Source organism: Rhizobium album (assembly GCF_003122325.1).
GTDB classification, from domain to species: domain Bacteria; phylum Pseudomonadota; class Alphaproteobacteria; order Rhizobiales; family Rhizobiaceae; genus Metarhizobium; species Metarhizobium album.
The window spans coordinates 220,224-445,996 of the sequence record NZ_QFBC01000003.1; the positions used below are offsets into that span (position 1 = coordinate 220,224).

At 62.3% G+C, this 225,773-nt stretch carries 222 protein-coding genes, 2 pseudogenes, 1 CRISPR repeat array and 1 riboswitch (2 of these 226 cut by a window edge); of the genes and pseudogenes, 97 read left to right on the plus strand and 127 right to left on the minus strand.

What is annotated here, in order from left to right; translation table 11 throughout:
* On the minus strand, window positions 1-412 hold the start of the coding sequence (locus tag DEM27_RS09340) for a LysR family transcriptional regulator (protein WP_109457946.1). It extends 554 nt beyond the left edge of the window; the window shows 412 of its 966 coding nt (coding positions 1-412); it begins with the start codon at window positions 410-412; the stop codon falls past the left edge of the window.
* A 137-nt stretch (window positions 413-549) separates the two neighbouring features.
* Here DEM27_RS09340 and DEM27_RS09345 point away from each other — a divergent pair, with 137 nt between their 5' ends.
* Window positions 550-1,167: an FMN-dependent NADH-azoreductase gene (locus DEM27_RS09345; RefSeq protein ID WP_109457947.1), complete on the plus strand. Its 618-nt coding sequence runs from the start codon at window positions 550-552 to the stop codon at window positions 1,165-1,167.
* A gap of 101 nt (window positions 1,168-1,268) precedes the next feature.
* On the opposite strand, the gene DEM27_RS09350 is transcribed toward DEM27_RS09345, so the two are convergent.
* Complete coding sequence (locus DEM27_RS09350; RefSeq protein ID WP_109457948.1) at window positions 1,269-1,589, minus strand: HlyU family transcriptional regulator; 321 nt, start codon at window positions 1,587-1,589, stop codon at window positions 1,269-1,271.
* A 55-nt stretch (window positions 1,590-1,644) separates the two neighbouring features.
* On the minus strand, window positions 1,645-2,895 hold the full coding sequence (ilvA, locus tag DEM27_RS09355) for a threonine ammonia-lyase (protein ID WP_109457949.1): 1,251 nt from the start codon (window positions 2,893-2,895) through the stop codon (window positions 1,645-1,647).
* A 105-nt stretch (window positions 2,896-3,000) separates the two neighbouring features.
* Between ilvA and DEM27_RS09360 the strand changes: the two genes are divergently transcribed.
* Together DEM27_RS09360 and DEM27_RS09365 are read left to right on the plus strand one after the other, a co-directional pair.
* The gene (locus DEM27_RS09360) at window positions 3,001-4,455 is read left to right on the plus strand and encodes a TrkH family potassium uptake protein (protein ID WP_109457950.1); all 1,455 of its coding nucleotides are present in this window, start codon (window positions 3,001-3,003) and stop codon (window positions 4,453-4,455) included.
* A gap of 118 nt (window positions 4,456-4,573) precedes the next feature.
* Complete coding sequence (locus tag DEM27_RS09365; RefSeq protein ID WP_128755471.1) at window positions 4,574-5,173, plus strand: hypothetical protein; 600 nt, start codon at window positions 4,574-4,576, stop codon at window positions 5,171-5,173.
* 49 nt (window positions 5,174-5,222) lie between these two features.
* Here DEM27_RS09365 and DEM27_RS09370 read toward each other — a convergent pair whose 3' ends face one another.
* The 3 genes from DEM27_RS09370 to recA form a co-directional block, all read right to left on the minus strand.
* A complete protein-coding gene (locus DEM27_RS09370; RefSeq protein WP_109457952.1) occupies window positions 5,223-5,456 on the minus strand; it encodes a hypothetical protein in 234 nt (77 codons plus the stop codon).
* A 350-nt stretch (window positions 5,457-5,806) separates the two neighbouring features.
* Window positions 5,807-8,467, minus strand: coding sequence for an alanine--tRNA ligase (alaS, locus tag DEM27_RS09375; protein ID WP_109457953.1), 2,661 nt, complete (start codon window positions 8,465-8,467; stop codon window positions 5,807-5,809).
* A 165-nt stretch (window positions 8,468-8,632) separates the two neighbouring features.
* Window positions 8,633-9,718 carry a recombinase RecA gene (recA, locus tag DEM27_RS09380; RefSeq protein WP_109457954.1) on the minus strand — a complete coding sequence of 362 codons (1,086 nt, stop codon included), beginning with the start codon at window positions 9,716-9,718 and terminating at the stop codon, window positions 8,633-8,635.
* A gap of 244 nt (window positions 9,719-9,962) precedes the next feature.
* Between recA and DEM27_RS09385 the strand changes: the two genes are divergently transcribed.
* The 3 genes from DEM27_RS09385 to DEM27_RS09395 all read left to right on the plus strand — a co-directional run bounded on the left by DEM27_RS09385 (window position 9,963) and on the right by DEM27_RS09395 (window position 12,337).
* On the plus strand, window positions 9,963-10,904 hold the full coding sequence (locus DEM27_RS09385; RefSeq protein WP_109457955.1) for a carbohydrate kinase family protein: 942 nt from the start codon (window positions 9,963-9,965) through the stop codon (window positions 10,902-10,904).
* Window positions 10,905-10,938: 34 nt separating this feature from the next.
* Complete coding sequence (locus tag DEM27_RS09390) at window positions 10,939-11,865, plus strand: pseudouridine-5'-phosphate glycosidase (protein ID WP_109457956.1); 927 nt, start codon at window positions 10,939-10,941, stop codon at window positions 11,863-11,865.
* 112 nt (window positions 11,866-11,977) lie between these two features.
* Complete coding sequence (locus tag DEM27_RS09395; RefSeq protein ID WP_109458205.1) at window positions 11,978-12,337, plus strand: VOC family protein; 360 nt, start codon at window positions 11,978-11,980, stop codon at window positions 12,335-12,337.
* Window positions 12,338-12,373: 36 nt separating this feature from the next.
* Here the strand turns inward: DEM27_RS09395 and cckA are convergent, their stop codons facing one another.
* On the minus strand, window positions 12,374-15,301 hold the full coding sequence (cckA, locus tag DEM27_RS09400) for a cell cycle histidine kinase CckA (protein ID WP_420028809.1): 2,928 nt from the start codon (window positions 15,299-15,301) through the stop codon (window positions 12,374-12,376).
* A gap of 15 nt (window positions 15,302-15,316) precedes the next feature.
* Between cckA and DEM27_RS09405 the strand changes: the two genes are divergently transcribed.
* Window positions 15,317-16,369 carry a flagellar biosynthesis protein FlhF gene (locus tag DEM27_RS09405; RefSeq protein WP_109457957.1) on the plus strand — a complete coding sequence of 351 codons (1,053 nt, stop codon included), beginning with the start codon at window positions 15,317-15,319 and terminating at the stop codon, window positions 16,367-16,369.
* A 123-nt stretch (window positions 16,370-16,492) separates the two neighbouring features.
* Here the strand turns inward: DEM27_RS09405 and dksA are convergent, their stop codons facing one another.
* The gene (dksA, locus tag DEM27_RS09410) at window positions 16,493-16,912 is read right to left on the minus strand and encodes an RNA polymerase-binding protein DksA (RefSeq protein ID WP_109457958.1); all 420 of its coding nucleotides are present in this window, start codon (window positions 16,910-16,912) and stop codon (window positions 16,493-16,495) included.
* A 278-nt stretch (window positions 16,913-17,190) separates the two neighbouring features.
* Here dksA and DEM27_RS09415 point away from each other — a divergent pair, with 278 nt between their 5' ends.
* The 4 genes from DEM27_RS09415 to DEM27_RS09430 all read left to right on the plus strand — a co-directional run bounded on the left by DEM27_RS09415 (window position 17,191) and on the right by DEM27_RS09430 (window position 21,098).
* Entirely contained in the window at window positions 17,191-17,691 is a 501-nt protein-coding gene (locus tag DEM27_RS09415; RefSeq protein ID WP_109457959.1) for a SixA phosphatase family protein, read from the plus strand.
* A 133-nt stretch (window positions 17,692-17,824) separates the two neighbouring features.
* A complete protein-coding gene (locus DEM27_RS09420; RefSeq protein ID WP_109457960.1) occupies window positions 17,825-19,297 on the plus strand; it encodes a YcjX family GTP-binding protein in 1,473 nt (490 codons plus the stop codon).
* Entirely contained in the window at window positions 19,294-20,382 is a 1,089-nt protein-coding gene (locus DEM27_RS09425; protein ID WP_109457961.1) for a YcjF family protein, read from the plus strand. Before DEM27_RS09420 ends, DEM27_RS09425 begins: the two co-directional genes overlap by 4 nt.
* Before the next feature lie 170 nt (window positions 20,383-20,552).
* The gene (locus DEM27_RS09430; RefSeq protein ID WP_109457962.1) at window positions 20,553-21,098 is read left to right on the plus strand and encodes a hypothetical protein; all 546 of its coding nucleotides are present in this window, start codon (window positions 20,553-20,555) and stop codon (window positions 21,096-21,098) included.
* Between the two features lie 57 nt (window positions 21,099-21,155).
* Here the strand turns inward: DEM27_RS09430 and folK are convergent, their stop codons facing one another.
* Genes folK through folP form a run of 3 tightly spaced genes read right to left on the minus strand, consistent with a single transcriptional unit; the run spans window position 21,156 to window position 22,901 of the window.
* Entirely contained in the window at window positions 21,156-21,677 is a 522-nt protein-coding gene (folK, locus tag DEM27_RS09435; RefSeq protein WP_420028812.1) for a 2-amino-4-hydroxy-6-hydroxymethyldihydropteridine diphosphokinase, read from the minus strand.
* A complete protein-coding gene (gene folB, locus DEM27_RS09440) occupies window positions 21,667-22,035 on the minus strand; it encodes a dihydroneopterin aldolase (RefSeq protein ID WP_109457963.1) in 369 nt (122 codons plus the stop codon). Before folB ends, folK begins: the two co-directional genes overlap by 11 nt.
* Entirely contained in the window at window positions 22,032-22,901 is an 870-nt protein-coding gene (folP, locus tag DEM27_RS09445) for a dihydropteroate synthase (protein ID WP_474176023.1), read from the minus strand. Before folP ends, folB begins: the two co-directional genes overlap by 4 nt.
* A gap of 146 nt (window positions 22,902-23,047) precedes the next feature.
* On the opposite strand from folP, the gene DEM27_RS09450 reads away from it, so the two are divergent.
* On the plus strand, window positions 23,048-23,632 hold the full coding sequence (locus DEM27_RS09450; RefSeq protein WP_245445757.1) for a DUF922 domain-containing Zn-dependent protease: 585 nt from the start codon (window positions 23,048-23,050) through the stop codon (window positions 23,630-23,632).
* 320 nt (window positions 23,633-23,952) lie between these two features.
* Here DEM27_RS09450 and DEM27_RS09455 read toward each other — a convergent pair whose 3' ends face one another.
* Entirely contained in the window at window positions 23,953-24,273 is a 321-nt protein-coding gene (locus DEM27_RS09455; protein WP_109457965.1) for a 2Fe-2S iron-sulfur cluster-binding protein, read from the minus strand.
* Between the two features lie 158 nt (window positions 24,274-24,431).
* Window positions 24,432-24,800, minus strand: coding sequence for an Hpt domain-containing protein (locus DEM27_RS09460; RefSeq protein WP_109457966.1), 369 nt, complete (start codon window positions 24,798-24,800; stop codon window positions 24,432-24,434).
* Between the two features lie 480 nt (window positions 24,801-25,280).
* Between DEM27_RS09460 and DEM27_RS09465 the strand changes: the two genes are divergently transcribed.
* The gene (locus DEM27_RS09465; protein WP_109457967.1) at window positions 25,281-31,976 is read left to right on the plus strand and encodes an apolipoprotein A-IV repeat region-like domain-containing protein; all 6,696 of its coding nucleotides are present in this window, start codon (window positions 25,281-25,283) and stop codon (window positions 31,974-31,976) included.
* A gap of 243 nt (window positions 31,977-32,219) precedes the next feature.
* Window positions 32,220-34,101: direct repeats of the CRISPR family, unit length 32 nt; unit sequence GTCACCCGTCGTAGGCGGGTGTGGATTGAAAC.
* Window positions 34,102-34,312: 211 nt separating this feature from the next.
* Here the strand turns inward: DEM27_RS09465 and DEM27_RS09470 are convergent.
* Genes DEM27_RS09470 through DEM27_RS09485 form a run of 4 tightly spaced genes read right to left on the minus strand, consistent with a single transcriptional unit; the run spans window position 34,313 to window position 38,339 of the window.
* Window positions 34,313-34,927, minus strand: coding sequence for an ABC-type transport auxiliary lipoprotein family protein (locus tag DEM27_RS09470; RefSeq protein WP_109457968.1), 615 nt, complete (start codon window positions 34,925-34,927; stop codon window positions 34,313-34,315).
* Between the two features lie 32 nt (window positions 34,928-34,959).
* On the minus strand, window positions 34,960-36,330 hold the full coding sequence (locus DEM27_RS09475) for an MlaD family protein (protein WP_109457969.1): 1,371 nt from the start codon (window positions 36,328-36,330) through the stop codon (window positions 34,960-34,962).
* 10 nt (window positions 36,331-36,340) lie between these two features.
* On the minus strand, window positions 36,341-37,177 hold the full coding sequence (locus DEM27_RS09480; protein ID WP_109457970.1) for an ABC transporter ATP-binding protein: 837 nt from the start codon (window positions 37,175-37,177) through the stop codon (window positions 36,341-36,343).
* A gap of 10 nt (window positions 37,178-37,187) precedes the next feature.
* The gene (locus DEM27_RS09485) at window positions 37,188-38,339 is read right to left on the minus strand and encodes an ABC transporter permease (RefSeq protein ID WP_245445759.1); all 1,152 of its coding nucleotides are present in this window, start codon (window positions 38,337-38,339) and stop codon (window positions 37,188-37,190) included.
* Window positions 38,340-38,468: 129 nt separating this feature from the next.
* On the opposite strand from DEM27_RS09485, the gene dgcA reads away from it, so the two are divergent.
* On the plus strand, window positions 38,469-39,452 hold the full coding sequence (gene dgcA / locus DEM27_RS09490; RefSeq protein WP_109457972.1) for an N-acetyl-D-Glu racemase DgcA: 984 nt from the start codon (window positions 38,469-38,471) through the stop codon (window positions 39,450-39,452).
* Here dgcA and DEM27_RS09495 read toward each other — a convergent pair.
* Both DEM27_RS09495 and DEM27_RS09500 read right to left on the minus strand, forming a co-directional pair.
* Window positions 39,404-40,630 (minus strand): MFS transporter, encoded by a 1,227-nt coding sequence (locus DEM27_RS09495; RefSeq protein ID WP_109457973.1) that lies wholly within the window; start codon window positions 40,628-40,630, stop codon window positions 39,404-39,406. The genes dgcA and DEM27_RS09495 overlap by 49 nt on opposite strands.
* 95 nt (window positions 40,631-40,725) lie before the next feature.
* Window positions 40,726-41,538: a UDP-2,3-diacylglucosamine diphosphatase gene (locus DEM27_RS09500; RefSeq protein WP_245445761.1), complete on the minus strand. Its 813-nt coding sequence runs from the start codon at window positions 41,536-41,538 to the stop codon at window positions 40,726-40,728.
* 198 nt (window positions 41,539-41,736) lie between these two features.
* Between DEM27_RS09500 and DEM27_RS09505 the strand changes: the two genes are divergently transcribed.
* On the plus strand, window positions 41,737-44,055 hold the full coding sequence (locus DEM27_RS09505; protein ID WP_109457974.1) for an NADP-dependent malic enzyme: 2,319 nt from the start codon (window positions 41,737-41,739) through the stop codon (window positions 44,053-44,055).
* Window positions 44,056-44,184: 129 nt separating this feature from the next.
* Window positions 44,185-45,300, plus strand: a complete 1,116-nt coding sequence (locus DEM27_RS09510; protein ID WP_128755472.1) for a DUF2865 domain-containing protein — start codon at window positions 44,185-44,187, stop codon at window positions 45,298-45,300.
* Between the two features lie 36 nt (window positions 45,301-45,336).
* Here the strand turns inward: DEM27_RS09510 and DEM27_RS09515 are convergent, their stop codons facing one another.
* From DEM27_RS09515 to DEM27_RS09525, 3 genes and pseudogenes are all read right to left on the minus strand, one after another.
* On the minus strand, window positions 45,337-46,839 hold the full coding sequence (locus tag DEM27_RS09515; RefSeq protein ID WP_165823382.1) for a GGDEF domain-containing protein: 1,503 nt from the start codon (window positions 46,837-46,839) through the stop codon (window positions 45,337-45,339).
* 91 nt (window positions 46,840-46,930) lie between these two features.
* Window positions 46,931-47,500, minus strand: a pseudogene (locus DEM27_RS09520) (TolB family protein); the annotation flags it as partial.
* A gap of 125 nt (window positions 47,501-47,625) precedes the next feature.
* Window positions 47,626-48,258, minus strand: a pseudogene (locus DEM27_RS09525) (nitrilase-related carbon-nitrogen hydrolase); the annotation flags it as partial.
* Between the two features lie 218 nt (window positions 48,259-48,476).
* On the opposite strand from DEM27_RS09525, the gene DEM27_RS09530 reads away from it, so the two are divergent.
* The 3 genes from DEM27_RS09530 (at window position 48,477) to DEM27_RS09540 (ending at window position 52,064) form a co-directional block, all read left to right on the plus strand.
* Window positions 48,477-50,381, plus strand: coding sequence for an LTA synthase family protein (locus tag DEM27_RS09530; protein ID WP_109457977.1), 1,905 nt, complete (start codon window positions 48,477-48,479; stop codon window positions 50,379-50,381).
* Window positions 50,382-50,520: 139 nt separating this feature from the next.
* Window positions 50,521-51,051: a DUF1003 domain-containing protein gene (locus tag DEM27_RS09535; RefSeq protein ID WP_109457978.1), complete on the plus strand. Its 531-nt coding sequence runs from the start codon at window positions 50,521-50,523 to the stop codon at window positions 51,049-51,051.
* Window positions 51,052-51,125: 74 nt separating this feature from the next.
* The gene (locus DEM27_RS09540; protein ID WP_109457979.1) at window positions 51,126-52,064 is read left to right on the plus strand and encodes a hypothetical protein; all 939 of its coding nucleotides are present in this window, start codon (window positions 51,126-51,128) and stop codon (window positions 52,062-52,064) included.
* Here the strand turns inward: DEM27_RS09540 and DEM27_RS09545 are convergent.
* Entirely contained in the window at window positions 52,032-52,454 is a 423-nt protein-coding gene (locus DEM27_RS09545) for a GFA family protein (RefSeq protein WP_109457980.1), read from the minus strand. The genes DEM27_RS09540 and DEM27_RS09545 overlap by 33 nt on opposite strands.
* Before the next feature lie 224 nt (window positions 52,455-52,678).
* Between DEM27_RS09545 and DEM27_RS09550 the strand changes: the two genes are divergently transcribed.
* On the plus strand, window positions 52,679-53,101 hold the full coding sequence (locus tag DEM27_RS09550; protein WP_109457981.1) for a TadE/TadG family type IV pilus assembly protein: 423 nt from the start codon (window positions 52,679-52,681) through the stop codon (window positions 53,099-53,101).
* Window position 53,102: 1 nt separating this feature from the next.
* Window positions 53,103-54,842, plus strand: a complete 1,740-nt coding sequence (locus DEM27_RS09555) for a TadG family pilus assembly protein (protein ID WP_109457982.1) — start codon at window positions 53,103-53,105, stop codon at window positions 54,840-54,842.
* A 49-nt stretch (window positions 54,843-54,891) separates the two neighbouring features.
* Here DEM27_RS09555 and DEM27_RS09560 read toward each other — a convergent pair whose 3' ends face one another.
* From DEM27_RS09560 to rpiA, 4 genes are all read right to left on the minus strand, one after another.
* The gene (locus tag DEM27_RS09560) at window positions 54,892-56,265 is read right to left on the minus strand and encodes a class II 3-deoxy-7-phosphoheptulonate synthase (protein ID WP_109457983.1); all 1,374 of its coding nucleotides are present in this window, start codon (window positions 56,263-56,265) and stop codon (window positions 54,892-54,894) included.
* Window positions 56,266-56,400: 135 nt separating this feature from the next.
* Entirely contained in the window at window positions 56,401-57,789 is a 1,389-nt protein-coding gene (gor, locus tag DEM27_RS09565; RefSeq protein WP_109457984.1) for a glutathione-disulfide reductase, read from the minus strand.
* 124 nt (window positions 57,790-57,913) lie between these two features.
* Window positions 57,914-58,465 carry a DUF2059 domain-containing protein gene (locus DEM27_RS09570; RefSeq protein WP_109457985.1) on the minus strand — a complete coding sequence of 184 codons (552 nt, stop codon included), beginning with the start codon at window positions 58,463-58,465 and terminating at the stop codon, window positions 57,914-57,916.
* A gap of 12 nt (window positions 58,466-58,477) precedes the next feature.
* Window positions 58,478-59,179 (minus strand): ribose-5-phosphate isomerase RpiA, encoded by a 702-nt coding sequence (gene rpiA / locus DEM27_RS09575; RefSeq protein WP_109457986.1) that lies wholly within the window; start codon window positions 59,177-59,179, stop codon window positions 58,478-58,480.
* A gap of 192 nt (window positions 59,180-59,371) precedes the next feature.
* On the opposite strand from rpiA, the gene DEM27_RS09580 reads away from it, so the two are divergent.
* The gene (locus DEM27_RS09580) at window positions 59,372-60,046 is read left to right on the plus strand and encodes an HAD family hydrolase (RefSeq protein ID WP_109457987.1); all 675 of its coding nucleotides are present in this window, start codon (window positions 59,372-59,374) and stop codon (window positions 60,044-60,046) included.
* A 78-nt stretch (window positions 60,047-60,124) separates the two neighbouring features.
* Here the strand turns inward: DEM27_RS09580 and DEM27_RS09585 are convergent, their stop codons facing one another.
* A complete protein-coding gene (locus DEM27_RS09585; RefSeq protein WP_109457988.1) occupies window positions 60,125-62,035 on the minus strand; it encodes a L,D-transpeptidase family protein in 1,911 nt (636 codons plus the stop codon).
* 482 nt (window positions 62,036-62,517) lie between these two features.
* On the opposite strand from DEM27_RS09585, the gene fumC reads away from it, so the two are divergent.
* The 4 genes from fumC to DEM27_RS09605 all read left to right on the plus strand — a co-directional run bounded on the left by fumC (window position 62,518) and on the right by DEM27_RS09605 (window position 67,816).
* Window positions 62,518-63,909: a class II fumarate hydratase gene (fumC, locus tag DEM27_RS09590; RefSeq protein ID WP_109457989.1), complete on the plus strand. Its 1,392-nt coding sequence runs from the start codon at window positions 62,518-62,520 to the stop codon at window positions 63,907-63,909.
* 130 nt (window positions 63,910-64,039) lie between these two features.
* Window positions 64,040-65,647, plus strand: coding sequence for a fumarate hydratase (locus tag DEM27_RS09595; RefSeq protein WP_109457990.1), 1,608 nt, complete (start codon window positions 64,040-64,042; stop codon window positions 65,645-65,647).
* 182 nt (window positions 65,648-65,829) lie between these two features.
* Window positions 65,830-66,897 (plus strand): GGDEF domain-containing protein, encoded by a 1,068-nt coding sequence (locus tag DEM27_RS09600; RefSeq protein ID WP_109457991.1) that lies wholly within the window; start codon window positions 65,830-65,832, stop codon window positions 66,895-66,897.
* Between the two features lie 262 nt (window positions 66,898-67,159).
* Window positions 67,160-67,816: a L,D-transpeptidase family protein gene (locus DEM27_RS09605; protein WP_109457992.1), complete on the plus strand. Its 657-nt coding sequence runs from the start codon at window positions 67,160-67,162 to the stop codon at window positions 67,814-67,816.
* A gap of 53 nt (window positions 67,817-67,869) precedes the next feature.
* Here the strand turns inward: DEM27_RS09605 and DEM27_RS09610 are convergent, their stop codons facing one another.
* From DEM27_RS09610 to DEM27_RS09630, 5 genes are all read right to left on the minus strand, one after another.
* Window positions 67,870-68,667 carry a M15 family metallopeptidase gene (locus tag DEM27_RS09610; RefSeq protein WP_109457993.1) on the minus strand — a complete coding sequence of 266 codons (798 nt, stop codon included), beginning with the start codon at window positions 68,665-68,667 and terminating at the stop codon, window positions 67,870-67,872.
* Window positions 68,651-69,040, minus strand: a complete 390-nt coding sequence (locus DEM27_RS09615) for a hypothetical protein (RefSeq protein WP_245445763.1) — start codon at window positions 69,038-69,040, stop codon at window positions 68,651-68,653. Before DEM27_RS09615 ends, DEM27_RS09610 begins: the two co-directional genes overlap by 17 nt.
* Before the next feature lie 154 nt (window positions 69,041-69,194).
* Window positions 69,195-69,803, minus strand: a complete 609-nt coding sequence (locus DEM27_RS09620) for a pyridoxamine 5'-phosphate oxidase family protein (protein WP_109457994.1) — start codon at window positions 69,801-69,803, stop codon at window positions 69,195-69,197.
* Between the two features lie 75 nt (window positions 69,804-69,878).
* Window positions 69,879-71,714: a monovalent cation:proton antiporter-2 (CPA2) family protein gene (locus DEM27_RS09625; RefSeq protein ID WP_109457995.1), complete on the minus strand. Its 1,836-nt coding sequence runs from the start codon at window positions 71,712-71,714 to the stop codon at window positions 69,879-69,881.
* Between the two features lie 36 nt (window positions 71,715-71,750).
* Window positions 71,751-72,125, minus strand: coding sequence for a gamma-butyrobetaine hydroxylase family protein (locus DEM27_RS09630; protein ID WP_109457996.1), 375 nt, complete (start codon window positions 72,123-72,125; stop codon window positions 71,751-71,753).
* A gap of 176 nt (window positions 72,126-72,301) precedes the next feature.
* Between DEM27_RS09630 and moaA the strand changes: the two genes are divergently transcribed.
* On the plus strand, window positions 72,302-73,318 hold the full coding sequence (gene moaA / locus DEM27_RS09635) for a GTP 3',8-cyclase MoaA (RefSeq protein ID WP_109458211.1): 1,017 nt from the start codon (window positions 72,302-72,304) through the stop codon (window positions 73,316-73,318).
* A 120-nt stretch (window positions 73,319-73,438) separates the two neighbouring features.
* Window positions 73,439-74,344, plus strand: a complete 906-nt coding sequence (locus DEM27_RS09640) for a S1C family serine protease (RefSeq protein ID WP_109457997.1) — start codon at window positions 73,439-73,441, stop codon at window positions 74,342-74,344.
* A gap of 116 nt (window positions 74,345-74,460) precedes the next feature.
* On the opposite strand, the gene DEM27_RS09645 is transcribed toward DEM27_RS09640, so the two are convergent.
* Entirely contained in the window at window positions 74,461-77,025 is a 2,565-nt protein-coding gene (locus tag DEM27_RS09645; RefSeq protein ID WP_109457998.1) for a methyl-accepting chemotaxis protein, read from the minus strand.
* Between the two features lie 318 nt (window positions 77,026-77,343).
* Here DEM27_RS09645 and DEM27_RS09650 point away from each other — a divergent pair, with 318 nt between their 5' ends.
* Genes DEM27_RS09650 through mobB form a run of 3 tightly spaced genes read left to right on the plus strand, consistent with a single transcriptional unit; the run spans window position 77,344 to window position 79,444 of the window.
* Window positions 77,344-78,285, plus strand: coding sequence for a DMT family transporter (locus DEM27_RS09650; protein WP_109457999.1), 942 nt, complete (start codon window positions 77,344-77,346; stop codon window positions 78,283-78,285).
* The gene (gene mobA, locus DEM27_RS09655) at window positions 78,285-78,929 is read left to right on the plus strand and encodes a molybdenum cofactor guanylyltransferase MobA (protein WP_109458000.1); all 645 of its coding nucleotides are present in this window, start codon (window positions 78,285-78,287) and stop codon (window positions 78,927-78,929) included. The genes DEM27_RS09650 and mobA overlap by 1 nt, the downstream gene beginning before the upstream one ends.
* Entirely contained in the window at window positions 78,926-79,444 is a 519-nt protein-coding gene (mobB, locus tag DEM27_RS09660; RefSeq protein WP_109458001.1) for a molybdopterin-guanine dinucleotide biosynthesis protein B, read from the plus strand. The genes mobA and mobB overlap by 4 nt, the downstream gene beginning before the upstream one ends.
* Window positions 79,445-79,553: 109 nt before the next feature.
* Here the strand turns inward: mobB and DEM27_RS35065 are convergent, their stop codons facing one another.
* Window positions 79,554-80,921 (minus strand): OmpA family protein, encoded by a 1,368-nt coding sequence (locus DEM27_RS35065; RefSeq protein ID WP_337250468.1) that lies wholly within the window; start codon window positions 80,919-80,921, stop codon window positions 79,554-79,556.
* On the opposite strand from DEM27_RS35065, the gene DEM27_RS35070 reads away from it, so the two are divergent.
* The 5 genes from DEM27_RS35070 to DEM27_RS09685 all read left to right on the plus strand — a co-directional run bounded on the left by DEM27_RS35070 (window position 80,859) and on the right by DEM27_RS09685 (window position 85,082).
* A complete protein-coding gene (locus tag DEM27_RS35070; protein WP_337250469.1) occupies window positions 80,859-81,860 on the plus strand; it encodes a hypothetical protein in 1,002 nt (333 codons plus the stop codon). The two genes, DEM27_RS35065 and DEM27_RS35070, sit on opposite strands and share 63 nt — an antisense overlap.
* Before the next feature lie 259 nt (window positions 81,861-82,119).
* Window positions 82,120-82,902: an ABC transporter substrate-binding protein gene (locus DEM27_RS09670; RefSeq protein ID WP_109458003.1), complete on the plus strand. Its 783-nt coding sequence runs from the start codon at window positions 82,120-82,122 to the stop codon at window positions 82,900-82,902.
* Between the two features lie 123 nt (window positions 82,903-83,025).
* Window positions 83,026-83,829, plus strand: coding sequence for an ABC transporter permease (locus DEM27_RS09675; protein WP_109458004.1), 804 nt, complete (start codon window positions 83,026-83,028; stop codon window positions 83,827-83,829).
* Window positions 83,826-84,656: an ABC transporter permease gene (locus DEM27_RS09680; RefSeq protein WP_109458212.1), complete on the plus strand. Its 831-nt coding sequence runs from the start codon at window positions 83,826-83,828 to the stop codon at window positions 84,654-84,656. Before DEM27_RS09675 ends, DEM27_RS09680 begins: the two co-directional genes overlap by 4 nt.
* Window positions 84,657-84,815: 159 nt before the next feature.
* The gene (locus DEM27_RS09685; protein WP_109458005.1) at window positions 84,816-85,082 is read left to right on the plus strand and encodes an usg protein; all 267 of its coding nucleotides are present in this window, start codon (window positions 84,816-84,818) and stop codon (window positions 85,080-85,082) included.
* A gap of 5 nt (window positions 85,083-85,087) precedes the next feature.
* Here DEM27_RS09685 and DEM27_RS09690 read toward each other — a convergent pair whose 3' ends face one another.
* The gene (locus tag DEM27_RS09690; protein ID WP_109458006.1) at window positions 85,088-85,807 is read right to left on the minus strand and encodes a DUF2270 domain-containing protein; all 720 of its coding nucleotides are present in this window, start codon (window positions 85,805-85,807) and stop codon (window positions 85,088-85,090) included.
* Between the two features lie 123 nt (window positions 85,808-85,930).
* Here DEM27_RS09690 and DEM27_RS09695 point away from each other — a divergent pair, with 123 nt between their 5' ends.
* From DEM27_RS09695 to DEM27_RS09710, 4 genes are all read left to right on the plus strand, one after another.
* Window positions 85,931-86,743 carry a class I SAM-dependent methyltransferase gene (locus tag DEM27_RS09695; protein WP_109458007.1) on the plus strand — a complete coding sequence of 271 codons (813 nt, stop codon included), beginning with the start codon at window positions 85,931-85,933 and terminating at the stop codon, window positions 86,741-86,743.
* A gap of 111 nt (window positions 86,744-86,854) precedes the next feature.
* On the plus strand, window positions 86,855-87,727 hold the full coding sequence (locus tag DEM27_RS09700) for an NAD(P)-dependent oxidoreductase (protein WP_109458008.1): 873 nt from the start codon (window positions 86,855-86,857) through the stop codon (window positions 87,725-87,727).
* Entirely contained in the window at window positions 87,724-88,122 is a 399-nt protein-coding gene (locus DEM27_RS09705) for a hypothetical protein (RefSeq protein WP_109458009.1), read from the plus strand. Before DEM27_RS09700 ends, DEM27_RS09705 begins: the two co-directional genes overlap by 4 nt.
* A gap of 13 nt (window positions 88,123-88,135) precedes the next feature.
* Window positions 88,136-88,834: a DNA alkylation repair protein gene (locus tag DEM27_RS09710; protein ID WP_109458010.1), complete on the plus strand. Its 699-nt coding sequence runs from the start codon at window positions 88,136-88,138 to the stop codon at window positions 88,832-88,834.
* Between the two features lie 26 nt (window positions 88,835-88,860).
* Here the strand turns inward: DEM27_RS09710 and DEM27_RS09715 are convergent, their stop codons facing one another.
* The 3 genes from DEM27_RS09715 to DEM27_RS09725 all read right to left on the minus strand — a co-directional run bounded on the left by DEM27_RS09715 (window position 88,861) and on the right by DEM27_RS09725 (window position 90,610).
* Window positions 88,861-89,349: an Lrp/AsnC family transcriptional regulator gene (locus tag DEM27_RS09715; protein ID WP_109458011.1), complete on the minus strand. Its 489-nt coding sequence runs from the start codon at window positions 89,347-89,349 to the stop codon at window positions 88,861-88,863.
* Window positions 89,350-89,420: 71 nt separating this feature from the next.
* A complete protein-coding gene (locus tag DEM27_RS09720) occupies window positions 89,421-90,047 on the minus strand; it encodes a uracil-DNA glycosylase family protein (RefSeq protein WP_109458012.1) in 627 nt (208 codons plus the stop codon).
* On the minus strand, window positions 90,044-90,610 hold the full coding sequence (locus DEM27_RS09725; protein WP_109458013.1) for a thermonuclease family protein: 567 nt from the start codon (window positions 90,608-90,610) through the stop codon (window positions 90,044-90,046). The genes DEM27_RS09720 and DEM27_RS09725 overlap by 4 nt, the downstream gene beginning before the upstream one ends.
* A gap of 124 nt (window positions 90,611-90,734) precedes the next feature.
* On the opposite strand from DEM27_RS09725, the gene DEM27_RS09730 reads away from it, so the two are divergent.
* Window positions 90,735-92,270 carry a sensor histidine kinase gene (locus tag DEM27_RS09730; RefSeq protein WP_109458014.1) on the plus strand — a complete coding sequence of 512 codons (1,536 nt, stop codon included), beginning with the start codon at window positions 90,735-90,737 and terminating at the stop codon, window positions 92,268-92,270.
* 64 nt (window positions 92,271-92,334) lie between these two features.
* Here the strand turns inward: DEM27_RS09730 and DEM27_RS09735 are convergent, their stop codons facing one another.
* The gene (locus tag DEM27_RS09735; RefSeq protein WP_165823383.1) at window positions 92,335-93,102 is read right to left on the minus strand and encodes a YopT-type cysteine protease domain-containing protein; all 768 of its coding nucleotides are present in this window, start codon (window positions 93,100-93,102) and stop codon (window positions 92,335-92,337) included.
* Between the two features lie 69 nt (window positions 93,103-93,171).
* Here DEM27_RS09735 and DEM27_RS33930 point away from each other — a divergent pair, with 69 nt between their 5' ends.
* Window positions 93,172-93,330 (plus strand): hypothetical protein, encoded by a 159-nt coding sequence (locus DEM27_RS33930; protein ID WP_165823384.1) that lies wholly within the window; start codon window positions 93,172-93,174, stop codon window positions 93,328-93,330.
* Window positions 93,331-93,377: 47 nt separating this feature from the next.
* Here the strand turns inward: DEM27_RS33930 and DEM27_RS09740 are convergent, their stop codons facing one another.
* From DEM27_RS09740 to cobT, 3 genes are all read right to left on the minus strand, one after another.
* Window positions 93,378-94,118 (minus strand): YopT-type cysteine protease domain-containing protein, encoded by a 741-nt coding sequence (locus DEM27_RS09740; protein WP_109458016.1) that lies wholly within the window; start codon window positions 94,116-94,118, stop codon window positions 93,378-93,380.
* 357 nt (window positions 94,119-94,475) lie between these two features.
* Window positions 94,476-94,856, minus strand: a complete 381-nt coding sequence (locus DEM27_RS09750; RefSeq protein ID WP_109458018.1) for a diacylglycerol kinase — start codon at window positions 94,854-94,856, stop codon at window positions 94,476-94,478.
* Window positions 94,857-94,939: 83 nt separating this feature from the next.
* On the minus strand, window positions 94,940-95,956 hold the full coding sequence (gene cobT, locus DEM27_RS09755) for a nicotinate-nucleotide--dimethylbenzimidazole phosphoribosyltransferase (protein ID WP_109458019.1): 1,017 nt from the start codon (window positions 95,954-95,956) through the stop codon (window positions 94,940-94,942).
* 175 nt (window positions 95,957-96,131) lie between these two features.
* Between cobT and DEM27_RS09760 the strand changes: the two genes are divergently transcribed.
* Genes DEM27_RS09760 through DEM27_RS09770 form a run of 3 tightly spaced genes read left to right on the plus strand, consistent with a single transcriptional unit; the run spans window position 96,132 to window position 97,887 of the window.
* The gene (locus DEM27_RS09760; protein WP_109458020.1) at window positions 96,132-96,914 is read left to right on the plus strand and encodes an adenosylcobinamide-GDP ribazoletransferase; all 783 of its coding nucleotides are present in this window, start codon (window positions 96,132-96,134) and stop codon (window positions 96,912-96,914) included.
* A 53-nt stretch (window positions 96,915-96,967) separates the two neighbouring features.
* Window positions 96,968-97,189 (plus strand): DUF1289 domain-containing protein, encoded by a 222-nt coding sequence (locus DEM27_RS09765; protein WP_109458021.1) that lies wholly within the window; start codon window positions 96,968-96,970, stop codon window positions 97,187-97,189.
* Window positions 97,186-97,887, plus strand: a complete 702-nt coding sequence (locus DEM27_RS09770; RefSeq protein WP_109458022.1) for a TIGR02281 family clan AA aspartic protease — start codon at window positions 97,186-97,188, stop codon at window positions 97,885-97,887. The genes DEM27_RS09765 and DEM27_RS09770 overlap by 4 nt, the downstream gene beginning before the upstream one ends.
* 22 nt (window positions 97,888-97,909) lie before the next feature.
* Here the strand turns inward: DEM27_RS09770 and DEM27_RS09775 are convergent, their stop codons facing one another.
* The 4 genes from DEM27_RS09775 to DEM27_RS09790 all read right to left on the minus strand — a co-directional run bounded on the left by DEM27_RS09775 (window position 97,910) and on the right by DEM27_RS09790 (window position 102,101).
* Window positions 97,910-98,494 carry a DUF2239 family protein gene (locus DEM27_RS09775; RefSeq protein WP_109458023.1) on the minus strand — a complete coding sequence of 195 codons (585 nt, stop codon included), beginning with the start codon at window positions 98,492-98,494 and terminating at the stop codon, window positions 97,910-97,912.
* 91 nt (window positions 98,495-98,585) lie between these two features.
* Window positions 98,586-99,347: an ABC transporter permease gene (locus tag DEM27_RS09780; protein ID WP_109458024.1), complete on the minus strand. Its 762-nt coding sequence runs from the start codon at window positions 99,345-99,347 to the stop codon at window positions 98,586-98,588.
* Window positions 99,344-100,276, minus strand: a complete 933-nt coding sequence (locus DEM27_RS09785) for an ABC transporter ATP-binding protein (RefSeq protein ID WP_109458025.1) — start codon at window positions 100,274-100,276, stop codon at window positions 99,344-99,346. Before DEM27_RS09785 ends, DEM27_RS09780 begins: the two co-directional genes overlap by 4 nt.
* Window positions 100,277-100,802: 526 nt before the next feature.
* Window positions 100,803-102,101 (minus strand): extensin-like domain-containing protein, encoded by a 1,299-nt coding sequence (locus DEM27_RS09790; RefSeq protein ID WP_109458026.1) that lies wholly within the window; start codon window positions 102,099-102,101, stop codon window positions 100,803-100,805.
* 296 nt (window positions 102,102-102,397) lie between these two features.
* Between DEM27_RS09790 and DEM27_RS09795 the strand changes: the two genes are divergently transcribed.
* The 3 genes from DEM27_RS09795 (at window position 102,398) to DEM27_RS09805 (ending at window position 104,796) form a co-directional block, all read left to right on the plus strand.
* Window positions 102,398-102,889 (plus strand): hypothetical protein, encoded by a 492-nt coding sequence (locus DEM27_RS09795; protein ID WP_109458027.1) that lies wholly within the window; start codon window positions 102,398-102,400, stop codon window positions 102,887-102,889.
* Between the two features lie 27 nt (window positions 102,890-102,916).
* Window positions 102,917-103,306 carry an acyl-CoA thioesterase gene (locus tag DEM27_RS09800; protein WP_109458028.1) on the plus strand — a complete coding sequence of 130 codons (390 nt, stop codon included), beginning with the start codon at window positions 102,917-102,919 and terminating at the stop codon, window positions 103,304-103,306.
* Window positions 103,307-103,431: 125 nt separating this feature from the next.
* On the plus strand, window positions 103,432-104,796 hold the full coding sequence (locus tag DEM27_RS09805; protein WP_109458029.1) for a DUF4214 domain-containing protein: 1,365 nt from the start codon (window positions 103,432-103,434) through the stop codon (window positions 104,794-104,796).
* Window positions 104,797-104,811: 15 nt separating this feature from the next.
* Here the strand turns inward: DEM27_RS09805 and DEM27_RS09810 are convergent, their stop codons facing one another.
* Window positions 104,812-105,165 (minus strand): DMT family protein, encoded by a 354-nt coding sequence (locus DEM27_RS09810; RefSeq protein ID WP_109458030.1) that lies wholly within the window; start codon window positions 105,163-105,165, stop codon window positions 104,812-104,814.
* Window positions 105,166-105,499: 334 nt separating this feature from the next.
* Here DEM27_RS09810 and DEM27_RS09815 point away from each other — a divergent pair, with 334 nt between their 5' ends.
* The 4 genes from DEM27_RS09815 to DEM27_RS09830 all read left to right on the plus strand — a co-directional run bounded on the left by DEM27_RS09815 (window position 105,500) and on the right by DEM27_RS09830 (window position 111,600).
* Entirely contained in the window at window positions 105,500-107,497 is a 1,998-nt protein-coding gene (locus DEM27_RS09815; RefSeq protein ID WP_109458031.1) for a putative bifunctional diguanylate cyclase/phosphodiesterase, read from the plus strand.
* Between the two features lie 91 nt (window positions 107,498-107,588).
* Window positions 107,589-110,573 carry an excinuclease ABC subunit UvrB gene (gene uvrB / locus DEM27_RS09820; protein WP_109458032.1) on the plus strand — a complete coding sequence of 995 codons (2,985 nt, stop codon included), beginning with the start codon at window positions 107,589-107,591 and terminating at the stop codon, window positions 110,571-110,573.
* Window positions 110,574-110,704: 131 nt separating this feature from the next.
* Window positions 110,705-111,178 (plus strand): YqhG/Tai3 family protein, encoded by a 474-nt coding sequence (locus DEM27_RS09825; RefSeq protein WP_109458033.1) that lies wholly within the window; start codon window positions 110,705-110,707, stop codon window positions 111,176-111,178.
* A 209-nt stretch (window positions 111,179-111,387) separates the two neighbouring features.
* Complete coding sequence (locus DEM27_RS09830) at window positions 111,388-111,600, plus strand: hypothetical protein (RefSeq protein ID WP_109458034.1); 213 nt, start codon at window positions 111,388-111,390, stop codon at window positions 111,598-111,600.
* Window positions 111,601-111,661: 61 nt separating this feature from the next.
* Here DEM27_RS09830 and DEM27_RS09835 read toward each other — a convergent pair whose 3' ends face one another.
* Window positions 111,662-112,255, minus strand: a complete 594-nt coding sequence (locus tag DEM27_RS09835) for a J domain-containing protein (RefSeq protein ID WP_109458035.1) — start codon at window positions 112,253-112,255, stop codon at window positions 111,662-111,664.
* A 578-nt stretch (window positions 112,256-112,833) separates the two neighbouring features.
* Between DEM27_RS09835 and DEM27_RS09840 the strand changes: the two genes are divergently transcribed.
* On the plus strand, window positions 112,834-113,046 hold the full coding sequence (locus tag DEM27_RS09840) for a cold-shock protein (RefSeq protein WP_109458036.1): 213 nt from the start codon (window positions 112,834-112,836) through the stop codon (window positions 113,044-113,046).
* 153 nt (window positions 113,047-113,199) lie between these two features.
* Here DEM27_RS09840 and dusA read toward each other — a convergent pair whose 3' ends face one another.
* Window positions 113,200-114,213: a tRNA dihydrouridine(20/20a) synthase DusA gene (dusA, locus tag DEM27_RS09845; RefSeq protein ID WP_109458037.1), complete on the minus strand. Its 1,014-nt coding sequence runs from the start codon at window positions 114,211-114,213 to the stop codon at window positions 113,200-113,202.
* A gap of 121 nt (window positions 114,214-114,334) precedes the next feature.
* On the opposite strand from dusA, the gene DEM27_RS09850 reads away from it, so the two are divergent.
* The 3 genes from DEM27_RS09850 to DEM27_RS09860 all read left to right on the plus strand — a co-directional run bounded on the left by DEM27_RS09850 (window position 114,335) and on the right by DEM27_RS09860 (window position 117,636).
* Window positions 114,335-115,033 (plus strand): fumarylacetoacetate hydrolase family protein, encoded by a 699-nt coding sequence (locus tag DEM27_RS09850; protein WP_109458038.1) that lies wholly within the window; start codon window positions 114,335-114,337, stop codon window positions 115,031-115,033.
* A gap of 13 nt (window positions 115,034-115,046) precedes the next feature.
* Window positions 115,047-115,583, plus strand: a complete 537-nt coding sequence (locus tag DEM27_RS09855) for a gamma carbonic anhydrase family protein (protein ID WP_109458039.1) — start codon at window positions 115,047-115,049, stop codon at window positions 115,581-115,583.
* Window positions 115,584-115,728: 145 nt separating this feature from the next.
* Window positions 115,729-117,636, plus strand: coding sequence for a caspase family protein (locus tag DEM27_RS09860; protein WP_109458040.1), 1,908 nt, complete (start codon window positions 115,729-115,731; stop codon window positions 117,634-117,636).
* A gap of 17 nt (window positions 117,637-117,653) precedes the next feature.
* Here DEM27_RS09860 and DEM27_RS09865 read toward each other — a convergent pair whose 3' ends face one another.
* Genes DEM27_RS09865 through DEM27_RS09875 form a run of 3 tightly spaced genes read right to left on the minus strand, consistent with a single transcriptional unit; the run spans window position 117,654 to window position 119,831 of the window.
* Window positions 117,654-118,052, minus strand: a complete 399-nt coding sequence (locus DEM27_RS09865) for a Fur family transcriptional regulator (protein ID WP_109458041.1) — start codon at window positions 118,050-118,052, stop codon at window positions 117,654-117,656.
* Window positions 118,052-118,879, minus strand: a complete 828-nt coding sequence (gene znuB, locus DEM27_RS09870) for a zinc ABC transporter permease subunit ZnuB (protein WP_109458042.1) — start codon at window positions 118,877-118,879, stop codon at window positions 118,052-118,054. The genes DEM27_RS09865 and znuB overlap by 1 nt, the downstream gene beginning before the upstream one ends.
* Entirely contained in the window at window positions 118,872-119,831 is a 960-nt protein-coding gene (locus DEM27_RS09875) for an ATP-binding cassette domain-containing protein (RefSeq protein ID WP_109458043.1), read from the minus strand. The genes znuB and DEM27_RS09875 overlap by 8 nt, the downstream gene beginning before the upstream one ends.
* Window positions 119,832-119,932: 101 nt before the next feature.
* On the opposite strand from DEM27_RS09875, the gene znuA reads away from it, so the two are divergent.
* Window positions 119,933-120,946: a zinc ABC transporter substrate-binding protein ZnuA gene (gene znuA / locus DEM27_RS09880; RefSeq protein ID WP_109458044.1), complete on the plus strand. Its 1,014-nt coding sequence runs from the start codon at window positions 119,933-119,935 to the stop codon at window positions 120,944-120,946.
* Window positions 120,947-121,053: 107 nt separating this feature from the next.
* Complete coding sequence (zigA, locus tag DEM27_RS09885) at window positions 121,054-122,256, plus strand: zinc metallochaperone GTPase ZigA (RefSeq protein ID WP_109458045.1); 1,203 nt, start codon at window positions 121,054-121,056, stop codon at window positions 122,254-122,256.
* Window positions 122,257-122,508: 252 nt separating this feature from the next.
* Here zigA and DEM27_RS09890 read toward each other — a convergent pair whose 3' ends face one another.
* The 10 genes from DEM27_RS09890 to DEM27_RS09935 all read right to left on the minus strand — a co-directional run bounded on the left by DEM27_RS09890 (window position 122,509) and on the right by DEM27_RS09935 (window position 134,787).
* A complete protein-coding gene (locus tag DEM27_RS09890) occupies window positions 122,509-122,829 on the minus strand; it encodes an RcnB family protein (protein WP_109458046.1) in 321 nt (106 codons plus the stop codon).
* A 125-nt stretch (window positions 122,830-122,954) separates the two neighbouring features.
* On the minus strand, window positions 122,955-124,571 hold the full coding sequence (locus DEM27_RS09895; RefSeq protein ID WP_109458047.1) for a glycoside hydrolase family 43 protein: 1,617 nt from the start codon (window positions 124,569-124,571) through the stop codon (window positions 122,955-122,957).
* 150 nt (window positions 124,572-124,721) lie between these two features.
* A complete protein-coding gene (gene mgrA, locus DEM27_RS09900) occupies window positions 124,722-125,753 on the minus strand; it encodes an L-glyceraldehyde 3-phosphate reductase (protein ID WP_109458048.1) in 1,032 nt (343 codons plus the stop codon).
* A gap of 68 nt (window positions 125,754-125,821) precedes the next feature.
* A complete protein-coding gene (locus tag DEM27_RS09905; protein WP_109458049.1) occupies window positions 125,822-126,955 on the minus strand; it encodes a Gfo/Idh/MocA family protein in 1,134 nt (377 codons plus the stop codon).
* A gap of 12 nt (window positions 126,956-126,967) precedes the next feature.
* Window positions 126,968-127,729 (minus strand): sugar phosphate isomerase/epimerase family protein, encoded by a 762-nt coding sequence (locus tag DEM27_RS09910; protein ID WP_109458050.1) that lies wholly within the window; start codon window positions 127,727-127,729, stop codon window positions 126,968-126,970.
* Between the two features lie 126 nt (window positions 127,730-127,855).
* Window positions 127,856-130,309 (minus strand): beta-mannosidase, encoded by a 2,454-nt coding sequence (locus DEM27_RS09915; RefSeq protein WP_109458051.1) that lies wholly within the window; start codon window positions 130,307-130,309, stop codon window positions 127,856-127,858.
* 115 nt (window positions 130,310-130,424) lie between these two features.
* Window positions 130,425-131,513, minus strand: a complete 1,089-nt coding sequence (locus DEM27_RS09920; RefSeq protein ID WP_109458052.1) for an ABC transporter ATP-binding protein — start codon at window positions 131,511-131,513, stop codon at window positions 130,425-130,427.
* 4 nt (window positions 131,514-131,517) lie between these two features.
* Window positions 131,518-132,366: a carbohydrate ABC transporter permease gene (locus DEM27_RS09925; protein ID WP_337250470.1), complete on the minus strand. Its 849-nt coding sequence runs from the start codon at window positions 132,364-132,366 to the stop codon at window positions 131,518-131,520.
* An 85-nt stretch (window positions 132,367-132,451) separates the two neighbouring features.
* Window positions 132,452-133,357 carry a carbohydrate ABC transporter permease gene (locus tag DEM27_RS09930; protein WP_109458053.1) on the minus strand — a complete coding sequence of 302 codons (906 nt, stop codon included), beginning with the start codon at window positions 133,355-133,357 and terminating at the stop codon, window positions 132,452-132,454.
* A gap of 194 nt (window positions 133,358-133,551) precedes the next feature.
* Window positions 133,552-134,787, minus strand: coding sequence for an ABC transporter substrate-binding protein (locus DEM27_RS09935; RefSeq protein ID WP_109458054.1), 1,236 nt, complete (start codon window positions 134,785-134,787; stop codon window positions 133,552-133,554).
* Window positions 134,788-135,233: 446 nt separating this feature from the next.
* Here DEM27_RS09935 and DEM27_RS09940 point away from each other — a divergent pair, with 446 nt between their 5' ends.
* Window positions 135,234-136,265 carry a LacI family transcriptional regulator gene (locus DEM27_RS09940; RefSeq protein ID WP_109458055.1) on the plus strand — a complete coding sequence of 344 codons (1,032 nt, stop codon included), beginning with the start codon at window positions 135,234-135,236 and terminating at the stop codon, window positions 136,263-136,265.
* A 118-nt stretch (window positions 136,266-136,383) separates the two neighbouring features.
* Here the strand turns inward: DEM27_RS09940 and gndA are convergent, their stop codons facing one another.
* Entirely contained in the window at window positions 136,384-137,817 is a 1,434-nt protein-coding gene (gndA, locus tag DEM27_RS09945) for an NADP-dependent phosphogluconate dehydrogenase (RefSeq protein WP_109458056.1), read from the minus strand.
* 162 nt (window positions 137,818-137,979) lie between these two features.
* On the opposite strand from gndA, the gene DEM27_RS09950 reads away from it, so the two are divergent.
* A complete protein-coding gene (locus tag DEM27_RS09950) occupies window positions 137,980-138,381 on the plus strand; it encodes an SRPBCC family protein (RefSeq protein ID WP_109458057.1) in 402 nt (133 codons plus the stop codon).
* Window positions 138,382-138,391: 10 nt separating this feature from the next.
* Here DEM27_RS09950 and DEM27_RS09955 read toward each other — a convergent pair whose 3' ends face one another.
* The 9 genes from DEM27_RS09955 to hemN all read right to left on the minus strand — a co-directional run bounded on the left by DEM27_RS09955 (window position 138,392) and on the right by hemN (window position 147,374).
* Window positions 138,392-139,072, minus strand: a complete 681-nt coding sequence (locus DEM27_RS09955; RefSeq protein ID WP_245445765.1) for a PAS domain-containing protein — start codon at window positions 139,070-139,072, stop codon at window positions 138,392-138,394.
* A 444-nt stretch (window positions 139,073-139,516) separates the two neighbouring features.
* Entirely contained in the window at window positions 139,517-140,374 is an 858-nt protein-coding gene (locus DEM27_RS09960; protein ID WP_109458059.1) for a PAS domain-containing protein, read from the minus strand.
* A gap of 143 nt (window positions 140,375-140,517) precedes the next feature.
* Window positions 140,518-141,450 carry a lipid A biosynthesis lauroyl acyltransferase gene (locus DEM27_RS09965; RefSeq protein ID WP_109458060.1) on the minus strand — a complete coding sequence of 311 codons (933 nt, stop codon included), beginning with the start codon at window positions 141,448-141,450 and terminating at the stop codon, window positions 140,518-140,520.
* 4 nt (window positions 141,451-141,454) lie between these two features.
* Window positions 141,455-142,483 (minus strand): zinc-binding dehydrogenase, encoded by a 1,029-nt coding sequence (locus DEM27_RS09970; protein WP_109458061.1) that lies wholly within the window; start codon window positions 142,481-142,483, stop codon window positions 141,455-141,457.
* Window positions 142,484-142,631: 148 nt separating this feature from the next.
* The gene (locus tag DEM27_RS09975; protein WP_109458062.1) at window positions 142,632-143,918 is read right to left on the minus strand and encodes a beta-ketoacyl-ACP synthase; all 1,287 of its coding nucleotides are present in this window, start codon (window positions 143,916-143,918) and stop codon (window positions 142,632-142,634) included.
* A gap of 12 nt (window positions 143,919-143,930) precedes the next feature.
* Entirely contained in the window at window positions 143,931-145,136 is a 1,206-nt protein-coding gene (locus DEM27_RS09980; RefSeq protein WP_109458063.1) for a beta-ketoacyl-ACP synthase, read from the minus strand.
* Between the two features lie 12 nt (window positions 145,137-145,148).
* Complete coding sequence (locus tag DEM27_RS09985; RefSeq protein WP_109458064.1) at window positions 145,149-145,625, minus strand: 3-hydroxyacyl-ACP dehydratase FabZ family protein; 477 nt, start codon at window positions 145,623-145,625, stop codon at window positions 145,149-145,151.
* A 15-nt stretch (window positions 145,626-145,640) separates the two neighbouring features.
* A complete protein-coding gene (locus DEM27_RS09990; protein ID WP_003502893.1) occupies window positions 145,641-145,919 on the minus strand; it encodes an acyl carrier protein in 279 nt (92 codons plus the stop codon).
* Between the two features lie 105 nt (window positions 145,920-146,024).
* Entirely contained in the window at window positions 146,025-147,374 is a 1,350-nt protein-coding gene (hemN, locus tag DEM27_RS09995) for an oxygen-independent coproporphyrinogen III oxidase (RefSeq protein WP_109458214.1), read from the minus strand.
* Between the two features lie 171 nt (window positions 147,375-147,545).
* On the opposite strand from hemN, the gene DEM27_RS10000 reads away from it, so the two are divergent.
* Window positions 147,546-148,271 (plus strand): Crp/Fnr family transcriptional regulator, encoded by a 726-nt coding sequence (locus tag DEM27_RS10000; RefSeq protein WP_109458065.1) that lies wholly within the window; start codon window positions 147,546-147,548, stop codon window positions 148,269-148,271.
* A gap of 43 nt (window positions 148,272-148,314) precedes the next feature.
* Here the strand turns inward: DEM27_RS10000 and DEM27_RS10005 are convergent, their stop codons facing one another.
* The 8 genes from DEM27_RS10005 to DEM27_RS10040 form a co-directional block, all read right to left on the minus strand.
* Window positions 148,315-148,743 carry a L,D-transpeptidase gene (locus tag DEM27_RS10005; RefSeq protein ID WP_109458215.1) on the minus strand — a complete coding sequence of 143 codons (429 nt, stop codon included), beginning with the start codon at window positions 148,741-148,743 and terminating at the stop codon, window positions 148,315-148,317.
* Window positions 148,744-149,006: 263 nt separating this feature from the next.
* The gene (locus DEM27_RS10010; protein ID WP_109458066.1) at window positions 149,007-150,461 is read right to left on the minus strand and encodes an anthrax toxin-like adenylyl cyclase domain-containing protein; all 1,455 of its coding nucleotides are present in this window, start codon (window positions 150,459-150,461) and stop codon (window positions 149,007-149,009) included.
* Window positions 150,462-150,658: 197 nt separating this feature from the next.
* A complete protein-coding gene (gene cbiB / locus DEM27_RS10015; protein ID WP_109458067.1) occupies window positions 150,659-151,639 on the minus strand; it encodes an adenosylcobinamide-phosphate synthase CbiB in 981 nt (326 codons plus the stop codon).
* The gene (cobD, locus tag DEM27_RS10020; RefSeq protein ID WP_109458068.1) at window positions 151,636-152,637 is read right to left on the minus strand and encodes a threonine-phosphate decarboxylase CobD; all 1,002 of its coding nucleotides are present in this window, start codon (window positions 152,635-152,637) and stop codon (window positions 151,636-151,638) included. The genes cbiB and cobD overlap by 4 nt, the downstream gene beginning before the upstream one ends.
* The gene (locus DEM27_RS10025; protein ID WP_109458069.1) at window positions 152,634-153,941 is read right to left on the minus strand and encodes a cobyrinic acid a,c-diamide synthase CobB; all 1,308 of its coding nucleotides are present in this window, start codon (window positions 153,939-153,941) and stop codon (window positions 152,634-152,636) included. The genes cobD and DEM27_RS10025 overlap by 4 nt, the downstream gene beginning before the upstream one ends.
* On the minus strand, window positions 153,938-154,780 hold the full coding sequence (gene cobA / locus DEM27_RS10030; protein WP_109458070.1) for a uroporphyrinogen-III C-methyltransferase: 843 nt from the start codon (window positions 154,778-154,780) through the stop codon (window positions 153,938-153,940). Before cobA ends, DEM27_RS10025 begins: the two co-directional genes overlap by 4 nt.
* Window positions 154,781-155,020: 240 nt before the next feature.
* The gene (locus tag DEM27_RS10035; protein WP_109458071.1) at window positions 155,021-155,980 is read right to left on the minus strand and encodes a nucleoside hydrolase; all 960 of its coding nucleotides are present in this window, start codon (window positions 155,978-155,980) and stop codon (window positions 155,021-155,023) included.
* Between the two features lie 128 nt (window positions 155,981-156,108).
* A complete protein-coding gene (locus DEM27_RS10040) occupies window positions 156,109-156,522 on the minus strand; it encodes a cobalamin biosynthesis protein (RefSeq protein WP_109458216.1) in 414 nt (137 codons plus the stop codon).
* Window positions 156,523-156,635: 113 nt separating this feature from the next.
* On the opposite strand from DEM27_RS10040, the gene DEM27_RS10045 reads away from it, so the two are divergent.
* Window positions 156,636-157,421, plus strand: coding sequence for a TSUP family transporter (locus DEM27_RS10045; protein ID WP_109458217.1), 786 nt, complete (start codon window positions 156,636-156,638; stop codon window positions 157,419-157,421).
* Here DEM27_RS10045 and DEM27_RS10050 read toward each other — a convergent pair.
* The 6 genes from DEM27_RS10050 to DEM27_RS10075 form a co-directional block, all read right to left on the minus strand.
* On the minus strand, window positions 157,418-157,843 hold the full coding sequence (locus DEM27_RS10050) for an EamA family transporter (protein ID WP_109458072.1): 426 nt from the start codon (window positions 157,841-157,843) through the stop codon (window positions 157,418-157,420). The genes DEM27_RS10045 and DEM27_RS10050 overlap by 4 nt on opposite strands.
* Window positions 157,843-158,469, minus strand: coding sequence for a cob(I)yrinic acid a,c-diamide adenosyltransferase (gene cobO / locus DEM27_RS10055; protein WP_109458073.1), 627 nt, complete (start codon window positions 158,467-158,469; stop codon window positions 157,843-157,845). The genes DEM27_RS10050 and cobO overlap by 1 nt, the downstream gene beginning before the upstream one ends.
* Window positions 158,470-158,570: 101 nt before the next feature.
* On the minus strand, window positions 158,571-162,347 hold the full coding sequence (gene cobN, locus DEM27_RS10060) for a cobaltochelatase subunit CobN (protein ID WP_109458074.1): 3,777 nt from the start codon (window positions 162,345-162,347) through the stop codon (window positions 158,571-158,573).
* 31 nt (window positions 162,348-162,378) lie between these two features.
* Window positions 162,379-163,428, minus strand: coding sequence for a cobalamin biosynthesis protein CobW (gene cobW, locus DEM27_RS10065; RefSeq protein ID WP_109458075.1), 1,050 nt, complete (start codon window positions 163,426-163,428; stop codon window positions 162,379-162,381).
* 4 nt (window positions 163,429-163,432) lie between these two features.
* Window positions 163,433-163,960 carry a bifunctional adenosylcobinamide kinase/adenosylcobinamide-phosphate guanylyltransferase gene (cobU, locus tag DEM27_RS10070; RefSeq protein ID WP_109458076.1) on the minus strand — a complete coding sequence of 176 codons (528 nt, stop codon included), beginning with the start codon at window positions 163,958-163,960 and terminating at the stop codon, window positions 163,433-163,435.
* Between the two features lie 117 nt (window positions 163,961-164,077).
* Window positions 164,078-164,447: riboswitch (cobalamin riboswitch) on the minus strand.
* Window positions 164,448-164,616: 169 nt separating this feature from the next.
* Window positions 164,617-166,080: a cobyric acid synthase gene (locus DEM27_RS10075; RefSeq protein WP_109458077.1), complete on the minus strand. Its 1,464-nt coding sequence runs from the start codon at window positions 166,078-166,080 to the stop codon at window positions 164,617-164,619.
* A gap of 246 nt (window positions 166,081-166,326) precedes the next feature.
* Between DEM27_RS10075 and DEM27_RS33935 the strand changes: the two genes are divergently transcribed.
* From DEM27_RS33935 to bmt, 5 genes are all read left to right on the plus strand, one after another.
* On the plus strand, window positions 166,327-166,470 hold the full coding sequence (locus DEM27_RS33935) for a hypothetical protein (protein WP_165823386.1): 144 nt from the start codon (window positions 166,327-166,329) through the stop codon (window positions 166,468-166,470).
* Window positions 166,471-167,310: 840 nt separating this feature from the next.
* Window positions 167,311-168,306, plus strand: a complete 996-nt coding sequence (locus tag DEM27_RS10080) for an ABC transporter substrate-binding protein (protein WP_109458078.1) — start codon at window positions 167,311-167,313, stop codon at window positions 168,304-168,306.
* A 244-nt stretch (window positions 168,307-168,550) separates the two neighbouring features.
* Complete coding sequence (locus DEM27_RS10085) at window positions 168,551-169,459, plus strand: ABC transporter permease (RefSeq protein WP_109458079.1); 909 nt, start codon at window positions 168,551-168,553, stop codon at window positions 169,457-169,459.
* Window positions 169,452-170,498 (plus strand): quaternary amine ABC transporter ATP-binding protein, encoded by a 1,047-nt coding sequence (locus DEM27_RS10090; RefSeq protein ID WP_109458080.1) that lies wholly within the window; start codon window positions 169,452-169,454, stop codon window positions 170,496-170,498. The genes DEM27_RS10085 and DEM27_RS10090 overlap by 8 nt, the downstream gene beginning before the upstream one ends.
* A gap of 140 nt (window positions 170,499-170,638) precedes the next feature.
* On the plus strand, window positions 170,639-171,652 hold the full coding sequence (bmt, locus tag DEM27_RS10095) for a betaine--homocysteine S-methyltransferase (protein WP_109458081.1): 1,014 nt from the start codon (window positions 170,639-170,641) through the stop codon (window positions 171,650-171,652).
* 34 nt (window positions 171,653-171,686) lie between these two features.
* Here bmt and DEM27_RS10100 read toward each other — a convergent pair whose 3' ends face one another.
* Window positions 171,687-172,703, minus strand: coding sequence for a glycosyltransferase family 2 protein (locus tag DEM27_RS10100; RefSeq protein WP_128755474.1), 1,017 nt, complete (start codon window positions 172,701-172,703; stop codon window positions 171,687-171,689).
* Window positions 172,704-172,918: 215 nt separating this feature from the next.
* Between DEM27_RS10100 and DEM27_RS10105 the strand changes: the two genes are divergently transcribed.
* Both DEM27_RS10105 and DEM27_RS10110 read left to right on the plus strand, forming a co-directional pair.
* Window positions 172,919-174,649 (plus strand): O-linked N-acetylglucosamine transferase, SPINDLY family protein, encoded by a 1,731-nt coding sequence (locus DEM27_RS10105; protein ID WP_109458083.1) that lies wholly within the window; start codon window positions 172,919-172,921, stop codon window positions 174,647-174,649.
* Between the two features lie 75 nt (window positions 174,650-174,724).
* The gene (locus tag DEM27_RS10110; RefSeq protein WP_109458084.1) at window positions 174,725-175,078 is read left to right on the plus strand and encodes a hypothetical protein; all 354 of its coding nucleotides are present in this window, start codon (window positions 174,725-174,727) and stop codon (window positions 175,076-175,078) included.
* 10 nt (window positions 175,079-175,088) lie between these two features.
* On the opposite strand, the gene DEM27_RS10115 is transcribed toward DEM27_RS10110, so the two are convergent.
* The 3 genes from DEM27_RS10115 to DEM27_RS10125 form a co-directional block, all read right to left on the minus strand.
* Entirely contained in the window at window positions 175,089-175,838 is a 750-nt protein-coding gene (locus tag DEM27_RS10115) for a phosphodiester glycosidase family protein (protein ID WP_205908886.1), read from the minus strand.
* 102 nt (window positions 175,839-175,940) lie between these two features.
* Window positions 175,941-176,627: a ferredoxin gene (locus DEM27_RS10120; RefSeq protein WP_109458085.1), complete on the minus strand. Its 687-nt coding sequence runs from the start codon at window positions 176,625-176,627 to the stop codon at window positions 175,941-175,943.
* A 101-nt stretch (window positions 176,628-176,728) separates the two neighbouring features.
* A complete protein-coding gene (locus DEM27_RS10125; RefSeq protein WP_109458086.1) occupies window positions 176,729-178,309 on the minus strand; it encodes a trimethylamine methyltransferase family protein in 1,581 nt (526 codons plus the stop codon).
* 393 nt (window positions 178,310-178,702) lie between these two features.
* Between DEM27_RS10125 and DEM27_RS10130 the strand changes: the two genes are divergently transcribed.
* Window positions 178,703-179,407: a corrinoid protein gene (locus tag DEM27_RS10130; protein WP_109458087.1), complete on the plus strand. Its 705-nt coding sequence runs from the start codon at window positions 178,703-178,705 to the stop codon at window positions 179,405-179,407.
* A 48-nt stretch (window positions 179,408-179,455) separates the two neighbouring features.
* On the opposite strand, the gene DEM27_RS10135 is transcribed toward DEM27_RS10130, so the two are convergent.
* Window positions 179,456-179,614 carry an entericidin domain-containing protein gene (locus DEM27_RS10135; protein ID WP_109458088.1) on the minus strand — a complete coding sequence of 53 codons (159 nt, stop codon included), beginning with the start codon at window positions 179,612-179,614 and terminating at the stop codon, window positions 179,456-179,458.
* A 17-nt stretch (window positions 179,615-179,631) separates the two neighbouring features.
* On the opposite strand from DEM27_RS10135, the gene DEM27_RS10140 reads away from it, so the two are divergent.
* The 7 genes from DEM27_RS10140 (at window position 179,632) to DEM27_RS10170 (ending at window position 186,599) form a co-directional block, all read left to right on the plus strand.
* Complete coding sequence (locus DEM27_RS10140; RefSeq protein ID WP_109458089.1) at window positions 179,632-180,279, plus strand: DUF1638 domain-containing protein; 648 nt, start codon at window positions 179,632-179,634, stop codon at window positions 180,277-180,279.
* 77 nt (window positions 180,280-180,356) lie between these two features.
* Window positions 180,357-181,151 carry a formyl transferase gene (locus DEM27_RS10145; protein WP_109458090.1) on the plus strand — a complete coding sequence of 265 codons (795 nt, stop codon included), beginning with the start codon at window positions 180,357-180,359 and terminating at the stop codon, window positions 181,149-181,151.
* 98 nt (window positions 181,152-181,249) lie between these two features.
* On the plus strand, window positions 181,250-181,555 hold the full coding sequence (locus tag DEM27_RS10150) for a virulence factor (protein WP_109458091.1): 306 nt from the start codon (window positions 181,250-181,252) through the stop codon (window positions 181,553-181,555).
* A complete protein-coding gene (locus tag DEM27_RS10155; RefSeq protein ID WP_109458092.1) occupies window positions 181,548-182,126 on the plus strand; it encodes a methylenetetrahydrofolate reductase C-terminal domain-containing protein in 579 nt (192 codons plus the stop codon). Before DEM27_RS10150 ends, DEM27_RS10155 begins: the two co-directional genes overlap by 8 nt.
* Window positions 182,123-183,214 carry a methylenetetrahydrofolate reductase gene (locus DEM27_RS10160; RefSeq protein ID WP_109458093.1) on the plus strand — a complete coding sequence of 364 codons (1,092 nt, stop codon included), beginning with the start codon at window positions 182,123-182,125 and terminating at the stop codon, window positions 183,212-183,214. Before DEM27_RS10155 ends, DEM27_RS10160 begins: the two co-directional genes overlap by 4 nt.
* An 88-nt stretch (window positions 183,215-183,302) precedes the next feature.
* Window positions 183,303-184,274, plus strand: coding sequence for a methyltetrahydrofolate cobalamin methyltransferase (locus DEM27_RS10165; RefSeq protein WP_109458094.1), 972 nt, complete (start codon window positions 183,303-183,305; stop codon window positions 184,272-184,274).
* A gap of 279 nt (window positions 184,275-184,553) precedes the next feature.
* A complete protein-coding gene (locus tag DEM27_RS10170; RefSeq protein ID WP_109458095.1) occupies window positions 184,554-186,599 on the plus strand; it encodes an ASKHA domain-containing protein in 2,046 nt (681 codons plus the stop codon).
* Window positions 186,600-186,617: 18 nt separating this feature from the next.
* Here DEM27_RS10170 and DEM27_RS10175 read toward each other — a convergent pair whose 3' ends face one another.
* Window positions 186,618-187,553: a LysR family transcriptional regulator gene (locus DEM27_RS10175; protein ID WP_109458096.1), complete on the minus strand. Its 936-nt coding sequence runs from the start codon at window positions 187,551-187,553 to the stop codon at window positions 186,618-186,620.
* Window positions 187,554-187,634: 81 nt separating this feature from the next.
* Here DEM27_RS10175 and DEM27_RS10180 point away from each other — a divergent pair, with 81 nt between their 5' ends.
* The 3 genes from DEM27_RS10180 (at window position 187,635) to DEM27_RS10190 (ending at window position 189,503) form a co-directional block, all read left to right on the plus strand.
* Window positions 187,635-187,844: a hypothetical protein gene (locus DEM27_RS10180; protein WP_109458097.1), complete on the plus strand. Its 210-nt coding sequence runs from the start codon at window positions 187,635-187,637 to the stop codon at window positions 187,842-187,844.
* A gap of 116 nt (window positions 187,845-187,960) precedes the next feature.
* On the plus strand, window positions 187,961-188,176 hold the full coding sequence (locus DEM27_RS10185; protein WP_109458098.1) for a hypothetical protein: 216 nt from the start codon (window positions 187,961-187,963) through the stop codon (window positions 188,174-188,176).
* A gap of 307 nt (window positions 188,177-188,483) precedes the next feature.
* Window positions 188,484-189,503: a GlxA family transcriptional regulator gene (locus DEM27_RS10190; RefSeq protein ID WP_109458099.1), complete on the plus strand. Its 1,020-nt coding sequence runs from the start codon at window positions 188,484-188,486 to the stop codon at window positions 189,501-189,503.
* 150 nt (window positions 189,504-189,653) lie between these two features.
* Here the strand turns inward: DEM27_RS10190 and DEM27_RS10195 are convergent, their stop codons facing one another.
* From DEM27_RS10195 to DEM27_RS10215, 5 genes are all read right to left on the minus strand, one after another.
* Window positions 189,654-190,484: a response regulator gene (locus DEM27_RS10195; RefSeq protein ID WP_109458100.1), complete on the minus strand. Its 831-nt coding sequence runs from the start codon at window positions 190,482-190,484 to the stop codon at window positions 189,654-189,656.
* A 171-nt stretch (window positions 190,485-190,655) separates the two neighbouring features.
* Window positions 190,656-190,919 (minus strand): hypothetical protein, encoded by a 264-nt coding sequence (locus DEM27_RS10200; RefSeq protein WP_109458101.1) that lies wholly within the window; start codon window positions 190,917-190,919, stop codon window positions 190,656-190,658.
* Between the two features lie 162 nt (window positions 190,920-191,081).
* Entirely contained in the window at window positions 191,082-193,571 is a 2,490-nt protein-coding gene (locus DEM27_RS10205) for a mechanosensitive ion channel family protein (protein WP_245445767.1), read from the minus strand.
* A gap of 95 nt (window positions 193,572-193,666) precedes the next feature.
* Window positions 193,667-194,221 carry a DUF924 family protein gene (locus DEM27_RS10210; RefSeq protein WP_109458102.1) on the minus strand — a complete coding sequence of 185 codons (555 nt, stop codon included), beginning with the start codon at window positions 194,219-194,221 and terminating at the stop codon, window positions 193,667-193,669.
* 73 nt (window positions 194,222-194,294) lie between these two features.
* Window positions 194,295-195,353 carry a histidine kinase dimerization/phosphoacceptor domain -containing protein gene (locus tag DEM27_RS10215; RefSeq protein ID WP_109458220.1) on the minus strand — a complete coding sequence of 353 codons (1,059 nt, stop codon included), beginning with the start codon at window positions 195,351-195,353 and terminating at the stop codon, window positions 194,295-194,297.
* Between the two features lie 532 nt (window positions 195,354-195,885).
* Here DEM27_RS10215 and DEM27_RS10220 point away from each other — a divergent pair.
* The 5 genes from DEM27_RS10220 (at window position 195,886) to DEM27_RS10235 (ending at window position 199,103) form a co-directional block, all read left to right on the plus strand.
* Window positions 195,886-196,128 carry a DUF982 domain-containing protein gene (locus DEM27_RS10220; protein WP_109458103.1) on the plus strand — a complete coding sequence of 81 codons (243 nt, stop codon included), beginning with the start codon at window positions 195,886-195,888 and terminating at the stop codon, window positions 196,126-196,128.
* 357 nt (window positions 196,129-196,485) lie between these two features.
* Window positions 196,486-196,962: a hypothetical protein gene (locus tag DEM27_RS33545; protein WP_128755475.1), complete on the plus strand. Its 477-nt coding sequence runs from the start codon at window positions 196,486-196,488 to the stop codon at window positions 196,960-196,962.
* A 47-nt stretch (window positions 196,963-197,009) separates the two neighbouring features.
* A complete protein-coding gene (locus DEM27_RS10225; protein ID WP_165823387.1) occupies window positions 197,010-197,987 on the plus strand; it encodes a DUF4214 domain-containing protein in 978 nt (325 codons plus the stop codon).
* Window positions 197,988-198,026: 39 nt separating this feature from the next.
* The gene (locus tag DEM27_RS10230; protein ID WP_128755477.1) at window positions 198,027-198,305 is read left to right on the plus strand and encodes a hypothetical protein; all 279 of its coding nucleotides are present in this window, start codon (window positions 198,027-198,029) and stop codon (window positions 198,303-198,305) included.
* 483 nt (window positions 198,306-198,788) lie between these two features.
* Window positions 198,789-199,103, plus strand: coding sequence for a hypothetical protein (locus tag DEM27_RS10235; protein WP_109458106.1), 315 nt, complete (start codon window positions 198,789-198,791; stop codon window positions 199,101-199,103).
* 190 nt (window positions 199,104-199,293) lie between these two features.
* Here the strand turns inward: DEM27_RS10235 and DEM27_RS10245 are convergent, their stop codons facing one another.
* The gene (locus DEM27_RS10245) at window positions 199,294-199,518 is read right to left on the minus strand and encodes a hypothetical protein (RefSeq protein WP_128755478.1); all 225 of its coding nucleotides are present in this window, start codon (window positions 199,516-199,518) and stop codon (window positions 199,294-199,296) included.
* Between the two features lie 140 nt (window positions 199,519-199,658).
* On the opposite strand from DEM27_RS10245, the gene DEM27_RS10250 reads away from it, so the two are divergent.
* The 7 genes from DEM27_RS10250 (at window position 199,659) to DEM27_RS10285 (ending at window position 202,328) form a co-directional block, all read left to right on the plus strand.
* Window positions 199,659-200,045: a hypothetical protein gene (locus tag DEM27_RS10250; RefSeq protein ID WP_109458109.1), complete on the plus strand. Its 387-nt coding sequence runs from the start codon at window positions 199,659-199,661 to the stop codon at window positions 200,043-200,045.
* On the plus strand, window positions 200,042-200,374 hold the full coding sequence (locus tag DEM27_RS10255) for a hypothetical protein (RefSeq protein ID WP_109458110.1): 333 nt from the start codon (window positions 200,042-200,044) through the stop codon (window positions 200,372-200,374). Before DEM27_RS10250 ends, DEM27_RS10255 begins: the two co-directional genes overlap by 4 nt.
* Window positions 200,367-200,660, plus strand: a complete 294-nt coding sequence (locus DEM27_RS10260) for a hypothetical protein (RefSeq protein WP_109458111.1) — start codon at window positions 200,367-200,369, stop codon at window positions 200,658-200,660. Before DEM27_RS10255 ends, DEM27_RS10260 begins: the two co-directional genes overlap by 8 nt.
* A complete protein-coding gene (locus DEM27_RS10265; protein ID WP_109458112.1) occupies window positions 200,657-201,013 on the plus strand; it encodes a hypothetical protein in 357 nt (118 codons plus the stop codon). The genes DEM27_RS10260 and DEM27_RS10265 overlap by 4 nt, the downstream gene beginning before the upstream one ends.
* Window positions 201,006-201,338, plus strand: a complete 333-nt coding sequence (locus tag DEM27_RS10270) for a hypothetical protein (protein ID WP_109458113.1) — start codon at window positions 201,006-201,008, stop codon at window positions 201,336-201,338. Before DEM27_RS10265 ends, DEM27_RS10270 begins: the two co-directional genes overlap by 8 nt.
* 350 nt (window positions 201,339-201,688) lie before the next feature.
* Window positions 201,689-202,072 (plus strand): thermonuclease family protein, encoded by a 384-nt coding sequence (locus DEM27_RS10280; protein WP_205908890.1) that lies wholly within the window; start codon window positions 201,689-201,691, stop codon window positions 202,070-202,072.
* On the plus strand, window positions 202,065-202,328 hold the full coding sequence (locus DEM27_RS10285; RefSeq protein ID WP_109458116.1) for a hypothetical protein: 264 nt from the start codon (window positions 202,065-202,067) through the stop codon (window positions 202,326-202,328). The genes DEM27_RS10280 and DEM27_RS10285 overlap by 8 nt, the downstream gene beginning before the upstream one ends.
* Here the strand turns inward: DEM27_RS10285 and DEM27_RS10290 are convergent.
* From DEM27_RS10290 to DEM27_RS10330, 9 genes are all read right to left on the minus strand, one after another.
* A complete protein-coding gene (locus tag DEM27_RS10290; protein WP_109458117.1) occupies window positions 202,318-203,016 on the minus strand; it encodes a sunset domain-containing protein in 699 nt (232 codons plus the stop codon). The genes DEM27_RS10285 and DEM27_RS10290 overlap by 11 nt on opposite strands.
* Window positions 203,000-203,206 (minus strand): hypothetical protein, encoded by a 207-nt coding sequence (locus DEM27_RS10295; RefSeq protein ID WP_109458118.1) that lies wholly within the window; start codon window positions 203,204-203,206, stop codon window positions 203,000-203,002. The genes DEM27_RS10290 and DEM27_RS10295 overlap by 17 nt, the downstream gene beginning before the upstream one ends.
* On the minus strand, window positions 203,203-203,472 hold the full coding sequence (locus tag DEM27_RS10300; protein WP_109458119.1) for a hypothetical protein: 270 nt from the start codon (window positions 203,470-203,472) through the stop codon (window positions 203,203-203,205). The genes DEM27_RS10295 and DEM27_RS10300 overlap by 4 nt, the downstream gene beginning before the upstream one ends.
* A gap of 132 nt (window positions 203,473-203,604) precedes the next feature.
* Window positions 203,605-203,850, minus strand: coding sequence for a hypothetical protein (locus DEM27_RS33550; protein ID WP_128755479.1), 246 nt, complete (start codon window positions 203,848-203,850; stop codon window positions 203,605-203,607).
* Window positions 203,850-204,935 carry an N-acetylmuramidase domain-containing protein gene (locus DEM27_RS10310; RefSeq protein WP_109458121.1) on the minus strand — a complete coding sequence of 362 codons (1,086 nt, stop codon included), beginning with the start codon at window positions 204,933-204,935 and terminating at the stop codon, window positions 203,850-203,852. Before DEM27_RS10310 ends, DEM27_RS33550 begins: the two co-directional genes overlap by 1 nt.
* A gap of 77 nt (window positions 204,936-205,012) precedes the next feature.
* Window positions 205,013-205,369, minus strand: a complete 357-nt coding sequence (locus DEM27_RS10315) for a hypothetical protein (RefSeq protein ID WP_109458122.1) — start codon at window positions 205,367-205,369, stop codon at window positions 205,013-205,015.
* Window positions 205,369-205,617 carry a hypothetical protein gene (locus DEM27_RS10320; protein WP_128755480.1) on the minus strand — a complete coding sequence of 83 codons (249 nt, stop codon included), beginning with the start codon at window positions 205,615-205,617 and terminating at the stop codon, window positions 205,369-205,371. The genes DEM27_RS10315 and DEM27_RS10320 overlap by 1 nt, the downstream gene beginning before the upstream one ends.
* 8 nt (window positions 205,618-205,625) lie before the next feature.
* Window positions 205,626-206,465, minus strand: a complete 840-nt coding sequence (locus DEM27_RS10325) for an ORF6N domain-containing protein (protein ID WP_109458124.1) — start codon at window positions 206,463-206,465, stop codon at window positions 205,626-205,628.
* A 48-nt stretch (window positions 206,466-206,513) separates the two neighbouring features.
* A complete protein-coding gene (locus DEM27_RS10330; protein WP_109458125.1) occupies window positions 206,514-206,681 on the minus strand; it encodes an Arc family DNA-binding protein in 168 nt (55 codons plus the stop codon).
* Between the two features lie 82 nt (window positions 206,682-206,763).
* Here DEM27_RS10330 and DEM27_RS10335 point away from each other — a divergent pair, with 82 nt between their 5' ends.
* Window positions 206,764-207,327, plus strand: a complete 564-nt coding sequence (locus tag DEM27_RS10335) for an Arc family DNA-binding protein (protein ID WP_109458221.1) — start codon at window positions 206,764-206,766, stop codon at window positions 207,325-207,327.
* Between the two features lie 401 nt (window positions 207,328-207,728).
* Entirely contained in the window at window positions 207,729-207,974 is a 246-nt protein-coding gene (locus DEM27_RS33940) for a hypothetical protein (protein ID WP_109458127.1), read from the plus strand.
* Between the two features lie 42 nt (window positions 207,975-208,016).
* Here the strand turns inward: DEM27_RS33940 and DEM27_RS10350 are convergent, their stop codons facing one another.
* From DEM27_RS10350 to DEM27_RS10365, 4 genes are read right to left on the minus strand one after another with little or no spacing between them, the layout of a single operon-like run.
* On the minus strand, window positions 208,017-208,247 hold the full coding sequence (locus DEM27_RS10350) for a hypothetical protein (RefSeq protein WP_109458128.1): 231 nt from the start codon (window positions 208,245-208,247) through the stop codon (window positions 208,017-208,019).
* Window positions 208,244-209,824: a hypothetical protein gene (locus DEM27_RS10355; protein WP_109458129.1), complete on the minus strand. Its 1,581-nt coding sequence runs from the start codon at window positions 209,822-209,824 to the stop codon at window positions 208,244-208,246. The genes DEM27_RS10350 and DEM27_RS10355 overlap by 4 nt, the downstream gene beginning before the upstream one ends.
* Window positions 209,824-210,897 (minus strand): hypothetical protein, encoded by a 1,074-nt coding sequence (locus DEM27_RS10360; protein ID WP_109458130.1) that lies wholly within the window; start codon window positions 210,895-210,897, stop codon window positions 209,824-209,826. The genes DEM27_RS10355 and DEM27_RS10360 overlap by 1 nt, the downstream gene beginning before the upstream one ends.
* Before the next feature lies 1 nt (window position 210,898).
* On the minus strand, window positions 210,899-211,531 hold the full coding sequence (locus DEM27_RS10365) for a hypothetical protein (RefSeq protein ID WP_109458131.1): 633 nt from the start codon (window positions 211,529-211,531) through the stop codon (window positions 210,899-210,901).
* A gap of 79 nt (window positions 211,532-211,610) precedes the next feature.
* Between DEM27_RS10365 and DEM27_RS33555 the strand changes: the two genes are divergently transcribed.
* From DEM27_RS33555 to DEM27_RS10375, 3 genes are all read left to right on the plus strand, one after another.
* Complete coding sequence (locus DEM27_RS33555) at window positions 211,611-211,892, plus strand: hypothetical protein (protein ID WP_128755481.1); 282 nt, start codon at window positions 211,611-211,613, stop codon at window positions 211,890-211,892.
* A gap of 62 nt (window positions 211,893-211,954) precedes the next feature.
* A complete protein-coding gene (locus DEM27_RS10370) occupies window positions 211,955-212,509 on the plus strand; it encodes an ATP-dependent Clp protease proteolytic subunit (protein ID WP_109458132.1) in 555 nt (184 codons plus the stop codon).
* A 248-nt stretch (window positions 212,510-212,757) separates the two neighbouring features.
* On the plus strand, window positions 212,758-213,117 hold the full coding sequence (locus DEM27_RS10375; RefSeq protein WP_109458133.1) for a hypothetical protein: 360 nt from the start codon (window positions 212,758-212,760) through the stop codon (window positions 213,115-213,117).
* Here the strand turns inward: DEM27_RS10375 and DEM27_RS10380 are convergent.
* From DEM27_RS10380 to DEM27_RS10445, 15 genes are all read right to left on the minus strand, one after another.
* On the minus strand, window positions 213,114-215,057 hold the full coding sequence (locus DEM27_RS10380; protein WP_128755482.1) for a hypothetical protein: 1,944 nt from the start codon (window positions 215,055-215,057) through the stop codon (window positions 213,114-213,116). The genes DEM27_RS10375 and DEM27_RS10380 overlap by 4 nt on opposite strands.
* 12 nt (window positions 215,058-215,069) lie before the next feature.
* Window positions 215,070-215,807, minus strand: coding sequence for a hypothetical protein (locus DEM27_RS10385; RefSeq protein ID WP_109458135.1), 738 nt, complete (start codon window positions 215,805-215,807; stop codon window positions 215,070-215,072).
* Window positions 215,804-216,289, minus strand: a complete 486-nt coding sequence (locus DEM27_RS10390; protein WP_109458136.1) for a hypothetical protein — start codon at window positions 216,287-216,289, stop codon at window positions 215,804-215,806. The genes DEM27_RS10385 and DEM27_RS10390 overlap by 4 nt, the downstream gene beginning before the upstream one ends.
* A complete protein-coding gene (locus tag DEM27_RS10395) occupies window positions 216,286-217,377 on the minus strand; it encodes a DUF4214 domain-containing protein (RefSeq protein ID WP_109458137.1) in 1,092 nt (363 codons plus the stop codon). Before DEM27_RS10395 ends, DEM27_RS10390 begins: the two co-directional genes overlap by 4 nt.
* 743 nt (window positions 217,378-218,120) lie before the next feature.
* Window positions 218,121-218,606, minus strand: a complete 486-nt coding sequence (locus tag DEM27_RS10405; protein ID WP_109458139.1) for a hypothetical protein — start codon at window positions 218,604-218,606, stop codon at window positions 218,121-218,123.
* A 3-nt stretch (window positions 218,607-218,609) separates the two neighbouring features.
* On the minus strand, window positions 218,610-219,449 hold the full coding sequence (locus DEM27_RS10410) for a hypothetical protein (protein WP_109458140.1): 840 nt from the start codon (window positions 219,447-219,449) through the stop codon (window positions 218,610-218,612).
* Window positions 219,450-219,469: 20 nt separating this feature from the next.
* Window positions 219,470-219,862, minus strand: coding sequence for a phage tail fiber protein (locus DEM27_RS33560; protein ID WP_128755483.1), 393 nt, complete (start codon window positions 219,860-219,862; stop codon window positions 219,470-219,472).
* A 29-nt stretch (window positions 219,863-219,891) separates the two neighbouring features.
* Entirely contained in the window at window positions 219,892-220,146 is a 255-nt protein-coding gene (locus DEM27_RS33565; protein WP_128755484.1) for a hypothetical protein, read from the minus strand.
* Window positions 220,146-222,218, minus strand: a complete 2,073-nt coding sequence (locus DEM27_RS10415) for a hypothetical protein (protein ID WP_109458141.1) — start codon at window positions 222,216-222,218, stop codon at window positions 220,146-220,148. The genes DEM27_RS33565 and DEM27_RS10415 overlap by 1 nt, the downstream gene beginning before the upstream one ends.
* Window positions 222,218-222,904, minus strand: a complete 687-nt coding sequence (locus DEM27_RS10420) for a phage adaptor protein (RefSeq protein ID WP_109458142.1) — start codon at window positions 222,902-222,904, stop codon at window positions 222,218-222,220. The genes DEM27_RS10415 and DEM27_RS10420 overlap by 1 nt, the downstream gene beginning before the upstream one ends.
* Window positions 222,904-223,347 (minus strand): hypothetical protein, encoded by a 444-nt coding sequence (locus DEM27_RS10425; protein ID WP_109458143.1) that lies wholly within the window; start codon window positions 223,345-223,347, stop codon window positions 222,904-222,906. The genes DEM27_RS10420 and DEM27_RS10425 overlap by 1 nt, the downstream gene beginning before the upstream one ends.
* Before the next feature lie 51 nt (window positions 223,348-223,398).
* The gene (locus DEM27_RS10430) at window positions 223,399-223,818 is read right to left on the minus strand and encodes a hypothetical protein (protein ID WP_109458144.1); all 420 of its coding nucleotides are present in this window, start codon (window positions 223,816-223,818) and stop codon (window positions 223,399-223,401) included.
* A 15-nt stretch (window positions 223,819-223,833) separates the two neighbouring features.
* Window positions 223,834-224,370: a hypothetical protein gene (locus DEM27_RS10435; protein WP_109458145.1), complete on the minus strand. Its 537-nt coding sequence runs from the start codon at window positions 224,368-224,370 to the stop codon at window positions 223,834-223,836.
* 67 nt (window positions 224,371-224,437) lie between these two features.
* A complete protein-coding gene (locus DEM27_RS10440) occupies window positions 224,438-225,436 on the minus strand; it encodes a N4-gp56 family major capsid protein (protein WP_109458146.1) in 999 nt (332 codons plus the stop codon).
* A gap of 33 nt (window positions 225,437-225,469) precedes the next feature.
* Window positions 225,470-225,773 carry the 3' portion of a hypothetical protein gene (locus DEM27_RS10445; protein ID WP_109458147.1) on the minus strand. It continues 635 nt past the right edge of the window, so 304 of the gene's 939 nt are visible here — the last part of the coding sequence; its start codon lies beyond the right edge, outside the window; it ends in the stop codon at window positions 225,470-225,472.

Sequence of the window (225,773 nt, forward strand, 5' to 3'; positions counted from 1 at the left end):
TCACCGCGCCGAGCTCGCCGACGTTGAGCCTGAGGCCGACCGAGGGAAACATCTCGCGAAATTCACGCAGCACATCGACCACCGCATGCGTCGGCACCATGACGCTGATGGCGACGCTTACCTCCGCCTCCAGCCCCTGCTTCAGGCTTTTCGCCCGCGCCCGCATCACCTGCAGATCGGCGACGATTCGCCTCGCATCGGACAGCATCGCCTTGCCGGCCTCCGTAAGCTTCGGCTGGCGCGCGCCGCTGCGTTCGAACAGCGCCACGTCCAGCTGCGTCTCGAGATTGCCGATCGTATAGCTGATGACCGATTGCGCCCGGTTGAGCTGCCGCGAAGCGGCAGAAAAACTGCCGGTATCGGCAACGGCGAGAAACACCTGCAACTGGTCGAGCGTCGGGTTCGCTTCCATGAATTATCCAAAACCTCGATAATAAACTTCGATATTATCGCGGTTTTTTCGATGGAAATCCACTCCTATCTTTGTTTCCGAAGACGCGGTTCCCTGCCCGCGCCGCCTCCAGAACCAAAGATATTCAAGGAAAGACCATGTCGAACATCCTCCTCGTGACGTCCAGCCCGCGCGGCGCCGATTCGCTGTCGAACAAGCTGGCCACCGATCTCGCCGGCAAGCTGAGCACCCAGGCAGGTTCCAAGTCCATCGTCCACCGCGACCTCGTCAGCCAGCCGCTGCCGCATATCGACGGCGTCTTCGCCGCCGCCATCCGCAAGCCGGCCGACCAGCGCAACGCCGAAGAAGCCAAGGCTGCCGCCGTTTCCGACGAACTGGTTGCCGAACTGCTCGCCGCCGATACGCTGGTCATCGGCACCGGCCTGATCAACTTCAACATCTATTCGTCGCTGAAGGCCTGGATCGACCATATCGCCCGCGCCGGCCTGACCTTCACCTACACCGAAAACGGCCCGGTGGGCCTTGCCACCGGCAAGAAGGCCTATCTCGTGCTTGCATCCGGCGGCGTCTATTCCGATGGCCCCGCTGCGGCGATGAACCACGCCGTGCCTTACCTGAAGACCGTTCTCGGCTTCATCGGCATCACCGATGTCGAAGTCGTGTATGTCGAAGGCCTCGCCTACGGCCCGGAAGCTGCCGAGAAGGCAATTGCCGCGGCGCAGACCCGCGCCAAGGAACTGGCGCTCGCCGCCTGATCGGCAAGACAAGATTTGCGAAATCAGAACGGTCGGCATTTGCCGGCCGTTTGCATAGGGAGCTAAACATCGTCCGGGCCGCCTGAACGGCGCTGCCGGGATCAGACCTGCCGGCTCTTCTCGCCATCGGCGAACAGGCCGGCGCCGTTCTGGTCGATGATCTGCCGCGCCTTGCGCACGGTGAATTCCACCGCATCGTCCGAAGTCGAAAACACGTCGGCGCGGACGAAGGTCCGAACCAGCGTTTCGCCGTTCACCTGCTTTTCGATCCGGCCGGCCAGGCGGAACTGCGAACCCTCGCGCTGCGGCGTCGGATGGATCGTGCAATCGCCATGCGTCTGGGCTTCGGCACTGACGGCGGAAGATTGTTCGGCCTTGGGGCCACCGGAAAACAGGGAAAAAATATTCGACAGGATAGACATGCTTTTCTCCTAACACATTCTTTCCGCCCCCAAAAGGGCGTGACCGCGGGCCTGTTCAGATGATCAGGTTGGAGAGGATCTCGTTTTCGGTGATGTCTTCATAACCCATGCCGGCATTTTCGAACCGTTCGACCAGTTCGGCGAAATTGCCGGAATTTCTGGTTTCGATGCCGATGAGGATGGAGCCGAAGTTGCGCGCCGACTTCTTGAGATATTCAAACCGGGCGATATCGTCCTCGGGACCGAGCAGATTGAGGAAATCACGCAGCGCGCCGGGACGCTGTGCCAGCCGCAGGATGAAATATTTCTTCAGCCCGGCATAACGCATGGCGCGCTCCTTGACGTCAGGCAGCCGCTCGAAATCGAAATTGCCGCCGGAAACCACGGCCACGACACGCTTGCCGGCCAGCCGTTTCCTGCCTATGGTTTCCAGCGCCGTGATCGACAGGGCGCCCGCCGGTTCCAGCACCACGCCTTCGACGTTCAGCATTTCGGTGATCGTCACGCAGATGGCGTTTTCCGACAGCAGCAGCACCTGCTCCGGCGCAAACCCCTTGAGTGCCGCAAAATTGAGATCGCCGATGCGCGCCACCGCCGCGCCATCGACAAAATTGTCGACCTTGGCCAGCGGCACCACCTCGCCCGCCTCCAGGCTGCGCCGCAGGCTCGGCGCGCCGGCAGGCTCGGCAAAGACGAACCCCTCGGGCGAAACCACATCCCTGAGGTAACCCGTCACCCCCGCCGACAGGCCGCCGCCGCCGACAGGCATGATCACCATGTCCGGCGTCGCCCCTTCCGGCAGCTGCTCGACGATTTCAGCCGCCACCGTCGCCTGCCCCTCGATGATATCGGGGTGGTCGAAGGGCGGCACCATGACGCCGTCGATCTTCTCCACATGCCGCCTTGCCGCGGCATAGCATTGGTCGAAGAAGTCGCCGAACAACCGGATGGTGATATATTCGCCGCCGAAGGCCCGGGTCTTGTCGATCTTCTGCTGCGGCGTCGTCACCGGCATGAAGACCACGCCATGCACCTGGAAATGCCGGCAGACATAAGCAAAACCCTGCGCATGGTTACCGGCCGACGCGCAGACGAAGACCTTTTCGGTGCCGCCGCCGGCGATCACTTTGCGGAAAAAATTGAAGGCGCCGCGGATCTTGTAGGAGCGCACCGGCGAAAGGTCTTCCCGTTTCAGCCAGATCTCCGCACCGTAGCGGGCACTGAGGTAATCGTTGAGCTGGAGGGGCGTCGCGGGGAAAAGGCCGCGCATCGCCTCGGCGGCGTTGTTGATCTCGGCTTTGGTCATGGAAAAAGCGTCCGTTGCGTTCCAATTTGACCCCCGCTATGGCATAAGCGGACTGCGGATACAAAGAAACTTTTTTCGCCTCGCGGCTATCATGGTGGGCCTTCCTTGAACGTCAATCTTTTTCGTTCTGCCGTCCATGTTGCGGCGATCTGCGGCCTCTACCTGTCCACTGCCATGGTCATTCCGGCGTTGATCGACCTGCATTTCGGGCATCGCGACTGGACCGTCTTCGTTTTCTCCGGGTTGATGACCGGCGGCCTGTCCCTCGGCGCGGCCCTGGCGACCTCGGGCTCGCCGCCGCCGTTCAACAAGCGTTTCGGCTTTATCCTCGTCAACATCCTCTGGTTGTCCTTCTCGCTGATCGGCGCCCTGCCGATATATTTGTCCAGCCTCAACCTCAGCTTCGCCCAGGCGCTGTTCGAAGCCGTTTCGGCAATCACCACCACCGGCGGCACCGTCATCACCGGGCTGGACAGGGCGCCGCCCGGCATTCTCTTGTGGCGTTCCATGCTCTGCTGGTTCGGCGGCATCGGGATCGTCGCGCTGGGGCTGTTCATCCTGCCGTTCCTGCATGTCGGCGGCATCGCCTTCTTCAAGATGGAATCCTCCGATACCAACGACCGGCCCTTCGCGAAGCTCGGCAGTTTCATCCGCGCCTTCATCGCCATCTACATCCTGCTGACTGTCGTCTGCACCGTCGCCTACGACCTTGCCGGCATGACGCATTTCGATGCGCTGAACCATGCGATGTCGACGGTGGCGACCGCCGGTTTTTCCACCCACGATGCCTCCTTCGCCTATTTCGACAGCACGGCGATGCTGTGGATATCGAGCATTTTCCTGACGCTGTGCAGCTTGCCGTTCTCGGTGCTGATCCTGTTTGCGGTGCGCGGCCGGCTGGATACGCTGCGCGATCCGCAGATCATCGTCTTCCTCGGTTATCTCACGGCCTTTTCGCTGGCGGTCGCGGCCTATCACCATGTCCGCAACGCCGTTCCTTTTGGCGACGCCCTGACGCATGCGGTCTTCAACATGGCCTCGATCCTTTCGACCGGCGGCTTTGCCAGCGAAGATTATACGCTATGGGGACCTTTCGTCGTCGTTATCGCCTTTTTCGCCACCTTCATCGGCGGCTGCTCCGGCTCGACCGCCGGCGGTATCAAGGCTTACCGGCTGATCATCCTGTTCAACATGTTCCGTACCGGCCTGCGCCGGCTGATCTATCCCAACGGCGTCTTTTCCATCCGTTACGGCAACATCATCGTCGACGACGACATGCAGCGCGCCGTGATGCTGTATCTGGTCGCCTTTCTCGCCTTGTGGGTGGCCGGGAGCCTGGTGCTCGCCGCCCTTGGCTATGACGTGGTGACGTCGATATCGGCGGTGGCCACATCGCTTGCCAATGTCGGCCCCGGAATCGGCCCCACCATCGGACCTGCCGGCAATTTCTCGACGTTGAGCGCCCCGGCGCTGCACATGCTGTCGCTGTTGATGCTGCTCGGCCGCGTCGAAATTCTCACCGTGCTGGTGCTGGCGATGCCGACCTTCTGGCGCAACTGAGGCGGCTGCCATGTTTTTGCCCGAAGTGGCGGAAATATCGGTGATCGCAATCACTTGACAGCGCATGCCAATCTTCCAGACTGGCGCCGTTGCCAAAGCTCGAGCGGAAAGGTTACCGATGATTCGTCCTGCGCGGAAAGGCCTGCAAGCAGCCTTTGTCCTTCTGAGTGCCATGGGCTGTCTGACCGCGATGCCGGCGGCGGCGGGGCCGCTTCTCGACGCGGCGACGAAAGCGGAAGAAAAAGCCCAGAGCGGCGACCAGATCGGCGCCTACGACATCATGCGCACCGCGCTCGGCGATTTTGCCGCGACCCTGCCGCTGACCATCGGCAAGGGTGTCTTCGTCGCCGACGTGCCGACCGCCTACGGCATCTACACGCCCCGCGCGGACTCGACCTTCAAACCCGGCGAAAAGCTGATTACCTATGTGGAGCCGATCGGCCTCACCTGGAAACCCGCCGACGGCGGCAAGATGCAGACCAATTTCACCGTCGATTTCGAACTGATGGATGCCAAGGGCGAAGTGCTTGCCGGCCAGAAGACATTCGGCAACTTCTCCTTCATCGGCTATGTGCGCAACCAGGAAATCTTCACCCATCTGACGCTCGACATTTCCGGCGCAGCCCCTGGCGACTACGTGCTACGCTACACGCTGAACGACACCGGCAGCAACCGCAACGTCAAGATCGACCAGCCGTTCAAGATCGCACAGAAATAGGCAGCGACAGCCGACCCCATTGCGCGGGTCGGCCGTTCTGCCCGAGGGATCAGAAGCAAAGATCGAAGACCGAGCCGCCGTCATCCGATGCCGTCGGCAGCCGGCCTGACGCTGCGTCGATATCGATAGGGTAAAACTCGCGGATGGCGGAGAGCGGCAGATGCTCACGCACACCGTTTCGCATCACGACCAGGCCACCGTCTTCGCAGCCAAGCGTTTCGACCACGAACGTCCGCATGCTGCCGCCTGCATCGACGACGCCAAGCGCATATCTTCCTGCCATGCCCCCACCCTCGAAACATCAAAGACCCTTGCGCGGCCGATGGCCTGTAACCGGGCCGCACGCATGGTGTATCTCGCAACCAGCATCGTTAATATAGCGTGAACAAAAGACCGGTTGGCGCCCTGACAAGGCGCCAACCGGCCTCTGCATCTCATCCCTGCCGGCTGGCGACAAAGCTGGCCGCGATCTTTCAGCTTCGCTCTTTGTCTTCGCAAAACCGCCCCGCACTTTTTTAGCGGCTTGAGCGCATAAGAAAAGCCGGAAGAGGAAGGCCCTCATCCGGCATAATCTGTGCAGCAATCACAGGCCGGAAGCGGACGTGACGCCGCCTCCCACCTTGCCAAATCCCGTCAGCCGTTCAATGCGGCTGCGACGGCATCGATCGCGTCCGCCGCCTTGGAACCGTCCGGGCCGCCAGCCTGGGCCATATCCGGACGACCGCCGCCGCCCTTGCCGCCGAGGGCGGCCGAAGCGATGCGCGCCAGGTCGACGGCGCTGAAACGGCCGACCAGGTCTTCGGTCACGGCGACGACGGCGCTGGCCTTGCCGTCTTCGGAAACGCCGATCAAGGCAACGACGCCGGAGCCGAGGCTTGCCTTGCCGTCATCCGCCAGGCCCTTGAGATCCTTGGGATCGACGCCCGAAATCGCCTTGCCGAGGAACTTGACGCCACCGACCTCGCGAACGGCATCGGCCGAGCCGGCCTGCCCGCCGCCCATGGCGAGCTTGCGCTTGGCATCGGCAAGCTCCCGCTCCAGCCTGCGGCGTTCGTCGATCATCGCCTCGACGCGCGAAAGCACCTCCGCCGGCTGCACCTTCAGCGAGGCGGCCAACGCCTTGACGCGCTCGTCCTGCTCGGAGAGATAGGCACGGGCGGCATCGCCGGTGACCGCCTCGATGCGGCGCACGCCGGCGCCGACGGCGCTTTCCGACAGCACGCGCACCAGGCCGATCTCGCCGGTGGAACCGACATGGGTGCCGCCGCACAGTTCGACTGAATAGGCCTTGCCGGACTTCGGGCCGTGGGTTGCCCGGCCCATGGAGACGACACGCACCTCGTCGCCGTATTTTTCGCCAAACAGCGCCATCGCGCCTTCGGCGATCGCATCGTCGACGCTCATAAGCCGCGTCGTGACCGGCGCATTCTGCAGCACGATCTCGTTGGCCATGTCTTCCACGACCTTCAATTCTTCCGCCGACATCGGCTTCGGATGCGAAACGTCGAACCGCAGGCGCTCGGGCGCCACCAGCGACCCCTTCTGGGCAACGTGCGTGCCGAGCACCTCGCGCAACGCCTCGTGCAGCAGATGGGTGGCGGAGTGGTTGGAGCGCAGGCGCGAACGGCGGGCATGATCGACCGTCAGCGCCACGGCATCGCCGACGGCGATCGTCCCGTCCGAGACGGTCGCGACATGCACGAACAGGCCCTCGCCCTTCTTCTGCGTGTCGGCGACGGCCACCTTGGCGGTATCGCTGGCGATCACGCCGGCATCGCCCATCTGGCCGCCGGACTCGCCGTAGAACGGCGTCTGGTTGACGACGACCTGAACCGTTTCGCCGGCCGCCGCACTGGCGACGCTCTTGCCGTCGCGGACGATCGCCTGGACAACGCCTTCGGCGGTTTCGGTGTCGTAACCCAGAAATTCGGTGGCGCCGAGCTTTTCCTTCAGCTCGAACCAGATCGTTTCCGTCGCCTTGTCGCCGGAGCCGGCCCAATGCGAGCGCGCCTCGGCCTTCTGGCGCTCCATCGCATCGGTGAAACCGGACAGGTCGACGCCGATGCCGCGGGCGCGCAGCGCATCCTGCGTCAGGTCCAGCGGGAAACCGAAGGTGTCGTAAAGCTTGAAAGCCGTTTCGCCGTCGAGCATGTCGCCCTGGCCAAGCGTCGTCGTGGCGTCGGAGAGCAAGCCGAGGCCGCGTTCGAGCGTCTTGCGGAAACGGGTTTCCTCAAGCTTCAGCGTCTCGGAAATCAGCGCTTCGGCACGCACCAGTTCGGGATAGGCGCGGCCCATCTGCTGCACCAGCGCCGGCAGAAGCTTCCACATCAGCGAATCGCGGGCGCCGAGAAGCTGGGCATGGCGCATGGCGCGGCGCATGATGCGACGCAGCACGTAACCGCGGCCCTCGTTCGACGGCAGCACGCCGTCGGCGATCAGAAAAGCGGAGGAACGCAAATGGTCGGCAATGACGCGGTGGCTGGCACGACGCTCGCCTTCGGCCTTGACGCCGGTGGCTTCTTCCGAAGCGGCGATCAGGGCGCGGAACAGGTCTATGTCATAATTGTCGTGCTGGCCCTGGAGAACGGCGGCGACACGTTCGAGGCCCATGCCGGTATCGATCGACGGACGCGGCAGGTTGACGCGCTCTTCTTTCGTCACCTGCTCATATTGCATGAAGACGAGGTTCCAGATCTCGATGAAACGATCGCCGTCCTCTTCCGGCGAACCCGGAGGGCCGCCCCAGATATGATCGCCGTGATCGTAGAAGATTTCCGAGCAGGGACCGCAGGGACCGGTATCGCCCATCGCCCAGAAATTGTCGCTGGTCGGGATGCGGATGATCTTCTCGTCGGCCAGGCCGGCGATCTTCTTCCAGAGATCGAAGGCTTCGTCGTCGGTATGATAGACCGTGACCAGCAGCCGGTCGCGCGCCAGGCCGAATTCCTTGGTGATCAGGTTCCAGGCAAGCTCGATCGCCCGCTCCTTGAAATAATCGCCGAAGGAGAAGTTGCCGAGCATTTCGAAGAAGGTGTGGTGGCGGGCAGTATAACCGACATTGTCGAGGTCGTTGTGCTTGCCGCCGGCGCGCACACATTTCTGCGCCGTCACCGCCGTCGAATAAGGACGCTGCTCCAGACCGGTGAAGACGTTCTTGAACTGCACCATGCCGGCATTGGTGAACATCAGGGTCGGGTCGTTGCGCGGAACAAGCGGGCTCGATGCGACGACTTCGTGGCCGTTCTTCTTGTAATAGTCGAGAAAGGTCGACCGGATTTCATTCACACCGCTCATAGCACGCCCTTCATTGCTGCCGGAAAGCCGGCAAAATACCAAAATCAACGGCTTTTATCGTCCGCACCTGCCACTGTCCAGCACAAGCAGGAAAAACCGGCCGCACATCTTGCGAAATGTGCGGCCGGCGGCAGGAAACAGATATTTGGGTCTATATCGGACCGATCAGGCCTCGGCGGCGTCGTCGCCATCCGCTTCCGGACCGCCATTCTGCAGGAAGCGGTCGGCGATCAGGCCGGCATTCTGCCGCAGCGCCGTCTCGATCTCGCGGGCAAGATCGGGATTGTCGCGCAGGAACGTCTTGGCATTTTCACGGCCCTGGCCGAGGCGCTGGCTGTTGTAGGAGAACCAGGCGCCGGACTTTTCGACGATGCCGGCCTTGACGCCGAGATCGATGAGCTCGCCGGTCTTCGACACGCCTTCGCCATACATGATGTCGAATTCGACCTGCTTGAAGGGAGGCGCCATCTTGTTCTTGACGACCTTGACGCGGGTCTGGTTGCCGACGACTTCGTCACGCTCCTTGACCGAGCCGATGCGACGGATGTCGAGACGGACCGAGGCGTAGAACTTCAGCGCGTTGCCGCCCGTCGTCGTTTCAGGCGAACCGAACATGACGCCGATCTTCATGCGGATCTGGTTGATGAAGATCACCATGGTGTTCGACTTCGAGATCGAGGCGGTGAGCTTGCGCAGCGCCTGGCTCATCAGGCGGGCCTGCAGGCCCGGCAGGCTGTCGCCCATCTCGCCTTCGATTTCGGCCCGCGGCGTCAGTGCCGCCACCGAGTCGACGACCAGCACGTCGATGGCGCCGGAACGCACCAGCGTGTCGGTGATTTCGAGCGCCTGCTCGCCGGTGTCCGGCTGGGAAATCAGGAGGTTCTGCAGGTCGACGCCGAGCTTGCGGGCATAGACCGGGTCGAGCGCGTGTTCGGCATCGACGAAGGCGCAGATGCCGCCCTTCTTCTGCGCCTCGGCGATGGTCTGCAGCGCCAGCGTCGTCTTGCCCGAGCTTTCCGGCCCGTAGATCTCGACGATACGGCCCTTCGGCAGGCCGCCGACGCCGAGTGCGATATCGAGGCTGAGAGAACCCGTGGACACGGTTTCGATCTCGATCACGTTCTCGTTGGAGCCGAGCTTCATGATCGAGCCCTTGCCGAAGGAGCGCTCGATCTGCGAGAGAGCCGCTTCCAATGCCTTGCTTTTATCCACCGATTTTTCCTCTACAAGCCGCAACATATTCTGTGACATCGGGTCCACCTTTAGGTTATTGAAGCCGTTGAGGCAACGAAGCTGCTGATGCGGATTTTGTACCTCATTTGTTCTTGTTTTGCAACGCCCATTCAACTCCCTGATTCAAAAAACGAAATGAGCGCGTGTTCTTTTTTTGTTTTCGCCTTGGATAACAGATACTTGGACACGGGTGTCTTTCTCCTCGCATCCGGCGGAACGCGGCGAATCGGGTGTCATCGGGCGAACGTTCCGGGGAAGCGCCATGCATAAGATTCTCGTCCTCGGCGGCGCACATATCGATCGGCGGGGCCGCATCGACGGCGAGACGGCGCACGGCGCCAGCAATCCGGGCCGCTGGTTCGTGGAAGCCGGCGGCGGCGGCTTCAACGCCGCCCGCAACCTGGCGCGGCTCGGCCTGACCGTCCGGATGATTTCGCCGCGCGGCGGCGACGCCGACGGTGAGAGCGTCGCCGCGGCAGCGCTGGCGGCCGGCGTCGACGATCGCCCCTTCATTTTCCTCGACCGGAAGACACCGAGTTATACCGCCATCCTGGAACGGGACGGCAATCTGGTGATCGCGCTTGCCGATATGGAGCTCTACCGGCTGTTTTCGCCGCGCCGGCTTGCCGTCCGCGCGGTGCGCGACGCCATGGCGGAGGCCGACCTGTTGCTCTGCGACGCCAACCTGCCGCAGGAAACGATCGCGGCGCTTGCGGCAAGGGCGCGGCATCTCGGCAAGCGTGTCGCCGCAATCGCCATTTCGCCGGCCAAGGTGCCGCGTTACCGCGACAGCCTCGATGACATCGATTTCCTGTTCATGAACGAGGCGGAAGCGCAGGCGCTTATCGGCCAGCGTCCCGAAACCGCCGAGGGATGGCCGGCGCTGCTGCGCCAGGCCGGGCTTTCCGGCGGCGTCGTGACCCGTGGCCGCGAGGCGGCGATCGGTTTTGCGGGGGATCGGTCCGTCTCGCTGCTGCCGCCGACGATCGACACGATCGCCGATGTGACGGGTGCCGGGGATTCGCTGGCGGCCGGCGTGCTTTACGGCGTGATGCGCGGCCTGGCTTTCGAGGAGGCGATGCGGCTCGGTGCCGCCGCAGCAGTGATCACCGTGCAGTCGCCGCTGGCCACGGCCGAAAATCTCTCCGCAGACGTGCTCCGCGACATGCTGGCCCTTGTGCCGGCGGCGAAAATCCTGTCATGACAGCCATAAATACCAGACAAATGGAGGTGTCCCGATGACCAAAGCCCTCTCCCCCTCGCTGCCGATCGCCTATTCGAAGGAAGTTGCCGCCGCCAGGCAGCGCGGCGCGCCGATCGTCGCGCTCGAATCGACCATCATCACCCACGGCATGCCCTATCCCGGCAACATCGACATGGCCAACAGCGTCGAGGCGATCATTCGCGCCCAGAGCGCCGTGCCGGCGACCATCGCCGTGCTGCGCGGCACGCTGCATGTCGGTCTCGAGGCGGAAGAGCTGGAGCAACTGGCGCAGACGACAGACGCGCTCAAGGTGTCCCGCGCCGACATCGCCTTCGCCATCGCCGAACGCCGCACCGGTGCCACCACCGTTGCCGCGACGATGATCGCCGCAGCCCTCGCCGGCATCCGCGTCTTCGCCACCGGCGGCATCGGTGGCGTGCATCGCGGCGCCGAGGAGAGTTTCGATATTTCCGCCGATCTGGAAGAACTGGCCCGCACCCCGGTCATCGTCGTCTGCGCCGGCGCCAAGGCCATCCTCGATATCCCAAAAACCCTGGAGGTGCTGGAAACGCGCGGCGTGCCGGTCGTTACCTACGGTTCGAAGGATTTCCCGGCCTTCTGGTCGCGCGTTTCCGGCCTCGAAAGCCCGCTGATGCTCAGCAGCCCGGCGGCGATCGCCAATTTCCAGGCGGTGCGCGAGCAGATGGGCATCGATGGCGGCATGCTGATCGCCAATCCGGTGCCGGAAGCAGACGAGATCCCCAGGGACGAGATGGAAGTGTTCATCGCCCGCGCCCTGGAGAATGCGGAGAAGGACGACATTTCCGGCAAAGCCGTGACGCCCTACCTGCTCGCCGACATCTTCAAGCTCACCCAGGGCCGCAGCCTGAAGACCAATATCGCGCTTGTCGAGAACAATGCGCGGCTTGCGGCGGAGATCGCCGTGTCGCTGGCGGTTTGAATGAGAGCAATTCCGGCAAAAGTGCACAGCGGTTTCACGTCCGGAATTGCGCCGGAAAAAACTCACTAAGAGCGGCCGGCTCGTGCTGGCCGCCACCTGTCCGGGGCATGACATGCCGTTGACGCGAATCCTGCTCTATGTGCGCGACGTCGAGAAAACCACGCAATTTTACGCGACATTGTTCGGGCTTGAAATCCATCGGGCGGAAGGCGACCGGATCGTGGAACTGATCGATCCGCGGGGCGGCGCAAACCTGATGCTGCATCCCGCCGCCAAGAGCCAGAAAACGGGGCAAGCAACGGTGAAACTGGTTTTCTCCGTACCGGATGTCGAGAAATTCTGCAGCGAGTGCAGCGCCCGCGGCTTTCCCTTCGGCCCGATCCACCGCACGGGTAATTACGCCTTCGCCAATGCCAAGGATCCGGACGGAAACTCTATCTCCGTTTCCAGTCGCGGCGTACCTGAGAGCTGAAAGACAGACGCACGTCGCCCGTTTGCCGCCAGATGGTCAGGAATCCAGCATTTCCCAGACGGCCTCGGCAAGCTGCTTGAGCGAGAAGGGTTTGGGCAGGAAGCCGAATTTGGCATCGGCCGGCAGGTTGCGGGCAAAGGCGTCTTCGGCATAACCGGACACGAAGATGAATTTCAGGTCCGGATAGGTCTTGCGCAACTCGCCGAGCAAGGTCGGTCCGTCCATTTCCGGCATGACCACGTCGGAGACGACGATATCCACCTCGCCGTTCAACTCTTCCATGATCTCCAGCGCCTCGACACCCGATCCGGCCTCGTGCACGGTGTAGCCGCGGGTTTCCAGCATGCGCTTGCCGCCGCGCCGCACCGCTTCCTCGTCCTCGACGAGCAGGACGACGGCGGATTTTCCGGTCAGGTCGACCGGTTCCCTGGCCTTTTCGGCAACGGATACAGGCTGTCCGCCGGCCGAGGCAGCCGTGGCCGGCTGATGAGCAACGTTCTCGTTGGCGGCAACCACCGTGACGTCGGGAATGTGGCGTGGCAGGAAGACGCGGAAAACCGTGCCGCGGCCGACTTCCGATTCCGGATAGATGTAGCCGCCGGACTGCTTGATGATGCCGTAGACCATCGCCAGCCCGAGGCCGGTGCCCTTGCCCACCTCCTTGGTGGTGAAGAAGGGCTCGAAGATCTTGTCCATGATTTCGGGCGGAATGCCGGTGCCGGTATCGGCGACCTCGATGAGCACGAGATCTTCGTTCGGCAGGTCGGCATAATTGTAGCCGGCGACTTCCGCAGCCAGCAGGTTGCGGGTGCGCACGGTCAGCGTGCCGCCGCCCGGCATGGCGTCGCGGGCGTTGACACAGAGATTGATGAGCACCTGCTCGAATTGCGAAAGATCGGTCTTCACCGGCCAGAGGTCGCGGCCGTAATCGACGTTCAGCTTGACGTTCGTGCCGGAAATCAGCCGGTCGACCAGCATGCGCAGGTCGCCGACGACGTCGGTCAGGTTAAGCACCGTCGGCCGCATGGTCTGCTTGCGCGAGAAAGCCAGCAACTGGCGCACCAGCACGGCGGCGCGGTTGGCGTTGCGCTTGATTTCCATCAGGTCGGCAAAGCTGGCATCCGACGGCCGCACCTGCAGGAGCAGGTGGTCGGACGACAGGAGGATCGCCGTCAGCACATTGTTGAAATCGTGGGCGATGCCGCCGGCCAGCGTGCCGACCGCGTTCATCTTCTGGGTCTGCGCCATCTGGGTTTCGAGCGCCTTCTGCTCGGTCACCTCGACGGCATAAACGATGGCTGCTTCTTCCGGCGTCTCGTCCGTCTGGTCGATGACGGCGTTGACGTAATAGCGGAAATGCCGCGTCTCGTCCTTCGGATGGCGCGAGTCGATCGGCGGAATGTCGCCCTGCCGGTCCTTGGCGGCGGCCAGCGCCTGGGCCAGCCGGCCACGCTCGTTGTCGTGGACGATCGATTCCAGCAGCGCACCGCGATCGACGTCGTCGCGTGATACCACGCCGGAGAACAATTTCAGGAACGGCGCATTGGTGCGCAGGATCCGGCCGTCGCCACCGACGGAAGCGATCGCCATCGGCGTGTTGTTGAAGAAGCGGGTGAAGCGCATCGCCGCCACGGAGGCGGATTGGTCGCTCTCGTCATCCTTCTGCCTTGCGATGACGATGGTGCGGCTTTCGCCGGGCGCCCCGTCGCGCATCGAGGAAACCCGGTGGACGATGCGCACCGGCAGGCTCTGGCCGTTGGAACGGCGCAGGTCGAGATCCAGCGTCTCGGTCTTCTTCGATCCGGGCTCGGCCTGCACCGACTGGATCAGCGCCAGCCCTTCGCCGGCAACCAGTTCGCCGATGCTGAGGGAGCCGGGCACGAATTTCGTCAGGTCGATGCCGAGCCATTCGGCCAGCGTCGCATTGATATAGAAAATCTCGCCCTTGCGGCCGGCGGAAAAGAAGCCGGCCGGCGCGTGGTCGAGATAGTCGATGGCGTTCTGCAACTCCTTGAAGAAACGCTCCTGGTCGTCGCGCTCCGACGTGATGTCGGTGACCTGCCAGACATGCAGGCTGCCCTTGCCCTGCGGCTGCGGCAGGATGCGGGCGCGCAGCCGGTACCAATGGGCGCCGGAGCCATGGCCGGACGATGGACCGAGCGGCTTGAGAAGCCGGAATTCCTCGTGGCCGTCGCGGCCTTCGCGCAAACCGTTGGTCAGGCGGTAGAGCGCCTCGTTCGATTCGCGGTTGCGCGACAGAAGCTCTTCCAGCGTCTGCACCTCCGTCGCCTTGCTGGCGCCGATCATGCGGCCATAGGCGGCGTTGGCGTATAGCAGCCGGCCCTTGTCGTCGGTGATCAGCGTTCCGTCCGGCTGACTGTCGATGAAGCCACGGCCAAAACTGTCCGAGCGGCTCTGCGGCATCACCTCGACGAAACCGATGATCGACGACACGAGAAAGAAGATACCGACCATGGCCAGCACGCCGAGCAGGCCGAGAACGATTTCATTGTTGAGTTGGTCCTTGAAGAAGACGAAAGCGACGGCGGCACCGATGAGCACGAAGGCAAGCAGGATGATGCGCGCAACCGTGCCCGAACGCACGCCGCGATCCACCAAGGGCACCGTGTAATCGTCCGCCTGGGGCAATATCGTCTTCTCCTCGCGCTCGATGTCCGCTCGGGCCGCCGGGATTGACGGAAGGTGGAATCGGAACAGTCCGTTTACCTTTAGCAATTTGCGCCGGACCCACAAAGCACCGCGCGCCGAACGCGGCGACAATTCACAAGGAATACCGCTCACAAGGAATACCGCGGCTTCGGCTAGCAAAGGGCAGCTTTCCGCCGGGTTGCGGCGCCCTATATCCGCAAATACGCCGGCGATCCGCCGGGTTGTCCGAAGGAAGCTGGGGGCAGCCGCTTTTCCGGCTTGACCACGAACCGGGGTGCCGCAACAGTCGGCCATGGAGAATCTTGGTACATGGAAGATCTGATCGCAACCTATGGCGGGCGCCTGCTCGTCGCCGTCGCCGGCGTCGGCATCGCCCTCGTATGCCTAGTCTTCGTCCTGCGGTTCATCCGCAACCGGGCACCGGCACCTTTCCTGCGCGGCGGCCGCAACCGCCAGCCGCGCCTGCAGGTGCTCGATGCCGCAGCCATCGATGCGCGCCGCAGGCTGGTGCTGATCCGGCGCGACGACGTCGAACACCTGGTCATGATCGGCGGCCCGACCGATATCGTCATCGAGACGCGCATCCGCGCCGGAGGCAGCATCGCCGCCGCCGTCGAGGATGAGGACGACCGCCGCCACGAAGATTATTATTCCGCAACCGACGACGATTTCATCGCCGACGAGGAGGAAAACCAGGAGGATTATCGCCGTGACGACGACCGGCCGGTGCCGCCCGTCGCCCGCACCGCCGCCGCTTCCAATCCGCCGGCGCGCCTGTCCGGCACGTCCAATCCGGCTGCCGAATGGCGCAACCGCGCAGAGGCCGTGACCGAACCGGTGGTCGTGACGCCGCCGGCGATGGAGACGCGGCAGCGCTCTCTCGACCTCGACCGGCCGGTGCCGGCCACCCGCGCCGAAGAGCCGGCCGTTGCCGTCAGCCGCCCGGCAGCGCTCAACCCGCTGGAGGCCGCGCGCCGAAAACTGTTTCCCGCCGAGCGGGAAAAAGCCGCAGTGCAGCCGGTGGCCACCCCGGTGCAGAAAAGCGTGCCGACCGAGCGCGCCACCGCAACACCGGAACGGCAACAGACGCCCGTGGCCGGCCGTGCGAGCGCAGCCAATATCGGCAGCGAGATCGACGATTTCGAACGCATGCTCGAAGCCGAGATGGCCGCTCGCCTCGAGGCCAATCGCGGCCCGGGGCAATCACGCGACACCGCCCAGACGCCGCGCCCGGTGACCGTGGTGCAGCAGGCCAGCCGCCCGCAGCAACAACAGCCTGCGGCAAATGATCGCGAACAGCGTGCCATGCAGCAGGAAATGGCCCGCATCTTCGGCGAAAGTGCCCCGCGATACGACAAATAAAGACAGCCGGGAGGAAGGGCGGGCATGTCCTGCCCTCGCCCCCGCTCTGCAATCCACGCCAATAAAAAAGCCGCAAGGACGGTCATCCTTGCGGCTCAATTTTTTCCAAAGTCTGGAGGCGATTTATTCGTCCCGGTAGACTTTTTCCCTGCGCTCGTGGCGCTCCTGGGCTTCGATCGACAAAGTCGCGATCGGCCTTGCGTCGAGACGCTTGAGGCCGATGGGCTCGCCTGTCTCCTCGCAATAGCCGTAGGTTCCATCATCGATGCGCTGCAAGGCGGCATCGATCTTGGAAATGAGCTTGCGCTGGCGGTCGCGGGCGCGAAGTTCGATGGCTCTGTCGGTTTCTGAAGAAGCCCTGTCCGCAAGATCAGGGTGGTTTGCACTCTCTTCGGCCAGATGACCGAGGGTTTCGCGTGCTTCCCGGAGGATGTCGTTTTTCCAGGCAACAAGCTTGGCACGAAAGTAAGCTTTTTGCTTGGAATTCATGAACTCATCGTCATCCGAGAGTACGTAGCTGCTAAGATCGATCTTCTCACTCAACGCGATTCTCCTGAAGAACATCTCAATGCCGGGTGTATATCCCATGAACGGACAAGGATTCAAGCCTCATGGCCAAGTGTTAAGCATTTTTAAATCTGTCACAAAATTCGGCTAAAGGTCTAATTTTTCAGCAGATTTATAGAATCGTGATTCTAGCTCGCCGGACTTGCGCCAAGCCTGCGTCCGGTTTACAGCCCGCCACGACCACGGCTCTGTTGACGGCAGCCGTGCCGAGAAGCTAGGTCATAACCATATCGATCCGAGCCGGAGCTTCGCGCATGCCACGCCTTTCGCCGCCGCCCTCCCGCATCTACCTGCTGCGCCATGCGAAGTCCGCCTGGGCCTTGCCGGGGCAAAGGGATTTCGATCGCCCTCTCGACGACACCGGCTTTGCGGAAGCCGAATATATCGCCGATACCGCCTCCGACCGCGGCTATCGCCCCGACCTGGTGATCTCGTCGACGGCGACCCGCTGCCGGCAGACCGCCGAGGCCATGCGCCGTGTTTTCGGCCCCGAACTGGAACTGCAATATGTCGATGCGCTCTACAACGGCACACTCGACGCCTATATCGAGATCATGGACGCCCAGACGGCCTATCGTTCGGTGATGCTGGTCGGCCACAATCCGACGATGGAGGAAACCTTCGAGGCCCTGGTCGGCCGCGAAGTCGCCCGCCATCGGCTGCCGGAGGGATATCCGACCGCTGGCCTTGCGGTACTCGACGATGCGGGCTCCGATCCGCACTGGGCATTGCGCGACATGCTCGCCCCGCGCTGAAGCAAGTGCGAGGCGGCTCTTTTCCCGCGACCATCGACCGCCTATATCGCAGTCACGCATTTTCAGAATGCTGCAGCCGCTTCTGCGCGTCATAGGCGCTACAAACGGCACGCGCCACAGGGAAAGCCGAAACTTGCCGCCATCGCTCACATCCTTCACCGACGACGCGCTGATCGCCTTCGACAATCTCACCGATCGCGCCGCCAATCTGGTCAATCCGTCCATCCGTCTCGGCGTCACCGGCCTGTCGCGATCCGGCAAGACGGTGTTCATCTCGTCGCTGGTCCACAATCTCCTGCATGGCGGCCGCCTGCCGCTGTTCGAACCGGTGCAATCCGGCCGGGTCTCCGCCGTGCGCCTGGAACAGCAGCCGGACGACGCCATTCCGCGCTTTCAGTACGAGGATCACGTCAAGGCGCTGGTGAAGGAGCGCCTCTGGCCGGATTCCACCCGCGCCATCTCCGAACTGCGCATCACGCTCGACTATCGCAGCGCCAGCGGCTGGAACCGGATGTTTTCTCCCGGCCGCCTGTCGATCGACATCGTCGACTATCCCGGCGAATGGCTGCTCGACCTGCCGCTGCTCGCCCAGGATTTCCGCAGTTTCAGCGACAACACCGTGACGCTCGCCCGCAGCGGCATCCGCGCCGAACTGTCCCGCCCCTGGCTGGAACTGGCATCGGGCATCGACATGGATGCACCCGCCGACGAGATGGTGGCGCGCCAGCTCGCCAGCGCCTTCGCCGACTATCTGCGTGCCTGCAAGGCCGACGAACGCTCGCTGTCGACGCTGCCGCCCGGCCGTTTCCTGATGCCGGGCGATCTCGACGGCTCGCCGGCCCTCACCTTCGCGCCGCTGCCGGACATGCCGGATACCAAGGCGCCGCGCGGCTCGCTGCGGGCGATGATGGAGCGCCGCTACGAGGCCTACAAGACGGTGGTGGTCAAACCCTTCTTCCGCGAGCATTTCGCCCGCCTCGACCGGCAGATCGTGCTCGTCGATGCGCTGCAGGCGATCAATCGCGGCCCGGAGGCCGTGCTCGATCTTCAACGGGCGCTCGCCGACGTGCTGGCCTGTTTCCGCCCCGGCCACAACAGCTTCTTTTCCGCGCTCTACACGCGCCGCATCGACAGGGTTCTCGTGGCGGCGACCAAGGCCGACCATCTGCACCACGAGAGCCACGACCGGCTGGAAGCGATCACCCGCCGCCTCGTCGACCGGGCGATCCGCGGCATCGGCATGAGCGGCGCCGGCATCGACACATTGGCGCTCGCCTCGGTGCGCGCCACCCGCGAGGCCACCGTCAATCGTGACGGCCATACGCTGCCCGTCATCGTCGGAACGCCGATGGCTGGAGAAACGATCAATGGCGAACAGTTCGACGGAAAACGGAAAACCGCCATATTTCCCGGTGACTTGCCGGACAATCCGGATTCATTTTTTCAAGCGCTTGAATCGGATTCAGAGCAGCATCTTCCCGATCTCAACGTCGTCCGTTTCCGCCCGCCGGCGGTGGAGGAAAGCAGCGCGGGCATAAAACTGTCGGTGCCGCACATCCGCCTCGACCGAGCCCTGCAATTCCTCTTCGGAGACCGTTTGGCATGAGACCGCCCGAACCGCAAAAAGCCGACAGGACGTCCGCCCGCAAGCCCGCCGCCTTCCGTATCGAAGAAGAAGAGGCGGAAACGCCGGCTGTCGCACCGCCGCCGCTGCGGCGCAGTCCGCAGAGTTTCGACGAGGCCGTCGTCATGACGCCGGACGAACTCGATCCCTTCCTGTCCGAAAAGGCGCCGGACGAGGCCACCAGCCTCATCGTGCCCGAACCGCGCCGGAAACGGTTTTCGTTCGGCAAGCTTGCCGCCGGCGCCTTCGGCATCCTCCTGTCGCTGGCGCTCGGCCTGTGGACAGACCAGCTGATCCGCGATCTCTTCAGCCGCGCCGACTGGCTCGGCTATACGGCCATCGGCGCCGTCGCCATTGGCATCCTCGCCGTTCTCGCGCTGGCGGGACGGGAGCTTGCCGGCCTCTTCCGCCTCACCGCCGTGCAGTCGCTGAAGACGGACGCAGAGGCTGCAAGGCTTGCAGGCGGGCCAAAACCCGCCCGCGCCGTCGTCGACCGGCTGCTGGCGCTTTTGTCCTCCCGCGCCGAAACGGCAAAGGGCCGCGCTACGCTGAAGGCGACGGAAGGCGAGATCATCGACGGCCCGCACCTGATCGACCTTGCCGAACGCGAACTGCTGACGCCGCTGGACCGGCAGGCGCGCGCCCTTATCCTCGGCGCCTCGAAACGGGTTTCCGTCGTCACCGCCGTCAGCCCGCGCGCCATCGTCGACCTGCTTTACGTGCTGTTCGAGGCGGTGCGGCTGGTGCGCAACATGGCGGAGCTTTACGGCGGCCGGCCGGGCGCGCTCGGCATGATGCGCCTCTTCCGCGACGTGCTGGCGCATCTGGCGGTCACCGGTTCGATCGCCGTCGGTGACAGCCTGGTGCAGCAGGTGCTCGGCCACGGCCTGGCGTCGAAACTCTCCGCCCGCCTCGGCGAAGGTGTCGTCAACGGCCTGATGACGGCACGCATCGGCATCGCCGCCATGGATCTGTGCCGGCCCCTGGCGTTCCGTGCCTTGAAGCGTCCGGGCATCGGCGATTTCATGGGCGACCTCGCCCCGAGCTTCTCCGGCGGTGCCAAGTAGACGCTCATATGGAAATGAAATCAGGCAGCTAGTCTGGCCTGTCCTGGCACGCAGCTTCGCCCATATGCTTACCGGAAAGTGTTTTTTGACGCGGCGCGAAACCAAGCATTAACCATTCTCGGGCAAAACTCCGGGTCAGAATCGGCTATTGCCTACCCAAGGAATGTCTCATGTATCCGCGCTGCATTTCTATTTTTTGCGCCGCCGCAGCGGTGCTTTCTCCTCTGGCCGCCAGCACCGCGGCTGAAGCCGCCAAGAGGGACAAGGCCTTCTTCCAATCCGTTGCCGGCAACTGGAAAGGTCCGGGCGAGATCGTCGCCGGCAAATACAAGGGCACGAAATTCACCTGCGACCTGACGGGTGTGCCGCAGGAAGGCAACAAGGCCGGCGTCAAGCTCGACGGCACCTGCCGCGTCGGCGTCTTCAAGCAGCCGATGTCGGCGGTGATCACCGAGGCCGGCCGTTCCTACAAGGGCAAGTTCCTCGATGGCGGCGCCGGCAAGGGCCTGGACATTGTTTCCGGCGCCGTCAGCGGCGACAAGGTGGTGCTCGGCATCAACCGTTCGAAGCTGAACGGCGCGATGATCGCCCGCCTCGAAGACGACAACGCCATGAAGGTGACGATCTCGGTCAAGGTCGAGGACAAGATGATCCCGGTCATCGGCGTCACGCTCAACCGCCAGGTCGACGACATCAAGGTCGGCTCGATCGAATAAATTCCGCCCGACGGCGGATCGCAGGCGGCCGGAGACATCCGTGCCGCCTTTTGCAGCTCAATAGCCGCGCCACCAGTCGCAATCCGCCTCGGCGACGACAATTCCCGTCGTATCGGCCTCCGCGAGCCACGCCCCGACGCTGCGGCCGGAAACGATCATCTCCGCCGCGAAATCGGCCAGCGGCATCAGCACGAAGCCGCGCACGGTCATGCGAGGATGCGGCAGCTCGAGTTTTTGAGAGCGCATTTCCAGCGCGCCGTAGGTCAGGACGTCGATATCGATCGTGCGCGGCCCCCAGCGTTCGTCGCGCACGCGCTTCATTTCGCGTTCAATGTCGAGGCACAGATCGAGCAGGCGCTCCGGCAGCAGCGTCGTTTCGATGCCGGCGCAGGCATTGAAGAAATCCGCCTGATCCGTCTTGCCCCAAGGAGGCGTGCTGTATAGCCGCGACACGGCCAAGACGCGACAATGCGCGTCCGCATCGAGCCGGCGCAAGACGCTTGCCATGGCGCGCGGCGGATCGCCGAGATTGCCGCCAAGGCCGAGCGTCGCGTAATGCCGGGAAGGATCAGCAGGAATGCTCAACGGTCACCTGAACGTAGTCGAGGATGCCGGGCACCGGTGCAGCCGGCTTGCGCACGGTGATCTTGGTGCGGCGGACCTGGGAAAATTGCCGACAGATCGTCTTGGCGATCTCGAGGGCCAAGGCCTCGATGAGGTAGCGGCGCGTGCCGGTGACGATCGTCTCGACGACCTGAAACACCTCGCCGTAATGCACGGTGGATTCGATGTTGTCGGTCTCAAGCGCATCGCCGGGCTCGACCTCCATCTCCACATCGACGAAAAAGCGCTGGCCGAGGAATTCCTCCTGGTCGAAGACGCCGTGGCGCGCGAAAAAGGCGCAGTTCTTCATCTCGATGACGTAGGTCTTGCTCATGCGCCGTGCTCCGCTCCTGGCTTATGCCTTGCGGCAAGCATAGCATCCGCCACCGCCAGCGCATCCCTGTTGATTGCGACATTATGGACGCGGAAAAGGGACGCGCCCATCAAACGCAGAATGGCCGTGGTCGCCGCCGTCGCCACGTCGCGATCGCGGGCATCACGCCCCGTCGCCGTGCCGAGGAAACGCTTGCGCGACGTACCGGCAAGCAGCGGCAGGCCGAAGCTGGCAAGCTCCTCGAAACGCGCCATCAAAGCGAAATTCTCGTCCGCCGTCTCCTTGGCGAAACCGAAACCGGGATCGAGCACGATAGTGTCACGCGGGACGCCGGCGGCATCGCAGATCGCCAGCGACCGCTTGAGGAAAAACCTCTGGTCCGCGATCACGTCGTCGAGTTTCTGCCGTTCCCTGCCGCTGTGCATCAGGCAAAGGCCGGCTCCGGTCCGGGCTGCCACATCGGCAATTTCGGGCTCGCGTTGCGCCGCCCAGACGTCATTGATGATATGAGCGCCGGCCTCGATGGCCGCAAGCGCCGTACCGGCGCGGTAGGTATCGATCGAAATCAGAATGTCGCTTCGTTTCGCCAGCGCCGCGATGACGGGCAGCACCCGCGCCTTCTCGGCCTCCTCCGTGACCGGAGCGGCACCGGGCCGGGTCGATTCACCGCCGATGTCGATGATGACGGCGCCCTCCTCGACGCAGGCCAGCGCATGGTCGATAGCACGCGCCGCCGTTTCGTGGTCGCCGCCGTCGGAGAAGGAGTCGGGGGTGACGTTGACGATCGCCATCAGCCAGCCCTTCTCGCCGAGTTCCAGGCTGCGGCCATGCGCCAGGCGCCAGATGCCTTTGCCGATCGCTGTCACCGATAAACCATCCTTCCGCAAAAAAGACGGGGAAACAGAAGAGCCCGTTGCCTTCGCCGCCGCTATGCCGCAAGCTAACACCAGTTTCAACCCGGCAGACCAGATGAATGACCTTAGCGCACAGATCCCTCGGCCTTATCGCAGCTATGGCGTTTTTTTCCGGTCTGGCGGAACAGGCCTGCGCTGAAACCATCATCAGCAAGTCGGTTTCCTATTTCACCATCCGCGGCACCACCGCCGAAGAACTCGACCACGAGCTCAACCGCCGCGGCCCGCTGACCAAGACGTCCGGCCTGCGCCACCCCGGCGCCACCCGCATCAAGTTTGGCGGCGCCGTCACCTATTTCGAAAAAGGCGGCCGCTGTCGGGTTCAGGAAGCCAGGATCACGCTTTCGACACAGATCATCCTGCCGCAGTGGAAGAACCGCAAGAAGGCCAAGCCAGGCCTGGCGATGATCTGGGAAACGTTGTCCGCCGACATCAAGCGGCACGAGGAGCGCCACGCCGAGATCGCCCGCAACCATGCCCGCGACATGGAACGCAAGCTGCTGCGGCTGGGACCGGAAAGAAGCTGCGAAGCCCTGCAGGCCCGCGTAGCCGCCGTCTCGAAAGCCGCCATCGACACCCACGACCGCGACCAGGCCCGCTTCGACCGCATCGAAGCCGCCAATTTCGAAGATCGCATGATGCGGCTTCTGCGTCACCGCATGAAGGCGAAAACGCTGAACTGAAGTCCCGATACGGCTGGAAAAATCGAAAACCGGAAGTTTTGGGCCGAAACTTGCCCGAAACTTGTGATTACCCCTGTGAATAACCGATTATTTCTCGGCGTAGATATTGATCGGCTTCTCGATTAATATTTTCATCAGCTTAAAGAGATCAAGCTTAAATGCCACGAGTTCTCCTGGCGCGTCCGATAGCCGCAGGTGTTTCCTCCCTCTCCTGCCGGTGATGCGCCCTCCTCGCCTCGCTTCTCGCACCACGAGAGCGAGGCTTTTTTTTGCGTGACCGCAGAATGGGGAAGCATCGGCTTCCGCCGATGGGCGATGGCCTAAGCCTGCCGCTCCGGCACGTGCACGACGACCCCATCGAGGGCGTCGGTCACCTTGATCTGACAGGAGAGCCTGGAGGTCGGTCGGACGTCATAGGCGAAATCGAGCATGTCCTCCTCCATCGGCTGCGGCGGACCGACGACCGCGGTCCACGCGTCGTCGACATAGACATGACAGGTGGCACAGGCACAGGCACCGCCGCATTCGGCTTCGATCCCGGGGACCGAATTGCGCACGGCATTCTCCATCACGGTCGAGCCGTTTTCGGCGTCGAGGTCGAAACGAGTGCCGTCGAAGGCAACGATGGTAAGCTTGGTCATGATGATCGGAATCCGGTGAAAGACGATGTGGGAAGACGGTTTCTTCCATCAAATTTCCGGGCCAGTCAATCAGAAGGGAAGAATACCGCCGCGGCATCACGCTCCCCCGACGGGAGACAGGGGCGCCGACGGCATCGCCATCGCACCCCAGATCCACCTTAGCGGCAGAGCTTGAGAATGAAATTCTCGGCCTCGAGCACGGCCGCACCGACCGAAGCCAGCAGGGCGGCGTCACCCGGCGTTTCTTCCAGCCGCTCGGCAGCGGTCGATACCTGGAAGGCGCCGACGGCGCTTGCCGCACCCTTGAGACGGTGAACGGCGGCCAGCATGCCGTCGCCTTCGAGGCGCGAAATCTCCTGCAGGCAGTTGCGCGCCTGGCGGGCGAACATCTGCAGGACCTCCATTTCGAGGGCCTTGTCGCCCATCGTCTGATTCGCCAGATGGACAAGATCGATCGGACGCGCCCGTGACGGGCTGCTTCCTCGGACGTTGTCAGGGGCCTCGAATGCGATACTCACCGCTGCCATGTGCCAAATTTCCTTTAGTTTTGTTATTTTGGTAGGCCCATCGTGAGGCCGCGGCACTGCCATCGTGTTAAATTCGGGCACAATCAGGGCGAAATTCTTTCGATATGGTTAATGCCCATTAAACTCTCCTAAAATAAACGCTTTTCACCCTCGTCTTGGTTTAAAAATTGTTAACAACGGCTTAGCCCCCTTCACCGGAGCCGGATGCTGAATTGTATCAAGGGCATGAATGTGTCACTACGGTACTACTAGGTTTTGTAAGTTAGGCGTGAAGACGCCTCAAGGAGTGGATAGCGGTTTCTTAAGATACCGTGTGCTTGAAAAAGCGGATATCTCTGCTTGAGAAGGAAATGAATTCCGGGACGGCCGCCGAGATTGGCGGTTCGTTCTAACTGTAGGCAAACCAACGACATTCCGGCGCCTTGGCGGCGCGCCGGAAGCAAAGTCCGCGGAAGCCGATGTGTAACGAGGCGTAATGGCATGGCGAACAACCGAAACAGCGAGTCGATCGACGAAAAGGCCTACCAGGCGTTGGAAGACGCCTTGCAGATCAATTTTCGCGACGACAAGCCTGCGCCGCGTGGCAGATCCACCTCTGAGTCCCGGGAGGGTAAAGTGTCCGACAATCCCAAATCGCGTCCCAGGCCCGGCGCCGAGCCCGGTCGCCGGCCTGCCGAAGGCACGCGTCCCGAAGCCGCGCCGCGCGGCCAGACACCTGCCCCCGCCAACGACGCCAGCCGCCGTAGTCCGGCGGCGATCCTGAAATCCATCGACGGCGCCTCGACGCAATCGGCGATGCGTAGCGCCATCCTCGTGTCGCTGCTCTGGCTGCTCGGCGGCTTCGGCCTGGCGCAGATCCTCTATGCGCCGCAGATCTGGCAGATCCGCTCCTTCGGCGACTTCCTCGCCCTGCCCGGCGCAGCAGCCCTTCTGGTCGGCATCATCCTGCCGCTGATGCTGTTCTTCGCCTTCGCCGTGATGATCGCCCGCGCCCAGGACATGCGCAACGCCGCCCGTTCCATGGCCGAAGTGGCCCTGCGCCTCGCCGAGCCGGAAACCGCCGCCAGCGATCGCATCATGAGCGTCGGACAGGCCGTGCGCCGCGAAGTGTCTGCGATGAACGAGGGCATCGAGCGCACCATCGCCCGGGCCGCCGAACTCGAAACGCTGGTGCATTCGGAAGTCAACGCGCTGGAGCGCAGCTATACCGACAACGAGATGCGCGTACGCGGCCTCGTCCAGGAACTGGGCACGGAGCGCGAGGCGATCGTCAACCACGTCGAGCGCATCCGCTCGACCATCGTCGGCGCCAACGAGCAGCTCAAGGAAGAAATGTCGCTGGCGACGGAAGAGATCACCGTGCGCCTCGCCACATCCGGCGAGGCTTTCGCGTCTCTGATCGACACGCGCGCAGCGCTTTTGATGGAAAAGTCCGATTCCGCCTCCGAGGCGATCGGCAGCATGCTGAGCAACCGCACGGAAACCCTGCTGCAGACGCTGAATTCCTCCGGATTCGCGCTCGCCAACGAGTTCGATACGCGCCTGGAGGAACTGTCGCACACGCTGAACGACCGCGGCAAGGAACTGCTGGCGCAGTTCGAGACCCGCGCCTCGACGCTCGACGCCAACACCGAGCGCCTGAACGCGGCCCTGAACGAACGCGCCCATCAACTCAACGAGACGCTGATCTCGCGCACCCGTGAAATCAACGAAAGCCTCACCGGCGGCCACTCGACCATCGCCGGCACGCTGGACGCCGTGCTGAGCAAGCTGAATTCGACGCTGGACGAAAAGGGCGCAAGCTTCCGCCAGAGCCTGCAGTCGAGCGCCGACGACACGATCATGGACCTCGACCTGCGCTCGGGCTTCTTCGAGGAGCGCCTGCAGTCGACCGTCAACCAGCTGTCGACCATCTTCGACGAGCGGGTCTCGGAATTCGCCGAAGCCTTCGAACAGCGCGTCGGCACGCTCGACAGCAAGCTGATGGAAAGCCTGACGCGTATCAACGAGACGCTGTCCGGCGGTTCGGAATCGATCGACGGCATCCTCAACTCCAGCATCGAGCGCATCGGCGCCACGCTGAACGACCAGTCCTTCGCCCTGGCCACGGCGCTCAGCGCCGGCCAGGACGTGCTGGAAAGCAGCATCGACGCCAAGGTGCAGGACATTGCCGACCGGATGCATTCCCGCTCCGGCGAGATTACCCAGGTCCTGTCGCAGACCACTGGCGAAATCACCGCGGCCCTCGGCGAGAAGACCGCCGAAATGGCCGCCGTTCTCGGCGCCCGCACCGACGAGTTCACCTCGACGCTCGATAGCCGCAGCAGCGAGATCACCGGCGCGATCGGCCGCAAGACGTCGGAACTGTCGGCGCTGCTGAGCGAGACCGCATCCAACCTGTCGAGCGAACTCGACATGCGCTCGATGGAACTCACCGCGACGCTCGGCGCCCGCGCCGAAGAAATCACCGCGGCACTCGGCAGCGGCACGGAAGAAATGAGCACGGCTCTCAACAGCCGCATGCAGGAAATGACCTCGGCGCTTTCGGCCCGCACCGGCGAGATCACCTCGTCGCTCGACACCCGCACCACCGAGATCACCCAGGCGCTCGGCAACGCCCAGGAACGCATCGACCGCGTCATGAGCGAACACGGCAGCAGCCTGGTCGGCAATCTGGAAAGCAGCCAGGCGCGCCTTGCCGATGCGCTCGCCAGCCGCTCGGAAGCGATCATCGCCTCCGTGGCGGAAAACCACGACCGCCTCGCCGCGACGCTCGACGAACGCGCCTCGGCCATTGCCGGCGTGTTCGAAAGCCGCACCGACGCCATGGCGGCGCGTGTCGCCGAAAGCGAGCAGCGCCTTGCCGCCGCGCTCGACGACCGGGCGGCGACCATCGCCGGCTCGATCGACAAGGGCCATGGCCTGATCGCCGGCGCTCTGTCGGAAGGCGAACAGCGTCTTGCCAGCACCCTCGATGAGCGCGCCGCAACCATTGCCGGCTCGCTGGAGCATGGTCACTCGCGCATCGCCGGTTCGCTTGCCGAAGGCCAGATCCGCCTCGATCACGTGCTCGACGAGAAGGCATCCGCGGTTGCCGCATCGCTCGGCCAGGGCGAACAGCGCATCACCGATGCCCTGGCGGCTGGCCAGATCCGCCTCGATGCGGCACTCGACGACCGCACCAGCACCTTCCTCAACTCGGTGTCCAACAGCCAGCAGCGCCTGACCAACGCACTCGACGAGCGCACCGACATGATCTCCGGCATGCTGCAGCGCGGCGAGGAGCGGATCAGCAACTCGCTCTCCGACGGCCAGTTCAACCTGGACATGATGCTGGAGACTCGCGTTTCCGCCGCCGTGGAAGCACTTGGCGATGCGGAAAACCGCGTCACCAGCAGCTTCGGGACCCAGACCGAAGCGATCCGCAGCGCCTACGAGACCAACCAGCAGAAGCTCGAAGAAACGCTCGTCAGCCAGACAGGCACCCTCTCCTCGCTGCTCGACAACGGCCGCCAGGGCGTGGAAGCCATTGTCGGCGCATCGGTGGCGCGCGTCGAAAACGTGCTGTCGGCCAGCGCCCAGCAATTCGACGCCACCCTCTCCGGCGGCCTCACGCAGATCGAGACCGCACTCGGCGGCACGCACGAGCAGATCCGCGCCACGCTCGACGAGCGCAGCACGGCGATTGCCGCCAGCCTCAAGGATGCCCGCGACACGCTGGAAAACACGCTGGTCGAACAGACCACGTCCATCGGCACGACGATCGCCACCAGCGCCAGCATGCTGGAAATGACGCTGGAAGACCACGAGGCGGCCATGCGCCAGTCGATCGACGGCAGCGCCCGCAATCTCGAGGAGCGCCTGCGCGAAAGCACCAGCCATCTCTCCAGCGGGCTGCAGGAGACCGCCGACGGCATCTCCCGCCTAACAGAAGACATGGCAACCCGCATCGAGCGCTCGGCCGACAGCCTCGCAGGTCGCGTCGCCGAAAGCGGCAGCCGCATCGAGACCAGCTTCTCGCTGCTCGACGGCCAGATCCGCGACGGCACGACCGCCCTCAGCGAGCGTGTCGGCACCGCCGGTCGTGCGATGACCGATGCCTTGTCCAACCAGATGTACGCGCTGCAGCAGGCGAGCAGCGAGGCGGCGGAGCGTCTCAACACGACGCTCAGCAGCGGCACGGCACAGCTGGTGGAAACCTTCGAGGCGCGCACCTCCGCGCTTGCCGAAACAGTCGACACGCGCACCGCGACCCTTGCCGAAACCGTCGATACGCGCACAGCAACGCTTGCCGAAACAATCGATAGCCGCAACGCCGCGCTCATCGACACCTTCGACACCCGCACGGCGCGCATCGACGAACGCCTGACCACGATGGACCGGGCGCTGAACGTCGGCCTTGAAAACGTCAACCGCACGATCGAGGAAAAGGCCGCCGGCCTCGCCTCCACCCTGCGCCATGCCGTTTCCGATGCCACGCAGGGTCTCGATGCCGAAGCCATGCGCACCGCCGACATCCTGTCGCGGGCCGGCGCGCAGTTCGTCGAACAGATCGACACGCGCAACGCCGAATTCACCCAGTCTGTCGAGGAGCGCTCCGAGCGCATCGTCAACCGCGTTACCGAGACCCAGAACCGGCTGGCCGCCCAGGCCGCTGCCGTGGCGCAGACCTTCTCCGCCGCCGGCAACGCCATCGTCAACAAGGTCGCCGAAGCCGAAGGCCTCGTCGGCAATCAGGTCAACGCCATCTCGCAGGCATTGTCGAATGCGGAATCGGCGCTCGATGCCCGTGGTGCCTCCATCCGCGGCGCGCTGCAGGAAAGCTCGGAAGGCATCGCCCAGGCAATGACCGAAGCCGAACGCCTGCTGTCGGCCCGCGGTGCCTCCATCCGCTCGACGCTCGGCAGCAGCGCTGCGGAACTGAGCGACACGCTTGCCGAAGCCGAAAAGGCGTTCGAGGCGCGCGGCTCCGCAGTGCGCGAAACCTTCGAAAACAGCACGGCTCAGCTTGCCCAGACGCTCACAGAAGCCGAGCAGGCGCTGGCCGCCCGCGGCACGTCGATCCGCTCGACGCTGCACGGCAGCACGGAAGAGATCGCTTCGACGCTGTCTGCCGTCGATCGCGCGCTCGAAGCCCGCAGCGATGCGATCCGCGTCAGCCTCGACCAGCGCGCCCGCGAAATCGAAGCGTCGCTCTCCGACGTCGACAAGGCGCTCGAAGCCCGCGGCGCCTCGGTGCGCAGCGCAATCGACGACCGCACCCGCGAGCTGAATTCGATGCTCTCCGGCCGTTCCGCCGAACTGGCGCGTCTGATCGACGAGAAGGCCCGGCCGATGCTCGACGATTATGCCGCCATCGGCCGCACCGCCGCCGAGCAGATCGCCGCCGCCACCCAGACCAGCGCCGACCGCCTGCGCGCCGAAAACGCCGCCCTGATCAACGCCATCACGGCGCGGGCGGACAATGCCGCAAACCAGCTTTCGACCCTGGAAAACAGCCTGACGCAGAACGTCAACAGCCTGATCGACCAGTTGGCCCAGAGCAATTCCGGCATCGCCTCCGTCGTCAGCCGCGCCAGCGAAGACCTGCGCGGCGTCAACGAAAGCCTGGAATCGGTCACCACCCGCTTCGCCGAAACGGCGGAAAAGGCTGCCGATCGCGTCTCGACCTCCACCCGCTTCCTCGAAGGCAAGGTGGAAAAACTGTCGAGCATCTCCGGCGACACGCTGTCCCAGGTCTCGTCGATCGTCGCCCGCTTCAGCGACCACTCCAAGGTTCTCGGCCAGGCTTCCGACCTGCTGTCGGCCGCCCAGTCGAATCTCGTCAACACGCTCGAAGAGCGCGAGGAGGCCCTGCGCACCCTGGCCATGGGCCTCGTCAAGCGCTCCGACGAGATCGAGACCTCGATGCGTTCGCTGGCCGGCATGGTGGAAACCGCCTTCGACCGGGCCGAGCAGCGCTCGAACCAGGTTGCCGGTAACCTTCGTCAGGGTATCCAAACCTCCTTCGCCGAAGTCGGCCGGGTTCTTTCCGATGCCGAACAGCGGGCCGAAGCCGCCGCCGAGGGCCTGCGCGACACCTTCGTCAAGGCGACGCAGGATGTCCGCGCCACGCTCGACGGGTCCTTCGGCGAGGCGGAAAAACGCTCTGGCGAATTTGCCGGCCGCGTCCGCAGCGGCATGACCGCATCGCTCTCGGATATCGACAAGCTGCTGTCCGAAACCGGTAGGAAGTCCGACGAGGCCGCCGAACAGATGCGCGAAACCCTGCGCCAGAGCGTCGAGGAAGCGGTCAACCGCTTCGCTGGCGCCACCGACGAGATCCGCCGCTCGGCGCACGAGATCCGCAAGGAACTCGACGTTACCCGCGGCGAACTCAAGAAGGGCGCCTTCGACCTGCCGGAAGAAGCCCGCGAAAGTGCTGCCGCCATGCGCCGCGCCGTCTCGGAGCAGATCAAGGCGCTGCAGGACATCTCGCAGATCGTCGGCCGTTCGTCGCGCAATCTCGAAGTATCGGAACCCGTCATGCGCGCCATGGCCGAAACCCAGCCGGTCCAGCGCCCGCAACCATCCGTCGCCCAGACTCCGGTACAGCCGACCGCGCGCCCGATGGAGCCGCTCGGCCTGCGCGGCAGCCTGACGACCGACCGCACGGCAGCGACACCTGCCCGTCCGGCGGAAACGGCACGCCGCGAAGAAAGCGGCGGCTGGATCAGCGACCTGCTGCGGGGCGCCTCACGCGACGAGACCGACGTCCAGCCGCAGCGTGCGCAGCAGCGCCAGCAGCCGGAAGCGTCAGCGCCACGCAACGGCGACAGCCGCAACCCGCGCCACGTGGTCGAATCGCTGAATTCGCTTTCGGTGGATATCGCCCGCGCCATCGATCATGACGCTTCGGTCGATCTGTGGCGGCGCTACCAGCGCGGCGAGCGCGACGTCTTCACCCGTCGCCTCTACACGCTGAAGGGCCAGCAGACTTTTGACGAGATCAAGCGCAAATACGAGCGGGAGCCGGAATTCCGCACCGCCGTCGACCGCTACATCGCCGATTTCGAAAAGCTGCTCTCGGATGTCGCCCGCACCGACCGCGACAAGACGGTGACGCAGTCGTACCTGACCTCCGACACCGGCAAGGTCTACACCATGCTCGCCCACGCCGCCGGCCGCTTCAACTAAGCCGCCGAAAGCCCTAAATCCCGATCCCGGCCTGCTCTCCGCGGCGCCGGGATTTTTTATGGAAACCGTGCGAACGACAAGCGTGCCGTCTGGAGCCGGCAGGCTCGCGCTAGTATAACGCACTGTAATTCAATCTATTTTTCGAGAGTCCGCGCAATCACCTCCCGCATACCGCAAAAATTCCCGCCAACCGCGCGCGCAACTCCTTTTGTTCAACAGTTCAAAGTGCTTAAACGGCAGACAGTCACCCGTCGTAGGCGGGTGTGGATTGAAACGCTCGATGCCGTGGGACGAAGCGCTCCGCTGGTAGTCACCCGTCGTAGGCGGGTGTGGATTGAAACTAATTCGGGAATATCGAGCGAACGCCACCATCCGGTCACCCGTCGTAGGCGGGTGTGGATTGAAACGTGACGTGCGCGGTGATCATCGCGCTTGTCGTCGGTCACCCGTCGTAGGCGGGTGTGGATTGAAACACGGCCTCCGCATGATGGACCAGGCCGGTAAATGGTCACCCGTCGTAGGCGGGTGTGGATTGAAACATTCACCCAGGGCTTTGCGATCTGCACGCCGCGCGTCACCCGTCGTAGGCGGGTGTGGATTGAAACTCGCGTACGAGGCGCAATTGATCGCTGCAGTTGGTCACCCGTCGTAGGCGGGTGTGGATTGAAACCGCTGAGATCCGTAGACTTGGTCGTCAGGATCGGTCACCCGTCGTAGGCGGGTGTGGATTGAAACGCCAAACAGATGGACGCGGTTGTCGCGTTTCTGCAGTCACCCGTCGTAGGCGGGTGTGGATTGAAACCTTAAACATGTCCTGGAAGCACTGAAAGGGCACCGTCACCCGTCGTAGGCGGGTGTGGATTGAAACTGCGTTCTGTGTAACTGAAGCCGCCAAGCAGGAGGTCACCCGTCGTAGGCGGGTGTGGATTGAAACCGGTGACCGGGTACGGCGACGTCGCCCTGGAGGGGTCACCCGTCGTAGGCGGGTGTGGATTGAAACTCGATGCGCAGGATATGTACCAGGAGCGCCTGCGTCACCCGTCGTAGGCGGGTGTGGATTGAAACGACATTGCTCAGAAAGCAATGCAGATGGTCGGAACGTCACCCGTCGTAGGCGGGGGTGGATTGAAACCGGCGGCAGCTATGTGCATTGGGGCTTTAAAAAAGGTCACCCGTCGTAGGCGGGTGTGGATTGAAACAGCTACCGGCTGATCACGGCCTAATCCACAAAGGACGTCACCCGTCGTAGGCGGGTGTGGATTGAAACGTGATCAGGTGCCGGTATGGGTCGGCCTTGCACGTCACCCGTCGTAGGCGGGTGTGGATTGAAACCCCGCACCGGGATTTGAGGTGCGGGAAACAATGTGTCACCCGTCGTAGGCGGGTGTGGATTGAAACCGGTATTTCTGGGATGCGGCCACGGCGCCATTCCGGTCACCCGTCGTAGGCGGGTGTGGATTGAAACACGACGATTGCCGCCTGCGAGTTCGTCGATTGGCGTCACCCGTTGTAGGCGGGTGTGGATTGAAACATGCAGGCGTGCCTGGCCTCGATAAGTCGTCGCGTCACCCGTCGTAGGCGGGTGTGGATTGAAACATCGCTCGGAGCCCTCCGTAGTGGCGGCGCGGTCGTCACCCGTCGTAGGCGGGTGTGGATTGAAACAACGTGGACTTCGACCCGTAGGCCATCTGCCAGAAGTCACCCGTCGTAGGCGGGTGTGGATTGAAACCTGTCCTACATCGGCGTCGAGGCTGACGAAGGCCGTCACCCGTCGTAGGCGGGTGTGGATTGAAACCGGCCAGGTGATCGGCTCGCCGTCGAAGCGGATGGTCACCCGTCGTAGGCGGGTGTGGATTGAAACTGCGCAGGCGTGAAGCATGCGGCACATGTCCGCGGTCACCCGTCGTAGGCGGGTGTGGATTGAACCTCGAATGTCGGCGCCCGCTTTGCTGCGGCCGACAGTCACCCGTCGTAGGCGGGTGTGGATTGAAACGTAGCGATTCGAACGGCGAGGCTCCGCGCTCTCGGTCACCCGTCGTAGGCGGGTGTGGATTGAAACTTCCCAGTGCGTCACTTCCTCCTCATGCGGAGCGGTCACCCGTCGTAGGCGGGTGTGGATTGAAACTCGGCGATTTCGGCGCAGATGGCCGAAACGAGGCGGTCACCCGTCGTATAGGCGGGTGGGGGTTGAAACCGGAACTCCTGCGCCTCATCGACAACGATCTGGTCACCCGCCCCAAACGGGTGCGGATCGAAACGAACAGGAGCGACGCGACGAGGTCATGCAATGGCCGGCGCCATCCGGGAATTCTCCGGATGGCGCTCTCGGCAGCGGCTCAGATTGCCCGCAGCGTCCAGTCGACGATCTCGGCGGTCACCGTGGCAAAAGCGGCGTCGAGTGCGCGGATGAAGGCGGTGTTGCCGGCGCTGCCGGCGACGGGGGAAGCGGCTGAGAAGATTTTCTGGGCGATCACGGTGCCGTTGCGGTCGTTGAGGATTTTGACGGAAATCTCGACATTGGCCCGGCGCCCCGCCGTATTGATCTCGAAGGCGCGGATATCGCTGACGATCTGGTAGTCGATCGCCAGCCCCTGCCCCGGCTTGCCGACGCCGCCGAGCTTGCCGGTGTCTTCGAAAGCCTCGACCAGCTTGGCCTGGACCATGCGCGGCAGCTTGTCGCTCCATTGCGCCTTCGACAGATACTGGATCTCCGAAGTCGAAACACGCACCATCACCTGATCGCTGCCGAGCGCGCTCAGCGCCGTCGGTTCCGGCACCAGGATCTGGCGGTTGCGCGCCGCCGGCCCGTCGGCGGAAACGGCGGTGTTGAGGTCGAACGTATCGTTCTTGGCGCCGCCGCCGCAACCGGTCAGAAGTGCCGCAACGAGCGGCAGCATGACGAGAAGGCTGCGTTTGGGGCAACGACGCAGAACCAGTTGCGATCCGACCATACTCTTCCCACCCTTCGTCGTTGCCATGCGTGTCAATGCCGGTTCCGGCCATTATAGGTCTTGACCGTGTCGCCGCCGAAAATCAGCCGTTGCGGGTCACGGTCGAAATTGCTGATCGCATCGTTGAGATTTTCCACCGTGCGGCGCGTCTCGCCGACCAGCGTCTGCACGTCGCGCAGGCCGGTCGAGGAAAAGCGCGACAGATTGTCGGCTATCGGCCCGATGCGGGCATTGAGATTGTCGGCGACGCTGCGGAAGGAGTCCAGCGTCTTGCGTGCCTCCGCAAACAGCGAGTTGGCGTCGCCCGAGCCCAGCAAACCATCGACCTTGGCCAGAATGCCGTCGACGCGGTTCGAGGCGGCGTTCAGCTTGTGAGCCATGTCGGACACGTCGGCGATCGTCTGGTCGATCTCCTGCTGCCGCTTGGAGATATTGTCGGTGACGCCGCGGATCGAGGCGATCGCCTGGCGGGCATCCGCCGTCGCCGCCGAGACATCGTCGATCGAACCGCTGATCTTGGCCGTATCCACCGCCGCCAGCAGGTCTTCGGCCTTCTTGAGCGCCTTCTCCGCCTCGGCGCCGAACCGGTTGAAGGTTTCCGCCGTCTGCCGGAAGGATTTCACCGTCTCGCTCAACTGGCCGCTCGACGCGGCAATGTCGGTGCTGATCTTCTCGGCATTGGTGACGATGGTGCGGATCTGTTGCGGATCGACGCTCTTCACCAGCGATTCGACCCCTTCGATGGTCGAATCGAGGCGGCCGGAAATGCCGGTCACGGTGTCGGACAAGGATGCGACGCTCTTCAGGAACTTGTCGATGCCCTCGGAATTGGCCTTGAGCGAGTTGGTGAACTGCTCGACGTTCTTGACCGTGTTGGTCAGCGGGTCGCGGGCATCCCGCACGAAACCCTGGATGTCGTCGATGGCATCGTCCGCCTTGCCCATGATCTTGTCGGCGGTGGCGAGCAGGTTGGTGACGCTCGACTGGTCGGCCAGTATGATCGCCGTCTGGTCCTTGTCGCGGGCCGCCTGCAGGATGTTTTCCTCGCCGGTCTTGCCGCCGGAAAGCTCGACATAGGCAGCCCCCGTCAGGCCCTGGATTTCCAGCACCGCCTTGGTAGAGGTGTAGATCGGCGTGTCTTCCTTGACTTCGGCAAGCGCGATCGAGAATTCCGGCTCGTCCTTGTCGATCGCCAGGTTGCGGACGGTGCCGACCGCGATGCCGTTGAAACGCACCGGCGACCCGACGCTGAGGCCGTTGGCCGAACCGGGAATGCGGATGATCAGGTCCGTCATCGGCCCGCCGCGGCCGTACTGGGCCATCCAGTAGACAAAGCCGAATGCGGCGGCGATCACCAGAATGGTGAAAAACCCGACGATGGCGTAGTTGGCTCTGGTTTCCATAGATCCCTATTCACTTCAATCCGTGACGCAGCGCCTGCGACGTCTTGCTGCGATCTTGCGGTACGATCGACCGCGCCCGTTTGCCGCGGAAGTAGGACTGGACCCAAGGGTCGTCGAATTCGAGCATGTCCTCGATCGTTCCTTCCACCAATACCCGTTTCTGGCCGAGAACGGCAATACGGTCGCAGACAGAAAAAAGGCTGTCGAGATCGTGGGTTACCATATAGACGGTCAAACCCAGCGTGTCCCTCAACCGCGCAATCAGCTCGTCGAACTCGGCGGCGCCGATCGGATCGAGGCCGGATGTCGGCTCGTCCAGGAACACCAGGTCCGGATCGAGCGCCAGCGCGCGGGCAAGGGCGGCGCGCTTGATCATGCCGCCGGAAAGCTCCGAAGGGTATTTGTCGGCCGCGTCGGCCGCCAACCCCACCATCTCGATCTTCAGCAGCGCCAACTCGTCCATCAGCCATTTCGGCAGGTCGAGATATTCGCGCATCGGCAGCTGGATGTTTTCCCGCACCGTGAGGGCGGAAAACAGGGCGCCGTGCTGGAACAACACGCCGAGCCGCATGTCCAGCTTCATCCGCTCTTCTTCGCCGAGGCTGTCGTAGTCCTCGCCGAGAATGTGGATCGTGCCGGAGCGCCGCGGCAGCAGCCGCAACACGGTGCGCATCAGCACCGACTTGCCGGTGCCGGAAGCCCCGACGAAACCGAGGATTTCACCGCGGTAGATATCGAGGTTGAGGTTGTCGAGCACGACTTTCGGCCCAAAACCGACCGTCAGGTCGCGCACCGACAGAATGGTCTCGCGCTCTGCAGTCTCTTGGGAAGCGGTATTGTCGTCCATCCCCGCCCCCTTAGAAATCGATCGCGGCGTAGAACATGGCGAACAGCCCGTCCACGAGGATGACAACGAAGATGGATTTCACCACCGACGCGGTGACATGCAGGCCGAGCGATTCGGCGCTGCCGCCGACCTTCAGGCCTTCGACGGCGGCGACGACGCCGATGATCAGCGCCATGAACGGCGCCTTGATCATGCCGGACACGATGGTCGAGAGGTCGATCGCCTCGTGCATGCGCTGCAGGAACACCGCAAAGGTGATGCCGGAATAGCCCCAGGCGACCATTGCGGCGCCGAACAGCGAGGCGAAGTTGGCGAGGATGGTAAGCAGCGGCAGCGCGATCGTCAGCGCCACCAGCCGCGGAAAGATCAGCACGCCGACCGGATTGAGGCCCATCACCAGCAGCGCATCGACCTCCTCGCGCATCTTCATCGAACCGATTTCGGCGGTGATGGCGCTGCCGGAGCGGCCGGCGATCATGATGGCAGTCAGGAGCACGCCGATTTCGCGCAATTGCAGGATGCCGACAAGATCGACGACGAACACTTCGGCGCCGAAATAGCGCAGCTGGAAGGCGCCCTGCTGGGCGATGATGGCGCCGATCAGAAACGACATCAGCAATATGATCGGCGTTGCCTTGACGCCCATATGGTCGATCTGGTTGACGACGGATGCCGGCGAAACCCCGCTGGCGCGGCCAAGCTTCATCTGCGCACCGCGCACCGCCGAGCCGAGAATATGCATGGCGGAGAGAAAATCGCCCCAGAAACTGTAGGCGAGTTTTCCGACCGGCTCGAACAGCCGGGTGAAAAGGCTGCGCGTCTCGCTCGGCTCCTCCGCCTTTTCCACCTTGTCGGGCAGGACGGCGATCAATTCCTGAAACCGGCCTTCCCCGCCCGAAAGGTGGGCAGCATGCCCGTTCGCCTCGACGGTGCGGGCAAGCCGCCGTATCATCCAGGCGCCGGCGACATCCATGGCGGCGATGTCGGAGAGATCGATTTCCAGATCGTCGGCGGCGCGGTCGCGGCCGATCTCTTCCAGGTCGTGCAGCACCGCGTGCAGGCCGGTATTGGTCCAGCGACCTCCCAGGCGCAAGCGGTGCCCCGCCCCGTCCGGCAAGCTCTCGATCTTCACATGTGCGGCAGAAGGATCGGCAGGCTTCAAGTCTCTTGCATCTTTCCGGGCTTGCGACAATCTCGCCGAGTCATACCGGCTTGATTCCTCCGTGTCATCGCACATGAGGGAAATAAAGCGGTTCCTGAACCTTTTTAACCGCTTGCCAGGACAAAAATCATGGTCCGTCACCTCGAAACAACAGTCGCCGCCTTCCCCATTGCCGGTGCATTCACCATTTCCCGCGGTTCGAAAACCGAAGCGCGCGTCGTCACATGCATCATCTCGGCCAACGGCAGCACCGGCATGGGCGAATGCGTTCCCTACGGACGATATGGCGAAACCATCGAGAACGTCACCGCCGCAATCGAGGCGATCGCCCCGCGCATCGCCGCCGGAATGGACCGCGCAGCGCTACAGCGGGAGATGCCGGCGGGGGCCGCCCGCAATGCCGTGGACTGCGCGCTCTGGGACCTGGAGGCCAAGCTTTCCGGGCAAACGGTGGCCTCCCGTCTGTCGGAAACGCTACCAGCGCCGCTGACCACCGCCTACACCATCTCGCTTGCCGAGCCGGAGGCCATGGCGGCGCAGACCAGGTCCGTCGCCCATCGCGCTTTGCTGAAGATCAAGGTCGGAACAGAGGACGATGAAAGCCGGCTGCGCGCCGTCCGGGCGGCGGCACCCGACAGCGCCATCATCGCCGATGCAAACGAGGGCTGGACGGAAGAAAACCTGCAACGCCACCTGCAGATCGCGGCACGGGAGCGCATCGGCCTCATCGAGCAGCCGCTGCCGGCCGGAAAGGACGGCCTGTTGGCGCGCATTCCAAGGCCGGTGGCGATCTGCGCCGACGAAAGCGTGCACCACACCCGCGACCTCGCGGCATTGCGCGACCGTTACGACGCGGTCAACATCAAGCTCGACAAGACCGGCGGACTGACGGAAGCGCTGCTGATGCGCGACGAAGCCCGGCGGCTGGGTTTCCAGATCATGGTTGGCTGCATGGTCGGCACGTCGCTGGCCATGGCGCCGGCGGTGCTTCTGGCGCAGGGCGCCGATTTCGTCGATCTCGACGGCCCGTTGTTGCTCGCCCGCGATCGCGAACCGGGCTTGGCCTACAGCGATTCGCTGGTGTTTCCGCCCGAAGCCGCCCTCTGGGGCTGAAGATACCAGGCGACGATGACGCAGCCGAGCCCGACTGCGGCAATGGCCGACATGACGTAATAACCATGCATGCCGAACGCGGCGTAGATGTAGCCGGACGCAAAGGTCGCCACCGCCATGAAGATGCCGTTGTAGAAATAATAGGTGCCCTGCGCCGAGGCTTCCTGCTCTTCATGCACCGCATCGACGATGCGCCGCTGGATACCGATATGGCAGAAGGCGAAGGTGAAGGCGTGCAGGCATTGCAGCACGAAGAAACCGAAATAACCGATATCGAGCGGAAACAGGAGCCAGCGGCAGACGGCGATCGTCGCGCCGAAGCGGATCAGCGTCCAGGCGCCAAAAGTGCGGTTGAGCTGGCGGGCAAAGAAAAAGGCGATCACTTCAGCCAAAACGCCGGCACTCCACAGGATGCCGACCGCGGTGCCGGAAAAGCCGAGTTCGGCCCAATAGATCGAGGCAAAGGCATAAAGCATCGCATGCCCCGCCTGCACCACCGACGAACCGATCATCACCAGGTGCAGGTCGAAACGCGACAGCGACGTCCTCTGCCTGCTCTTGCCGGCAGCAGCAGCAACGGCAGCGCGGCGAGGCGCGCGGCCGATCCGCGGCGCAGCCAGCCCCATGGCCGACATCACGATGCAGCCGACCGTCATCACCGGCAGCACCATGGCGCCGCCGTAGAGGCCGATCAGGTGGCCACCGACCAGCGTGCTGCCGATAAAGGCGACCGACGCCCAGAGCCGCATCGAGCCGTAATCGAAACCCCATCGGCGCACGCCGGTGATCAGCATCGATTCGACCACCGGGATATAGGGAGCAAAAACCGCCCCCTGCAGCGCGAAGACCAGCAGGATCGGCCAGAAGCTCTGCGTCCAGTACAGCCCGACCGCCGTCGCCAGACAGAGCAGGCCCGACCAGACGAGGATACCGGTTCGCTCCTCCATGCGGTCGGCGAACATCGCCAGGATCGGCGCGAAGATGACGCGCACCACCATCGGCACCGCGAGGATGACGCCGATCTGGTGGTCGTCGAGGCTGTGGGTCTCGAGCCAGACCGGGAAGAACGGCAGCACCGTGCCGTTGACGATCATCGGCGCGCAGAAAACCAGCGCGCTGCGCTGCGGAAACCAGCGGGGAGCGTCTTCGCGCGCCGGTGCCTGACTTGCAAGACTCATGGAGTGGAACCTGTGAGGAGAGTGCGCCTTCCTAACACAGGCAACAGGCCTCGCCTATGGCGAAAAATAGCCCTCAGAAAGGAGGGGATTTCGCCTCAGGCGGCGCGGTAGCTGATCGCCTTGACGGTGGCCGGTTCCGCCTCTTCTGCCGTGCCGACCATGTTGCGCCAGGTGATCAGCTCGAAGCGGCCGTCCTCGTGCTCGGCGATCGCCGTGCAGCTTTCCACCCAGTCGCCGGTGTTGATGTAGCAAACGCCGTCGATCTCCTCGATCACGGCATGGTGGATATGGCCGCAGATGACGCCATCGGCGTCGTTGCGCCGCGCTTCGTCGACGACGACGCGCTGGAACTCGCCGATGAAGTTGACGGCATGCTTGACCTGCAGCTTGGCCCAGGCGGAAAACGACCAGTAGGGCATGCCGAGCCGGCGCCGGATGCCGGCCAGCACGACGTTGATCATGATCGCCATGTCATAGGCCCAGTCGCCCAGATAGGCGAGCAGACGGGCATTGCGGACGACGACGTCGAATTCGTCGCCATGCAGCACGAGATAGCGGCGGCCGTCGGCGCCCTCATGGATCATCCGCTCGGCCACTTCGATGCCGCCGAAATGCATGCCCGGGAAGTCGCGCAGGAATTCGTCGTGATTGCCGGGGATATAAACGATGCGGGTGCCCTTGCGCGCCTTGCGCAAGAGCTTCTGCACCACGTCGTTACAATCCTGCGGCCAGTACCAGCTCCGCTTCAGCCGCCATCCGTCGACGATATCGCCGACGAGGATGATGGTATCGGCCTCGTGGTATTTTAGGAAATCGAGCAGGAAATCCGCCTTCGCCGCCTTCGAGCCCAGATGGATATCGGACAGGAACAGTGTCCTGAAATGTTTGACTTCCTGCTGCCCAGCCACGGATGTCATCCTTTGGTTCATGGAATTTTTAAAGCCCGTAAAACCAGAGTCTTGTTGCAACATGATGACAGGGGCCGGGCATGCGCCGGCGCAGCCGTGCGCCCCGCAACATCGAAAAGTGAGAAATTCCCGATTGTATCGCCAAAACGATTGTTGCTATGAGAAACCGACTGAAAAGACATGAGAGGAAGGCGCGCCATGGATACCCACGAGAAATCAAAGGCGCCGACGGTTCCCGCAAGCGGCGACCTCGATGAACAGGCCCTGTTCTTCCATCGTTATCCGCGTCCGGGCAAGCTGGAGATCCAGGCGACCAAGCCGCTCGGCAACCAGCGCGACCTGGCGCTTGCCTATTCTCCCGGCGTTGCCGCCCCCTGCCTTGCGATCCGCGACGAGCCGGAACGGGCGGCCGACTACACTGCCCGCGCCAATCTCGTTGCCGTGATCTCCAACGGCACCGCCGTTCTCGGCCTCGGCAATATCGGCCCGCTCGCCTCCAAGCCGGTGATGGAGGGCAAGGCCGTGCTCTTCAAGAAGTTCGCCGGCATCGACGTCTTCGACATCGAGATCGATGCCCTCGACGTCGAGCGCATGGTCAGCACGGTGTCGGCGCTGGAACCCACCTTCGGCGGCATCAACCTCGAAGATATCAAGGCGCCGGAATGTTTCGAGGTCGAGCGCCGGCTGCGGTCGATGATGAACATCCCGGTCTTCCATGACGACCAGCACGGCACCGCCATCATCGTCGCCGCGGCGATCCTCAACGGCCTGGAACTCGCCGGCAAGGCGATCGCCGACGTCAAGATCGTCGCGTCGGGCGCCGGCGCGGCCGCGCTCGCCTGCCTCAACCTGCTCGTGACGCTCGGAGCCAAACGGGAAAACATCTGGGTCCACGACCTCGAAGGCCTGGTCTACGAGGGCCGTGTCGAATTGATGGACGAATGGAAATCCGTCTATGCCCAGAAGAGCGACAAGCGGCGGCTGGACGAAAGCATCGACGGCGCCGACGTCTTTCTCGGCCTTTCGGCCGCCGGCGTGCTAAAGCCGGACCTTCTGGCCCGCATGGCCGAAAAGCCGCTGATCATGGCGCTCGCCAACCCGACACCGGAAATCATGCCGGATCTCGCCCGCGCCGCACGGCCCGACGCGATGATCTGCACCGGCCGCTCGGACTTCCCCAACCAGGTCAACAACGTCCTGTGTTTCCCCTACATCTTCCGCGGCGCGCTCGATTGCGGCGCCACGACGATCAATGAAGAAATGAAGATGGCCGCCGTGCGCGCCATCGCAGCACTTGCCCGCGAAGAGGTCTCGGAAGTGGCCGCCAAGGCCTATTCCGACGAGACGCCGACCTTCGGGCCGAACTACCTGATCCCCTCGCCCTTCGATCCGCGGCTGATCCTGCGCATCGCGCCGGCCGTGGCGAAGGCTGCCGCCGACAGCGGCGTCGCCTCGCGTCCGATCGCCGATTTCGACGCCTATTTCGACCAGCTCAACCGCTTCGTCTTCCGCTCCGGCTTCGTCATGAAGCCGATCTTCACCGCCGCCAAGAATGCCGGCCAGAAGCGGGTGATCTTTGCCGAAGGCGAGGATGAGCGCGTGCTGCGTGCTGCCCAGGTGCTCATCGAGGAAGGCACCGGCCAGCCGATCCTCATCGGCCGCCCGCAAATCATCGAGACGCGCTTGCAGCGTTTCGGCCTGCGAATCCGGCCGGATGTCGATTTCGCGGTCGTCAATCCGCAGGACGATCCGCGCTATCGCGACTATGTCGACGACTACTTCGCCCTTGTCGGCCGCGCCGGCATCAACCCGGAGGCAGCCCGCACCATCGTGCGCACCAACAATACCGTCATCGGCGCGTTGTCGGTGCGTCGCGGCGAAGCCGATGCGCTGATCTGCGGCGTCGAAGGCCGTTATGACAAGCACCTGCGCGACGTCAACCAGATCATCGGCCGGCGCAAGGGCGTCTGCGCCTTCGCCGGCCTCAGCCTGCTGATCTCGCAGCGCGGCGCGATCTTCTTCACCGACACCTTCGTCAACGACAATCCGACCGCAGAAGAACTGGCGGAGACGACCATCCTCGCCGCCCAGGAAATCCGCCGTTTCGGCATCACGCCGAAGGCGGCGCTGCTCTCGCATTCGAATTTCGGGTCGCGCAACTCCGAAAGCGGCCGCAAGATGCGGCATGCCCTGGAGCTGATCCGCGAAAAGGCCCCGGATCTCGAGGTCGACGGCGAAATGCAGGGCGGCTCGGCGCTGTCGGAGGCGTTGCGCAAGCGCGCCATGCCGAACTCGACGCTGACGGGCGAAGCCAACCTGCTCGTCTTCCCGACGCTCGATGCCGCCAACATCTCGCTCGGCATCGTGCGGACGATGATGGATGCCCTGCATGTCGGGCCGATCCTGCTGGGAGCCGCCCTACCCGCGCACATCCTGTCGTCCTCGGTCACCTCGCGCGGCGTCGTCAACATGGCGGCGCTTGCCGTCGTCGAGGCCTCGCATCCGACGGCACCGTAAACCAAGCCGGAGCAAAAACCGTACCAGCCGGCCGCGCCATGTTGCGACTGGCTGCCGTTGCGGTATGATGGCATTGCTTGGAGAGGCGGTTCGCCGCCATGTGACGATCACCTTAACGGAGAAAAGCCCGTGTTGACGTTTGGGCGTGTGTTTCCCGTCGTGCTCCTGACGCTGGTTTCGACGGCGCCGTTGCGCGCCGAGGCGAGAGCCGTGTGTGAAGAACTGCGCGCCAGCCTTGCCGGCACGCCGACGGTGATCGGCAATACCGGCGACGTGCGCCGCTCCGCCAACGCCATCAACCGCCTGAACCAGGATATCCGCCGCCTGCGCAGCGACATGCGCCGCAGCGGCTGCTCCTCCGGCAGCATCGTCGTTTTCGGTGGCGACAACCAGGACTTCTGCATGCGGGCGGAAGCCGACCTCAACGACATGGAAGTCGAGAAGGACGAGCTTCTGCGCCAGCGCTCCGGCCTGCGCAATCGCGGCCGCAGCGGCGTCCTGGCAGCGTTGCGCGAGAACGGCTGCGACGAGCAGGCCCCTTCCGATACGGCGCTCACCGAGACGCAGGATCTCAGGGCAACGCTGGAAAGCGACGGCGGCTCGATCATTTCGACCAACCGCGTCTTTGGCGCCATCGACCGCCAGCCGACGAGCCTGCTGCCGATGGAGGGCGAACCCTTGCCGCTGGGCGAGCAGCTGCCGCTGCAGCAGGAGGGCGGTTTGAGGACGCTCTGCGTGCGCACCTGCGACGGCGCCTTCTTCCCCATCTCCTCGAATGCGACCAGCCAGAGTTTCCGCCATGATGCGCAGACCTGCGCCCAGATGTGCCCGGGCACGCAGACGGAACTCTATTACCACGCCATGGTCGGCCAGGAGAGCGCCGACATGATTTCCGCCGAAACCGGCGCGCCCTATACGGAACTGCCGAACGCCTTCTCCTATCGCAACCGCACGAGCAGCAAGGATTCGGCCTGCGGCTGCAACCTGAACGCCTATTACGAGCAGAAGCTGAAAGAGAGCAACGCCGGCACGCTGCCGAAGCAGACCAGTTCGAAATCGGTGACCGAAATCGTCACCGAAACCAAGCCGGAACCGCGCGGCACGCTCGACGCCATTCCCGAAGAGCGCGTCTACGACCCGGCCAACTCGAAGATCCGCCAGGTCGGCCCGCAATTCCTCGGCGACGACAGCGCCGCGATCGATCTCAGGAACCCGAAGGGGTCGACAAGCCAGCCGTTGCAATAATTCTTTCCGGACAACCCGGGGAAACGTGCCGCCGCGTCAGGCTGCCGCCGTGCTCGGCCGCATGATCGCGTCGCCCTCGTAGAGGACCGCGCGGTTGCGCCCGCTGTTTTTGGCCGCATACAGCGCCATGTCGGCGGCATGCACGAAGTTGCGGATATTGTGGCCGTCGCGTGGGAAAAGTGCTGCGCCGGCGCTGCCGCCGACCTGCAGCAGCATCTCGTTGAAGACGATCGGCACCTGGGCATCGATGACAAGACCGGCGGCCAGCGCCATGATCGTCGTTTCGTTGGCATTGGGGATGAGGACCATGAACTCGTCGCCGCCGAGGCGGGCAACAAGGCCGGCATCGCCGACGCGGTCGCTGAAGCGTGCCGCCACGGCCTTCAAGACGGCGTCGCCGGCGGCGTGGCCGTGCTGGTCGTTGACGGCCTTGAACTTGTCGAGATCGACAGCGAGCACGGCGATCGGCCCTTCCGGATGCTCTTCCATCATCGCCGTCAGGCTTTCCTCGAAGGCAATGCGATTGGCAAGGCCGGTCAGCGCGTCATGCTTGGCGAGGAAACGGTTGGTCGCCTCGCTCTTCTGCAGCGCCCGCACCACAGCGCCGAAACGCCAGGCGATGAACCCCATGGAGAGAGCGGCGAGCAGCGAGAGGATCGCCACCTTCGGCATCGCCGACTGCCAGATGAACGGTCCCGGCGCGTTCGGCGTCCAAGCTACCAGGAACGGCCCGTCGGTAAATCCCTTGCCGACGGGCGTATAGGCATCCGGCCGGTTCTTGTTTTCTTCGTCGGCGACGACGTGCAGATCCTCGATCGCCAGGCGCTGGCTCATCGACGCTAACATCTTTTCCGAAATCGGCTTGACGGTGATCATGATGATCGGCTGCTCCGACCCTTTCGGAATGAACAGCGATTTCGGCACCACCGCCTGCACCACGACGATGCTCATGCGACCGTCGACCATGCGCATGTCGGCGGCGTGGATGTAGGGCAAGGGAGCCGAAAGCTGCTCGCGATCGCTGTCCATCATACGCAGCCGGAAGCCGTCCTTCTCGGGCTTGAGAGCGGCCCAATAGGATTGGTTCGCTTCGTAGACGAGATCGTCGATCCAGAAAAGCAGGCCGTCAGCCTTGTCTGGAGCCACTGCTACGCCGTTGTTGACGGCAAGCTTGGTCTGATGGCCCGTCTCGCTGAAGACGATCCACGAGAAGCCGAAATCCGACCACAGCCAGTCATGAATGCGACGCTGGACGAAACTGTCGCTGAAGGAGGAGCCGCGCGCTTCCTTGACCGTTTCGTCCCGGAAGGAAAGCTCCGCCTGGTATTTGACGACCTCGTCGATCTGATGCTGGAACTGTTGCTGAACGAGCTTGCGTTCCGTCGAAATCCCGAAGCTATTCGCCTGGTAAACGGAATAATCGAGGACGAGGAAGACGCTGGCGATGAACAGGAAAACGAAGACGGCGCACGCCAGATAGATGCCGCGGACCATCCAACTGCTCGTATTCGCAAAAACTCTTGCGCTGATCTCGCTCATTTCGTCCCCTCGGGCCTGTCCGCCCATTTGCTGTCGGAGAAGCTAGCAAACAAGCGGGAAAAAACGCTTAAGCGCGATGGTTTGAAAAGACTTAATCCGCTGCCGCGCCATCAACCGACGCGTACCGGACATAAGCAAACTCTTCGCCGTCTGCGCGCCAATTCGGAACGTTGATGGTGCCCTGGCCGCCAAACAGCGCAAAAAGCGTGGTCAGATTGCCGCCGTCCATATCCATCAGCCGCAGCCGGACATGGCAATCGCGCGGATGATCGAAGACGTCGGCGTCGTAGGAGAGAATCAGCACCTTGTCGTTGCCCGGCGCGGGATGGGCGAACCAGTTGCCCTGATCGTCGCCGGTCACTTGCGTCAGCGCGGAGCCATCCGGATGCATGCGCCAGATCTGCATCAAGCCGCTGCGGCTGGAGTTGAAATAGATCCATTGCCCGTCGGCCGAATAGTCGGGGCCGTCATTGCGCCCCTCGCCGTTCGTCAGCCGCAGTTCCTCGCCGCCGTCGACGCCGATCGTGTAGATGTCGAAGACGTCGTTGCGAATGCCGCAATAGGTGAGCCGCTCGCCATCCGGCGACCAGCCGTGCCAGTAGGACGGCAGGTTTTTCGTGACCAGCTTCGGCGTGCCCCCCGCAGCCGGCAGGGTGTAGATCCTTCGACGGTCTGCTCCCAGTCGCAGGTCGCCAGCCCCTCGTCGAACGGCGCCATCTGGAAGGCCAAACTCCTGTCGGCGTTGAAACCGAAGCCGGCGCCGTCGAACACATGCTCGCCATTGCCGCCCAGCGCGTTGGCGTAGACCGCCGGCAGATCCGTCTCGATCACCCGGCGCAGGACCTGCTGGTGACGGAGATCGAGCATCTGGCCACCATAGGCGGAGACGGCGGGCACGATCAGCATATCCGCCCCGCTTTCCGCCAGGGTTTCGCAGACGCCCAGCTCGCCGGACAGATCCCGGCCGATGGCGATTCCGAGCCGGACGCCGCGAAACCCGACGGGACCGGTCATCGCGCCTGCAAAAAAATACCCGCTTTCTTCAGGCTGCAGATCGACCTTGTCGCGGATGGCAATCACCCGGCCGCCGTCGATCACGGCGACGGAATTGCGCTTCGCCCGGCCGTCCTGCCGCGGGAAACCGATAACGATCCCCGGTCCACCCTGCCCGGTCCAGCCTGCCAGTGTCTCGACGGCGGCAGCGCAGGCATGAAGAAAGGTCTTGCCAAGCGCCAGATCCTCGGGGGTGAAACCCGCCAGGAACAACTCGGCGAAAACGAGCAGATCGGCCCCTTGCCGCTGCGCTTCCCCGAGAGCCCGACGCGCCCTGGCGAGATTGCCGGCCACGTCGCCGGCGACGGCATTCGTCTGGGCGACGGCGATGCGCAAGCTCTTCTGATCTCGGCTTTTTTCGGTCATGGCCACGGTTTAGCGCGCCGCCGCCCGCTTCGCAACGCGGCAACGGTCTGTCGGCCTCCCGCGCATAGCCCGCCGACCGGGAAAACATGTGCAACATGCCGTTGAACAAAGACGGTTCATCTAGCGTTCATGACAATGATGTGACAGTGGTGTGAAACTTTTAAGAAACTTTTATAACGCGTCCGGAGATCAGCTTGGTCGAGTTTCTGTCTAAGGCAATGGCGGCCACCAGGACCGCTCGCCTTCCTCTTTACCGGCCCCTATCCCGGCGTGGCGAGCAGGCGCTGTCCATCGCCTATGCGCTCGGCAAGTCGTTCATTCTGTCGCTGCTGATCCTGATCGCCGTCGAATGGATCTCGCGCGGCTCGACAACCGATATCGGCAACTTCATCACCTCGTCCGCCCGGCCGGGCATGACCTCGGTAACGGTGATGATGATGCTCATCCTTTGCCTCGACGCCATCTTCGGACGGCGCTACCAGTCGCTGCTGATCGTCGTGCCGCTGGCTCTCATACCGGCATTCGTCTCCCGCCAGAAGCAGCTTTTTCTCTCCGACCCGCTCTATCCCACGGATTTCCTGTTTGCACGCCAGATCATCGAGCTGCTGCCGGTGATGATCAGCCAGCGGCCCTGGACAGCGGTCGCCGTTTTCGGCGGCCTGGTCGCATCGGTCGTGCTGATCGTCTATCTCTGGGTCTGCGCGTGGAAACGCTTTCCACAGCTTTCCGGCCGCTGGCGCGCTGCCAGCCTTGCCCTCACGCTGCCGCTGCTTGCCGGTTTCGTCTCGCTGATGGACTACAGCCAGTATTCCTGGCTGCGCGACCGGCTGCAGGTCATTCCGATGATGTGGGACCAGAAGGAAAACTATCGCCACAACGGCTTCCTTCTCGCTTTCGCCTTCAACGTACCGATGGCCAATGTTTCGGCACCCGCCGGCTACGGCGCCGAAACCATGGCAAAAATTCCGGGAAAAGCGATGCCCTTCGGCACCGGCGGCGACGATCACCCCGATGTCATCGTGCTGATGAGCGAGTCCTTGTGGGACCCGACGCGGCTTTCCAATGTCAAGCTGTCGCCCGATCCGATGCCGGTGATGCGCGAGAACCAGTCCGGCAATGTCTTCTCGCCGGAATTCGGCGGCATGACTGCCAATGTCGAGTTCGAAGCGCTGACGGGCTTCTCGAACGCCTTCCTGCCCTATGGCAGCATTCCCTACCAGCAGTACGTCCGCCGCCCGATGCCGTCGCTGGCGACGTTCTTCCGCGGCGAAGGGTATGTCACCCGCGCCATCCATCCGTATCAGAGCTGGTTCTGGAACCGCGCGGAAGTCTACAAGGCCTTCGGTTTCGAGGAATTCAAGTCGGAGGAAAACCTGCCGGCGCTCGACAAGCGCGGCTTCTTCGCCTCCGACGAGGCGCTGTTCAAGGAGATCATGCGCCAGGCCGACGGCATGGACCGCCCGTTCTTCTTCTTCTCCGTCACCTTGCAGGGCCACGGCCCCTATGAGCCTGCCCGTTATGCCAGGAATGCCATCACCGTCGAAGGCGATCTTCCCGAGGCCGACAAAAGGACGCTGGCCACCTATGCGCACGGCGTCAAGGAAGCCGACGACAGCCTGAAGATGCTGATGGAATGGGCCAGGAAGCGCGAGCGCGAAACCATCATCGTCGTCTTCGGTGACCATCTGCCGCCGCTCGGCTCCGTCTATGTCAACAGCGGCTACATGCCGGAACAGGTCGCGACCCGCAAGGCCTCGATCGAGGTAATGAAGCGCGAGCATGAGACGCCGCTGATCGTCTGGTCCAGCCGCTCCGGCAGGAAGAACATCGGCACGATCAGCCCGGCGATCCTGCCCTACCATGTCGTCAAGATGGCGCGCTTCGACCATCCTTACTACACCAATTTCCTCGGCCGCGTTCAGCGCCGCTACCCGATCATCGACCGGTACCAGCTGGTGGCGCGCGACAACCAGGCGAAGCCCGATTGGCTGCGGGCAAAGGAGCCGCTCGATCCGATGATGCGCGATTTCCGCTATATCCAGCACGACATGATGTTCGGCCAGCAATACAGCGTCGACCGCCTGTTCCCCAGCCATGCCTGGGTCACCCAGCCACAAGGATGACGAGCATTGTCGGCGCGACTCTCCGTCGTGCCGCATCTTCTTGAAAAATCTCCGTTAAAGGTCTAAGGCCATGTCCGGCGGTCGCTTTCCGGCGTCGCCGGTGCAGCCGTCAACCTGGCTTGTCTTACGGAGAACCGCGATGTCATTTCTTCCCGGCTTCGAACATATTCGTTTCGGCCGGAAATCCGGCGGCTTCAGCGAAACAGAAAAACGTATCCTCGAAAAGGCCAAGGAGCGCATGATCGTCGCCACCGACGTCAACGCGGCGCTTTCGGCGCAGGAAAGTTTTGGCGAGCGGCTGTCCGATTCCATCGCCCGCGTCGGCGGCTCGTGGACCTTCATCATCAGTTTTGCCGCTTTCCTGGTCGCCTGGGCGGTCATCAATACGCTCATCCTGGTCGGGCATGCCTTCGACCCCTACCCCTTCATCTTTCTCAACCTGCTGCTGTCGATGCTGGCCGCTGTTCAGGCGCCGATCATCATGATGTCGCAGAACCGTCAGGCTGCGCGCGACCGCTTCGAGGCGGCGAAAGACTACGAGATCAATCTCAAGGCCGAGATCGAGGTGCTTTCCCTGCATCACAAGATCGATATGCAGGTGCTTGCGGAACTTGCCGAATTGCGCCGGGACGTTGCCCGATTGACCAGCCTGATCGAAAAATCGGAATAAATGCGGCCTCTCCGAACAAATACAGTCGTTTGCTCGTTATGACCCTATCGTTGCCTGCCTATAGAAGTCCAACAATGCCAGATAACGCGCTCCATCACCGGCTCCTTACCCCGCCCTTGAGCCGCGAGCAGATCCTGAACCATCCGCTCTTTCTCACCATCGAAGTCGGAATCGCCAGGCATCTCGTCAGCATCCACGAGGAGACGCCGCGCCTCGCCCGGCTGAAGGCCTCCCATCAAAAGTGGATCATGACGCAGATGCTCTATGCGCTTCAACTCGAGCGCGATCCGCTGGCGACATCCACCGGTCTGACGGCGTCCCGGCTCTATGATGTCCTCGCCCGCTATGCCGTGGTCAGCCGCAACACGGTGGCGAGCTATCTTGCCGAACTGGTCGCCTACAAGTTCCTTCGCGACGCCCCCGACAGCCAGGACAAGCGCAAGCGACCGCTCGAAATCACCGACGCGGCGGCAAGGGCGATGTACAGCTGGTTTCTCGGCCACATGACCTGCCTCGACCGGTTGGACGGTGGCAACCGCGCCGAGCGTTGCGACAGCGATCCGGCCTTGTTTCGCCTGGGCCAGCCCTACGCCGCCCGGGCGCTGATCGACGACCCGGCATGGCGCAACCTGCCTGAAACCGTCGCCTCGTTCATCTGGGCGGAATCCGGCGGCATGGTGCTGCACGAACTGATCAGTCGCCTGGCCTCCGACAAGGAGCACGACGGCAAGATCTTCCTCGGCGAAATTTCAATCGCGGAGATCGCCCAGAAATATGCGATTTCGGCCACCAACGTCAAACGCATGTTCGCGCCTGCCGAAGCCGCCGGCTTGCTTGGCTGGGAGCGCCCCCGGCGCCGTGGGCGGCTCTGGTTCTCCCCGACGTTCCTGCGCGATTATTTCCACTGGCAGTCGGTCAAGTTCGCCGCTCTCGATGAAGCCGTGCACTGGGCCGAGCAACAGTCACACGATGACGAAACATCAGGAACTCCCCGCAACCACAAGGCCGGGTGATCCCTGCGCGTAATGCGGCGCATCGTCGGGCAGGCCGTAAAAATCGGCCTTGTCGGCGCAAAATATATGTTTGCCGACACGCAATCCGGTCGGCTGGTCGAAACTGCCGGCAAGCACGGAGAGGTAATCTTCCTTGTCCGCCTGCCAGAAGAGCGCCGATCCACAGGTCCGGCAGAAGCCGCGCCGGGCAAAGTCGCTGGCACGAAACCAGGTGATGTTCTCCTCACCCTCCAGTTCGATATCGCTGATCTGAACATTCGTCGCTGCGTAATAAAGGCCTGTCTGCTTGCGGCACTGCGAGCAATGGCAGGCGATGACATCGCGCAGCTTGCCCCTGGTACGAAAGCGAACCGCGCCGCAAAGACACGAGCCGGTATGGATTTCGGTCATTGCTCTCCCCCGATGTTTTTAGAACTGCAAATCTAGGGTTTCGAGCGCTGCTGTCAAACCCTTGCCGGGCTCCTTCCCTTCCGCCCAGGACATACACCTCATGCGGAAACAAAATATTCCCGCCGAAAGATTATCAACCTGCCGATTTTAAGAGTTAATTAGCAGATATGAAAGCAACATGAGATTTCATTACATGTCTCTAACTCAATCAAAAGAGGCAATTTATGACCTATCTTCGAAAGCTTTTCTTTTGCCGCAAGGGAGCTGCCGCGGTGGAATTCGCCATCATCGCTCCGCTCTTCCTGATGACCGTTCTCAGCCTCATCGGCTACGGCATCTACATTGCTGCCGCCAACTCGGTGCAGCAGATCGCCGCCGACGCAGCGCGCACCGCCGTGGCAGGCCTATCGGCACAGGAGCGCTCCCGGCTTGCGCAGGCTTTCGTAAACGACACCACGCTTCACTATGCCTTTCTCAGCCGCGACCGGCTTCAGGTTTCCGTACAGGACGATCCCAGCAATCCCAACCAATTCACTGTCGCACTCGACTATGACGCTTCCGACCTGCCGATCTTCAAACTCTATTCCTTCGCCCTGCCGGACGAGCGCATTCGCCGGTTTTCGACGATCCGCATCGGAGGAATCTGACATGCGCCTACAAATTGCATTGCTGCGCCGATGGCTGCACGACAGAAGCGGCAACATCGCGTTGTCGTCCGCGCTGGTTGCTCCCCTTGTGATCATGATGCTTGGTCTTGGCGTCGATTACGGCGCGCTGACCCTGCAGAAACGCCAGGCGCAGGGGCTTGCCGACATTGCCGCCATCGTCGCGGCCTCACGCCTCGACCAGGCGGAGGCGAACCTCGCCGAACATTTCCGCACCAACGGCATCAATCTCGTGGTTCGGTCCTCCCGCGGCCTGATCAAGCCCGATGGCACGGTCCTGGCCTCCGACGAGGCGATCTATCCCGATTACCGCGGCATCGCCGCCGTCGAGCGCGGCCGTTATTCCGCCGATCCGGACCTGCCGGTCGAGCAGCGCTTCGTGGCCGGAAACGCTCCCTTCGACGCCGCCCGCGTGCGGATCGAGGAACGAGGCGAGGTCTATTTCGCCGGCATTTTCTCGGCCTCCCCCGTCGTCAGCGCCAGCGGCATCGCGGCGACTCAGAAATACGCCGCCTTTACCATCGGCTCGCGGCTTGCCAGCATCAATGACGGCCTGCTCAACGATCTGTTGGGCGGTCTGCTCGGCGCCAAGCTGACACTCAGCCTGATGGACTACAAGGCGCTTGCCAAGCTCGACATCAGCGCCCTTTCCTTCGTCGATGCTCTCGCGGTCAATCTCGGCCTGCAGGCCCTGAGCTACGACGATGTCCTGCAGCAGGATATCTCCTACGGCCAGTTTCTGGCAGCGCTCGGAAAGGCGAGCGGCGTCACGCCGTCCGTGGCGACAATCCTCAAGGGCGCCGAGCAGGCGGTCGGTAAGACCAGCGCCCGGCTGAAACTCAGCCAGATCCTCGACCTGCATGCCATCGGCGGCAATCCGGTCGGCAGCCATCAGAACCTGTCGGTCAAGGCCAACCTGCTGCAATTGCTGAATGCCGGGGCCGTCGCTGCCGGCGGCGGCAAACAGGTCGCAATCGACCTTGCCGGCAAGCTTCCCGGACTGGCTTCCGTTTCGCTGACCGTGGCGATCGGCGAGCCTCCCGTCGGAACGCCGTCCATCAAGGTCGGCGATCCCGGATCGATCGTCCGCACCGCGCAGACCCGCCTGCTCTTCGATGCAAGCGTCGATGGCCTGGCCCTGCTTGCCGGCCTGAAGCTGCACCTGCCGATCTATGTCGAAATCGCCCATGCCGAAGCCCGGCTTGCGGATATCCGCTGCCTCGGCGGGCTGGACACCAATGCCAACGTCACCGTCGATGCCGTGCCCGGGGTGCTGGAACTCGCCATCGGCGCGGTCGACACCAGCGCATTCGCCAATTTTTCCGACAAACCGCGGGTCACGCCGGCCCGCATTCTTTCCTCGGCAGTTCTCAAGGTGACCGGCATGGCGCATGTCAACGCCACCAACATCAAGCCGACGCGCCTCACCTTCACGCCCGCCGACATCGCGGCAAACAAGATCCGCAGCGTCTCGACCAAGGACGCGCTGACCTCGACGGTGAGTTCGCTGCTCGGCAACCTGACGCTGGATATCGATCTGCTCGGCCTGCCGCTCGGCACCCCGAAGGCGGTCCAGACGGCGCTCGCCAATACGCTGGCAGGCGTCACCGCACCTCTCGACGACCTTCTCTACAACACGCTGCTGATTCTCGGCGTGAAGATCGGCGAAGCCGACGTCAGCATCTCCGACGTCCGCTGCCGGAACGCCGTGCTGGTGCAATAAAAAACCGGGCCTCGCGGCCCGGTTAAATTCATACCTCCGTCGGTCCGGCTCAGCCGTTGACGACGAGGCGCTTTTCCTCGCGGCCGCCCTTCATGCGTTCGGCCAGAAGGAACGCCAGTTCCAGCGCCTGGTCGGCATTGAGGCGCGGATCGCAATGGGTGTGGTAGCGATCCTGCAGGTCCTCGGCGGACACGGCCCGCGCGCCGCCGGTGCATTCGGTCACATCCTTGCCGGTCATCTCGATATGGATGCCGCCCGGATGGGTGCCTTCCGCGCGGTGGATCTGGAAGAAGCTTTCGACCTCGGACAGGACCCGCTCGAACGGCCGGGTCTTGTAGTTGTTGAGCGTTATCGTGTTGCCATGCATCGGATCGCAGGACCACACGACCTTGCGGCCTTCGCGCTCGACGGCGCGGATCAGCCGCGGCAGGTGTTCGGCGACCTTGTCGTGGCCGAAGCGGCAGATCAGCGTCAGGCGGCCGGCTTCGTTGGCCGGGTTGAGGATGTCGATCAGCTCGATCAGGCCGTCGGCCGTCAGCGACGGGCCGCATTTCAGGCCAATCGGGTTCCTGATGCCCCGGCAATATTCCATATGCGCATGGTCGGCCTGGCGAGTGCGGTCGCCGATCCAGATCATGTGGCCGGAGGTGGCATACCAGTCGCCGGAGGTGGAATCGACCCGCGTCAGCGCCTGCTCGTAACCGAGCAGCAGCGCCTCGTGGCTGGTGAAGAAATCCGTCTCGCGCAGGCTCGGATTGTTGTCCGAGGTGATGCCGATCGCCTTCATGAAATCCATGGTTTCGGTGATGCGGTCTGCCAGCTTGCGGTAACGCTCGCCCTGCGGGCTGTCCTTGATGAAGCCGAGCATCCACTGGTGGACGTTGTCGAGGTTGGCATAACCGCCCATGGCGAAGGCGCGCAACAGGTTCAGCGTCGCGGCCGACTGGCGATAGGCCATCATCTGCCGCTCGGGATTGGGAATGCGGGCTTCTTCCGTGAATTCGATACCGTTGATGATATCGCCGCGGTAGCTCGGCAGCGAGACGTCGCCGAGCTTCTCGATGTTGGACGAGCGCGGCTTGGCGAACTGGCCGGCGATACGGCCGACCTTGACCACCGGCTGCTGGGCGCCAAAGGTCAGGACGACGGCCATCTGCAGGAAGGCGCGGAAGAAGTCGCGGATGTTGTCGGCGCCGTGTTCGGCAAAGCTCTCGGCACAATCGCCGCCCTGCAGCAGGAAGCCGCGGCCTTCGGCGACATTGGCGAGCGCCTTCGTCAGGCGGCGGGCTTCACCGGCGAAAACCAGCGGCGGATAGGTTGCAAGCTGCGCTTCCGTCGCGCTCAGCGCCGCCTGGTCCGGATAGTCCGGCACCTGCTGGATGGGTTTCTGCCGCCAGCTGCTCGGGGTCCAATTCTGTACCATCTACTCACCTGTGCTCAAGCATCCTCGGCGGATGCCCCGTCGTGTTGGAAATGCGGGCTTATAAACTTTAACAAAGCGTTTGCATAGCCGCCGCGCCCACGGACGATGCCGGCGGCAAACCGGCGATCGGCGCCGTCAGACCCGCTCGCCGTTGCGGATACGATAGCTCGGCACGTACATGGTCACCAGTTCCTCCGCCGCGGTCGGATGGACCGCCATGGTCCGGTCGAAATCGTCCTTGGTGCAGCCGGCCTTGAGCGTGATGCCGAGAAGCTGCGCCATCTCGCCGGCATCGTGGCCGAGGATATGCGCGCCGACGACCTTGCGGTCGGCGGCATTGACGATCAGCTTCATGATCGTCTTTTCCTGCCGGCCGGACAGCGTCGCCTTCATCGGCCGGAACTGGGCGCGGTAGATTTCCAGCTCGCCGTATTTCCTGGCGGCCGCCTCTTCGCTGAAACCGACCGTGCCGATTTCCGGCTGCGAAAACACCGCCGTCGCGATCAGGTCGTGATCGGCCGGCGTCGGGTTGTTGCGGTATTCGGTCTCGATGAAACACATCGCCTCGTGGATGGCGACCGGCGTCAGTTGCACCCGGTCGGTCACGTCGCCGAGCGCAAAAATGCTCGGCACATTGGTGCGCGAATAGGCATCGACAACGATCGCGCCGCGCTCGTCCGTCGCCACGCCGGCATTGTCCAGGCCCAGCCCCTTGGTGTTGGGGTCACGACCGAGCGCCAGCATCACCGTGTCGACCTCAAGCCCGCCATTGTTCATCGTGCGCACCGACAGGCCGCCAGCGTCGTTTCGCGAGACCTCCTGTATCACGTCCTGGAGCAGAATGCGGATACCCTTGGCGGTCATCGCCTCGTGCAGCCCGCGGCGCATGTCCTGGTCGAAGCGCGACAGGATTTCCTGGCCGCGATAGATCAGCGTCGTCTCGACACCGAGGCCATGGAAGATGTTGGCGAATTCCACGGCGATATAGCCGCCGCCGGCGACCAGGATCGACTTCGGCAGCGTTTCCAGGTGGAACGCCTCGTTGGAGGAGATGCAGAGTTCGTGCCCCGGCAGGGCGGCATGCGGATTGGGCGCCCCGCCGACGGCGATGACGATCCGCTCCGCCGTCACGGTCCGGTCGAGGCCGGTCAGCCGCACCGTGTGCGCATTGACGAGTTCGGCACGGCTTTCGAAGATCTCGGCGCCGGCCGTTTCCAGGCCCTTGCGGTAGAGGCCTTCCAGGCGGACGATCTCCCTGTCCTTGGCGGCGATCAGCTTTTTCCAGTCGAAGCTCGTCTCGCCCACCGTCCAGCCGTAACCCGTGGCATCTTCGAAATGCTCGTGAAACTGGGATGCATAGACAAACAGCTTTTTGGGCACGCAGCCGCGAATGACGCAGGTGCCGCCGAAACGGTATTCTTCGGCAATGCCCACCTTCTTGCCGAGCGAAGCCGCCACACGGGCGCTGCGCACGCCGCCCGAGCCCCCGCCGATGACAAACAGATCGTAGTCGAAAGACGGCATGGCAGGCACTCCTTCAGCGAATGCAGAGACGAGGGGTTGTTTCGCCTTGATATAGGATTTTCGGTGGCAAAAATAAAAGCCCGGAAAAATCCGGGCTTTCAAAAAATCGAAAAAAGACGGAGGTTTATTGCTGTGCGGGCTGCTTGGCCTGATCGCCCTGCGCCTTCACCTGCTCGCCGATCTGCTTTTCGAGCGCCGCATCGCTTTCGTTGGCGAGGTCGCGGGAAATGCCGGACGCCCAGATGTCGGCGGCCTTCATCATTTCGCGGGTGGCGACCGGACCGTCGCGTAGCAGCTTCTTGCCGACGTCGGACTGGTAGAAGGCGGCAATGGCATTCAACTCTTCCGTGGTGAATGCCTTGGCATAGATGGTCGAAGCTTCCCGCTCCAGATCGCCGCGGCGCGAGGCAAGGGCCAGGGCCTTTTCGTCGACGGTCGCGGTGATCATGTCGGTGTAGTTCGGCGAGGCCTGGATCAGCTGCGCCTTCAGCCGCTCGGCAACCGTCGGCAGGATGTTGTCGAACTGGCTCGTCAGGTTGAGCGACTGGATCGCCGCCTTTGCAGCGGCGATCTGCGCGTCGCTGATTTCCTGCGCATGGGCGGCGGAACCGAACGCAGCTCCCGTGAGAACGATGGCTGCAGCGGCAAAACGGCCGAAACCTGCAAATTTCGTCATGAATGAATGCTCCTATTCTGTCTTCGCTTGCAGCGTCCGCGCGCCCGCCGGACCGGCGATAACGGCAAGTGATGCTATGTTGATGAACAGCCCGTGTTCGACGACGCCGGGGATCGAATTCAGTTCGCTCGAGAGTGCCTCTGCATCAGGAATACGGCCAAATGATGCATCGAGAATGAGATGCCCGCCGTCGGTCATGAACAGCCCGTCGCCCGAGGCACGCAGGTCCATGGAGCCCGAAAGGCCGAGCCTTGCGGCAACCTTTTCCACCGCAAGCCGCGTCGCGGCCTGGCCGAAAGGATTGATCTCGATCGGCAGCGGAAAGGCGCCGAGCGTTTCCACCACCTTGCTTTCGTCGGCGATGACGATCATGCGGTCGGAAGCGCAGGCGACGATCTTTTCGCGCAGCAATGCACCGCCGCCGCCCTTGATCAGCGCCAGGTTGGCATCGACCTCGTCGGCTCCGTCGATGGTCAGGTCGAGATGCGGCAGTTCGTCGAGCGATTTCAGCGGAACGCCGAGTTCGACGCAGAGCCGCGCCGTGCGCTCGGAGGTCGGCACGCCTTCCACCCGGAGACCCCCCGCTACCTTCTCCGCCAGGAGCCGGACGAATTCTTCGGCCGTAGACCCCGTTCCGATCCCCAGCCGCATACCGTCCTCGACATGCGCAAGCGCTGCTTCCGCAGCCTTGATCTTCATTTGGCGGGCGTCCATGCGCCACAAGCTCCCGTCTGTTGCGTTGTGTGCTGTTTACACGGCTGCCGACGCAAACGAAAGACAAAATAGAATCGCCCCAACGCGAAATTTGCGATTGCCGCAAACGGCGGAAAGCATATCGGGTTGCAATCGCAAACGCCTTCCCATACTGCCTGAAACCGTTGCCATTCCTGCCCGGAGGCCCTTCCCGTGACCGCTCCCCTCGTCGTCTTCGATCTCGATGGCACGCTCATCGACACCGCGCCGGATCTCGTCGCCAGCCTGAATCACACCATCGCCGCCGCCGATCTCGAGCCGGTCACCTATGCCGACCTCACCCATCTGGTCGGCCATGGCGCCCGGGCGATGATCGAGCGTTCCTTCGCGCTGCGCGGAAAGCCGCTGGTGGAGGAAGAATATCCGGCGATGCTGCAGCGCTTCATCACCTTCTACAGCGACACCATGCCCGGCGAGTCGAGACCGTATCCCGGCCTGCTGGCCGCTCTCGACCGGCTCGCTGCCGCCGGCTTCCGGCTGGCCGTCTGCACCAACAAGATGGAGGGGCTGGCCCGTACGCTGCTCAAGAGGCTCGGGATGACCGATCGTTTTGCCGCAATCACCGGCGGCGACACGTTTACGGTGCGCAAGCCCGATGCCGCCCACCTGCTCGGCACCGTCGAGCGCGCCGGCGGCGATCCCCGCCGCACGCTGATGGTCGGCGACAGTCTCAACGATGTCCTTGTCGCCCGCAATGCCGGCATCCCGTCGCTCGGCGTGCCCTTCGGTTATTCCGACGCGCCGATCGAAAGCCTCGATCCCAGCCATATCATCCGCCATTTCGACGAACTGACGCCGGAACTCGCGCATGTGCTGATCGATCGATAACCTTGCACGCGCTTCCAAAGCAAAAGGCCGCTTGCGTTTTCTCGCAAGCGGCCTTTTTCACGTTATATCGACGATCGGTCAGCCCTGCGCGGCGCGGGCCTTGCTGGTCGTCTCGAACGCCTTGTTGACATAGGCGTCGCGACCATAAACGTCGTCGAAATATTCCACGACATTGTCCTTGTTCGGCCAGGCCGTGAAATAGGCGACGTAGACCGGGAATTTTTCCGGCACCTGCACCGCCTTGTTCTTGCCGGCGGCAATCTGCTTGGCGACGTCATCGACCGTCGTGCCCAGCACAGCGGCGGCCATGGCGCGCGGATCGTCGAGGCGGACACAGCCGTGGCTCAAGGCGCGCACGTCGCGCTTGAAGAAGCTCTTCGACGGCGTGTCGTGCATGTAGATCGCATGGCTGTTGGGGAACAGGATCTTCAGTTCGCCCAGAGCATTGTCGCCGCTCGGCGGTTGGCGCACGGAGATGGCATTGGTCGAGCCGTTCCAGTTGACGCTCGTTGAAGAAACCGCCTGGCCGTTCACCGCGACTTCATAACCCAGCCGGTCGAGATAGCTCGGGTCGGAGCGCAGCTTCGGCAGCATCTCGTTGATGATGATCGATTGCGGCACGCCCCAGAACGGGTTGAACTCCACCGTCTCGATCTCGTCCTGGAAGAAATAGGTCTGGTTCGAGCGCGATCCGACAACGGTGCGCATCGACAACTCTTCCCGGTTGTTGTTGTGGTAATAGACCATGTAGGCCGGCTGGTTGATGAAGACGTAGCGGCTGCCGAGATCGGCGGGCAGCCAGCGGGCCTGCTCCAGCGCCACCACCAGCTTGTTGATCTTGTCGGCATCGCTGTCGCCGACCATGGCGCGCACGGTCGCCTGGCCGATGACGCCGTCCGGCTTCAGGCCGCGCTCCTTCTGGAAGGCTTCCACCAATGCAACCAGCTCCGGCGTATAGTCCGGCGTCTGCTGGTAGGCGGAGAGCGTCAGGGCGTGATCCACCTTCAGCGCATCCGAACCATGCTTGCCGATGGCGGCGACGATGTTGGCCATCTGGTCGGAACTGCCGCCCGGCTTCAACAGGCCGGTGAGCGTGACGACGACGCGGTCGTCTCCATTCTGCTCGGCGCGCAGCTTGGCAAGCTCGGCCTTCAGGAGCGCGAACTGCGGCCCCGAGGGTGTGCGGCTGCCGAGATAGGCGGCAATATCGGGAGAGGCGGCAGCGACCTTCAGGACGCCCGGCAGGTTGACCGTCTTGCGTTTGAAATCGTGGTAGCCGGAGATCTTGTTGGGATCGACACGGCCGCGCACGGTATCCTGCACATAGGCCAGCACCTTGGCGGACAGTTCCAGTTCGAACTGCATCAGCGCCCGGTTATGGCCGGCTTCGTCCATGCTGTCATACTGGTCGGAGGGCGCAAGGACGCTGTAGTCACGGGCATCGAGGCCGACGGCGTCAGCGTCGGAAAGCACCGCGAGGGCGGCCTTGGCCTTGTCGCTGACGGCGTTGTTATCGATCCAGAGCAACGGCTTGTTGCTGCCGTAATAGGCCTCGAGCGCCTTGGCGATCTCGTCGGTGGCGCGCACCCTGGCCTCGGTCAGCAGGCGGCGATGGTCGCTGTCGGCATCGAGGCCGACAGGCGTCACCGTCGCCGTTTCGCCGGCGATCGCGCCGGTCACCAGCGGATCGGCAAATTTGGAGGAAGCGACGAGACGCAGCCCTTCGGCCTTGTAGGTATAATACTGGGGACCGGAAACCTTCGGCAGCGGCTTCACTTCTGCGGCTTTTTCCTCAAAACCCGGCTGAGACGGGAATTCCCCGCGCTCGATGCGTTGCTGGGCCTGCTTCGTCTGGCCATGCTTGTTGCTGCGCAGGAAATCCAGAAGAGTTCCTGCCGATGCCGGCTGCGCGCCAAAAAATGCGACGCCACAGGTCAAAGCCAAGGCCAAAGCCCCGACGCTCTTCAATCTCGTCTGTCTCAAACTCATTCCCCGTCTATTGCGGTCGTCATCGCCTGCGGCCGGCGTTGCAAATCGTCATGCATATCTAGCCGATCGCCTTTCCGTTGAAAAGAAAACGGCCGTGCCTGTCGGCCTATTTGCGGGCCGGTGTTTCCCGAAAGCCACGCGTTGCCGGCGCCCGTGAGACATTCATACAAAATTATGAAATTATTCGTTAATTTTTAGAAATTCTTCTCGATGCGAGACAGGCTTTTTGCCGCCGTTCCAGCCTTGCCGGCATTCGACAATCTTGCCGGGAGTGTCGGAAATATCACGCTTTCATGACGCTTCACGAGGCTTTCGCGACAGCCGGGAATATCCTCCGGACATCAGGCCATTTTCCGTTGCTGCCGGCGATTGAACTGGATAAGAAGGCTCATCTTAAAGCAAGGCGGACCGGTGGCGGCTCATACCGCAGCCCTGAAAACAGGCATTCTTTCGGTCCCCGGACGGTTGGAAAGGCAAACGTCATGACGAAGACGAGAACGGAAACCGATACGTTCGGCCCCATCGAGGTCGCCGCGGATCGCTACTGGGGCGCCCAGGCGGAACGCTCGCGCGGCAACTTCAGGATCGGCTGGGAAAAGCAGCCGCTCTCCGTCGTCCGGGCGCTCGGCATCGTCAAGCAGGCAGCCGCCCGCGCCAACATGGCGCTCGGCCAGCTTTCGCCCGATCTCGGAAACGTGATCGTCGAAGCGGCCCAGGAAGTCATCGACGGCAAGCTCGACGAGCATTTTCCGCTGGTCGTCTGGCAGACCGGCTCCGGCACCCAGTCCAACATGAACGCCAACGAAGTCATCTCCAACCGGGCGATCGAAATGCTCGGTGGCGTCATGGGCTCCAAGAAGCCGGTGCATCCGAACGACCACGTCAACATGAGCCAGTCGTCGAACGACACCTATCCGACGGCCATGCACATCGCCTGCGCCGAGCGCATCGTCCATCACCTGCTGCCGGCGCTGAAACATCTGCACGGCGCGCTGCAGGCCAAGACCGACGCCTTCGCCCACATCATCAAGATCGGCCGCACGCATACCCAGGATGCCACGCCGCTGACGCTCGGCCAGGAATTTTCGGGCTATACCGCCCAGGTCGCCTCCGCCATCAAGCGGCTGGAACTCACTTTGCCCGGCCTCTACGAACTCGCCCAGGGCGGCACGGCCGTCGGCACCGGCCTCAACGCCCCGGTCGGCTTTGCCGAGAAGGTGGCGGAAGAGATCGCCGCCATCACCGGCCTGCCCTTCGTCACCGCACCGAACAAGTTCGAGGCGCTGGCAGCCCATGACGCCATGGTCTTTTCCCACGGCGCCATCAATTCGGCCGCCGCCGCGCTGTTCAAGATCGCCAACGACATCCGTTTCCTCGGCTCTGGCCCGCGCGCCGGCCTCGGCGAACTCGCCCTGCCCGAGAACGAACCCGGCTCGTCGATCATGCCCGGCAAGGTCAATCCGACGCAGTCGGAAGCCCTCACCCAGGTCTGCGTCCAGGTCTTCGGCAATCACGCCGCGCTGACCTTTGCCGGCAGCCAGGGCCATTTCGAGCTGAACGTCTACAATCCGGTCATGGCCTACAACTTCCTGCAGTCGGTGCAGCTGCTCGGCGACGCCGCCGTTTCCTTCACCGACAATTGCGTCGTCGGCATCGAGGCCCGCGAGGACAACATCCGCAAGGGCGTAGAAAACTCGCTGATGCTGGTGACGGCGCTCAACACGCGCCTCGGCTACGACGCCTGCGCCAAGATCGCCAAGACGGCGCACAAGAACGGCACGACGCTGCGCGAGGAGGCCGTCGGCGGCGGTTACCTGACCAACGAGGAGTTCGACCAGTACGTCCGCCCGGAAAACATGATCGGCCCGAAATAAACCTTCCGTTGCCTCATCCGGCCCTTGCAAAAGGGCCGGATAGCTACTTTTTTTGTCCAGTTTTGTACCGATTGCATTCGCGAAAGCTCGACGCTAGAGGGGTTTTGACCCTCTTCGAAAGGCTTTTACGATGGCTGACGCTCTCTTTCCGCTTGGCGACGACACGACGCCTTACCGCAAGCTTTCTTCCGACCATGTCTCGGTGGATAGGTTCAAGGGACAGGAGATCCTCACCGTCGCGCCCGAGGGCCTGCGGCTTCTGGCGGAAGCCGCTTTCGTCGACATCAACCACCTGCTTCGTCCCGGCCACCTGAAGCAGCTCGCCGCGATCCTCGCCGATCCGGAAGCCACCGACAACGACCGTTTCGTCGCCTACGACCTCTTGAAGAACGCCAACATCGCCGCCGGCGGCGTGCTGCCGATGTGCCAGGATACCGGCACGGCGATCATCATGGGCAAGAAGGGCCGGCGCGTCTGGACCGAAGGCGGCGACGAAACCGCCCTCGCAGACGGCGTGCTCGACGCCTATACCAAAAAGAACCTGCGCTATTCGCAGCTGGCGCCGATCAGAATGTTCGAGGAAAAGAACACCAGGAACAACCTGCCGGCCCAGATCGACCTCTACGAAGAGGGCACCGACGCCTACAAGTTCCTGTTCATGGCCAAGGGCGGCGGCTCGGCCAACAAGACCTTCCTCTACCAGGGCACGCCGTCGCTTTTGACCCGCGACCGGCTGGTCGACTTCCTCAAGGAGAAGATCCTGACGTTGGGGACGGCGGCCTGTCCCCCCTACCATCTGGCGATCGTCATCGGCGGCACCTCCGCCGAGATGACGCTGAAGACCGTCAAGCTCGCTTCGGCGCGCTATCTGGACAATCTGCCGACCGAAGGCTCGGAAAGCGGCCACGCCTTCCGCGACCTGGAGATGGAGGCCGAGATCCACAAGCTGACGCAGCAGCTCGGCGTCGGCGCCCAGTTCGGCGGCAAGTATTTCTGTCACGACGTGCGTGTCATCCGCCTGCCTCGCCACGGCGCCTCTCTGCCGATCGGCTTGGGCGTCTCCTGTTCCGCCGACCGACAGGCGCTCGGCAAGATCACCAGGGACGGCATCTATCTGGAGCAACTGGAAACCGATCCGTCGAAATACATGCCCGACCTCGACGAGGCGAAACTGTCCGAATCCGTCGTGCGCATCGATCTTAACCGGCCGATGGCCGATATCCTCGCCGAGCTTTCGAACCACCCGGTCAAGACCCGCCTGTCACTGACCGGCACGATCATCGTCGCACGCGACCTCGCCCACGCCAAGATCCGCGAGCGCCTCGAAGCCGGCCAGGGCATGCCGGACTACCTGAAGAACCATCCCGTCTATTACGCCGGTCCGGCCAAGACCCCGACCGGCTACGCGTCCGGTTCCTTCGGTCCGACGACGGCCGGCCGCATGGACAGCTATGTCGACCAGTTCCAATCCTTCGGCGGCTCGATGGTGATGCTCGCCAAGGGCAACCGCTCCCGTGCCGTGCGCGAGGCCTGCAAGCAGCATGGCGGATTTTATCTCGGTTCGATCGGTGGCCCGGCCGCCCGGCTGGCGCAGGACTGTATCAAAAAGGTCGAGGTGCTCGAATATCCCGAGCTCGGCATGGAAGCGGTGTGGAAGATCGAGGTCATCGATTTCCCGGCCTTTATCGTCATCGACGACAAAGGTAATGACTTTTTTCAGGCACTTAACCTCGGATGACGCCAAGTCTCAAAGGTTGGAAGAAACAGATTTGAACGCGCATCGCCGGCAAACCGGCGGTGCAAAACGGCACGACAATTTTCTCACGGGGTAGAATTCACAGTTCGCACTTTAATATTTTTCGAACAATTTTGCGCTACCATAATATTGGGAAATAAGAGAAAAGAGCTTAGGAGTGGCCGATGAACACGGCGACGGCGCAGAAAGCGCAGATCCCTGACATAGCAGGCCAGATCACGTATGCGATGCGCACCATGGGGGTTGCCCCCATTCCGCGCAACTACGAGCTGTTTTACGAAGCCTATATCGGCTCCAACCCGGCTTTGAGCCGCGACCTTGCCGCGCTCGGCAATCGCGCCACGCAGGAAGAGCTGGATGCGATCAGCAGCCAGCATTCGCTGCATCACCAGACCAAGGCCATCGAGACCGCGCATACGAAGATCATCGGCGAACTCGACGGCCTGCTGCGGCTTCTGAAGCAGGAGCAGACGTCGCTCGACAGCTACAACCGGCTGCTCGGAGAGACCTACAACCGCATCACCAACAAGAACAACAACAGCGCCGACCTGTTGCGCAATGCCATCACCCTGCTCAGCGAAGCCACCGACGATACGATGGCTCATGGCGAGAAGACAGTCGAAAGCGTCGTGCGCAAATCGCAGGAGATGGACCAGGTCCGCCGCGAGCTCGATGAATACAAGCGCATTGCCAACACCGATTCGCTGACGCGCCTTGCGAACCGCCGCGCCTTCGACGAACGACTGATCGCCATCTACGACACGCCGATAACGCTGGCCGTCACCGGCCTCGTCGTCATCGACATCGATCATTTCAAGCGTATCAACGATACCTACGGCCATCCGGTCGGCGACAAGATCCTCGCGACGGTCGCCAGCGTCATTCGCGGCAGCCTGCGCAAGGATGTTTTCGTTGCCCGCATCGGCGGCGAGGAATTCGCCGTCATCATCGACGGCAACACCGAGGAAGAAGTGATGCAGCAGTGCGAGCGGCTGCGGCGCGGTCTTGAAGCCACCCCCTTCAAGAACTCCAAGACCGGCGTCAACTACGGCCCGGTAACGATCTCGCTCGGCATCTGCATGGCCAGCGCCGCAAGCGACCCCGGCGAGCTCTACAGCAAGGCCGACATCGCCCTCTACTCCGCCAAGAATGCCGGCCGCAACCGCTCCATGGTATTCGAGGACGGCATGACCAAGGACTTCCAGAAGAGCTGGCTGATCTACAAGCGATAAAGCAATCCCAGCAAATGTGCTGTGCGGTTTTGCGTCCGGAAGTGCGTGTCGACAAATGGATGGAGAATTTCCGCGCTTCGGAGAAAAGCGGAAGTTCTCCATAGAAATCCAGTGGACATCACCGGATTTCCAGCTCCGCCGGGCTTTGTTCCGGCGGGAACAGCAACAAAAGGCGCGTTCTCCTAAAACATCCCCATGAACACGGACCGGAAGAGAGCTGGCATGAAGCACAGCGCCACCGGTCAACATGGGGAGAATACACATGAACCGCATCGCTGCCGTACTGTTGTCCAGCCTCGCCCTTGCCGGCTCTTTCGCCACCATCGCCTCCGCGGAATCCCGCGCCGACAAACCGGTGCTGATGGCTTCGCTGGAAAACAAGAATACCAGGACCGGCTGGCTTGCCGTGCTCACCGAAGACAAGCCGTCGAAGAAGCAGCGGATCAGGAAGGACATCCATACCTCACCGATCCCGCGCCAGCTGATCGACTTCACGGAAGCCGTCGCGCCCGGCACGATCATCGTCGATAATTCCGACCGCCGCCTCTACCATGTCCTCGGCAACGGCACGGCCGTCGCCTACGGCATCAGTGTCGGCCGCGACGGCTTCATCTGGACGGGCGCAGAAAAGGTCACCGCCAAGGCCGAATGGCCGACCTGGAACCCGCCGGCGGACATGCGTCGCCGTGAAGCCAAGAAGGGCCACATCCTGCCGAAGACCATGAAGGGTGGCATCAACAACCCGCTCGGCGCCCGCGCCCTCTACCTCGGCTCGACCGAATACCGCATCCACGGCACCAACCAGCCGTCGTCGATCGGCCAGGCCATGTCTTCGGGCTGCATCCGCATGGCGAACGAAGATGTCGAACACCTCTACGCCCAGGTCACGATCGGCACCCAGGTCATCGTCCGCGATTGATATTTTTGACGGTGGAACAAGCCGGCGCCCGCAATGGTCGCCGGCTTCGTATGTCAAGGGCAGGCCGAGACACCGGCGCGCCGGGCGATTTCCAGCAGTTCCGGCCGATATTCGAAATGCATCGTGTCGTAGTGGTACCAGCGCCCGCCCCAGATGAAGCCGTGGCGTTCGAAGATATCGACGATCTTCATCGGAAACTTGTTGTGGTATTCCGGCACTCTCCCCGGCTTGCCGCCCGACCAGACCCAATAATCGGCATGCTTGGTGTTAAGATCCAGCGCGGCGCCGAAACTGTGGACGGACAAATTCGACTGCCCGGACACCTTGCGCCAATTGAACACGCCGGCCGACGGCGTCAGGTATTTCTTGAGGGCCGGATCGGCGGCGAGTTCGTCACGCACGGCCGCCAGCGCCTTGTCCACGCCCTGGCGGCGGGTGACGCGCAACGTCTCGCCGAACCATTTCACCGGCACGAGATCGGCCTGCACCGCCTTGGCGGAAGCGCCGAACAACCGCTTGAGCAGCACCTCGCTGCGAATGCGGCCGGGGTCGAAATTGACGGCAGGCCGCGTCTCGCAGGCACCGGCGGGATAGATCTGTTGCAGGCTGTCCTCGACATCGCCGCTTTCCAGCATGGCGAAATGATCGCGGCTCTTGCCGTCGTCGATGACGATCGGATCGCCGTCCTTCATCACCAGCTTGCCGCCTTCGGCCTTGACGATGCTTTCGGGATAGCTGGCGACGAGGATAGCGATCTTTTCGGCCAGCGACGGTTCCGCTGCCGCGGCCGGGCCGGCCGCTCCGGCCAGCAGCGCCGTCAGAAGGGCGAGCCGCCTAGTCGACGGTGACATTGATGTAGTCGCCGCCGTTGCCGCGCCAGATCTGCACGTTGATCGTCACGTCGCCGCCGAGAATGGCGTTGCGGGCGTCGCGGGTGATCGTGCCGTTGCGGATCATCCGCTCGGCGCGCTCGCGGTTCTTGGCCGACGCAAAGAAGCTGTCGCCGTCATCCCCCGGCTGCGAAATGCCGAAGCGGTGGTAGTTGGCGCGGTCCTGGCGGATCACTTGCCACGGCTGCGTCAGCTGCATGCCGTCGGAATTGAAGAGATCGTCCTGGCCGATATAGGCGTTGTATTCCTCGATCAGTTCGTCCGCGAGGGCCGGCTGGCCGAGAAGAACGCCGCCCAGGATCGCAGACGCTGCGAACCAATGTTTCATGTTCATGGTAACCCTCGCTGGAACGAATGAAATTCTATGTATGACGGACGAGACAGGTCATCTATTCTGGCCCACATCAAAATCCGCAGCGACGATCTTTCCAGCAACGGCGCCCGGCTTGCAAGCCGGGCACAGGCTCGATCCTAAAAAGGTTTGCCGCCTACCACATGGTTTTGCGGGCGCGCTCCGGCCATTCGCGATCGTAGGCCTCCTGGTCGAAACCCTGCCTGGCTGCCTTGAGCAATTGCCCCGGCGTCGGCAACGCAGCCGCTTCGACATGATGCTCGGCATTCCAGAGGTCGGCCCGCATCACCGCCCGGGCGCACTGGAAATACACCTCGTCGATAGTGACGACGATGACGCTGCGAGGATGTTTTGCGTCCATCTCGAAGCTTGCCAGCAGGGCGGCATCGACCGACACCACGGCCCGTCCGTTCAGGCGCATGGTCGTCGTCGATCCCGGAATGAGGAACATCAAGGCGATGCGCGGGTCCCGGACGATGTTGGCCAGCGAATCGACGCGGTTGTTGCCGCGCCAGTCCGGCAGCAGCAGGGTTTTGTCATCGCGGACACGCACGACGCCGCCGATATCGCCCCGCGGCGAACAATCGAGCCCCTCCGGCCCGACGGTGGCGAGCGCGACGAAAGGCGAGGCCTCGATCATGCGGCGATAATCGGGCGTCAGAGCCGGCGTCACCTTGACGAGAGCAGCCTCGCTACAGTCGCCGTACAGCGCCTTCAACTCTTCAACCGATCGTACGATCGTCATCCTCGCCTCCTTCTCATGCAAGCCGGCGACGCCCTATCGCGCTGTTGCGACAAACGGATGACGGCATCGCCGGTATCACGTCTGCGGTGAAGCACCCTGCGCGCGTGCCGCCTCCGCCGCCGCTTCGCGGGCAGCCCGCTCGCGCCCGGTGCGTGCCGCGACGAGGTCGGCCGGCTGGGCATTGCCGCGGATCAGCGACCGGCCGGCATAGATGCCGCCGACGACCTCCAGCGCGAAACGTTCGTCATCGACATCGCGGAACTCTTCCACCAGCTGGGCGGCAAGTTCCGGATCCTCACCCATGACATGCAGCACTTCCTCGCTGAAATTCAGCGCCGATTCGAAGGTTTCGCGGATCTGGTAGTTGACGCCGGCATGCAGGAGGTCGATGGCGTGACCGCGGTCGTAGGCGCGCGCCAGCACCGGTATCAGCGGATATTCGTGGCGGACGTGTTCGGCGATACGAAGCGCCGCTTCCTTGTCGTCGATGCAGATCAGGATGGCCTTGGCGGTGGCCGCGCCGGCCGCATGCAGGATTTCCGGCCGCGACCCGTCGCCGTAATAGACCTTGAAGCCGAAATCGCCGGCGTCACGGATGAACTCGACGTCCTTGTCGATCAGCGACAGCGTGTAACCGCGCGCCAAAAGCGGCTGCGACACGATCTGCCCGAAGCGCCCGAAACCGATCAGCAACACCGTGCCCTCGACATTTTCCGGCAGCGCCAGCCCGCTTGTATCCGGCTGCTGCTTCGGTACGATCCGGTCATGCAGGATGATCATCAACGGCGTCAGCACCATGGAGATGATGATCGTCGCCGTGAGGATGGCATTCGTCTCGCCGTTGATGATGCCGACCGCCATGGCGGCGGAATAAAGCACGAAGGCGAATTCACCGCCCTGCGCCATCAGCACCGCCCGCTCCAGTGCCTCGGCGTGACAGGTGCGCAGCAGACGGGCGACGGCATAGATCATCACCGCCTTCACCACCATGTAGCAGACGACGCCGGCGGCGACGAGCTGCCAGTTGGCGGCGATCACCTTGAGATCGATCGCCATGCCGACGCCGAGGAAAAACAGGCCGAGCAGGATTCCGCGGAACGGCTCGATATCCGCCTCCAGTTGGTGGCGGAAGGAGGATTCCGACAGCAACACGCCGGCGAGGAAGGCGCCCATGGCCATGGAGAGGCCGCTCAGCTGCATCGCCAGCGCCGATCCCAGCACCACCAGCAGGGCGGCGGCGGTCATCACCTCGCGCGCATTGGCGGCTGCCAACAGCCTGAACAGCGGGTTGAGGAGGTAGCGTCCGGCAAGCACCAGGGCGACGATCGCACCCAGCGCGATTGCGCCTGAAATCAGCCGCTCCGTGACCGTGACCGTTTCGCCGCCGCTGCCGAGGAAAGCGACCAGCGCCAGCAGCGGCACGATGGCCAGATCCTCGAACAGCAGGATCGAGACGATACGCTGCCCCTTCAGCGCCGAAATCGCGCCGCGTTCCTGCAGCATCTGCATGACGATGGCGGTCGATGTCAGCACGAAACCGGTGCCCGCGACGAAGGCGACGATCGGCGAAAACCCGAAGGCCATGCCGACGCCGGTCAGGCCGACGATGCAACTCAGCACCTGCAGCGCGCCGAGGCCGAAAATATCCTTGCGCATGCCCCACAATCGCGAAGGCTGCATCTCAAGCCCGATGATGAAAAGGAACATCACCACCCCGAGTTCCGCGATATGCAGGATCGCCTGCGAATCGGAGAAGAAGCCCAGCCCGAAAGGACCGATCGCCAGGCCGGCGGCAAGATAGCCGAGCACGGAGCCGAGGCCTATCCGCTTGAAGATCGGCACGGCTGCGACACCTGCCGCCAAAAGCACGACCACCTGCACCAGATCGTTCGCATTTGCTTCCGCTGCCAAACTCTGTCCTTTCAACCCGACTGGAAATCGAATGAGTTACCGCGGCTTTTCCGAATGATCCCGGCTCATGCCCTTTTCCGAAAGCTCGCGCTCATAGTCGGCGAACAGTTCCGCGCCGCGCTCGCCGAGTTCGTAGAGGTATTTCCAGGTGAAGATGCCGGTGTCGTGCATGTCGTCGAAACCGATGCGCACGGCATAATTGCCGGTGGGCGTTGCCCCGATGATGGCGACGTTGCGTTTTCCCGGCACCGTCAGTTTCTGGCCCGGCCCGTGCCCCTGCACCTCCGCCGATGGCGACAGCACGCGCAGCATCTCCGCCGGCAGGTCGAAACGCCGGCCGTCGTCGAAGGAAACCAGCAGGTGCTGCCGGTCCTTGGAAACGCGAAGTTCGGTGGGCCAGGGTTCGGTCATTGTCTTTTCCGCAGTTGCTCACAGGCAGGAGTACGTCGTAAGGGCGATAGGGCGCAAGTGCATTTTGCGTCTATAGTTCGACCATCCGCCTTGACGATCCCATTCCGAAATAACACATTATTGTTTCATCAGGAGGAAACGGCTTGAACAGCATCGTCAGACCCTCGGCCGGTGGCATGCCCCTGGTCGCAGATCCCTCGCCGATGGTGGATCCCTTCGGCCGCACCGTCTCCTACCTGCGCGTCTCCGTGACCGACCGCTGCGATTTCCGCTGCACCTATTGCATGGCGGAAAACATGACCTTCCTGCCGAAGAAGGACCTTCTGACGCTGGAAGAGCTGAACCGGCTCTGTTCCGCCTTCATCGCCAAGGGTGTCCGCAAGCTTCGGCTGACCGGCGGCGAGCCGCTGGTGCGCAAGAACATCATGTTCCTGATCCGCGAGCTCGGCCGCCATATCGACGCCGGCAACCTCGAAGAACTGACGCTGACCACCAACGGCTCGCAGCTCGCCCGCCATGCCCAGGAACTCTATGACTGCGGCGTACGCCGCATCAACGTCTCGCTGGACACGCTCAATCCCGAAAAGTTCAAGGAAATCACCCGTTGGGGCGATTTCCACAAGGTGATGGAAGGCATCGACGCCGCCGAGAAAGCCGGCCTGAAGATCAAGCTCAACGCCGTGGCGCTGAAGGATTTCAACGAGACCGAAATCGCCGGCATGCTGCGTTTCGCCCATGGCCGCGGCATGGACCTGACCGTCATCGAGACCATGCCGATGGGCGAGATCGAGGAAGACCGCACCGACCGGTACTTGCCGCTGTCGAAGCTGCGCGCCGACCTGGAAGAACAGTTCACGCTCGTCGATATTCCCTACAAGACCGGTGGCCCCGCCCGGTATGTCGAAGTCAGGGAAACCGGCGGCCGTCTCGGCTTCATCACGCCGATGACCCATAATTTTTGCGAAAGCTGCAATCGTGTTCGCCTGACCTGCACCGGCACGCTGTACATGTGCCTCGGCCAGAACGACGCCGCAGACCTACGTGCCGCGTTGCGCGCCTCCGAGGACGATGCCTATCTGTTTGCCGCCATCGACGAAGCGATCGGCCGCAAGCCGAAGGGACACGACTTCATCATCGACCGCGTCCGCCGCAAGCCCGCCGTCGCTCGCCACATGAGCGTCACCGGCGGCTGATCGCGATTGTGGCCAGCCCCTTGTAGCCGGACACCACGCTCCATACCTATCAAGGTAGTCCCGGCAGCGGCGTATGCGGCTTCGGGAGCACTGAAACAATCGCTTTGCCAGGATAAAAGCATGGATATGGACAGGATCTTGCAGTCCGTCGTGGCCGTGCGTTCGACGATACCGGACGACGCCTTCACGGCAAATACATTGGGCACGCACCGCGAAGGCAGCGGCGTGGTCATCCGCGACAACGGCCTCGTGCTGACCATCGGTTACCTGATCACGGAAGCCGAAGAAATCTGGCTGACGTGCCAGGACGGCCGCGTCGTCGCCGGCCATGCGCTCGCCTACGATCAGGAGACCGGCTTCGGGCTCGTCCAGGCGCTGGGACAGCTCGATCTGCCCGCCGTCAAACTCGGCAACGCCGCGGATGCCCGGCTTGGCGATCCCGTCGTCTTCGCCGATGGCCTCGGCCAGTTCGTCCGCTCGAAGATCGTCGCCAAGCAGGAATTCGCCGGCTACTGGGAATATCTGCTCGACGAGGCGATCTTCATCGCGCCGGCGCATCCCTCCTGGGGCGGCGCGGCACTTCTTGACGCGGAAGGCCGGCTGCTCGGCATCGGCTCGTTGCGGCTCCAGATGAGCAGGAGGGGCGAGGTCTCAGACATCAACATGATCGTGCCGATCGACCTGCTGGCGCCGATCCTCGACGACCTGCTCAACCGCGGCCAGATCGACAAGCCGGCGCGTCCGTGGCTCGGCGCCTTTTCCGCGGAAAGCAACGGCGACGTGGTGGTGATGAGCGTCGCGGACGGTGGGCCGGCGGCGAAGGCCGGGCTGCGCCAGGGCGACATCATCTCGGAAATCCGCGATGGCGAAGTGGACGGATTGGCCGATTTCTACCGCAAGGTCTGGGAAAGCGGTCCTGCCGGCGCGGAAATCCCCATGCGCATCCTGCGAGGCGGCCGCGACGCCTGGCTGCGGATCAAATCCGCCGATCGCAGCAGCTTCTTGAAAAGGCCGCAGATGCAATGAAGTTGAAATGCAAAAGCCAGTAGCGACCGCCAGCTGCTGGCTTTTGCACAAAAGTGTCGCGATCTTTCAGCTTCGCCCGTTGTTTCTGCATGTCGTTTTCGTAACAGCCCGAACCGTCATGCCGCGTGGCGGGACGATCCTGAGTTGCGGCGTTCATGCCTGCCGATGTCGACCTGCAGGGTAAGATCACGGGTCTTGAACCGCTCGATCTCTTCCACAAGCAGATCGACACGCTGGCGCAGCCCGTGGATCTCGGCATTGTTTTCCTCGACCATGGCGGCGTTCTGCTGGGTGATGAGTTCCACCGCGTTGACGGCCTTGCTGACCTCGGTGATGCCCGTCGATTGTTCGCCGGTGGCGGCGGAAATGTCGGCCACCAGACGCTGCACCTCGGTGACATGGTCGATGATGACCGAAAGCGCCCCGCCGGTTTCCTCGACCAGTTGCACACCGTTCTGCACCTGGGTGGAACTGGCTGAAATCAGCCCCTTGATCTCGCGCGCCGCGCTGGCGCAACGCTGGGCAAGCTCCCGCACCTCCTGCGCCACCACGGCAAAACCACGGCCGGCCTCGCCTGCCCGCGCCGCCTCGACGCCGGCATTGAGCGCCAGCAGGTTCGTCTGGAAGGCGATCTCGTCGATGACGCCGATGATGGTGGCGATCTTTTCCGAAGAGCTGTTGATTTCGCCCATCGCCTGGACGGCGCGGGCCACGACCTCGCCGGACCGCTCGGCATAGGCTTGCGTCTCGTTGACGGAGGTTGCCGTGCGCTTGGCGCTGTCGGCGGTGGTGCGCACCACTTCGCTCAGGTGCTTCAGCGCCCGCGAACTTTCTTCGAGCGCTGCCGCCTGTTGTTCGGTGCGGCGCGCCAGGTCGTCGGCGGAGGCGGCCAGGTTGCCGGTGCCGCCGCGGATCTCCTCCGTCGTGCTGCGCACGTCGGCAAGCGTCTGACGCAGGGAGCCGACGGCATGGTTGTAGGTCTGGGCCATCTCGGAGAAATCGGCGGCGAGGTTGTCGCTCATGCCCACCTCCAGATTGCCGTCGGCCAGCTTGTGCAGCACCTCGGACAAAGCCGTCAGCGCCTGCTTCTGCTCGGCCTCGATGCGTGCCCGCTCGGCCGCGTGCAGGGCCTCTTCGCGGGCCGCAAGCGTACGGGCGGCAGCCGCCTCCTGCTCCAGCCGGACGTTCTCCCGCGCATTGTCACGGAAGACGGCGACCGAGCGAACCATGTCGCCGATCTCGTCGCCGCGGCTGCGGCCATCGATGGCGACGTCGAGATCGCCCGTGGCGAGCCGCGTCATCATCTCGTTGACGCGCCGCAGCGGACCGCGCAGCGTCTCGACCAGCATCAGGCCGCCGACGATGGCGAGCAGCGTGCCGGCGACCATGGCGATGACGGAGATGGTGGCGGAACGCTCGCTGTCCTCCTTGCCGACTTCCTGCGCCGTACTGACGAAATGCTTGAGCGCCGCCATTGACGACGAGAGGATATCGACCGTCGCCGTGCGTGCCGTCTGCCAGTTCGCCGCCGTCAGCAGCACGTCGGTGGACGATTTTTCGACCAGAGAGACAATCGGCATCACCTTGGCGGAAAAGTCGCGCATCGTCGAATTCTTGGCGCCGAGCTGCGAAATCACCGCGCTGGAAATCGTCAGTTCCGCCAGGTCGCTCAGCACCACTTCGCGGGCATCGGCGGTCAGCGTCGTGCGCATCTGGCCGATATGCAGTTGCAGCTTGTCGATGGTCTGCAGCGACTGGTCGACGAAACCAAGGAGATCGCGCAGCTGGCTGACCTCCTGGTCGAGGCCGACGAACCGTTCCGCCGCCGTGTTGGAATTGCGCATGGCAAGATCGGCGAGCTTCTTTTCGATTGCCGGGAAATCGGCGAGAAGCGCCGCCAGGGCCGCACTCTTGGCATCGTCGGCATCGCCTCCCTGGAGGACCGCCTCGACCTTGCCGACGATATCCTTCACGGTTTTGACCGAAGCCCTGCCCTTTTCGGAGACGATCTTTTCTCCCTGGCCGATTTCTTTCGTCAGCGCCACCAGATAGGTGCCTGCCGTCTTCACCTGCTTGCCGGCGGACGACTCCATCTGCACGGCGGCGCGCAGCTTGCCCATGCGATCCGACAGCGCCTTGAAGGCGGCGGCATCATAGAGCAGGCCCTTGGCGAAGGCTTCCTTGTCGGAAAACTCCTTGCGCACGACATCGACCTGCTTCTTGGCAGCCTCGCCATAGTCGCGCAGCGATGCCAGCTCGCTGCCCATCTCCGTGTCGATGCCGTCACGCTGCAGCTTGATCGTCCACAAGGCAGCGGCCTGATCGCGCATGCGCGGCGCCAAGCCGGTGACGCTTTCCACCTGCGCCCGCTGCTCCGGCGTCGAAAGCAGGCCCTGCAGCACGCCGATGCCGGCCTCCTGCTTGTCGATCGTTTCCAGCAGGGCCTGTCGGCTTTCCTCGTTCGGCGCGCCGGTGAAATTCAGGAGCGCCGCCTGCAGGTTCTCGAAATCGCCGATATTCTCGATCGTCGCCCGCGTCACGGTCATATGCCCGTTGAGCATGTTGGCGGTGTAATAACCGACGACGCCGACGCCGGTGATCAACACCACCAGCGGCACGACGAACAACAGCACCTTGGTAACGATCCGGCGGCTCTGCAGGAGACGATCGATAAAAAACACGGCAACCTCGCCCGATGGTCCGACCTGTCGAAAGGTTCATCCTCCGACATACGGAAAGGCATGCCGTTGCGTCATGCAAAAGCCTTGTGCCACAGCCTGCGAAATGAACGTTGAGGAAGCATTAAGAGCCGCACGTACGTTTCCCAAAAACTATTTGTTTTTTAAAGAAAATTTGTGACCTGTGTGGTCATTTTTCATTCGGCTGCACGCATATATCGCAGTTGCACAAAAAGAATTCTTTTCTTTCCCGCGATTGCGGGAATGGCAATTCTGCAGGCCGGTGACTAGAAAAGACAATTCGAATTCGAGAATCGTCGCATGTCTCTGTCGAGAAATACCCGCGGCGCACTGCTGATGATGGCGGCCATGGCGGGTTTCTCCGGCAACGATGCGCTGATCAAGGCGGTGACGCCGGTCATGAATGTCGGGCAGATCATGTGCGTCCGCGGCATCGTCACGACCGTCCTCGTGTTTTTCATCGCCCGGCATCTTGGGGCCTTGCGCCCATGGCGGGTGCTGCTGCAGCCGATGATCCTGCTGCGCGTCCTCTTCGAGATCCTCGCCGCCATCACCTATCTCACCGCCATCGCGGCGATACCGCTCGCCAATGCCGCCGCCATCCTGCAGGCCCTGCCGCTGGTGGTGACGCTGGGGGCTGCCGTCTTTCTCGGCGAACCGGTCGGCTGGCGGCGATGGACGGCGATCGCCGTGGGTTTCGTCGGCGTGCTGATCATCATCCGGCCAGGCGCGGAAGGCTTTGGCCTTGCCTCCGCTTCCGTCGTCCTCTGTACCTTCTTCACCGCCGCCCGCGACCTCGCCACGCGCCAGGTGCGCTCCGAAGTGCCGTCGCTGATGGTGACGCTGGCGACCGCCGTCACCGGCTGCGTCGCCGGCGCGCTGCTGACGCAGCCGATGGGCGGCTGGCGGCCGATGTCGGCGGAAAGTTTTGCCATCCTGCTCTCCGCCTCGGTGCTCGTGCTGGTCGGCTATCAATGCATCATCATCGCCATGCGTACCGGCGAAATCTCCTTCATCGCGCCGTTTCGCTATTTTGCGCTGCTCTGGGCGATCGTGCTCGGCATGATCTTCTTCGGCGACATGCCCGACCTGCCGATGCTCGCCGGCATCGCCATCGTCATCGCCTCCGGCCTCTACACCTTCCATCGCGAGCGGAAACGGCAGGATGAGGCAACGGCAAAGACCGTCTCCATGGAAAAACCGGCTCTGACGGCATCCTCCACAGCAACGGAAAAACCCTGATGACGACCATTGCCAATCCTGAGGAATTGCCGGTTCCGGCCATCGTGCTTGCCGGCGGGCGGTCGAGCCGGATGGGTAGCAACAAGGCGCTGCTGCCGCTCGGCGGCGTGCCGATGCTGCGGCACATCATCGACCGCCTCTCGCCACAGGTGACATCCGTCGCCCTCAACGCGCCGCCCGGCTGGCCCGAAAGCTTCGGGCTGCCGCTGGTGCCCGACACGGTCGCCGGCCAGGCCGGACCGATCGCCGGCATCGCGGCCGGACTGCACCACGCGCTGCGGCAAGACACAGGCACAACCCACATCCTCACCGTGCCCTCCGACAGCCCGTTCTTCCCTGCCGACCTGGTTTTGCGTCTGCACGCCGCCATCAAGGGAACCGACGAGATCGTCATCGCCGTTTCCGGCGGGCAGGATCATCCGGTCTTCGGCCTTTGGCCGCTTTCGCTTTCGGCTGACATGGAGATGTTTCTGCGCACCGACGAACGCCGGCGCTTGCGCGACTTCTTCGGCCGCCATGTCACTCGCGAAGTCGATTTTCCCTTCGTGGAGACGCCGGCCGGCCCTCTCGACCCGTTCTTCAACGTCAACACGCCGGACGATTTCGCTCGTGCGCAAAAATTCCTGGAGCATTTCCACGCATGACCGGGCCTCGCATTTTCGGCATTTCCGGCTGGAAGAATTCCGGCAAGACCGGCCTCGCCGTCCGGCTCGTCAGCGAGTTCACCCGCCGCGGCTACCGCATCTCGACGATCAAGCACGCCCATCACGACTTCGATATCGACAAGGTCGGCGCCGACAGCTTTCGCCATCGCGAGGCCGGCGCCCATGAGGTCACCATCGTCTCCGGCACCCGCTACGCCATCATGCACGAGTTGCGCGGCGCCCCGGAGCCCAACTTCGAAGAGATTCTCGCCCGCATCGCCCCCTGCGACCTGGTGCTGATCGAAGGCTACAAGCGCGAACCGATTCCCAAGATCGAAGCCCGGCGCGTCGAGGCGAAAAACCGCGAGCCATTGGCGCCGGGCGATCCGCACATCGTCGCCATCGCCGCCGACCATGCTGTCTCCGATACCACCCTGCCCGTCTTCGATCTCGACGATACGCCGGCGATTGCCGATTTCATCGCCCGCACGGTCGGCCTTCCCGATCCCGCCTGAAGCGAAGCCAGCAAAAAAGTGCGGCGGTCTTGCGTGGAAACATAAGGCTCTGGCAGCAAAAAGCCCACCGGATCGCCCCGGTGGGCTTCGTCATCGGCTTGCCGTCACTTTATTGCGCCTTGGCCACCGGCCGCACCAGCGAGGTGACGCGGCGCACGGTCACCCGGCGATTCTGCTGTTCGCTGGCCTGGGTGCGCACCTTGAGGTAACGCTCCCCATAACCCTGCGGCACCAGGTTTTCCGGCGGGATGCCGTAGACGTCCGTCAGCAACGCAGCCACCGCTTCGGCACGCTGGTCGGAGAGGATCAGGTTCTTCTGGTCGGAACCGACGGCATCCGTATGGCCTTCGATCAGGAAGGTTTCGCCCGGATCGCGGTCGAGAACCTTCGTCATCGCATCCGCCACCTTGCGCAACGTCTTCGCCTGGCTCATCGGCACCTCGGCACTGCCGGAAGCGAAGGTGATGGTGTCGAGGTCGATACGGCGTACCTTGTCGCGCAGGCGGGCGGAATAACGCACCTCGTCGATCGAATAGGTGCGTTCGACACGCTCGACCGGCGGCTCGGCCAGGAATTCGTAGTAGTCGCGGTTCAAATCCTCGGAGGTATCGACGATGTAGTCGCTGACCGGAATGCGCAGGCGCATCGGCGGCAGGTCGTCGCCGGCGTCGCGGACCAGCGGCGGACGGCTGCGGTCTGCCTCCGGCGCAAAGACCAGCAGATATTCTTCACCGTCGCGGCCGATGCGCGTGCGCTGTATGACGTCGCCGTAGGCATTGTAGATCGTCACCAGCCGCACGCCATTCGAACGCACGATGGTTTCACGGACACGACCGCGCGACAGTTCCTCGTAGAAGCTGTCCTCCGCATCGCGACGCAGCCGCGGCCGGTCGTCGCTGCGCACCACATAGCGGTCATCGACACGCAGCACCGTCCGGTTGTCGTTCTGCTGCACGATGCTGATGTTGTTGATCGTATTGTTCACCGTGTTGTTGCTGATCGTCGTGCCACCAGCCTCAGCATCGCGGCGCGCCGGCAGTTCGAACTCCGGCGTTTCCTTGATGCGCCGGCCCTTTTCCTCGATCTGCTGGCGAATCACCTTCGTCTCGACGGCTGTGGCTGTCGCCTGCGCCTCGGCATCGCTGGTCGGCGGCTTGATGTTCTGTTCCTCGGTGCGTTGCGCCTCGCGCTGCTTGCGCCGCTCTTCGCGTGAGGTCTGGCCGCCGCGGTTGTCGGCGTCTTTGTCGCTGTCGAGCACGGCGGCACCGTTTTCGACCGGAAGCACGACCGTCTCGCTGGTCCGCGACGGATCGGCGGCGATCGCCTGCTTCTCTTCCTGGCTGCGCGTATCGACGATTTCCGGCACCACGACGGGCTGGGTCGCCGTTTCCCCGGCATTCTGCTGATCGGCCGGTTGCTGCTGGCCATCGGCGGTCGCCGGCTGGTTTTCCTGAGCCGGCTGTTCACCCTCGGTCACCGAGGGCTGCTGTTCGCCGCCGGCCGGTTGCTGCTGCTGGTCCTGCGCGGTCGCGGGCTGGTCACCGGTGACCGGCTGCTCGCCTTCCGTGACCACAGGCTGTTCCTGCTGCTGCTGTTGCTCCGCAGCACGCTGGGCATCTTCCGCAGCCTTCTGCTCGGCGGCGCGTTGCGCCTCTTCGGCAGCCTGCTGATCAGCGGCACGCTGGGCTTCCTCGGCAGCTTTCTGTTCGGCAGCACGTTGCGCCTCTTCACCGGCCTGTTGCTCGGCAGCGCGCTGTGCTTCTTCGGCAGCCTGCTGTTCAGCAGCCCGTTGCGCCTCCTGCGCAGCCTGCTGTTCAGCAGCACGCTGCGCTTCTTCGGCAGCCTGTTGCTCTGCAGCGCGTTGTGCCTCCTGAGCGGCCTGTTCCTCAGCAGCCCGCTGGGCTTCCTGGGCTGCCTGCTGCTCAGCGGCGCGCTGCGCCTCTTCGGCAGCCTGTTGTTCGGCAGCGCGTTGTGCTTCCTGTGCGGCTTGCTCCTCGGCAGCCCGCTGAGCTTCCTGGGCAGCCTGCTGTTCTGCGGCGCGCTGCGCCTCTTCGGCAGCGCGTTGTGCTTCCTGCGCGGCCTGTTCCTCGGCGGCACGCTGCGCTTCCTGCGCGGCCTGTTCCTCGGCGGCACGCTGCGCTTCCTGGGCAGCTTGTTGTTCAGCGGCGCGCTGCGCCTCCTCTGCTGCCTGTTGCTCCTGCAACTGGCGCTGTTCGTCGTCGCTGGCTTGTGCCACCTCGTAGGTGCGCAAGGCACCATCGGCCAGCGCCGGCCCCGTCATCAGCACGGCCGAAAGCGGCAGCGCCACGGTGGCGAACAGTGTGGATCGAAGGGTCATGGGCTTGTTTCCTCGTTGCCAGGACATTCGTATTGGCCCTCCTGTACGCAGACACGAACAGGAAGCGCTTCTTCCTAAAAAAGTAGGAAACGGCGCCTTAACCGGCGATGAATGGCGCGCCTTGCGCACCAATGCGCAGAAACGGGGTTTGTTCCAGAACCAACGTCCCGCCATTCCGGCTGCAGCCGTCTTCTCCTTTCGTTGGGTTCGTTTGTTTTCAGGTTGATTTTATGCGAAAGCAGATGAATATCGAAGGAAGGTGGTGCAGGTTTCCACCTTAGAACGGGTGACAGGAAAAAATCAAACGGCAGGCACCCGGCCAACAGAGAGGATCCTCATGCGTATTTCTACCCGTCTTCTGGCGGCTGCCTCCATCGCAGCCATGTCGCTTTTCGCCGGCTCGGCGCTTGCAGATGGCGAAAAAATCATCATCGGCACCGAAGGCGCCTATCCGCCCTTCAACAATCTGGAAGCCGACGGCACGCTCACCGGTTTCGACATCGACATCGCCAAGGCGCTCTGTGAAGAGATGAAAGCCGAGTGCACGTTCGTCACCCAGGACTGGGACGGCATCATCCCGGCGCTGCAGGCGAAAAAATTCGACGCCATCATCGCCTCGATGTCGATCACGCCGGAGCGCAAGGAGAAGGTCGACTTCACCGACAAATATTACAATACCGGCCCGGCGATCGCCGTACCGAAGGATTCGACGATCACCGAAGCAACCGAAGATGCCCTCGCCGGCAAGGTCATCGGCGCGCAGTCCTCGACCACGCACGCCAACTATGCCGAAGCACACCTGAAGAAGTCCGAGCTGAAGCTCTATCCGACCACCGACGAATACAAGCTCGACATCACCAACGGCCGCATCGACGGTGTCGTCGACGACGTCGTGGTGCTGTCCGAATGGGTGAAGTCGGAAGCCGGCGCCTGCTGCAAGATCCTCGCCAAGCTGCCGATCGACATCGAGATCAACGGCCCCGGCGCCGGCATCGCCGTGCGCAAGGGTGACGACGCGCTGCGCGAAAAATTCAACGCCGCCATCAAGGCGATCCGCGCGAACGGCAAGTACAAGGAAGTCAACGCCAAGTATTTCGATTTCGACGTCTATGGTGATTGAGATCGGTCGCGCCTGACAAACGATGGCGGAAGGCTTGCTCTTCCGCCATTTTTGTTTGACAAAGATGACAACAACGACAAGCGGCCGATCCATACATGAAGGCCGCAAAGGGGATGTACCGGCATGAGCGGATTGTTTTCCGCCTTGGGCTCGTTCTGGGCCTGGATTACCTATGCTCTGGATCCGCTGTGCGGACCGGTCGGCCTTTTTTCCCTGTTCGGCTCGTCAAGCCTGGTCGCCTGCGGCGATACCGGCTGGGGCGACGAGATCGCCCTCGGCGTCAAGGTGACGTTGACGCTTGCGCTCTCCACCCTGCCGCTCGGCCTGCTGATCGGTTTTTTCGTGGCGCTCGCCATGCAGTCGAAGGACCGGACGCTCAGGCTCGCCGCCGGCATCTACACCACCATCTTCCGCGGCCTCCCCGAACTCCTGACGCTGTTCATCGTCTATTACGGGGCGCAGATCCTCATCCAGTCGGGGCTGTCAGCCATCGGTTTCGAGGAACGCATCGAGATCAACGCCTTTTTCGCCGGCATGCTGGCGCTGTCGGTGGTCTTCTCCTCCTATTGTTCGGAAGTGCTGCTTTCGGCCTTCAAGGCAATCCCCAACGGGCAATATGAGGCCGGCGACGCGCTCGGCCTGCATCGCGGCCGCACCATGCTGCTGATCATCGTGCCGCAACTGGTGCGCATCGCGCTGCCCGGCCTGGGGAACCTCTGGATGAACCTGCTGAAGGATACGGCGCTCGTGTCGATCATCGGTCTGTCGGATATCCTGCGGCAGACCGGCGTGGCCGCCAAGGTCAGCAAGGAAGCCTTCTTCTTCTATCTTCTCGCCTGCATCCTGTTCCTGGTGCTTGCCGTCGTCTCCTCGGGCGGCCTGCGGCTGATCGAGCGATGGGCGCGGCGGTCGGAGGTGCGCCGATGAGTTTCGTCGAGCGCATGATCCCGCCCCGCCCCGCTCCGGCCGCCAAGGTCCAGTCGATCTCGGCCGCACGCATCGCCGGCATCCTGATGCTGATCGTCTGGGCCCTGCTCGCCGCGGGGCTGGTCTACATGATGATTTCCAACTGGGATACCGACAAGTTCGTCCGTTATGGACCGCGTTACCTCTCCGGCCTGTGGGTGACGGCTTCGCTGGTGAGCCTGTCGATCGTCTTCGGCGCCGCCCTTTCCCTGCCGATCGCCTTTGCCCGTATGTCCGGCAACCGCGTGGCGAACGGCCTCGCCTACGCCTATGTCTACATCTTCCGCGGCACGCCGCTCCTGGCGCAGCTCTACCTGATCTATTACGGCCTCGGCTCCTTTCGGCCGCAACTGGAGGCCGTCGGCCTGTGGTGGTTCTTCCGCGAGGCCTGGTATTGCGGCCTGCTGTCGATGACACTCAACACCGCCGCCTACCAGGCGGAAATCCTGCGTGGCGCGATCCAGAGCGTGCCGAAAGGTCAGCATGAGGGCGCCCAATCCCTCGGGCTGCCGCCGATGGTAACCTTCCGCAAGATCATCCTGCCGCAGGCGCTCATCGTCGCCTTGCGCCCCTACGGCAACGAGATCATCCTGATGATCAAGGGATCGGCCGTCGTCGCCGTCGTCACGGTGCTCGACCTGATGGGCCAGACGCGTTACGCCTTCTCGCGCACCTTCGATTACCAGGCCTACCTCTGGGCGGCGATCTTCTACCTCTCCATCGTCGAGGTGCTCCGTCATGTCTGGGCGTCGATCGAAGCCCGCCTGACGCGACATCTCAAGCGTTGAGCCGTTTGGCAGCACTCTCCGATGTCTGCTGCTAAACATTTGAATTTTTTGCCGAAAAAGCTCATACACGGCCTTTCGTAAAGCATCCGTTAACCGTCGCATGTTTCCATTTCAAGGACCACCCGAAATCAGAGTGGAGCTTTGAAAGCGAGGTTGTCGATGAACAAGGACATGGAACTGCAACTGAAGGGTTATGGTCTTACCACCGCCCATATCCTCTACCGCATGCCCGATCACCAGACTATACTGCAAACCTTCGTCTGGCAGGCCTACGACCTCGCCCCCGACTTCCCGGAAATGAAGACCTTCCTGAAGTTCTGGCAGCAGAAGCTCGACGGCCCGCTGCATTCCGTGCGCTATTTCCACCGCAAGCTGATTTCGGCCAGCGAATGGCGCGGCTTGAGGGGTGAATTCATCCTCAATTGACGGGCTCAAACATGCACTTCGCCATGCGCGAGTTCGCCGTCGTCGGGCTCGACATGCAATGAGCCGAACAGCACGAGGACATAGAAGATTGCCACCGTAGCGATAACCCACCAACCGGACAGCGGTCCGAGCGCCGCATTGGCGACGACGTCGGTCCAGGCGCGCTCCACCGGCAAGCCGTCGGGCTGCAGCTTCGGCGACGTTATCTTCAGCAGCCACGCCAACAGCAGGATGAGATACATCCAGCAATAGTTGCGTCTGAGCCGGCGGAACAGGGCTTCGCGATAGTCCATCAGAAACAGCGGCGACCTGAGGCTTTTGGAAATGGCCGCCTGCCATTGCGTGCCGATCTCGGAACGGCCGCCGAGCAGTTCGGCAAAATAGCCGCGCTCGAGCAATCGCACCCTTGCCCTGTAGACGTCGAAGAAACGGTAGCGACGCGCCTCGATCAACAGGAGGAGCGACACCAGAAGCATGCCGAACAGCACCACGCCATGATGCGACGTCGGCGTCGAAAGCGACACCGAAAGAAGCGCCGCGACCATGGTGATGGCCCAGTTGGAGGTCCGGTCGATGCGGTCGCGCCAGCTGGTCATCCGTCCGAGTTCGCCGCGGTAATAATGCACCAGCGAATTGATCGTCTCTGCCGAATTCGAGGGAAACAGCGCCGGCTTTTCGCCGGCCTCGGCATGCTCCAGTGTGAGTCCGCTCAGTTCGCGGGGCATCGGTCGTCACCTGCATTCGTCCATGGCATATCGGGGAAACGGCCGGGGCGGCAAACCGTTCCCTTGCCAATCGGCCCTGCGGAGCTTAGAGGCAGTCGAAACGACTTCAGCTAGGAACCGGCCATGACCAAGATCGACGAAGAAGCGCTCGCAGAAGCCTATAACCGCGCGCTGGCGCTTGAAAAGGCCGGCGATGTCGATGCCGCCGTCAAGGCCTATGAAGAAGTCCTGGCGCTCGATCCCGAAGATCACGGCGGAGCCGCGGTGCGCATCGCCGCCATGGGACGGGGCGAGACGCCGCCCAAGGCGCCCGACGCCTATGTCGAAACCCTCTTCGACCAGCATGCCGAAGTGTTCGAGGACGTGCTGGTCGAACAGCTCGGTTATGCCGTGCCGATGATGGTGCGGCAGCGGCTGCAGGCGCTCGGCCTCGGCCCGTTCAAGCGCTTGCTCGACCTCGGCTGCGGCACCGGCCTCACCGGCGAAGCGCTGCAAGACATGGTCGACGATCTGACCGGCATCGACATTTCCGAAAACATGGTGGAAATCGCCCACGAAAAGGAAGTCTACGAGACCCTTTACGTCGCCGAAGTCGAGGATTTCCTCGAAGACAATGACGACGAGCCTTTCGATATCATCACCGCCACTGACGTGCTGCCCTATCTCGGCGCCTTGGAACCGCTGTTCTTCGGCACCGCCGAAAACCTGCTGCCCGACGGCATCTTCGCTTTCTCCTCGGAAACCCTGCCGGAAGAGACCTTCGCCGGCCGCGCCTACATGGTCAACGCCAAGCAGCGTTTCGCCCATACCGAAGGTTACGTGCGCGACCGCCTGACGGCCACCGGCTTCGAACTCCTCGACATCACCGACATCAACGTCCGCATGGAGGACGGCCAGCCGACGCCGGGGCATCTGGTGATTGCCAAGCTGAAGTGAGCTGATCACCGCGACCGGGCCTGCGGGCAAGTCTGATCGCGGTGGTTATACCCTTCCCCCGGCCCTGCCTTTCCGCTACTCCTGTCACTCGATTTTCGAGGAGCAGCATGCATGGCAAAAGTCGCATTCATCGGCCTTGGCGTCATGGGATACCCCATGGCCGGCCACCTGAAGACCAAGGGCGGACACGACGTCACCGTCTACAACCGCACCTTCTCCAAGGCCGAGGCCTGGGTGGCGGCTTTTGGCGGCAAGGCCGGCAAGACGCCGGCGGAGGCCGCCCGCGATGCCGATTTCGTCTTCACCTGCGTCGGCAATGACGACGACCTGCGCTCCGTCACCATCGGTGAGGACGGCGTCATCGCCGCTCTCAAGCCCGGCGCCGTGCTGATCGACAATACCACGGCGAGCGCCGAAGTGGCCCGCGAACTCGACGAAGCCGCCCGCGCCAAAGGCTGCGCCTTCATCGATGCCCCGGTCTCCGGCGGCCAGGCGGGCGCCGAAAACGGCGTGCTCACCGTCATGTGCGGCGCCGAGGAGGCCGTCTTCGAAAAGGCGCGGCCGGTGATCGACGCCTATGCCCGCATGGTCGGGCTGATGGGACCGGTCGGCAGCGGCCAGCTGGCCAAGATGGTCAACCAGATCTGCATCGCCGGCCTCGTGCAGGGGCTTGCGGAGGGTATCCACTTCGGCAAGCAGGCCGGTCTCGACATCGAGAAACTGGTCGAAGTCATCTCCAAGGGGGCGGCCGGCTCCTGGCAGATGGAAAACCGCCACAAGACGATGAACCAGGGCAAGTACGATTTCGGTTTTGCCGTCGACTGGATGCGCAAGGATCTCGGCATCGTGCTTTCCGAAGCCCGCCGCAACGGCGCCAAGCTGCCGGTCACCGCGCTGGTCGATCAGTTTTACGGTGACGTCCAGCAGATGGGCGGCCGGCGCTGGGATACCTCGTCCCTGCTCGCCCGCCTGGAAAAGAAATGATGCCTGCGGTCCCGGCGCGCATCCTGGGCTTGTGTCTTGCCCTGTTTTGCGCTGCCGGGACGCCTCGGCCCGCAGCTTCCGCATCCCCGCAGGAGATCGAAACGGAAATTGCCGCCGTGCTGCACCGGACGATCACGACCTGCTGGTCGCTGCCGGCAACGGCGGCAGCACTGCCGGTCATCACCTACCGCATCCATCTGGACCGCGGCGGTGCGCTTGTCGGCGAGCCGGAGCTTCTTGCACCCGCCGGTAAAGACGAAAAGGACCAGATCGTCGCCAGCGCCCGGCGCGCCATCCTGCGCTGCGCCCCGTTCACCGCCTTGCAGTCCTATGCGGAGCACTACGACGTCTGGAAACAGATAGACCTGCGTTTCGACATGTCGGACCTGCAATGAGGGAAGACCTGCAATGACGGGCGAAACGCCCCGCCCGGACTGGGACGCACAACAGCTTTGCGCCTATCTCGAAACATTGCGATCGGAAGACGGCATCGCCGGCATGGCCCGCTTCGGTATCGTCACCGACAGGGCGCTCGGCATTTCCAATCCGGACCTGCAGACAATCGCGCGCAAGGCCAAGTGCAACCATGAGCGCGCCATGACGCTCTGGGACAGCGATATCCGCGAGGCGCGCATGCTGGCGCTCTACACCGCCGAGCCGAAACGCCTGACATCGTCGCAGGCACAAGCCTGGGCCGCTGATTTCAACTCCTGGGAAATCGTCGACACCGCCGCGGACCTGTTCGTGGAAGCCGGCCTGACGGCGCTCATCCCGGTCTTCGCCGACGACGCGCGCGAGTTCGTCCGCCGCACGGCCTTTGCCATGATTGCCGGTGCCGCCGTCCATATGCGCACGGAGCCGGACGAGACGTTCCTCGCCTTCCTGCCGCTGATCGAACTCCATGCCCGCGACCCGCGCAACTTCGTCCGCAAGGCCGTCAACTGGGCGCTCCGCAACATCGGCAAGCGCAACCGCGCCTGCCATGCGGCAGCCCTGGCGCTCTCCCGCACTCTTGCCGAAAGCCCCGACAAGACGGCACGCTGGATCGGCAAGGATGCGGTGCGGGAATTGACCAGCGAAAAGATATTGAACCGGCTGAAGCGATAAAGCCAGCGGAAACGGCAAGTGCCGCCTTACTCTTCGCCGGCCTTCTGGTTTTCCAGAACCATGTAGTCCAGCGGCAGTTGCGTCGTGTATTTGATCTGCTCCATGGCAAAGGCCGAGGAAACGTCGCGAATCTCGATCTTGGCGATCAGCCGCTTGTAGAAGGCGTCGTAGGCCGCGATATCAGGCACGACGACGCGCAGCAGGTAATCGACGTCGCCGCTCATGCGGTAGAATTCCACCACCTCGGGGAAATCCACCACCACTTCCGAGAACCGCTTCAGCCATTCGATCGAATGGGCGTTGGTGCGGATCGAAACGAACACGGTCACCTTGGTGTTGACCTTGACGGGGTCCAGGAGGGCGACGCGGCGGCGGATGACGCCATCCTCTTCCATCTTCTGGATGCGGCGCCAGCAGGGTGTCGTCGACAGGCCGACCTTCTTGGCGAGGTCTGCCACTGCGAGCGTGGAATCCTCCTGCAGCAGACGCAAAATCTTTCGGTCCAGTCGATCCATTACTTCGGCCCCTTGCGAATTATTTTCTCTTTATACCGAAAAATCCGGCCAAAGGAAGAATATTGTTTCAATTATAGGCGTTCTCGAACCTGCTTTCTGAGGAAAGGCAACAATTCCTCCTCGAACCAGGGATTTTTCCGCAACCATCCGGTGTTTCTCCAGCTCGGATGTGGCAAGGGCAGCACTTTTGGCCCGCCTTCCGCCTGCCAATACTGCCGCCATGCCATCACCGTATCGGTCATCGAGGCCTGCCGCCGCGATCCGAGATGCCAGGCCTGGGCGTACTGGCCGACCGCCAGCACCATATCGACCTGCGGCATGGCATCGATCACCCTCTGCCGCCAGAACGGCGCGCATTCCCGGCGCGGCGGCAGGTCGCTGCCCTTGGCGTCATAGCCGGGAAAACAGAACCCCATGGGCACGATGGCGAAACGGCCGGCGTCGTAAAAGGTCTCGCGATCGACATCGAGCCAGGCGCGCAGCCTGTCGCCGGACGCATCGTTGAACGGCAGTCCGCTCTCGTGCACCCGCAAGCCCGGCGCCTGGCCGGCGATCAGGATGCGCGCCGTCGCCGACAGCACCACCACGGGCCGGGGCTCATGCGGCAACCGGTCCCCCATGCCGCGTGCCGGTGCATCGCGGCAGATGCGACAGGCGGCGATTGCCGCCGACAGGGCGCCAGGCGTCTCCCCGCTCATGGCGCCGCCTCCCGCAGGCCGAGCCGGAAGGCGATGTCATCCAGCCAGGACGGCGCTTCCACCATCATGCCTTCGCGGTGACGCCAGTCGGCCGGCCTGTCGAAAGGACCGGACCAGATGCCGGTCTTTTCGAGGCGGGCGGCCTGTTCCTCCGTATCGTATCCGCCGGTGGAAACGGCAAGTCCACGCCGCACCAACGCGGCGGCGGGATCCGTCCCGCCGGCACGACAGGTCACCAGCAGGCGTCCGTAGCGGTCGCGGCGATGGCCCCGGCATTGCACCTGGCGGCCGGCAAGCATGTCCTGCAGCAGCGTGCGGGCCACCTCGCCGCACGCCCAGACCTTCTCGCCCTCGCCGCAGGATTGTCCGCGTTCCGGCGCGTCGAGGCCGACGAGCCTGAGCCGGCTGCCATCGGCAGCCAGCGTATCGCCGTCGACGATCACGAAAGGACCATTCATTTCAGCGTCCCTTGCCGACTGCAGCTTGAGCGCGATCAGGCCGATGAAGGCGAGAAGCGCAAAGGCCGTCACCCCGTCGCGCAGCAGGCGAAAACCGCGTTTCACACTTTCGTCCCTATTCCCAACAAAACCTGAGCAAAGATGGCAAACAAATTCTTTCCCGGCAGCAATCTCTTAAGGATTCGCCGCTAGGCTGCAATCATTGACCGGTATTGCGTTCATTGGACCTATGAATAAAGGCGTCAGCTCCTCGACCGACAAGATCATCGTGGATCTTTCCCGCAGCCACAAGAACAAGGCTGTGGCAAAGGCCGTGAAGACGACTCGCGAGCGCTTGCAATCCAGCCAGTCCGGTGTGCAACTCTTCGACCGCGAGATGATGATGATGCATCTCGGTGCCGTGCTGCAAGGCGCCACGGTGGTGCCGCTGCTCGTGCTCCTCACCGCCGCCACCGGCATCTATTTCAGCCGCGAGCTGGCGCTCATCGCCTGGGCGCTGATGGCGCTGACCTTCCACTCCGTCAACATCCTCATCGCCCGGCGCGCCAACAGCCAGGAGATGACGGCCGAAAACGCGCTCAAATGGCGCAAATGGCTGCTTGCAGGCCAGGTCCTGAACGGCTGCGGCTGGGCCTATTTCGCGCTGCAGGGCTGCGATGTCTGCGGCGGCAATACCTATACCCTGTTCAAGGGCGCCGCCCTGCTCGTGGCATTGTCGGCGACGGCGCTGGCCAATTTCATGCTGCGCCGGGCCGTGCTGTTCGCCTTCGCACCGACCGCAATCGCCCTCGGCATCAAGACGGCCTTCTCGCACGATGTGCTCGACATCGGCCTGACGGCCATGGTCGTCACGGCGCTGGTCTTCTTCATCTACATCACCGACCGCCTGTTCCAGTCGAACCAGAAGCTGCTTTCCTTCCAGTCGGAAAAGGACGACCTGATCGCCGAACTCGAAGTGGCGAAATCCATGTCCGACGAAGCCCGCCGCCGTGCCGAGGAGGCCAACCTCGCCAAGTCGCGGTTCCTCGCCTCGATGTCGCACGAGCTGCGCACGCCGCTCAACGCCATCCTCGGCTTCTCCGAGGTAATGTCGACGGAAGTCATGGGGCCGCTCAACAATCCGATCTACAAGGAATACACCAACGACATCCACCGCTCCGGCCAGCACCTGCTGAACCTGATCAACGAAATCCTCGACCTGTCGCGCATCGAGGCCGGGCGTTACGATCTCAACGAAGAAGCGATCTCGCTGCTGGAGATTTCGGAAGACTGCATCGGCATGGTGCAGCTGCGCGCCCACGGCAAGAACATCACCATCTCGTCGCAGTTCGAGGCAGGGCTTCCCTCCGTCTGGGCCGACGAGAAATCGATGCGGCAGGTGGTGCTGAACCTGCTGTCCAATGCGGTGAAATTCACGCCGCAGGGCGGCGAGATCATGGTCAAGGTCGGCTGGACCGCCGGCGGCGGCCAATACCTGTCGATCAAGGACAACGGCCCGGGTATTCCCGAGGAAGAGATCCCGGTCGTGCTCTCCGCCTTCGGCCAGGGCTCGATCGCCATCAAGAGCGCCGAACAGGGAACCGGCCTCGGCCTGCCGATCGTCCAGGCGATCCTCGCCAAGCACGACGGCCAGTTCACCCTGAAATCGAAACTGCGCGAGGGCACGGAAGTCATCGCCATCCTGCCCGCCAAGCGTGTGCTGCAGAGCCTGCCGGCCGTGGAAGAGGCGCACGCCGTGGCACGCCGCAAGAAGAGTTTCGCCTGACGACAGCTGACGGCAACGGCGTAGACGGTCGCGGCAGGGCAACGCTGCCTTGCCGCCGGAACGATCAGTATTTGCCGCCGATGCGTTTGCCGTTCATTTCGCCCTGCTTGGTGACGAACTTCATCCGCACCCCGTATTCCCGCAACGTGAAGCGCGCATCGAGCCTGCCGACCCGATAGGGCAGCCAGAATGCCGACTGGAACCATTTGACGAAATCGCCGCGGTTCGGAAACCAGTATTCGCCGAAATTCGGATCGAACAGGCAGACGTCCTGCCCGATGAAGGCGGCCATGCAGTGCCCGCCACCGGGGCCATAGACGCCGATCATGACGTAGAAGCCGGCCGTGATCTTCGACGAGACCAACCCGTTCGACAACTGGACGCCGACATTGCCCGACGACTTGTTGCCTTCCATGATGGTCCGTTCCTGCCGCAGCCCGCCGACGCCCTGAACCGTCTTCGTCCGGCGCATCAGGCCCTGCGAAAACAGGTAGATCTCCGAGGCACGATCTTGGTCGGTCTTTCCCGAGGGATCGCGTAGCGTCTCGCCATGAATCTGATTGAAGGCAAGGTTGACGACGGCTGCCTTGTTGATCTTGCCGTTGTCGTCGTAGATCCAGTTGAACAGCGAGGAATCGTTGGCATGCATGGCGATCCATTTCGCCGACGTCGCTTCGCAGATGCCTTCGCGCGTCGTCTCATGCTTGCTGATGATGCTGTTCACCGGCTCCAGGCATTGGGAATAGGCCGACGTCTGGAAACCGTTATGCTTTTTTGCGCTCGAAGCGAGCACCTTGATGTACTGCTTGACGACGAATTGCGCGAGCCCCACGGCAATCCTCCTTTTTTGAAAACGGGCATAGCCCTGCAAAGCCTCTTCGGCGCATGATTTGGACACATCATGCTCCAACGGCTCAAAGGCTTGGCGGGCGATGGGGCCGGCGTCAACATTGCTCACCCGGCAACACCGGACGTGACCAATCTTGGCCGATCCACCAGCCGCTTTCACGCGCAATCAAAAATAATATACACCTTTAAAGCGTATTTCAGAAAGGAATGACCTTGAACATACAACATGTTCTCAGCCTGATTCCCCGTGTTTCGGGATCAATTCCCGCCCATCGCAACCCTGTTGATCCTGCCGTACTGGGTGACGAACTTCATCTTCGGTGCGTATTCCCGAAGATGGAAATGGTGATCCAGGCCGCCGATGCGATAGGACAGCCAGAAACTTTCGTGGAACCATTTTACGAAATTGGCCTGGTCCGGAAACCAGTATTCGCCGAAATTCGGATCGAAAAAGCAGATGTCCTGGCCGATATAGGCGGCCATGGAATGTGCGCCGCTGCTGCCGTAGATGCCGATCATCACATAGTAGCCGGTGATCAACCTGGAAGCCGTCATGGCCTTCGGCAAATTGATTCCGACATTGCCCACCCCTTCGGCAAAGGATCGCGTCGGCACCATTTCCCGTCCGGATCGTTTCATCAGCGGGTTGGTGCGGCGAATCAGTCCCTCGCCGAAGAGGAACTCCTCCGAAGCCCGGTCCTGGCTTTTCTTCGCCTCGCCGGCGCGTTGCTGCGCGGCCAGATCGACGATGGCGGTTCTCTTGATCTTGCCGTTCTTGTCGTGAATCCACTGGAAGAAGGAGGACCCCTTGGCGTGCTCGGCCACCCAGCGCGCCGAACTCGCCTCGCAGATGCCTTCCGCCATCGCCGCATCGCTGATCATGGAGTAGACCGGCTCGAGCGACTGTGAATAGACCGCCGTCTGGAAACCGCCGTGTTGCTTGGCGGTCTTCCCGAGGTGCTTGATGAATTGCTGTACGATGAACTGCTGCAGGCCCATGACGATAGCCTCCCGGCGCTTGTCGCAACCGGCCCGCCGGTTGCCTCCAGACACACTCAACAGACAGACGGGCTACGCCGCAAGGATCATCCGCACGGCAGGCGCCAGGCCACCAAAAATAGTAAGCAATCCGCTAGCTTGCATCTGCACGTCGACGAATGCGTCGAGAGCCACGGCATCGCCCCCTTTCGCCGCCTTGTCATATCGGCCGGCCGCCTCCACCAAAGCATCGGGCCGGCAATCCGACCCGGGCTCGCCGCCAAGATATTTCCCGTTCCCGCGGCACATGCCGGACCCGCCCCGCTCCATACAGGGCGAAGGTCCTTTCCCTGAACCGTTTTAGGAATGGGCAGGCTGTCAGAAACCGACGAGATGGCGGGCGATGACGAAAACAATGAAAAGGCTGGTCGAGACGAGCAGGCAGAGCACGGCAAACGAGCCGAGATCCTTGGCATTCTTGCCGACCGCCGAGATTTCCGGGGAAATGCGATCGACGAGCTCTTCGATCGCGGTGTTCAGGGCCTCGAAGCCGAACAGCAGCAGGCAGAGGATGACGAGCGTCAGGAACTCCGCCAGGCTCGCCCCGATGACGGCGAACAGCAGCACGGCGACGAGGAAGAACAGGATTTCCTGGCGGAAGGCCGATTCCCTCAGCAGGCGGGTAAAGCCGCCCCAGGAATAGCTGGCTGCCGCAAAGAAATGACGGAGGCCCCGCTTCTTTTCAACAACCCTGTCCATGCCTGTCCCCCGTCCTGCCGGATATCAGGCCCAGCGCATATAGGTTCGCCGTCCGCTCCGCAAGACGCGAGCGATCGCCGGTCTCACTGTTTGTTGGAGACGCCGGCCGCGGCAAACGTCGCCATGCCGGAATGGCAGGCGGCGGCGGCCTTGACGATCCCCGCCGCCAACGCAGCACCCGTGCCTTCGCCGAGCCGCATGCCGAGCGCCAACAGCGGCGTCTTGCCGAGCTTTTCGATCGCCTTCAGATGTCCCGGCTCGGCCGAGACATGGCCGATAAGGCAATGGTCGAGCGCCGCCGGATTGGCGGCCTTGAGGATCGCCGCCGCCGCCGTGGTGACGTAACCGTCGAGCAGCACCGGGATTTTTTGCATGCGCGCGGCGAGGATGGCGCCGGCCATCGCCGCGATCTCGCGTCCGCCGAGCCGGCGCAGCACCTCCAGCGGATCGGAGAGATGGTCCTTGTGGAAGGCGACCGCCGTCTCCACCGCCGCGATCTTGCGCTGCAGCAGTTCGCCATGCGAACCGGTGCCCGGCCCGACCCACTCCTCCGCCGTGCCGCCATAGAGCGCATAGTTGATGGCGGCGGCGATGGTGGTGTTGCCGATGCCCATCTCGCCGATGCACAGGAGGTCGGTGCCGCCGGCGACCGCTTCCATGCCGAAGGCCATGGTCGCGGCACAATCGCGCTCCGAAAGCGCTGCCTCGCAGGTGATGTCGCCGGTCGGATAATCGAGCGCCAGGTCGAAGATCTTCAGGCCGAGGTCGTGCGTCACGCAGATCTGGTTGATCGCCGCGCCGCCGGCTGCGAAATTCTCGACCATCTGCTGGGTAACGGCGGGCGGAAAGGGCGTGATGTTGTGGCGTGTCACACCGTGATTGCCGGCGAAGATCGCCACCAGCGGCCGGTTCACCGCCGGCGGACGGCCGCTCCAGGCGGCGAGCCACATGGCGATTTCTTCCAGGCGGCCGAGCGCGCCCGGCGGCTTGGTCAGTTGCGCATCGCGTTCGCGGGCGGCGACGAGCGCATGGGCGTCCGGCCCCGGCAGGTCTTTCAGCAGGGCGCGAAAATCATCGAATGGAAGGCCGGATACGCTCATGGGCGGGGTGTCCTCGTGTTCGTCATGCGATTGTGATGCGCCGGCCTTTGCGATTTCGCTGGCGTCGATTTCGTCACGTCTATTAAAGACGGACGAGGCTGCGAACAACTGCAAAAAGCGCCGGCCCCTGTCGCGTAAAAGAAGTCGTGCGAAGGAAGCAGAGGAGGAAGCAGGAATGGATATCCGGGAATTCGGCGGCGATATCGTTCGTTCGATGGCCTTCCTCAGCCGCATCCCGGTTTCGGCGCGCTTCTTCGAGGGCCGGGATGGCAGCATGCGGCGCATGGCCGGCGCCTTTCCCGCCGCCGGGCTGGTCATCGCGGCGCCCGCGGCCCTGCTCGTCTTCGTCGCCCTGTCCTTCGGTGCCGATCCGCTGCTCGTTGCTTTCCTCGCCCTGGCCTTGCAGACGCTCGTCACCGGCGCGCTGCACGAGGACGGCCTGGCCGACAGCGCCGACGGTCTCGGCGGCGGACGCGACCGCGACCATGCGCTCGACATCATGAAGGACAGCCGCATCGGCGCTTACGGCGTCATCGCCCTCGTGCTTTCCTTCGGGCTGCGCGCATCGGCCGTCGCCGCCCTCGCCCGGCAGGAAGCGCCGCTGACGGTGGCGCTCGCCTGGATCGGGGTGGCCGCGCTCAGCCGCGCCGCAATGGTCTGGCATTGGCATCGTCTGCCCTCGGCACGCGCCGCCGGGGTCGCCGCCTCCGCAGGAACGCCGGGCGGCGGCGCACGAACGATTGCCCTTGTCACCGGCATCGCCGTCTTCCTGCTTCTCACCCTCGGCCTGCATTCCGCGAGCACGGTTCTGTTCAGCGTGCTGACGGTCGCCCTGCTCGTGCTTGTTTTCACCCGCCATGCGCGGTCGCGGATCGGCGGCCACACCGGCGACACCATCGGCGCCACGCAGCAGATCGCCGAAATCGGCATTTTCTCCGCCCTTGCCTTGGCCGGCTGAACATCCGATATAGGCCAGGACGGCAACCCGGACTTCAACAAGATCAGAGCCCCATGGAATCGCCCTGCATCCTCGTCTGTTCCATCGACATGACCACCGGCTATTGTTTCGGCTGCGGCCGCACGCGCGAAGAAATCGGCGCGTGGACGCTCTACAGCGACGATGAACGCCGGCAGATCATGGCAAGCCTTCCGGCGCGACTCGAAACCGTGGAGCGCAAGCCGCGCCGCGAAACCCGCCGCACCCGGATGGCGCGGGAGCGCGGTCTTTCATGAATCGCCTGACGATCGTCCTCGCCATCCTCGGTTTCGGCCTTGCCGTGCTTGTCTTCACCGATGGCAACAGCCGCATCCTCGGCCTGCAAAAGGACGAGTTCGGCCGCTTCGTGATGCTCCTGCCGTTTGCGGCGATGCTGAGCGTCGGCATTCTCGCCAGCCGCCGCTCGCTTGGCGAAAGCATGCGGCAGATGATGATCTGGCTGCTGATCCTTCTCGCGCTCGTCACCGCCTATCTTTACCGCAACGACATGCAGGCCGTCGGCGACCGGCTGCTTGCCGGTCTCCTGCCCGGCCGTGCGATGGTGGTGTCCAGCCAGGACGGCGAACAGGAAGTCATCCTCTACAAGGCGATGAACGGCCATTTCCAGGCCGACGCCACCGTCAACGGCCAGTCGATCGGCATGCTGGTCGATACCGGCGCCAGCATGGTCGCCCTGTCCCACGAGGATGCCGAACGCATCGGCATCAATCCGGAAAACCTCACCTATTCCGTCACGGTGATGACGGCGAACGGCATCGCCCGGGCGGCACCCGTCACGCTTTCGGAAATCGCCATCGGCCCGATCATCCGCCGCAACCTGCCCGCCACCGTCGCCGAACAGGGCAAGCTCGACCAGAGCCTGCTCGGCATGAGCTTCCTCTCGACCCTGAGTTCGCTGCAGATGCAGACGGACGAGTTGCGGCTGCGGAACTGAGCGGCCTCAGTTTCGAAAGCAATCAAGCTGTCGCAAAGGCCGGCGCTGCGAGCCGCCGCGCATGGTCTCTCAGATCCCGCGGCCAGATTTCGCTCAGCCTGTCAAAGGCCGTCCCGTCCTTTGCATACAGCGCCCGGGTCGCCTCTTCGTAGCCGGGCTGGTTGCCGAGCATCGCCAGCAGGAAACGATCCGCCGCCTGCTGGGCATCGCGGACGCCGGGCACGCCGGCAGACCCCTCGTTGCGGGCCGCATCCACCAGCTTGCGCAGCGCCACCGAGGCGCCGCCGGGCTGGCCGGAGAGCCATTCCCAATGCCGCGGCAGAAGCGTCACCTCGCGGGCGACGACGCCGAGTTTCGGCCGTCCCGCCCCGCGCCTGGCCGCCTCCGCCGCCGGCTCCGTGGCCGGCCGCAGCCGCGCGGCAATTTCCGCGTCGGTGCCGCGCAGGTCGAAATCCACCTGGCGGCCGCTGCGGTCGTCGAAGGCAAGAATCGATAACGCGGGATCGCCGGCAAGCGCCGCCTTGATCGACAACGCCACGTCGAGCGGTGCCCCCGAGGCCAGCAGCGCATCCCCGGCAAACGCCGTCACAGTGTTTGAAACAGTCATGATAAATCTCCTGCACAATGGATGCAGGAGATTTATCCGGGTAAAATACCCTTGTCAATAACATCCGGATAAAATTATCCGGACGGCACGATCAGCTCTTCAGCCGGTAACCGGTCTTGAAGATCCAATGCAGGATGACGAGGCAGACCACCAAAAACAGCGTCACCATGCCGAGGCTGATCAGCGGATTGACGTCGGCGATGCCGTAAAAGCTCCAGCGGAAACCGCTGACGAGGTAGAGCACCGGGTTGAGGTGGCTCACCGCCTGCCAGAAGGGCGAGAGCATGTTGATCGAATAGAAGCTGCCGCCGAGGAAGGTCAGCGGCGGCACGACGAGCATCGGCACGAGGTTGAGCTGCTCGAAATTCTTCGCCCAGATGCCGATCATGAAGCCGAACAGGCTGAAACTGACGGCGGTGAGCACGAAGAACAGCACCATCATCAACGGATGCTCGATGCGGATATCGACGAAGAAGGTGGCGGTTGCCAGAATGATGGCGCCGATGATCATGCCCTTGGTCGCCGCCGCACCGACGAAACCGATGATGATCTCGCTCATCGCCACCGGCGCCGACAGGATTTCGTAGATGGTGCCGACGAATTTCGGGAAATAGATGCCGAAGGAACCGTTGCCGATGCACTGGCCGAGCAAGGTCAGCATGATCAGGCCGGGAGTGATGAAGGCACCATAGGAGACGCCATCGACTTCCTGGATGCGCGAGCCGATCGCCGCGCCGAAGACGATGAAATAGAGCGACGTGGAGATGACGGGAGAAACGACGCTCTGCAGCAGCGTCCGCCGCGTGCGCGCCATTTCGAACAGGTAGATGGCCTTGATCGCCTCGAAATTCATTTGTCCTCTCCCACGAGCTGGACGAAGATGTCCTCGAGCGAGCTTTGCCGCGTCGAGAGATCCTTGAAATGGATGTTTTCCGCCGCCAGTTGCCGCAGCAGCGTCGCGATCGTCGCCTGCTCGTGCTCATGTTCGGCATCGAAATCATAGACCAGCGTATTGCCTTCGGCACCGATGGACAGGCCGCGAATGGCGAGCCCCGCCGGCAGGGCAACCAGCGGCTCGGTGAGATCGAGGATCAGTTGCTTGCGGCCGAGCTTCTTCATCAGCGCCGCCTTTTCCTCGACGAGCAGCAGGCGACCGCCATTGATCACGCCGACGCGGTCGGCGATCTCTTCCGCTTCCTCGATGTAGTGCGTCGTCAGGATGATGGTCACGCCGCTTTCGCGCAGCCGCTCCACCACCTGCCACATGTCCTTGCGCAACGTCACGTCGACGCCGGCGGTCGGCTCGTCGAGAAACAGCACGCGCGGCTCGTGCGACAGGGCCTTGGCGATCAGCACCCGCCGCTTCATGCCGCCGGAAAGCTCGCGCAGCATGCTGTCGCGCTTCTCCCAGAGCGACAGATCACGGAGGATCTTCTCGACATAAGCCGGATTCGCTTTCTTGCCGTGCAATCCGCGGGAAAAACTCACGGTGTTGAACACGGTCTCGAACTGGTCGGTCGTCAGCTCCTGCGGCACCAGCCCGATCAGCGTGCGTGTCTCGCGAAAATCCCGGATGACGTCATAACCGCCGACCGTGACGTCGCCGCCGCTGGGATTGACGATGCCGCAGATGATCGAGATCATCGTCGTCTTGCCGGCGCCGTTCGGGCCGAGCAGCGCCAGGATCTCGCCCTCCTCGATGTCGAGGCTGACGCCCTTCAAGGCCTGGAAGCCGTTGGAATAGGTCTTGGTCAGGTTTCTGATGGAAACGATCGGGGTCATGGGGGAAACTTCTGCGGGATTTTTGAGGACCACAGCTATATAGCCGCTCCGCCCCCTGCGAAAAGCCCCTCGCTGAAAGAACGCACTGTTCCGGTTAACGGGATAATCAGCCGAAAACGCTGTAGAAGACCTGCAACGGGATGACGATCAGGGATATCCCGCCACCGCGCCCGCCGCAGCGAGAATATTATCAATCCGAAGGCGGCGGCATGTCTTCCCCTGTGGACAAAGCCTGGGGCACCATGCGGGCAGAGGGTGCGTCCCGGTTTCGTCATCAAACCGTGACGTTCTTCCAGCATAAGGGCCGCATGGCAAGCAACGCGACCCGCCCTGCCGCCTCGTCCTGTCCCAGGCGGGTCCGTGATCACCAATTCATTGCACCGCCGGTTTTTTCGCTTGACCCGACGTTTTTGGCAGCACGCGTTTCAATAACGGATTTTCAGCACCGTCAACGGAGCCATTGCCTCAACCCCTCGCATTGGCTCCCTTTCAGCCGGCCCTGCGCCGGCTTCTTTTTTGCCGTCGTTCAATCACAATGGCGGTAGCCGGATTTGCGGCTGCGAAGATCGAAGTGGAAATGATCCTTATGATGCGGATCGCTGCCCGGGCCGAGCACGGTGTTGAAATATTTGCAGCTGTCGCTGCGCACCGCCTTCAAGAGCCCCTTTTCGCGGAAGGCGAAGAAACCCTTCTTGCGCACGTCGATCTGCTTGCCGTTGTTGAGGACGAACTTGCCGACATCAATGGCATTGCCGCGGGCATGTTCCGACCAGGGATTGCGGGAGCCGGAATTCATCCGGCGGCAGGAATAGCCGCCCATCGGCACCACCGTCTTGACGCCCGACCAGTAGCGGCCGCGCGCTGCCGGCGCCAGTTCGTTCTTCACCCACTTGGCGAAGGCAAGCGTCACCTGGCAGTTCAGCTTCACCGCCGGCTTGACGCCGATGCCGCCGGAAAGCCCCTTGAGTTCGACGGGATAGGGAATGCCGCAGGTCGCGCCCTTGGAGATCGGCGCGAGGTCGGTGAAGATCACGCCCATGCGCTTGAGTTCCGCCCGGCAACTGCGTTCGGAAACCGGCATTTCGCCGGTCGATTGCCGCGCGATCGTCGGGTTTTCGGCGCGCGGCAGGAAAGCCACCTCCTGCTCTTCGTCGATCTTCGGCAGGCGCCGGCGCGGCTGTTCGGTATCGGAGGCGTTTTCCCAGCCCGACTGGCCGCCGATTTCCTGCTGCACTTCGCTTTCCGGCAGCCCGGCCTCGCCTGTGTCCTGCGAAGCAAGCTGCATCGGGTCGTCGGTGCCGATGCCGTCGACCACCGGCTGGCTGGCATTGCCCTCGGCGATTTCCAACGCCTGCTCCTGCGCCAGCCCCACCACTGGTTGCCGGTTGCCGGTAGATGCGACGCCAAGCCCGGCGTCCATGTTGACGCCGCCTTCCGGCACCGTCAGCGGCTGCACGCCCATGGCGGTGTCGAGCCCGTTGCCGGAGGTCGTCGCCTCGTCACTGTCGATCATCGGCAGGCGCCTGCGCCCGACCGGTTGCCCGGCCGTCGTGGTGGTCACCGGCTCGACAACCGCCGTATCGGACAGGGATTGCTGGTTGCCGATCGCCAATCCGGCATCGCTGACGGGGTTGGGTGTCGAATAGGCCGTCTGCCGCTCGATTCGCCGTCCTCCCACCGGCTCGACGGGCTCGATCGCGCCGACGAGATCGCCGTCGTCGAAACGGGCGGATGGCGCAAGGCCGTCACCGGCGGAACAGGCCGCCAAAGCCGTCGACAGGAATACCGGCGCCACGGAACGCCGCAGAAAGGAACCAAACGCCATACAACAGTCTCTTCCGCAACGTTTGCCGCTCCGAAGTGCCGGAACGGATCAACTGTGCCAATTCAAAAAGCCGGGAAACGACATTTCTGTGTCCGAAAGGAACGCAGACGACCCGGAGATGCTCAAAACCGGCAACGGAATCGAACTTTAGCAAAAGATGGTAAACGGAGGGTTTCGGCATGTTTCTCCCCCCGTATCCTGTGACCATTCTGGGGTATCGTCGCCTTCGCGCTTGCCATGCAGGGGGCGGCGCTGTCATCTTCCCACTATCGCGTCGTCTCCATGGAGTCATGCACATGCGCCACAGAACCGGCCTGCCCCTGATCCTCGTCGCCTGCCTTGCGCTCACCTCGACCGCGCGGGCCGCCAGCCAGAATTGCGAGGCGTGGACCGCGGGCCTGGAGGACGACGAAGGCGGCCCGACCATGACGGCCGGCGTCTGCAATTCGCGCCTGGAGCCGCCCGGCCAGATCCGCGTCCAGTGCGGCGGCGAAGGCGCGCTGATGCTGCGGTATCTGCCCGGCGGCAAGGCCCCTTATCCCGGAGACGGCTTCGAAACCGATGCGAGCTTCACCGACGGCACGACCACCGTCGTCGCCCACCTCCTCCTCGAAGCCATGGATGGCGCGCTCACCACGGCGGTCACGGCCGGCAGTCCGCTGGAGGTCTTGCTGGCCAAGGGCAGCAGCCTGACGATCGCCCCCGCCCGCGCCGGCCTGAAGCAGGAGACCTTCACCCTCAAGAAATCGTCGGCCGCCCTCTCCAAGCTCAAGGCGAGTTGCCGATAAACAGCATGACGAAAGCAGGACATTTGCATGACAGACAATGAACGGCCGGCCGGCGAACTGACGCTGCGCACCCTCGCCATGCCGGGTGACGCCAACGCCGCCGGCGATATCTTCGGCGGCTGGGTCATGGCGCAGATGGACCTTGCCTCCGGCATCCGCGCCGCCGAACGCGCCCACGGCCGCGTCGTCACCGCCGCCGTCAAGGAAATGGCCTTCCAGCTGCCGGTGAAGATCGGCGATACGTTGTGCGTCTACACCGATATCGTCGCCGTCGGGCGGACTTCGATCACGCTGTCGGTGGAGAGCTGGGCACAACGATACCTGACGCCGCACATGGAGAAGGTGACGGGCGCCACCTTCGTCATGGTGGCGCTCGACGGCGACGGCAAGCCGAAACCCGTGCCCGCAGAAGAATAAATCAAAAATTAATCATCGACACGACACTATAGACGCCAATTTTTCATTTTATTCTATCGGAACTCAAGAAAATCTTGGTTGACGGCCCATCGTGAAGCCGGGGAAACAACAGACAGGACGAGACGATGACCAACATTACATGGCTCAATCAGGGAATCGTCAGCCCGGCATTGAAGGCGCAGCTCGAAACGTTGACGCGGTCGGCGGCGGATTACATCAACAGTTTTCTGGCACGGCCGGTCAATTTCGATATCTCGATGAATGTCGACAATTCCTACCCGCGCTTTGCCGGCAATGCGACGACAACATCCGGCAACGATCCGGCCCGGCCGGATCTCTGGGAAGGCGTCGGCATCCACCAGGCCCGCACAGGGGTCGAGGTCGGCGGCTACGACACGCAGATGACCATCAACCAGGCCTATCTCGAAGCCCTGTTCCTCGATCCCACCCCGGCCACGAGCAACGACCTGCCGAGCGGCAAGACCGACGGCTTTTCCGTGCTGGTGCATGAAATGATGCACGGCCTCGGCTTCGTCGGCTGGACGGATTGGTCCACCTACCAGAACACCACCGGTTATTCCGCGCCCTACGACTATCTGATCAGCGTCAGCAACGGCCGGCCCTACTTCGTCGGCGAGACAGCCATGCGGGTTTATGGCGACGCCGTGCCCTTGACCGCCGGCAACGTCTTCCATGTCGGCAACAGCAGCGGCGACGGCCAGAATCTCGTGCCCGACCTGATGAACGGAGTCGTCTATAATTACGCGACCCGCTACACGATGAGCGATCTCGACCTCGCCTTTCTGGCCGATTTCGGCATCGGCACGATCCGCTCCGATATCCTGAAGGCCACCGCCGGCGCCGACAATATCGCTGCCGGCGGCGGTAACGACATCATCCGGGCCGCCGGCACATCCGCCGACATCTTCGACGGCGGCGCCGGTTCGGATATGGTCATCTACGCCGGCTCGCGGTCCGCCTACGGCAGCGACTGGCAAAACGACGGTTCCATCCGCGTCTCGAAGGGCGGGGCGACCGACAGCCTCTTCTCGATCGAGCGCATCCGCTTCGACGACGGCGACCTCGTCTTCGACATCGGCAGCGCCAATGGTGCTGCCGCGTACCGCCTCTATGGCGGCGCCTTCGACCGGACGCCGGATGAAGGCGGCCTTCGTTTCTGGATCGACCAGTGGCTGGACGCGGGCCGCTCGCTCAAGGATGCTGCCGCGCAGTTCATCGGCAGCGCCGAATTCACGGGCCTCTACGGCACCGGCCTGAGCGACCGGCAATTTGTCGACCAGCTCTACCTCAACGTCCTGCACCGCGCCGGCGAAGGCGCCGGCACGGCCTATTGGTACGACTATCTGGCAACCCACCGGGGCGAACGGGCGGACGTGCTGGTGCAATTCACCCAGCTTGCGGAGTTCGTCGGCAACAGCGCCGCCAACATCAACGACGGCTACTGGGTTACGCCGGACAGCATTGCCTGACCGGCCAAGCGCCGCTTACGCCCGGAAAACGAAACTGGCGCCGAGTGCGATCAGCGCAAAGCCGATTGCGTGGTTCCAGGTCAGGCCTTCCTTCAGCCAGAAGACGGAAAAACCGGCGAAGACCAGCAGGGTGATCACCTCCTGGATCGTCTTCAGCTGCGCCGTCGTGTACACGGCCGATCCGATGCGATTGGCCGGCACGGCAAGGCAATATTCGAAGAAGGCAATACCCCAGCTCGCAATGATGGCAATCCAGATTGCGCTGCCCTTGTGCTTGAGGTGGCCGTACCAGGCAAACGTCATGAACACGTTCGATGCGATCAGCATGACGATCGGCCACACGGCCGAAGGAGTGAAAAAAGCAGGCATGGGGAATCACCTTGGAAAGTGCGGTTGGACCTGCACCATTTTGCCGGTGGGAGGAAGATTTCAAGAGGCTGGAGACCTAGAAATTCCACGATGCGCGCAAAACGGGTGCGCAGTGCAATATCCGCCCGGCCAACGCGCCGCGCCGGTTCATACATCCCACTGAAATTCTTTGCAGATTTTTTGCGAACGAACTCTTGGTAAAGATTCCGTAAGCAACCTGCGCTCGGCATTGAGCATCTGTATTAAACGAAAATTATCAGATCACGGATATGATCAGACTTGATTTCGATCATCAGTGGTTTGTGGGACGGGCGCCCGTCCGTCGTGGGTGGGTATGGCTGACAATTATCAGACCGAGATCTCCGTCAGGGAGTTTCTACCGGAGATCAAAGCCGCCCAGGCGACGGCGATCATGGCCGCCGTCAAATCCTCGATCTATTTCAACCTGTGCATCTCCGCTTCCGCCGTGCTGATTGCCGTGGTGGTCAACGGTCCCTCGGCCTCGATGTTCGTCTGGCTCGCGATCGCCCACACCATCCTAGCGTTGCGCTTTTCTTTTCAGCGCGGCATGGATGCCCGCTTCGTGGCGGCGGGACGGGCCGATACCGCCCTGCGCGTGCTGAGCTACGGCTCGTTCGCCAGCGGCATGGCATGGGCCGCCCTGCCCTTCTTTATCATGGATTTCAACGGCGGCGGCAAGGATGCCTTCCTTCTGCTGATCATGGTCGGCATCGCCGCCGGCGGCGTCATCAGGCATATCGCCTACAGTCCGGTGGCGCTGACCTTCGCCATGCCGCCGATGATGTCCATCGTCTTTACCCTTGCGGTGGAAGGATCGAGCGCCTCGACGATCCTGGCGCTCAATGTCGTCGGCCTTCTGGTCGTGCTTTACAAAAGCAGCGTCGCCGGGGAAGCCACCTTCGCCAACAACGAGCTGGGCAAGCTGCGGGCCACCCGACTGGCCAACTCGTTACGCGAGGCCAATGCCGACATCATGCAGAAGAATGCCCGGCTGGAAATGCTCGCCAACTGTGACCCGCTGACTGGCCTGTCCAACCGCGCCCTGTTCAGCAGCAGGCTCAAGGAGCATATCGCTTCCGCCGACGCGTTCGGCCAGGACGTCGCCCTGCTGATCATCGACCTCGACCGGTTCAAGTCGATCAACGATACGCTCGGCCACAGTGCCGGCGATTCCGTCCTGGTGCAGACGAGTGCGCGCCTGCGCGCCGTGATCGGCTCCAAGGGCGAAATCGCCCGGCTCGGCGGCGACGAATTCGCCATCATCGTCACCGGCACGGATGCCACCCGGACGGCAAGGCTCGCCGCCCGCGACATTCTCAAGAAGACCAGGGCTCCGCTCACGGTTGGCGGCGGTGCTTTCGTGATCGGCACGTCGATCGGCCTTGCCGCCTTTCCGCAGCATGCCGAGACCGCCGAGGAACTGCTCGCCTGCGCCGACATGGCGCTCTACGAAGCCAAGGAGCGCGGCCGCCGACGGCTGCAGGAGTTCAACCCGCGGCTCAAGTCGCAGGCCGACCGCCAGCGCCAGATCGAACTGGATCTCGAAGAGGCGATCCGCGCCGGTTCGGTCGAGGCATGGTTCCAGCCGCAGGTTCTCCTGAACAACCGCGAAATCGTCGGTTTCGAAGCCTTGGTTCGCTGGACGCATCCGCGTCTCGGCTACATCACGCCGCCGGAAATCGTCCAGGCGGCCCAGGTCATGCATATCACCGACAAGCTGACGGCGCATATCGCCGCCGCCGCCTGCCGTCTGCTCAATCGCCTGCCGGAGCTCGGCCTGCCCGAAGCCACCGTCGCCATCAACGTCTCGCCGCGCGAATTCTCCTTCTACTCGCTGGCCGACGTCCTGGGGCTGGTGACGAAACAGCACGGCATCAACCCGGCCCTGCTCGAAATCGAGATCACCGAAGAGGCGATCATCGACACCAGCATCGTCGGCAACGAGTTGAAGCGCCTGGAAGAAGCCGGCTACAAGCTTGCCGTCGACGATTTCGGCATGGGCCACTCCTCGCTCGCCTACCTGATCAGCCTGAAGATCGACCGGCTGAAGATCGACCGCTCCTTCGTCGAAGGCGTCGCCAACAGCCGTCACAACCAGGCGCTGATCGCCGCCCTGATCGGTATCGGCCACACGCTGCAGATCGACATCGTCGTCGAAGGCGTCGAGCACGAGGAGGATGTCGAGGTGCTGCGCGTGCTCGGCTGCCGCATCGGCCAAGGCTATCTTTATGCCCGGCCGATGTCTCCGGACAAGCTCGACGGCTGGATCGACGCGCACCGCCAGACGATCACCGCCCGCGCCGTCGCCTGAGGCCTGCGCACCGTCGCGACAGGCGATGGATGTTGCCTTTTTGTACTCTTTGCCTCTTTTCTTTCCGGCGGACTCTCTCCATATTCCGCCCATGGCCAAGTCACCGAAAAAATCCGCCGCCTCGAACCCCGGTTTCGAGGAAGCCCCGCAGGCGTCTTTCGAAGGCGCTCCCCTCTCCGGCTCGGTTGCCGACTGGGTGAAGCAACTCGAAGCCGAGGCGGAGGCATCGGGCGTCGAGACGCAGCGCGAAATCGCCTCCAAGGCCGGCAAACATCGCAAGAAGGTGGAGATCGCCGCCTCCAAGGGTGCCGATAAGAACGCCACGGCCACCAAGACGTCGCGCGGTGTTTCCATAGGCGCCTCCTCCGACCCGCAAACGCGTGCCCGTGCAGGCCTCAACCCGGTCGCCGGCCTCGACATATCGCTGGAGGATGCCGGCGCGCTGGCGCCCGGCGCCGTCACCGCGACAGTGGAGGCGCTGTCGAAACTGATCGAGAGCGGCAATCCGCTGCACAAGAACGGCAAGATCTGGACGCCGCACCGCCCGGCCCGGCCGGACAAGTCGGAAGGCGGCATCGAGATCCGCATGAATTCCGAATACCAGCCGGCCGGCGACCAGCCGACGGCGATCCGCGACCTGGTCGAAGGCCTCGGCAACGGCGAGCGCAGCCAGGTGCTGCTCGGCGTCACAGGCTCGGGCAAGACCTTCACCATGGCCAAGGTAATCGAGGAGACCCAGCGTCCCGCCGTCATCCTGGCGCCGAACAAGACGCTCGCCGCCCAGCTCTATTCCGAATTCAAGAACTTCTTCCCCGACAATGCGGTGGAATATTTCGTCTCCTACTACGATTATTACCAGCCGGAAGCCTACGTGCCGCGCTCCGACACCTATATCGAGAAGGAAAGCTCCATCAACGAGCAGATCGACCGCATGCGCCACTCGGCGACGCGCTCGCTGCTCGAACGCGACGACTGCATCATCGTCGCCTCGGTCTCCTGCATCTACGGTATCGGTTCGGTCGAGACCTATACGGCGATGACCTTCCAGATGTCGGTCGGCGACCGGCTCGACCAGCGCCAGCTGCTCGCCGACCTCGTCGCCCAGCAATACAAACGCCGCGACATGGATTTTACCCGCGGCTCGTTCCGCGTCCGCGGCGATACCATCGAAATCTTCCCGGCCCACCTGGAGGATGCCGCCTGGCGCATCAGCATGTTCGGTGACGAGATCGATGCGATCACCGAGTTCGACCCGCTCACCGGCCAGAAGACCGGCGACCTGAAATCGGTGAAGATCTACGCCAACTCGCACTACGTCACGCCGCGCCCGACCCTGAACGGCGCCATCAAGGCAATCAAGGAAGAGCTGAAGCACCGGCTGGCGGAACTGGAGCAGGCCGGCCGCCTGCTGGAGGCACAGCGCCTGGAGCAACGCACCCGCTACGATCTGGAAATGCTCGAAGCCACCGGCTCCTGCGCCGGCATCGAGAACTATTCGCGTTACCTCACCGGCCGCGATCCCGGCGATCCGCCGCCGACGCTGTTCGAATACATCCCCGACAACGCCCTGGTGTTCATCGACGAAAGCCACGTCACCGTGCCGCAGATCGGCGGCATGTACCGGGGCGACTTCCGGCGAAAGGCGACGCTGGCCGAATACGGCTTCCGCCTGCCCTCCTGCATGGACAACCGGCCGCTGCGCTTCGAGGAGTGGGACGCGATGCGCCCGGACACCATCGCCGTCTCGGCAACCCCCGGCAACTGGGAGATGGAACAGTCCGGCGGCGTCTTCGCCGAACAGGTCATCCGCCCAACCGGCCTCATCGATCCGCCGGTGGAAGTGCGCTCCGCCCGCAGCCAGGTCGACGACGTGCTCGGCGAGATCCGCGAGACCAGTGCAAAGGGGTACCGCACCCTCGTCACCGTGCTGACCAAACGCATGGCCGAAGACCTGACCGAATATCTGCACGAACAGGGCATCCGCGTCCGCTACATGCACTCCGACATCGACACGCTGGAGCGCATCGAGATAATCCGCGACCTGCGCCTCGGCGCTTTCGACGTGCTGGTCGGCATCAACCTGCTGCGCGAGGGCCTCGACATTCCCGAATGCGGTTTTGTCGCCATTCTCGACGCCGACAAGGAAGGTTTCCTGCGTTCAGAGACCTCGCTGGTCCAGACCATCGGCCGCGCCGCGCGTAACGTCGATGGCAAGGTCATCCTTTATGCAGACAATATCACCGGCTCGATGAAGCGGGCGATGGAAGAAACCACCCGCCGCCGCGAAAAGCAGATGGCCTACAATGCCGAGCACGGCATAACCCCGGAATCGGTGAAGGCGCGGATCTCCGACATCCTCGATTCCGTCTACGAGCGCGATCACGTCCGCGCCGACATTTCCGGGGCTTCCGGCAAGGGTTTCGCCGATGGCGGCAACCTTGTCGGCAACAATCTGCAGGCCCATCTCAACGCGCTGGAAAAAGCCATGCGCGACGCGGCTGCCGATCTCGACTTCGAAAAGGCCGCCCGGCTGCGCGACGAGATCAAACGCCTCAAGGCCGCCGAACTCGCCGTCATGGACGACCCGCTCGCCCGCGACGAAGCGCGCGCGCAGGAGCGTGGCGACGGCAAGTCATCGAGCCTCGCCCGCACGGCCAAGACTGCCGACGCGGCACCAAAATCCCTGTTCCAGAAACCCTCGCTCGACGACATGGGACCGGGCACCGACACGGCAACGCCGCTTTTCCGCAAGCCGGACCTCGACGAGATGGGCCGCGACACCACCGATCCCGCCGGTAAGTCGCTGTTCCGCCGCAACACGCTGGACGAGATGACCGTCGGCCGCACCGAAAAACCTGTTGTCGGCCGGACGCCGGAAAAGCCGGCGGAAGCGGTGGGGACGAAAAAACGCTTTTCGCCGCTGATGGAAGGCCAGCCAGAAACGACATCCCGAGGATCGGCGGACGACGTTCGTCCCGTCGTTCGCGGCAAGGTCGGCGCCGGCTCCTACGAAGATCCGGCCGAGCAGAAACGCAAGGGGCGGACGAAGGGCAAGACGGGCCGGCCGGGACGGTGACGGGCGACACTTGATCGCCGCCGCGCCGAAGCCCATGATGCCGGCCGCAGTCGTCGCCCTGGCGGCGTCGCTGCCTGTCCATGACCGTCCGCCCTCATTGCGGGCCAAGAAGCCATACGGGAGATTTTCGCATGCGCCTTGCCACCCTCGCCGTCGGCCTGCTGCTGGCGGCAGCCCATGCCCTGCCCGCCGCCGCCGAAACCTACAAGACGCCGCAGGCGCTGCTGAAAGCCCTCTACGCCTTCAGCCTGCACAGCGAGGACGGCGATCCCGATGCGCCGTCGCTTTATTCGGGCTTCTTCTCCGACCACCTCAACGGCCTGATCAAGGCCGACCGCGACAAGACCCCGGAAGGCGAGATCGGCGCTCTCGATTTCGACCCGGTCATCGCCGGCCAGGACGGACAGCCGAGCGACCTCAAGATCGGCCAGCCGCTGATCCTCGACAATTCCGCCGAGGTCGAAGTCGAGTTCATCAATTTCGAGCCGGTCAAGCTCCACTACACGCTGGTGAAACAGGGCGGCGGCTGGAAGGTCGATGACATCGCCAAGCAGGATGGCGAGTACCCGTGGAGCCTGGGGGCGATTTTCGCGGGCGGGCAGTAGGCGCGGCACAAGCAAGGGGGCGGCTGGCGAGGAACCCCGCCCTGGCAAACCCCGCTCGAAGCCGGCGCAGGCATCGCCTTCGTCGTCAGAAAAGGCTGTCGAACACATAACCTTTATCTATCCGCGACTTCTTATACATGGGCTTTTAAATCTCTCTCAACCTCCTCCATGCTATTGCCAAGGCTGCCAGCCAGGAGAAGGAGAGTTACATGGCGCTGATCGATTTCAAGAACACGCACAATCAGCCCGTTTACGTCAATCCTGCGCACGTAGCCTATATTGCCGTATTCGAAGAGGACGTTACGATCATCGCGCTGGCGGTGACCGGCGCTGGCGGCAAGCCGGTTGCTCTGTATGTTCGCGGCGACATCGATCATATCCATCACCGCCTGAGCACGCCGCCGATCCGACACGCGGCGTAAAAACCGCCGCCGGAAGACGTGACTGGCCTTGCCGGTTGCAGCCCGTCAGGACAGCCGGAACCTATTCCGCCGCCTTCGGCATCATCGGCAGTTCGCCACCTTCCAGTTCATAAGAGTATCCCTCGAGCATGGCATAGGCGTGCTCGATCGTTTCGATCTGCGCCTCCGCCTTGCGGATGGCATCGGCGATCGACTGGCTGCGGGCGCGCAGCATCGAGCCCAGCACGTCGTTGCCCGGACGCCGGCCCAGCCGGTCGACATGTTTTCGCACGCGTGAGCGGTGGCGCTCCAACTCCAGAATATGGAAGCGGCTCTTGACGATATCGTCGGACAGCTTTCGCCGCATGGCGGCGACGGGATCGTAACTGCCCGGTTCACGCTCGTCGAGGATGAAGTCGTTGACCAGCATCTCCAGCATCAGCGCGCCTTCCAGATCCTTGGCATCGGCCAGTTGCGGATCATAGCCGGTGTCGTCGTAGACCTTGCGGCGCACGGGATCGCGCAGCAGATCGTAGGCAAGCTGCAGCCGGCCGAAATGCTCGACGTCGCCGCCGGAATCGGGATGGGCGTGTTTTGCCGTCTTGCGCCAGGCAAGCTTGATCGTCTGATCGTCGGCATCCCGTCCAACTCCGAGCACTTCATAGGGATCGATCACGCCATCCGTCCTTCTTCCGTCACCTGCCCGCACCTTGAGACCTACTCCCGCGTTCCGCCGGCTTCAAGCCCCGAAGCACCAGGCATTCGCCGCCATCATTGGCAGCAGTCGCGACGAAATTGTGGTGGGCCAGGCTTTTCCGTGGCAGCAGCCGGTTTCGGCGCCGGCGATTTCCACAGGAGTTTTCTCGGCTAAGTGCAGGAATTCACAGGGCGGATGGCAAGCGTCGAAAAAATCTGTGGTTTGCCGAAGCCTCGCCCGCCTGCCGGCGGCAATGCCGACAGGCGACGGCTGGCACGGAAACCGTAAAATGCCTTCCAAGACGCTTTGTATCTTGCTTTTTACAACATTTGCTGGCAGTCATGTGGCCGTTCGGGCACTAACATCCCGGAGACTGGACAGATTTGTAGATGTCGGCAGGTCCCATGTGTCCGCCGGCTGCCCGGAATGACGGGCGCGTAGACGTTCTTTCCCCGACCGTGACGACTCGACTGACCTTCTGCGGCAACGCGGCAGGGTACACCGCCTGGGCAAAGAACACCCGGGCAATCTAACTGAAGAGGGAAGGAACCTTCATCATGGCCACCAAAGGCACCGTAAAATTCTTCAACCAGGACAAGGGCTTCGGCTTCATCACCCCGGAAGGCGGCGCAAAGGACGTATTCGTCCACATCTCCGCCCTGCAGGCATCTGGCATCCAGACCCTGCGTGATGGCCAGCAGGTCACGTTCGACACCGAGCCGGATCGCATGGGCAAGGGCCCGAAGGCCGTCAACATCACGGCTGACTAATCCTGCCGCGATACGAGATTTGATCCGGCTCACGTCGGGTCCGGACGGCGCTCCTCGGGGCGCCGTTTCTGTTTGAGGCACGCTCAGCGTGTGCAGGGCGCGACGCTCCGGTTCAGGAAGACCTGACTTGCCTGTGTGCAGAACGGGCCGGCATCAGGCACTCCGCACATCGCGCCCGGTATCGAGCTCAACGGCGGCAAAAGCAGCGGCGATTACCTCCGGCCCTGCTCCCGGCCGGTTGGCATCGGTGGACAGGATCTGGCGGAAACGCCGCGCCCCGGCAAGCCCCTGGAACAGGCCGACCATATGGCGGGTGACGTGGTGCAGCTTGCCGCCAGCGGCCATGTGCCGCGCAGCATAAGCCATCATCGTGTCGCGCACACCGTCCCAGTCCGCCGCCCGGGCCGGCGCATCGTAGAAACGACGGTCGACATCCGCCAGCAGCGCCGCATGCTGGTAGGCGGCCCGGCCCAGCATCACGCCGTCCATGTGCTCCAGATGCATCGCCGCCGCATCGAGATCGGCAATGCCGCCGTTGATGCCGAGAAAAACGTCCGGGTTCTCCCGCTTCATCCGGTAGACGAGCGGATAGTCGAGCGGCGGAACCTCCCGGTTTTCCTTCGGCGACAATCCCTGCAGCCAGGCTTTGCGCGCATGGATCCAGATGGCGTCCGCACCCGCACCGATCATCCGCCGCAGGAAATCCGGCAGCACCGCTTCCGGCTCCTGGTCGTCGACGCCGATGCGGCATTTTACCGTCACCGGCAGCGTCGTGACCCGCTTCATCGCCGCAACGCAGGCTTCCACCGTCTGCGGTTCGCGCATCAGGCAGGCGCCGAAGGTGCCGGACTGCACCCGGTCGGAGGGACAGCCGACATTGAGGTTGATTTCGTCATAGCGATAATCCGCCGAAATCCGCACCGCCTCGACAAGCTTGCCGGTGTCCGACCCGCCCAACTGCAGGGCGACCGGATGTTCGGAGACATCATGCCCGAGCAGGCGATCCCGCGGCCCATGAATGATCGCATCCGCCACCACCATCTCGGTGTATAGCAGCGCATGGCGGGTAAGCACCCGGTGGAAATAGCGACAATGAGTATCGGTCCAGTCGATCATCGGCGCAACCGCGAAGATCTTCCGGCCGTTCCTGAGAGCATCGGCATACATGGGCAAAAACCTTTTGTTGGCCGCCCCATACACCAAAATCCGCCGCAAGGCCAGTTTCCACAACCGGCGGAAAAGGTGCTAGGCTGCGCGGCAGGATTCGACCTTTCGTTTGTGAGCCTTCATGTCCGCCGACCGTTCCACCGTTTTCGCCGCGCCGTCCCCCGTCCTTCTTCCGGTCGACGGTTCGACCGACGCCTTCCCCGTCCGCCGCGTCTATTGCGTCGGCCGTAATTATGCGGCGCATGCCATCGAAATGGGCGGAGATCCCGATCGCGAGCCGCCGTTCTTCTTCCAGAAAAATCCGGAGAACCTGCTTCTCGCCGACGGCGTCTTTCCCTACCCGCCGCTGACGGAGGATGTGCATCACGAAGTGGAATGCGTCGTGGCGCTCCAGTCCGGCGGCAGCGAGATCGCTGCCGGGAGCGCGCTCGATTGCGTCTACGCTTATGCGGTCGGCATCGATTTCACCCGCCGCGACCTGCAGGCGCTTGCCAAGAAGGACGGCCGGCCATGGACCGCCGCCAAGGCTTTCGAACATTCCGCCCCCACCTCGCCGCTGGTGCCGGCAGCCCGCATCGGCCATCCCTCGCAGGGCGCCGTCTGGCTCGACGTCAACGGCAGCCGCGCCCAGACCGGCGACCTCAACCAGATGATCTGGAAGGTGCCGGAAATCATCGCCGAACTGTCGAAACTCGTCACGCTCGCCGCCGGCGACGTGATCATGACCGGCACGCCATCGGGCGTCGGCCCGGTGCGGCGCGGCGACACCGTCGTGTGCGGCATCGACGGCATCGCCCGCCTGTCGCTGTCGGTCGCCTGAAGGAGAACCGCCCATGCCCCTTTACGCACTTGCCGACCTGCTGCCGCAGACGCCCGGCCCCGGCCGCTTCTGGATCGCGCCGGATGCGCATGTCATCGGCCAGGTGATCCTCGGCGGCGATGTCGGCATCTGGTTCGGCGCCGTGCTGCGCGGCGACAACGAACCGATCACCATCGGCGAAGGCTCCAACGTCCAGGAAGGCGTGATGATCCATGTCGATCCCGGCTTTCCCGCCACCATCGGCAAGGGCTGCACCATCGGCCACCACGCCATCATCCACGGCTGCACCATCGGCGACAATTCCCTGATCGGCATGGGCGCCACGGTGCTGAACGGCGCCCGGATCGGCAAAAACTGCCTGGTCGGCGCCAATGCGCTGGTGACGGAAGGCAAGGAATTTCCCGACAACTCGCTGATCGTCGGCGCTCCGGCCAAGGCCATCCGCACGCTCGACGACAAGGCCGTGGAGGGCCTGCGCCGGTCGGCGGAGAGCTATGTCGCCAACTGGCAGCGCTTCGCACGCGATCTCAGGCCGCTCGACGACGCCTGAAACCTGGGGAACAGGCAGCAGGAAAATGCCGGTCCGGAAGCCCGGGAGGCCTTTCGGCCCCGCCAGACTTGTTGCATCATGCTGGGACGGACGGCGGGAGGCCGCCGGCAGGAAATGAACCACCAGCGACCCCGGGGGATTCGCGATGCTGTTTCGTGCCGCCTTGTTCTTGTTTGCCTTGCTTTTCTTTCATTCGGCGCATGCCGAACGCAAGGTGGCGCTGCTGATCGGCAACGCCACCTATTCCGCGCCAGCCACCGAACTGCGCAATCCGCCGAATGATATCGCGGCGATCGGCGCGATGCTGACCGGTGCGGATTTCGACGTTACCGTTATCACCAATGTCGGTCGCTCGGCGATGTCGGCAGCGCTTGCCGGCTTCGAGGAAAAGGCCCGCGGCGCTGATGTCGGCCTGATCTATTATTCCGGTCATGGCATGGAAATCAGCGGTACGAACTACCTCCTGCCGATAGACGTCAAGCTCGCCTCCGACCGGGACGTGAAATACGAGGCAATCGCCCTAGAGGATCTGCTGGTGGCGCTGGATGGCGTGAAGACGCTGAAACTGGTGCTGCTGGACGCCTGCCGCGACAATCCTTTCCTCACGGCGATGAAACGGCTGGCGACCAAGGGCATTCCGAGCCGCGGGCTTGCACGCGTCGAGACGGCCGAGAGCAACCTGCTCGTCGGTTATGCCACCGCGCCCGGCGACGTGGCGCTGGACGGCGACGGAGAAAACAGCCCCTATGCCTCGGCCCTCGTCCGCCATCTGGTCGAGCCGGGCGTCGAGGTGGAAACCGCGCTCCGCGCCGTCGCCAAGGATGTTTTCGAAGCGACCGGCGGCAAGCAGAGGCCGTTCAAGACCGGCTCCCTGTTCGAGACCGTGATGCTCGGTCCGCTTTCGGCAACCGTCGCGCCGGCCGCCAAGGGCGATGTCTCCGTCGATCCCTGCCGCGATGCAACGGCGCACTGGACGGAAATCAAGTCCCGCAACAACAAGGCGCTGTTCGAGGAGCACGTAAGACTGTTCGGCTCCTGCGCCTTCGCGTCGCTGGCACGGCAGGAAATCGCGACGCTGGAAGCGGCAAGCCGCGGCACGGAGGAAAACGATTGCGACCACCTGGCCGCGGCGACGAACGATCCGTTCAAGCTCGCCTCCATCAAGGGTATCGATTTCGATGCCCTTGACGGCCCGCGCGCCGTTGAAGCCTGCAAGGCGGCACGCGCCGCCTATCCGACGGAAAAACGTTTCTTCTATCAATACGGACGCGCCCTCGACAGCACGGGCAATTTTGTCGAGGCCATGACCGAATACAGGAAAGCGGCCGATCTCGGAAACACGCTTGCGATGCGCAACATCGGCATTCTCTACGACAATGGCGAAGGCGTCGAGAAAGACCCGAAGGAAGCATTGAACTGGTTCCGGAAGTCAGCCGATCTCGGCAATGCCGCAGCAATGAACTCCGTCGGTTACAAGTACGAAAGCGGTGACGGGGTGAAGGCGGATATGCGCGAAGCAATCGCCTGGTATCGCAAGGCCGCGGATGGCGGCAACGCCGCCGCCATGACCAACCTCGGTTATGCCTATGAGACGGCCAACGGCGTCAAGCGCGACTATAAGGAAGCAATGACGTGGTATGTCAAGGCGGCCGATCTCGGCAGCGCGCAGGCGATGAACAATATCGGCGTGCTTCATGAAAAAGGGCAAGGCGTCCGCCAGGACTACAAGGAAGCGGTCGCCTGGTATCGCAAGGCCGCCGGCAATCGCAGCGAATATGCGGAAAAGAACCTCGCCGGCCTGCTGGACGGAGACAAGGCCGGGCCGCCGGACCGCCGCCAGGCAGCCCTGCATATGGAAAATGCCTTGCGTCTCGGCCATGACCTGGCGCTCAAGGAGATGAAAGAAAAAGCCTCGGGCTGGTCCGTGGAATTCCGCAAGGAGCTGCAGCAGCGTCTCAAGGATGCGGGCGTCTACAATGGCACGATCGACGGGCGTTTCGGACCATCGACCTTTGCCTCGATCGAAGCGATCTTCGGAAAGCGGGCCAACTGAGCGACGAAACCTGCGCGTCAGGCGGCGCAGGCAGAGCAGAGGCCGCGGATTTCGATCGTGGTCTTTTCCGCCTTGAAGCGCTTGGACTTGACGAAGGCGTCTAGCCTGTCGTCGACGGCATGGTCGTGGAATTCCTCGACATGGCCGCAGCTGTTGCAGATCGCGAAGGCGACGGTGCCGTGGCGGCAGCAATTGTCGTTCGGATGGGCGCAGGCAACGAAGGCGTTCAGGCTCTCCAGCCGGTGCACCATGCCGAATTCCAGCAGTTTTTCCAGCGCCCGGTAGACCTGCAAGGGCGCGCGAAATCCATGGTCGCGCAGCTTGTCGAGGATCGTGTAGGCGCTCATCGGCTGGTCGGCGCGCGACAGCACGTCGAAGACGAGACCCTGGTTCTTGGTCAGTTGCTGGGCGTTCATCAGTGATGTCCTCCATGCGAATGTCCGGCCCCCGCCTCGATCTTGCGACCGATCGGCAACAGGCTGAGAATGAAGAGAAGCAGCGCCGCGACGACGATCGAGGGACCGGACGGCGTGTCGTAATGCAGCGAGCCGAACAGACCGCCGACCACCGCCAGCGCGCCGATCAGCGAGGCGAGCACCGCCATGATTTCCGGCGTCGAGGAAAAGCGGCGGGCGGTCGCGGCAGGAATGATCAGCAGCGAGGTGATCAGCATGATGCCGACGATCTTCATGGCGATGGCAATCACCAGCGCCATCAGCAGCATGAAATAGAGGCGTGCCTTTTCCGGCTGCAGGCCTTCCGCCTCGGCAATCTCCGGATTGACCGTCGAGGCCAGCAACGGCCGCCAGAGGTAGACGATGGCAAACAGCACCAGCACGCCGCCGCCCCAGATGAGCTGGATATCGGCGGTGGTGACGGCGAGAATATCGCCGAACAGGAAAGCAACGAGATCGATGCGCACCCATGTCATGAAGGCAACCATCACCAGGCCGATCGCCAGCGTCGCATGCGACAGAATGCCGAGCAGCGCATCCGCCGACAGTGCGCCGCGCCGCTGCAGCAGAAGCAGGATGATCGAGACCAGGGCAGCGACGAAGAAGACGCTGAGGATGAGGTTGAGATCGAACAGCAGCGACAGCGCCACGCCGAGAAGCGCCGAATGCGCCATGGTGTCGCCGAAATAGGCCATGCGCCGCCAGATGATGAAGCAGCCGAGCGGGCCGGTGGTCAATGCCAGGCCGACGCCGGCGACGATGGCGCGAACGAAGAAATCGTCAAACACGACGGGCACCCTCCCCGGCCGGATGATGATGGGGGTGATGCAGGTGCCGGCGGTGATGGCCGCAACCGCATTCCGGCCCATGCTCATGATCGGCGGCCGGATGCGCGTCACGACCGCCTTCGTCGGCGGCATGAGGGTGATCGTGGTCGTGATGGCCGTCGTCGGGATGGCAATGGTCGGTCACCGAACCGTCCTCATGCAGCACGCGGCCGTCCGGCAGATGGGTATGATCGTGATGGTGGCTGTAGACCGCCAGCGTCTCCGACGCCCGCGCGCCAAAAAGCCGGCGGTATTCCGGGCTCTGGCTGACGGCCTGCGGCGTGCCGCGGCAGCAGACATGGCCGTTGAGGCAGATCACCGTGTCGGTCTCGGCCATCACCACATGCAGATCGTGCGAGATCAGCAGGATGCCGCATCCGGCCGTGTTGCGGATCGACTTGATGAGGTCGTAGAGGGCGATCTCGCCGGAAAAATCGACGCCCTGCACCGGTTCGTCGAGCACCAGCAGATCCGGCTTGCGGGCAATGGCACGGGCCAGCAGCGCCCGCTGGAATTCGCCGCCGGACAGGTGCTGCACTTCGGCGCCGGCCATATGGCTCATGCCGACGGAGGCCAGCGCCGCCGCGATCTCCCGGTCCGGCAACGGGCCGGTCAGCGTCATCAGGCGGCGCACGGTGAGCGGCAGCGTCCAGTCGATGGCAAGCTTTTGCGGCACGTAGCCGACCTTTAGCCCTGCCCTGCGCTCGACATGGCCTTCGTCCGGCTTCAGCACGCCGATCGCCGCCTTGGCGCTGGTCGACTTGCCGGAACCGTTCGGGCCGATCAGGGTGACGATCTCGCCGGGCGAAACGGAGAATTCGACGCCACGCACCGGCCAGCGGCCGTTGCGGCGCACGCCGACATTGTGGAGGGACACCAGCGGGTTCGCCGGGGAAACGGAAACCTTGAGCATATTTTTTCCGGAGCAGTGTTGCGCATCGCTATGACACACGTTATAGCATAACGCAATTGATGTAATAACATTACATTTGTTATTCAAGTGGAGCAAAACCCATGAAAGTCGCATCCGCCCTCCTGCTCGCCTCTGCCGCCCTCCTGTCTGCCGGCACGGCTCAGGCCCAAGCGCCCCAGGTCATCGTCTCGATCAAGCCGATCCATTCCCTGGTGGCGGCGATCATGAAAGGTGTCGGCGAACCCGGCCTGATCGTCGAGGGCGCCGCCTCGCCGCACACCTACAACATGAAACCCTCGAACGCGCAGAAGCTGCAGGATGCCGATGTGGTCTTCTGGGTCGGCCACGGCCTCGAGGCCTTCCTCGACAAGCCGCTCGACGCGCTCGGCGGCGGTGCGACCGTCGTTGCGCTTGAAGACGCGCCCGGTCTGACCAAGCTGAAATTCCGCGAGGGCGGCGCCTTCGAGGCCCACGACCATGGTGAACATGAGGGCGAAGAAAGCCATGCACACGCAGGCGAGCACGCCCACGAGGACGGACATGCGCACGAGGAAGGCCACGAGGAAGCCGGCGCGCATCATCACGAGGAAGGCGCGTTCGACATGCACCTCTGGCTCGATCCGGTGAATGCCAAGGCCATGGCCGACGAGATCGAGAAGACGCTGGTCAAGGTCGATCCGGCCAATGCCGATACCTATGCCGCCAATGCCAAGGCGCTCGACGAAAAGCTCGATGCCCTGGACAAGGAACTTGCCGACACCGTCGCGCCGGTCAAGGACAAGCCGTTCATCGTCTTCCACGATGCCTATCAATATTTCGAGCATCGTTATCATGTGCGCGTCGCCGGCTCGATCACCGTCAGCCCGGAGAACATGCCGGGCGCCGAGCGCATCTCCGAGATCCACAAGAAGGTCGCCGACCTCGGCGCCACCTGCGTCTTCGCCGAACCGCAGTTCGAGCCGAAGCTGATCAAGGTGGTGACGGAGGGGACCGCGGCCAAATCCGGCACGCTCGACCCCGAAGCCGCAACCCTCACCGAAGGCCCCGACCTCTATTTCGACCTGATGCGCGGCATCGCGACGTCGCTGAAGACCTGCCTGTCCGAAGCCAGTTGAGGGTATTGGCGCAGGAGGGGGATGAGGGCTTTTCAATAAACCAAGGCGGGCACCTGTCCGCCTTTTTCAGGCCATCAAATGTAATAATATAACATAAAGGAACCACGATGGAAAAACTTCCCGTGACCGTGCTTTCCGGCTTCCTCGGCGCCGGCAAGACGACCTTGCTCAACCATGTGCTTGCCAATCGTTCAGGCCTGCGCGTGGCGGTCATCGTCAACGACATGAGCGAGGTCAACATCGACGCGGCGCTTGTGCGCGACGGCGGCGCCAACCTGTCGCGCACCGACGAACAGCTGGTGGAGATGACCAACGGCTGTATCTGCTGTACGCTGCGCGACGACCTGCTGAAGGAGGTTCGTCGCCTCGCGGAAGAAGGGCGCTTCGACTACCTGCTGATCGAATCGACGGGCATCGCCGAACCCCTGCCCGTTGCCGCCACCTTCGACTTTCGCGATGAAGACGGCCTCAGCCTCTCCGACGTGGCGCAGCTCGATACCATGGTGACGGTGGTCGATGCCGCCAACCTGCTGGCCGACTACGCTTCGGCCGATTTTTTGGCCGACCGCGGCGAAACCGCCGGCGACGGCGACAATCGCACCATCGTCGACCTGCTCGTCGAGCAGATCGAATTCGCCGACGTGGTCATCCTCAACAAGATCGGCACGGCCACCGCTGACCAGCGCGACGCGGCGCGAAAAATCATCACCGGCCTCAATCCGGATGCACGGCTGATCGAGGCCGATTTCGGCCAGGTGGATTCGCGGGAGGTGCTCGGCACCGGCCGCTTCGACAGCCTCAAGGCGGAAACCCATCCGCTCTGGTACAAGGAACTGCACGGCTTTCACGACCACGTGCCGGAAACGGAGGAATACGGCATCCGCTCCTTCGTCTACCGAGCGCGAAGACCGTTCGATCCGATGAAATTCCAGAGTTTTCTCGATAGGAGCTGGCCCGGCGTCATCCGGGCGAAAGGCTTCTTCTGGCTCGCCACCCGGCCGCATCATGTCGGTGAGGTCAGCCAGGCGGGCGCGCTGGTGCGCACCGGGCGGATGGGCCTGTGGTGGGCTTCGGTGCCGCAGGAGCAGTGGCCCGACGATCCGGGCTTCTTGCGGGCGATCAGCCCCTATCTCGATCCGGTCTGGGGTGACCGTCGCCAGGAAATCGTCTTCATCGGCGCCGATCTGATGGATGAGCAACGCATCCGCGCCGATCTCGATGCATGTCTGGTCGGGGCGGATCGCTTCGCTCCCGATCTGTGGCGAAACCTGCCCGATCCCTTCGCAAGCTGGACGCGGCGCGCCGCATGAAACCCGCCGCGGAAAAAACCGGCAGCACCTTTTCCTGTCTGCCCGCCGCCGCGCATGACGGCGGGCACGGCGAAGGCTGCGCGTGCGAGAAAAGGCCGCACGCGCAGCCGACCCCACCCGCTTCGCGCAATAATCTTGGTGGAAACCTCCGCCTTCAGACGGACAACGAGCGGCGGTAAAATCCGCGACAACTATTGCTGTTTGCGACAAAAGTTTGAGGGCGGACGGTGCCGCCTTCATGAAAGAAGCATATTACCGCGCGGCGGCGATGCTCAGGATCAGACCGGTGGCGGCGCTGACCAGCAGGAAGTTGTTGTCGATCTTGACCCACTGTTCGCCGCGGCGCGGTTCGCGCAGCTTGTAGCGCCGGAAGTCACGCGAATTGACGACGTGGCGCCGTTCGGCGCGGTTCAGCTTATGGCCCTTGGCCCAACGATTCCGTTCGACGACCTTCTTCTTGGTGATCGTCTTTTCGATCGTCACGTGACGGCCGGGCTTGTGCTGGTCGGCGGAAGCCGCCACGGGCGCTGCCAGGAACGATGCGGCGAGCAGGACGGCAAAGAGCTTTTTCATCGGGGTTCTCCTTTGTTGATGCCCCGAAACTACGCCCCGGAAAATGAACCGTATATGAAGATCGAAATTACAATTTCGTAACGTTTCCCTTTGCTTGCTAGCATATCTTAAAAATTAGATTTCACTCAAATACTAAGGTTATCATAACAAAACCAGTCGAAATCCGCCGCTTTGCCACGCCCCGATGTATCGAAGGCAAACAGGCCGGCGAAGGCGCCGGTGAATGACCCGTGCTCGCCGCGGCCCCCCTCGTCGGAGATGATGCCGGCATCGAGAACCGGGCCGAGCGGCTGCCAGGCGCCCATGCCTTCCACCTGCCAGAAGAACTGCAGATCGTTGCCGCGCACCTCCATGGACAATTGCACGCGACCTTCGGACGGAACCGCCACGCCGCTTCCCGCCGGGAAACTCAGCCGCCCATCAGGATAATCGCCGTTGCAGGAGAGGATCGTGACGCAGCGGCCGAGCTTTTCGTGCAGCGTCATTGCGACGGCATGGAATTTATAGCGATTGTAATAATGCGTCAGGCCGGCGACCTGCTGATAGGTTTCCGGCTGGAACTCTACCACCGTCTCGGCGCGGAAATCATGATGCTCCTGCCGACGGGCGACGAGCGCCTGCTCGAACCACGAGCCGATGCTTTCCCGCCCGAACAGGCGCAGATGGCCGGGTCGCGCCCCCAGGCTGAACAGCCTCTGCCATTCCGGCGTACGCAGCCACTGGAAATCGAGCGGCAAGACGTCACTATCGAAACCGTATTCGCTGCGCCGGGGTTGTAGCAAAGGCTCGACCGTCGTCGGCGCCGGCACTTCGACCGACGGCACCGGTCCGCCCTCGGCAAGATAGAGCCAGCCGTCTTCCTTCCAAACACACTTCTGGATGGCCGTCTCGCGCCCCAGCGTGCAGCGGCGATGCGGTGGCAGTGGTCGCCCGGTCAGATGGGTGTGGTAAGGTGTGCCGTCGGGCGTCTCGACATACTGGCCGTGTCCGGCCCGCTGCAGCGGCGAATCGGGGTGGTCCTTGGCGGTGATCAGATAGCGGTCTGGATGCAGGTCGTAGGGGCCGGCGATATCGCGCGACCGGGCCATGGTCACTGCGTGGTCGTAGCCGGTGCCGCCCTCGGCAGTCGTCAGGTAGTACCAGCCGTTCTTGCGAAAAAGATGCGGTGCCTCGACAAGGCCGAGCGCGGTGCCCGGGAAGATGTTGGTGATCGGGCGTTTCAGCGCCTGGGTTGCTGCATCCCACTCCTGCAGCAGGATGCCGTCGAAGGCGGTATGGGCCGCACCGCTGTGCACCTCGTCGCGGTGGTTCCACTGTATGTTGACGAACCACTTCCGGCCGTCCTCGTCGTGAAACAGCGACGGATCGAAACCCGACGAATTGACATAGACCGGATCGGACCATTCGCCCAAGACGGTCGGCGCGGTGACGATGTAGTTATGCGCGTCCTTGAAGCTGCCGTCGAAACGCTTGACGTCGGTATAGACAAGCCAGAACTGGCCGTCGGCATAAGACAGGCACGGCGCCCAGACGCCGCAGCTGTCCGGATTGCCGCGCATGTCGAGCTGCGCCTTGCGCTCCAGTGGCCGGCGCACCAGCGTCCAGTTGACGAGATCGCGGGAGTGGTGGATCTGCACGCCGGGATACCACTCGAAGGTCGAGGTGGCGATGTAATAATCCTCGCCGACGCGGCAGATCGACGGGTCCGGATTGAAGCCCGGCAGGACGGGGTTGCGGATCATGGTTTCCTCCCAGATGTATCTTTGCCGGTTTCGGCGTGGGGCGGCTCCTCACCCCAGCTCTTTCCCCGCAGGCAGCATGGCTATCGCATATGAATGAGAGGGTGCCACCTGCCCCTTCTCCCCGCTGGGGAGAAGGGGAAAAAGGCGACATCACTCCAGCTCGGCCGACTTGGTCCAGAGGTTGATGTCGGCCTCGCGGGCGTAGAGATCGATTTCCTGCAGCTCCTCGGCGGTGAATTCGGCATTGTCGAGCGCCTTGACGCAATCGACGATCTGCGAGGCGCGGCTGGCGCCGATCAGGGCGGAGGTGACGCGGCCGCCGCGCAGAACCCAGGCGATGGCCAGCTGCGCCAGCGTCTGGCCGCGGCGTTCGGCGATGTCGTTGAGCTTGCGGATATTGTCTATGATCGACGGGCGGATGAAATCGCGCTTGAGGAAATGGTTCTGGGCCGCCCGGCTGTCATCCGGGATGCCACCGAGATATTTCGTCGTCAGCATGCCCTGCGCCAGCGGCGAGAAGACGATAGAGCCCATGCCGACCTCGTCCAGCGTGTCGAGCAGTTTGTCGTCCTCGACCCAGCGGTTGAGCATGGAATAGCTCGGCTGGTGGATGAGGCAGGGCGTGCCGAGATCCTTCAGGATCGCCGCCGCCTCGCGGGTGCGCTGCGAGTTATAGGAGGAGATGCCGACATACATCGCCCGGCCGGAGCGGACGATATGATCGAGTGCCCCGCAGGTTTCCTCCAGCGGCGTATCCGGGTCGAAGCGGTGCGAATAGAAGATGTCGACGTAATCCAGCCCCAGCCGCTTCAGGCTCTGGTCACAGGAGGCGATCAGGTATTTGCGGCTGCCCCATTCGCCGTAGGGACCCGGCCACATGTCGTAACCGGCCTTGGACGAGATGATCAGCTCGTCGCGCAGGCCGGAAAACTCCGTGCGCAGGATGTCGCCGAAGGCGGTTTCGGCACTGCCGGGCGGCGGGCCGTAATTGTTGGCAAGGTCGAAATGGGTGATGCCGAGATCGAAAGCGGTGCGGCACATGTCGAGCTTGCGCTCGTGCGGCGTGTCTTCGCCGAAATTGTGCCAGAGCCCCAGAGAGATCGCCGGCAGCTTCAGCCCCGACCGGCCGGTGCGATTGTATTTCATCTTCGAATAGCGGTCCGTCGCCGGTGTCCAGGCCATGATATAATTCCTTTGAGAAAAAGCGCGCGGGCCAAAAAAGCCCGCGCGGACAATAGACCCTCAATCGATTACCGCAAGAGCGCCTTCGCCTCTTCGATGCCGAGGGCGGCCGGCTGGGTGCAGGTCGTGCTCAGATCGATGAAGCGGCGCTCCTCGCCGGACTTGAGGATCGAGGTCATCACGTCGACGCCGTGCAGCGTGCGCTCCAGCGAGCAACGCGCGTCGCGCCCGTCGATCAGCGCCATGGCCATGTCGGCAAGGCCGGCGGTGCGGTAGTTGGCCATCATGCCCTGCGGATGCTGCTGGTTCTCCACCGAGAAGGGATGCGCCCAGGCCTCCAGCGTCCTGATCTCCTTGTCACGGCCGCTGACCTCGACAGTGCCGCCGAAAAAGTTCGGATCGGGAACGTAGAGCGAGCCTTCCGTGCCGTAGAGCTCCATGTTCGCATGGCGGTGCGACCAGACGTCCCAGCTTGCCGACAGCGTCACCGTCGCACCGCTGACGAATTCCAGCAGCGCCTGGATCGTCGTCGGCGTCTTGACCTCGATGATCTCGCCGGTGCGCGGCTTGCTGGTGATGGTGCGGGTTGTGTTGGCCATCGAGGTCATGGCGCCGACCCGCTTCACCGGACCGATGAGGTTGATGAGGTTGGCGATGTAATAAGGCCCCATGTCGAGGATCGGACCACCGCCGGGCAGGAAGAAGAAGTCCGGGTTGGGATGCCAGCTTTCCATGCCCGGTCCCATGACGTAGCAGGCGCCGGAGGTGATGCGGCCGATGCCGCCCTCATCGACATATTTGCGGGCAAGCTGATGCGCCCCGCCAAGGAAGGTGTCTGGCGCGCAGCCGACCGAGAGGTTTTTCTCGCGGGCAATGCGATGCAGCTCCTCGCCCTGCTCCAGCGTCAGCACCAGCGGCTTTTCGGAATAGACGTGCTTGCCGGCTTCGAGAATGCTCTTCGAAACGGAATAATGCGCATCCGGGATCGTCAGGTTGACGACGAGATCGATCTCGTCATTGGCGAGAAGCTCATCGATCGTCTGGGCCTTGACGTTGAACTCTTCGGCGCGCGCCTGGGCCGCATTGACGTTGAGGTCGGCGCAGGCGCGCACCTCGATCCCCTTGAAGAGCGGCGCGAGCGAAAAATAGGTGGTGGAAATATTGCCGCATCCGATGATGCCGACGCCAAGTTCTTTTGCCATGGGAAAGTCCGTTCAGTAGGTCTTGAAGGAGGCGATCGAGCGACTGGCAAGCCGGTCGAGATCGCTCGGATTGTCATGCTCGACGATGAAGTGGCGGGTCGGGGTGTTGCGCAGCAGCGGCACCAGTCTGTCCCAGGCAACCGTGCCGTGGCCGACGTCGGCCCAGCCGTCCTCGTCGGCATTCTCGCCGGCCGGCGCGATATCCTTGACGTGCACCGAGGTGATGCGCGGGCCGTATTTCTCGATCCACATGAGCGGGTCGGCGCCGCCGCGGATCACCCAGGCGATATCCGCTTCCCAGCTCAGCCGCGGCCCGCCGGCCAGGATCTGGTCCATCGGCATCGAGCCGTCTTCCAGCGCGAAGAACTCGAAATCGTGATTGTGCCAGCCGAAATCGAAGCCGGCATCGAGGAACGGCTGGCCGGCCTTCTGCAGGCGTGCGCCAAAATCGAACCAGCCCTGGATGCCGGACGGACGAAGCTCGGGCACGATATAGGGGCAATAGACGGATTCCATGCCGAGCGTCCGGGCGATGGACACTGCCTTCTGCGGGTCCTGTTCGAGCAGGTCGAGGCCGAAATGGCCGGTGGGCATGGTCAGGCCGTTGCGGTCGAGATCGGCCTTGAGCGCATCCAGCGCGGTCTGGTCGAGATCGCTGTAAATACCGCCGAAACCTTCGACTTCGGTGTAGCCGGCCCTGGCAAGCGTCGCGAACACGTCGGAAAGCGGCGGATAGTTGCGGGCGCTGTAGAGCTGGAAGCTGAGCTTGGTCATATCGGGTCTCCTCCTGTTGGCCCTTCGGCCTGTTTGTGACGCGGCGCTTGGGAGGCGCCTTGCCTTGTCAATGATGCCGGAACCCTCTCCGGCCGGGCCGCACCGAAGAGTGCGGCGTCAGGATTTCTATGCCTGGCAAGAATGCAGGTCGTAGGCGCGGAACTGCGGCACCTCGCCGTCGGCCAATGGGGTGGCAAGCGTGAAAACGATCCGTCTGACTTCGCCGGCGGCAAGATCGAAGGCGTTGTCGGAATAGCGGCCGGGCGTCTCGCTTTCGAGCATGACGAAGAGGGCGAGGCCGGCCGCCTTGACGGTGATTTCCACCGTGCCGTCGGCAAGCGGTTCGGCGGCAAGCGTCAGGCCGGACGGTTCGAGGTCGAGCGCCTTGTAGGTGCCGCCGACGTGGTGCCCCTCGCCGCTCATGCCGTTCGAGGCGACAAAGCTCCAGGCCAGCAGCGACTGCGGTGGAATGTCCGCTCCATCGATACTGGCAAAGGTCGTGGCGCGATCCGGGCTGCCGACGCCGCTTGCCGTCCGCAGCGGCGTGCGTTCACCCGACAGGCTGAGCAGGAAGAAATTCACGTCGACATCGACCGGGTCGGCCGTATCGTTGACGATCGAAAAGCGGACGAGATTGCGCTTGGCATCCGGGATGGCAACGACCGAAACCGGCTGGAAGAAACGGCGCGCGATATAATGCAAAACCTTCCAGCTGCCGCCGTAATCGAGGCTGGCCCAGGAGGCGACGGGCCAGGTGTCGTTGAGCTGCCAGTAGAGCGTGCCCATGCAATGCGGCTTCAGCGACCGCCAGAAATCCACCGCCGTCTTGATCGCGAGCGCCTGTTGTACCTGGCTCAGATAGACGAAATTGGCAAAATTCGTCGGAAAGCGGAAATAGCGGAACATGGTGCCGGCGATGCGCTCGTTGCCGCCGGCATTCTTCTGGTGAAGCTCGATCACCGGTGAGGCGATGTTCATGTCCTTTTCGGCCGCAAAACCACGGATGACGGGCAGCGAGGTGTAGGACTGGAAACCGAACTCCGAGCAGAAGCGCGGCCGCACGCTGCGATAATCGTCGAAGGACTTGTTCTCGTGCCAGACGGACCAGTAATGCATGTCGCCGGAGCCGTCCGCATGCCAGGCATCGCCGTAGTCGAGATAACCGGACGCCGGGCTCGACGGCCACCACAGCGCATCCGGCGCCGCGTTCTTCATCCGCTGCTCGACCAGGCGGTTGAGCCGGTCGTAGGCGACGAGATAACGGTCGCGATTGTTGCGCGACACGTCGAACCAGGTGAGCGCGCCGACAAGCTCGTTGTCGCCGCACCACAGCACGATCGATGGATGGCTGGACAGGCGGTTGACCTGGTAATCGACTTCGGCCGCGACATTCTCCAGGAACGCGTCGGTGCAGGGATAGAGGTTGCAGGCGAACATGAAATCCTGCCAGACCAACAGGCCCAGCCGGTCGCAGATGTCGTAGAACCAGTCGTGTTCGTAAAAACCGCCGCCCCAGACACGGATCATGTTCATGTTGGCATCGGCAGCGGCCTTCAGCAGCGCCTCAGTCTTCTCCGGACTGGTGCGCGAAAACAGCGCGTCGGCCGGGATCCAGTTGGCGCCGCGGCAGAAGATCTCGTGGCCGTTGATGCGGAAGGCGAAACGGCTGCCGGCATCATCCGGCGTGGTCAGAAGCTCGACGATGCGCAGGCCTATCTGCCGGCTGACCCGTTCGGCGGAGGTTTCGACGTCCAGCGTATAGAGCGCCTGATCGCCGCTGCCCGCCGGCCACCAGAGACGCGGATTGGCCACATGGAAGACGTGATGGATGACCGTCTCGCCGGCACGCACGCCGCAATCGAGCCGCACCCGCTCGCCGTCGAAGCTGAAATGGACGGGAAGAACGCCCGGCTCCTCGGCATGCAGCACGAGCTTGACATGCAGGTCGACGCCGCCGCCCTCCTGGTGAATCTGGCGGGTGACGACATGTTCGATGCGCGCCGTTTCCAGCCGCTTCAGCGCGATCGTGCCGTAAAGACCGAGCGGGGCGATGGCGATGTTCCAGTCCCAGCCGAAATGGCATTGCGGCTTGCGCAACATGTTGCCGTTGGCGATCGGCGAATTGCCGGGGTGATAAGGCACATAGAAGGGTTGCTGCGCCTGCAGCTCGACGCCGGCGGCAATCGCGGAATGGATGGTGATGCGGATGGTGTTTTCACCTGACCGCAACGCCTTGGAGACGTCCGGGCGCCAGCGGCGGAAACAATTGTCCGCCTCAAGCACGACCTTGTCGTTGACCTCGACGGTGGCGATCGTGTCGAGATAGTCGATGTCGAGATACCAGCGGCCGGAAACCTCTTCCAGCGAGAAGCGCCGCTCGATGACCCAGTCCTTGTGTGCGACCCACTGCACCTCCACCTCGTTGCGGCCGGCATAGGGATCCGGGATGCGGCCCGCGGACAGCAGCGCGCTGTGGACGTCGCCCGGCACCGGCATCGACAGGCTATGGCTGCCGTCGGTGCTGGCAAGCTGCCAGGAGCCGGCGAGGTCTAGAGTGGATGGGTCGGCCTGCTGCGTCATGTGGGCGGTCTCGAATGGTATGTTTCTTGGGGTAAACGTCAGCGTGGGAGGGAGGCTGGCCCCTCTCTCCGCCTGCGGGGACAGGGTCAAGGTGAGGGGCAAGCCCGCAAATCTCTCAAATCCGCAACTCCGTCCCCGCATCGAAGAGCGAGGCCAGCGACATGTCGAAGCCGAGCTTCACCGGCGTCCCCGGACGAAAACGGCGCGAACCGTTGATGCGCACCGAAATCGTCTGGCCGGCAAGTTTGAGCCAGAGCAGGTTGTCCGCCCCCATCGGTTCCTCGATATCGACCGTCGCCTCGTAGATATCGATCGTGCCTTCGTTGACCTTGATGTGCTCGGGGCGAACGCCCAGAACCACTTTGCGGCCGGGCGTCAGGCTTTCGCCGGCACCGTAGCCGTCGAGCGGAAAGGTCACGCCGTTGAGCACGAAAGCCGGCTTGCCACCGACCTCCACCAGCTCCCCGCGCAAAAAATTCATCGAGGGGGAGCCGATGAAGCCGGCGACGAAGAGGTTGCGCGGGGCGTTGTAGATCGTCGTCGGATCGTCGAGCTGCTGGATGATGCCGCTCTTCATGATGGCGATGCGGTCGGCCAGCGTCATGGCCTCGATCTGGTCGTGGGTAACGTAGATCATGGTGTTCTTCAGCGACTGGTGCAGCCGCTTGATCTCGACGCGCAGTTCCGAGCGCAGCTTGGCGTCGAGGTTCGACAAAGGTTCGTCGAACAGGAAGACGTCGACGTCGCGGACCAGCGCCCGGCCGATGGCGACGCGCTGGCGTTGGCCGCCGGACAGCTCCGCCGGCTTGCGTTTCAGCAGTGGCTGGATCTGCAGGATCTCGGCGGCGCGGGCGACACGCTTGTCGATCTCCGCCTGCGGCACCTTGGCGACCTTGAGGCCAAAGGACAGGTTCTTCTCCACCGACATCTGCGGATAAAGCGCGTAGGACTGGAAGACCATGCCGATACCGCGATCCTTCGGTTCCTCCCAGGTGACGTTCTTGCCCTTGATGAAGATCTGCCCCTCGCTGATATCCAGCAGGCCGGCGATGCAGTTGAGCAGGGTCGACTTGCCGCAGCCGGACGAACCGAGCAGCACCAGGAACTCGCCGTCCTTGATGTCGAGGTTAAGGGTCTGCAGCACGTTGACCGAGCCGAAGTTCAAAGACAGGTCTTTGATGGAAACGCTGTTGTTGTCGGTCATGAGATCAACCCTTCACTGCGCCGGCGGCGATGCCGCGAACGAACAGCCGTCCGGAGACGAAATAGACGATGAGAGGCACGGCGCCGGTGAGGATGGTGGCCGCCATGTTGACGTTGTATTCCTTCACGCCCTGCACCGAATTGACGATATTGTTGAGCTGCACGGTCATCGGGTAATATTCCGGCCGGGTGAAGACGACGCCGAACAGAAAGTCGTTCCAGATGCCGGTAATCTGCAGGATCATGGCGACGACGAAGATCGGCAGCGCCATAGGCAGCATGATCTTGAAATAGATCGCCCAGAACCCCGCCCCGTCGATGCGCGCCGCCTTGAACAGTTCCTCCGGCAGGCCGGCGAAATAGTTGCGGAAGAGCAGCGTCAAGATCGGCATGCCGAAGATGGTATGGACGATGACCAGGCCGGTCAGCGTGCCGTAGATGCCCAGTTCGCGCAGCACGATGACGATCGGATAGATCATCACCTGGTAGGGAATGAAGGCGCCGACGATCAGGATGGTGAAGAACACGTCCGCACCCTTGAAGCGCCAGTTGGCAAGCGCGTAGCCGTTCACCGAGGCGACGGCGATGGAGATGATCGTCGAGGGAATGGTGATCCGGACGGAATTCCAGAAGCCGCGCGAAAGCCCGTCGCAATTCAGGCCCGTGCATGCCTGTGCCCAGGCCTTGACCCAGGGCTCGAAGGTGATCTCCACCGGCGGCGAGAAGATGTTGCCGAGACGGATCTCTGGCATGCCCTTCAGCGAGGTGACGACCATGACATAGAGCGGCAGCACATAGTAGACGGCGGCCACGAACAGCGTGCCGTAGACGATGATGTTGCGCGACGACAGCATCCGGCGCGGCTTGCGACCGGAAGGGCCGGCAAGTGTCTGGCTGCCTGATCGCGCGGCGGCGGAAACGGTTTTCGATATAGCCGGGTCAAGCACGCTTGCGCCCTCCTCCGAACTCGAGATAGGCCCAGGGAACGATGATGATGGCGACGGTGATCAGCATCATGGTCGATGCCGCAAAACCCTGCCCCAGGTTCTGGGCGTGGAACATGTAGTCATAGACATATTTCGCCGGAACCTCCGAGGAGATGCCGGGTCCGCCGCTGGTCTGCGCCACGATGAGGTCGTAGACGCGGACGATGCCGCTGGCGATGATCACCAGCGTGGTGACGAAGACGCCTCGCATCATCGGGATGATGACGAAGACATAGGTCTTCCACACCGGGATGCCGTCCACCCGCGCCGCCTTCCAGATATCCTCGTCGATGCCGCGCAGGCCGGCGAGCATCAGGCACATGACGAGTCCGGTGCCCTGCCACAGCGCGGCGATCAGGATGCCGTAGATGACGATGCTGGGCGTGTAGAGCGGGTCGAAAGTGAAGCTCGTCCATCCGAGCGCCCGCACCACCGACTGGATGCCGAATTCCGGATTGAGGATCCACTGCCATACGAGACCGGTAACGATGAAGGAGAGCGCGAAGGGATAGAGGAAGATGGTGCGGAACGTGTTCTCGAAGCGGATCTTCTGGTCCATCATCACGGCGAGGACGAAACCGATGACCAGGCTGAACACCAGCGAGAATACGCCGTAGATCGCCAGGTTCTGGATCGACATCAGCCAGCGCGGCGCCGACCAGAGCCGTTCGTACTGGTCGAGACCGACGAAGGACAGGCGCGGCAGCAGCTTGGAATTGGTGAAGGAATAGACGACCGTCCAGATCGTCCCGCCGAGAAAGATCACCACGGCGGTGAGGATCATCGGCACGGAAGCAATTTTGGCTGGCAGATTGCGGAAATATTGGTTTGGCCGGCCGGCTCTCGCTGGACCCGTCATAAAATTTTCCTCCAGGTTCGCGGTCGACGCGTGCCGTTCCGCCAGGCCAGAAGGCTCGTCCGCCGGTCAAATGCGGCAGCGGACGGCATCCGGCAGGCGCCCTCTCAGCAAAAAGGAAGGCGCACGGAACGGGGATCGGCCCCTCGGGACCGGAAAGGACGGCTGCGCCGAACGCAGCCGTCCGCGGGCAACGATCAGTCCGCCGAAGCGATGATGTCGACGAAGCGCTTCTGCGCATCCTCAGGCGTCATCGACGGATTGGCGAAGAATTCGGAGAACAGGTCCTCCTTCTGCTTCTGGCTGTCGGCCGAAAGCAACTGGTCGGTCCACTGCACCACCTCACCCTTGGCAAGGATGTCGAGGCCCTTCTTCATGCAGTCGTTGGCGGTGTTGAGGTCGACGTCGCCACGCACCGGCAGCGAGCCCTTCTTGAGGTTGAAGGCGACCTGCGTGGCGGGGTTGAGCAGCGTCGAAGCCAGCACGGCCTGCGCCTTGGACTTTTCTTCGTCCTTCAGCAGCGGGAAGTAGAAGGCGTCACCGCCGGTGGCGATCACTTCCGTGACGCCGAGGCCCGGAAGGCAGGTATAATCTTCACCGGCCTTCTTGCCGGCGATCTGGAATTCGCCCTGCGCCCAGTCACCCATGATCTGGCCGCCGGCCTTGCCGGTGATGACCATGTTGGTCGCCTGGTTCCAGTCCTGGACGTTGGTGCCCTTCGACATGCGGCGGGCATCGTCGGCCGCCTTGAAGACCTTGGCGATCTCGGGGCCGGCCGCTGCGGCCTCATCCTTGTCGCCGAATACCTTGAGGAAGGTATCCTTGCCGCCGATCGCCAGCATCAGGACGTCGAAGGCGCCCGATGCCTGCCACGGCTGGCCGCCGACGGCGAGCGGCACGATGCCGGCTTTTTCGAGCGCCGGTGCAGCGGCAACGAACTCGTCCCAGTTCTTCGGCACGTCGACGCCGGCCGTCTTGAACGCGGCGTTGGAAAGCCACAGCCACTGCCAGGAGTGGATGTTGACCGGGGCGCAATAGATCTTGCCGTCGATGGTGCAGCTGTCGAGCAGGCTCGACGGACGGACGATCTCCTTCCAGTTCTCCGCCGTCGCGACATCGGTCAGGTCGCGCATCAGGCCGGCCTGGACAAGCTCTTCCGCCTGGCGGCCGTGGTTGAACTGGGTGGCGCCCATCGGGTCGCCGCCGGTGATGCGGCTGATCATGATCGGACGCGCGGTGCCACCGGAACCGGCAATGGCGCCGTCGACCCACTTGTTGCCGGTCGCATCGAACGCCTTGGCCAGCTCGGCCACGGCTGCCGCCTCGCCGCCGGACGTCCACCAATGGGTGACCTCGAGATCGGTCGCAGCGGCGGAACCGGCTGCCAGGGCGACGGACGCTGCCAGCGCAGCTGCAGTCAAACGAATGTTCATGAGTTTTCCTCCCTCACTGAAACGTTGCCGTAAAAACTTAGATCAATCGATTTAATGACGCAACAGGGACGCACGCTTAATTTTTTCCGCAACGAACAACTCTACCTAAAGTTTAAAATGAGAACGTTATCGTCGCGCCGCCTCGCGACAGCGAAATCGCCGATACTGCGCTGCAAAGGCGATTTATATCGTTGTATTCAGATACTTTTCTCATTTTCATCGCCAATTGCGCGACCTGCGGCGTTCGCAAGCGCAAAAATGTGTGAATGAAAGGCCGAAGGACAATTCCCAGATGTAATCACGACTACCAGCGGAAAAACCGCTCGACAAAACGACTGTATCGTTACAGATTTTTCGATCGAGGGAGGACCGTTGCTTATGAGGCTGCGCTTGCGGCACTGCGAAAGCCAAGATAAGGAACGGAGGACGAAGGATGGCAGTGCGGGATGGACAGCAGGGATAAACTCGACGCAAAGACGGGATCGGCGCCGGAACGCCCGACATTGAAGACGATTGCCTTCATGACGGGTCTGGGCGTGACGACCGTTTCCCGCGCCCTCAAGGATGCGCCCGACATCGGCTCGGAGACCAAGGAGCGGGTGCGCATGGTCGCCCGCCAGCTCGGTTACCAGCCGAATCGCGCCGGCGTGCGCCTGCGGACCGGCAAGACCAACGTCATCGCGCTGGTGCTGAGCATCGACGAGGAGATCATGGGCTTCACCAGCCAGATGGTCTTCGGCATTTCCGAAGTGCTCAACAACACCCAGTATCACCTGGTGGTGACGCCGCATTCGCACAGTCGCGACCCGATGGCGCCGGTGCGCTACATCCTCGACACCGGATCGGCCGATGGCGTGATCATCTCGCGCATCGAGCCGGACGATGCCCGTGTCCGGCTGATGTCGGAGCGCAACATGCCGTTTGCAACGCATGGCCGCACCGATATGGGCCTCGCCCATCCGTTCCACGATTTCGACAACGAGGCATTCGGACACCAGGCCATCAAGAGCCTCGTGGCGCGCGGGCGCCGGCGCATCGCGCTGCTGCAGCCGCCGAGCAAGCTGTCCTTCTACACCCACACGCGCATCGGTTTCCAGACGGGGCTGCACGACTACGGCGCCGAGGAGGTGCCGCTGCGCGTCACCATCGACACGCCGCTGCCGGAAATCCGCGACGCCATCGAGGCGCTGATGCGCTCACCCAATGCACCCGACGGCATTGTCTGCTCGGCCGGCAGCGGCGCCATCGCCGTCAATGCCGGCATCGAGGCGGCCGGCAAGCGGCTGGGCCAGGACGTCGACATGGTCGCCAAACAATCCTCCAACATCCTCAACTGGATCCGCCCCGAGATCATCACCATCTACGAGGACGTGCGCCTGGCCGGACGGGAACTCGCCAAGGCGGTGATCGCCCGCATCGATGGCGTGCCGGCGGAAGACCTGCAGAGCATCAGCGCCCCGGCCTGGCCGCAGAACTGAAAAAGCCCGCCGGTAACCGACGGGCTTGGATAGACAATAAAGTCAGGAAACCCTCCTTTGTCACCCTTGGGTTTGTCCCGAGGGAGAAGGAAACGTCCATACCTTCCTTGCTCCGGCCTCAGGCCGCACTCGCGCCGCTGCCCCAGGGGCCGTGATGCGAATCGGCGCCGTCGAGGCGGTCGAAGCCGTGTGCACCGAAGAAGTCGCGCTGTGCCTGAATGAGGTTCGCGGTACCGCGGCCACGGCGATAGGCGTCGAAATAGCCGAGCGCCGAAGCCAGTGCCGGAACCGGAAGGCCGCCGAGAGCGGCGTAGGAGACGACGCGACGCAGGGCGGCATCCGTATCCTTCACCATGCCGGCAAAGGCCGGCGTGACGATCAGGTTGGCAACATGCGGATCCTTGGTGAAGGCCGAGGTGATCTCGTCGAGGAACTGCGAGCGGATGATGCAGCCGGCCCGCCAGATCTTGGCGATGGTCGGCATCGGCAGGTTCCAGCCGAACTCTTTCGACGCGGCCGCCATGACGGCAAAACCCTGCGCATAAGCACCGATCTTGGCGGCGAGCAGCGCGTTTTCGAGATCGGCGATGAAGGCCTTGCGGTCGGATACCGCCGCCGGCGTCACCGACGGCAGGCCGAGAATGCCTTCGGCGGCCTGGCGCTCACCGCGCTGCGACGAAAGGATACGGGCGGCAACGGCGGCTTCGATGGCCGTGGCCGCCACGCCCATGTTCTGCGCCTCGATGACCGACCATTTGCCGGTGCCTTTCTGACCCGCCTGGTCGAGGATCATGTCGACCATCGGACCGCCGGCGATCGGATCGGTGGCGCGCAGCACCTTCTCGGTGATCTCGATCAGGTAGGATTCGAGGCGGCCCTTGTTCCATTCGCCAAATACGTCGGCGATCTCGACGGCGCTCATCTTCAGGCCGTCGCGCAGGATGCCGTAGATTTCGGCGATCATCTGCATGTCGGCATATTCGATGCCGTTGTGGATGGTCTTGACGAAATGGCCGGCGCCGTTCTCGCCCAGCCAATCGACGCAGGGCTCGTTATTGTATTTTGCCGCGATCGAGGTCAGCACCTTCTCGACACGCTTCCAGGACTCCTCCGTGCCGCCGACCATGATCGACGGGCCGTGACGGGCGCCCTCCTCGCCGCCGGACACACCCATGCCGATGAAGGTCAGGCCGCTGTCCTTGAGGTTGTCGAAGCGCCGCATCGTGTCGCGGAAATTGGCGTTGCCGGCATCGATCATGATGTCGCCCTTGGACAGATAGGGCTTCAGAAGCTCCATCTGCTGGTCGACGGCGTCGCCGGCCTTGATCATGATGATGATCGGCCGCGGCGGGCGGATGGCGGCGACGAATTCCTCGATCGTCTTGCACGGCACGATCTGGCCGCGCAAATCGCCGGCGGCGGCTACGAATTCATCCGTTTTGTCCGGAGTGCGGTTGAAAACGGCAATCTTATTGCCTTTTTCCGCAATGTTCAGTGCCAAGTTCGAGCCCATCACACCGAGCCCGATCAGTCCGATTTCTGCCTGTTCCACGCAAAAGCCTCCAGTTGAATCCTTGGCATTTCATGCTGGCTGTTTTGGCACTCAAAACGGCAAACGGCAAGGCAGATTGGCTTCAAACGATTAAATTTCACATGTCGCACTCTGGCCAGTCCCGGCACCGGGCCCTAATCTATTCGCGACAGGAGAACGATCATGAACACAATGACGGCACGCGTGGTCCACACGACGATCGAGCGCCCTTGGCAGGATGTCTACGATTTCGCATCGCAGCCGCAGAACATGCCGCTCTGGGCCTCCGGCCTGGCGTCCGGATTGACGCAGCAGGGCGACGAATGGCTCGCCGATGGCGGGCCTGTCGGTACGGTCCGGGTGCGATTTGCGCCGCAGAACGACTACGGCATCATCGACCATACCGTAACGATGGAAAGCGGCCTGCTGGTGCACAACGCCCTGCGCATAGTGCCGAACGGCGATGGCGCCGAGGTCATGTTCACGCTTCTCCGGCTTCCCGGCATGGACGACAGCGCTTTCGCAGCCGACGCAGCCCATGTCGCGAAAGATCTCGCCGCCCTGAAAGCGATCATGGAAGGCTGAACGGTAGCCGTCAAACGGGCGCGCTGGCGGGCTGAACCGCATCCGACCATACCAGAACCGCACCGAACGCGGCATCCGAACGCGTCCGCAACGGCGCAAGGCGGAAGCGCATCGTCGTTTCCCGCTCCTCGACGATCCTGCAGGCCATCTGGAACTCCATCTTCGCCCCGGCGAAACATTGATCGAGGCTGCCGCGCAACCGCCTCTCGAAACAATCCGGACCGACGAAATCGACGACATGGCGGCCGACAAGTTCGATCGGATGCTTCTTCAGGTAGGCAGCACCAGCCGGATTGAAATACAGGAACCGATAATCCGTCGTGACCACGGCAATGCGATCCGGCAAGGCATCGAGGATGACCTCGTTGAGAAAACTGTCATTTTCCGGATGCGCGGTGTCGGTCGCCCGCTTCCAGCTCAGCTTGTTCAGCATCGCCGCATATTTTGCCGCGGCATTGCCGCCGAGATAGCGATCCAGCAGAACGGACAATGCCGCCGAATGCCGCATGACGCTGGAACGGTCGTCCGCATCCTCCCTGATGAGATTGCTGAGGAACTGCAACTGCATGTAGATGCCGACAATGCCCTCCGCCCTGTAGGCCAGCACCGATTCGATCAAAGGCCCCAGTTCCCGGTCGAGCACACGTACGAGATTGTCGTCACCGAAGCGGACTGCCTGCTGGAGTTGCATACATTTCAACGCGAAGGCCTCGAACAAAGACAGTAGCGTTTGTTCCGCATCCTTAGTCATTCCAACGCGCTCTATGTTTCAATATCCATATATCCCTGCAACGCATCACCACGCCCGCATAGACACGATCCGTTCCAAGTCCTTGTTTCTGCTGCCTGTTACGCTGCGAAAACACCACAGACATCAAGCGAACAGCATTCGCACAGTCTAAAATATTACTGTCATACAATAAAAATCGAATAACATGAATCTCCCTCACATTCAATCAGAATATGCATGACCGACCGAAATGTGAACGGCATCTAAGTCTTTGGAGGAAAATAAAAAAAGCCGCACATACGTGCGGCCCGGCATGGTGCTCGGCCTCTAAGGAAAGACCGAATGCACGCTAAGAGGGAAAGACCGAGCGCGGCCCAGAGGCTTCCGCCCCGTGACACGAAGACGTCAGGCCGCCGTCGGGCGCGGCTGCCGGCGATCGGCGATCTCCTCCATCATCAACAGGGCGCCGACCAGATCTGCATCCTGCGGGCCGCGATAGGGCGACATCCGGCAACGCATCACGCGCGTCCGTCCTTCGGATTGGTCCGCATAGGTGTACTCCACCGCATCGCCGGTGAAGGCGCGATCGAGTTTTTCTTTAAAACCCTGCACGAAACGGTGCAGACCGATGAATTCGCCGATATGGCGGCCGTTGATCTGTCCCTGCTGCACGTTCAAGGCGGCGGCATTCGCCTTGTTGCTGAACAAATAACGATAATCCGGGGAAATGATCGCGGCACGATCGGGAAGATTTTCGAGCATGGCGATGTCGATGGAATCGTCGCTTGCCGAGATCTGAACGGTAAGGGCGAGCGAAGACAGCTGCGCCAGCCGTGGAAGCAGTTCGCTTCCGGCTCCCGGCAACAGATGGCGCTCGACGACGCGCTGCAGATTTTCCGCATGGCGCAGCACGCAGCAGCGATCCTCTGCTTCCTTTTTCAGCAATTCGATGGCGACCAGAAACTGCATCTGGATTTCCAGCGCATTCGTGGCAGTCTGTTCGAAAATACGCTGCAGAAGAGCCTCGACTTCACGGTCGAGCTTGAGCAGCGAACGCTCCTGACCGGTCTCAACCGCCAACTTCAGTTCCGCGTATTTTACCCAAAACAGATCGATGAGTTCCTTCAACGCCATTCTCCCCTGGTTACCACAAGCCCGGATACACGCCGTATCTCTCCAGAAGTGTTTCTTCGGAAGCGTATCCGTTTCATGGCAGCAGTGCGGGCAATGTGCTCGGTATCGCCCACGCCGGACGCCGCGCATTAGGAGGCGCTAAAGCCAAGCTTACACACGCTGAACCATGATTCAACTAGAGGATATTAGGGACGGAAACTTGGCCGAAGCTTTAGTTCATAAATTCCCGACATGCGATCAAGAAGCAACGATGCGTTTGAAATTATTCGCTTTTACAGCGTATTCTTGATGTTCCAGCGATCATGGTACCACAACCATTGCTGTGGATATTCCCGCACCCACGACTCGACCTTGTCGTTCAGCATTTGCGCAGTGGCATTGACGTCCAGCTTGCCGTTGTCATCGTAAGGCAGCACGAACCGTGGCTCCAGTTCCAGCCGGTAGCGATTGCCCGGCAGGCGCACGCAGCGGGCCGGATAGACCTCGCAGCCGAACTGCCGCACGAGCTTGGCCAGCAGCGGATTGGTCTGCGCCGGCCGGCCGAAGAATGTGGTGGCAACGCCCCTGGTGAACTTCTGGTCGACGAGGACGCCGACGCTGCCGCCCGCCTCCAGCGTCCGTGCCAGCGTGAACGACGATCCGGCATGCGAGGGAACGAGACGGCCCATGCGCGCCGCACGAAACTGGAAGACCTTCTCGGCGATGTAAGGATTGTTCGGCGGGCGGAAAAGCACCGTCGACTTGACGCCGAAGGCGGCGCCCGCCACCGGCAGCAGTTCGAAATTGGCCGTGTGCGCGGTAAAGACGATGAACGGTCGCGGATTGTCGCGTAGGTCGAGGAACAGCGGGATACCGGACACCTCCACCCGCCCCGGCTTTTCATTGTCCGGATGGAAATCGAAAAGCTCGTCGAGGAAGATGTATTCCGCCGCCAGGCGCCCCATGTTGCCCCAGCTGGCGAGCGCGATCTCGGCGATCTCCGCCTCGCCCTTTTCGGGAAAGGCGTTGCGCAGGTTGGTCAGCATCAGCTTGTGGCGCCGCTTCACCCGCGGACCGACGAACCGCATCAGCCGGTCGGCGAAATTCATCGCCGCATCTGCCGGCAGAAGTTTGAGGATGTTCAGGAAGGCAAAGGCGAGCTGCGCCATCAGCCATTGCCGAAAGTGCCGGACCTTCAGGACGATGCGCGTGACGAACAGCTCCAAGGGCTCAATCCATCCTCAAGACGATCTTGCCGAACACCTGCCGGCCTTCCATGCGCTCCAGGGCGCGGTCGATATCCTCGAACCGCACCTCGGTGTCGATCACCGGATGCACCAGCCCACGCGCCATCTTCTGCATGGCATCCGCCATGTTTTCCATGCGGCAGCCGAAGGAGCCGAAGAGCTTCAACTGCTGCTGGAACAGCATCATCAGGTTCATGCTGGTGGAAACGCCCGAGGTAGACCCACAGGTGACCAACCGCCCGCCGCGCTTGAGGCAAAGCATCGATCCGGCCCAGGTATCGGCGCCGACATGTTCGAAGACGACATCGACACCCTTCTTTTTCGTCAGCTTGCGCACCACGCCTTCGAAGCGGTCGGTGCGGTAGTTGATGACGTGATCGGCGCCGAGCGCCTTCGCCTTCTCGATCTTGTCGTCGGAGCCGACGGTGGTGATCACCGTGCAGCCCATCTTGTGGGCCAGCTGGATCGCCGCCGTGCCGATGCCCGAGCCGCCGGCATGCACGAGGATAGTCTCGCCGGGTTCCAGCCTGGCATTGTCGAACAGCATGTGCTCGACGGTGCCGAAGGTGACGGGAGCAAGGGCTGCGCCGATGGCATCGACACCGGGCGGTGCCGGTACCAGCAGGCGGGCGGGCAGATTGACTTTTTCCTGCGCAAAACCGTCGAGGTGGAAACCGTGGACGCCGCCGACATGCTCGCAGAGATTGTCGCGCCCCTCGCGGCAGGGGCGACACAGGCCGCAGGTGCGGGCACCGTAGATCGACACCAGCTGCCCCGGCAGGACGTTGCCGACGCCCGCACCGATCGTCTCCACCACGCCGGCCGCTTCCGCGCCGATCACCAGCGGCATCTTGCGCTTGGCAAAGGCCATGCCGCGCCAGCCCCAGACATCGATGTGGTTTAGTGCCACGGCCTTGACCCGCAACGTCACCTCGCCCGGTCCGGGTGCATCCGGCTCCGGCAGGTCGGTTATTTCGAGTTTCCGGTCGTCGATCAGTTGCAGGGCACGCATATCTTGTTTCCTTCCGGGGCGGACGAGCTATGCGCCCGTCGTCATGCTCGGGCCTGTCGCGAGCATCTGCCAACCTTGATTATTGTCCCGACGTTTGCAGATCCCCGGCCAGAGGCCGAGGATGACGTCCCTATCGATGGCGGAGGCCTTAGACTGGTTCAAGCGCCATGACAAGGCTGGCATTCTGGCCGCCGAAGCCGAAGGAGTTCGACAGCACGGCGCCGACCTGCGCATCGCGCTTCCTGTTCGGCACGACGTCGAGCACGATCGCCGGATCGGGATTGTTGTAGTTGATCGTCGGCGGCAGCGTGCCGGTCAGCATCGTCTGCAGCGAGAAGACCGCTTCGACGGCACCGGCGGCAGTCAGCGTGTGGCCGATCATCGACTTGTTGGACGACACCGGAATGGTCGCCAGCCGCGAGCCGAAAACGGCCGACATGGCGCCATATTCCATCTTGTCGTTTTCCGGCGTCGAGGTGCCGTGGGCATTGATATAGCCGATCCCCTCTTCGCCGAGACCGGCGTCGGCAAGCGCGGCGCGGATCGTGGCGATGGCCGGCGCACCGTCCGGCGAGGAGCGCGTGCGGTGGAAATGATCCGCCTTCTCGCCGCAGCCCTTCATGATGCCGAGCACGCGGGCGCCGCGGGCGGTGGCGGATTCCAGCGATTCCAGCACCAGCGTCGCCGCACCTTCGGCGATGACGAAACCGTCCCGCTCCTTGCTGAAGGGCTTCGACGCCTTTTCCGGCGGATCGTTCTGGGTCGAGAGGGCCGAGAGCAACGAAAAACGGATCAGCGATTCGGCGCTGACCGAGCCATCTGTGGCAACCGTCAGCGCCTTGTCGGTGCGGCCCTGCCGGATCGCCTCGACACCGAGCTGGATCGCCGTGGCACCGGAAGCGCAGGCGGTCGACAAGGTCACGGGAAGGCCGCGTGTGCCGAAGCGGTCGGCAAGGCGCTCGGAGATCGAGCCGAACTGGGCGGCCTCGAAGAAGGCCGGATCGGGCTTCTCGCGCATGGCGGCGAGGAAGCGGTCGTAGGCATCACCTTCATGGGAAGACGGCGGCGCGCGGTCGGCAAGTGCGAAACGGTCCGACCATTCCGGCTCGACCGGCGGCGCGGCGAGGAACAGCGGTCCTTCGAAATCGCCGGACAGTCCGGCCTGCGCCAGCGCCTCGATGGTGGTTTCGCGCGCAAAGGCAAAAGAACGCTCCACCGCGTTCGCCGCCGGCAGAGAGATGAAATCCACCGTGCCGCTGATGCGCGTCGAAAGCCCTTCCGTTGGGAAGCGCTTGATCGTGTGAATGCCGGAAACGCCCGATGTCAGGGCATTCCAGTTATCGGTAAGTCCCTGCCCCAGCGACGTGATGACACCCATGCCGGTCACGGCGATGATCGGGCGACCGAGATGATCGGTAAAACGAGATGCCGTCATGATCTACACCTCTCAATTGTTGGCCGAAAGCAGCGCCATGCCTTCGCCGCGCGTATAGCCGACGGTGGTCACGAGCGCATGCGCGACGGGTTTTTCCGTCGGCTTTTCATTGCCGGCATCAAAAACCGGCACCTTCGCCCCGGCGTCGATGGCAAGCGCGGCAAGCGCCAGGCCGAGCGGGAACTGCGCTTCGACGGCATGGCCCGTAGCCCCGCCGTAACCGCGCAGGGTCGCGCCGGGGAAACGTGCCTCCAGCGTCGCCTTCTCGCGAGAAGAAATATCCGGCAGGCCGCTGGCGCCAGACAGGACCAGCAGATCACCGGCCGGAACCTCAGAGGCCATGCCGGCCAGGCGCGTCAACCGGCTTTCCAGCCGGCCATCGGCACGATTGCCGCGGTCGCCTTCGATCGCGTCAATCGTCGCATAAATATGCGCGCCGCGTGATTCCGCGTGCTCGCGGGATTCCAGCACCAGGAAGGTGCCGACGGAGCCCAGAACCATGCCGCCGCCATTGTCCGGCGACCGTGACCACAGCGGCTGCCAATCGCCGGTCGCATGGGCACGAATGCCCTCGACCAGCAGGATGATGTCGGCGCGTTCGGCAATAAAAGCGGCACCGACCAGCGTGTGGGTGGATTGCCCGGCCTTGGTGCGGGCGAAAGCGGTCTCGATGGCGGAAATGCCGGCGGCCTCTTCGCCCATGAAGGTCCGCGACGAGCCCGTCACCTTGTGAACGATGGAAATGTTGCCGGCCATCAGGTTGGAAAGCTGCGCCAGGAACAGCGTCGGACGCAACTCGGTGCGCAGCTTCTCGTTGACCAGCCGCTCACGGTCGTTGCGTTTCAGTCCTTCGTCGATGATCAGCGAATCGACGGCGATATCGCGTTCGCCGCCGCCAGCTGCAACGATCATGTCCATGGTGCTGCAGGCTTCGGCATTGTCCTTGAAGCCGGCGTCGTCGAGCGCTAGTCCGGCCGTAAACACACCGAGGCGCTGCCAGTTTTCCATCTGGCGCTGGTCGCCACGCTTGGCGATCTGCTGCGACCAGTCGATGTCCGGCAGCGGGTGAACCGGGTAAGGCGCGAATTCCTCCGCATCGACCCTCGGCTCCGGCGCCTGCCCGCCCGTCAGCAGCGCCACGTGGGCACCCTTGCCGACGCCCAGAGACGTGACGATGCCGATGCCGGTGATCACCACATCGTTTTGAGACTTAACCATGGCATGTTCCTCTCAGCCTGCCGATGCAGACAGGGCATCCAACAATCCGACTTCGACCGCCCGCTGCCGCACCACGTCGGCCAGCGGCACCGCGCCGAACGGCATTGTGCGCAGCTTCAGCTGCGCATCGCAGATCTTCTTGCCGGCGCTGGCGATCTTGGCCTTGGTCACGGCAAATCCGGAGCCGTCGTGCTCAAGGAAAACCTCGATGTCCAGCACGGCCTCGGGTTCGACGAAACTGCGCATCTTGGCGCCGTCCACCGACATCAAAAAGGGCATTGCGGCAAATTTCGTGGCGGCAAGAACGAGGAAACCGGATGCCTGCGCCATGGTTTCGATCAACAGCACGCCCGGCACCAGCGGCATGCCGGGAAAATGGCCTTCGAAGACCGGGCTCTTGGCCGGGACGACGGAACGGGCCTTCAAGGTCCCGCTGCCGAGGTCGACGGCTTCCACCCGGTCGATCATCTGGAAGTATTCCAGCAACATGACGGCTGTTCCCGCTCAGCCCTTGGCGGCCCTCAACTCGTCGATCTTCGCACAGAGATTCTTCAGCACGAAATACTCTTCGGTCGAGACCTTGCCTTCGTTGACCTCCTGGGTCCACTGTTCCAGCGGGATCTTGATGCCGAATTCCTTGTCGATCGCGAAGACGATGTCGAGAAAGTCCAGGCTGTCGATGCCCAGATCGTCGATCGTATGGCTTTCCGGCGTAATGGTTTCACGATCGATTTCACTCGTTTCCGCAATGATGTCGGCAACCTTGTCGAATGTAGCAGTCACGCCAATACCTCATAAAAAAGTCAATTCAGCCTCTCCTCATAGGGAAAGATCGCTGAAAAGCCAATGGTCAGTTCCGAGGCATCGTCATTTTGGCGGCGGGTGTGGTCAAACGGCCATCGAATGCCGGCCTTTGCCGTTGCCGAGATAAGCGTCGAAGGCGGCGGCAATGCTGCGGGCCATCGTGCGGCCCTGGGCCGTGAGGGAAAAACCTTCCGAATCCACCCGGCAGAGCCCTTCTGTATCGATGGCGGCAAGCTGGCGGGCTTCGGCGACGATCTTGTCCGCACCTACAGGAAAAAGCCGCCGCAGATCGGCAAAGGACAGCGAAAAATCGCACATGATCCGCTCGATGACATGGGCGCGCAGGCGATCCTCGTCGGTGAGTGCGATGCCGCGGATGACGGCCAACTCACCGGCTTCGGCCAAACGCTGGTATTCGCCGGTCGCCGGCATGTTCTGCACATAACCTTGCGGCAGGAAGCCGATGGACGAGGCGCCCAAACCGATCAGCGCATCGGCCACATCGTCGGTATAACCTTGAAAATTGCGCTTCAATGCACCGTTGCGGGCAGCAACGGCAAGGCTGTCATCGGGTTTGGCGAAATGATCGATGCCGATCGGCTGATACCCCGCTTCCACGAGCTTTGCGGCAGCACGCATCATCTGCCGGTAACGCTCTGCGGCATCGGGCAGTGCAGCTTCGGGAATCATCGTCTGATGCTTCTTCATCCACGGCACATGGGCGTAGCCGAACAACGCGATCCGATCGGGAGAAAGCGACAACACGTCGTCGATCGTATGCTCCAGCGTCAAGAGCGTCTGGTGCGGAAGGCCGTAGAGCACGTCACAATTGACCGAACGGACGCCACGGCTGCGCACCTCTTCGACGACCTGCCGCGTCTGCTCGAAGGTCTGGATGCGGTTGATCGCCTGCTGAACCTCCGGATTGAAATCCTGGATGCCAAGGCTTGCCCGCGTCATGCCGATCGCCGCCAGCGCATCGTAACGGGCGACGTCGAGATCGTTGGGGTCCATTTCGACGCTGATCGCCGCATCCGCTGCAAAAGTGAAATGCTCCTTCAACCTCGCGGCGAGATCGATCATGTCCTGCGGCGCCACCATGGTGGGAGAACCGCCGCCGAAATGCAGCGCCCCGACCTCGACGCCGGCGGGAATGAGCGCACCGATGGTGGCGATTTCGGCGGCAAGGCTCTCCAGATAGCTGCGCACCGGCTCATAACGCAGCGTCTGCTTCGTATGGCAGGCGCAGAACCAACAGAGCCGATCGCAATAGGGAATGTGCACATACAGCGACAGACGCTGGCCCGGCTTCAATTCCCCCAGCCATTGCCGGTAGACGTCGGCATCGACACCGGCGTGAAAGTGCGGCGCCGTCGGGTAGCTGGTGTAGCGGGGAACCGATTCCGTGATTCGGCTGGGCAGCGTTTGCGTCATCGCGATTCCTCGGCTCGACCATTTTTCCTGATTGCCGGAATAGACCGCAGCCGGTTCTGCCACTTTGATTTCGATCAAGTGGGGGAACCGGCGTGAAGTTTGACGAAAGTCAAGGATAACCACGCCGCTTTGTTATTAGAACAGCATGTAACCACTCGGAGGCCGATGCCCATGGACGTAGCGCGCAAGGACATCCACAATTCGCAGATACCGGTCGTTTGCCGCTCCTGCGAGGCGCGGCATGGTGGCGTTTGCGGTGCCCTGAGTTCCGGCCAGCTGATCGAACTCAACCGCCATTCCGTGCGCCGCGAAGTTTCCGCCGGCTGCGAGATCGTCGGCCAGGGCGAGGCCGTCTGCCGCTATTCCAGCGTGTTGCGCGGCGTCGTCAAGCTGAGCAAGATGATGTCGGACGGCCGCCAGCAGATCGTCGGCCTGCAGTTCTCGCCGGATTTCCTCGGCCGCCTCTTCCTGCACGAGAGCACGCTGACGGCGGAAGCCGCAACGGATACGGAAATCTGCTCCTTCCCGCGCCCCATCCTCGACCGCATGATTGCAGAGACGCCGGAACTGGGGCATCGCCTGCATTCGCAGGCGCTGCAGGAACTCGATGATGCCCGGGACTGGATGCTGACCCTCGGGCGCAAGACAGCGCAGGAAAAGGTCGCAAGCTTTCTCTACATGATCGCCACGCACATCGATCCCGACAGTGCCGACTGCGCCACCTTCGACCTGCCGCTGTCACGCGCCGATATCGGCGATTTCCTCGGGCTGACGATCGAAACCGTCAGCCGGCAGATCACCAAGCTGCGCAAGCTCGGCATCATCACGGTCGAGAACAACCGGCACGTCACCGTGCCGGATCTCGACCGGCTCAACACCGCGGCCGGAAACGACTGAAAAGCTTGGCCTCCGGCGCTTCTCGCCGTGGAAATCATAGTTTTCAGTGGCTGATCACGATGCGCGTGTTGCCGAGGCCTGCGGTGCTTGCCATGGCAAAAAACTGGGCCGCGTTGCGCGGGTCGAGGCGGACGCAGCCATGCGACGCCGGGCGGCCGAGGCGTTTCGTCTCGAAAGTGCCGTGAATGGCGTATCCACCCTTGAAGAACACCGCATAAGGCATCGGCGCGTTGTTGTACTTGCGCGACCTGTGGTTTTTCGAAAGCCATTTTGCCTTGTAGTTGCCGGTCGGCGTACCGAAGCCGCTGCGGCCGGTGGAAACTTTCCATTGGTAGCGCACGATGCCGTTCTGGGAAACGGTCATCGTCTGCCGGGTGATGTCGATATTGGCGACAAGATTTGCAGCCTGGGCAACAACCGGCTGAAACTGGAAGAACAAACATGCCATGACGGCAGCAATAAACGTCTTCATATGCATCCCCTCTTCAGTTGAACCTACCCCTAGGCCCGTCAGTGGGATACAATACATGCATTCCGACTATGTTCTATTAAATTCTGCAGTAAGCATCGCCATAAAAAGCATAGTTAAATTTTTAAAAACGGCCAAACCTAGCGAAATCGCCTGCGAAAGTATAATGAAGCATCGATATACACGGAAAATTGAACAGGGACTGCCCGAGCCCGCAGGAGATGCAGCCCCGCAAACGCCTTTCGGAAAGCCCTTCGAAGCCCGGTTCACGCCCCGGCGCGTGCGGCAGGCGAGACGTGCATGTTCCACACCCAGTTCTTCGGCACGTAATAACCCGACTCGGCGAGCGCCATGGCGTAGGCCTGGAACTCCTGCAATGTTTCCAGCGTGCACACGTCGCCATAGCGGCTGGCGGGTTTTCCGGCTTTCTGCAGGGCCAGGGGCTGGAAGACGGTGAGCGGGAAGCCGTCGCCATATTCCTCGCCGTCCTTCTTGGTGACCATGTCGGTGGCGGTGAGCGCGCCGAACAGCCGGAACCGGTGCGATTCGGCATTGTGGTGCACCCGGCGCAATGCGCCTCTCTCACCGGTCGCCCCCATCAAACCGTTGAGCGTGTTGATGCAGCGCAGGATGCGCGGCGTCAGGTTGCCCATGTCGCCGTGCTCGCCGTATTTCGATGCCATGAAGATCATCTTGTAGGTGTCTTCGCTGGCGCGGGTGGTGAGGCCGCCGCGGCGATAGCCGCCATGGCCGTCGGCAACCCACTTGCGGGTGGTATCGCCGAGATTGTTGGCATAATTGTTGCGATAGGCGGCCGCACGGTTCTTGAAATCCATGGCCGCCGTGCCGCCGGTCGCAAGGCGTGCATCCAGCACATTGTCCATGCCGACCCCGGCCGCATAGGACAGGCCGTCATGTGTCCTGCCGTTCATCAGGCTGATGCCCGGCTTGCTGATCTCGCGCGACGACTGGCTGCCGTAGTCGCTCCAGGTCGGGCAGACGGCAAAAAGGTCGTAGTCGCCGGTCATCGGCTGGCCGGCGCCGATCTCCAGCGACGTCATCACTTCGAGGGGGATAGCGGAGGAGGCGCCGTTCTTGTCCCGGTCCTGCGCCAGAAACACGCTGTTGCTGACCAATCCCTTCGAGGCCAGTTGCGTCACCGGCCGGACGTCCGTGCCCGACAGGGTCGGATAAACGAGGATGTCGTAGCGCCCGTCCTGCCTTTTGCGCGCCAGGAAGATGACCTGCAAACCATCGCCGCTGCGCCGCGCCGAAAGCGTCAGGTTGTCGGACCCCGGCACCGGCGCCACCGACATCAGCGCCGTGCGCGGCGGACGGCCCTCGGCGCGATAATCCTGTTCGGCAATCTGCTCGCGGGAGAGGACGAGTGTCGTCTTGCCGGCAAAACCCGAGCGAATGCCGTCGTCGTTGGCCTCGGTGCCCCTCTTGGCCTTCTCCCTGTCATATCCGACCTTGCTATAGGTGCCGTCGTAAGGGACGAGGCCGGCATGCGGCCCCCAGTCGGAACTCTTGCCCTTGACGTGAAAATTCTTGGTCGGATAGCCGCGTTCGATCCAGCGTTTCGCCCAGGGACCGGTGGAGCGGAAAATGATGACTTCGTTCAGGTTCGTGGCGGCCGTCGAGCATTGCAGCATGTCGCTTTTCGTCATGCCGTTCTGATTGTGAAGGAAAGACAGATCAAGTCCATGGACGACGGTCATGCTCGGATTTCCTCCGTGTGAAAATGATTGATAAACAAGCTGTCCAATATCGATAGGCGGCAAATCTTGTCGCGAAAAAGCCCGCACCGCCGCAGCGGCACGAAGCGTACATGATCCATACCACTTCCGCAGAAGAAATTTAGCGTAAACGATACGGTAACAATTCTACGAACATGCCGAAGAATCCGCTTCGCGCATCAAATCACCAGGAACAGCGCCAGCAGTGCGGCGGCACAACAGGCCAGGACGGAACAGGCACCGTTGAAGATGGCAATGCCCGTTTCGACATCGCCCACGGACGCCGCGGCGCGCCCCGCACCGTTCATCATCGGCTCGCTGACCTTGATGCCGCCGTAAATGCGCGGCCCGGTCAGTTGCACGTCCAGCGCTCCGGCCATGGCCGCCTCCGGCCAGCCGGAATTCGGCGACCGGTGCAGGCCGCTGTCACGCAACCCGATGCGCAGCGCATTCGAAGCCGCGTCCCGACCGGCGGCAAGCCACGCGCCGGCCGCCAAAAGCAGCATCGAAAATCGCGCCGCCGGCCAGTTGGCGAAATCGTCGAGCCGGGCGGATGCCCAGCCGAAATCGAGGTATTTTTCCGATTTGTGGCCGATCATCGAATCTGCGGTGTTGAGCATCTTGTAGGCCAGCAGGCCCGGCAGGCCGAAAACCGCGTACCACAAGGCCGGCGCCACGACGCCGTCGGAAAAATTCTCCGCCAGGCTTTCGAGCGCCGCGCGGCAGACGGCCGGCTCGTCCAGCGTTTCCGGATCGCGGCCGACGATCATCGACACCGCCCGGCGACCGCCCGCCAGACCATCCCGCCTCAAGCCGGAGGCGACGGCGGCAACGTGATCCGCCAGGCTCTTCTGCGCCAGGAAAACGGCAACGAGGATGATTTCGGCAAGGATTCCGAGAAGCCCGACGCGTGCGAAGGCGGCGTGCAGCACGATACCGGCCACGACGCTTGCCGCAAGCAGGACGACAATGGTGACGACACCATTCCGGCGCCGCGTCCGCGCCAAAAAGTCCGACCGGTTCAGCCATCCGTCCATCCCGGCAATCGCCTTGCCGAACAGCACCACCGGATGCGGCAGGCGGCGCCACAGCCATGGCGGATCGCCGACCAGGCGGTCGGCAAGCAAGGCAAGCACGAGGACGAACAGATTGCCGATCATCGCAGGAGCCCGGCCAGGGCGGTGCGCAGCCGCGCGTCGGCCTCCGTATCCGGCGCCAAGCCGAAACGCAGCCATGCCGGCGCATAATCGAACGTGCGCACGAGAATATGATGCCGGCAGAGATGGTCGTGGATCACCGCCGCCCGTGGATCATCGACAAGCGCAAACAGCGAGGCGCCACCGGCAACCGCCAATCCCGCCGCTTCGAGCACGGAGATGAGCGCAGCCTTGCGGCTTGTGATACGATCACTGATCGCCTTTATGTCGGAACGCATCAACGCCGCGGCGATGGCAAGGGCCGGTCCCGATACCGCCCATGGCCCGAGCCATTGCTCGAAGAGGGCCAGACGGTCTTGCGAGGCGACCACGAAGCCGAGCCGGACGCCAGCCATGCCGAAAAACTTGCCGAAGGAGCGGAAGACGATCAGGCCGGCCTTGGCCCCGTCTGCGGCAATGCTCGCCCCCTGCCGGGCACCATCCGCGAAGGCTTCATCGACCACCAGCAGGCCACCGGACGCCGCAAGCTTAAGGCGCAGCCGCTCCAATGCCTCGACGGCATGAAGCTGACCGGTGGGGTTGTTGGGATTGACGACGACGACGAGACCATGTTCGGGGCGAACCGCGTCCAGTTCCGTGATCGCATCGACGGTCAGGCCGGCCATGGTGAAGGCGCGGGCATATTCGCCATAGGTGGGCGACAGGATGGCAACGCGGCTGCCGGCAGGAACCAGCCGCGGCAGCAGCTGGATCACCGATTGCGTGCCCGGCACCGGCAGAGGCAGGACGGCGCCGGTCCGATAATAGTCCCGCGCAGCCTCACGGGCCGTATCGACAAGATGGCGGTCCGGCAGCCGATGCCAGGCGCGAGCATCGATATCAGGCAGATCGGGCGGACAGGGATTGATGCCTGTCGACAGGTCGAGCCAGTCCTGCGGCCGGCCGCCATAGGCCGCGGCCGCAGCGGTTATGCCGCCGCCATGGACGATCGCAGCCGTCATGCCGGGTTTCCGGCGATATCGATCAGGTGGATGAACGAGCCGGCGACCAGCCCGCGCCGCAGGCCGAATTCGCCGAGATCGGCGCCGAGCGCATCGCTGGCACGGAACAGTCGCTCCGCATCGCCTTCGGAAACGATGGTGGCATAGTGGAATTCATGCGCCGTCATCGCCCGCGTGAAAAAGGCTTCGGAAACCGGCACGACCTTCCGGTATCCGAGATGTCGCTGCCGCTTGGCAAAACTGGTCGCCAGCGGCAGCAGGCCGAGCATGGCATGGGTCTCGCCTGCCGCATCGACAAGCGTCTCGCCCAGAGTCATGTAGCCGCCGCATTCGCCGAAAATCCGGGCACCGCGGCCGGCGGCAGCCAGCATGCCCTGTCTAAAACCGTCCGCTGCGGCAAGTCTGCCGGCATACAGCTCCGGATACCCGCCCGGCAGATAGACGGCATCGGCGTCGGCGGCAGGCGTTTCGTCGGCCAGCGGCGAGAAGAAGGAAATCTCCGCTCCGCGCCGGCGCCATCCGAGCAGCATGTGCTCATAGGAAAACGCGAAAGCCAGATCGCGAGCCACGGCGATCTTCTGGCCGAGCGGCGGCAGCCGGGCGATGTTGGCCTCGGAGGCGCGGTCCGGCACCTGCCGGGCGATATGCAGCATGCGGCCGAGGTCGCATTGGGCGGTGACGGCATCGGCGGCATGCTCCACGAACGCTTCCAACGCCTCATGTTCGCCCGCCTGCACCAGCCCGAGATGCCGCTCCGGCAGCGCCAGCGCCGCGTCGGCGCGCAGCACGGCGAAGATCGGCATGCGGATCGCATCCAGCGCATGCCGCAGCATTGCCTCGTGGCGATCGCTGGCGACACGATTGAGGATGACACCGGCAACACGGGTATCGACCCGGAAATTGGCATAACCGCTGACCAGCGCCGCAATCGAATGCGACATGCGGGCGCAATCCACCACCAGCACCACCGACAGGCCGAGTGTCGCAGCCAGATCCGCCGGCGAACCGGTCCCGTCGGCCGCACCGTCGAACAGGCCCATCATCGCCTCGATCACCAGCGTCCGGCCGCCCGAAGCGTGCAGGGTGGCATTGGCGAGCAGCAGCTCGCGCCGCATCGCCCAGGGATCGAAGTTCAGACAGGGCGTGCCGCTCGCGGCGGCATGGAAGGCGGGATCGATATAGTCGGGACCGGCCTTGCCCGGGGCAACCGGCTCGCCGCGCCGGCGCAAGGCCCGCAGCAGGCCGAGCGTCACCGTCGTCTTTCCGGAGCCGGAAGACGGCGCAGCGATCAAAAGCCCGCTCATGCCGTCTCCTTCCGCTGCGGATCGGAAAACCGCTCCGAGACCAGCCGGCGGCCGGAAAGCGCCCCCAGCCAGTCGAGCGACGGCCGCAACCGCACCACCTCGCCGACCACGACGATGGCCGGCGGCTCGATACCGGCAGCAGCCGCATCGGCTTCGGCGCGGCAAAGCGTCGTTTCCAGAACCGTCTGCATCGGGGTGGCCGCATTGCAGACGAAGGCGACGGCCTCGTCCGCATGGCGGCCGGCGGCGATCAGGTTGGCGCTGATCTGGCCGATATGCTTCATCGCCATGTACATGACAATCACGGGAGAACCCCGCCCGATGGCCTCCCAGTCGATCCGATCCGGCACGAGGCCGGAGGAGTCGTGGCCGGTCAGGAAGGTGACGGCGTGGTTGACCTCGCGATGGGTAACCGGAATGCCGGCATAGGCCAGGCCGCCGATACCGGCGGTGATGCCCGGCACGATGCGGAAAGGAATATCGTGCTCGACCAGCATCAGCGCTTCCTCGCCGCCGCGGCCGAAGACGAAGGGATCGCCGCCCTTCAGCCGCAACACGCGATGGCCGGCCCGCGCCAGTTCCACCAGCCGCAGGGAAATGTCGCGCTGGCGGGCGGACGGTTTGCCGCCGCGCTTGCCGGCATATTCCAGCACGGCGCCGGGACGGGCGAGTTTCAGGCAATCGTCGTTGACCAGTGCATCGTGAACGATCACGTCCGCCTCGCCGAGCGCCTTGGCGGCGAGCAGCGTCAAGAGCCCCGGATCGCCGGGGCCGGCGCCGACCAGCCAGACCGAACCCGGCTCGATCGACGCAAGATGGGAAAATGCACTGTCATTCATCAGGGTTTCCTATGCCCGCCGACGCAAAATTGCAATCTGCAAGGCTACCGGCAGAGCCGCCCCGGCTTGCGTCCGGAAACGCTACCGGCTTTGCCGGAGACGACAGGAACGACATCGCGATGCGTTGATTCACAGTCTGAAGACGCGGATTCAGCTTATGAAAAAAGACAGCTATCCTTCTGGGCGGATTCGCCTTTTGGCGCCGGGCGGCATAAAACGCCCGGCCTTCCCATGGCATTTTCAGGCGCGGACGGACTCGACGAGAGCAGTACGGATGACCTGCAGCACCTTTTCCGGCTGGATCACGGTGCAGACCATCTGGCTCGGCAGATCGTCCCAGGCGCTCGGGCCGAAGTGGCGGCCGTCCGGCTTCTGGATGGTCTGGCCGTCGGCAAGCCCGCCGCAGACCACACGCACGCTGCCGCTGCGGGTCTCGAACAGCTCCGGCGCCACGAGATAGACGCAGGCGCAGCTGTCATGGATCACCATGCCGTCGCCGACACGCTGCTTGTAGAAGTCGATATAGAACTGCGACAGGTCGGCGAGCAGTTGCACGTCCTTGCCGCCGGCGACAGCCATCTCCGCGAGGAAGCCGCCGGTCATGACCGTCTTCGTCGTTACGTCGAGGCCGACGATGGTGACTTTCCACGGTGCGGTGAAGACGATGTCGGCCGCTTCCGGGTCGCCATGGATATTGGCTTCCGCGGCGGGCGTGACGTTGCCCGGCACGTCGAATGCGCCGCCCATGACGATCACTTCCCTGACCAGCCCGGCAATCTCGGGGGATTCGCGCAGAGCAAGCGCCAGGTTGGTCATCCGGCCGACGGCGATCAGCGTCACTTCGCCGGGATGCGCGCGCACGGTGTCGATAATGAACCGGTATGCCGGACGCCGGTCGACCGGCAGGTCGATGGTCTCGGGAACGCCGATATTGCCCAGCCCGTCCTCGCCATGGATGAAGGTCGGCCAGCCGGCATGCGGCCGCGACGGATCGATCGTCTCGCCGGCACCCTTGGCGACGGGCGCGGCAATGCCCCATTCGCGTTTCAGGAACAGCGCATTGCGGGTGGTGGTCTCGATCGACGCATTGCCGAAAACGGTGGTGACGCCGATCAGGTCGATGTCGGGATGGAGATGCAGGAACAAAAGCGCCATGGCGTCGTCAACGCCCGGATCGGTATCGTATATCACTTTGTACATGGTTTCTTCCTTGATTTTCTTCTTGTTCTTGGGCGGGGGAACCGGCAACGGCCGGCCCGCCGAGACGGGGACAAGATATCGATCGCCGGACTTTGCGCAATGGCGGATATGCCGCAGCGCCCGTTTTTTCAGGGCTCGCCGGCAATCGCGGCCGTCGCCTGGCCGGAGCGAATCTTCGCCAGGACGAGGACGGCCGCAGGCCCGGCGGCGGCCAGCGCGGCACTTTCCGCCACGCCATGGCAACCGATCGCGGCAAACACCGAGGCGGAAGGCGTTTTCAGCCGCGGCGTCTCCATCTCCAGCCGCGCCGCGTCGTAGAAGACCGCCGGCAATCCGAAGTGGCGGGCGACGGCGGCGATGCCCGGGTCGTTTCGCCTGGCCTCGAAGGACGCGATCACACCCAGCGCCTCGCGGCCAAGCGAGGCCTGCCGCAGGGCGGTCTCCGCAAGCGCGATCAACTCGTCGGCCGTCGCCCCGGAACGGCAGCCGAGTCCCAGGGCGCAAGTGCGATGTTTCGGGGAAACGGTTTCGACATCAGGCATGGCGGGCGGGATCATGGCGTTGGGACGGCGGGCGGGCACGGCGTCGGCAGCATTGCCCTTCGTCGCCGCAAATGCAACAAAGCAATGCCGACTGCATGCCCGAAAGCCTCATCGTGTCCGATCTTGCCACGCATCTTCTTCTCTTCCTGTTCCTTGCCGCCTTCGTCGCCGGTTTCATCGATTCGATTGCCGGCGGCGGCGGGCTGATTACCGTGCCGGCCATGCTGATCGCCGGCATTCCGCCGCTGGAGACGCTGGGCACCAACAAGCTGCAATCGCTGTTCGGCTCCGCCTCGGCCACCAGCGCCTATGCGCGGCGCGGTCATGTGAAGCTCGGCGAACAGCTGCCGATGGCCGTGATGTCGGCGATCGGCGGGGCGCTGGGCGCGGTTCTCGCCACCATCGTTCCCGGCGATGTCCTGAGGGCATCCCTGCCCTTCCTGCTGATCGCCATCGGCCTGTATTTTGCCATCAAGCCCAATCTCAGCGACAGCGACCGCCACCGCCGCATCACGCCTTTCCTCTTCGGTATGACCTTCGTGCCGGCCATCGGCTTTTACGACGGCGTGTTCGGGCCGGGCACCGGCTCCTTCTTCATGCTGTCCTTCGTCTCGCTCGCCGGCTTCGGCCTGCTGAAGGCGACGGCGCACACCAAGTTCCTGAATTTCGGATCGAATGTCGGCGCCTTCACCGTCTTCCTGCTGAACGGCGTCATTCTCTGGAAGGTCGGCCTCTTGATGGGTCTGGGCCAGTTCCTCGGCGCCCAGGCCGGCTCGCGGCTGGCGATGCGCAGCGGCGCGAAAATCATCAAGCCGCTGCTGGTGATCACCTGCATGATTCTGGCACTGAAACTGCTCTCCGACCCGGCCAACCCGGCGCGGATCTGGCTGGGTTTCTAGAATACCGCCAGCACCAGCGCGCCGCCGGCGATCATCGCAACGCCGGCCCAGTGGACCAGCGACAGCTTTTCGCCGAGGAAGACGACGCCGAACACGGCGACGAGCACGATCGACAGCTTGTCGATCGGCGCGACGCGGGCCGCATCGCCGATCTTCAGGGCGCGGAAATAGGCAAGCCAGGACAACCCCGTCGCCAATCCCGACAGGCCGAGGAACAGCCAGGTACGCCCGGAAATCTCCGATGGCGACCGCCACTGCCCGGTGGCGAAGACGATCGCCGCCAGGAAAACGACGATGATCAGCGTGCGGATCAGCGTTGCCAGATCGGACGGTATGCCGGCGATGCCGATCTTGGCGAAGATCGCGGTCAGCGCCGCAAAGATCGCCGAGACCAGCGCCCAGAAGATCCAGCTTTCGGCCATCAATATTCGACGCCTGCCTGCGCCTTGATGCCGGAGCGGAACGGGTGCTTGAGAAGCTCCATCTCCGTCGCGAGATCAGCGATCTCGATCAACTCTTCCTTCGCGTTGCGGCCGGTCAGCACCACATGCGTCATATGGGGTTTTTCATCCTTGAGGAAGGTGATGACCTCGTTGACGTCGAGATAGTCATACCGCAGGGCGATGTTGATCTCGTCGAGCAGCACCATCGAGTTGCGCTCGTCGCGGATCAGGTCCTTGGCCTTTTCCCAGGCCGCATGCGCCGTGGCGACGTCGCGGGCACGATCCTGGGTTTCCCAGGTAAACCCCTCGCCCATCGTATGGAACTCACAGAGATCGGCGAAATGCCTGACGATCAGGTCGCGCTCGCCGGTCGACATCGCCCCCTTGATGAACTGCACCACGGCGCAACGCTTGCCGTGGGCGATATGGCGGAAAATCATGCCGAAAGCGGCGGAGGATTTGCCCTTGCCCTTGCCGGTATGGACCACGACGAGGCCCTTCTCGTCGGTCTTGGTTGCCATGATCTTTTCGCGGGCGGCCTTCTTCTTGGCCATCTTTTCCGCGTGGCGGTTGTCGTCGTGGTGGGTGGTCTCTGCTTCTTCCATGTCTCTTCCCTTTCAATTTGTTCCGGTTGTGCCCGGTTCCGGAGCATTTTGTTTTTACGCAATTCCGGACGCAAACCGCTGCGCACTTTTGCTGGAATCGCTCAGCCGTCCATCGTCAGCGCCGCGGCCCTGCCCAGGTCGAAGCGCGCCGAATTGGAGCGCGGCGTCCACAGCCCACGATCGATCGCCTCCAGCATCTTCGCCTTGATCTCGTCGAGTGCCGCCGGGTTTTTCTCTGCGAGAAATTGCCGCACGCGTTCATCGACGACATAGGCCTGGTAGACGGCATCGAAATGGTGATTGGAGACCATGCCGGTCGTCGCGGCATAAGCGAAAAGGAAATCCACCGTGGCGGCGATCTCCGCCGCTCCCTTGTAGCCATGCCGCATCACGCCCTCGATCCACTTCGGATTGACGGCGCGGGCGCGCACGACACGGCCGATCTCTTCTTCCAGCGAGCGGATGACCGGTTTTTCCGGGCGGGAATGGTCGTTGTGGTAGACGCGCGGGCCGAGGCCGGAGAGTTTTTCGACCGCCGCGAACAGGCCGCCTTCGAACTGGTAATAGTCGTCGCTGTCGAGCAGGTCGTGCTCGCGGTTGTCCTGGTTCTGGATAACGGCCTCGATCGAGCGCAGCCGCTCCTCGAAGAGGCCGCGTTCGGCATGGCCCTCGGCATCGGCGCCGTAGGCATAACTGCCCCAGACCAGATAGGCTTCGGCCAGATCGGCGCGGTTTTCCCAGCCCTTTTCGTCGATCAGCGCCTGCAACCCGGCGCCATAGGCACCCGGCTTGGAACCGAAGACACGGTAGCCGGCGCGGCGCGCGGCAGCCCTCTCATCGAGGCCGCTGGCGACGAGGCGCGATGTTTCCTGCTGCATGCGCCGGGCGATGGGATTGTCCGATGCCTCTTCGTCCAGCCCGCCAACGGCCCGGATCGCCTTGTCGAACAGCGCGATCTGCTCGGGAAAGGCATCGCGGAAAAAGCCGGAAATGCGCAGGGTGACATCCACCCGCGGCCGTCTCAGCAGCGCCGGCGGAATGATTTCGTAGCCGGTGACGCGCCGCGAGGTCATGTCCCAGACGGGCTTGACGCCGATCAGCGCCAAGGCCTGCGCGATGTCGTCGCCGCCGGTGCGCATGTTCGAGGTGCCCCAGGCGGTCAAGCCGAAACTCTGCGGCCAGTCGCCGTGATCCTGCACATAGCGGCGGATCAGAAGTTCCGCGGATTTGCGCCCCAGCTCGTAAGCCGCCGGCGTCGGCACGGCGCGGCTGTCGACGGAATAGAAATTGCGGCCGGTGGGCAGCACGTCCGGACGGCCGCGCGTCGGCGCCCCGGATGGACCGGGCGGCACGAAACGGCCGGCAAGACCAGCGAGAATGCCGGCCATTTCGGCGGCGCCGCATCCTTCGACGGACGGTTTCAGCCGCGCCTCGATCTCCTCGAGCACCAGCCGCGTCGCCGCCCAGCCTTCCGGGCAGGCAAGCGCGCCGGAAACCAGCCGGCCGGCAAGGATCTCGATGCGCTCGACCGTATCGCCATTGGAGCGCCAGATGTCGCTGGACTGGCCGGCGAGCAAGTCGGGGCGCGAACCGATCCATTCGGCCGCCATGTCGCAATCCAGCGGATCGAATGTGAAACGGCTATCATCGGTCCCCACGGCCAACCCGGCATCTGCCGCGATCGCCCGCTGCAGGCTCTGGTCGCGCCCCTCGCCAAGACCGCGCGGCACGCGGGCGAGCGCCACGGTCAGGTCGGTGAGCATCTTTCCCGACGGCGATACGCCGAAAATGTGCAGGCCGTCGCGGATCTGCATTTCCTTGAGGTCGCAGAGATAGGCGTCGAGCTTTTCCAGCGCCTTCTCTTCCGTCTCGCCCTTCTCGATGCCGGCATCGCGGTCCAGGCCGATATCGGTGACGAGATCGAGGATCTGCTTGCGCAACAGTTTCAGGCGGCGCGGATCGACGCCGGAGGCTTCGTAGTACTCGTCGACCAGCGCTTCCAGATCCTTGAGCGGCCCGTAACTCTCCGCCCGCGTCAGCGGCGGCGTCAGATGGCCGATGATGACGGCAGCGGACCGGCGCTTCGCCTGGCTGCCTTCGCCCGGATCGTTGACGATGAACGGATAGAGATGCGGCGTCGGGCCGAAGACAATCTCGGGATAGCAGCTCTCCGACAGGGCGAGCGCCTTGCCCGGCAGCCACTCCATGTTGCCGTGCTTGCCCATATGGACGATGGCGTCGGCGCCGTAGACCTGCCGCAGATAGGCATAAAAGGCGAGATAACCGTGCGGCGGCACCAGATCGGGAGAATGATAACTTTCCTTCGGATCGATCTGATAACCGCGCGCCGGCTGGATACCGACCATGATACCGCCAAAGCGTGCGAGCGACAGGGCAAAAGACCCGTCGTCGAAGAACGGATCGGCCTCCGGCGCACCCCAGCGACCTGTCACCTCATCCTGAATCTGAACCGGAAGCGACGAGAAGAACGCCTTGTATTGATTCAACGAAAGGCTTTCGCGAATGACCCGGCCGTCCCGCGCCGCATTGGTCGGACCGTCCATGAGGTAGCGGATCAGTGCATCGCCGTCCGCAGGCAGATCGGCGATGGCATAACCTTCGTCTCGCATCGCCTTCAGCACCTCGACGGTGCCGGCGGGCGTATCCAGACCAACACCGTTGCCGAGGCGGCCGTCGCGGTTCGGATAGTTGGCGAGCACGACGGCGATGCGCCGCTCCGCCGCCGGCAGCTTGCGCAGCCGCGCCCAGTTGGCGGCAAGCCGGGCGACAAAAGCCATGCGTCCGGTATCCGGCTCATGAGTGACGATATTGGTCTCGACCCGCTCGTCGAAGCGCACCGCCGACTTGAACGAGACGGCCCGCGACAGCACCCGGCCATCGACCTCGGGCAGCGCCACGTTCATGCCGAGATCGCGGGCGGACAAGCCTTGCGCCGAAGCGGCCCACGCTTGCCGCGACGAGGCCGAAAAGATCGCTTGGAGCACGACGGCGCCGTTCGATTCGAGCACGGTCGGCTTGCGGTCGGCAGCGGGTGCCGAAACCGCAAATCCGGTGGAATTGACGACCACGGCAGGCTGCACTGCCGCGAAAACATCACCGATTGCCGTTATCGAATCGCCGTCCTTGAGACTGTAGGCGAAAACCGGCAGCGGCCTGAGCCCTTCTGCCTGCAAGGCCTCGATCATCGCCTCGACCGGCTTCGTCTCGCCGCTCTGGACGAGGGCGCGATAGAAAGAAATGGCGACGGTCGGCCCGGCCGCCTCCGGCCGGGTCGCGGAAAGCTCGTGCCATTCGTCGATCGTCACCACGCCCCTGCCCGGCCACCAGATGCCGGCCTTGGCCAGCGGCGTTGCCGGCGCCGGCTTTGCCGCACCAGTGACAAGTGCGGCGGCGTAATCGAGAAAAGCACGATAATTCTCCGCACCGCCCTCGATCAGGTAGGACCAGAGCCCGTTGAGATCGTCGAGCGCGACGTTGGAAAACGGTGCGAGCCCTGGATCCGCCTTGGAATCGCCCGGCAGCACCGCAATCATCGCGCCATGGCGCCGTGCGGCCGCATGCAGCGCTTCCAGCGCATAATGAAAATAGCTCGCCCCGCCCAGCGCCCGCACGACGATCAGCCGCGCATGCCGCGCCGTGCGCTCGATATAGGTATCGACCGACATCGGGTGGCGCAGGCTCATCAGGCTGGCGAGCCGCAATTGCGACCGCCCGCCGCCCTCGCCGTGGGCGGCAGCGACCGCCGCAAGCTCGGTGTCGGCGGCGGACAGGAAAAGAATGTCGCCGGGCGACTGGCCAAGATCGACGGCCTCGTCACCATCCGCGATCGATCCTTTCTGGGCAAGAAGAAGATGCATCGCTACCTTTCAATATATGCGTGGACTGGTCTTAGACCAACCCAGCCATCGCCGCCCGCACCGCGGCCTCGTCCATGTCGTGCAGGCCGATGACGACCAGGCGGGTGGCGCGGTCTTCGCCGGGGGTCCAGGCGCGGTCGAAATAGTGGTCGATGCGGCTGCCGACGGCCTGGATCTGCAGGCGCATCGGCTTGCCGGGCACATCGACGAAACCCTTCAGGCGCAGCACGTCGTGTTCGGCGATGACCGGCTTCAGCTTCTCAACAAAGGCGGCCGGATCGGCGACCGGGCCGAGCTCGACGATAAAACTGTCGAACTCGTCGTGATCGTGCGGCTCGCCGCTTTCATGCTCCAGCTCGTGGTGCGACTTGCGGTTGGCGATGTCGGCTTCCGTGCCGATGCCGAGGCCGAGCAGCACGGCGGCGGGCACGTCGCCGTTCTTCGCCTCGATCATCGTCGGCTTGCGGGCCGTGCGCGAGGCCACTTCGCTGCGCACACTGTCGATGCCGGCGGCGTCAAGCAAGTCGGTCTTGTTGAGCACGATGAGGTCGGCGCAGGTCAGCTGGTCCTCGAACAGCTCCTCGATCGGGCTTTCGTGATCGAGCGAATCGTCCTCGGCCCGCTGGGCGTCGACCTTGTCGTGATCGTCGGCAAACCGGCCGGCGGCGACGGCGGCGCTGTCGACCACGGTCACCACGCCGTCCACCGTCACCTGGGTGCGGATATCCGGCCAGTTGAAGGCGGCGACCAGCGGCTGCGGCAGGGCAAGGCCGGAGGTTTCGATGACGATGTGGTCGGGGCGGTTCTCACGTTCCAGAAGCCTGGTCATGGTCGGGATGAAATCGTCGGCGACGGTGCAGCAGATGCAGCCGTTGGTCAGCTCGATGATGTCGTCCTCGGTGCAGTTTTCCGCGCCGCAGCCCTTGAGCACGTCGCCATCGACGCCGAGATCGCCGAATTCGTTGATGATCAGCGCGATCTTCTTGCCGCCGGCATTGGTCAGCAGATTGCGGATCATCGTCGTCTTGCCGGCGCCGAGAAAGCCGGTGATGACGGTGGCGGGGATTTTTTCCTGGTTCATCGGGTCAACCCTTCATCTTCAGCGGCAGGCCTGCCGCGACAAAATAAACGTCTTGTGCTTCGGCCGCCATCCACTGGTGCAGCCGTCCGGCATGGTCGCGGAACGCCCGCGCCATCCTGTTTTCGGGAACGATGCCGAGGCCGACCTCGTTGGAAACGAAGATCAGCCGGGCCTTGGCAAGCGGCACATGGGCGGCGAGCGCACGGCCTTCCGCCTCCACATCCCGCTCCGCCATCATGAGATTGGTGACCCAGAGGGTCAGGCAGTCGACGAGGATCACACGGCCGGGCGCGTCGGCGGACAAAAGCGTGCCCACGAGGTCGAGCGGCTCTTCATGCGTCGTCCAGCCGGCATCGGCGCGGTCGGCGCGGTGTTTGGCGATGCGCGCCTGCATCTCGTCGTCGAAAGCCCGGCCGGTCGCGACGTAATGGCGATCGAGGCCGCTGTCGTGGGCAAGTTTTTCGGCAAAACGGGACTTTCCGGAACGGGCACCGCCGAGGACAAGAGCAGCGTGGGAAAAAGATGCCGGCATGGTCAGTCGGGTCGCCCGCATGCGGCAGCCGCAAAAGACAGGATCCGGCCGCAACCGGACAAAACAGCAGCCATGACAACCTCCGTGCAGGCAGCGGGGATTTTCCCCGGGATGGGCATGATGCCCGGCAGCACGGCAGGTCTCCTGGCTCGCGGTCTCAGGCGCTCGAAGCAGCGCCGGCGGGGCATTCTCGCCTTCCCGGCGGCAATCGTGAAGAGGCGGACGATTCGTAGACTTGAGAGGCGTCCAACCCCGGTTGATCACATTGCCATGCCAGTGGCTTTTCCGATGGCTTCCCTGACTTTCCCGGGCCTGCACCATGCAGCGCCATCAGGAAAGACGGGTCGACACCCGACGAATGCCCCTGACCGTTCTACAGTCGCGGGGTCGGCTGTGATGGGGACGCCCGGCTTGGGTCCGTCCTTCCACATTCCCTTTTCATCCCCGATCGTCTCACGACCAGGGAACCATGCAAAATCATGCGACGATGTAAGCAGTCGCCGTCATCGAGTCAATTGCGGCCGTCGCCATCCGATGCCGCAAATGCGCCGCCGCCCCGATCTGTGAGGCGGCAAGGCAAGGGAACGGCAAAGGGATGGTTTGCGCAAGGTCATCCTGGCATGCGCCTCCGCAGCGTCGGGCAAAAGCTTGGCAACTCAGGCGCCATTGCCGCCCAGCAGCCTGTCCAGCCACGCGGGATCGAGCACGCTTTCCAGCTCGGCGGCAACCTCGTCGAGCGCCGCGTCAACGGAGGCGCGGTAATCCTGCCGCGAACCGATGCCGAAATCGGCAAGCAGCCGGGCGCGAAAGGCGTCGCTGGCGAACAGTCCGTGCAGATAGCTGCCGGCAACGCGGCGATCGGCCGAGACCGCCCCGTCCGGCCGGCCGTGGATGCGAATGAAGGGCCGGTCGCAATCGCCGCCGCGCGTCACGCCGAGGTGGATCTCGTATCCCGTCAGCGGCACGTCGTATTCGACGGACCACGCCTCGCTGTTGCGCACCGTCTTCTCGGGCGCCATGTCGGTCTCGACGTCGAGCAGGCCGAGCCCCTCGGCTTCGACGATGCTCCCCTCGATGCCCAGCGGATCGCGCACCACCCGGCCGAGCATCTGATAGCCGCCGCAGACGCCGATGACCCGGCCGCCGCGCCGCACGTGGCGACGGAGATCGTCATCCCATCCCGCCGCCTTGAAATCCCGCAGGTCCGAAATCGTCGATTTCGACCCCGGCAGGACGATCAATCCGGCATCGGCGGGCAGAGGCTCGCCGGCACGGACGAAAACCAGCTCCACCTCGGGCTCTGCCGCCAGAGGGTCGAGATCGTCGAAATTGGCGATGCGTGGCAACACCGGCACGGCAACCTTGAGCGCCTTGCCCTGCGGCCGCGCCAGCCTTTCGAGCACCACCGAATCCTCCGCCGGCAGACGGCCCGCCGCCTTCAGCCACGGCACCACGCCGAAGCATGGCCAGCCGGTAAACCTTTCCACGACGCGAATGCCGTCGTCGAACAGCGTCACGTCGCCACGGAACTTGTTGATGATGTAGCCGGCAATCATGCGCCGGTCCTCTTCCGGCAGGATCGCGTGTGTGCCGACCAGCGAGGCGATGACCCCGCCGCGATCGATGTCGCCGACCAGCACCACGGGCACGCCGGCGCGTGTCGCAAATCCCATATTGGCGATGTCGCCGGCGCGCAGATTGATCTCGGCCGGCGAACCGGCCCCCTCGACCAGCACGAGATCGGCATCCCTGCCGACGATGTCGAAGCTTTCGAGCACCGCTTCCATCAGTTGCGGCTTGAGGCGCTGGTAGTCCCGCCCCTTCGCCTGTCCCCAGACCTTGCCTTGCAGGATGATCTGGCTGCCGATGTCGGATTGCGGCTTGAGCAGCACCGGGTTCATGTGCACCGAAGACGGCACGCGCGCCGCCCAGGCCTGCAGCCACTGCGCCCGGCCGATCTCGCCGCCGTCATCCGATACGGCGGCATTGTTCGACATGTTCTGCGGCTTGAACGGACGGACCGTCAGGCCGCGGTTCGCAGCCAGGCGGCACAAGGCGGCCACCAATACCGTTTTTCCGACATCCGAGCCCGTCCCCTGCAGCATGATCGCCCGCATCATGCACCTCTCCCCTGCCCAGCCAGAACTGGACAAAAACCCTTGATTTTCCGCATATCAGCCATGCTTTTGCCACATCCCTCAATGGTTTCCGCCTCACCGGCCCAGCTTAAAAACTTCAAACGTGAATATTTGTCGATTTACGACATAACACGACGACTCCAGCCATTGATCAGACGGCCGTCCGGGCGTATATAAGCTTCAACAGAAACACAGAGCCGATCCGGTCGGCATACGAGGAAACCACCCATGCTGTACATCTTCCGCAAGAAAAACTCTGTCGAGATCGCCTGGGGTTCCACGGCGCCGCGTTATGGCATGGACAACCGCCTGCAGCAACTGGACACCAGCTTCGGCACGCTCGGCTTCATCCGCACGCGCAACGCCGGCTGAATTTTACAAATTCCCGTCGCGAATTGCCTCCTTCGCGCATTCCAAATACGAAAAAACCACCGGACGCTCTCGCCCGGTGGTTTTTTTGTAATGGGGTACGGGCGACATGCCCGATAAATCCAGACCCTCGAATGCGAACATGAGAGCTTGGGATCGGTTGGCGAGCTGGGTGCGAAAGCCGCGTGGAACCGATCCTTCCACGCGGCTTGCCAATACAAGGCCGCCTCTTGAACTCAACTCGAGGCGCGCTGCCCCGGTACGCAAAACCTGATCCGGAGCCTGTGTGACCAACTCTCGCCACGCACCAATCTTTAGCCCGACATTCTTACCGGAGCGTTATCAAGCGATTAACCAAAGGTGAATTTCGTTTTTTTTTGCGAAATTTGCTAAAAAAAATCTTTCTCTCGCAAAGGCGCGATCTGGACAGCTTTCGTCTCATTTCGCAGGTGACATTCAGTCATAAAAATATTTCAGCCCTGTCATAAGAAAAAAACAGGGCATTTCCCGCACCGGTCCCGGGCGCAAATGCGATAAATTCGGGCAAATCGAACTGTTACAATGGCTTGCTACGGTGCCGCGACGCCGGATGACGCAGCTGTGAGGTTGATTTCTGTTTCGGAAACCGTAGGCTACCCTCAACCGGTGCAACAAACGTGGCAAAGACAGGGTTCCGCTGCCACTCCAAAAACAAACGCAACGGTGCGTGTTCTGACAGTCCGTCTCCCACGCGGACACGACAGCCGCGCTTGAAAACCTCGCTATCGGCTGGCCGGGATGCCGCAGTGATCCGGTCCGCCCTACTTTCGGGCACTGCACACTAAGACTGGGAGGTCTTAACACATGAAGAAGCTGATCGCTTCGACTTTCCTCGCCGGCGGCCTTTTGGCTTTCGCCGGTGCCGCTCAGGCGGATTGCGGCGACGTATCGATCGCCGAAATGAACTGGGCCTCGGCCGGCGTCGCGGCCTATGTCGACAAGATCATCCTGGAAAACGGTTATGGCTGCAACGTGACGCTGGTCACCGGCGACACCATGCCGACCTTCACCTCGATGAACGAAAAGGGCGAGCCGGACATGGCTCCGGAATTCTGGGTCAACTCCGTGCGCACGGCACTTGATGCCGCGGTTGCGGAAGGCCGCCTCATCCAGGCCGCGCCGCTGCTCAGCGACGGCGGCGTCGAAGGCTGGTGGATTCCGAAATTCCTCGCCGATGCTCATCCGGATATCAAGACGGTTCAGGACGCGCTGAAGCATCCTGAACTGTTCCCGGCTCCGGAAGATCCGTCCAAGGCCGCCGTTATCAATTGCCCCGCCGGCTGGAACTGCGAAGTTTCGACGTCCAACCTCTACCGGGCGATCGAAGCGGATAAAGCCGGCTTCCAGCTCGTCGACAGCGGCTCTGCGGCCGGTCTCGACGGTTCGATTGCCAATGCCTTCGAAAAGAAGACGGGCTGGCTGGGTTATTACTGGGCTCCGACCGCCATCCTCGGCAAATACGAGATGACCAAGCTTTCCTTCGGCGTCGAGCACGACAAGAAGGAATGGGACGCCTGCACGGCGGTGCCGGATTGCGCCGCTCCGAAGGTCAACGCCTATCCGACCTCCGACGTCTATACGATCGTGACCAAGAATTTCGCCGACAAGGCCGGCGTCGCGATGGATTACGTCAAGACCCGCAAATGGGACAACCAGACCGTTGGCAAGGTTCTCGCCTGGATGGATGAAAACCAGGGCACCAACGAAGACGCTGCCAAGCACTTCCTGAAAGACTACCAGGACATGTGGACGACATGGGTCGCCCCCGATGTCGCCGAAAAGGTCAAGGCCGCTCTCTAAGCGAGCGTATCGATGGGATGGCGGGCCTTGTCGGTCCGCCATCCCCACAGGCTCTTGTTGATTTCCCGACGACAGGCAGAACTATTCCTGCAACCTCGGCAAGAAGCACGTCAGCGTCGCAAACAATACACGCTGTCTTTCGGGAGTCCTGTAGACGTATCACGCACGCACGCACAAAACATCGGATGCGCTGGTCCTCACGCAGACCGAAGTCCGGCAAAAGCCGGCTAAGATGGGGAACAATATGGCTCAATGTAGTTTCTTGCCGAATTTATTCTGCAATTTTCCCGCCTTTGATGAAAATCTCATGCGGGAATTCAAGAAATCGGTCGATCTGAGCTTCAAGGCTTTCGTTCGCAGCTATGGTGATGTTCTCACCACCATCATGCAACCGCTGCAATGGTTCTTGAACTGGCTGCAGGATTTTTTCGTCAACACGCCGTGGATCATCATCCTCATCGGCATGACGGCGATCGTCTATCTCGCCAGCCGCAACATGAAGATCGTCATCGGGACGGTGCTGTCCATGCTCCTGATCGGGCTGGTCGGGCTATGGAACGATACGATGATAACGCTCGCCATGGTCACCGTTTGCACGTTGATCTCGATCGTCATCGGTATTCCGATCGGCATCCTCATGGCCCGTTCGGACCGGATCCAGTCGATCGTCAACCCGATTCTCGACGTGATGCAAACCATGCCGAGTTTCGTCTACCTCATTCCCGTCGTCATGATCTTCGGAATTGGCAAGGTTCCCGGCCTGATCGCCGTCGTCATCTACGCCGTTCCCCCGATGATACGCCTGACAAACCTTGGTATTCGCCTGGTGGACAAGGAAGTGTTGGAGGCTGCGGACGCCTTCGGCTCATCCAACCGTCAAAAGCTGAAAAACGTCCAGATACCGCTTGCCTTGCCAACCATCATGGCCGGCATCAACCAGACGATCATGATGTCTTTGGCCATGGTGGTCGTTGCATCCATGATCGGCGTCGGCGGCCTCGGCAAGAACGTCCTGCAGGGAATCACCAACCAGTTCTTCACCGTCGGCTTCCTCAACGGCTTCGCGCTCGTTGCCATCGCCATCATTTTCGACCGCGCAAGCCAGGCATACGGCAGGCGTCTCCAGAAGCATTCGGAGGTCATCCATGGCTAGTCACGGCATCGAGGTCAAAAACCTCTACAAGATTTTCGGCCCGCGCGGACGGGATTTCGTGCAGGCCGTCGAAAACGGCCTGGGCAAGGGCGAGTTGAACGAGAAGTACGGCCATGTGCTTGGCCTGCAGAACATCAACATCTCCATGCCTGCCGGCGGCGTCATGGTCGTCATGGGTCTTTCCGGCTCCGGCAAGTCGACGCTGATCCGCCATATCAACCGGCTGATCGACCCGACGTCGGGGGAAGTCCTGTATGACGGCGTCGACGTCTGCAAGATGAGCGAGAGCGATCTGCGGGAATTCCGGCGCCACAAGACCGCCATGGTCTTCCAGAAGTTCGCCCTTCTGCCGCACCGCACCGTGCTCGACAATACCGTCTACGGGCTGGAGATCCAGGGCATCGACCGCGACGAAAGCGTCAAGCGGGCACGACACTGGATCGAGCGTGTCGGGCTCAAGGGTTTCGAGAAGCATTATCCGAACCAGCTTTCGGGCGGCATGCAGCAGCGTGTCGGGCTGGCCCGCGCACTCACCAACGATGCCGACATCCTGCTGATGGACGAGGCCTATTCGGCCCTCGATCCGCTGATCCGCGTCGACATGCAGACGGTGCTTCTCGACCTGCAGAAGGAACTGAAGAAGACCGTCGTCTTCATCACCCACGATCTCGACGAGGCGCTACGCCTCGGCGACAAGATCGCCATTCTGCGCGACGGACGCGTGGTGCAGCAGGGCACCGGCCAGGAAATCGTGCTGGCGCCGGCCGACGAATATATCACCGCCTTCGTCAAGGAAGTGAATCGCGGCCGCGTCGTCCAGGCCAAAACGATCATGAAACCGCTCACCGGTTCGCCGGAAGGCATGCCCATTGCCGATGACATGGTTCTGGAAGCCATCGCCAAGACGCTCACCGATACCGGCCAGAGCCAGGCACATGTCGTGGATGCCAACGGCAGGCCGATCGGCGCCATCGACCTGCACATGGTCATTGCCGCGATGGTGACGCCGACCAGCCATCTGACCCAGGCTGCCGCCTGATCGCCCTCATCGCAAAACACTCCGGAAAGGCGCCCGCAAGGCGCCTTTCTTCTGTTCGGACAGGCATGCCGGGCGCTTGTCTGTTGCAATCACATAAAGATATATTTATATCTTTCTGAAACTTACCAAAGAGGACCACCATGAGCACCGTCAATCCCCTGTCCGATCTCCTTGACGAAAAAGGTGTCCTGCTGGCCGACGGCGCAACGGGAACCAGCCTTTTCGCAATGGGCCTCGAAGCGGGAGAGGCGCCCGAGCTCTGGAACGAAGCCAGACCGGAAAACATCACCAAGCTGCATCAGGACTTCGTCGACGCCGGCGCCGACATCATCCTCACCAATACCTTCGGCGGCACCCGCCACCGTCTGAAGCTGCACCACGCCGCCGATCGCGTGTTCGAGATCAACAGGAAGGCTGCCGAGATCGCCCGCGCCGTGGCCGATGGCGCCGGCCGCAAGGTCATCGTTGCCGGCTCCGTCGGCCCGACCGGCGAATTGCTGCTGCCGCTCGGCGCCATGACCTACGAAGACGCCGTGGCAGCCTTTGCCGAGCAGATCGAAGGCCTGAAGGCAGGCGGCGCCGAAATCGCCTGGATCGAAACCATGTCGTCTCCGGACGAGATCCGCGCTGCGGCGGAAGCCGCCGTCAAGGTCGGCCTGCCCTACACCTATACGGGCTCCTTCGACACGGCGGGAAAAACCATGATGGGCCTGCCGCCCAGGGATATTCATGGTGTCGCGGCCGATATCGGTGAAGGTCCGGTTGCCGTCGGCGCCAACTGCGGCGTCGGCGCGTCCGATATTCTCTCCAGCCTGCTCGACATGACCGAGGCCGATCCGGCTGCGACGGTGATCGTCAAGGGCAATTGCGGCATTCCCGAATTCCGCGGTTCGGAAATCCACTATTCCGGCACGCCGCCGCTGATGGCCGACTATGCCCGCCTCGCCCGCGATGCCGGCGCCAAGATCATCGGCGGCTGCTGCGGCACGTCGTGCGACCATCTTGCCGCCATGCGCCGGGCGCTGGATAGCTACACCCCGTCGCCGCGCCCGACCCTTGGCGATATCGTCGAGAGGATCGGGCCGCTGCGCAACAAGACGGCAAACGAAGCTCCCGCCGCTCCCCCCCGGGAACGCGGTCGGCGCCGGGGCTGATGGCTCGCCGATCGGCCTGCCGGCGCTCCGCCTGTCAGGCCTGGGCGGCCTTGTAGAACTCGATGTAACCGTTCTTCAGGCCAGGCTTGATATTGTCTGCCATCACCAGCGCGATATGGAAACGCGACATCATATCGACTTCTTCGAGCGCCAGATCGACAAGATACTGCATGGTCTCGCTGTACTTCTCAGGGGATTGCTTGACCTGCCGCAGGTAGATATTGAAGAAAGCACCCGACAGAAAAGCAAGCGCCTCTTGCGATTCCGTCGCCGCAAGGGGCGAGCGAGGTCGGGACAAAAAGACGAAAAGATCGAGAAACCGCAGTAAGGCATCGTATTTTTCGGAATCGGCAGGCAAGCCGGCTTCCACGAACAAACGAACGACCTGCTTCTCGATCTTCTGGATGTTCGACCACTGATCCTTATTGTATTTAAACACCGTGCTCGGATCATAAGCCATCTTCCCATAGGCAAACAGCGCCGTTACCTGGGCCCAATCGCAATAAGCGCCTCTTGTCGGATGATGATCGGCAAAAAGCTGCATCAGATCGGCATAAGGCTCCCTGCGAAAGATGCTGTAGAAAGCGCTGTTGTCGCCGCCCGCCAGCTTGCTGTACTCCATGATCCGCCCTACCGGATCGTTTTCGACGAGTCCGAACTCTTGAACACGTACGACACCGCGACCGGTTAAGAACACTTGTGTCAAGGGCCGGACGCCGAGATGATCGACGGGCAGCGAAGCCAGATCGACGGGTTGGATCTGTGCATTGAAGGCGATTTCGTCATCATCACCCATCATCATCACGAACGGCGTTTCGGCCGCACCGATCGCGGCGAGGAAATTCCGCCCAACATCGAAATCATCAGTGTTCAAGTAGGTCAGGCGCGACGGGTGGCGTGACCAGTATTCCCTCTTCTCGGCATCTCCGGAATTGTCGGCAACGACCAAAAACGCATCCCGAGCCGCACAATAGTCAAGCGCTGTCTCGATGGAACGGCGTGACGCCTCAAACTTGCGGTTGCTGGGCATACAAAGAGACAGCAGTGTCATTTTCGGCTCCGGAAATCCTTGCCCGCGCGAACGACATTCGTCCGTCGAATCGAGGCGATTTCGGCCCGAGCCTTTTGTATGCTGCCAGAATTGTCAACCGTTGCCCCGCGCCGACAGTTGGCTCAGCGAGGCCCCCAGGGACACGTTTCCACCAGCCTTGCGACAGCCTCGCCGCCTAGACTGCCACCAACAGGGAAACGACGACAGGCGCATTGATGTCAATTCATCTTCAAAAGGCTCTTCAAACTTACAAATCCGGAAACTACAAGAAGACCATCACTCTTCTTTCGCCGGTGCTGCAGCGGCCTGTCGTCCCACCCGAAGCACTGCTGATTGCGGCCCAATGCCATTCCAAAACCCAGCAATACCCCGAGGCTGCCGAATATTACGCGAGGGCAGCCAACTTACAGACAGGCAAAGAGGCAGCGATCCTGCGGACGCTCGCCGCGAAGATGCGATCGCGTGCCGGCCAGACGCAGGAGGCTCTTGTCACGGCGCGCGAGGCAGCGCGAGGCCACGGCTTCGATAGCAATGCCGAAGAGGCCTACAGGCGTATCCTGCAGGTGTCGCTTTGTCTGGATGAGGCCGAGCAGGCCCATGCGGATTTTCTTGCGGGGATGAAGGCCGGCAATGCGGTGCTTTTCGGCATCGAGGCGGCATTCGATCACATCACCTGGTGCGGCGACGAAGCGATCAATGCCAGGATTACCCGGGTCCAGGACGGTAAACCCTTCACCGCGGAGGCCCGCGCCGCGCGGCGCGCCCGGCCGCATCGCTGGGGCGAGAAAATCCGCATCGGCTACCTGTCCAACGACTTTTCCGACCAGCATGCGACGATGCGCCTGTTTCAAAGCGTCATCCTCGCTCATGACCGCGAAAAATTCGACGTTACCCTGTTTTGTTATACGCCATCGGACTTGATCGCCCTCGACAAGGGTATGCGCCGGCAATATCCCGGTCTCGTGCCGATCGGCCATCTCGATGACCAGGCCGCCGAGAAACGCATCCGCAATCAGGGCATCGATATCCTCATCGACCTGAAGGGCCACACGAAGGGCGCCCGAATCGATCTGGTCAACCGCGGGCTGGCGCCGATCCAGGTTGCCTACCTCGGTTATCCCGGCACCGGCAGCGGCATCGATTGCGACTACGCGATCACCGATACCGTCGTTACGCCGGACAGTTCCAAGCCCTATTTTCATGAAAAGCTCTGCCGCTTACCGGAAACTTATCAGTCGAACGACGGCCGTTTTCGCGAGCTGCCGCCGCCGGCATCCCGCGAAAGCCTCGGCCTGCCAGAAGACAGGATCGTTTTCGCTTCCTTCAATGCCCACCGCAAGATCACGCCCGCTACGGCAGAGCTGTGGGTGCGGATCCTCGAGGCGACTGGCGACAGCCTTCTCTGGATCATGTGCACCGACGCTTTCGCCCAGGAAAGCTTCCTGCACTACATGCAATCACGCGGCATAGACGTCGAGCGCGTCCGATTTGCCGCCAGCGCCGCCTACGGCCCGCATGTCGCCCGACTGCAAGCGGCCGACATCGGCCTCGACACATTTCCCTACAACGGCCACACCACCACCTCCGACAAGCTGTGGGCAGGCCTGCCCGTCGCGACAAAAAAGGGCAGCAACTTCGCCTCGCGCGTCTCCGAGAGCCTGCTGAACGCACTCGGCGTGCCGGAACTCGTGGCAGCGGATGACGACGATTATGTCCGGCTCTGCGTCGAGCTCGCCAGGGATCATGAGAAACGCGCCGCCATCCGGCAGAAAATTGCCGACAACCGCTTCTCGGCCCCGCTCTTCGATACCGAGCGTTTCACCCGCCATCTGGAACAGGCCTACGAGATGATGGCCGAAAGGGCGAAAGCCGGGCTGGAGCCGGACCATATCGACGTACCCGCCCTGCCGCCGCGCGTGCACCCCTTTGGAACAAGGCCGATGTGAGGCGCTTGCCGCACGCCGGCTTTCTTCCTATGCATTCTTGCTTCGAATCAAACAGACAAGAGCCCGGTTTTACCCATGCAGGCCATCCCCATTTCTTTCCCGGATCGCGATACCGTCGCCGAGAAGCTGGCGAGCTTCGGCGATGCCGACCAGTCCTTTCTCAAGCTTTTGATGGAAAATCCGCAGCAGGACGAGAGCTTGCTCCAGGGGATCGAGCTTTACCTTCACAACGCCTCCAAGGCGCATTTTCTCAACTCGCTGAAGCTTGAGAAGTGCGGCCAGTGGCTTGGGGAGATGGCGCCCGACAGGCTGCAGATTCGCCTCAACGAGACGGCCCGGCAAAGCCAGCATCCCGCCTATGCCGCGTTCAAATCCGGCCTGACGCGCTCCGGCGGCCTGGAAAAGGCCTACCCAAAGGCGAAGATCTGACGCGCGGGCCTCAGCCGGGACGGCTGGTCACCACGGCGAAGATCGGCCCGACGGGAAAGAGACCATCGTGCCGCTTCATCTCCGGCACGTAGAGGCTGGAAATCGTGCCGTCGAAAAACAGCGCGTTGGCGCATCCCAGTTCGTCCCTGAACAGCAGCGCGAGATCGTAGAATCGCACCGCCCGTTCCGAAACCACGGTATGGACAATGCCCTTGCCGTCGACGCCGATGCCGTTGCGGATGTGCAGGCTGTCGCTGTCGGGGATGAAACGCGGATGGATCTTGCCGTCGATCACCAGCATCGGCCCGGATTGCGTCGCGTACCAGGATTTCATGCCGGTCGCGAGATAGGCGGTCGTTTCCATCACGCCGGCTTTTTTGCCGTCGACGTAAAAGATGCCGTTCGGCAGCAGGTGAAAATTCCCCCATCCGGCCTTGGTGCTGACCTTCTGCCGCTCGATGCCGTTTTCGACATAAAGGCCGACCGGCGACAGGTCATGGTGATACATGCCGGCGTTCATGGCGAAATGCACCGTGGTCCTGTCGACGGCAACATCGTCCAGCATTGCGCGAAAACTGCCATACGGCTTGCCGGCATAATTGCTGTGATAGAGCCGGATCTCGCTCCGGGCGGGATCGAAGCTGCAGACCGTATAGGGCTGGCCGAGATGCATCACGCTGCGGCATGTTTCACCGGCCATGGCGACATGACCTGAAAAGAGTGCCGCGGAGACCGCCATCAGCTTCAAGAGAAACCGCATCGCAAAAATCCTTGTGCCGCGGGAATCGCGGCTTTCGATGGAGACGAGACAACATCGCCTGACATTGGCAAGCAATGCGGCAAAAGATGGAATGGTCGCGCCTCACAGCGAAAGTGCTGCCATGTGAAAGCGCAGTTGCGCTGCCGGATAGCGGTATTCGGCGCCGACGGGACAGGCATCACGGGCTAGGCACCCCGCCTGCATGCACCCAACCTGACCTGCAGCCGTGGCAAGATGCGAGCGGCAGGCGCCGACGTCGAAAGCCTGCGCGGTGACCGCCGAGACGGGACAGTTCTTCAGGCAAGGCTTCGTCTCGCAGACATCGCAAGGATGTGGCGCCGCGCAAAAAACTGAAGCAGGTGCAAGTGCCTGCCGGAATGCCAGGGCACCACGATATCCGTGCCAGAGCCCGTATTGCGGGTGAATGAGGATGCCGAGCGGCGAGGCTTTCAGCCCTTCGGCGCGCATCGCCCATTGCTGGAACGGCTGCCACGGCGGATCGGAGGGGAAAAATGCGACGGCGCCGGCCGCTTCCGCCACCGGACGGATGATTGCCTTCGACCAGTTGTCGAGCGGATCGGTTACCGGATGGCTAACGTGCCAGCGCTCGAACGCAGGCCACAGCGATCCGCCGATATTGCCGAGCAGCACCACGGTTTTCGCCCGCTCGCCGTCCGGAAGCAGCGGCCCCCCGCCCGTCTCGCTGAAATCCACCTGTCCGCGCAAAAAAATACCGTGCGGCGCAAGCGCCGCACGGATGTCGATCAGGGGATCGGGGCCGCCGGTCACTGCGGCCCCTTGTATTCATAGTGCGGTCGCCAGACTTCTTTCTGGATCCAGTCGGCGACGGACTTTGCACCGCCTTGCTCCCTGGCGGCATCGGGCTCTCTTCAAGTGAAGGCGTCCGGCATGGAATCCTTGCGCTTCTGGATGTAGTCCAGCAGTGCCTGGTCGATGGCGGGATCGAGCGGCGGTGCTTCATAGTGCTCGAGCCAGGTGCGGCAAAGGGCGTTGGCGCGCTGCTCGATGCGTTTCTCGCCTTCGATTTCCCACTGCTCGAAGGAGTTGTTGTCGGTCAGCGGCGAGCGGTAAAAGGCGGTCTGGAAGTTCGCCTGGGTGTGCGAGCAGCCGAGGTAATGACTACCGGGACCGACTTCGCGGATCGCGTCCATCGCCTGGCCGTCCGCGGAGAAATCGATGCCCATCGCCATCTTCTGCATCATGCCGAGCTGGTCCTGGTCGATCATGAATTTTTCGTAGGACGAAACCAGGCCGCCTTCCAGCCAGCCGGCCGCATGCAGCACGAAGTTGGTTCCGGCCAGCAGCGTCATGTTCAGCGTCGCCGCCGATTCGTGGGCGGCCTGGGCATCCGGCACCTTGGAACCGCAGAGCGAACCGCCGGTACGGAAAGGCAGGCCGAGGCGACGGGCAAGCTGCGCGGCGCCGTAGGAGACCAGCGACGGTTCCGGCGTGCCGAAGGTCGGCGCGCCCGACTGCATCGAGATCGACGCGGCAAAGGTCCCGAACAACACCGGCGACCCCTTGCGGATCAACTGGGTGAAGGAGGCGCCGGCCAGAACTTCCGCAAGGATCTGCGTCAGCGTGCCGACGACGGTGACCGGGCTCATCGCACCCGACAGAATGAACGGCGAAACGACCGAGGCCTGGTTATGGCGGGCATAGACCTTGAGCGCGCCCAGCATCGTCTCGTCGAAGACCATCGGCGAGTTGGCATTGATCAGGTTGAGCGTCACGCAGTTGTTTTCGACGAAATCGTCGCCGAACACCAGCTTGGCCATGGCGACCGTATCTTCGGCGCGTTCCGGTGCGGTGACCGAGCCCATGAACGGCTTGTCGGAATATTTGATATGGCTGTAGACCATGTCGAGGTGACGCTTGTTCACCGGAACGTCGACCGGTTCGCAAACCGTGCCGCCCGACGAGTGCATCGATGGCGCCATGTAGGCGAGCTTCACGAAATTGCGGAAGTCCTCGATCGTCGCATAGCGACGCTGGCCGTCGAGGTCACGCACGAACGGAGGGCCGTAGACCGGGGCGAAGACGGTGGCGTTGCCGCCGATGCGCACGCTGCGCTCCGGATTGCGCGCATGCCAGGTGAATTCCTTCGGCGCGGTCTTGAGCAACTCGCGGCAGAGGCCGCGGGGGAAATGCACCCGCTCGCCCTTGACGTCGGCGCCGGCCTCGCGCCACAGCGCCAGCGCCTCGGCGTCGTCGCGAAACTCGATGCCGATTTCTTCCAGCACGGTTTCGGCGTTGCGTTCGATCAGTTGCAGGCCGTCCTCATCAAGGACCTCATAGACCGGGATCTTGCGCTGGACGTAAGGCAGGGACGGGCCTGGCCCGCCGCCGCTGCGTGAAGCGCGGCGTGCTGCCGCTCCCCGGCCCTCGCCGCGTGCCCGGCGGCCGCCGCCTTCGTTAGACGTTTCCGCCTGTTCGATCTTCTCATCCATGATGCTTCCTCAAATCGCGCTGAATGCGCCTCACCTTTTATCCCATGCTAGCCGATTTCGCATTTGGAACATTCCTCAAAACGCCACCCATTTGCGCAGGGCAGACATGGAAACAGGCTTTTGCCCTCATTTCCGACCTGTCCGCGGATCGTATTTTTTTCCGTAAAATCATGCAATCGTCGCGCTCCCGGCTGACGGAAATCATTTTTCACAGCTGGAGGCCGTCGAAATGCCGGAAAACCGGCGCCGTTATCACGACTTGCCGGATATCGTCGCTTTTTCTTATCGCGACGTCGCTTTCGAAAACAGGTTCCCGGTCATTGAGGTTTAACTGTGGATAAGGCAAGGTCGCCTGACCGATTTGCTCCGCATCACCAACCCGGGAACCCGAAAATGTCCGACGACGAAATCATCCTCGCAGATCTCTCTGACGATGAACTCGTGCAACAGATGCATGACGATCTTTACGACGGCCTCAAGGAAGAGATCGAGGAAGGTACCAACATCCTCCTTTCTCGCGGTTGGGCTCCTTATGACGTGCTCACCCAGGCACTCGTCGAAGGCATGCGCATCGTCGGCATCGACTTCCGCGACGGCATCCTCTTCGTGCCGGAAGTTCTGCTCTCGGCCAACGCGATGAAGGCAGGCATGACCATTCTCCGCCCGCTGCTGGCCGCCACCGGTGCGCCGAAGCAGGGCAAGCTGGTGATCGGCACCGTCAAGGGCGACATCCACGACATCGGCAAGAACCTCGTCGGCATGATGATGGAAGGCGCCGGCTTCGACGTTGTCGATCTGGGCATCAACAACCCGGTCGAGAACTATCTCGAAGCACTGGAGCGGGAAAAGCCGGATATCCTCGGCATGTCCGCACTGCTGACCACCACCATGCCCTACATGAAGGTCGTCATCGACACCTTGAAGGAAAAGGGCATGCGCGACGAATATATCGTGCTGGTGGGCGGCGCGCCGCTGAACGAAGAATTCGGCAAGGCCGTCGGCGCCGATGCCTATTGCCGCGATGCGGCGATTGCCGTGGAAACGGCCAAGGACTTCATCAAGCGCAAGCACAACCAGCTGGCGTCGAACGCCCACTGATCGACAGGCACCGGTGGCGGCTTGATCTGCCGCCACCGAGACCCCATTTTATTGGGCGGCCCTCTCGACCGACCGTCCGGCGTCCTGAGTGGCATCGACGGCATTGGCCGTGTCCCGGCCCATGCCGCGAATGGTATTGCCGCAAGCGGTCAATGCCACGAGCGTCAGGCAGCAGACGGCGATTTTCGAGAATTTTGCAAATGCCATGGCGGGGATCCTTCTCCATGCAAACTGATGATCGCGAACCCGATAGGTCGGGTTCTCCCGGAGAACGCACGGCCGGCGATAAAGTTCATGTGATCGCCTGCGGCGCCATCGCACGCGAAGTTCTGGCGGTGCAGAAACTCAACGGGCTCGACCATATCGAGCTGACCTGTCTTCCCGCCATCTGGCACGCCCATCCGCAGCGCATCGCGCCCGGACTGGAGCAGGCTATCGTGGAGGCCCGCGGCCGCGGCATCGAGAAAATCTTCATCGGTTACGCCGATTGCGGCACCGGCGGCGCCATCGACAAGATCTGCGAACGCGAAGGCATCGAACGGTTGTCCGGCCCGCACTGTTATTCCTTCTTTGCCGGTAACGCGGATTTCGCCGCCCGCTGGGAAGACGATGTCACCGCCTTTTTCCTTACCGACTTCCTCGCCCGCCAGTTCGAGGCCTTTGTCATCGTGCCGCTGGGCCTCGACAGGCATCCGGAACTGAAGGACATGTATTTCGCCCACTACACCAAGCTGGTGTACCTGTCGCAGGTGGAAGACCCCGCCCTGCAGGAAAAGGCGAAGTGGGCTGCCGATTATCTCGGTGTCGCCTACGAATACCGCCACACGGGATATGGTGATCTGCAGACGGAGTTGCTGACGGCCAGCCGCTAACCATTGGTTTACCAAGTCGACGAGGACGGCACCGCCGTTAACACCGTCCTAAGCTCTGCTTTCCCAAACTCCCCCGCATGTCGCACCATGCCGAAACCGCCTCCCATCGCAACGCCGCCGTCATCCTGATGACCGCCGGCGGCGCCAATCCGCGCCTGGTGATCAATGCGTTGGCACCGATGTTTCCCAATCTCACCGTCATCGAAGAACGGCCGGAGGCAAAATCCGTGCTGCTCAGGCGACGCGCGAAAAAACTCGGCTGGATCGTCGCCTTCGGCCAGTTGGCGACGATGGTCGTGTCGCGCCTGGGCAAAAATGCCGTGCGGCGGCGCAGCGAGGCCATCATCGCCGCCCACGGGCTTTCGGATGCTGACAATCCGAAGGTCAGCGTCATCCATGTGCCGTCGCTCAACGATCCGGCCTGCCATGATGCCGTTGCCCGCCTGCAGCCGAAGGCGGTGGTCACCGTCTCCTGTCGCCTCCTCAGCCGGCAGACACTGGCTGCCATCCCCTGCCCGGTGATCAACCTGCATGCCGGCATCAATCCGGCCTATCGCGGCCAAATGGGCGGCTACTGGGCTCTGGCAAACGGCGACCGGCAGAATTTCGGCGCTACGGTGCATCTCGTCGATGCCGGTGTCGATACCGGCGGCTCGCTCTACGAAATACGGCCGAGCCCCGAAAAAAGCGACACGATGATGACCTATCCGCTGCTTCTGACGGCGGCGGCGATCCCTTCGGTCGTGCAGGCGCTGGACGACGCGCTGACCGGAACGCTGAAGCCGTACCAGGCGGGCGGCACTTCGAAAATGCATTACAATCCTTCCCTTTGGACCTGGCTTTGGAATGGCGTCGCAAAAGGCGTGTGGTAAACTGAGCCCACGTCGTTTTTGATCTTGCGCGACGTCGTCGCGAGCCAAGTCAATGACGAGGCGCGCGTGCAATGTGACCCAAAGAGGAGTTTCAACGCATGGCCGACCGCATCGTCGTCTTCTGGCGGGATATCCCCGCACAGGTCATCATCAAGCAGGGGCGCAAATCGGCAAAGCGCGAATTGTCGCTGCGCTTCACCGAAGCGATCGACATGGCCGCCATGCGCACGGGTGCCGCCGAATCCGGCGACTATCTCGCCGAATGGCGCAAGGCCGATCCGGTGCCGGTATCGTCGGACGATCTGGAAGCCGAGGCGGACACCGCCGTGGCCGAAATCGAAGCGGCCTATGACCGCGAGCGGCTGGTCGCGCTGGTCAAGGCCGGAGGCCGCGATAATGGCTGACGCAAAACCCGGCAACGCCGCCCCCGCCAAGAAGGCCGCCACAGGCGCCTTCACCCCGGCCGGCGTTTCGCCGAACCGCCGTGCGCGGCGCAGCTATACCATCCGGCTCTGGGCCGTGCGCCATTCGCGTTTCTTCGAGTGGTTCTACCACCGCTTCGCCAATGCCTTCCTGATGCTGCATCCGCTGTGGAACGCCATCGGCTACGGCCGCGTCGAACGGCCGATCACCTTCATCGAGCGCAACGTCAAGGGCCTCTTGTTCGACTGTCGCATGTGCGGCCAGTGCGCCCTGTCGTCGACCGGCATGTCCTGCCCGATGAATTGCCCGAAGCAGTTGCGCAACGGCCCCTGCGGCGGCGTACGCGCCAACGGCAATTGCGAGGTCGAGCCGGACATGCCCTGCGTCTGGGTGCAGGCCTGGAAGGGATCGCAGAACATGACGGGGGGACAGGCGATCCTCAACGTGCAGAAGCCGGTGAACCAGTCGCTCCGGGAAACCTCGTCCTGGCTGCGCGTCACCGCCGAAGCCGCGGCGAAACGCGAAGCGGAAAAGAAAGAAGTGCAGGCATGAGCCCCGACATCAATCCTTTCGATCCCGGCGCGCCGCTCGATCCGCTTCCCGGCCATTCGTCGCGCGGCCGGCTGGAGCGCGTCTTGCGCCGGGGGGAATTCGCCGTCACCGCCGAGCTCAACCCGCCCGACAGCGCCAATCCGCAGGACGTCTACGAACGCGCCGCCGTCTTCGACGGCTGGGTGGACGGCATCAACGCCGTCGATGCCTCCGGCGCCAACTGCCACATGTCCTCGGTCGGCATCTGCGCGCTGCTGACACGCATGGGCTACGCCCCGATCATGCAGATCGCCTGCCGCGACAAGAACCGCATCGCCATCCAGGGCGATGTGCTCGGTGCTTCGGCCATGGGCGTGCAGAACATCATGTGCCTGACCGGCGACGGCGTGCAGGCCGGCGACCAGCCGGGCGCCAAGCCGGTCTTCGACCTCGACTGCATGTCGCTGCTCGAAACCGTGCGCGTCATGCGTGACAACGGCAAATTCCTCTCCGGCCGAAAACTGACGACGCCGCCGCAGGTGTTCCTCGGCGCCGCCATCAATCCCTTCGCCCCACCTTACGATTTCCGTCCCTACCGGCTCGGCAAGAAGATCGAGGCCGGCGCGCAGTTCGTCCAGAGCCAGTATTGCTTCGACGTGCCGATGTTCCGCGCCTACATGGACAAGGTCCGCGACCTCGGTTTCGACGAAAAATGCTTCATCCTCGTCGGCGTCGGGCCGCTCGCTTCGGCCAAGACGGCGAAGTGGATCCGCTCCAACGTGCCGGGCATCCATATTCCCGACGCGGTCATCAAGCGCCTGGAAGGCGCCGAGGACCAGAAGAAGGAAGGCAAGCAGCTCTGCATCGACATCATCAACGAGGTGAAGGAGATCAAGGGCGTTTCCGGCGTTCACGTCATGGCCTACCGCCAGGAGGAATATGTCGCCGAGATCGTCCATGAATCCGGCGTGCTCAAGGGTCGCAAACCCTGGACACCGGAAGCCAGCCCCACCGATGCGCTGGTGGCCGCCCGCATGAACCAGATGCGCCAGGGCACCGAGCAGAACCAGCAGCAACTGGCGGAAATCGCCGCCCATCATCCGCATTGATAACGACCGGCTGCGACGCGCGGCCGGCCTTGTAACACCAAACCCGGCAGGCTAGACCTCTTTCAACCGCCGCCCTAAAGGACGACATATGACCCGCACCATCGTTGCATCTGCCACACGCGAAATCGTCATCGGCTTCGACCAGCCGTTCTGCGTCATCGGCGAGCGCATCAACCCGACCGGCCGAAAGAAGCTTGCCGCCGAAATGCAGGCCGGCAATTTCGAGACGGTCATCAAGGACGCGCTGGAACAGGCCGCCGCCGGCGCCACCATGCTCGACATCAATGCCGGCGTCACCGCCGTCGATCCGAACGCCACCGAGCCCGGCCTGCTGGTGCAGACGCTGGAAATCGTCCAGGGCCTCGTCGACCTGCCGCTCGCCATCGACTCGTCCGTGACCGCCGCCATCGAGGCCGGCCTCAAGGTCGCCAAGGGCCGTCCGCTGGTCAACTCCGTCACCGGCGAGGAAGAAAAGCTCGAAGCCATCCTGCCGCTGGTCAAGAAGTACAACGTGCCGGTCGTCGCCATCTCCAACGACGAAACGGGCATCTCAATGGACCCGGACGTGCGTTTCGCCGTCGCCAAGAAGATCGTCGAGCGCGCCATGGACCACGGCATCAAGCCGGAAGACGTCGTCGTCGACCCGCTGGTCATGCCGATCGGCGCTCTGGGTGATGCCGGCCGCCAGGTCTTCGCGCTGCTGCGCCGCCTGCGTGAGGAGCTGAAGGTCAACACCACCTGCGGCCTGTCCAATATCTCCTTCGGCCTGCCGCACCGCCATGGCATCAATGCCGGCTTCATCCCGATGGTCATCGGCGCCGGCATGACCTCGGCGATCATGAACCCCTGCCGCCCGCAGGAGATGGAAGCCGTGCGCGCCGCCAACGTCTTGAACGGCACCGACGCCAACTGCAGCAACTGGATCATGACCTACCGCGACCACAAGCCGTCGGAGGGCGGCGGCGCAACCGCCGCTGCCGCCCAAGCTCCGGCCGCAGGCGGCGGCGGCCGCCGCGGCGGCCGTGCGGCGCGGGCCGGCTCGGGTGCCGCTTCGCAGTGAGGTGAAAGCCAAACGCCCTCTTCTCCGCAGCGGGGAGAAGTGCCGAGCGAATGCGAGGCGATGAGGGGGTAAGCGGCGCCGCCGCGAACGGCCGGAGTGTCACTCCGGACGGAAATTGCCGAAGCGTCGCCCCCTCATCCGACCCTTCGGGCCACCTTCTCCCCGCCGGGGAGAAGGGGAGCCGGACAAGTTCTCTCTCCCAAACTCGGAGAGGGTTACCGTGAAGGGCAGTCATTCCAGCCCTCACACTATGATAGCATTTCAGGAAGTACGTCGATCATGACCGAAGCCGCCGAAAAAGAAGCCCTCGTCCTCTTCATGCCGTCCGGTAAACGGGGAAGGTTTCCCGTCGGCATGCCGGTACTCGAGGCCGCGCGAAAACTCGGCGTCTATGTCGAAAGCGTCTGCGGCGGCCGGGCCACCTGCGGACGCTGTCAGGTCTCGGTGCAGGAAGGCAATTTCGCCAAGCACCAGATCGTTTCCTCCAACGACCACATCTCGCCGGTCGGACCGAAGGAAGAGCGCTACGACAAGGTCCGCGGCCTGCCGGAAGGCCGGCGCCTCTCCTGTTCCGCCCTGATCCAGGGCGACCTCGTCATCGACGTGCCGCAGGATACCGTGGTCAATGCCCAGGTGGTACGCAAGGCGGCGACCGACCGCGTCATCGAACGCAATGCCGCGGTGCAGCTCTGTTACGTCGAGGTGGAAGAACCCGACATGCACAAGCCGCTCGGCGATCTCGACCGGCTGAAGACGGTGCTGGAAAACGACTGGGGCTGGAAGAACCTGCTGATCGCCCCGCACCTCATCCCGCAGGTGCAGGGCATCCTGCGCAAGGGCAACTGGGGCGTCACCGCCGCGATCCATCGCGACATGGATTCCTCCCGCCCCTTCATCATCGGCCTGTGGCCGGGCCTGAAGAACGAGGCCTACGGCATCGCCTGCGACATCGGCTCGACGACCATCGCCATGCATCTCGTCTCGCTGCTCTCCGGCAGAATCGCCGGCTCCTCGGGCACGTCCAACCCGCAGATCCGCTTCGGCGAGGACCTGATGAGCCGCGTCTCCTACGTGATGATGAACCCGGACGGCCGCGAGGCGATGACCAAGGCGGTGCGCGAGGCGATCAACGGGCTGATCGGCAAGGTCTGCGAGGAAGCCGCCGTCGACCGCCACGATATCCTCGACATGGTGTTCGTCGCCAACCCGATCATGCACCACCTGTTCCTCGGCATCGATCCGACCGAACTCGGCCAGGCGCCGTTCGCGCTCGCCGTCTCCGGCGCGCTGCAATACTGGGCGCACGAGATCGACATCGACGTCAACCGCGGTGCCCGCGTCTACACCCTGCCCTGCATCGCCGGTCATGTCGGCGCCGATGCGGCGGGCGCGACGCTCGCCGAAGGCCCGTATCGGCAGGACAAGATGATGCTGCTGGTCGATGTCGGCACCAATGCCGAGATCGTGCTCGGCAACCGCAAGCGTGTCGTCGCCGCCTCCTCGCCCACCGGCCCGGCCTTCGAAGGCGCGGAAATCTCCTCCGGCCAGCGCGCCGCCCCCGGCGCCATCGAGCGCGTGCGCATCGATCCGCAGACGCTGGAACCGAAATTCCGCGTCATCGGCGTCGACAAATGGTCGGATGAGGAGGGTTTTGCCGAAGCCGCCTCGACCGTCGGCGTCACCGGCATCTGCGGCTCGGCGATCATCGAGGTCATTGCCGAGATGTATCTGTCCGGCATCATTTCCGAAGACGGCGTCGTCGACGGGTCGTTGGCGGAAAAAAGCACGCGGATCATTCCCAATGGCCGCACCTTCTCCTACCTGCTGCACGATGGCGAGCCGCGCATCACCGTCACCCAAAACGACGTGCGGGCAATCCAGCTTGCCAAGGCAGCCCTTTACGCCGGCATCAAGCTGCTAATGGAAAAGCAGGGGGTGACGCATGTCGACATCATCCGCTTCGCCGGCGCCTTCGGCTCGTTCATCGACCCGAAATACGCCATGGTGCTCGGCCTCATTCCCGATTGCGACCTGGCCGAGGTCAAGTCGGTCGGCAACGCCGCCGGCACCGGCGCGTTGATGGCGCTGCTCAACCGCGACCACCGTCGAGAGATCGAAGAAACCGTCCGCAAGATCGAGAAGATCGAGACGGCGCTGGAATCGAACTTCCAGCAGCTTTTCATCGATGCCATGGCGATGCCGAACAAGGTCGACGCCTTCCCCAACCTTTCGACCGTGGTCACCCTGCCGGAACGCAAGGCGCCGTCCGAGGATGGCGGCGGAGACGGTGGCGGCGGCCGGCGCCGGCGCCGCAGTCGCGAATAAAGGACACCCGAAGGCGGCTCAGGCCGCCTTCGACAGGTCCTGGAAGGCATCGCGGATGCAATCGGCCACCACCTGCACCGGCGTTGCCGCCTGCGGCGCGACGATCATGCGGATGTCGAAAGGCGGCAATTCCGGCAGGCCTTCCTTCTCGCCCAGGATTGCCATGTCCTCCGTGACATAGGAACGCGGAAACGGTGCTACGGCGAGATCCGAGGTGATCGCGGCGCGTTGCGCCATCGTGTGGGCGCTGAGATAGGCGACCCGGTAAGGACGCCGGCTGCGTTCCAGCTGCGCGATCGCTTCCGAACGCCAGAGGCAGCCGTCTTCCCAGATCGAGATCGGCAGCGGATCGCGCAGGTGCGCCGTGCCGCATTTCGCGCCGGCCCAGACCAGGCGCTCGGTGAAGATCACCTCCCCGCCGGTAAAGACCGGGCGGCTGGCGCAATTGATCAGCGCCAGGTCGAGGCGCTGTTCCTCCATCCGGCGGCGAAGCAGCAGGCTCATATCGACCGTGACGTCGATGGTGATACCCGGATGGGTGTCGGCGAATTTCTTGAGAATTCGCGGCAGCAGCCGTTCGCCGAGATCGTCCGGCGCTCCCAGCCGCACCACGCCGCGCATTTCCGGCATCTTGAACCGCGACACCGCTTCGTTGGACAGCGCAATCATGCGCCGCGCGTAGCCCAGCAGGGTTTCGCCATTTTCCGTCAGCGCAACCGAACGGGCGTCACGCAGGAAAAGCACGGTGCCGAGTTGCTCTTCCAGCTTCTTCACCTGCATCGATACCGCGGAGGGCGTGCGCAGCACCGCATCGGCGGCGGTCGAAAAATTGCCGGTCTCCGCAATGGCCACGAAGGTGCGCAGGATTTCGATGTCGAGCAAGGGAAGCGGCTGACGGAAGATTGCGGTCATGTCCTCATCTTTCAATTTTTCTGATTTTAATGACGATATCATTTCGTTTGATTGAATGTCAACCATGAGCGAGACTGCTGGCATCAGAGGAACGAACTCCACACGAGCCAAAAGGAGAAGATCATGAGCCTCTACCGTCTCTGCTTGATCCTGCTGCGCAAGGGCGCAATTCCGGCGGGATCGTTGGATGAAATCGCCCGCGCACGGCGTCTGGCGGATGCTGAAATCGCCCGGCTGCCGCTCGGTCTCGGCCTCGACCTCGACTGGCCGCCCCGCGCCCATCCACGGATCGCGGCGAACCGGCCGATCGGTTTCGCCAATCGAAACACATAAACAAAACTGATGAACCAAATAAAATCTATTCACTTGTTTGATGTATTGGCCGCAAGCATAGTGATCATCGGAGACGATGGCCCTCGGCTTCGCATCAAACGGAAAGGAACCTGACAATGACTTCGCTTGCTCATACCCCGAGAAGTACCTCGCCGGAACGGTTCGTTCCGATTGCCTGCTCGCCTAAGACCGCCGCCCGCTTCATCGATCGCGTCCGCGATGGATGGAAGCGCTGGCAGACGGAACGCGCCATCGAGGCCATGCCGGCTGACATGCGCAAGGATATCGGCTGGCCCACAACCGACATCCGCTGCCAGGCAGGCAACCGCTGATGCCGGCATGCAATAACAAAAGCGACATCCCCAACGGATGAGAAACCGCCGGCCTCCATGCCACCGGCGGTTTTTCCAAGACGCCCCTCCCAACAATATCCTTTAATTTTCAGCATATTACGAGTATATTCGCGACTTCTGCAAGAATATTGCGGTCGCCGCTTGCATCTCCGTGTCGCAAAAATACCGAAAAGGAGGCGTTTTCCATGCTTCCCAAGCCGGAACATTCGTGTCAGTGTCGCTTTTAGGCCAAAACGCCGGCGGAACGAACGATTGCTCCGCAACACCGTGGCATGGATATTCCTCGATGAGCAAAGCGCCTACCAAGAAACGTTCCCTTGTCTTCTTCCTCGTCCCGCATTTCACCATGCTGCCGTTCGCTGCGGCGATCGAAACGCTGCGGATCGCCAACCGGATGCTCGGTTATTCCGCCTATGTCTGGCGGCTGGCCTCGGCCGATGGCGAAAAGGTCTATTCCTCCAGCGGCATCGGCATCGAGGTCACCTCGTCGCTGGCCGACGAGCGCCGCAACCTCGGCGGCGAAAACCGGCCGAACATGGTGCTCGTCTGTTCGGGCATCTATGTGGAAGAGTTCCACAACAAATCCGTCAACGCCTACCTGCGCGAGACCTACAATCGTGGCGTCGCCGTCGGCAGCCTCTGTACGGGCGCGCATGTGCTTGCCCAGGCCGGCCTCCTGAACGGCAAGCGCTGCGCCATCCACTGGGAAAATCTCCCGGGCTTTTCGGAAGCCTTCCCGCAGGCCGAGGTCTATGCCGACCTCTATGAAGTCGACAGCAACATCTACACCTGCGCCGGCGGCACGTCGTCGCTCGACATGATGCTCAACCTGATCGGCCAGGATTTTGGCGAAAACCTCGTCAACCGCGTCTGCGAACAGGCGCTGACCGACCGCGTCCGCTCGCCGCACGACCGCCAGCGCCTGCCGCTGCGCGCCCGGCTCGGCGTCCAGAACTCCAAGGTGCTGTCGATCATCGAACTGATGGAAAGCAATCTCGCCGAACCGCTGTCGCTGATCGAGATCGCCGACGACGCCGGCCTCTCCCGCCGGCAGATCGAACGGCTGTTCCGCCAGGAAATGGGCCGCTCGCCGGCCCGCTACTACCTGGAAATCCGCCTCGACCGCGCCCGGCACCTGCTGGTGCAGTCCTCTATGCCGGTGGTAGAAGTCGCCGTCGCCTGCGGCTTCGTGTCGGCGTCGCACTTTTCGAAGTGTTATCGCGAACTCTACAACCGCTCGCCGCAGCAGGAGCGCGCCGAGCGCAAGCTGACCACGTCGACCAACCGTACCGGCGTCGTCATCTGACGCGGTGGCCGGGGCGCCCGCTCAGGTGGGCGCTTCACGGCCACGGCCCGGCCTGCACCACAAACCCTGACAACCAAAGTGGCCTGCCCGGCCCGCTCTTCAACGGATCATGGCAGGGCACTTTTTATTCCGAGCCAGATAAGGGCCGGATCAGCGCCGTGTGTCGGAGCGGCGCGCGCTCTTGATCTGCACCAGCGTGTCGAGGTTCTGGTTGACGCGGCAATAGAACTCTTCGTCGATGAACGGCCGCAGCATGAAGTCATTGCCGCCGGCCTTGAGGAAGCGGGCCGACAGCAGCCGGTCGGTGGACGAGGAAACGCCGATGATGCGCAGTTCATGCGAACCGATGGACGAGCGGATGCGCCGCGTCAGTTCGAAGCCGTCGATATCGGGCATGTTGTAGTCGGTGACCATCAGGCCGATATCACGGTTCGCCTTGAGGATCGCCAGCGCCTTGGCGCCGTTTTCGGCAACGCTCACCCGGAAATTGTAGCGCTTGAGGCGCGTCGACAACAAGGCGCGCGCCGTGGCGCTGTCATCGACGATCAGCACGTGATGGCGCTGGTTGGTCAGGAACCGGCAGACGGATTCGGCCAGCATCTCGACCGCGAAGACATTGTCCTTCAGCACGTAGTCGACGATATCCTTGGCGAGAATCTGGTCGCGGATCTTTTCCTGGAACGTGCCGGTAAAAACGATGGTCGGGATCGACAGGTCGATCAGGTAATCGAGCGCTTCGCCGTTTTCGGCACCGGGAAGGTTGATGTTGGAAATGGCCAGCGCAATCGGTTCCGACGATTTGTCGAAGGCAAACTGGACCTCTTCGAAGTCGCGGCAAATCTCCACCTCGATATCGAACAGTTCCTTGAGACGCGTGCTGATCATCGACGTGAAAACGTTCGAATCCTCAGCGACGAGAATCCGGGCCTGCGCGAGTGACTCGCCAGAATATTGCATCCCGGAAATACCTAGAAATGACATGAATTGCCCTTGCCTGAAATGAAATGACCCCAATTCAGACAATAAAACAAACCATTTGCGGAAATGTTAACCAGGCAATCCCGCCTGCGGCCGTTCTTTTGGCATCCGACGGAAGGCGCAGAAGGTGTTGTTCACCATAAACGGCGCCAAAGACTTGAAGCCCCGTAGAGCCTACTTGATCACCGCCGAGCCGTTCTGGATTTCCACATTTTCGCCGCCGTCGAGTGCGATACGGTCACCGTTCGGCAGCGTGACGAAGCATCCCGTCGGGCACAACGTTTCCGAGCCGCCGGCATCGAGGACGATTTCCATGCGGCTGCCGTTTTCGACGACCGTGAGGACGACGGTCGCGCCATCCTTGTTTGTCACCGTCGCCGCGGCGGCCGGTGCGGCAAAAATGCAGAATGCAACAAGCGAACCCAAGACTGATTTCATTGCCTATCGGTGTCCGACACCGCCCCTGTGACGGCCGCTCTCGGTCCCATCGACACGATATAACGGCCCGCCTCGGTCCAAGCTTACTGCCGGTCGAGGCGTTTGCCTACTCTCTAATGCAATGGAACTGAATAGCGCCTGAATGGGGCGGATGGCTGCCGTTCAGCCGATCGATTTGCCGCTCTGCGCGTTGACGACCGGCGCTGGCCGCGGCTCCGGCTTGGCCTCCGGCAGCGGCTCGCGCGTTTCGTCTTCTTCCGGCGGATCCTTCGGCACCCCGTCTTCCTTCTTGAAGGGCATGCCGAGCCCCTCCTGGCGAAAACGTTCGAAGATCGCCAGGCGCAGGTCGTTGCGCACCTCGCCGCCATTGACGATATCCGCCAGATAGGCGCGCAGTTCGAAGGTCATGGTCGCCTCGCCGAAGGCGCTGAAAATCGCCATGGGCGCCGGGTTGCGCAGCACCTTCGGATGCCCTTCGGCAATTTCCTTCAGCAATTGCATGATCCGGCGCGGATCGCTGTCATAGCTGACGACGACGGAAATATCGGCGCGGCCGAGCTTGTTGCGGTGCGTCCAGTTGCCGACGGATGCGTTGATGAACAGCGAGTTCGGCACCATGATCGACTGGCGCTGGAACGTCTCTATCTCGGTGGCGCGCACCGAGATCCGCTTGACGAAACCTTCCGTCGTACCCGTCACCACCCAATCTCCGACCTTGAAGGGCCGCTCGACGAGCAGGATAAGGCCGGAGACGAAATTCGAGACGATGTTCTGGAGGCCGAAACCGACACCGAGGGACAGCGCACCGGCAACCAGCGCAAAGCTCGACAGGTCGAGCCCGGCCGCCGAAATGCCGATCAGGCCGGCAACCGCCACGCCGAGATAACCAACGCCCGTCTTCACCGAGTTACGCACGCCGGCATCGACCTGAGACCGGTCCATGACGTTGCCGTCGATCCATTTCTGCAGCCAGCGCGTCATCAGCAGGCCGAAGACGAACAGCAGAACACCGCCGAGAATGCTCATCAGCGAAATACTGATGTTGCCGATGCGGATTTCGGTAAACAGGCGATAGGCCCATTGCTCCAGGTCACCCACCTGAAATCCCCAGGAGAGCAGGATCAGAGGAACGCCGGTCATCAGTGCGAAGGCGTAGATACCGAGCCCGGCGGCGAGGCCGATCTGGTCGAGCGCCACCGGCCCCAGCCCGTAACGCGCGCCGAGATAGACACCAAGCCGGGTCTCCGCAAAGGCCCCGCGCTTGCCGACTGCCTTGCCGCACAGGATGCCGATATACATGGTCGCGACCACTGCGCCTGTCAGCACGATCTGGGTGGCGACGAAGCGGGCAAGCCCGACATAGCCGGTGACGCAGGCAACCACGAGGGCGACGCCCGTCAGCCGCAGGAGGATGGCCATCAGTCGCGGCCATGGCCTGCCCCGCTCCTCCGGATCGCCGCTTACCGCCAGCACGGGCCTCAGGAAAGATATGATGAAAAGGATGAGGCCGACGACCAGCGATGCTGCAAAACTCTTCATCACCGTCAGGATGACGGGGGAGCCCAGCGCCTCGCTGATGCCGCTGAAGACATAATCCACGCCGCTGACGAAGGCCATTGCCAAGATCGCCCAGTCGAGCTGGTGGGCGCCGGTATTCGACACCCTGACCAGGCGCCAGTCGGGCCGTCCGGGGGCAAATACCGCATGCGTCAGCCTGCCGACGAAATAAACGGCACCGGTGAAGCCGAGCGCGGAGGATATGATCGGGGCGATGTCCGCGCGCAGGACGTTAAAACTGTTCATGAAGAAGAACGACGAGGCGAGAAACGCCACCAGCGACAGCGTCTGGATCATCGTCGACCAGAAGGCGAAGGACAGGCGGGCGATATAGGGCGGATCGACGACGGTCCGGTCACGATGGGTGAAATGGCCGAACAGGCGATAACTGCCCACAAGGAAAATCATCGCGGCGAAGAGGGAGAGCAGAACCGCCGTGAGCAGCGGCAGCCGCTTGAACTTCCAGACGAACTTGATCCAGCTCCCGAAAGCCCGCTGCAGATCCGCCATCTCGGCGACCAGCGCCTTTCCCGCGATATTGAACGAATCGACGGAAATGTCCGAGCGCTTGAACAGCGTTTCGGTAAACAGGCGCCGGCGGATATCGGTGATCTGGTTGGACAGGCTGGTGGCGCTGATCGACAGGTCTTCGGCCTCGCCGGTCAACGCGTTGATGAGCGACCGTTCCGCTCCCAGTTGCTTGCGCTCGCTGGTGACGATATCGGCCTCCGGCGGCTGGCCCTCCGCCGGCGGATCGCCAAGCTCGGCCAGACGGCTCTTGATGGCTTCGAACCGCGGACGCAGACTGACGGAAATGGCGATGATCGTGCGCGTCGCCTCCTCTACCTCCGCCTTGAGATCGACGAGGCGGGCATCGTCGTTGGCGTAGGCCGCCACCTGCTGCTTCAGCGCATCGATACGACTGCGGGCGGCGGCAAGATCGGTGCGCCCCTTGTCGATCGTCTCGTTCAGCTTTTCCGCCTGGCCCTCGACAGCGGCCCGGGGCTGGTCCTGGGCGACTGCGGAAGCCGGGGCCGAAGCAGACCACAACGCCAGGAGCAGCAGCAGGTAAAACGGAAAATTGAAGATGCGCAAAGGAAGCCTTCCAGACCAGGGGATTCGTAAAAATACCGCCCCTTCTACCTAAAGGAAAGAAAGGCGGCATGAAGGCACCGACGCTTGTGCCCGGCTCAGAATCCCGCTCCCGGCTGCGCCAGATAGAGTTTTTCCGCCTCGGTGGAAACGCGCCCCAGGAAGGCGTTGCGGTGGGGAAAACGGCCGAAATCCACGATCACCTGGCGGTGACGTTCGGCATAATCGAGATAGAGCGCGTGACCGAGCGTTTCGAACAACACCACGGCCCTGTTCTGATCTACGAGATCTTCAGAATGTTCGAAAGGCATGTAGAAGAAGCAGCGGATAGCCTCGTCGACCTGCAGGTCCGCTCCTGCCTCGATCGCCAGTTCGGCTTCCCGTCGCGCCAACCCGTCGGTGGCAAAAGCCAGCGGCGTACCGCGATAGATGTTGCGCGGAAACTGGTCGAGCACGACGATGGCCGCAAGACGCGCCATGGCCGATGAACGCCATTCCTCGCCGACGCCGTGTGCCAGCGCGAGATGCAGGTCGCGGAACCGCGCCGTGACAGTTGCATCGAGACCGGGATCCGAGCGGAACCAATCCTCCTGTGTCAGTTCCTTGAACCAGAATGCCAGAACGTCGTTCTGCTGTTCGACAACCGTTGCCATGCCATACCTCCACGTCTTTGCGGCCACCATGACACATCCGCTGCCACGATGACGAAAGCAAGACGATAAGCGGTCATGTGATGGAAAACTCGATCGTGGCCCTCGCCCCGATGCCGCGAGCACTGTCATAGACGATCTCGCTGGACAGGCTCGAAGCCATCGCCGTCATGATCTTGGTCCCGAGGCCGGTTCCCTTGATCGGCTCGCTGCGCTCGAACCCCCTGCCGTCGTCCTCGACCGTCACACCGATGCGGTCCCCCGCGTGCTGCTCCACAAGCACGCGGATCTCGCCACGCTGGCCGTCGTCGAAAGCATATTTGAAGGAATTCGTCACCAGTTCGCTGATGATCAGCCCGATGGTGATCACCTTGTCGGTCGGCAAGGACAGCGATGGCGCCGTCAGCTTGACACGATGCGGGCGTCGTTCGTCGTGCATCGAGTTTTCGAGTTCGCCGAGCAGGCTCGACAGGTAATCGTAAAAATCCACCTGGCCGACATGCATACCGGTATAGAGGCGGCGATGAACGCTGCCGATGGCATTGATGCGCACCTGCGTCTCCTGCAGGGCATCGACTGCGGCCTTATCCTTGGTGACCGAAGCCTGCATGCGCACGAGGGCGGCAACCAGGCCGAGGCTGTTGGCGACACGGTGGTTGACCTCGGCGAGCAACAGTTCGGCGCGGTCCCTTTCCCGGCGGATGGCCTCCTGGGCTTCGGCCGTCTCGCGCCGGTAGCGCGCCCGGTCAAGGCCCTGCTCGAGCGCCGCGGCCAGCAGATCGATATAGTCCGCAGAAGCATTCTTGATGACATAATCGTCCGCGCCCATCTTCAGGGCAGCCACTGCGACGCCGGTGTCGCTGGACCCGGTGACGTAAATCACCGGAAGATGGCTCGCCTCCTCGACGATGCAGCGCAGGATGTCGAGGCCGATCTCGCCGCCGAGGAAATGATCGAGCGCCACGGCATCGATATCGCCCTCGCGCATGCGCGTCAGCCCGCTCAGCCCGTCGGTGGCGCAATAGACTTCGTATCCTCGACGCTGCAGGTGCTTGCGCACCAGATGGGACAGCGCCACGTCGTCGTCGATGTAGAGAATCCGGGTTGCGCCCGTCGCTGCCGCTTGTTCGGTCATCGGCATCGGTCGCCCTCACCCGGGAAGCCTGCATCGCCCTGTACAGGCACGGAGAGCGAAACGAAATCGATCGTCCTGTTCATGAACAAGTTGCTCACGGACAAGCCCCGACGGCACCATCCAGCATGTTTCCGCCCAGCATGTTTCCGCCCAGCATGTTTCCGCGGAGAAAACACACCTGGAAGACGGTGGCTAGGCAGCAACTCATCGACGGGAAAGGGCATCAATAAACTCGAACCCATAAGAAAATGAATTATCATCCCTGCAGAGGACCATTGGACATATCTCAAATTTCAGCCGGCATGACCAGCCATCGGGCCATTAACGCGACCCATGGAAGAAAGTTCCCGGCGGTTCGACTTTTATTCAATTTTTTTTGCCTTGCCACCCCGAAGCGACCCGGTTCGATTTTCTTGTTTTCGGAAAGGCTTCTGCGATATGCTGTTTTCGGAGGAGTGAGCCTGCCTGCCTTTCGGGCATCCGGAACCGTATGGCGTGCTTTGCCGTTGTTTGCCAATATGAGGAGGACACGATGAAACAGATCGTCTGGAACCAACCCCTGGAAATCGGCTTCCAGCAGGATGAGATGCGCGAAGTGCACGGCCCGCTCGACGCACTCAATTGCCTGGCCCATCTCTGGCCCGACCGCCGCGGCCCGCAATATGTTGCTGCCCGCAGCATCTGCCGCGCCGCCATAGACGGGCGTAAAAGCGCCGAACAGGCACGCCAGGCCTTCATGACGGCAGCAGAAGAGGCGCACCTCAAATTCCACTAGGCATATCACCTAAGACTGCGCAACGGTTTTGCGAAACCGACGTTCAGGACCAAAGAGCGAAAGCGAAATCAAAGATCGTGACTTGCTGCAAGCGGTTTCAAAAACCCTTGTTGGAGGTTTGAGCGGTACTCGGATCCGTAAATTTTGAAAATCTGATCATACCTCAATTACACCCTCATTTACCGGCGAGAATGCTGTGCGTTGAAGCGTAGGCTTGGGCTTTCGGCCTAGCTTCACATCGTTTCCTATCAACTGGAGACCTCGAATTCCCGCTGGATTGGTGATTAACAGCTTCGAGCCAAATATTGCTTCAACTCTGGCCCTTGTGTATATTATTACATCATAAAGGAGATGGAGATGGCAAAATATATTTATGTGAAAGTGGCGATTGAATTATTGGAAGCGCGACCGAGTGATTGGAATTATGTCGATACACTCAAAATTGGATCATACTCAGTATATTCTAAATTTGACATTGTGTATGATCCGAATGAAACTCCTGCCGATTATTATAACGGTTGGGAATATGACCCCAACACCGGTTACGATTATACAAGAAATTCAATTGCAGGCGTTAGCTACGAAAAACAACAACAAGAGTACTTCTTAGTTCACAATCGTGAAATTCCGCTTTGGTACACGGTCGCCGTTGACGATGACTTCGTGTTGCCTTCCGATATCCCGATAATTGGCGAGAGCCCTGATGGCGAGCCTGGGGAAGACCCCACAGTGGATGAAAACGGCGATGTAAAATTCAATTGGCCCAAAGCTATATGGGATGCGGGAAAGAAGTCGTTTCCGACGCTCTCGAGGAAGCAGGCAAGAACGCAGTAATCAAGATTCTCACGCCACAACTCGGACAGCAGCTAGTCAATAGCCTAATGAACACAGAGGAGGCTCGGGGTTTACTTGTTAATTTCGCAAATGAATCCGGTGACGTGCTAAAAAAGGGTATTCTTGGTTTCGGCACCATGTCTGCGACCGAATACAAGCAAATGAGTGACCGCCTTTTTGTGGAGACCTATGCCAACTTTGCCAATGGCCTGGGGTCTGTTATGGAGAGAAACGGTCTCCTAAAATCGAATTACCTCGACCCTGTATACAAGGCACTGAATATCTCTATCAACAATATCGAGTACGGCACATCTGACGTCAAATTCGGCGCCGGTGAACCCCAATCCTCGAATGGCAACGATTTCATTGTTACTCCTGGAAGCGCAATTGGCATCGACACTGCCGATGGGGATGATGTTGTTCTGATGGGAACGGGAGGAAGCTCCGTCTCCGACAGTGGTGGAAGTGACACCTATGTTGCACAAGGCAACGGAAATGAGGCGTATTTCTCTGCAAATTCGAGTGACGTCTATGTCACAGCCTATGAAGGCGGGGCCTCTATTACTCATTTTCAAACCGGAGATCACGACAACATCTTGGGCTTTAGCCGGGCGCATTTCTACGATCAGAGTGTCGCGTTCGATCGGGACGGAAATGCGGGACAGGCATATCGCCTGTACCAAGCCGCCTTTGATCGCAAGCCGGATGCCAGCGGCCTTGGCCATTGGATCCAGGAACTCGATGATGCGGCCACCGATCTCATTTCGATGGCGAACAGCTTCATTGTCTCAGACGAGTTCAGGATCACGTATGGTACACCTGATACAGTAAGCAATTCCGCGTTTCTCAGCTTGGTCTACCAAAATGTCTTGGACCGGTCACCGGACGATGGTGGCTTTTCGTATTGGATAGCGGAATTGGATGGAGGCCTTGAGCGTGAGAAGATGCTCGCCTCGTTTTCAGAAAGTAACGAGAACAAGGCGAATGTGGCCTTGGATATCGAGAATGGCATCTGGTACGTTTGAGGTTGCGCGGCAAATTTTTTGCCTAGGAGCACAGCGCAGGTGACCGACTTCTTCAAATGGCGTCCGGAGGTGGGTCTCGAACCTTGGTTCGAGGCGGATGCGAGTTATCCGCGGCGACTGGTCCCTATTGCCCCCGCTGGGCGCCGAGCACTCTGGATCCTGATGGCTGGAATGGCATCGGCTATACCAGCAGTTCCCCTGCTGGCGCTTTTTGATCCTCACTACCTGCTGGTCCTCGGAGTAATCGTGCTGGCCGAATTCGGCTTTCCGATATGGTTTCTATGGAGGATACGCGGGCGGGTGAAAGAGGTGGAGTAGGTGGCGCACATGCAATCGCCGCTCGATAGCCCGATCGCTTCGGTGGCCTGTTTTTTTGTACGTCGTGAAAGTTTATGGGCAGCGGTCCATGTGACCTCCGCCCCACGTCCCGAACATCAACGTTATCGCAAAAAGCCCGGAAATGACGGGTTTCGATGCGATGTTCGGGAACGATAAACACGCCTTGTCCCGGTCGATCTTTTCCGTAAAAATGATGGTGGGTGATGTAGGGCTCGAACCTACGACCCGCTGATTAAGAGTCACATCGCAAATCGTTCAAAAACAATGCCGCGCCATGCCTGCGTGTGTAAAATGCGGCATGAAATTCCCCAATCCTTCCAGTGCCACCATATCAAATTTGTAAAATGAAATTTGCTTAAACCTGTCATTCAGATAGCACCTATTGACTCTCTCCACCAGGGAGAACATGAAGAGAACAGGCGATGCGGCCGCCAATCAACAGGACTAGATCTGGAGATTGGAATGAAAGACGACCCCGGCCCCGAGCCTCGGTACAAATGGACCTACACATGGCCGGGCGAAAATCACAAAGATTACGTCGGCTATGATGGTGATCGGCAGATAGGCCGGATCTTCTTCGATGATGCGGGGCCAACGAAGGGGCTATGGCGCTGGGCATCCGGATACATCAAGGAAGCGAAGAAGCGCGGCCCAATCCCTCACAACGGATATAAGCCGTCGGCCCGACTTGCGGCGCAAGCTGTCGAGGACCATTACGAAGCCAAGATGCAGGAGAACAATCTGCCCTATGGCCACGGGAAGAGGAATATCACATGAGCATCGACGGCCACAGCAGCGCACCGGGAGCCAGTATCCACGTCAATCACTGGTGCGAGCATGAGGGGTGCAAGCAATGGGGATGTTACGGACATAGCCCCAGGAAGGACGTGCCGGCTCGGTGGTGGTGCGCGGAGCACTTCCCGCATAAATTCGGGGCCGAGCTTGAGGCGGAGTTGAAGGCGCGGGGTTAGTTGTCGGCCTTCTCCACCAGATCGAGAATTTCCTGCTTAGCCGTCGGCGTCATGCGCTCCCAAGCGTAGATCATCGTCTTGACGTACTGGGGCGTACCTGTCGCCCAGATCCCCCGCAGCTGCTTTGAAACGGTGTTCTCAGCAACGCCTAGCAGCTTTGCCAGCGTCTTCTGATTCAATCCTGCGAGCTTTGCCCGCTTTTGCCACGGTTCGTTGTCCATGTCTTGGACTCGTACCGTTTCGCTCGATTCATCGCAATAGATAGACGCCACGTTGATTTTCCAATTGTAAAAATCAATTTCACGATTATTATAATGAACGCAGAGTTTATTTCAACGTAAACCACGAAAGGTGGGACACAATGGCGTGGCTGGTCAGAGACAACGAAGATGAGCCGTTCCGGATTGAAGCGGCCGAGCCTGAGGCGTGTTGGTGCAAGATGCAGGTATCTGATGAAGTCGTGGCAGCAGCAGAAGCTTGCTACGCCGAAAGCGAGCAGCTGGACACTTACGGCATCGTAGCAACGATATCGAAGTTCCTTCTCGCGGAACGGCAGAAGATCGCGAGCGATCTGTTCAATCGTTATGGCTTCATGGTTCTTACCGAAAAACAAGTGACTATCAGCTTTAGCTCTTCGGAAGAGGCGCGCAGTTTCCATAGCGCCCTCGTCGATATATCCACTTACCGCGACAAGTCCGAAGACAGGACATTTGAGGAGATCTCCGCCCGGAAGGCAGGTGGCGAATGAGCGATATCGTTCAAGAACTTCGAGAGAGAGCCGAAAGTTACCGTCTTGGTGGCCCGTCGTCTGAGCACACAGCTCGAATACTTGAAAAGGCTTCCAACGAAATCGAGCGCCTGCGCGAGACGAACCGGAAGCTTCACCGCCGGGCTCAAATCGGGGAAGCCGTAGTACAGTGCGCGACGGATTACTTGGCCGGGTGGATCAGCGTTTCGAAGCGGTACGACCGCCGTTGGTTTGCGCTGCTTCTCACGCGACACATTCATACGCGCGTCAGAAAGCTGACGGAACGCTACGACGCCATCGCCAAAGCAGAGGGACGCGACAATGGGTGATCCGCAGCAGGAGTTCATCGACCGATTTTACTTCGAGCACGGCAAATGCTGCGCCGGCTGCGATTGGTGGCGATCGATCTCCAGCGTCATAGGCGACTGCACTCGCTCGGCTCCAGTCAGCGGCGCAGAGCGTGCCCACATGATCGGCATCGTTGGTGCTCACCCGCTGATCAGCGCCGGCCATGTCGTAACGCCGCGCGAGCATGTCTGCGGCGACTTCAAAGACGATTTCGACTGGTCAACTTTGCCGCTGCCATATCGCAAGCGGATAGGAGCACCGACATGACTGACCTCCTCCCCCGCGTAGCCAAGGCGATGTCAGATCGCCGACAGGAACTTACAGCCCCGCAGCTTAGCCGGATATGGGAGGAATTGGCGAAGGTGGCGGTTGAGGCCTGTGGCTGGCAGCCTATGGACACCGCGCCGAAAGATCGGAGCATCCTTGTCGATTTCTCTTACTGGTATCCCGGAGACACCAGCCCGACCGTCAATTTCGCGGTAGCCACATACGTTCAGAGGGCCGACGGTTACGCGTGGGACACCGGAGATGAGATATTTCAAAGCGGCGCTGCCAATGGCTGGATCGATATCCCGGCAACGAAAATAAAGCCGATCGACGAAGAGGCCGGTCATGACTGACATCAGAGACACCCTATACTATGAGATGAAGGCCGCTTCCCTTTTAGGCAAGCACAAGCAGGCGAAGATGTTCGCAGCAGCCATTGAGGAGATTGACCGGCTGCGCTTTCAACTCGCCGATCTCGGGCAGGAAGTCGATTGCGCTTGGTCTGTTGCCGGCGACGCTCTGGGGTTGGGCTGCGACCACGACTGGTTCGATTGCAGCAACGCCAATATTCAAGACACCAAGTCGTGCCGGAAGTGTGGATGGACATGCGGCACGGCCAGCGAAGATCGGGGGCTCTATATCAAGTGGCCGTGGATGAAGGAGACCGCCGATGGCTGAAATAGCTATAGTAGCGACCGTAGACTTGCATACGAACGAAGTGTTCCAAGCGCTCCCCAATCTCCGTTGGTTCCAACCGGAAGAAGGACCGGCGCGGCTTCAATCGGCATGGCGGGGCCATATAAGCGGCAAGATAGAATGGCGCGACGTGCCCACGGTGACGAAAAGAGAGACCGCCCATGACAATGGTTGAGAGAGTGGCGAGAGCGATTGCCCTTAGCATGGGAGGGAAAATCACCGTCCGATCGGCTGGCTCTTCTTCAAGAGCTAATGCGGCTCGGATGGGTGAAGGCCTGGCGCGGCGATGACGGCCTTATCTGGTATCAGAGGACTGGCGGGGAATGACCAGCATCGCCACTACCCTCCTGCTGTGCACGTCGCTTGTCGCCGTAGATGGAGACACGGCCCGCTGCAAACCAAGCGGACAATTGCTGCGCCTGCTGGGTGAAGGCGTCGCCGGGGAATACGGCGTCGATGCCCCGGAGATCGGCTCCCACGCTAAATGCGACAAGGAGCGAAAGCTTGCCCTATTGGCAAAGCGCCGGCTGAAAGAGCTTCTATCCCGCCCCGGTATTCGGGTATCATGGGACGGCGCGGTGGACGCAACACCGAAGCACCGGCCGCTCGTGAACATCTATCTTCCGAGTGGTGAAGAAATCGGAAAGAAGCTGCTTCGAGAAGGATTCGCGCGGGAATGGCGCAAGGGCAAAAAGGTGGATTGGTGCAATGAATAGCAACGCAATCATCAAGGTCTGCAGTTATTGCAAAGGCGCCGGCTTCCTCCGCGTGAAGCGAGAAGACGTCCCGCCGCAGATGAACATTGCCCGCGCCATCGTCATTCGGGCCAACGGCCAGAAAGAGCCTGCGATTACGTCTGGCTACCAGGCAGACAACAGGATCGTGGAACTCGAATTCAAGTGCAATCGCTGCCGCGAAACCGGAGAGGTGATGTGGACCCGCGGCAAGTCGATCTCCCCGCTTATCTCTTGAGCGCCCTGTACCCCGCCGCCTGCGCTTCCTTCTCCGTCCGGTAACACCTCGTCGGGATAACCTGATCCCTATAAGGGCTATCTGGGGTATGGTACGCCCTGCCCTGTCCTACCCAGATGGGGCGGTCTTCTGGGCACGGAGGCCGATAGTTGCCGTGTAGGCGGTAGAAGCGGGCTGAGTCGTCTTCTGGCAATGTCGGCATTCTGGTGCCGGCGAGGAATGCCAGGAACAGCGCCAGAGACCCACAGATAACCAGCCAGACGAGATTGGGCATCCTCTCAACCCGGCGGGTGGCGATAGGCGAAAACGTCATCATCGCAAAGCCGGCCGTCATCATCGCTCGGCCAAAGCCAGACGTAGCGGTCCCGAGCCAACTATCCGGCTGCCCTAGCACCACCCACAGGAAGCCGTACAGGCCGACATAGCAGGAGCCTAGCGCCAACAACATGATGCCATAGACCCCCAAGTGACTGTAGGAGCCGAAGTCATCAACGGTGTCGCGCTGCTGCTGAAACACCACCCTGTACGTCTGTGGCGCATAGACAAAGGCCGTGATCGACCCGGACACCAGCAGCGTCAGGGACATGGCGCTGGACAAATACGGGTTCGGCGTCACCAGCCCCGCCAGCCAGTAAAGCGCGATGGCAACAAGCGTACCAAGCAGCAGCCGGTTATTGATTGTCTTCACGTCCGGCCTCCGCCATCATGCGCATAACGCCTGTCATGTTCTTCATCACGCGAGACCCGGATTCGAGCACCTGCGTGCTTTGCCGGATGTCCGCTTTGTGCCGGGCTATCTCGCGATCAATGGCGCGCACCTGGTGGTGCATGGGATCCGGCCCGAACAGCCTTGCGATGAAATCGCCAACAATCGTCATGGCCGCGCCCTGTCCCGCATGAACGTGAGCATTTCCTTCATCGCCTCGGTGTTGGCCGCCATGTTGTTCTTCAAGACCTCACCGAGTACCGCCCACTGCTTGGCGTCTTCCAGGTGCTCTTTCTTGGCCTGCAGCAACTCGTTGTGAGCCGAGCGTAGCCACAGCACCAGGACCACCACCGCGGCCATCAGCAGCACAGCTACGGCGCCGATGATGCCGAAATCAAGGATTGACTTGCCGGCGCCGACTACGAGTTCGTCAGGCATTATTTCCTGCAGCCGGCTTGTTTTTGACATGTGCGATTGTGGCTGGCGACTTGGTTGGCAAAGCCGCGGTCGTTGGCGATGATGAATTGTCGAGTGCCCGCCGACGGCGTCAGCGTTTCGAATCCAGAGCCATCATTCGCACTTGTCGAGCACCCACTTACCGCCAAGCTCAACGCAAATAGCAGCATCAGATAGCTTGCTGATTTCGACATTCGTCTTGCTCCGTTCTCGGATGAGTTCCATGGATCGCTGGAGGGCTGCCGTACGCTCCAGATCGCGTCCGTCGCTACGGCCGCTGTAGTAGGCGGGGATAGAGATGGCTAAGGCGCCGAGCACGCAGCCGGCGCCGATCTTGAGCCAGTCGAGCACGCCGAACATCAGGCCTGCTCCACAGTGCGCTTAGACTTCCACCAGCCATAAATGGCGTAGATTGCAAGGCCGGTACCGATGGCGCCAGAGACCGCCAGCATCGAATTGGCAACGGTGTTCGCCGTCTCGGTGTTGATGCCGGTCACATAGGCGGCCATTTCGGCTATCTGGTCACGAGCGGCGGTAACGAGAGCGAGGGGCGCCAAACTCTTCGCAGCGTCCTTCACTTCCGGCACTTGCGAGACCGGTAGCGCACCCGGCTTTTCTTCTGGCGATGCCTGAAACTCTTTCAGCTTTCGCATGGTCTCAGGGCCGGCGACGCCATCGGCGGTCAGCGAATTTGCGCCCTGGAACCGGCGCAACGCCGTATCCGTGCCGGTCCCGAAATCGCCATCAACAGCAGTCGGGAATCCAGCGCGGGTCAGTAGCACCTGCACTTCACGGACGCCCTGCCCCTTTGACCCCAAGCGGAGCATACCGGCCGATGGATTGAACGTGATCGGCGACGTTCCCTTGGCGTAGCGCTCATAGGCCGCCTTCATCTTCGTATCGTAGGCGTTGGTCTTGTACGCCGGCCCGTTATAGCCGCGAGCGAACCCGGCCCAGTCTTTACGGAGCAAGGCACCGGACAAGTTGAACGCCTTGATGAACCGGACCATCAATTCAACCTGGCCCTCGATCCCGCTCCGGGCCGTCTCGACCATATCGACGACGCTAGAATAGCCGAGCTTCTTCCAATGGCTGCCCATGACCTGACCGGCGCCCCAAGACGCGCTCTCATAGGCTGCCTGCTTATCCAGCGCCGCGGCGCGCTCGAGCAGATCCCACCGCGCCGCCTGATTGGATGGGTTCTTGACGCCGCCTGCCTTCGGGGACGCCAGACCTTCCCGAACCGCCTTGTCCCGCATCATCGGGTGCACCAGCTTGTAGAAGTAGTGGCCCTCATAGCGGATAAGCGGTTCGTCCCTGCCTTTCACGTTGGCGAAGACCTTGCCCGCACTCTCGACCTCAACCACGGCCTTCAATGCCGCCGGGTCATAGCCGTGCGCTTTCGCGATACGGTCAATCGACCGCGCGACTTCTGGAGATAGCATCTGATTGTCCTTTGATGGGGGGATGAAAAAAGGCGGCTCCGCTAAGAACCGCCTTCCTTAATTTGATGTGCTCGACGTTACGCCGGCAAGGTTTCGAGGTAGCCAATAACCGCCTGGATCAAGCGGCCTTCTGCCGGCATCCCACGGACACCGGTGTCGTCATCGAAAGCCAGCTTGAGCGCGGCGATGGCGCCGTCCCTAGTATAGGCTGGCTGGTCCCACTCCTGCAGTAAGGCAAGAGGAGGGCCGTAGCTCTCATCGGTGTAAGCCATCGCCCCCTCATTATCTTCGGGGCTGAATTTGAGCCACTTCTCCAAGCCATCCTGATAATCGCGGATGGCCGAGAGTAGAGGATCGTAGGCCACAATGCCGATGGTGGCAGGCGCGCTAACCGAGAAGGCTATCGCGCCGCGGAGGATGTCGCGGCGCTTCATTATGCCGCCCTCCCCGTCAGATCTTCAATGCGGGCTGCGCCGAAGGACGCTTTCAGGCTAACCGCCTCTTTCACCGCATCCTCATGACTAGCGCCGTCCCACATGCCGATCCGGCCGCCGTCCGTCTCGATCACGCTGACGAAATACCGGAAGGACCCAATCAGGGTCGGCACCGTGCGCCGGCCAAACTCGCCTTCTATGACGGTGGGGCCGGTTACCCGGCCTCCGTCAATTTCGATATGTGACACGTTCTCCATTATGCGGCCTCGCCGCCGATAATGTCGCGCAGCGTCGCGACGATGTTTGAAGCCCAGCGAAGCTGCCGCGCCTGCCCCGTTTTATTGCTGCGCTCGACATCGACCATTACGCCGCCCGCCTTGATGCCCTTTTCGGTCGGCTTCCAAAAGCCATGGCCCTTGCTGTCGCGTCCCCCGATCTGGAAACCGTGCTCCGAAAGGAGGTGATTGACGCGGATTGCGGAAATCGCCCCGAGCTGCTTCCCGATGTCCGTTGCGGTTAGCAGCACATCGTTCTGCGGCGCTTCCATGTGCGGGATGCCCATGGAATCAAGATAGTCGAACCCAGTCGCCTTCCGTGTCGACCGGTTGGCAGCGATCAGCCGCTGATTGCCGGCAAGTCCGGCCAAGCCAGCGATCTGAAGCGCCTGCCGCATGAAGAGGCGGGTCTCGCGAGCGGCGCGGTCGAGGTGAACAACCTTTGCCGTTTCGACGATCTGCTCGACCGCGAAATAGCGCTCGATCATTTCATCGAAAACTTCCCAGGCTTTGTCGTCGCCGAGGGTCTTCGCGATCTTGAGATAGCCCCTTTTCGTGATGAGCGTCGCGCGAGCGGTGCGGCGAGGCAAAACCCCTTCCAACGACATCCGACGGATTTCGTCGGATGTCAGTTCGATGCAGTCGTCTCCATCGACGAAGCGCTCCCGGTTCTCACGGAAAGACCGCCCTGCCGTTCCATCAGGCCGCTTGTGCACCTTATCGATCATGGCGAAGGTCACGACCTGCTGGCCGCGGTATTCAATCTTCCGGATGTCTGTTCCGGCAATTTGCACAGAGTTACGTTTGCTGCTATCTTCCATAGCGCGATCCTTTCTACATGACTGGGTTTAGAAGAGCGGGACGGTTTCTCAGGCCGGTGTCCCGCTCTTTTCGTTTTCGGAGCGCTCCATCTTTTCCTTGAGCGCCAGAACGATCTCCGAATTTTGAGACCGCATATTCGTTGCCGCTTGGATCGCAAGCCAGCGCTTGATTTCCAGCGGAAGAACGACTTTGAACTGCTTGGTTGCTTCGGTCATTTTCTCCTCTATGTACCTAATAGGTTTCTTGTACCTAATAGGTCCGATTGCGTCAAGTACCTTTTTGGTTCACTTAAATGACATGGCGCCAAAACAGACTGACCCACAATTCAAGCTTCGAATGACCCCTGAGATTAAGGAGGCCATCGAAGCCGCTGCTGCGGCTAACAACCGGTCAATGAACGCTGAAATCCTCTCTCGCCTGGATGACAGCTTCAGCACCCACGCCACCGACGAGATCATTGAACTCGACGAACAACTCACCAAAGCAGAGGCCAAGATCGACGTCCTCAAAGAGATGCTGCTGATGGTGACGGTCTCGATGCCCAGCACACCGGCTAACGAGGAAACCTTCTTCGGCATCCGAAACATTATTCAGATGATCGAGAATGATCCTGAAGCAGCCTTGCGCGCCAAGGCGGCCATCAGCGAAAGCCGTTCTCGTCCGCGCGGGCTGGATCCGAAACCCAAGGATTCGAACGCCTCTCCTGCCCAGCCCGAAGAGCCAGACGCCCGCGGCCCCAAACCCAACATCCACGCAAAGGGCGACCGTCGCGTGAAACTCCCTGAAACTGGGGCTGGCGGCCCATCCTCTCAGCTAGGCGCCCCAGCTAGGATGCGTAAGGAAACATTCCACCGCAAGTAGGCGGCGTCTGCGCTTCCGCATCGTTCAGGTTTGTGAGAATTTCGAGGAATGAGCCTGATTCACAACGAGCGAACAAAACTGCTTGCGAATGCGCTGGACCGAGCCTCGACGGCTTGCCTGACGGTAGGTGTATTTGCTCCCATCGCTGCAGCCCTTTATTCGGCGACGAGTTCGATATCGGCCACTCCGGTATTTATCGTGGGCGCCGTTTGTTGGATTTTCACCGCCGTAGTGTTACATATATCGGCGAGACACATTCTCAGGAGGCTGCAATGACTGGACTTGAGCTATTTGCGTTCGTCATTCTCCCGCTCGGTATCGCAGCGGGCGGCGCAGCGTTGGCTTTCTTTTACGGCCGCGGCGGCAAGCGCCACATGCACCCCGGCGAGTAATCGCATAGGATGAACGACCCCGACCGCGATTTCAACAAAGACCTCGACCTGCCTATCATGTCTATGCGAACAATTGCGATTGGCACTGGGGCAGGCTTAACCTTTTGGGCGATCACTACCTATTTGAGCGATCTATCGTACGTTCTGCCGTTTGTGATCGGCGGACTGTTTGCGTCGGCTGTGCATCTCGAAACACAGATCATTTCTCTTCGCAAAGAGATCAAGCGGTTAAGGTCCAACAGGGGCGACATCTAAGTTGAGCGACATCAAAAGAACCCATCCAAAGAATATCGATCTTCACGAATCCGAATGGCACCACTCAGGCAAAACCGAACCTATCCTGGGGTCTGGAGCCAATTGGTTTTTCAAGGTCACGGTGCCGACGATCGCGTTTGGCTTCTTGGCAATGCACGCCGCAAGCTGGTGGATACATACTACCATCAGATTTTTTGGCTTCAATACCGGGCTTGCGATCGGGACGATCAGCGGCCTGGCTGTCGCTTTCTTCTTGGTGAAGCCATCATTCACTCTCTTTTTCTGGTTGCAAGACTCGTTTCTTCGGCTGCTAGGCCGGGGATAAGCCGCGTCGTCCGATGTTCGAGCGCGCCGAGTACTGGCGCGTTACCAGATGCTGCTGCATCGCGCAGCGCACTCGCGCCGCGAAGAGCGGCATTGTCCGCTGCCTTCGATGCGGCGAAGCCGATCCCTCCAGGCACCGCGCTGCCGATCACACCGCCGACGGGGCCGCCAAGGAACGTGCCAACCGCGCCACCGACGCCGACGCCACCGGACAGTGAGACAACACCACGCGGCGCCCATTTTGCGAGCCAGTTTACGGCAGTCGGGGTCATTTCGCCCTTCGCCATTTTCCTCACAAGCGCGACTTCCTCCTGGGTGAAGCCCTTCACTTTGCCAGAGCTGATCTTGCTGTAGAGCTGTGAGGCCTTATCGCGGATCGCGTTCTGCAATCCGGACTGCGAGTACCTGCCGGACTTGACGTCGGCGAGATCGAGCATTTCCTCGACAATCTCGGTCTTCGCCTTTTTCGCCCATAGATCGCGCGCCTCCTTCAGCAGCTTGAAGCCGCCGGCATCGCCGTCCACCTCTGCCCGGCCGGCGCGATCGGCAAATGCGTCCATCGTGCTCTTCATTTGGGTCAGCGTGCGAACGTCTTGCGGATCCGCGTTCTTCATGACAAGGCCGATTGTCTGCCGCAACTCGTCGAATTCGGCTAAGCTTAGCGGCTTGCCGGCCATCGCCTGAATGTCGTCGACGACGCCAGCCGTCTTGGGCCTGAGATCGCGATTGATCCGACCGGCGAGGACGGTCATCTTGTTGACAAGCTTGTCCATGGCCTCCGGCTTGATGACGACCCCAGCCGCATCGGCCTTCTGGTAGAGGGCGCTCGACGCCTCTGCCAATTCATCGACGGATGGCGCTGCGGCCTCGGCAGCCCTACGAGCGGAACGGCCAGCCAAGGCGTCTCCGGCAGCCGAAAGAGCGCCTCCGGTGATCGCGCCAATACCGGCTCCCATCGCAGCGCCGCCAAGCCGTTCACCTGGATCGGACTCCCCTGCACCGGCAACGGCACCAACCGCGGCACCCTCGCCTGCCGCCCGCAAGGCCTTGCCACCCATAGTCGTTGCGCGGCCGGCCGTGGACATCGCTTGTGCTGCCGAACTACCAGCTGCGATCGACCCCGCAATTTCACCCGCGAGCGACAGAACTGGGTTCTGATCGCGTTGCGCCATCTTCTTCAAGTTGGCGTCGGATCTGGCACTCTCGTAATCGCCAGTTAGGCCGCCTGCCGTGTTGACTGCGGCGCTGGCCTCGTCGTCCCAGCCAAGCAGGGCTGCGCGCTGCGCACCGGACGCGAAGGCATCGACGCCCTTGGCGATAGAGCCGAGCGGGTTCATCGATCCTGCGTAGATGCCGGAATTGTAGAAATCGTCGCGATCCTGCTTGGCCGTCTCAAGCGTCGGCCCGCCGCCAATCCCGAGGCTGCCGGCAATCTCCATAACCGTCGCCTCTTGATCCTCCGGGGAGAGGGAAAGGAAACTGTCGTCAACCTCGATGCGTCGACCTTCAATGTCTAGGATCGGCATTATTCCAGCACCTTCCATTTGACCTTGGAACCTGCAGTTCCCGACGTCGGCTTGTCCTCGCCGATGGCGATCTTGTAGGCGTCTAGCGGGTTTTCGAGCGCCTGGATCTGCTGGCGCCCGGCCTCAGGCGTGATGCTACGATCGGCGACGGCATCCGCGATTTCGCCAATCTTTGCGTCGTATTCGGCGATGCCCTTGAGTGTATCGAAGATGAGCTTGTTGCCGCCCGGCTGATTGATGACGCGAGGAAGGGAGTTCCGGTACATCTGGACGTCAGCATCCGACATCGGACCGCTACCTGGCGTGCGCTGCTCAGGAACCATCCTCTCGATCAGCGCAGTTGCCGACTGAAGATAATCCAGGTTTTCGGTGTTGATGCCCATTTTGCCGAGGGACTCCTTGATCGCGGCTTCCGCTCCGGACGGAGATTTCTCCATCAACGCTTCCAGCCGCTCAATCTGGCCCATTCGCCCGCGAGCCTTCACGCCGGCATCGGACATCGCCGAGAAATTTTCAGCGTTTTTCTCGTCCAGCTTTTTGTAGAACGAGTCGCCCTCGCCATTGTTGAGATTGACCGTCGTGCCACCTCCTCCGACTTCGAGGATCTTGCCGGTCTGATCGACCTGATAGGGCTTCTTCGGGTCGAGTCCGCGAGCCTCTTTCTCCGCCGGGGTCAAGTCGCGCACAGTCTCGGTTCGCTGAGAGATGCGATTGCCGGCCTCGTCGGTAATCGGCACAGCCGTAGTTCCCCTGCGCACGTAGTCGCCATCGGTGCCGCGGTAGACATCGCCAGAATTCTGCTCCTGCAGGCTTAGGGTACGCTCTTGAAGCCCCAGAGACTTGTTCCGATAATCAGCGTCGGCCTCTCGGGTCAGTGCGTTCTCACTGGACTGGAATGCGCGGCTTTTTTCATCCTGCTCAGCTTGGAAGTTGCGGGTCTCGGCGGCAAGTTGCCGATCGCGCTCGAATTTCAGTTGGGCCAGGGCCTCTTCGCGCTTCGCCTTCGCCTGCTCGACAACGCCATCGCCATAGCCCTTTGCCATTCCGCCAAGGATCATTCCAAGCCCAACCATATCAAGCCTCCTGCGGCATCAGCCCGCGACCAGCAGGCGTTTGAGATTGATCTTCTGCCGGCGCGCGGCCGCGCTGGTCACGCTCGGCTAAGCCGACCAGCATCTTTTCCAGATCGCCCGACTGATCCATGGCCTGCAGCTTCTGCATGTCCGCCTGCGCGTCTTGCTGTTTGATCTGGCCGGACTCCTGCATCATGACGCGGACGTTATCGAGGGTCCGGAAATACGCCGTTTCGAGGTCGTCTGGGTTCTGGGAGAAATCGTGAACCTCGGCCTCTTTCGAAAGCTCGGCCAAATCCTCAAGGATTTCCGTCCCGGCATGGAAGGCCACGATACCGTCGAGCTCCACACCCGCCTGCTGCGCCGACTGCATGACGCGCGAAATGATCACGGCTGCCGTCTGCGCCAAACCCTCGATCGGATCACCCTCGCCCTCCAGCATCTGGATGACGCGGGGCAGCATCTTCTGATCGTAGGTGATATTCATCGCGTTCGCGACGATCTTGTCGTACTGCTGCTGCTCTTCCGGCGTGGCTTGCTCCTCGCCGAAGTTCGGCTGCTCAGCCTGGCCGGGCTGCTGCGGCGCGCCGCCCTGCGCTTGCGCTCCGTTAATGACTGCGCCTAGACCTGCCATCAGGCTCTCCTATTCAATTGTCAGTTGATTCTCGCCGTGGTCAGGCGTAGCTTTTGACGATCATTTTGGGAGGATGATCATGAAAACTGCACTTCTTCTTGCCGCATCGCTGCTCGCCTCAACTCAAGCCAGCGCCGCTTGCTACGGTACGCGAGCATATCAGAACTGCTATGATGACAGCGGCAACACGTACACGATCAATCGGTACGGCAATACGACCCACATGTACGGCAACAACAGCCGAACCGGTTCGAATTGGAGCCAGGACAGCTATTCGTTCGGCAACTCCGTCAATCACTATGGTCGGGATTCCGACGGGAACAACTGGAGCTCTACCTGCTACAACGGGACCTGCTACTAAGCGCCCACTCGACTCCTGCGTGAATCATGCCATGATGGCCTCGCCATAAGAGGGAGGGGCAAGTGCGTTCTACTGTCGTATTTTCAGCGGACATTACCGTCGCATCCGCGCAAAACTTCGCAACCATTCTATCCAACATGGTTTCCCAGAAGTACACCCATTTGACGATCGGGATCAACAGCACTGGAGGAGGCGTACAGCCAGGAGTGTTTCTCCATAACTTGCTGATCTCGATGCCGATGGAAATCACAACGCACAACATCGGCAATGTGGATTCTATCGCGAACGTCGTTTTTCTTGGCGGATCACATCGTCGAAGCTGCCACTCCTCGACTTTCATGTTTCATGGCGTTGGCTTCGATCTTTCCGGCAACGTAAGAATGGAAGAGAAGAACCTCACCGAGCTGCTCGACAGCGTAAACGCGGACCACGACAGGATTTCCAGAATAATTTCATCTCGAACCGAGTTGGCGGTTGAGGACTGCCGGCAATTGTTTAGTCAACAGAAAACCCGAGGGGCCGAATGGGCACTCGAAAACGGCATGGTACACGAGATCTGCGACTTCTCGATGCCAAGCGACGGCAGTGGGTTTGTCTTTACCGGAGCGTTGGGTTGACTGCACCTTCGCGACGGCCGGCAAAAGCTTCAACGCCGTACGGAAGACCATTGCATGAGACAGGTCTAATCGATGCTCCCAGACAAGCGCCAAGTTCATGGCGCGCGTTTCTGACGCTGCCATAAGGCAGGCCTTCGACGTGTACCAAAACGCCGAGGGCCTTTGCTACGTAATGGATTACGGCTAGACGGACACCCATCTTCATTTCCTCTCAATGTTGTGACATCCTCAGTTCAGGAGGAACGTCTATGCGCTTGATTGCTACTTCTCTGCTTGTGTTGGTTGCTGTCCAGGGCGCGTGGGCCGGATGTGGCAACTATACGGATGGGTCACTCGACGAGCCGGCGCCGATGGTCATCATCTGCTTCGACGGCAAATGCGAAGATGCGAAGATGGAATTCGAATGCGGCAATGCTCATGGCGCCCAGATCGGTTATTCCGGAGGCTGGCGGGTCGAGTATGCCACTAAAGAGCCGGCGCCAGGACAAACGGAGTATTCAGACGATACCGAGTCGATTGTCTCGCGAAACGGCGTGAAGGTCGATGAAACCAAGGTCTCCTGTAAACCGATCACTAAAGATGCGTGCAGGTTCCCCAGCGACCCTTAGGCGAGCGATGTTCGCCCCCATTTCTCTGCCGGCGTCGGGCGGCTGATGTATTTCCCGATAAAAGACTGAACCGGGTCTGACGGCTTTTCAGCGGCGGTCTTGTCGGCCTCCGGCTTGCTGTCCGGCGTTCGCTCATTCCTCGTCCCGCCGCTGTTTGGCTCAGTGCCGCGCGGCGTTCCACCAGCCCCATTGACGACGGAGCCAACGACAGCCTGCCCGATTGTTGGTTTCCCAGCCAGGGTCAGTGCCCCGTTAACAAGACTGGCGCCCAAACCGATGCCTGGCACCATGCCTATACCAACATCAAGGGCACCAGCCGCGACTTTCTCTCCAGTCGTCAAATCTCTTTTTGGGTCAGCATCGACGGTTGCAGCGGCATTTTGGTTTGTGTCGCGCCCTAAATACTTGTTCGCGAACCTGTCAACCGTTCTCGTAGTCGCGCCGGTAGCGCTATCGTCAACACCATAGCCGCGCAGAGACACAGATGGTGCAGTATCATCCGCCCACCCAGAATCATCTTTCGCAGGACGACGACCATTCCACTCGCTGAAAGCGTTTGGCCCTACGACATCGTTGCTGACCAACCCATCAGCGAGGCCTTTCACCGTGGAGAACCCAACAGAGGCCTTGTTGCCGTTGAATCCGTCGTAACTGCTCACGCCCGAGGAATTTGCAAACCCTGCCCACTCTTTACTCAATTTGTTGGCGAATTTGCTCGGATTAATATTTCCGTCTTCGTCGGTCGCCTGGTTCGCGCGATTATCGATCAACCCGGCAGCGATGCGATCTTGAACGGACTTCGTGAACTTCGTCGTATCGGGGTCAATCCCCAGCGACTTCACCGCCATTGCGAGCGTGTCTTTGCGGGTCTGGTATGCCCCGACTGCCGTCGATGGATAGCCAGCCGCGATCATTCCGTCCTGGAGTGCTTGGACTTCCGAAATCGTCATGCCAGTGAGATTTGCGTGCGTGGGGTTCCCTTTCCTGCGGGAATTAACCAATCCATTGTAAGGATCGGTCTTCTGCGCCTCTGCCTGCCGGATTGAAGCAAGCGTGCTTTCCAAAGCATTGTATTTTGCCAGGGATGCGTCTTCTGCCTCGCGAAAGCTCATCGACGCGGCAGCAGTCGTACCGGGTGCCGGCTTGCCGCCGATCGTGCTCAGGCCCGCAGTCTGCAGCGACTTGGCCGCCTGGTTATAGCCGTCCAGCGCCGACGTTCCATCAGACGAAAAACCGGCAACGCTCACACCGGGACCGGCGCCGTTCATTTCCGACGGCGAATCCCCGCGAAATGCAGCGCTGTATTTCGCCGTCGGCGTGTTTTGGGCGAAGCGGCCGTTGTCGAAGGAGACGCCGAGGCCTGGGCCTTGGCCTTTCTCGCTCGGGCTGTCGAGGCCGCCGGCCGCCGTATAGCCGCGCGAAGATTTGCTGAGAGCGCCGCCAAGGCCGGTGCTCGCCGGCCCCATCCGGCCGCTATCGAACGATCCACTCGCTGGTGACGCGCCGAACCGGCCGCTGTCGAAACCTAGTGCGCTGCCGAGGCCGGCTCGCGCAGTTGCGCCTGATCCTTTGGTCGTGCCGACGCCGCCCTTGGCAGAAACGCTCATCGAGCCCTGATTACCAAGGCTGACGCTGCCTACCGCGCCGAGACCGCGTCCGGCGCCAGCTGTGGAAGTGCCTTTTGTCGACGTGCCGGTCGCGGATACGCCCTTTGACGACGTGCCATCGCGGTTGGTCTTGCCAGTCGATCCGGACGCGCTTTTGCCGGCGGAACCGGGCGCTGACGATTTTGAACCAAGGCCGACGCCAGGACCAGGTCCGCGTTCGGAAGGCGAGTCAGCGCCGCCCGCTGCCGAGTATCCGCCGGCCGACTTGCTGGTCGAGGACTTGGAATCCTTGCTCTTGGAACTCGTGCCCTTGGAGCTAGTGCCTGTTGCCATTGCAGTTCTCCGTCAGGTCAGAACGATGCGGCCGACGCCGGGGTCATAGCGGTAGCTCGAGCGCGACGGCGACTGGTGCAGGACACTCGGATCGACCTTGTAAGAATCAGTGACGCGGGTCTGCTGTTCGCGGGCGAAGTCTCGCTGCTTTTCGTACTCGTCCTGCTGCGCGCGCAGTTTTTCGTATTCCATCAGGCCGGTACCGAGGCCTGCAATCAGATTGCCGCCCTTTTCCGAGCCGAGGAAGTTCATCAGCCCATTCCCGGTTGTCTGCTGTGCCGTCGCCGCAGTGGACGCGGTCGGCGTTGTGAGGCCCGTCTGTGTGAGGCCGGTCGGCGTAGAACCGGGAATGGACCCGGTCACAGTAGGATCGACACCCGCGCTGCTGGCGCCGGCCGCGTTCGCCCCGGAGGCGTAACCGGAAATGCCACCAGTCAGCGCGCCGCCAAGGCCGCCCATCAAAGCGCCCTTGCCAAAGCCCTGACCCGTCACCGCGCCGATCGTTCCGCCAATCAGCGCCCCGAAACCCGCCTGCGTCACCGCGCCGCCGATCACGTTGCCTAGCACCCCGCCGCCGGCAAGATTGCCTATGATGCCGGACAGTCCGCCGGACGCCATTGAGCCTGCGCCTGAAGCGGCCCCGGCCGTGAACAGGCTCGACCCCACACCGGCCACCGCCGAGCCGACACGCGCGACCGCGCTGCCGACGGTCGAGAAAACCTTGGTGATACCAGCTGCAACACCGCTCATCGGACGGCCTCCCTGTAAATGACGCCGTAGCGCTTCAAGCCGAGCCGCTTCAGGACAGCGGCCGCCTCTTCCGGATTGTCGCGGATGATCGCTGTCGATCCGCATTTGACTTCAACGACTTCGGGGCAGGACTTCGCCCAATTGATCATCCCCTTCATCAGGGCATATGGGTCGCCAGGCTCGACGATGTTGCTGGCAACCCAGAACAGGTCCGTTGCCATGAGTTTGTCGCCGATGACGCAGACGCGAACCAGCGTCCCTAGTATGAGGCCGGTGACGATGCCGTGGGATTCCGAGACCTGCACCCAGCACGCGCCGCCATGGCTGTAGCCGTGCCGCTGAATGGCCTGCAAAAGCAGCCGCTTTGCCTCTTTGACGTCGATCGCCCCAACATTCTCCCTCGCGTAATGCGAACGCGAGAACGCGTCTTGAAGCAACTCGACGATGGCCGGAATGTCTTCGAACTTGGCGTTTCGGATCATTGGAAGCTCTTGATCTCGGCCTCGATCGTGGCTTTCGGAGTCCCGCCAAGGAGGCGGGCGACCCAATAGTTTAGATCGGCGTTCGTGGCCTCTCTCTTCAGGGCTGACTGATAGACGCTCTGCACGAAGCTACGGGCCTCCGCTTCAGACACGGCAGCCGCCGAGTTCTGCCCCCAATCCAGGCTGACATCGTACATCTGCTCGACAAGGCTCAAAACCTTGTCGCGGTAGGCGTTGGCCGATGCCAGATATGCAGTGCGATCCGCCGCGGACAGGTTGGTGTTGTTCATGATGTTCTGGACCTGCGTATTGTAGAGCTGCTCCATGCCCAGAAGCGTCGAAGCTGCAGAATTGCGATCCGAGCTGTTGAGGTTCCAGCCGGCCAGCTTCTCTTGCAGGGCACGATCGAGTTTCCGCTCTGCGGTCTGGTAGCCGATGTCCTGGGTCTGCAGGTCCGCGGTCGCCTTGATTTGCGCTGCCTGGAGAGCGGCGGCAGACCCGAGTTGCCGCTCCTGCATCCTCATCTGCGCGTCGTAGCCAATATTGGTCAGATTCTCCTGCGCGGCTTGTGATGCATTCTGGGAGGCAAGAGGCACTGCGGCAGTGTAGGCTGAGTCCTGCACGGCACTCGCCGCGATCGACGAGTTGAGCAGCCCGCGCCGGTTGGCTGTGCGGAGACCGGCCGTAGTAGCCTGGCGCATCAACGGGCTTTCCGGGTCCATCAGGCGCATCAGGTTGTTTTGCACGTCATCGTCGCGGCGGGTGTAGTTCCAGCCAGAGGAAGCCTGCACAGCCTGGGGAACCTCAGCTTTTGCCGAAGTATCCTTCATCCCGGTGAAACCGGGGTTGTTTTTCAGGACGCCGTAATCGTTATAAAAGCGATCCGTTTCTTTCGGCGCTGAGTATGTCGGGGCCTTGTAGCCGGACGTGGTCCGCTCTGATGCGCCCGCATCGTAGATCGCTTTTTTGACGTTCGACGCATCGTAGCCGCTGCTCTTCCAATAATCCATCTCGGCCGCACTCGGTGCGCGACCAAGTGCAGATTTATAAGCGGAATAGACGTCTGTATTCCCGACAGCAGTTGCCATAAGGATCTCCTAGATTTTGATAAGGATGGAGAGTTTTCGGCTACTCGTCGTCCGCCAATAGGGCGAGGAGCTTCTTGCGATGATCCTTGCTCATGGCATAGCCGAGTTCATGTATTGTGCGTATGCGAACGCCAAGTGGGCTGAGCTTGTCACGCAGGGCGCTGACGAGGCAGCATATCGCCACGCGCGGAGCTACGGGTGGATATCCGCCGTAGATAATCGTTTCCAATCCCTCGTACGTGGCGGCCTCGCGGTTGAGGACGTTTTCGAGTACCAGCCATTGGCGCCGTGATATTCCGAGTCTCACACGAGCAGCGATTTCGAGAGAGGCACTTGTCATGGTCCAATCTGAATGGAATAAACCGTCCCCGCGACAAGTGCAGATGTTGCAAAATTCGCGATCCAGGTTGTAGGACCATATGTGGACCATCCAGCGCCTTGCGGAGTGTATCCGACGCCGTTCACATATACCTTTCGACCGGAGACAAGTGACAGAAAATCATAACCAGCGGAAGGCGTGCCAAAAACCACCTGAGTTAACAGATATGTGGTTGAGTAAACGAAGTCGATCAACGTGATCCCAGCAACGGGGATGGGTTGCCCAGATATCGACCCACCGGCGGGGTAGTCGCCGCTCGCTCCAGTCGAGTACCCCCTATCACCAGAAATCGTTGCTGCGGTTAAGTTTATGGCAGGATATGGTAATATCGCACCACCGGGATGAAAAAATGGGAACGGAAAAGTCATTGTAGCAACTGCTTCGCTGCGTGGGTGAAGCCATTTACCTTCGTGATGAAGATGAAATAATCATGACCGTTGGTTGTCGTGAGGGTGTCACCGGTGACCTTCGAGAAACCGGAGAACGTGATCGCGCCAGCAGACCCGTTGTTCGTATACTGGATGATGATTGTGTAATCACCAGAAACAGAAGGCGCGGCCAAAGTATGTGCCCCGCCGTTCACGGCACGCTTCATGTTGCCGCCTGCCGGTGTCGGCGTATAGGTGCCTGACGATTTCGTGCCGTCATTCACAGCCGTCGTCGTGAAGCCGGCCGTCAATGCCCCGTCTGTTGCAAGGCGCACGAATACAGAGTTGAGGGCCGCACTGATCCATGCGAGAATTTGCGTACCCGTGACCTTCTTCGATGTGCCGGAATCGTTGACCTCGTACTCCATTCCGGATACGGCGCTCGACGCGGCCGACAGTTGAGAAATCTTGACGTCTGCCATCGGTTACCTCGTAAGTTTCCAAACGCCGCTGTGCTTGGCGTAGATTTTGACGACCTGTTTCCACTGGCCGCTGTTTTTGATGAATGTCGCAGCTCGGTCGTTCCAAACTCCCCCGAAATGCACATCGACGTTGCTGACCGTGATCTCGATGTTCGGCACAACAGAGAGAAAGGTGGATGCGGAGAAGTCCGAACTCGTGACGCGGACATCGCCGTTTTCGGTAATGCGTCGGTCGCCGGCCTGGGTGATACGAGTTACGGCAGTTCCGAATTCCCCCTGCAGCTTGAAGCCACCACGCAAGAGGACAGAAGACGTTATCGGGAAATCGAAGGCCGCGTTGTGGATCAATTTCGCCCCCGCAAAAAAAGCCGATGTCGCGATGAAATTGAAAGACGCCTGCTTGGTGAGCCTCCCGGTCGGCGTAAAAGATGCAGATGAGAGCAGATCAAAACCGATATCTCTCGTAAATCCGGCCAGGAAGAAAACCGCGCCGTCAGATGTCCATTCGAACTCCGCGTTATGGATGACCTTGCCGGCGATGGAGAAGTTTGCGGTCGATGACCAATTGAATGAACCTTCCGACGAACTCTCCGTCGTAAGATTGAACAGGCTCTCCCCCTGCCATGTGAATTCGGCGTTCTTGACCTTGTCTGCCGATAAGGATGTCGATGCCGTAGCGGTCCAGCCAAAAACGCCATAGACCCTTCGAAGGGCCAGGAACATCGTGGCAGCCGGACCGACAAACGAGAATGATGCAGTCGAGAAGCGTTCCGTAATGCGCGGATCGCCGGCTTCGGTAACGCGCCTGTCGCCCGCCTGTGTAAGACGATATCCATCCGGCATCGATCACCACCTGAATGCGGTCAGGCGAGCGTGATGTTGCCGGCACCGATTGCAAAGGACAGCGTATCGCCGTCGTTGACAGTCTTGGGTGCAGCAAGGTTGCCGTAGATTAGCATGGTTCCGCTGGTTGATGCCGTGAAGACGGCTGCAGACGTCACCGTTCCCCAATCACCACCGGAAGCGGTAAAATCGACAACGCCGGTGTTCGAAGTCGTGCCACCGGGGGATGACGCAGCACCGAAAGTGATTGCCTGACGGGCGTAGCCACTGCCGGATACTTCCGTCCCGCCACCGGAGTCGCTTGGTGCCGATGTGAAGAGAGCCAGATACCAAGCCGTAGGCCGCGTAGCGGTCTGGTTATTGAAGAGGAAATTCAGCGCAAGGACTTCCGCTGCATCAGAGAGTGCAGACATCGTTCACCTCGATTTGTTGGGTTGCGTGGTCAGGGAAGGACGCGGAAATGGATGTCGCCGTCTTCGCCGCCGGTGGGCGCTTCCGTCGAAATCGTGATGCGGCCGGGCAGTCGCTCGTCGACGTATTCGACAAGCTTTTCATCGATCAATTCCATGATTTGGGTAGCCGATAGCCCAGCATCGAAACCCTCCGAAATAGCCCGGAAGAGGTTGTTCACCGCCTCGGCGCGCGCCAACGTGGCGCGGGTCAGGGGAGAGTCAAAATTCCATTGTTCGTTTGCCATCAGCGCACCAGCCCGCGATAGGTAAAGTTGAAGGTCAGCGCGCTCAGGGTGTGCGGCTCTTCATAGGTCGCATCCGACAGGATGCCGATCGCCACATTCCGTCCGACCCCGTCGAGGTAAGCTTCCGCGATGCCCTGGATTGGCGCCGACCAATAGAATTCGTTCCAGTTCGCGTTATTCCAGAAGCCGCCGCTACCGCTGATATCGAAGCTCTGTTCTTGTCCTGGCGGCTGATCGGGGTCGCCATAGCCGAACTCCGCCGACATCGCGATTTGCGTGTCCGGCCCGGCATCAACCTCGAGAGTCGCTTTGTGGAACCGTTTCTTCTGCTGCGGGCTGCCGACCGCGTTGAAGGGCAGCAACATGAATGCACTGATCTGCTGGCCGTCGAAGCTTGTCCCTACATCCATCTGATAGACAAAGCCTTGGTCATCACCGACGAATAGCTGCTCGGCATCGCCGACTCCGTCGAACGGGCCGGCGCAGGAACAGGTCACCTGGATCTCAAGCTTGAACGGCAGGATCTCGGGCATCTTGCGGCCCATGTAGATCGTGATGCCGGACTTGTCCGACATGAAGAGCCGGTACTGGTCGGCCGCCCTGCTGCGGATGGAGGCGACAGCGACTGCGCCTGCCTTTTTCTTGGCTTTGAACCAAGGCGTGATCGCCTCGGTGATCGTGCCCATCCGCCAGTTGCCAAACGCCTGGGTCGTGGTCATCCGCCGAACCCCGGCGTCGTCCTGATAGACCGGGTTGCCGATCATCTGCGCCGTCCACTCTACGGCGCCAGCGTCATCGGCCAGTGGAGACAGGACGAAGTCTGTGCTGTCCGAGCCGGTCAGATACGAAACGCGGTTACGACCAAAGATCACCAGCGCCGACGACGCCGACTGCAGCATGTCTGTGACTTTGGAGCCGAACGTGAAGGAGCCAGCGTCATCAATGGCAAGGAACGACAGGGGCTCCCCAAGGCCAGAGAACTGGACTTCGCCGTTGTCGTAGCCAAGGAAGAGGTGGTTCGAGAATTCTGCGATGCGGGTCGGCTTGTCGAGCGCGTCGGTCAGCCCGGTTCGGATCGGCGTCAGATAAGTCCCGTCCCACATGAACGCGGGGCCGACACCGTTGCAGCCGTACATGCGATCAGTTTTGCCCGCGCCATAAAAGTTGTGGTTCACGAAGGCGTAGCGGCCGCCAGCCGGCAAAGTGATCGCAACCTGCGCGCCGGCAAGTGTCGCACTCCCGCTCGGGCTTGTGGCTACGCCGGCCGTAAAGCTGCCGCCAGCAATGTTGCTGACAACCAAGTAGCCGACCGCATCGTCCGTTCCCCAGGTTCCGGACGTCACGACGACGCGCCGGATGATTGCAGTCACGCTGCCCTTTGTGAGTGTCTCACCTTCGAGGAAAGCAGTCGTGCCGGTGTTGAATGCGACGGTGTGCCCGAAACTCTGCGCCTGCCAGCCTGTTGGGGATGACTTGTGCATGATGCACGCGGTGCCGCCAACGTTGTTGCGAAACGCATATACAGCCCCGTTATATGTCCAGACCCCGCGAACTGGGCCAGAACCGGGGACCGCCGCGATGGGCGTGCGCGTAGCCTCGATCGCCGCTCGGAGCCACAGCTTATCGTCCTCGTCGTTATCAGCTCCCTGCTCGATGGCGTCGCCATCAGCTTCCGCCACTTTCACGGCTGAGACTTCAAGGTCTTCACCATCATCGAAGGCGCCAGTCACGGCATAAAGAATGAGGTAGCCTTCAGCGTCGTCGTCCGCGTAACTTCCGCTCGTCACGGTGGCGTCGAACAGCGCCTTTCCCGTAGCCCCGGAGGTGTCACCGGTCACCACGTTTCCAGCAGCGATACCAGTCATGCCACCGGTAAACCGCAAGAGCCAGTAGGAGGCGGAAGAAGGGCGCGGCCGGCCGTCAAAACGCTCGTACCCGCCGATCCGGCTATATCCGCGAACCTCCGGCTCATAGTTGAGCGCTGCAATGCAGCTACCAGGGGGCACGGCAATGGCTGGCGTCACCAGGTTGAGGCCACCGCGGAGAAGTGTGGTTGAAGTCAGTTGCGGCATCAGGCAAGCGGCCCGCCGAGCGTGATGCGAGGCAACTGCTCGCTCTCCAGCTCAGACATCATGCGATTGTATTCGGCATTCCACAGCGGGAGCTGGTTCAGGCTTTCGTCGAACTCCGCCAGCAGCAGAAGCGCCTTCCAGACGATCAGTTCGTGAAACCGGGCGGGCATCTCGGGAACGTCAGCGTTGGCGGCAAGCACCTGCGGTGTCTTCCGGTAAGCACCTCGCAGGGTGTAGGTCGCATCAGGTTTCGGGAAGAAGACCAGGCGGCCGGCGGCATCCATGGTGAAGACCTGAGGCTTGCCGGTCTGATCACGGTTCGGGCCGACCAGATAGGCCTTGTAGAATTCATCCCATGTCTTGCCGTCTAGCAACGATTCATCAGAGACGCCAACCGACGTCTGATAGATCGACAGCGGTTGCGCCGTCACGAACTCGGCCAGACGGTCGAGCGACAGATCGCTGCCGCCATACCGCTGTTGGTTGGCCGTGAGGTTTGCCTGGAACTCGTCCCGCAGCCACAGCCAGCTCGGCCTGCGGTTCTGGATCGCCGTGTAAGCGCTCGCCGTCCACTGCACGAAATGCCGCAATCGGCCGACCTGCTCCACCACTGTAGGGGGCTGACCGACGCCGGAGACAGTTCCGGATTCGAATGCGGCGCGCTGGACGAGCTCGAGGAAGGTCATCAGGCCGCAATCACGCTGAACGGATACTGCGGGACTTCACGCGCGTCGCCGAGGCTGCCGTCGGGGTTGATGTTGTAGACGGTCTTCACGGCGTTCTTCAGCGCCTCGAAATAGGGCCGGCTGATTGGCGACGCGACGCCGCGGTGGACGACCATGGCGACGCCGTTGACGCCAAGAAAGACTGGATCGCTGCCGCCAGGTTCATCCTGTTGAGCGATGATGACCGTGACCGTCTCACGGTGCTCCGTCTGCAGCCCCACTGGTGTGGCAGCCACGGGGATTTCATCGTCAACATCGATCGTGTCGTCCGCAAAGCCAGCCGCCCGCATCTTGGCGATGATGGCTGGAGAGCCCATGCGATAGTTGACCTCAAGGCCGAGGTTTATGGTGGCAAAACTGGCAAGCTGCGCCGGCGTCGCGGTCGCGATCGTAATGGTTTTCATCGGGGGTCCTGTGAGGAAATGGCCGCTCCGGGATTGGAGCGGCCGATGGCGTTAGGTCGAGATCGCAACCGAACCGGTGTTCAGCACGACCTGGCCGTTACCCGCTGCGTCGAAGAAGACGATCAGGCTTTCGCCCGGGGCATTGAGCGTGATCGTCTTGTTCGTCCCATCCCACGTCCCTCGCGTCAGCGTGACGGTGTGCGCCGCCGTGCCGCTGGCTGAAGAGTCAAGGACAGCGAAAAAGCCAGCATGTTTCGATGCATCGGCAATCGTCGCAGCAATGACGACGCTGGCATGGTTCAGGTTCAGGGACTGGACACCCGGCGTCACCGCGCCGGATGCTGTAAGGGTCTGCGCGGTCCCCTCAAGCTCTCGATTGACGAGCGCCGTAAGAACGCTCGCGAGATCCTTGAGAGAACCGTTCGCAGCCTGCTGGATCGCAACAAGTGCGTCTGCTTTAGAGAGAGCCATATCCGGTCCCTCCCCTTACTGGTCAGCCCGGTACGCAACGTAGCGCAGCAGCTTGGCGGATTCGCTCACCGTGGAGCCGATCGTAAAGCCCCGAGCATCCGTGGCCTCGACGCCCTCAAAGCGAGAGAGCGCCGCGTTGCCCGTGGCGGACGCCGCGGCAACAGCGAATGCGACGTTGTGCACGACGTTGGCCGTGACAGTCGCATCGTTCGTGCCGGCGCCAACCTTGACGTTTTCCGAACCGAACGTGCCGGTCAGGCTACGAACGCTGAAGAAGCCTGCGGCATCGCCACCTGCCCACGTACCAGACGACAGCAACACCTCAGTGACCGTAGCCGTTGCGCCGGACGTTGCGCCGACGATGACATCACCAGCCCTGATTTCAGTCGTGCCGCCCGAGGAGAACGGGACGACCCATCCGAGGAATGCCGAGGTGACAAGGTCGCCGTCGGTTACGTTAAAGACTTCAACGAAGTCCGGGATCCAGCCCAGCTTGACGTTGAGAGCCGCACCTGTGCCGACAACCATGCCGACTTTGATCTGACCCTTCATTGGATCAATCCTTTCATGATGAATTGTAGGGATGGCGGGCTATTCACCCGCCACTGGATTGACCGGATCAGAGCGCGGTGGTTGCCACTTCGAGGCGAGCCATCCAGGCCTGGTTCAGGATCAGGGCGGCGTGCCAGGTCTTCCAACCGACGTAGCCGCGCTGACCGAGCGGGTCGTCCTTGGTCTTCTGGCCGACCGGAATGATCGACGGCGAGACCGCGCCCTGACCGCGAAGAGCCACCGTGCCCCAAGCGTCCTGACCGAAGAACAGGATCGGGTAGACGTCGGCGTTCGTGCCAGCCGTCGATACCATCGAACCCTTGGCCGCGCCGGCATTGGCAAACGGCGCCAGATCCGGCGACAGGATGTAGCGAACATCCTCGACGGAGCCGATCTCGTGCTCGGAAATCGGCGAGCGCTGGCCGTAGCTGGCGACAGGCACGAAGCCAGGAAGGTTTCGGATATCCGACTCCAGATCGGTATGGCCGACGGCGACGTAGGCTGCCTCAACCGCCTTGGTGCCGTAGTTCGTCGACGGCGCCAGAATGCGCGTGATCTTCTGCGACTTCTGCGCTTTCAGGGCGCGGACGACGGCGCGCTGCTTGGACAGCGAGATCGGCGTGTTGACGTCGGTGCGAACGGAGCCGTTTGCATAGGCGACGTTCGTGCCGGCCTTCACGATGCCGTAGTTCAGCGCCTCCATGGTGCGACCGATGTTCTCGCCGGACTGGAGAGATGCATCCTGCAGCACCGGGTCTTCGGCGAGGTCTTCGATGACGTCCGTGATTTCCACGACCTGGCCGTACTGCTTGAGCGACGTGGAGACGTCTTCATAGCCGAACTGCGTTGCTGTCGGAGTGACGCCCTCGACGAGCGGCGTGGTTGCCGCGGTGAAGACGCGAGGCCGACGGAACTTGATCGTGTCCGTCTTGTTCTTCGGCATCTGCTTCGTCACGGCGAGCTTTTCCAGCACCATGACGGGCTGGGCATGCTTGAGCATTTCGCGCTCAGCGTAGACGTTTGTACGCGGGGAAATGCCCCCGTCGGAGTAGCGAGTAGTGGTCATGAACTCACCCTTTCAAGGTGAAATTCGCTCGGCTTATCGGCGTGCGCGGGCCTGATCCTGGGCCTCGAAAGCATCCCAGATCGCTTGCGGGTCGCCATCTTCGGGAATCCCGGAGACGACCGGCGCGCGGCTGGATCGCGTTGGAGAGCTGGAGCCAGAAAGCTGGCGCTGTCGCTTGTCGCTGAGCGGCTGTTGAGGAGCTGCCGGCGCGGCCGGCGGGTTGATGAAGGTCTTGAAGGCGGAGATCAATTCGCCGACCTGTTGAGCGTCCGTGATGTTCTCGATGTTCTGAACAAAGGCATGCCGCATCCTGAGCGGCTGATCCTCGATCCAGTGC

Bases quoted from the DNA above. Each gene is read 5' to 3' on its own strand.
- DEM27_RS09920 (WP_109458052.1), bottom strand. From the start codon at position 131,513: ATGACCGACAACAACAGCGTTTCCATCAAAGACCTGTCTTTGAACTTC.
- folB (WP_109457963.1), bottom strand. From the start codon at position 22,035: ATGAGCAAGACCTACGTCATCGAGATGAAGAACTGCGCCTTTTTCGCG.
- DEM27_RS10250 (WP_109458109.1), top strand. From the start codon at position 199,659: ATGGCGTGGCTGGTCAGAGACAACGAAGATGAGCCGTTCCGGATTGAA.
- DEM27_RS09405 (WP_109457957.1), top strand. From the start codon at position 15,317: ATGGAAGATCTGATCGCAACCTATGGCGGGCGCCTGCTCGTCGCCGTC.
- DEM27_RS09600 (WP_109457991.1), top strand. From the start codon at position 65,830: ATGAACACGGCGACGGCGCAGAAAGCGCAGATCCCTGACATAGCAGGC.
- gor (WP_109457984.1), bottom strand. From the start codon at position 57,789: ATGCCGTCTTTCGACTACGATCTGTTTGTCATCGGCGGGGGCTCGGGC.
- DEM27_RS09515 (WP_165823382.1), bottom strand. From the start codon at position 46,839: ATGAGCGAGATCAGCGCAAGAGTTTTTGCGAATACGAGCAGTTGGATG.
- DEM27_RS09415 (WP_109457959.1), top strand. From the start codon at position 17,191: ATGCCACGCCTTTCGCCGCCGCCCTCCCGCATCTACCTGCTGCGCCAT.
- cckA (WP_420028809.1), bottom strand. From the start codon at position 15,301: ATGGCCGACTGTTGCGGCACCCCGGTTCGTGGTCAAGCCGGAAAAGCG.
- DEM27_RS33545 (WP_128755475.1), top strand. From the start codon at position 196,486: ATGGCAAAATATATTTATGTGAAAGTGGCGATTGAATTATTGGAAGCG.
- DEM27_RS10200 (WP_109458101.1), bottom strand. From the start codon at position 190,919: ATGAAATCAGTCTTGGGTTCGCTTGTTGCATTCTGCATTTTTGCCGCA.
- DEM27_RS33935 (WP_165823386.1), top strand. From the start codon at position 166,327: ATGCTGTACATCTTCCGCAAGAAAAACTCTGTCGAGATCGCCTGGGGT.
- DEM27_RS10185 (WP_109458098.1), top strand. From the start codon at position 187,961: ATGACTTCGCTTGCTCATACCCCGAGAAGTACCTCGCCGGAACGGTTC.
- DEM27_RS09780 (WP_109458024.1), bottom strand. From the start codon at position 99,347: ATGAATTTCGAGGCGATCAAGGCCATCTACCTGTTCGAAATGGCGCGC.
- DEM27_RS09930 (WP_109458053.1), bottom strand. From the start codon at position 133,357: ATGACGGGTCCAGCGAGAGCCGGCCGGCCAAACCAATATTTCCGCAAT.
- DEM27_RS10165 (WP_109458094.1), top strand. From the start codon at position 183,303: ATGACCCGCACCATCGTTGCATCTGCCACACGCGAAATCGTCATCGGC.
- DEM27_RS09345 (WP_109457947.1), top strand. From the start codon at position 550: ATGTCGAACATCCTCCTCGTGACGTCCAGCCCGCGCGGCGCCGATTCG.
- DEM27_RS09470 (WP_109457968.1), bottom strand. From the start codon at position 34,927: ATGGTCGGATCGCAACTGGTTCTGCGTCGTTGCCCCAAACGCAGCCTT.
- cobU (WP_109458076.1), bottom strand. From the start codon at position 163,960: ATGCCGGCATCTTTTTCCCACGCTGCTCTTGTCCTCGGCGGTGCCCGT.
- DEM27_RS09770 (WP_109458022.1), top strand. From the start codon at position 97,186: ATGAATCGCCTGACGATCGTCCTCGCCATCCTCGGTTTCGGCCTTGCC.
- DEM27_RS10190 (WP_109458099.1), top strand. From the start codon at position 188,484: ATGAGCAAAGCGCCTACCAAGAAACGTTCCCTTGTCTTCTTCCTCGTC.
- rpiA (WP_109457986.1), bottom strand. From the start codon at position 59,179: ATGGACGCCCGCCAAATGAAGATCAAGGCTGCGGAAGCAGCGCTTGCG.
- DEM27_RS09610 (WP_109457993.1), bottom strand. From the start codon at position 68,667: ATGTCACCGTCGACTAGGCGGCTCGCCCTTCTGACGGCGCTGCTGGCC.
- DEM27_RS09865 (WP_109458041.1), bottom strand. From the start codon at position 118,052: ATGAACGCCCAGCAACTGACCAAGAACCAGGGTCTCGTCTTCGACGTG.
- DEM27_RS09980 (WP_109458063.1), bottom strand. From the start codon at position 145,136: ATGGTTAAGTCTCAAAACGATGTGGTGATCACCGGCATCGGCATCGTC.
- DEM27_RS09710 (WP_109458010.1), top strand. From the start codon at position 88,136: ATGACGGGCGAAACGCCCCGCCCGGACTGGGACGCACAACAGCTTTGC.
- DEM27_RS09545 (WP_109457980.1), bottom strand. From the start codon at position 52,454: ATGACCGAAATCCATACCGGCTCGTGTCTTTGCGGCGCGGTTCGCTTT.
- DEM27_RS10160 (WP_109458093.1), top strand. From the start codon at position 182,123: ATGAGCCCCGACATCAATCCTTTCGATCCCGGCGCGCCGCTCGATCCG.
- DEM27_RS09985 (WP_109458064.1), bottom strand. From the start codon at position 145,625: ATGTTGCTGGAATACTTCCAGATGATCGACCGGGTGGAAGCCGTCGAC.
- bmt (WP_109458081.1), top strand. From the start codon at position 170,639: ATGAGCACCGTCAATCCCCTGTCCGATCTCCTTGACGAAAAAGGTGTC.
- DEM27_RS10110 (WP_109458084.1), top strand. From the start codon at position 174,725: ATGCAGGCCATCCCCATTTCTTTCCCGGATCGCGATACCGTCGCCGAG.
- DEM27_RS33940 (WP_109458127.1), top strand. From the start codon at position 207,729: ATGAACGACCCCGACCGCGATTTCAACAAAGACCTCGACCTGCCTATC.
- DEM27_RS09620 (WP_109457994.1), bottom strand. From the start codon at position 69,803: ATGACGATCGTACGATCGGTTGAAGAGTTGAAGGCGCTGTACGGCGAC.
- DEM27_RS09615 (WP_245445763.1), bottom strand. From the start codon at position 69,040: ATGAACATGAAACATTGGTTCGCAGCGTCTGCGATCCTGGGCGGCGTT.
- DEM27_RS10395 (WP_109458137.1), bottom strand. From the start codon at position 217,377: ATGGCAACTGCTGTCGGGAATACAGACGTCTATTCCGCTTATAAATCT.
- DEM27_RS09460 (WP_109457966.1), bottom strand. From the start codon at position 24,800: ATGGCAGCGGTGAGTATCGCATTCGAGGCCCCTGACAACGTCCGAGGA.
- DEM27_RS10075 (WP_109458077.1), bottom strand. From the start codon at position 166,080: ATGATGCGGGCGATCATGCTGCAGGGGACGGGCTCGGATGTCGGAAAA.
- DEM27_RS09950 (WP_109458057.1), top strand. From the start codon at position 137,980: ATGAACACAATGACGGCACGCGTGGTCCACACGACGATCGAGCGCCCT.
- DEM27_RS09480 (WP_109457970.1), bottom strand. From the start codon at position 37,177: ATGGACGACAATACCGCTTCCCAAGAGACTGCAGAGCGCGAGACCATT.
- DEM27_RS10385 (WP_109458135.1), bottom strand. From the start codon at position 215,807: ATGAGCGGTGTTGCAGCTGGTATCACCAAGGTTTTCTCGACCGTCGGC.
- DEM27_RS10210 (WP_109458102.1), bottom strand. From the start codon at position 194,221: ATGGCAACGGTTGTCGAACAGCAGAACGACGTTCTGGCATTCTGGTTC.
- DEM27_RS10415 (WP_109458141.1), bottom strand. From the start codon at position 222,218: ATGCCGCAACTGACTTCAACCACACTTCTCCGCGGTGGCCTCAACCTG.
- DEM27_RS09540 (WP_109457979.1), top strand. From the start codon at position 51,126: ATGCCAGATAACGCGCTCCATCACCGGCTCCTTACCCCGCCCTTGAGC.
- DEM27_RS09650 (WP_109457999.1), top strand. From the start codon at position 77,344: ATGTCTCTGTCGAGAAATACCCGCGGCGCACTGCTGATGATGGCGGCC.
- DEM27_RS09495 (WP_109457973.1), bottom strand. From the start codon at position 40,630: ATGAGTCTTGCAAGTCAGGCACCGGCGCGCGAAGACGCTCCCCGCTGG.
- DEM27_RS09695 (WP_109458007.1), top strand. From the start codon at position 85,931: ATGACCAAGATCGACGAAGAAGCGCTCGCAGAAGCCTATAACCGCGCG.
- DEM27_RS09530 (WP_109457977.1), top strand. From the start codon at position 48,477: ATGGCGGCCACCAGGACCGCTCGCCTTCCTCTTTACCGGCCCCTATCC.
- DEM27_RS09875 (WP_109458043.1), bottom strand. From the start codon at position 119,831: ATGCTCAAGGTTTCCGTTTCCCCGGCGAACCCGCTGGTGTCCCTCCAC.
- DEM27_RS09390 (WP_109457956.1), top strand. From the start codon at position 10,939: ATGACCAAAGCCCTCTCCCCCTCGCTGCCGATCGCCTATTCGAAGGAA.
- recA (WP_109457954.1), bottom strand. From the start codon at position 9,718: ATGTCACAGAATATGTTGCGGCTTGTAGAGGAAAAATCGGTGGATAAA.
- DEM27_RS09715 (WP_109458011.1), bottom strand. From the start codon at position 89,349: ATGGATCGACTGGACCGAAAGATTTTGCGTCTGCTGCAGGAGGATTCC.
- DEM27_RS10325 (WP_109458124.1), bottom strand. From the start codon at position 206,465: ATGGAAGATAGCAGCAAACGTAACTCTGTGCAAATTGCCGGAACAGAC.
- DEM27_RS10360 (WP_109458130.1), bottom strand. From the start codon at position 210,897: ATGGTTGGGCTTGGAATGATCCTTGGCGGAATGGCAAAGGGCTATGGC.
- DEM27_RS10135 (WP_109458088.1), bottom strand. From the start codon at position 179,614: ATGGCATTTGCAAAATTCTCGAAAATCGCCGTCTGCTGCCTGACGCTC.
- DEM27_RS10310 (WP_109458121.1), bottom strand. From the start codon at position 204,935: ATGCTATCTCCAGAAGTCGCGCGGTCGATTGACCGTATCGCGAAAGCG.
- DEM27_RS10245 (WP_128755478.1), bottom strand. From the start codon at position 199,518: ATGGACAACGAACCGTGGCAAAAGCGGGCAAAGCTCGCAGGATTGAAT.
- DEM27_RS10050 (WP_109458072.1), bottom strand. From the start codon at position 157,843: ATGGCCGAAAGCTGGATCTTCTGGGCGCTGGTCTCGGCGATCTTTGCG.
- DEM27_RS09670 (WP_109458003.1), top strand. From the start codon at position 82,120: ATGCGTATTTCTACCCGTCTTCTGGCGGCTGCCTCCATCGCAGCCATG.
- DEM27_RS09730 (WP_109458014.1), top strand. From the start codon at position 90,735: ATGAATAAAGGCGTCAGCTCCTCGACCGACAAGATCATCGTGGATCTT.
- DEM27_RS09570 (WP_109457985.1), bottom strand. From the start codon at position 58,465: ATGACGAAATTTGCAGGTTTCGGCCGTTTTGCCGCTGCAGCCATCGTT.
- moaA (WP_109458211.1), top strand. From the start codon at position 72,302: ATGCCCCTGGTCGCAGATCCCTCGCCGATGGTGGATCCCTTCGGCCGC.
- DEM27_RS09850 (WP_109458038.1), top strand. From the start codon at position 114,335: ATGTCCGCCGACCGTTCCACCGTTTTCGCCGCGCCGTCCCCCGTCCTT.
- DEM27_RS10105 (WP_109458083.1), top strand. From the start codon at position 172,919: ATGTCAATTCATCTTCAAAAGGCTCTTCAAACTTACAAATCCGGAAAC.
- DEM27_RS10100 (WP_128755474.1), bottom strand. From the start codon at position 172,703: ATGACACTGCTGTCTCTTTGTATGCCCAGCAACCGCAAGTTTGAGGCG.
- DEM27_RS09640 (WP_109457997.1), top strand. From the start codon at position 73,439: ATGGATATGGACAGGATCTTGCAGTCCGTCGTGGCCGTGCGTTCGACG.
- DEM27_RS10260 (WP_109458111.1), top strand. From the start codon at position 200,367: ATGGGTGATCCGCAGCAGGAGTTCATCGACCGATTTTACTTCGAGCAC.
- DEM27_RS09825 (WP_109458033.1), top strand. From the start codon at position 110,705: ATGCGCCTTGCCACCCTCGCCGTCGGCCTGCTGCTGGCGGCAGCCCAT.
- DEM27_RS10080 (WP_109458078.1), top strand. From the start codon at position 167,311: ATGAAGAAGCTGATCGCTTCGACTTTCCTCGCCGGCGGCCTTTTGGCT.
- zigA (WP_109458045.1), top strand. From the start codon at position 121,054: ATGGAAAAACTTCCCGTGACCGTGCTTTCCGGCTTCCTCGGCGCCGGC.
- DEM27_RS09350 (WP_109457948.1), bottom strand. From the start codon at position 1,589: ATGTCTATCCTGTCGAATATTTTTTCCCTGTTTTCCGGTGGCCCCAAG.
- cobW (WP_109458075.1), bottom strand. From the start codon at position 163,428: ATGAACCAGGAAAAAATCCCCGCCACCGTCATCACCGGCTTTCTCGGC.
- DEM27_RS09830 (WP_109458034.1), top strand. From the start codon at position 111,388: ATGGCGCTGATCGATTTCAAGAACACGCACAATCAGCCCGTTTACGTC.
- DEM27_RS09740 (WP_109458016.1), bottom strand. From the start codon at position 94,118: ATGGGCCTGCAGCAGTTCATCGTACAGCAATTCATCAAGCACCTCGGG.
- DEM27_RS09790 (WP_109458026.1), bottom strand. From the start codon at position 102,101: ATGGCGTTTGGTTCCTTTCTGCGGCGTTCCGTGGCGCCGGTATTCCTG.
- cobT (WP_109458019.1), bottom strand. From the start codon at position 95,956: ATGAGCGTATCCGGCCTTCCATTCGATGATTTTCGCGCCCTGCTGAAA.
- DEM27_RS09370 (WP_109457952.1), bottom strand. From the start codon at position 5,456: ATGGCAGGAAGATATGCGCTTGGCGTCGTCGATGCAGGCGGCAGCATG.
- DEM27_RS09455 (WP_109457965.1), bottom strand. From the start codon at position 24,273: ATGACCAAGCTTACCATCGTTGCCTTCGACGGCACTCGTTTCGACCTC.
- DEM27_RS09560 (WP_109457983.1), bottom strand. From the start codon at position 56,265: ATGGTACAGAATTGGACCCCGAGCAGCTGGCGGCAGAAACCCATCCAG.
- DEM27_RS09395 (WP_109458205.1), top strand. From the start codon at position 11,978: ATGCCGTTGACGCGAATCCTGCTCTATGTGCGCGACGTCGAGAAAACC.
- hemN (WP_109458214.1), bottom strand. From the start codon at position 147,374: ATGACGCAAACGCTGCCCAGCCGAATCACGGAATCGGTTCCCCGCTAC.
- DEM27_RS33560 (WP_128755483.1), bottom strand. From the start codon at position 219,862: ATGTCTGCACTCTCTGATGCAGCGGAAGTCCTTGCGCTGAATTTCCTC.
- cobO (WP_109458073.1), bottom strand. From the start codon at position 158,469: ATGGAAGAAGCAGAGACCACCCACCACGACGACAACCGCCACGCGGAA.
- DEM27_RS09505 (WP_109457974.1), top strand. From the start codon at position 41,737: ATGGATACCCACGAGAAATCAAAGGCGCCGACGGTTCCCGCAAGCGGC.
- DEM27_RS09810 (WP_109458030.1), bottom strand. From the start codon at position 105,165: ATGCCTGCTTTTTTCACTCCTTCGGCCGTGTGGCCGATCGTCATGCTG.
- DEM27_RS10270 (WP_109458113.1), top strand. From the start codon at position 201,006: ATGACTGACATCAGAGACACCCTATACTATGAGATGAAGGCCGCTTCC.
- DEM27_RS10255 (WP_109458110.1), top strand. From the start codon at position 200,042: ATGAGCGATATCGTTCAAGAACTTCGAGAGAGAGCCGAAAGTTACCGT.
- DEM27_RS09385 (WP_109457955.1), top strand. From the start codon at position 9,963: ATGCATAAGATTCTCGTCCTCGGCGGCGCACATATCGATCGGCGGGGC.
- DEM27_RS09840 (WP_109458036.1), top strand. From the start codon at position 112,834: ATGGCCACCAAAGGCACCGTAAAATTCTTCAACCAGGACAAGGGCTTC.
- DEM27_RS10220 (WP_109458103.1), top strand. From the start codon at position 195,886: ATGAAACAGATCGTCTGGAACCAACCCCTGGAAATCGGCTTCCAGCAG.
- DEM27_RS09605 (WP_109457992.1), top strand. From the start codon at position 67,160: ATGAACCGCATCGCTGCCGTACTGTTGTCCAGCCTCGCCCTTGCCGGC.
- DEM27_RS09585 (WP_109457988.1), bottom strand. From the start codon at position 62,035: ATGAGTTTGAGACAGACGAGATTGAAGAGCGTCGGGGCTTTGGCCTTG.
- DEM27_RS10405 (WP_109458139.1), bottom strand. From the start codon at position 218,606: ATGGCAGACGTCAAGATTTCTCAACTGTCGGCCGCGTCGAGCGCCGTA.
- DEM27_RS10235 (WP_109458106.1), top strand. From the start codon at position 198,789: ATGAAAGACGACCCCGGCCCCGAGCCTCGGTACAAATGGACCTACACA.
- DEM27_RS10365 (WP_109458131.1), bottom strand. From the start codon at position 211,531: ATGGCAGGTCTAGGCGCAGTCATTAACGGAGCGCAAGCGCAGGGCGGC.
- DEM27_RS09910 (WP_109458050.1), bottom strand. From the start codon at position 127,729: ATGACCAAGCTCAGCTTCCAGCTCTACAGCGCCCGCAACTATCCGCCG.
- DEM27_RS09860 (WP_109458040.1), top strand. From the start codon at position 115,729: ATGCTGTTTCGTGCCGCCTTGTTCTTGTTTGCCTTGCTTTTCTTTCAT.
- DEM27_RS10390 (WP_109458136.1), bottom strand. From the start codon at position 216,289: ATGATCCGAAACGCCAAGTTCGAAGACATTCCGGCCATCGTCGAGTTG.
- DEM27_RS09550 (WP_109457981.1), top strand. From the start codon at position 52,679: ATGACCTATCTTCGAAAGCTTTTCTTTTGCCGCAAGGGAGCTGCCGCG.
- DEM27_RS10420 (WP_109458142.1), bottom strand. From the start codon at position 222,904: ATGACCTTCCTCGAGCTCGTCCAGCGCGCCGCATTCGAATCCGGAACT.
- alaS (WP_109457953.1), bottom strand. From the start codon at position 8,467: ATGAGCGGTGTGAATGAAATCCGGTCGACCTTTCTCGACTATTACAAG.
- DEM27_RS09940 (WP_109458055.1), top strand. From the start codon at position 135,234: ATGGACAGCAGGGATAAACTCGACGCAAAGACGGGATCGGCGCCGGAA.
- DEM27_RS10155 (WP_109458092.1), top strand. From the start codon at position 181,548: ATGGCTGACGCAAAACCCGGCAACGCCGCCCCCGCCAAGAAGGCCGCC.
- DEM27_RS09555 (WP_109457982.1), top strand. From the start codon at position 53,103: ATGCGCCTACAAATTGCATTGCTGCGCCGATGGCTGCACGACAGAAGC.
- DEM27_RS10010 (WP_109458066.1), bottom strand. From the start codon at position 150,461: ATGACCGTCGTCCATGGACTTGATCTGTCTTTCCTTCACAATCAGAAC.
- DEM27_RS33565 (WP_128755484.1), bottom strand. From the start codon at position 220,146: ATGGCAAACGAACAATGGAATTTTGACTCTCCCCTGACCCGCGCCACG.
- mgrA (WP_109458048.1), bottom strand. From the start codon at position 125,753: ATGGCCTGGACACCGGCGACGGACCGCTATTCGAAGATGAAATACAAT.
- DEM27_RS10175 (WP_109458096.1), bottom strand. From the start codon at position 187,553: ATGATATCGTCATTAAAATCAGAAAAATTGAAAGATGAGGACATGACC.
- DEM27_RS09765 (WP_109458021.1), top strand. From the start codon at position 96,968: ATGGAATCGCCCTGCATCCTCGTCTGTTCCATCGACATGACCACCGGC.
- DEM27_RS09720 (WP_109458012.1), bottom strand. From the start codon at position 90,047: ATGAGCGGGGAGACGCCTGGCGCCCTGTCGGCGGCAATCGCCGCCTGT.
- DEM27_RS09895 (WP_109458047.1), bottom strand. From the start codon at position 124,571: ATGATCCGCAACCCCGTCCTGCCGGGCTTCAATCCGGACCCGTCGATC.
- DEM27_RS10145 (WP_109458090.1), top strand. From the start codon at position 180,357: ATGTCGCACCATGCCGAAACCGCCTCCCATCGCAACGCCGCCGTCATC.
- DEM27_RS09935 (WP_109458054.1), bottom strand. From the start codon at position 134,787: ATGAACATTCGTTTGACTGCAGCTGCGCTGGCAGCGTCCGTCGCCCTG.
- DEM27_RS10150 (WP_109458091.1), top strand. From the start codon at position 181,250: ATGGCCGACCGCATCGTCGTCTTCTGGCGGGATATCCCCGCACAGGTC.
- DEM27_RS09675 (WP_109458004.1), top strand. From the start codon at position 83,026: ATGAGCGGATTGTTTTCCGCCTTGGGCTCGTTCTGGGCCTGGATTACC.
- DEM27_RS10025 (WP_109458069.1), bottom strand. From the start codon at position 153,941: ATGAGCGGGCTTTTGATCGCTGCGCCGTCTTCCGGCTCCGGAAAGACG.
- DEM27_RS10125 (WP_109458086.1), bottom strand. From the start codon at position 178,309: ATGGATGAGAAGATCGAACAGGCGGAAACGTCTAACGAAGGCGGCGGC.
- DEM27_RS10035 (WP_109458071.1), bottom strand. From the start codon at position 155,980: ATGTACAAAGTGATATACGATACCGATCCGGGCGTTGACGACGCCATG.
- DEM27_RS09775 (WP_109458023.1), bottom strand. From the start codon at position 98,494: ATGACTGTTTCAAACACTGTGACGGCGTTTGCCGGGGATGCGCTGCTG.
- DEM27_RS10410 (WP_109458140.1), bottom strand. From the start codon at position 219,449: ATGCCGGATGGATATCGTCTTACACAGGCGGGCGACAGGCGCGTTACC.
- DEM27_RS10265 (WP_109458112.1), top strand. From the start codon at position 200,657: ATGACTGACCTCCTCCCCCGCGTAGCCAAGGCGATGTCAGATCGCCGA.
- mobA (WP_109458000.1), top strand. From the start codon at position 78,285: ATGACGACCATTGCCAATCCTGAGGAATTGCCGGTTCCGGCCATCGTG.
- dgcA (WP_109457972.1), top strand. From the start codon at position 38,469: ATGGTCCGTCACCTCGAAACAACAGTCGCCGCCTTCCCCATTGCCGGT.
- DEM27_RS10005 (WP_109458215.1), bottom strand. From the start codon at position 148,743: ATGAAGACGTTTATTGCTGCCGTCATGGCATGTTTGTTCTTCCAGTTT.
- mobB (WP_109458001.1), top strand. From the start codon at position 78,926: ATGACCGGGCCTCGCATTTTCGGCATTTCCGGCTGGAAGAATTCCGGC.
- DEM27_RS33930 (WP_165823384.1), top strand. From the start codon at position 93,172: ATGCTCCAACGGCTCAAAGGCTTGGCGGGCGATGGGGCCGGCGTCAAC.
- DEM27_RS10140 (WP_109458089.1), top strand. From the start codon at position 179,632: ATGCAAACTGATGATCGCGAACCCGATAGGTCGGGTTCTCCCGGAGAA.
- uvrB (WP_109458032.1), top strand. From the start codon at position 107,589: ATGGCCAAGTCACCGAAAAAATCCGCCGCCTCGAACCCCGGTTTCGAG.
- DEM27_RS09805 (WP_109458029.1), top strand. From the start codon at position 103,432: ATGACCAACATTACATGGCTCAATCAGGGAATCGTCAGCCCGGCATTG.
- DEM27_RS10040 (WP_109458216.1), bottom strand. From the start codon at position 156,522: ATGCCTGATGTCGAAACCGTTTCCCCGAAACATCGCACTTGCGCCCTG.
- DEM27_RS09595 (WP_109457990.1), top strand. From the start codon at position 64,040: ATGGCTGACGCTCTCTTTCCGCTTGGCGACGACACGACGCCTTACCGC.
- fumC (WP_109457989.1), top strand. From the start codon at position 62,518: ATGACGAAGACGAGAACGGAAACCGATACGTTCGGCCCCATCGAGGTC.
- DEM27_RS09960 (WP_109458059.1), bottom strand. From the start codon at position 140,374: ATGCGCGGCGTCCGGCGTGGGCGATACCGAGCACATTGCCCGCACTGC.
- DEM27_RS09890 (WP_109458046.1), bottom strand. From the start codon at position 122,829: ATGAAAAAGCTCTTTGCCGTCCTGCTCGCCGCATCGTTCCTGGCAGCG.
- DEM27_RS10440 (WP_109458146.1), bottom strand. From the start codon at position 225,436: ATGACCACTACTCGCTACTCCGACGGGGGCATTTCCCCGCGTACAAAC.
- DEM27_RS33550 (WP_128755479.1), bottom strand. From the start codon at position 203,850: ATGTTCGGCGTGCTCGACTGGCTCAAGATCGGCGCCGGCTGCGTGCTC.
- cobA (WP_109458070.1), bottom strand. From the start codon at position 154,780: ATGAATGACAGTGCATTTTCCCATCTTGCGTCGATCGAGCCGGGTTCG.
- DEM27_RS09855 (WP_109458039.1), top strand. From the start codon at position 115,047: ATGCCCCTTTACGCACTTGCCGACCTGCTGCCGCAGACGCCCGGCCCC.
- DEM27_RS09800 (WP_109458028.1), top strand. From the start codon at position 102,917: ATGACAGACAATGAACGGCCGGCCGGCGAACTGACGCTGCGCACCCTC.
- DEM27_RS10225 (WP_165823387.1), top strand. From the start codon at position 197,010: ATGAACACAGAGGAGGCTCGGGGTTTACTTGTTAATTTCGCAAATGAA.
- DEM27_RS10215 (WP_109458220.1), bottom strand. From the start codon at position 195,353: ATGACCGAACAAGCGGCAGCGACGGGCGCAACCCGGATTCTCTACATC.
- DEM27_RS09630 (WP_109457996.1), bottom strand. From the start codon at position 72,125: ATGACCGAACCCTGGCCCACCGAACTTCGCGTTTCCAAGGACCGGCAG.
- DEM27_RS10180 (WP_109458097.1), top strand. From the start codon at position 187,635: ATGAGCCTCTACCGTCTCTGCTTGATCCTGCTGCGCAAGGGCGCAATT.
- DEM27_RS09705 (WP_109458009.1), top strand. From the start codon at position 87,724: ATGATGCCTGCGGTCCCGGCGCGCATCCTGGGCTTGTGTCTTGCCCTG.
- cobN (WP_109458074.1), bottom strand. From the start codon at position 162,347: ATGCATCTTCTTCTTGCCCAGAAAGGATCGATCGCGGATGGTGACGAG.
- DEM27_RS10115 (WP_205908886.1), bottom strand. From the start codon at position 175,838: ATGCGGTTTCTCTTGAAGCTGATGGCGGTCTCCGCGGCACTCTTTTCA.
- cbiB (WP_109458067.1), bottom strand. From the start codon at position 151,639: ATGATCGGCAATCTGTTCGTCCTCGTGCTTGCCTTGCTTGCCGACCGC.
- DEM27_RS09450 (WP_245445757.1), top strand. From the start codon at position 23,048: ATGGCGTTTTTTTCCGGTCTGGCGGAACAGGCCTGCGCTGAAACCATC.
- DEM27_RS10295 (WP_109458118.1), bottom strand. From the start codon at position 203,206: ATGACGATTGTTGGCGATTTCATCGCAAGGCTGTTCGGGCCGGATCCC.
- ilvA (WP_109457949.1), bottom strand. From the start codon at position 2,895: ATGACCAAAGCCGAGATCAACAACGCCGCCGAGGCGATGCGCGGCCTT.
- DEM27_RS10380 (WP_128755482.1), bottom strand. From the start codon at position 215,057: ATGGCAACAGGCACTAGCTCCAAGGGCACGAGTTCCAAGAGCAAGGAT.
- DEM27_RS09690 (WP_109458006.1), bottom strand. From the start codon at position 85,807: ATGCCCCGCGAACTGAGCGGACTCACACTGGAGCATGCCGAGGCCGGC.
- DEM27_RS10435 (WP_109458145.1), bottom strand. From the start codon at position 224,370: ATGAAGGGTCAGATCAAAGTCGGCATGGTTGTCGGCACAGGTGCGGCT.
- DEM27_RS10000 (WP_109458065.1), top strand. From the start codon at position 147,546: ATGGACGTAGCGCGCAAGGACATCCACAATTCGCAGATACCGGTCGTT.
- DEM27_RS10285 (WP_109458116.1), top strand. From the start codon at position 202,065: ATGAATAGCAACGCAATCATCAAGGTCTGCAGTTATTGCAAAGGCGCC.
- DEM27_RS10300 (WP_109458119.1), bottom strand. From the start codon at position 203,472: ATGCCTGACGAACTCGTAGTCGGCGCCGGCAAGTCAATCCTTGATTTC.
- DEM27_RS09905 (WP_109458049.1), bottom strand. From the start codon at position 126,955: ATGGCAAAAGAACTTGGCGTCGGCATCATCGGATGCGGCAATATTTCC.
- DEM27_RS10430 (WP_109458144.1), bottom strand. From the start codon at position 223,818: ATGGCTCTCTCTAAAGCAGACGCACTTGTTGCGATCCAGCAGGCTGCG.
- DEM27_RS10195 (WP_109458100.1), bottom strand. From the start codon at position 190,484: ATGTCATTTCTAGGTATTTCCGGGATGCAATATTCTGGCGAGTCACTC.
- DEM27_RS09815 (WP_109458031.1), top strand. From the start codon at position 105,500: ATGGCTGACAATTATCAGACCGAGATCTCCGTCAGGGAGTTTCTACCG.
- DEM27_RS10085 (WP_109458079.1), top strand. From the start codon at position 168,551: ATGGCTCAATGTAGTTTCTTGCCGAATTTATTCTGCAATTTTCCCGCC.
- DEM27_RS09365 (WP_128755471.1), top strand. From the start codon at position 4,574: ATGATTCGTCCTGCGCGGAAAGGCCTGCAAGCAGCCTTTGTCCTTCTG.
- znuA (WP_109458044.1), top strand. From the start codon at position 119,933: ATGAAAGTCGCATCCGCCCTCCTGCTCGCCTCTGCCGCCCTCCTGTCT.
- dusA (WP_109458037.1), bottom strand. From the start codon at position 114,213: ATGTATGCCGATGCTCTCAGGAACGGCCGGAAGATCTTCGCGGTTGCG.
- DEM27_RS10425 (WP_109458143.1), bottom strand. From the start codon at position 223,347: ATGAAAACCATTACGATCGCGACCGCGACGCCGGCGCAGCTTGCCAGT.
- DEM27_RS09475 (WP_109457969.1), bottom strand. From the start codon at position 36,330: ATGGAAACCAGAGCCAACTACGCCATCGTCGGGTTTTTCACCATTCTG.
- DEM27_RS10375 (WP_109458133.1), top strand. From the start codon at position 212,758: ATGCGCTTGATTGCTACTTCTCTGCTTGTGTTGGTTGCTGTCCAGGGC.
- DEM27_RS10130 (WP_109458087.1), top strand. From the start codon at position 178,703: ATGTCCGACGACGAAATCATCCTCGCAGATCTCTCTGACGATGAACTC.
- DEM27_RS09760 (WP_109458020.1), top strand. From the start codon at position 96,132: ATGGATATCCGGGAATTCGGCGGCGATATCGTTCGTTCGATGGCCTTC.
- DEM27_RS09750 (WP_109458018.1), bottom strand. From the start codon at position 94,856: ATGGACAGGGTTGTTGAAAAGAAGCGGGGCCTCCGTCATTTCTTTGCG.
- DEM27_RS09535 (WP_109457978.1), top strand. From the start codon at position 50,521: ATGTCATTTCTTCCCGGCTTCGAACATATTCGTTTCGGCCGGAAATCC.
- DEM27_RS10330 (WP_109458125.1), bottom strand. From the start codon at position 206,681: ATGACCGAAGCAACCAAGCAGTTCAAAGTCGTTCTTCCGCTGGAAATC.
- cobD (WP_109458068.1), bottom strand. From the start codon at position 152,637: ATGACGGCTGCGATCGTCCATGGCGGCGGCATAACCGCTGCGGCCGCG.
- DEM27_RS10090 (WP_109458080.1), top strand. From the start codon at position 169,452: ATGGCTAGTCACGGCATCGAGGTCAAAAACCTCTACAAGATTTTCGGC.
- DEM27_RS09465 (WP_109457967.1), top strand. From the start codon at position 25,281: ATGGCGAACAACCGAAACAGCGAGTCGATCGACGAAAAGGCCTACCAG.
- DEM27_RS09785 (WP_109458025.1), bottom strand. From the start codon at position 100,276: ATGACCCCGATCGTTTCCATCAGAAACCTGACCAAGACCTATTCCAAC.
- DEM27_RS09700 (WP_109458008.1), top strand. From the start codon at position 86,855: ATGGCAAAAGTCGCATTCATCGGCCTTGGCGTCATGGGATACCCCATG.
- DEM27_RS09685 (WP_109458005.1), top strand. From the start codon at position 84,816: ATGAACAAGGACATGGAACTGCAACTGAAGGGTTATGGTCTTACCACC.
- DEM27_RS10355 (WP_109458129.1), bottom strand. From the start codon at position 209,824: ATGCCGATCCTAGACATTGAAGGTCGACGCATCGAGGTTGACGACAGT.
- DEM27_RS10335 (WP_109458221.1), top strand. From the start codon at position 206,764: ATGGCGCCAAAACAGACTGACCCACAATTCAAGCTTCGAATGACCCCT.
- DEM27_RS09925 (WP_337250470.1), bottom strand. From the start codon at position 132,366: ATGCTGTCGTCGCGCAACATCATCGTCTACGGCACGCTGTTCGTGGCC.
- DEM27_RS09795 (WP_109458027.1), top strand. From the start codon at position 102,398: ATGCGCCACAGAACCGGCCTGCCCCTGATCCTCGTCGCCTGCCTTGCG.
- DEM27_RS09680 (WP_109458212.1), top strand. From the start codon at position 83,826: ATGAGTTTCGTCGAGCGCATGATCCCGCCCCGCCCCGCTCCGGCCGCC.
- DEM27_RS09915 (WP_109458051.1), bottom strand. From the start codon at position 130,309: ATGACGCAGCAGGCCGACCCATCCACTCTAGACCTCGCCGGCTCCTGG.
- DEM27_RS09975 (WP_109458062.1), bottom strand. From the start codon at position 143,918: ATGACGGCATCTCGTTTTACCGATCATCTCGGTCGCCCGATCATCGCC.
- DEM27_RS10315 (WP_109458122.1), bottom strand. From the start codon at position 205,369: ATGAAGCGCCGCGACATCCTCCGCGGCGCGATAGCCTTCTCGGTTAGC.
- DEM27_RS09970 (WP_109458061.1), bottom strand. From the start codon at position 142,483: ATGCGTGCCCTGCAACTGATCGACGACCGGAAACTCGAAATAACCGAC.
- DEM27_RS33555 (WP_128755481.1), top strand. From the start codon at position 211,611: ATGAAAACTGCACTTCTTCTTGCCGCATCGCTGCTCGCCTCAACTCAA.
- DEM27_RS09425 (WP_109457961.1), top strand. From the start codon at position 19,294: ATGAGACCGCCCGAACCGCAAAAAGCCGACAGGACGTCCGCCCGCAAG.
- DEM27_RS10170 (WP_109458095.1), top strand. From the start codon at position 184,554: ATGACCGAAGCCGCCGAAAAAGAAGCCCTCGTCCTCTTCATGCCGTCC.
- DEM27_RS09430 (WP_109457962.1), top strand. From the start codon at position 20,553: ATGTATCCGCGCTGCATTTCTATTTTTTGCGCCGCCGCAGCGGTGCTT.
- DEM27_RS09955 (WP_245445765.1), bottom strand. From the start codon at position 139,072: ATGCAACTCCAGCAGGCAGTCCGCTTCGGTGACGACAATCTCGTACGT.